The organism is Paenibacillus phoenicis, from assembly GCF_034718895.1.
Taxonomy (GTDB): Bacteria; Bacillota; Bacilli; order Paenibacillales; family Paenibacillaceae; genus Fontibacillus; species Fontibacillus phoenicis.
On the sequence record NZ_JAYERP010000001.1, the window covers coordinates 918,936 to 1,149,621 of the forward strand.

Here is a 230,686-nt window from a genome sequence, read left to right on the forward strand (position 1 = left end):
GCCGTAAAGCGATCATTGTGCCCAGCTTGATTATCGCGGGAATCGGCGGCTGTATTTCTGGCGTGGCGGATTGGTTTGTGAACGGGCTGGCCGTATACTGGCTGATCCTAGGCGGTCGCTTCCTGCAAGGGATCGGAGCGGCTGGCGCCTTCCCGATCGTGTTGCCGCTGGTCGGCGATCTGTATGAAAGTGAGGAGGAAGTCAGCCACAATTTAGGCTTGATCGAAACCTCCAATACGTTTGGCAAAGTGCTCAGCCCGATCTTAGGTGCACTGCTTGGCGCTTGGATCTGGTATGTGCCGCTTCTGTCGATTCCGGTATTATGTTTGATCTCGCTATTGCTGGTGCTGTTTTTGGTGCGGGAACCGAAAGATCGGGAGAAGGCCAAGCCGCTGAGGGAATTTATCTCTGCCGTCAAAGTGGTGCTGAAGCAAAAAGGCCGCTGGCTGTATGCCATCTTTGCGATCGGCTGCATTTCGATGTTCCTGTTGTTTGGCGTGCTGTTTTATTTGTCTGAGCAACTGGAAGCAAAACACGGCCTGGACGGTGTGATCAAGGGGTTGGTACTGGCGATTCCGCTGGCAGCTTTATGTCTGGCTTCTTATGTGACCGGGAAAAAAATCGGCAAGGACAAAAAGTTGATGAAATGGTCTGGCGTCGCAGGCTTAATCCTATCGACCGGCGCCTTATTTGGCATCGGCTTTTTCAACAACATCTATTTTGTGATCGTTTGCCTGATCGTCTGCGGCGCTGGTATCGGCATCGTCCTGCCCAGCTCCGATGCCTTGATCACCGAAGGTGTCGACAAGGAAATGCGAGGTACGATTACTTCACTCTACAGCAGCATGCGGTTTATCGGTGTATCGGCGGGGCCGCCGGTGATGTCGCTGCTGATGAAGGCTGGCCATATGACGATGTTTTTCGTCATCGCCGGAGTGTCGCTGGTGGCGGTCATCCTGCTGCTGACGATGGTCAAGCCGGAATCCGGGCACGGTGGCGCAATCAAGCCCAAGGAGCCCCGAAAACGTACGAAAGTGGTAAAGGCTTTCCATCACAGCTAGGCATAAGGGCATGGACTCTCGGCAGCAGCGGAACGATCGGTTACGCTGCTGTTCTATTGTCCGGGCTTTTTTGGTATGATTAGGAGCGAAAGTGCCGCTGGGACAGAGGTGTTCGAGCGGGCAAAGGTACGAACATCATGATTTTGGAGGGGTAGACATGAATGCCAAACAGGCGGCGGGTTACCGCGCTGCAGAATGGGTAAAGGACGGAATGACCGTTGGTCTCGGGACGGGGTCAACCGCTTATTATGCGATCGAGAAAATCGGCGAGATGGTGGGGAACGGGTTGCAAATTCGTGCCATCGCAACTTCGAAGGCTTCAGAGGAGCTTGCCGCGAAATATCACATCCCGCTAATTGAGGCGAAGGACGTGGACCGATTGGATCTGGCGATCGACGGGGCCGATGAGGTGGATCCGCAAATGGCGCTGATCAAAGGCGGCGGGGGAGCGCTGCTTCGGGAGAAGCTCGTCGCGATCAACAGCGATCGGTTTATCGTCATTGCCGATCATAGCAAGATGGTTCCTACATTGGGGCGTTTCAAACTGCCGATTGAGTTGGTGCCGTTTTGTTACGAATGGACCCTGCGGGAGCTGAAGAGCCGTTACGATGTTCCGTTCGAAATGCGGATGCAGGGGGATCAGCTGTACGTGACCGATAACGGGAACTACATCGTGGATGCGGTCTTCGGACAAATCGCTGACCCTGCCCGGTTAAGCGACGAGTTGAAGGCGATGACAGGCGTTGTCGAGCACGGACTGTTCGTTGGCATTGCGCAAACCGTCGTGATTGGTTATGAGGATGGGCGTACAGAAATTAAGGAGGCACCATGTTCAAATCAATAAAAGCGAGGGTGGACGAGCCTGTCATTCGGGAGCTGCTGGAATATGCGGTGATGTTTGACCCGGATGCGCTGGAGGACGCGGCTCGTTTGTACCGGGAAGAGGATACATATCAGCTGTATGGATATGAAGAGGAAGCGGGGATTGCCGGAATTATCGGCTATCGTGTCAACGCTTCGCAGACGCTTGAAATCATCCATCTTGCCGTCCATCCAGAACAGCGGATGAAAGGGTATGGACGAGCCTTGGTGCTGCTCGCCCTCACGGAAGCATCTCCGGAGCGGATGGAGGCCATTACCGATGAGGCAGGCGCAGATTTTTTCCGGAACATCGGGTTTCAAATTACCGGGTTTTGGGATGAAGCCATCGGGGAAGAACGGTTTCGCTGCATCTATGAAGTGGAAGAGAACGAAGAGGATGAATAAGGTCCGGCTGAAAGGCTGCGGGGAGAACCCCGCGGCTTTTTTTGCGTAATCATCTTGATAAAAATTCGCTCAAGGGATTTGACTTTCAGGCGGCAATCGCCTATAGTTTCATATGTAGTTTCATTATCGAACTATTCTACTGGTGAACTAACTGGACATGTTTCTTGTTCAGAAGACAAGGGGGATTTAGGGGTGAATCTTGAAACGAAGCAGTTGATTGAGCGGTATATGGCAGCTTTTTTCGAGGTCTCGAAGCGGCTGAACGGGCAAATCCGCGACATGATTCAAGAGGATATCACCATGGAGCAATTTCAGATTTTGAAGTACATTTCCTCCCGCGGCAGATGTACCTCGACGGAACTGGCAGATGCGTTTGGGGTAGGCAAAAGCTCCATCACCGCGATGATCACACGGATGGTCGACAAAGGATTGCTTCAGCGGACTCGGGATCAAGACGACCGTCGGGTCGTTTATTTAACGATGACAGAGCAGGGGCAGCGCAATTACGACATTGTCCAAGATCAGATCATCAGCACCGTTTCGAAGTATTTGGTGCATTTCGAAGCGGACGAAGTGGAAGGATTTATTAGCGCGTTTGAGAGATTAGCCAGATTGGTCGGAGAGGGGAGTTCGGGAAAATGAGATTCATACTGAAGGCAAGATGGTGGATCTTGCTGTTGTGGATCGCTTTGGCGGCAGCATTAATGCTGACGGCGCCTTCCATGGGGAATTTAGTGCGGGAGAACGGGGAGATCACCGTTCCGGACGGGTATTCCTCCTCTGAAGCTTCCGCCATATTAGCGGAGGCGGCCAAGCTGAAGGGCGGAGCGGCAGAGACTCAGATCGCCCTCGTCTTTCATGATGATCAAGGCATCGATGATGCCGAGCAGAAAGAGATTGAACAAGGCATCTCCGCGCTGCGCGACCATATGGAGGAGATCGGCATCGCTTCAATTACCGATCCGTTCAGCACGCCGGAAGCGAAAGATAAGTTGATCTCCAAGGACGGTAAAACGATATTAACCTCTTTGTCGGTGCTTGACGAGCAGCGTCCGCTCAAGGAGATCGAGCAAGATATTCATCAAACCCTCGATTCGCTGAAGGTCGAGCACTATCTGACCGGGCAAAAGCAAATTAACGAGGATATGATCGTCAGTTCGGAGCAGGGTCTGAAGAAATCGGAATATTTTACCGTAATCTTTATTTTGCTGATCCTGTTCGTGGTATTCCGCTCGGTGGTGGCACCGTTTATCCCATTGCTGACGGTTGGGCTCAGCTATCTGGTGTCCCAATCCGTCGTTGCGTTCCTGGTGGATACGGTGAATTTCCCGATTTCGACGTACACGCAGATCTTTATGGTGGCGGTGATGTTTGGGATCGGGACGGACTATTGTATCCTGCTGATCAGCCGCTTTAAGGAAGAACTGCAGCATACGGATGACCAATGGGAGGCGATCGTCCAGACGTACCGTAAAGCAGGGAAGACGGTGCTCTTCTCCGGGCTCGCCGTCCTGGTCGGCTTCACGACAATTGGATTATCGCAATTTATGTTGTACCGCTCGGCGGTAGCGGTAGCTGTCGGCATCGCGGTTATGCTTATCGCCTTGGTTACGGTCGTGCCGTTCTTTATGGCCGTGCTGGGCACCAAGCTGTTCTGGCCTGTCCGCGGTTCGCTGGAACATAAGGAAAACCGGTTCTGGGGCGCCATCGGTCGCTTCTCCTTGAAGCGTCCATGGGCAGCTCTGTTGATCGTTGCTGCTGTAACGGTACCGTTCGTGATTACGTACACCGGCAATGTATCCTTCAACAGTATGGAGGAAATCGGCGGCGAATATGAATCGGTCAAAGCGTATAACATCATCTCCGAAAGCTTTGAACCCGGTGAGTCGTTGCCGTCCACCATCGTGATCAAAAATGACGAGCCCATGGATAATGCGGAGTATATGGCACTCGCTGAGAAGATCAGCCGCGAGGTAGAGAAAACGGATGGCGTTGCCAGCATTCGGGGGATGAGCCGCCCGACAGGGGAAGTGCTCAAGGATTTCGCATTAAGCAATCAGGTGAAGACCGTCGGTGAAGGATTAGGCGAAGGCGGCGAAGGGCTGGGTAAGATCCAAAACGGATTAGCGGAAGCCAGCCAGGCGCTGTCGGAAAACGCCCCTAAGCTGAAGGAAGCCGCCGATAGCACCGGGAAGCTGGTGGACGGTACCGCGAAGCTGAAGGACGGAATCTCTCAGCTGTCCGGAGGTCTTACCGCGATCGAGAAAGGGATTCGTGAAGGTTCGGCTGGGGCCGGCCAGTTGAAGCAAGGATTACAACAAGCGCAAAAGAGCGCTGAGGATTTGGCGAACGCCCACAATCAACTGCTTGACTCTTATCAGCAGTTGGCTCAAGGGGTTTCCGGCCTGGGTAACGGTCTGACGCAAATCCGCGAACCTTTGGGGGCTGCTTCGCAGGGGTTAGCCGCCTTGACGGGTCGCTTCAGCAGCCTGGAGGGCAAATATCCTGATTTAGCGTCGGATCCAGATTATTTAACGATTCGCACGACGGTATTGGAAACCGGCAAAGGTCTGGAGCAACTGACGGCCGGGCTTCAGCAGATCGAAGCACAGCTTGAGCAGGTTGCGGCCGGGCTGAATCAAGCTAACCAAGGCTACGCGCAGGCGGCAGCCGGCGGGAAGCAGTTGGCTGAGGGCCTGGACCAAATCGTTGCTGGGCTGGCGAAGCTGCAAACGGGATTGGATCAGGCTGCCAAGGGTCAAGGCAAGATCGTGGGGCAGCTGCCTGAAGTCGAATCCGGTCTGGCGCAAATTCAAAACGGGCAACAGCAAGTACAAAGCGGATTCAGCGAATTCTCCGGTCAAATCACGCAGCTTACTGATGGGCTGAATCAAAGCGTTGACGGCCTGGCTCAAGTGTCCGGCGGATTAACAACTGCCAAGGACTACTTGACGGAGGTTGGAAGCACGGACAACGGTCTGGACGGCTGGTACGTTCCGAAGGAAGCGCTGGAGAACGAACAGATCGAGCAAGTATTCGATACGTATCTGTCCGCGGACCGCAAAGTCATGAAGCTTGAAGTCGTCTTCTCCAGCAACCCTTATGGCCGGGAAGCGATTGACCAGATCGATGCAGTGGAAGCTGCGGTGCAAACGGCGGTGAAAGGGACGCCGCTGGAAAACGCCGACATCGCGATCGGCGGCGTATCGAGTACGTTTAACGATCTGAAGACGATTTCGGGGAACGACTATACGCGCACCGTCTTTTTAATGCTGGCTGGGATCTTCATTATCCTGGTGGTATTGCTTCGTTCGTTGGTGATGCCAGTCTACATCATTTTGTCCCTGGTGTTGACGTTCTACGCTTCGATCGGGTTTACGGAGTGGGTCTTCGTCGACGTCTTTGGGTACTCCGGCGTGAGCTGGGCGACGCCATTCTTCGGTTTCGTTCTGTTGGTAGCGCTGGGCGTTGACTACAGCATCTTCCTGATGGACCGCTTTAACGAGAACAAAGAGTGGAACGTCAGCGACGCGATCTTGCATTCGATGCGCAATATGGGGACGGTGATTTTGTCCGCAGCGATCATTCTTGGCGGGACGATGGCCTCGATGTATCCGTCCGGCGTGCTGTCCATGCTGCAAATCGCCACGCTGGTGTTAACTGGCCTGGTGCTGTACTCCGTAGTCGTTTTGCCGTTCCTCATCCCGGTGATGGTGAAGCTGTTTGGGCAAGCGAACTGGTGGCCGTTTCACCGCCGCTTCGGCGAAGGGACGCAGCAAGAGAACAGTGTAAATCTGTAAACCGCAGGTGTACAAAAGCAACGCCGGCTTCTTCTCCAATTTGGAGGGAAGCCGGCGTTTTGTTGTGGATACCTTGACCTTAACCAAGCGTGCTGCGTTTGAGGAAGCTGCGCAGCGCCCATCCGCGCTCTTGACGCTTCTTATATTTCGGTAGAGAACGGTACACCTCAATCGACTCCTTGTAAGCGCGTTTTGCCTCTTCCTTGCTGCCCAGCGACTGATACAAGCAGCCAAGCAAATAATACGCTTCACTGGAGGAGGATTGGATTTCGCCAAACCGCGCGGCGTATTGCAGCGCTTTCTGCGGATCTCGCTCACGGAAGGCGGAGGCGAGGCGCAGGTAAGGTTGACCGTATTTCACCCGTTCGTTCAGGCTTAGGGCGTGCAAAATATGCGCTTCCCCTTCCTTGATCCGTCCCAGTCCTAAACAGGCCGTCCCGAGGTCATCCCAAAACTCTGCCGACGACTCAGAGAAGTCCTTCGCCTCTTCGAGCAAGCGATGAGCTTCGGCATATTTCTTGCGTTCCAGCAGTAAGCGGGCAAGCTCGCGTTTGGCAGAGACGTCGAAGGGGCTTGCGGCCAACTGCTGCCGGAGACGACCTATATTGTGGCTGCGTTTGATCGGTTTGCTCAGGCTCGGAAACAACCCAACATATCGCCGATCAATGAAGTAAAGGATGAGGAGCAAGACGATGATGGCGAGAAACGGATTGCCTAGCAGCCAAGACAAGAGAAAAAACAGGAATATCTTACTCATGAAAAGTCCTCCGCAATCACATGATAATTTCCAATTATATCACAGGGGAAGGAGGACGAGGAAAAAATAAAAACAGCCGCCTCGAGGCGGCTGTCACATTGATTTATTGGAAGTTGCGAAACGAGCCTGTGGAGCCGATCGAACCTGCACCGGAGATCGAACCCGAGGTGTGAGATCCCGTGGAGTTCATGGAGCCTGCGGAACCCAAGGAGCCCATGGAGCTGGCAGCGCTGGAGCCGATGGAGCTCAAAGAACTGGTGTGCGTGGAGCTTGGCTGGTGACTGTTCATGGAAGAGCCGATGCTGCCACCGCTATAGCTGCTTTGACCGATTCCTTGCGTGCTGTAGGAGGTTTGACCGATGCTAGGCTGGGTATAACTCGTGCCGAAACCAGACATCGAGTTTACGCTGCTTTCCAGTTGATTCGCAAGCTGTGCTACGCGTTGATACTGCTGCATCGCAGTTTGATGCCCTTGGAGTGCGGATTGAATCACTTGCACGGCTCTACGCTCGCGTTGAGCCAGCTCTTCCAGCTGCATCGCGTTTTGTTGTTCCTGTTGCAGCATTTGCTGGTACATCATCGTAGCTTGACGGGTTTGCTGTTCCAGCTGGCGCATCGTTTGTTCGATCTCACGAAGTTGTTGACTGACATTGTTGTACATCTGCTAAGGATCCTCCTAAAGTTAAGTTAGGTTGTGAAACCATCGTTAGGTTACCCCTCGAATTCACGGCTATACATCGAATTAAGCAGATCCCGAGGCCGTCAAGGTAAGGGTCCAATCCCTCGTCCAACCGGATACATAAACTATGGTGGAGGTGAATGCGATTGGATAAAAACGGGTTTATTCAGAAAATCGCCCCCCTTGCCGTCGCCAGCTCGAAGGAAAGCAGGATTCCGGCTTCATTGACGATCGCCCAAGCCGTTTTGGAATCGAACTGGGGGACCAGTCGTCTTGCTGTCCAAGGCAATAACCTGTTTGGGTTAAAAGGCACCGGTCCGGCAGGCAGCTTGATTCTGCCCACAACCGAGTATCGGGGCGGCAAAGCGGTGACGGTGAACGCGGCTTTTCGCAAATACCGGTCATGGGCAGAATCGATTGCGGATCACGCCCGTTTATTATCGGCGCCGCGCTATGCCGGGGCGATTGGAAAGACAGGTCCGGAAGCGGCGCGGGCCGTTGCAGCGGCCGGATACGCGACGGATCCGCAATATGCCAACAAACTGATCCAGTTGATGAATACCTACAGCTTGACGCAATATGATGCAACGAAGGGAGATGAACCGATGACTGCAGAGGAGAAAAAACAATTTGCAGCGCTTCAAGACCTCGTCCAAGCGCAGGCGAAGAAAATCGCCGAGTTGGAGAAATGGACAAAGCCGGGGATTCCCGCCTGGGCCAAGGAAGCGGTGGAGGCGGCGGTGAAATACAGCAAGGACGATCCGCTGTTGATGAACCCGGAGCAGGGCAGCGTGGATTTTTACCGAATCATTACCGTGATGCACCGTCGGGGCTTGTTTGACAAGGGGATATAAGCCAGGACTTAGACGGTTGTCATCAGCGTCCCCCGGTGGTACGATGGGTTGGAAGATTAAGGAACTGCCGCGAGGGAGGGAGTAACGATTCGCAAGCGATTATGGATATCCGCGGTTGCCGGATTGGTTTTGTTGCTGGCAATGTATACATGGTGGTATATCGAGAACGTATCTCCAGTGAAGGTGACGAAAACCTTTGACGGTGCGGCCTGGATGGAGGAGGACCCGACTTTTGCACCGCCGGTCCATCTTTCGTTAGACGGGTATTATGACAAACGAAACGCCCAATTTAAGGGTGCAGTAAAGATTAACGGACAGGTGTATGATAATTGCTTCCTCGTCAACGGGTCCGGACATCGTTATGAAGGCGCTAACTTGATTCGGCTTGGGGCAAGCTATTTCGATGCAGAGATGGTACGCATCGCGTGGTCCATTCCTCAGTCAGAGCTCCCTCCTGAGTTGACCCACCCGAAGTTCCCCGATGCGGAGATTTGGTTAATTAGCCCGGCTTCATCCGGTGAAGAGGCGAGCAACTTACGACAGGAGTTAGTAGATCGTTACTTCGCGAAGCTAAAGCTGAAATAAAAAAAGGACAAAAGCCCTCGTAGAATTCCTTGCTACAAGGGCTTTTGTCCGGGCATCCCTTGCGGGATGCCCATCATGGGAGAGGAGAAACCGGACGAAGAGCTTATGGGGAAACGTAAGTCTTCTCCGCGGTTGTCTACGACATTTGGTGATGTCGATACTCTAAGTGTGTCCGGGCAGAGGGGTTTTATACCTCCATTCGCAAAAAAGTTCGATGATTTTTTCATTTTTCATTCCAAGGCGGATTATGGTACGATATCGACAGGAATTTTCCAGGCATAAAAGGTGAGTGAACAAATCGATGAGAGTTATTTCGGGCCGAGCCCGGGGCAGGTCGCTCAAAGCCGTACCCGGCATGGGGACCAGGCCAACCACAGACAAAGTCAAAGAAGCGATATTCAGCATGATCGGTCCGTATTTCGACGGCGGCTCCGCGCTGGACTTGTTTGCCGGAACCGGCGGTCTCGGGATTGAGGCGTTAAGTCGCGGCATGGACAAGGCGGTGTTTATCGATAAAGATTTTAAGAGCATTGAGACGATCCGTCAGAATTTGAAGGCGACCGGATTCGAGACCATGGCTGAAGTCTACAAAAACGACGCTGAACGTGCGCTGAAAGCTCTGGCGAAACGGGAGGCGTCATTTGATCTGGTGTTCTTGGATCCGCCGTACCGCCTGAAACACGGGGATGCGCTGATGACCCAGATGGACGAGCTGCAGCTGCTCAAGCCGGAGGCCACGATCGTGCTCGAATACGAAGCCTCGTATGTTTATCCTGAGCGGTTTGGGCCTTTTGTGCAAATACGTAAAGCGGAATACGGGGAGACTTCCGTATCCATTTATACTTACGATACCGAGTTGAACACGGTTCAAACCGACGATCAGGAGGAAAAACAACATGAGTGAACAGCGGCAACCGCGAGTGGCGGTATATCCGGGCAGCTTTGATCCTGTAACGAAAGGGCATATGGACATCATCCAGCGGGCCTCGCGCCAGTTTGACAAGCTGATCGTGGCCGTGCTGAACAATTTGAGCAAGAAGCCGTTATTTACGGTCGATGAGCGCAAGGCCTTGCTCAGAGAGGTGACCGGGCATCTTCCTAATGTCGAAATTGACAGCTTCCGGGATCTGCTGGTCAATTACATGGACTACAAACAAGCCCATGTGATCGTCCGGGGCATTCGCTCCGTCACCGACTTTGAATATGAGCTGCAGCTGGCTTCTACGAATCATAAGCTGAACAGTGAGGTGGAGACGATCTTTATGATGACGCATCCCAAATATTCGTATTTGAGCTCCAGCGTCGTCAAGGAGATAGCCAGCTTCCACGGCGATGTCAGCGATCTCGTTCCGCCGGAGGTTGAGATGGCGTTGCGTGAGAAGTTCAAGGATAAGCTGGGGCCGAGCTAAGCAAGGCTCAGAGCTTTAAGGTTTCTCTTGTCGCCGCCACAGGAGCGCGATGGACAAGAAGCCAACCGTCAGCAATGTCAGCATCCACAGCTGCCATTCCATCACCCCGAACGCTTGCTGCCAGCTGGGCAGCTTGACGGCCGGGGTGTCGCTTCCTATTGGGGAGGCTTCGCTGCCGCCAAATGCGGGGAGAACGCTTGGCAGCCAGCGGGTGACCGGCTTCCACAGCAGCAGGGTCAGGACATAAGCATAAGCTGCATGGAGCAGACGGCTGAGCAGGAACGACCGTTCTCCGATGCCTGCGGGGCCGAGGATGGCACGCACTTGCAGGTAAGCGCATAGGCCGCTCCACCCTAGCACCGCACCCAGTAACGAGGCGCTGAGGGCCGGAGGAAGGGAAGGGGCCAGCCCGGACAGGGCATAGGAGCCTAAATGGACCTCGAGAGCGCTTTTCACTGCAACGGCCATTGTTTGATTAGGGAACGCGAGCAGAATAACGTGAATCACGACTGCGAAAATAAGCATATATCCGCCGATAATCATCAGCGTTTGAACGCCCGAGGCGACCGCGTCGCCCAGCAGCTTGCCAAAGCTGCGGCCGTCTTCGCGGCGGGCCTCCTCCATCCGGCGCATGGCCAGGCGCAGGATGGATTCACGCGGCCTGGCTGCAGGCTTTACCGGCGGAGACACCGCTGATTTCGAGCGGTCTGGGAACACCAACTGCAGCGTAACGCCGGCGGCGAGGCCGGCAATCCAGTGCACGGCGAGCAAGAGCAAGCCGACCTCAGGGCGGCTTAAGAAGCCTGCGCCAATCACAACGACGAGCAGCATCGGGCTGCAGAAGTGAGCTGCCGCGGCGAGACGTTCGGCTTCACGCGCGGTGACCTTGCCCTGCTTATGCAGGGTCACCGCAGCTTCGGCTGCGGCAGGGAAGCCGGCTGTCATCCCAAGCGGCAACACCCAGCCGTAGGAGCCGGGAAGGCCCAGAACGCGGCGGGTGAGAGGTTCCAGCAGCGTGCCCAGCCCGTGGGCGAACCCGGAGGCGATGAGCATTTGCGACAGGACGACAAACGGCAGCAAGGCTGGGAACACGATGCGCCACCAAATGGCTAAGCCTTCCCCCGAAGCTTTAAACGCTTCGCCGGGGGCATATACGACGCAGATGACGACCAAAACGGCCAAAAATCCGGTTAGCCACGTGGAGAGCGGGCTGGCGGCCAAACGTTGGAAGTTCATATGTATAGATCCACCTTCTTTGTCATTAGATAAAGACCGATAGCAAAATCACGCATAGTACATGCTATGCATCAGCAGCGAAGGACAGACTACCGGTTTCGCATGGCGGGTGCATGCAGAGAAGCGGCGGGCTGAGGGAGACGCGGATTCGCCGCCGCACAGGAAGGGAGGAGAACGGGATGCGACCATCCAGAGCCAAAGCGTTAAAATCGGGACTGTATGTGCTGATCCTTGCGGTGATCGTCTATGTTGTCGCCTACATGTCTACCCCGTATATGATCAATCAGCCGGGGACGGCAGAGGAAATCAAACCGATGGTTTCCATCCCGTCGGGAGATCCCGAGGAAAAAGGCACTTTTATGCTGACCACGGTTTCCGTCAGTTACGCCAACGTTTGGATGTTGGCGGCGGCTCGCTTCAACAAGCATGCCGAGATCGTGAAGAAGGAAGCGGATCGCAATGACGAGGAGTACGAAACGCAGCAGCGGTATTACATGAGCAGCTCCCAATCGAATGCGATCATGGCGGCTTATAATAAAGCCGGCGTCAAGTACGATATCGTCCCGGAGTACGTGTTTATCTTCGGCTTGTCTAAGGATAGCCCGCCCAAGGGGGATATTCATTCCGGGGATATTATTCGAGAGGTAAAGGGACAGCCGGTCAAACGGTTTGAGGAGCTCGGCGCCCTGCTGCAGGACAATCAACCGGGGGATGTGGTCGATGTCCGCCTGGAACGCGGCGGCAAAACGATCGACCAGCAGGTGGAGCTCGTGGAGATCAAATCGGCTGACGGCGTGCGCAAGGTCGGTTTAGGCGTATCGGTAGGCGAGCTGCGGAAGGTACAGGCAGCGGATCAGGCCAAGGAAGTGAAGTTTGCTGACACGCGGATCGGCGGTCCATCGGCCGGCTTGATGTTTACGCTTGAGATTTATAATCAGTTGACGCCGGGGGACTTGAGCAAAGGCTACCGGGTGGCCGGCACCGGCACCATCGCCGAAGACGGCACCGTGGGAGCGATCGGCGGCGTCCAGTTCAAGATCGTGGCGTCGGATCGGGAGAAGGCGGAAATATTTTTTGTTCCGGAGGCAAATTATAAGGTTGCGAAGGCCAAAGCAGAAGAAATCGGTTCGAAGATGAAGCTCGTCCCGGTGAAGAAGCTGGACGATGCCTTGGATTATTTGGCTTCGTTGGAGCCGAAGGCGTCATAATCCAAGGGCGGGCGAATCCAGTTCGGCGGCGGGAGGCTTAGAGCGCTTTTAGCGATCAATCCGTTAGGCGAATGGGCGCCTGACGGTACTCGCGCAGCAGCTCCTCCGCGCTGCGCTTTGGCATAGCATTCGCATATACGGCAGCGGCCCGAATGTCGAGATTCAGCTGCGGGTGCTCCAATTCAGCAGCCCGGGTGATGATCGGCAGCCGGGCCGTTTGTTTCATCCGCTTCAGCAGTTGCTGCCCGGCCGCGCTAAAGCCAAGCACGCGCAGATACCCCGGGCCTTGAGCGAGCGCCTCTGGCGCCAGCAACTCGCGGGGATGCTGCAAGAGAATATGCAGCAGCGTGCGCTGCAGTTTCGTATGCGTGTAGCGTTTCGTCTTGAGCTGCGCGAGCAGCTCGGCGACGGTGGGCTCTGCCAAGCGGGGCAGCGTCTTTTTGATCCGGTATTCCAGCCCTTCGGTCACCTCGTGAAGGGCGGCCAGCTGCTCCGGAGACGCCAGGAGCAGCTGATGGAAGAGCGGCGCGGCCAAGCTCTCCCACGTCACGGGCCCGCGTCCCGCCGCGAACTCGCGGGCGAGGACCTCCGCCGTGAACGGCGGGAGATACGGCGCGGCCGCGGCAAGGCCGCCGCCGGCGATCAGCCGCCGCACGGCGGTGGCGCTGGCGATGCTCGCGTCCGTTGGCGCGACATCGCCGTATCCCGCGGCCCGGCGCCGGACGGTGGCCGGCGCGATGCCGCTGCCCAGCCGCCGCAGCGCGATCAGGTAGTGCAGCCCCAAACTGTTGTTGGGCTGCTCCAGCAGCGCTTGCGCTGCGCACGTATCGGCGGCGCTGCCGCCGAGCGTACGCGCGGCTGCGGCCGCATAGGCCGCGGGGTAGCTCGCCCCGGTGGCGAGCTCCTCCGCGAGGGCCGCCCGCAGCGCTTGCGGTTCGGCGGCCAGCCGCTCGGCCAGCGGCAGCAGCGCCGTCAGCGCGCCGGCTTCGCTGCCGAAGCACAGATGCGTCGTGATCCCCGTCGCATCCAGCAACGCCACGGCTCCGTAGGCGAACCACTCCGCCGGCTGGGCCGCGTAGGCGACCGGCAGCTCCAGCACCACGTCGACCCCGAGGCGGAGGGCCATCTCGGCCCGCGCCCACTTGTCGACAAGCGCCGGCTCGCCGCGCTGCAGGAAATCGCCGCTCATCACGGCGATGACCGCGTCCGCCTGAGTCAGTCGCTTGGCCTCGGCGAAATGGTAGGCGTGACCGTTATGCAGCGGATTATATTCAACGATGATCCCTACGATCTTCAAAGGACTCGACTCCTTATTCTCCGGGGTGATAGTTTCGATTTTTTATTTATGAATATACCACAATATACCACGAAATCCCCGCGGTACGGCAAGGATGAAATCGGCTGCGGCTTTTCCGCGGGAAAATCGCTTTATTGTTGACAAAACTTACTTAAAATCGGTATAATAACTTTTGTTTGTTTGGAGTGATGCTGATGATTATTCATTTACGTCAGGTGAACTCGTCCGGAGCTCCGGTGAAGATTCATCAAGCCTTGGACGTAAGCCATGTCGTTAAAGGTCGCAGGGACATTACCGCGATCAGTCCGCTTCAGGTCGATTTGCAGGCGGAAGCCGCAGGCGGAGACGTTGTCGATGTCAAAGGCCAGCTGACTGCAGAGCTCGATATGACCTGTTCCCGGTGTCTGAAGCCCTTGAAGCAGGTCGTGCAAGCGGAGTTTTCAGAAAGCTTCAAACAAGGCGACGATCCCGAGACAGACGTACAGGCGCAGGAAGAAGACGATGACTTGCATTATGTCGCCGACGACAAAGTCGATCTGGTGCCGTACGTGGAAGAGACGCTGTTGCTTCATCTTCCGTATGCCGCTCTGTGCGAGGAATCTTGCAAAGGGCTGTGCCCGGTTTGCGGAACGGATCGGAACGAGCGGGATTGCGGCTGCAATACGGATAAGATCGATCCGCGACTCGCAGCGCTCGGCGATTTTTTCAAAAAATAAGCAAGTAAACAAGAAATAAAGCCCCGGTTAGGGTTGACTTGAATAAGGAGGTGGGAACCATGGCAGTACCTCAACGGAGAACGTCCAAAACGCGCCGCGACAAACGCCGCACGCATTTCAAATTGGCTGTGCCGGGCATGGTAAAATGTGAACAATGCGGAGAATTGAAGCTTGCTCACCACGTTTGCAAAGTTTGCGGAACTTACAAATCGAGAGAAATCATTGGCCAATAAGCTTAGGCAACAACTTAAAGTAGTACTTCATTTCGATGAGGTGCTATTTTTTTTGTCTTTGTTGTCACGGCCTCCCGTCAGGTTTATGGCAATTTCGCTTTTCTTTTGGGACGGGATGCTTTATACTACATTTTAGTACCAGGTTCTAAAGAAAAGCTTCGCCAACTATTACATATAAGGGAACGTTATTTATAGATAGACCATCATTGCTTGCTGAAAAGGGGGGGGATACCCATCGAACGTTTGCCGAAGCGGGCGAGGCAGCAGCAGCTCGTCCAAATGATTGAAGCCAACCCGTTTATTACGGACCAAGAGCTGACCCGTCAGCTGAAAGTCAGCATTCAGACGATCCGTCTTGACCGCATGGAGCTGGGCATCCCAGAGCTTCGGGAGCGGATGAAGCTGATGGCGGAACGGTCGTACGACCAGGTTCGTTCCTTGCCGCTGCATGAGGTCATCGGGGAAATCGTCGATCTGCAGCTGGACAAGAGCGGGATCTCCATCTTTGAAATCCGCGAGGAGCATGTGTTCTCCCGAACAGGGATCGCCCGTGGACACCATGTGTTCGCGCAGGCGAACTCCTTGGCGGTGGCTGTGATCAACGATGAAATCGCTTTGACGTTCTCTGCAGACATCCGGTTTATCCGTTCGGTGCATCTCGGAGAGAAATGCATTGCGAAAGCTTATGTAAGACCTAATTCCGGCCAAAAAGGCAAAGCCAAGGTTGAGGTCTTTACTTACGTAGGCGAAGAAATGGTATTCCAGGGGAATTTCGTCATCTACCGGTCCACCGGGGAGGACACTTCAGAAGGAGGAAGAAGTCAGCATGAGAATCGCCATTGATGCGATGGGCGGGGATCACGCGCCGCAGAGCACGGTTGAGGGTGCGCTGGCCGCAGCCAAGGAATGGGGCGATACCGAAATCATTCTGGTTGGTAATGAGCAAGTGCTGAAGCCGATGCTCCAGGGAGCGCCGGCAAATTTACGAATCTATCACGCGTCCGAAGTGATTGAAGCGGAGGACGAGCCGGTCAAGGCAGTTCGCCGCAAAAAGGACGCCTCAATGGTTGTCGCCGGACGGCTTGTCCGCGAAGGGGAAGCCGAGGCGATGATCTCCGCCGGCAACACCGGTGCGCTGATGACCACGGGTCTGCTGGTGGTCGGGCGGATGGAGGGGATCGAGCGGCCCGCGTTGGCGCCGATGATCCCGACTGTTGACGAGCGTGGAGTGTTAGCGCTCGACCTCGGTGCCAACATGGACGCCAAGCCGGAGCATCTGGCGCAGTATGCGCTGATGGGCAGCATCTATCGCGAGAAGGTGCACGGCATCAACAAACCGCGGGTGGGTCTGCTGAATGTCGGCACCGAAGCGAAGAAAGGAAACGAGCTCACCAAAGCGGCTTTCCCGCTGCTTACGTCGATGCCGATCAACTTTGTTGGGAACGTGGAAGCCCGGGACATCTTGACCGGAGCTTGCGACGTGCTGGTGTGTGACGGCTTTGCGGGAAATATTTTGCTGAAATCGCTGGAAGGTACGGCGGGCACAATGTTTTCGATTCTGAAGAAGGAATTTTCGAAATCGTTGAAGAACAAGCTGGCTGCAGCTGTGTTAATGCCGTCGCTGCGCGGCTTGAAGAAGACGCTTGATTACAAGGAGCATGGCGGAGCGCCGCTTCTGGGATTAAGCGGGTTGGTCGTGAAGGGACATGGCTCCTCTGACGGAGGGGCCATTAAGAACGCTGTACGCCAAGCGCGAACGGCGCTGCAAAGCAAATTGACGGAGAGTATAGCACGTGAAATCAGCGGGGAGTGAATGACGATAGTGACAAAATTACGTTCGGTTGGAATTATCGGGACCGGGAAATACGTTCCGGAGAAGGTGCTGACGAATGCCGATTTGGAGAAAATCGTAGATACGAACGACGAATGGATCGTTTCGCGTACAGGAATTAAAGAACGGCATATCGCCGCACCGGACCAAGCGTCCTCCGACTTGGCTTATGAAGCGGCCGTTCGGGCGTTGGATTCCGCGGGTTTGCGGGCTGAGGAGCTGGATTTGATCATCGTGGCTACAATTACCCCGGACATGGCGTTCCCTTCGACCGCCTGCATTTTGCAGGATAAGCTCGGTGCGAAAAAGGCGGCCGCCTTTGATTTGTCCGCTGCTTGCTCGGGGTTTGTCTACGGGATGGCCACCGCCAACGGATTCATTCAGACCGGAATGTACCGGAATGCACTGGTGATCGGTGTGGATACCTTGTCCCGCATCACGGATTATACGGACCGGAACACTTGCGTCTTGTTTGGGGACGGAGCCGGGGCTGTCGTTCTCGGCGAGGTGCCGGAAGGCCGCGGGTTTTTGTCCTTCGATCTCGGCGCGGAAGGGGCCGGCGGTGAGTTGCTGAAGCTCGAAGCGGGCGGTTCCCGGCTTCCGGCTTCGGAGGCGACTGTGGCGGATCGCAAGCATTACATTTATATGAATGGCCGCGAGGTGTTCAAGTTTGCCGTACGCGTGATGGGAACGGCAACCGAAGAAGTGCTGCGCAAAGCAGGGAAGACCAAAGAGGACATCGATCTCTTTGTCCCTCACCAGGCGAATATCCGAATCATCCAATCGGCGAGGGAGCGTCTGAATCTGCCGGAGGAGAAATGCGTGATCAATGTGGATAAATACGCCAACACTTCGGCGGCTTCGATCCCGCTGGCTCTGGTTGAAGCGGCAGAGGATGGACGCATGAAGGAAGGCGACACCATCCTGCTGGTTGGCTTCGGGGGCGGATTAACCTGGGGCGCATCCGTACTCGTATGGTAATCTAGGCTTTCGCCATAGGACATGCGGGTGGATGGTCATTCACCGGACTTTTACGATAGGGAGTGCACAGGATGGGCAAAATCGCTTTTGTTTTTCCGGGACAGGGTTCCCAAAGCGTTGGAATGGGCAAGGATATATATGACGCGCTGCCGGAGGCGCGGGCGCGGTTTGAAGCTGCGGATGAGCAGCTTGACTTCAAGCTCACCGATCTGATCTTCGGCGGCCCGGATACGGAGCTGAAGCAAACGGCCAATACGCAGCCTGCGCTCTTAACGACTAGCGTGGCGTTGTATGAGGCGTTTGCGGCCAAAGGCTTTCAGCCGGACTATGTAGCCGGCCACAGCCTGGGGGAATACAGCGCGCTGACCGCAGCCGGCGTTCTTAACTTCGAAGATGCCGTGAAGCTTGTACGTGCGCGCGGTGAATATATGGAACAAGCGGTGCCGGGCGGGCAAGGCGCGATGGCAGCCGTCCTTGGCGGCGAACGGGACGCGCTTGCCAAGCTGTGCGCCGACATTACCGCCGGCGGTGCGCTAGTTGAGCTGGCGAATGTGAACTGCCCTGGGCAGATTGTGGTCTCGGGAAGCCGAGAAGGGGTTGACCTCGTCATTGAGCGGGTGAAGGAAATCGGGGCCAAACGGGCGATTCCCCTGGAGGTCAGCGGACCGTTCCACTCTTCTTTGATGAAGACGGCTGCGGAACGGCTGGGCGAACGGCTGGCCGCCGCTTCGTTCAGCGATGCCAAGGTGCCGGTTGTCGCTAATGTGACGGCTCGTCCCGTACAAAGCGGGGCAGAGATTGCCGAATTGCTGGTTCGTCAAGTTTATTCTCCTGTGCTTTGGGAGGATAGCGTGAGTTGGCTCCTTTCCCAAGGCGTGGATACGTTCGTAGAGATCGGGCCTGGCAGCGTCTTAACCGGATTAATCAAAAAAATCGATAAATCGGCGCGGCTGTTTAACGTTAGCGGATTGGACAGCCTGGAACAAACGGCTGCAGCTTTAACCGAATAGGCCGATTTAGCCTTAGGTTTTACCATCGCCGCAAAGGTGCCGCTTGGCGCAAAGAATGGCGATAGGATCATAGAGGCAATCTAGAGCTTTGATTTTTAAATGCTTCGCATAGGTTAGGCGAAAGGAGATGAACCGTATGAGCAAACCGCTGCAAGGGAAAACCGCTTTGGTCACGGGGGCTTCACGTGGAATTGGCCGCAGCATTGCGCTTGCTTTGGCCGAGGCGGGAGCTGACGTTGTTGTAAACTATGCGGGGAATGAAGAAGCCGCCGCCCGCGTCGTTTCCGAAATCGAGGCGCTTGGTGTGAAATCCTACGCGGTTAAAGCGCATGTAGGCAGCAGCGAGCAGTTCGAGGAAATGGTGAAATCCATGCTGGATGCGTGGGGCCGGATCGATATTCTCGTGAATAACGCAGGGATTACAAGAGATAATTTAATTATGCGCATGAAGGAAGAAGAATTTGATCAAGTCATCGAGACGAATCTCAAAGGCGTATTTAACGGCATCAAAGCCGTGACCCGCCCGATGATGAAGCAGCGCTCGGGACGAATTATCAATATCTCTTCGGTGGTCGGCGTGCTCGGCAATGCGGGTCAGGCGAACTATGTCGCCGCCAAAGCCGGGGTTATTGGCTTGACCAAATCATCGGCGCGCGAGCTGGCTTCGCGCGGGATCACCGTGAATTGCGTCGCCCCCGGGTTTATCGATACCGATATGACGGGCGAGCTTCCGGAGGAGTATCGCCAGAAGCTGCTGGCGGATATCCCATTGGCCCGCTTGGGACAACCTGAGGAGATCGCCAGCGTGGTTCTGTTCCTCGCCTCGGACAGCGCGGCATATATGACCGGTCAAACGCTGCACGTAGACGGCGGAATGTATATGTAAAAATCACGCCTTTCGCTTCTATGGCATTTTAACTTCAAATCTCTTATAATACCAAAGAGGAGGTGAACCGGATGTCCGATATCTTGGATCGCGTAAAACGCATTGTAGTGGATCGCCTCGGCGCTGATGAAGCCGAAGTGACGCTGGAAGCGTCTTTCAAAGACGACTTGGGTGCGGATTCGCTTGACGTAGTTGAGTTGGTCATGGAATTGGAAGATGAATTCGATCTGGAAATTTCCGACGAAGATGCAGAGAAGATTACGACTGTAGGTGAAGTTGTAAACTACATACAATCTCATACCTAATGTCATCCAAAAGTCCCGTACCTCCTACATAGCAGGCGGGACTTCTCCTCATCTTCAGCTTCTGCAAGCATTCGTGCTTAAGAACTTAGAATGATTAGTACACATGAAGTCCATACGAGGTGAATGTGTTTGAAGCATAGAGTAGTAGTCACAGGAATGGGGGTCGTGACGGCGCTAGGACAAGACCTCGATACGCTATGGAATAACCTTGTTCAGGGGAAATCCGGCGTTTCGAGAATCGAAGCGTTTGATGTCAGCGAATACCCGACGCAAATTGCCGCCTCCGTGAAAGATTTTAATCCAGAGGATTATGTGGATCGGAAGGAAGCGCGGAAGATGGACCGCTTCGTGCAATTTGCAGCCGCTGCGGCAATCAGCGCCATGAAAGACAGCGGACTCACCATCGGTGAGACGGCCGATCCGGAACGGGTTGGCGTTATGATTGGTTCGGGGATCGGCGGTCTTGGAACTTGGGAAGACCAGCACAATATTTTGCTGGAGAAAGGTCCAAAACGCGTCAGCCCATTTTTTATTCCTATGATGATTGCCAATATGGCCTCGGGCCATGTATCGATCATGTTTGGAGCGAAGGGTCCGAACACGACGGCGGTAACTGCGTGCGCGACCGGAACTCATTCCATCGGCGATTCGTACAAGCTTATCCAGCGGGGTGATGCCGATGTGATGATTTGCGGAGGCGCGGAAGCAACGATCCGTCCGACCGGTATGGCGGGATTCTGCTCGATGCGGGCGATGTCGACCCGCAACGACGAACCGGAGAAAGCCAGCCGGCCGTTTGATCTGGAACGAGACGGCTTTGTCATGGGCGAAGGCGCCGGGATTCTGATTTTGGAATCGCTGGAGCATGCACAGAAGCGCGGTGCTAAAATCTACGGTGAAGTTATCGGCTACGGCTTGAGCGGGGACGCTCACCATATGACGGAGCCGGATCCCAACGGACCGGAACGCTGCATGAAGATGGCGATCCGCGATGCCGGGATTGCGCCGGAAGAAGTGGATTATATCAATGCCCACGGGACATCGACCCCGGTTGGCGACCGCTCGGAGACGATTGCGATCAAACGTGCGTTTGGAGACCATGCTTATAAATTGGCGGTCAGCTCGACGAAATCGATGACCGGCCACTTGCTTGGGGCTGCCGGCGGGGTGGAAGGCGTCATTTGCGGGCTCACCTTGAAGCATGGCATCATTCCGCCAACGATCAACTTGGAGCATCCGGATCCGGAATGTGATCTGGACTACGTTCCGAACGAAGCCAGACGTGCGGATGTCCGCGTCACGATGTCCAACTCGTTTGGATTCGGCGGACACAACGCCACGATCATCATGAAGAAATACGAAGCATAAGGGGTTAAGTCCGGTGAATGGAGATCTGAAGCAGTTACAGCAAAAACTTGAACTGGCATTCCAAAATCGGCAGCTTCTGAAACAAGCCTTCACTCATGCGTCATACGTGAATGAGCATCGCTTCAGTCAATATGAGGATAACGAACGGCTGGAGTTCTTGGGCGATGCCGTTCTCGAATTGACCGTTTCGGAGCATTTATATCGGTTATTCCCGGATCGTCCTGAAGGCGAGCTGACCAAATTGCGCGCCGCGATCGTCTGTGAACCGTCGCTCGTGAAATTTGCCGAAAACCTAGAGTTTGGAAAATACGTCCTGCTAGGCAAAGGCGAGGAGTTGACGGGTGGGCGAACTCGTCCTGCATTGCTCGCGGATGTGTTCGAATCCTTTATTGGCGCTTTGTACTTGGACCAGGGCCTGGAAGCAGTTACTGCGTTCCTTCATCGCCATGTATTCCCTAAATTGACCCTTGATGGCAAGCTGTCGACCGGCGACTTCAAGACGGAGCTGCAGGAATTGACGCAGCATCATGGCATGGGCACATTGGAATACCGGATCATTGAAGAACGGGGACCGGCCCATGAACGCGAATTCGTTGCGGAGGTCCGCATGGATGGGCGTCCGCTTGGCCAGGGTACCGGCAGATCCAAGAAGGAAGCCGAGCAGCAGGCCGCCGCCGTGGCATTGGAGTTGCTTAAGAGCTCTGAGCTTGGCGGTTAACCAAGTCATTTTGAAACAAAAAAGGTCGTCCCTGTCACTTGAAGCTCAAGCGGGGGACGACCTTTATTCATATCCACTGCCTTCCGAAGATCTGTAACGCTGACCACCGTTGTTATTTGTAGTGAAACGTGAAATTGAAAGATGTAACGCTTGTAGGAGAGCTTATTAAGCGATTTCTCCTTAAAAAAACGGGGTTTCGCAGAAAATAAGCATGCTGATCAGCGTTAGATAATGGAACGTGTGCATTTTGCCCAAATAAGCATCCTGGTAAGCGTTAGAGCATATGCGATGCGAGTACGGGTACTTAAAGACGGATACTTATTCAGTACAGGGATGCCGTAACGATTCAACAAAGCTTAAGGCAGCCGCTTTCTGAGCTCGGTCATCAGCGTCAACGTATCCATGCCGGCGTGGTTGCCGAGCAGGATGATCGTATACCCGCCGCCGAGCTCCCGGGACATGCCGGTGGCGTAGCCGGTACCGCTGCCATTGTGGAAGACGCGTGTTGTCCCGTTTTCCTGCTGAATCATCCAGCCGTAGCCGTAATTTTTCTCAGAATACGGGGTGAACATTTGGTCGATCGACGCTTGGCTAAGTACGCGTTCCGTTTCAAATGAGGCGATCCACGTCAACATGTCGTTGGCAGTGGAGTATAACGTGCCGGTCCCGGATTGTGAGATATAAGGGCCGGCCGGCGCCCAGAGTTGGTCCCCGGCACTAACGTAGCCCTGAAGGACCGGAATCGAGGGCTTCGCTTCGCCGGTGTCTTTTAAACCCAGCGGCTCCCAAATGCTCTGCTTCAGATATTCCCCATAACTCATCCCCGAGGCTTTCTCGATGATCCCTGCCAGCACGACATAACCGCTGTTGCTGTACATAAATTTGCTGCCCGGTTCACTCAGCAGCGGTTTGGAGCGGATCGCTTCGATGGTATCTTGCAAGGACAGGCCCGCAACACGTGGAAAGTTGGGGTTGATGCCGGACAGGTGGGATAGCAGCAGGTGAATAGTAATCCGATCCCCACTAGGAAAACCGGGGAAATACGACTCTAATGTATCGTCTAGGTGAAGCTTTCCCTCCTCCGCGAGCTTCATGACGGCCGCCGCCGTAAACGATTTGGTCAGCGATCCAATGCGCGACTTTTGATCGGCCCGGACGAGCTGGTTATCGCCGTCATATCCGTACCCTTTGCGCAGCAGGATCTGGTCACCTTTAGCAATCATTGCGATGCCGGAGTACTTCTGGGCTTGCAAATAGCGGTCAGCTACCTCGGTTTCCGAAGAACGGATTGTCGCTGCGTCCGGGGTCAAGGCAACGTGCATCGTTCCTGACATTGCCACGGCATCCACCTCAGCCTTCAGCACTTCGGCTAAAGCCCGCAAAGGCACCAAGGTGACGCCGCCTTGATCTAACGAATTTACGCCGATCCGGAGCGGGTTGCCGTTGACGCTGAACAGATCCGTCCCCGCGCGGTGCAGGATCGTGTCCCCGTGTACCCGAAGCTCGGCAGCACGTTTCGTAGTATTCCATCGTACTTCTGCACCCAGGTATTCCGCCGCTTCACGCAAAGGGGCATAGGTCACGCCGCGATAAATGAGGGGCTTGGTTGTCCAGGCAACGGATTGCCCCCCTACGGTCACAGTTACGGATTTCCCCGCCTGCGTCTGCGAAGCGGAAGCCACTGGCAGTCCCGGCGATCCGAGGGAAGCCGTCCCAAGGCATACAGATATCATGATGCCGGCCAGGCGGGAAAGTTTTTTTATGCTCATCAATGTTGCTCCTTTTACCGATATAAGAGGTTGGATTTTTTTCTATCACACTAGCAAAAAGTGCCTTAAATTTCAAGCGAATGAGAGAAGCGTCATGCCGCGCAATCTTCCGCGACGGATAGCCTGTCCTCCAGGGCTTGGGGTATGTTACAATAGTCGGTAGAGGTGATCGTGAACGTATGTTTTTGAAACGGATAGAGTTAGCGGGCTTCAAATCGTTCGCCGATAAGACGGAGATGGAATTCGTCCGCGGAATTACCGCCGTGGTTGGACCTAACGGCAGCGGTAAGAGTAACATCTCCGACGGGATCCGCTGGGTGCTCGGGGAGCAAAGCGCCAAGTCGCTGCGCGGCGGGAAGATGGAAGATATCATTTTTGCCGGCAGTGACGCGCGCAAGGCCGTGAATTACAGTGAGGTATCGCTGACGTTGGACAACACCGATCAAGCGTTGCCGCTTGACTTCAGCGAAGTGACGGTGACCCGGCGAGTCCATCGCAGCGGCGACAGTGAATACTTCATCAACAAGCAGCCCTGCAGGCTGAAGGATATCACCGAGCTGTTTATGGACACGGGGATCGGGAAGGAAGCGTACTCTATCATCGGGCAGGGCCGGATTGAGGAAATTTTGAGCACACGCTCGGAGGACCGCCGCGGCATTTTTGAAGAGGCTTCGGGGATTGTGAAATACAAGAGCCGCAAACGCGACGCCCGCCGCAAGCTGGATGAAACCGAGCAGAACCTGCTTCGCATCAACGACTTGGTGTCCGAGCTGGAGGATCAGATCGAGCCGCTGAAGGAGCAGTCGGAGAAAGCCCTGAAGTACAAGGAATTGCGTGAGCAATTAAAAAATAAAGAAATTTCGCTATATGTGCATCAGATCGAGCAAATCCATGAATCGTGGAGCGAGGCCAACGCCAAGCTGGCCAAGCTGCAGGAGGAGCAGCTGGCGCTGTCGACCGTTGTTTCCGCGCATGATGCCAAATTGGAGAGCGACCGGCTGGCCCTTCGTCAGGTTGAGGATCAAATCGAACTGCTGCAAAGTCAGCTGCTCGAATACAGCGAAAGCTACGAGAAAAGCGAAGGCTACGGCGAAGTGCTGAAGGAACGCGCTAAAAATCTGACGCAAAATCGCGAGCAGCTGCTTCAATCGCTGGAGATTAGTGAAGAGCGGTTCGCCCAGCGGCAGCAGGAAAAGGAGCAGCTGGCAGCCAAATTCGCCGCAGCGGAGCAGCAGCTTCATGAACTGCGTAATGAGCTGGCGGCCGAAGAGGCGAAGCTGATCGGGGTGACCGGCGGCATCAGCCAAGCGCAGGAGGACGGCCTGAAAGGCCAACTGCTGGACATCATGAACCAGATGGCGCAAGCGCGCAACGAGATCCATTATGCTGAACAGCAGAAGGAAAGCGTGAAACGCCGGATGGAACGCGCGGAAGAGGAAGGCGTCAAATGGACGGAGGAGCTGGAACGGCTCAAAGCGCGCAAGGCTGAACTGGAGAAGGTGCTAGACAAGCTGGGCAAAGAGATTGCCGATTTGCGCGGACAGTACATCCAGGAAAGCGAACGCGTGAATTCGCTGCAGAAGCTTGTGGAAGAAAGCCAAAGCAACATCCGCAAATGGGAACAGAAGCGCGAAGCGTTGGTTTCCCGCCGCGACACGATGAAGGAGATGGAGGACGACTACGACGGGTTTGTCTTGGGCGTTAAGGAAGTGCTCAAGGCGGCCAAACGGTCGACGTTGTCCGGTGTCCACGGTGCTGTCGCGGAGCTGATTCGGGTGCCGGAGAAGCTTGAAGTCGCCGTAGAGACGGCGCTAGGCGCTGCGATGCAGCATATCGTCATGGAAAACGAAGCGGTGTCGCGGCAGGCGATCGCCTTTCTGAAGCAGCGGCAGCTGGGCCGAGCGACCTTCCTTCCGCTCGACGTAATTCGTCCGCGCCAGATTTCCGCAGCGGACAAACGTCTACTGGAGGAAGCGGACGGATTCATCGGCATTGGAGCCGATCTGGTGGGCTACGAGCCGAGGTATGAGAACATTGTCGGCAGCTTGCTCGGTAATGTCGTCTTTGCCAGCGATCTGGAGCGGGCGAACAAAATGGCCGCACGGCTGCAATACCGCTTCCGGATCGTGACGCTGGAAGGCGATGTCGTGAATGCCGGCGGTTCGATGACCGGGGGCAGCCAGCATCGCAAGAACAGCAACCTGCTGGGGCGTAAACGCCAGCTCGACCAGCTTGCCGGCGATATTCGCGAAAGCGAGGAAATGCTGGACAAGCTGCGCAAAGGGTTGGCAGACGTACGCAGTCAGCTGGCCAAGGCCGAAAGCGAGTTAACGCGACTGCGGGAAGCCGGCGATGCCAAACGGGTAGAGGAGCAAGAATGCGCCGGTGATTTGAAACAGATCGACCACGAATGGCGCCGTGTCTCCGAGCAGTTTGAGCTCTATGGCCAGGAGAAAGGCCACTACCTGAAAGAGCTCGAGGAGCTTGAAGCGACGAAGACCGCAGCGGAAGCGCGACTCGTTGAGCTGGAGAAAGAAGAGCAAACGGTGCAGCAGTCGATCCGGGCAGCCGAGTTCGCGCGTAAAGCTAGCGAATCGGCCAAGGAGGAGCTGCAGGATTTGCTGACCGGGCTCAAGGTCCGGGAAGGCAAGCTGGATCAGGAATGCCAGTCGCTGCGTGAGCAGCTGCGCCGCGCGGAGGAAGAGTTCAAGGTGCAGGAGCGTGAGCTGGGGCAGACCCGCACGATCCTGCAGTCGATTGAAGCGGACCTGAAGCAAAACGAGGAGCAGACCGTGAAGCAACGGGAAGAGCTCAACGACTTTAAGCTGAAGAAGGAACGGGCCAGCGAACAGCTGGAGCTGGAACGCGCTTCGCGCGCCGTGCTTGTGAAGAAGCTGGAGGAAGGCGAAAGCGAAACGAAAGAGCAGCGGCTTGGGCTCAAGGCCGTAGAGGAGCAGTTGCGCCAGACAGAAATCCAGGCGAACCGCCTCGACGTGGAGCTGGATAACATTCTGCGCAAGCTGTCTGAGGATTACGAGCTGAGCTACGAGCTGGCGAAGCAGCGTTACGCCGTGCCGGAGGATGTGCCGCAGACCCAGGCCGACGTGAAGGAGCTGAAGCGGCAGATCACGTTGCTTGGGGAAGTGAATCTCGGCGCGATCGAGGAATACAACCGCGTGTCGGAACGTTATCAGTTCCTCAGCGAGCAGAAGAATGATCTCGTCGAAGCGAAAACGACGTTGTACCAGGTAATCCGCGAAATGGACGAGGAGATGTCCAAACGCTTCAAAACGACGTTTGACGCCATTCGCCGCGAATTTGTGATCGTCTTCTCGAAGCTGTTCGGCGGCGGGCGGGCGGATTTGATCTTGGTCGATCCGGACAACCTGCTGGACACAGGGATCGATGTGGTGGCTCAGCCGCCGGGCAAGAAGCTGCAAAACCTGCAGCTGCTCTCCGGCGGGGAGCGGGCATTAACAGCGATGGCGCTGCTGTTTGCGATTTTGCAGGTGAAGCCGGTGCCGTTCTGCGTGCTCGACGAGGTCGAGGCGGCGCTGGACGAAGCCAACGTGGTCCGTTTTGCCCAGTACTTGCGCGAATTTTCGGAGCAAACCCAGTTTATCGTGGTGACTCACCGCAAAGGCACGATGGAAGAAGCCGACGTGCTGTACGGGGTGACCATGGAGGAAGGCGGCGTGTCCAAGCTCGTTTCGGTGAAGCTGGAGGACGAAGATACGGTCGAAATCGCTTAAGCCAACAGAACATTCTCAAATACAATTTACGGTGGCTTGGGGGTCAAGACGACAGCTTGGCTCTCCTGCCACGTTTTTGTGTTTACGCGGTCTGGGGCGGAAAATTGCTTGGGCCCCCTGCGGTATGAGATAATTGAGTTCGAAGTGATGAAGGAGGACATATTCCTATGAGTTTCTTTAAGAAACTGAGAGAAAGCATTGCATCTAAAACGGAATCCGTAACGAAACAGTTCCGGGACGGGCTGGAGAAAAGCCGGAAAGGCTTTGTTGAAAAAGTGACAGAGCTCGTAACCCGGCGCAAAAAAATCGATGAGGAATTTTTCGAAGAGCTGGAGGAAATTTTGATTGGCGCCGATGTTGGCGTGAACACCGTAATGAAGCTGATCGATGATCTGCAGGCCGAAGTGAAGCAGCGCCGGATCGAGAACGCCTCGGAGCTCCAGCCGCTGCTCTCCGAGAAGCTGACCCAGCTGCTGCGCGGGGATGAGGACAGCGAAATGCATTTGAACCCGGACGGGATCAGCGTCATTTTGTTCGTTGGCGTTAATGGGGTCGGTAAAACGACGACGATCGGTAAGTTGGCCCATTTCTATAAGCAACAGGGTAAGAAGGTCATCCTGGCTGCCGGCGACACCTTCCGTGCAGGGGCGATTGAGCAGCTCGAGGTTTGGGGCAATCGAGTTGGAGTGGATGTCATCAAGCAACAGGCCGGCTCTGATCCGGCAGCGGTGATGTTCGACGCGGTTCAAGCCGCCAAGCAGCGTGGGGCCGATATTCTGCTGTGCGATACCGCGGGACGGCTGCAGAACAAGTCGAACCTGATGGAGGAGCTGAACAAGATTTACCGCGTCATCCAGCGCGAAATTCCAGGCGCTCCGCATGAGGTGCTGATGGTGCTTGATGCAACAACAGGGCAAAACGCGCTTAGCCAAGCCAAGCTGTTTGGCGAGAAGAGCGGCGTGACCGGTCTCGTGCTCACGAAGCTGGATGGCACGGCTAAAGGCGGTATTGTCATCGCCATCCGTCAAGAGCTCAGCCTTCCGGTGAAATTCGTTGGACTAGGCGAGAAGATGGAAGATCTCCAAAAATTCGATTCCGAGCAATTCGTGCATGGGTTGTTTGCCGGCTTGATTGCTGAGGAGGAAGAAGCTGAAGGGGAACCCAATGAGGCTTAATTGGGCAAGTCCCAGTAACACATTGCGGGGTTCCTTCGTATGATGCTCATAGGCAAACGCCCGGCAAGACAAACTAATCAAGAGAATTTTAGGAGGTGACAGGATGGCCAATACACATACGTATGACCGCCGTGAGGAAATTGCCAACGCGATCACTCACGGCATCGGCGCCTTGCTCAGTGTGGCAGGATTAGTGCTGTTGATCGTTTTTTCCAGCATGAAGGGCACAGCTTGGCACGTTGTCAGCTTTACAATATATGGTGCAAGCATGCTGCTGTTATACCTGTGCTCGACCCTCGTGCACAGCTTCAAGGAAGGGAAACTGAAGGATTTGTTCGAATTTTTCGACCATTCCTCGATTTACATTTACATCGCGGGGACGTATACCCCGTTTCTGCTGGTAGCCGTTAGGGGACCGCTCGGCTGGAGCCTGTTTGGCACCGTCTGGGGGATCGCGCTGCTTGGCGTTGTGTTTAAAGCCTTTTTCGTCAAAAGATTCCTGTTCCTATCGACGTTTTTCTACTTGATTATGGGCTGGTTAATCGTGATTGCCTGGGGACCGCTGACCGCGGCGATGCCGCATCAAGGGATCGTCCTGCTGGTTGCAGGCGGGCTGGCGTATACGCTGGGAACGATATTTTATGTCTGGCGCGGATTTCCTTATCACCATGCGATCTGGCATCTGTTCGTCCTCGGCGGCAGCGTAACGCATTTCTTTGCGATATTGCTGTATCTCTTGCCGAATCATTAAGAGAACTAGGCGTCAAGCCGCTTTCCGAAGCACTGGGAGCGGCTTTTTTGCATAGAACAGCGGCTTTGGCTATGTCCTGAACTGATGTTAAGGAAAAGTGCTTGACATCCATCTCGGCATTCGGTATCATAGGAAAAGTTGATGCCTGTAAAGTGTTTTTCCTTGACGGAGGGGGTGCCCAGATGAGTCAGGAGAATAGGCTTGAGAAGACAAACCGGATCAACCTTTTGTTTGACTTCTATGAAGCGCTGCTGACGGAGAAGCAGCAGACGTTCTTGAAATATTATTTTCTCGATGATTTCTCGCTGGGCGAAATTGCCGCTGAGTTCGAGATCAGCCGTCAGGCGGTATATGAACATATCAAACGGGCTGAAGGCATGCTGGAAACGTACGAGGAGAAGCTGGGTCTGCTGAAGAAGCACGAAGCGCGGAGCCTCGTGTTGTCCCGGTTAGGGCAACTGGTCGAAGACAGCGACATGTCCCCGTTACATAAAGAAACCGCAAGAAATTTGCTTCGCGAGGCGGAGCAATTGTAAGATGACAATAGGAATACGGAACGATTCTTATAGAGATGGAGGTGACGAGGTATGGCATTTGAAGGTTTGACAAGCCGTTTACAGAGCGTGTTCAGCAAGCTTCGCGGCAAGGGCAAAGTTTCCGAGGACGATGTGAACGAAGCGATGCGTGAGGTTCGCCTCGCGTTGCTGGAAGCGGACGTCAACTTTAAAGTCGTCAAGGAATTCATCGCCAAGGTGAAGGAGAAGGCGGTCGGCAAAGAGGTGATGGACAGCTTTACGCCGGGCATGGTCATCATCGATATCGTCAACAAAGAGCTGACCGAGCTGATGGGCGGAAGCCAAGCCAAGCTGGCTCGCAGCAATCGGCCGCCAACTGTCGTGATGATGGCGGGTCTGCAAGGGGCTGGGAAGACGACAACCTCGGCGAAGCTGGCCAAGCTGCTGCTGAAGGAGAATCACCGGCCGCTGCTGGTCGCAGGGGACATTTACCGTCCGGCGGCAATCAAGCAGCTGCAGGTGCTCGGCGAGCAGATCAAAGTGCCGGTGTTTACGTTGCCGGAGGGCAACAGCCCGGTCGAAATCGCCCGTCAGGCGTTGCAGCATGCGAAGGATAACGGCAACGACTACGTGCTGATTGATACCGCAGGCCGGCTGCATGTGGACGAAGAGCTGATGCAGGAGCTGCGGCAAATCCATGAAGTGACGAAGCCGGACGAAGTCTTGCTGGTTGTGGACGCCATGACCGGTCAGGACGCGGTTAACGTTGCGGAGAGCTTCAATCAACAGCTGACGCTCACCGGTGTCGTGTTGACCAAGCTCGACGGCGATACCCGCGGCGGTGCGGCGTTGTCGGTTAAGGCCGTAACCGGCTGTCCGATCAAGTTTGCCGCGCTTGGCGAGAAGATCGATGCGCTGGAACCGTTCCATCCGGAACGGATGGCATCGCGGATTCTTGGCATGGGCGACATGCTGTCGCTGATTGAGAAAGCCCAAGCCAACATCGACGCGGAAAAAGCGAAGGAAATGGAACGGAAAATGCGCAATGCGGAGTTTACGTTCGAGGATTTCCTGGAGCAAATGGAGCAGGTGAAGAAGCTGGGCCCGCTGGATCAGCTCATGGACATGATCCCCGGCATGGGCAAGATGAAGCAGATGCAGAACGTCAAGGTGGACGAGAAGCAAATGAGCCGGGTAGAGGCCATCGTGCATTCGATGACCAAAGAGGAGAAGCAGAATCCCGATATGATCAATCACAGCCGGCGCAAACGGATCGCTGCAGGCAGCGGAACCACGCTCGCCGACGTCAACCGCTTGATCAAGCAATTTGACGAGATGCGCCGCGTGATGAAGCAGTTCTCCGACATGATGGGGCCGAAAGGCAAAGGTAACAAAATGTTAAAGCAATTAAGCAAGGCTGGCAAAGGGATGAGATTCCCTTTCCGTTAATCGATAGCAAGGTTCATTCTTAGAAGGAGGTGAATTTCGTGGCAGTTCGTATTCGTTTGAAACGTATTGGTGCTCATAAAGCTCCTTTCTACCGTATCGTGGTTTCGAATTCCCGTTCCCCGCGTGACGGTCGTTTTATCGAGGAGATTGGTTACTACAACCCGGTTGCTGAGCCGGCCGTAGTCAACATCGATGAAGAGAAAGCATTGAAATGGCTCCAAGACGGTGCACAAGCATCCGATACCGTTCGCAATCTGCTGAGCAAAGCAGGCGTTATGAAGAAATTCCATGAGCTTAGACAGCAGAAATAATTGCTGATTCGGAGGGTCGTAAATGGAACAATTAGTCGGCGTTATTGCGAAGGCTCTTGTTGATCATCCGGACGACGTGCGCGTAGATGTCGTGGAGAAGGACCACCTGATTGTGTATGAGCTCTCCGTACATCCCGACGATGTAGGGAAGGTTATTGGCAAGCAGGGGAGAATCGCCAAGGCGCTTCGCACCGTCGTAGCATCGGCAGCGGTCAAGATGGATAAGCGGGTCACCGTGGATATCATGTCTTGAACGGTAACTTCATAATGGTAGACGAAAGCGGGTTAGGATGTTTGTCCTAGCCCTTTTTCGTACATGCTGAAGCAGAAGGATCCTGGCAGTTAGGACAAGCTGCGAGTATGACGAGGAGATAGCACTTGGGAGGTTAATATGTCGGATTCATTGTTAACGGTAGGCAAAATCGTAAATACACACGGGATACGCGGGGAGCTTCGCGTGCTGTTGCAGACGGACTTTCCGGAGGTGCGCTTTGCTCCGAAAAGCCGGCTCCTGATCGTTCATCCCGAAACCGGGGAACGGCTGGAGGTCACCGTACAATCGGCGCGGCCTTACAAACAGATGTATATTGTCAAATTCGTCGAATTCTCCAACATCAACGATGTGGAAAGGTTCAAAGGCCGTGACTTGAAGGTGAGCAAGGCGGAATCGGTGGAGCTTCCGGAAAACGAATATTATTTCCATGAAATCATCGGCTGCAGAGTTGTTTCCGATGAGGGGGAAGAGTTAGGTGAAATCGTGGAGATTTTGCGGCCCGGCGCCAATGACGTTTGGGTGGCCAAGCTGCCAAACGGTAAACAGCTGCTGCTTCCGGTGATCGATGACGTTGTATTGGACGTCAACGTGAAGGAGAAAATCATTACAGTGCATATGATGGAAGGACTGTTGTAGGATGCGCGTGGATGTGTTGACCTTGTTTCCTGAAATGTTCGCCGGCGTATTTGGCAGCAGCATCCTCGGCAAAGCTCAGGACAAGGGCATTGTGTCATTCAACGCCATTAACTTCCGGGACTACGCGGGTAATAAACACGGGACTGTCGATGACACGCCTTATGGCGGCGGCGGAGGGATGGTGCTGAAGCCGGAACCGATTTTTCGTGCGGTTGAAGATTTGCTTGGACGGGAAATTGATGGGGAAAACGGAGATACAGCGAAAGATCCGGCAGCTGCTGCAGAACCTGACCTGACGCCAAACCCTTCCGTTCGTCCACCGCGCATTATCCTGATGTGTCCGCAAGGCGAGACGTTTACGCAAAAGAAGGCGGAAGAATTGGCCCAGGAAGATCACCTGATCTTTATTTGCGGCCATTATGAAGGATACGACGAACGGATTCGCCAGCATTTGGTCACCGACGAGTTATCGATCGGCGATTATGTGCTGACCGGCGGCGAGCTGCCGGCGATGGTTGTCATCGACAGTGTGACGCGCCTGCTGCCCGGGGTGTTAGGCAATGAAACAAGCGCGGTCACCGATTCGTTTAGCACCGGACTGCTGGAATACCCGCATTACACACGTCCCGTTGAGTTTCGCGGCTGGAGAGTGCCGGATATTCTGCTCAGTGGACATCATGCCAATGTCGATGAATGGCGGCGCAAGGAAGCGTTACGGCGGACGTGGGAGCGACGCCCCGATCTGCTTGAGAAGGTGGAGTTATCCCCTAAGGACTTGCGCTGGCTGGAAGAAATCAAAGCTAATGCTCCGAAAGGGAAGGATTAAGTAACTTCTCCATGTCTGTGTCCGATGTGACCGTTAAGCGGTTTAAAGCCATTAACCGGTCACCGGGTTGAACAAAGCCCTGGCGAACGGTGAAAGCCATGCGGTAGCCGTTCTCCTGCAGCTCATAAATCATCTGTTGGGATTTCTCGCCATACGGGTAAGCAAAGTAAGGAGAGTCGACCCCGTTTTCCTTCATCTTGTCGATATCGGCTTGGATCAACGTGGAGTCTAGCCCTGCGGATGCAGCAACCCCGCATTTTTGAAAGCCTTTGTAATGCAGATTGTACGTGTGGCTGTGAAACTCGAATACATCGCGCGCAGCATGGATTTCTTCCTTTGAAAGATACGTTTTCTTCGTGGGATCAAAGTTTTGGGTTTCTTCTTCGATTTTACTGCCGATGACAAAGATGGCTGCTTTAAATCCATAGGTTTTGAGAATCGGATAAGCGTAAATATAGTTATTTTGATAGCCGTCATCAAAGGTAATCACCACGCTCTTGGCCGGCAGGGAGATTTGTCCTCTGACGTATTGTTCAAGTTCGCTTAAAGAGGCGGTATAATACTCCTGCTCATGCAGATAGGCCATCTCTGCTTCAAAAGCCTCAAGATTGATGATGGATTTGTTGCCAGGCTCTTGATTGTATTGCTTCGGGGTTATGTAATGATACATCAGTACGGGCACTTGTGCGGCGGTGCCTGGGGCAACCGCAAAGTCCTTCGGCAGGGTGGGATATTCCTCATGCTTCGCATGGCTTGAAGTAAACACCTTCGTTTTTACCATATCCCATGAGGTACAAGCCTTACGGGCCATTACCGTATTCGGATGGGTCACTGCGGCCGAATACACAAAAATCGAAATTGCTGCGAAAAATAGTACATACTTTGCTAATCTTCTTCTCATTTCTCCACAAACTCCTATTTTTCTCTATTAGATCTATTTTATTCGCTCTCTCCAAAAAAGTGGTTACGATTTGTTAGCCTACATCAAAACCAAAAACCCCCGGTAGATTTACCGAGGGTTTTGCTTATTCGAATGATTCGACGATATATCCGGCGGCGATGACGTCTTTTTTGCTTAACACAATCGACCCCAGCTCTTTCTTAACAGTGATCAAATGAGACTTGTTCGTAACGACGGAAGTCGTTTCTCCATCCTTAAGGTTTGCGGCATTAAGGCTAAATGCGGTTTCGCCTCCCGCGCGAACAACGTATACATTGGCGGTATCTTCAGATTGCGAAGCGGAAAGGCGCGGGTTTGCAGCGATCAGATCGGATAAGGTGATCCATTCCTTCTTTGAACTGAACGAAATCGTTTTGGTCGCACCATCGTAGGTTGTGCTGTAATTAAACAAGCTTGCGGCTTCACGAATCGGGACATAGGTCGTTCCATTAAAGACCAGCGCATCCGCGGTCAGCTTGGTTTGCCCATTCACCACGTAATTGAAGTATTTGATGGTCGCTTTGACCGTTTTTACCGCAGGAGCAGCCCCCGCCACGGATGCCGAGCCAATTAAGGCACACGCCGTAACCGCGAGTACGAACTTTTTCATTCGATTCCCTCCAATCGATTATCGTCCTTTAAAAATATTACACAGAAGCTTATCTAATGATATAGGATTTGTGGGTTATTTTGCTGGGAGCAGATCAGACGAAGGGACTAGCCCTAATCCAGAGAGATTGGGTCTTAGGCTTGTGCCTAAGCTCTTGCGAGGGTGCGCGCTTATGGCTTATAATGGAACTACGCGATTGACATAAGGTTAACGTTGAACGGCAAATCGTTAACCACCATGAGTGATTATCGGGGTATGGCGCAGTCAGGTAGCGCGCACCCTTGGGGTGGGTGAGGCCGTGGGTTCGAATCCCGCTACTCCGATCCTAGCAAACCGAAGAAACAGGCAAATTCAACTGAATTTTGCCTGTTTCTTTTTTTAACCACGAAAGCTAGCGAGGCAGTTGCCTCAAATCGTTAGTCGCCCATACCGTTCGTCCACTGTTCTCATACTATGCATTAGCTTGCATAAGGAAGGGGAACAAGGGAATGGAAGAGATTTATTATAATTGCTTACGATGCATGGGGAAGCGAGTTCGTATTTTAGCCTGTGACGGCGCCGTACACGAAGGCACGATCGTGAAGGTTGACCGGTACAATGTATATCTAAAAAGATCAGGAAAAGGCCGGGCTCAAATTTCGGCATTTTATCCGCCCTACGGTTATGGCTACGGATACGGGCCTTCTGGAGCGGCCGGGGATATTTTGACGCTGAGCCTGTTCACGCTGCTGGCAATTGCATTAATTTAAGGCTGAAACGTTCGCCTCCAAGGGATTGGAGGCATTTTTTTGTTCAATTTTGGATAGGATAAATTTAGGATATCCCCTGATAACCCTTGCCTTGTAGAACTTATATTTTTCTTGCGAAGCCTATGGGATTATGGTAAAATTCAATTTGTTGTGAATTCGGTGGTCCGCTGCGGATGATGAAGAAGAACAAGAGGTTCTTTGGAAGAGGCATGAACACCTGAGTGGAAGGAGGGAGTCCTAGATGAATATCGTACAAGCGATTACGCAAGAACAGCTTCGCAAGGATATTCCGAGCTTTCGTCCTGGTGACACTTTGAAAGTGTTCGTTAAGGTTATCGAGGGATCTCGTGAACGTGTCCAATTGTTCGAAGGTGTTGTGATTAAGCGTCGTGGCGGCGGAATTAGCGAAACTTTTACGGTTCGTAAAATTTCCAACGGTGTAGGCGTGGAAAGAACTTTCCCGCTTCATTCCCCGAAAATCGATAAAATCGAAGTGGCTCGCCGTGGTAAAGTGCGTCGTGCGAAGTTGTATTATCTTCGTGAGCTTCGCGGTAAAGCAGCGAGAATTAAAGAAGTACGTCGTTAATTTTCCGTTAACGAAGAGGGGGCTTGTATCCAATCAAGCCCCTTTGCTTTTTCTTCGGGAAGTTTCGAGTTCATTCACTACCTCCAGTACATATTTTAAGAGATAAGGAGAGGTCACGATCCATGGAGAAGCATGAACGTCAGGATTATCCGGAGGTTTCGCCGTCTTCCGGACGGGTGGAGCAGTCGCCAGACGGGCCAGGAGCGGTGCAAACGCCGCCTGCGGGCAAGAAGGAAAAAAGCGAGGCGCTGGAGTGGCTGAAAGCTATCGCCATCGCCGTTGTGCTGGTTCTCCTGATTCGTTGGCTTTTCTTTGCTCCGTTTATCGTCGACGGCCCGTCGATGCAGCCAAACTTTCATACGGGAGAACGGATCATCGTCAACAAGATCATTTATGATATCCGCGCTCCAAAGCACGGCGAGGTCATTGTTTTCCACGTTCCGTCGGAGGGGCGGGATTTCATCAAACGTGTAATCGGCGTCCCTGGGGATACCGTTCAAGTGGAAGGGGATACGGTGACGGTCAACGGGAAGGTCGTAGACGAGAAGTACATTAAAGATGTCGTGATCGAGAAGCATAATAATAACGAGCTGTACAATACGGAAGCGAATTTTCCCAACGAGCTGGTTCCGGATGGAACCGTGCCGGAAGGATACGTATTTGTACTGGGGGATAACCGCTCGAATAGCACGGACAGCCGGCGGATCGGTTACGTACCTTACAAAGACATCGTAGGTCGGGCAGATCTGGTGTTCTGGCCGCTGTCGGATCTGAAGTTTATCCGGCACTAGACGTTGCGCAATAGAATGGGAGAAACGTGAGGGAAGGCGCGTTCTTGGGACAGTGAGGTGAAGGTATATGACAATTCAATGGTTTCCCGGCCACATGACCAAGGCACGCCGGCAAATCCAGGAGAAGCTCAAGCTGATCGATGTGGTCATCGAGCTCCTTGACGCGAGGTTGCCTCTGTCGAGCCGCAATCCGATGATCGATGAGATTTTGCAAGGTAAGCCGCGCTTGATCGTATTAAATAAATCCGATTTGGCCGACCCTGCGGTTACGCGGCAATGGATTGCTTATTTTAAGGAAGAAGGGCATCTGGCCGTTGAAGCAGACGCCGCCAGCGGGCAAGGCTTAAAGGAGATTCCCCGCTTGGCCAAGGAACTGCTGAAGGAGCGGATCGAGAAGCAAATCGCCAAAGGCATCAAGCCCCGGGCGGTTCGAGCTTTAATTGTCGGAATCCCGAATGTTGGGAAATCAACGCTGATTAATGGCTTAGCTGGTCGTAAAATCGCCGCCACCGGCGACAGACCCGGCGTCACCAAAGGTCAGCAATGGATCAAGGTTGGCACGGAGATGGAGTTACTCGACACGCCGGGTATTTTATGGCCGAAGTTTGAGGATCAGAACGTCGGCTACCGGCTGGCCGTGACCGGTGCGATCCGCGAAGAGATTTTGAACGTGGAAGACATCGCTTTTTTTGCCGTAAAATATTTGGTCCGGTATTACTGGGAGCCGTTCAAAGCGCGGTTTGAGCTGGATCAGCCGCCGCGAGACTTCGACGATCCGGACGAAATCGTTGCGATCATGGAAGCGGTGGGGCGTAAACGCGGTTGCCTCATCAGCGGTGGACGAGTGGATTTGGAGAAAGCATCGGGGATTCTGCTTCGCGAATTGAGAGCCGGGAAGCTGGGCAGATATTCGTTGGAAGCCCCCTATTAATAAATGAAAGCCGCTGGCGGTTTGGAGATCCTTCTTCAGATCGCCGGCGGCTTGTTTTTTTAGCGAAAGGCTGTAGAATCGAAAGAGGATTGCCGATAAAATAAGGGAAGCATCGTAATTTATAGAGATGAAACCGATAGAGTGATGGATGCGCTCCAGGCGTGGAACCCTCATTTCCGAGTCCGGAGATAGGAACCAACAACATAGAACAGCTAGCAACGGGGGAAGTTTCGCGAGAACAAGGAGGCATTATGGACGATTTATTAAAATATGAGCGCGAGTACTGGCAAGCGGGATATCCGCATATTGCGGGGATCGACGAAGTGGGCAGAGGCTGCTTGTTTGGAGATGTGGTAGCGGCTGCGGTCATTTTGCCGCAGGGGCTCGTGTTTGAGGACGTTAACGATTCGAAGAAATTAAGCGCCAAGAAGCGGGAGAAGCTGTTTGATCTCATTATGGAGCAGGCGATTGCCGTGGGGATCGGATTTGTGGATGCGGCTACAATTGACCAAATCAATATTAAGCAGGCAACAAGGCGGGCGATGAAGCAGGCGGTCGAGCAGCTGACGATTCAGCCGGATTTTCTGCTCATCGATGCGGAGAAGGTGGATGTACCCATTCCCCAACTTTCGGTGATCAAAGGGGATGCCACCAGTCAGTCGATCGCGGCCGCTTCGATCGTTGCCAAGGTGACTCGGGACCGTTTGTGCCAGGGCGAATGGGATGCACGTTATCCCGAATACGGAATCGCCGTACATAAAGGTTATGCAACCAAGCTGCACCGCGAACAGCTACTTGCATTGGGGCCAACGCCGATGCATCGCAAGAGCTTTATGCGCAATTTGTTCGTGGAAGAACAAACGTTGTTTTAACTGGCATTCCTTACCCGCTCTCGATCGAGGCGGGTTTTCCATATCCTAAACGAAATCAAAGGGGGGAGCTTATGAATATCGGACCGCTGCTGCGCAGTTTGATGGGGGACGTTCGTTCCGGGGAGCCGAAATCGCTGGAACTCAAGACGGGGCAGGTGGTCCGCGGCACGGTCTTGTCCGTCTCTGACGATGGGCAAGTGGCCGTCATTCAGGTCCAGGGCGTGAAGCTTCACGCTGCCTTAGAGACGCCGATGCGCCCGGGGGAAACAACGCTTCTGCAGGTGCAGCCGGAATCGAAGGACGGTTTAGCGGTCTTGAAGCCAATTTCCTCGGACCCGGGGACCGTCCTGTCTCCCGCTTCTCTTGCTAAGGCGCTCGAATCGCTGGGACTTGAGAATACGCCGGCGAACCGGGAATTCCTGCAGATGATGCAGAAAAGCGGAATTCCGTTAACGCGGGAAAATTTGTCGCTCCTGCAGCAGGTCTCCGGGCTAAAGCCGGCTGGAGTGCCGCTGTCGGAGTGGATTCAGGCGGCCGGCATTGCTTTTGGACGGGGGCTTCCGATCACCGGTGAAACGGTAGCGGGGTTGCACCAAGCTGTTTTTGGACCTCCGCTGCACGTCCTGCTGTCCTCGCTGGAGGAGCAGATCGCCGGCTTTTTGCGCCAAGCGGGGCCGGACATGACCGGAAACGGAGGACATACCGGCTCAGGCTCGGCGGCTGGCTCATCGGCTCAGACGGGGCAAACGGCATCCCCCTTGCTTGCGGGGGGCACCGCTTCTCCAGCGCCCGGGTCGAATGCCGGGACGGCCGCCTGGGGAGCAGCACAAGCAGGGACGCTGCCGAGCGGCGGAGGAGCCCAGCCAAATCAGGCAGCTGGGTTGGTGCAGTTAGCCCGGCAGGGCGCTTTTGCGGTTGCCTCGGGCGGGCCGCAATCCCCGCAGCCGGGGCTGCAGGGACAGCAAGCCGCAAGTGCACCGGGCGGAGCGCTGGTCGCTAAGCTGCAAGCGGTGCTGGCGGAGCTGCAATCGTCCGTGCTTCCGGAGGGCACGGACTTGCCGGGCCGCGCGATGGCCGGCCCGGCAGGAGGCGCCGCCGCCGATGGCAAGGGCCCGGCGGCGGCCGCGCCGCAAGGCGAAGGGCCCGCAGGGCCTTCGCCGGCGGGCACGCGCCCCACGCTCGCGGCGGAGCCGTGGGTGGGGCGCGTGCTGAAGCTGCTCGGTGCGGAGCACGAGCAGCAGGCGCCGCGCGACCGCGCCGGCGGCGAGCCCGCCGGCCGCGGGAGCGCAGGAAGCGCCGCCTGCGGCCGGCGCTTCGGCGCGGGCCGCCGCCGGGGGCGCGGAGGCGCCCGGCGGCCAGGTGCCCGGCAGCGGGCCTGCGGCCGCGCCGGAGGCGGCGCCAGCGCCGCTGCGCCATGCGGCAGCGGCGGGCGGTGCGGCCCCGGGCGAGGCGGAGCTCCCGCCGGGAAAGCGCAGCCGCTTGGCGCCGAAGCAGCCGCCGCAGCCGCTCGCAGCGGCAGCGGCGTGACGGCGGCGAGCACGGCTGCGCATGAGACGCTGAAAGGCCTTCTCCTGCAGGTGATGGCCTCAGACGAGCTGCCCGCGCCGCTCCATGGAGGGGGGGGGGGGGGGGGCGGCGCGCCAGCTCGTACAGCAGCTGACCGGGCAGCAGCTGCTGCTCAATACCGACCGGACCGCGCCGTTTGCGCAGGTGACGATGTTCCTGCCCTTGATCGGTCCGGACGGCCGGCAAACCGCCGCCGTGCACATCGAGTCGCGGCGCGGACGCAAAGGCGAACTGGATCCGGCCAATTGCCGGTTATGGTTCGATTTGCAGATGAAGACGCTGGGGCAAATCATGGTCGACGTACAGGTCGCCGACAAGAAGGTGCTGCTCAAAATCTACAGCGAAAAGGAAACGACCGGAGCCTTTTTGGAATCCCGCCAGGAAGAAGTGAGTACGGCGTTGGAGAAGGCGGGCTATCGGCTCTTATCGCTCAAGGCGGAGCCTTTGATCAAGCCGGAGGGGGAGGAAGGCAACGAAGCGGATTTCAGCCAGCCGATGTCTTATGCGCCTAGCGTATACAAAGGAGTGGATTACCGCGTATGAAGGAGAAACCGCAAGCGCCCAGCTTGGCTTTCAAAAAAGCAGTCGCCTTGAAATACGACCCCGGCCAGGGAGAGGCTCCGGTCGTTGTGGCCAAAGGCAAGGGCCTGATCGCTGACCGGATCCTTGACGCAGCGCTGGAGCACGGGATTCCAATCCAGGAGGACGCCGCATTGGTTGAGGTGTTGTCCAAGCTGGATTTGGATCAACAGATTCCTGCCGAACTGTATGACCTGGTTGCCGAAATTCTGACCTTTATTTATCGATCGGATAAAATGGCGGAAAGAGGGTTGTTCTTTGAGTAACCTTGGCATCAATGGGCGAAGAGGAGATGGCCGCAAAGAACGCGGCCGGAAAGCGGAACAGGCCGCTTGCGAGCATCTGATTTCACAGGGATACACGATTCTTGAGCGGAATTGGCGCTGCCGCAGCGGAGAACTCGACATCATTGCCAGGAAGCGAGACGTTCTCGTGATCGTAGAAGTCCGAAGCCGCAGCCAGCAGGCTGCGGCTTTCGGCACGCCGGCGGAGTCGGTGAATGCCCGCAAAATCAAGCAGGTTCGTGATACAGCCGCGGTTTATTTGCATCGTACGGGTCAATCGGACGCCAACCTTCGCTTTGATGTAATTGCGGTGACGTTCGGACGAGGCGATAATATCGCGCTGGAGCATATTCAAGCCGCTTTCTGACGGGGACTCATCCCGCAACTTCATGCCGCCGGTCCAGTTGCCGGTATTGGATCGCTTCTGCGACATGCTCGGCACGAATATGGACTTCTCCTTCCAGATCGGCAATCGTTCGGGACAGCTTGATGATCCGGTCATATGCCCGCATGCTCAGCCCCAGCGTGGCAAAACAATCCTGCAGCAGCTTGGTCGCATCACGGTCTAGCGGGGCAAATCGACGCAGCAGGCTGCCGGACAGCTCGCTGTTCCGGGAGATCCGGCAGCCGCGATAGCGTTCCTGTTGAATCCGTTCGGCTGCCATCACCTGTTCCCGCATCGCTGCGGAATCCAGCGGCTGAGGATCGTCCTGCCAACGCTGCGGGCGAGGAACCTCCACCTGCATATCAATCCGGTCTAATAAGGGGCCGGATATTTTTTCGCGGTATTGAGCGATTCGCCAAGGCGAGCAGGTACAGGCGGGCAGCGGCGGCTCGGCACCGAGATAGCCACACGGACACGGATTTAACGATCCCGCCAGCAGGAAATGAGCAGGGAACGTGAACGACGCCCGGGAACGGCTGATGGTGACGACGCGATCCTCCAGCGGCTGGCGCAATACCTCCAGCACGTTCCGGGAGAACTCGGGCAGCTCGTCAAGGAACAACACGCCATGGTGGGCAAGGCTGACTTCCCCCGGCTTCGGGATTCCGCCCCCTCCAATCAGACCGCCGGCGGATATCGTATGGTGCGGCGAACGAAAGGGGCGGCGCTGGATTAGTCCTTGCCCGGAATCATTGAATTTGCCGGCAGAGCTGTAGATTTTCGTGACCTCTAACGATTCTTCCAGCGTTAAGGGCGGCAGGATGGAGGGGAGTCGTTGCACCAGCATTGTCTTGCCGGTACCGGGCGGCCCGATCAGCACGATGTTATGGAACCCGGCGGCAGCGATGACCAGCGCCCGTTTAATTTGCCGCTGACCGATCACGTCGCTGTAATCGAGCAGGGGAGGAAGCTCGGCCGTTGTCCCCGTGCCTTCCGGCTTTTTCTCAAGATGGTTTAAGGTTTGAAGGACAAGCGGAGCCTGCTCTTGATGCACCTGAATGGAGTGCAAAGGCAACGCAGCTGCCACCTCCGAGTCCTTCGCTTCGTGCGAGGGAGGGGCGAGTTCGCTCAAATGGCTGAGGGCATAAACTCGAATACCTCCAAGCAGCAGCGCTTCTTCGGCATTATTCTGCGGGAGCAGCACCGCCGTAAAGCCATCGCGCCGTGCCCGATCCACCATGGACAGAACGCCTGGTACAGGACGCAGCGTGCCGTCCAGCGACAGCTCTCCGATGATCAACAAGCGCTCCTCCGGCGGCAATCTCACCTGGTCACTAGCCGCCAATATTGCCAGCGCGATGGCCAGATCGAAGGCCGAGCCTTCCTTGCGCAGGTCAGCCGGCGCTAAATTAATCGTTACGCGCTGAAGCGGAAAGCGATAGCCGCAGTTTTTGATCGCTGCCCGGACCCGGTCAATCGCTTCGCGAACGGCCGAATCCGGCAAGCCGACGATGCTCGTTTGCGGAATGCCGCTGGACAAGTCAACCTCAACCTCGATGATCACGCCGTCAATGCCGTACAAGCAGGCGCTGTGTAGTTTACCGTACATAACAAAAAAACACCTCATTCCTATCGATTTAAGCTTTGCTTGGGCAAAGCCTGGATTGGAAAAAGGTGCTTCCTTATTTTCCCGATTCATTTAGTTACACGTATTCTAGGACGAACGTTAACGATTGTCAAGTTGGCAAACCTACGCTGCTAAGGCGAAGCAGGGGAGGTATCAGAATGTGATTTCGGGAGGAAGCTGGCAAGCATTTTTCTCACAACCTAAGATATTTTCATAAATTGCTGAAATTCGTCGAAATCCATCTCATGATGAGATGCGTGTGGGCGCAGTGTCAATTTTGGGCTGAACAAATTGGCGCGAGTTTTTCCTGTCCCTGCAACTCCTTGAAACTTTGAAAGCGATTCATTGCACTTTGGCCATTCTCCCCTGCTGCGTCAATTATTCATCTCAACTTGAGATGAAAATGATATAAAAAAGTTGTGTATAAATGATGAACTTTTTGAGGAAAGCGTTTCAAAAAAGTGGTACAATATTCTGGGTTTCAGCTGATGTTTTCGAGAAGGGGGACCACAAGCCGCTGGTTTTTGGACCCTCTAAAATACCGCCTGTTGATAGGAGGATTTTACGCATGAATATCCATGAGTATCAAGGAAAAGAAGTCCTAAAGCAGTACGGTGTGGCCGTTCCTGAAGGACGCGTAGCGTTTACGGTCGAGGAAGCTGTGGAAGCGGCGAAAGCGCTGGGGACCCCGGTTGTCGTGGTCAAGGCGCAAATTCATGCCGGAGGCCGCGGTAAAGCCGGCGGCGTCAAAGTGGCCAAAAGCTTGGATGAGGTGAGAACCTATGCTCAGGAACTCCTCGGCAAGGTACTGGTCACGCATCAAACGGGACCTGAGGGGAAAGAGGTCAAACGCCTCTTGATCGAGCAAGGCTGCGATATCAAGAAGGAGTATTACGTTGGCGTTGTCGTGGACCGTGGAACGGGCCGCGTGACGATGATGGCCTCTGAGGAAGGCGGCACAGAAATCGAAGAAGTGGCAGCCGCAACTCCGGAGAAAATTTTCAAAGAAGTGGTTGATCCGGCTGTCGGCTTGACGCCGTTCCAAGCCCGCAGATTGGCTTACTCCATTAACATTCCTAATGAATTGGTAGGCAAAGCTACGCAGTTTATGCTGGCTTTGTATGAAGCTTTTGTGGACAAAGATTGTTCCATCGCGGAGATTAACCCGCTCGTCGTCACTGGCGATGGCAACGTCCTGGCGCTGGATGCGAAGCTGAATTTCGATTCCAATGCGCTGTTCCGTCATAAGGACATTTTGGCGTTGCGCGATCTGGAAGAAGAGGACGAGAAGGAGATCGAAGCCTCGAAGTACGACCTCAGCTACATTGCGCTCGATGGTAACATCGGCTGTATGGTGAACGGGGCCGGTCTGGCGATGGCGACGATGGACATCATCAAATATTACGGCGGAGACCCGGCGAACTTCCTGGATGTTGGGGGAGGCGCAACGGCGGAGAAGGTCACGGAAGCCTTCAAAATTATTTTGTCGGACGCCAAGGTGAAAGGGATTTTCGTGAATATTTTCGGCGGCATCATGAAATGCGACGTGATTGCTTCGGGGATCGTGGAAGCCGCGAAGCAGGTCGGTTTGGACCGTCCGCTCGTTGTGCGCCTTGAGGGAACAAACGTTGATCTCGGCAAGCAAATTCTAGCTGAATCGGGGCTGGCAATCGTCTCGGCAGATTCGATGGCGGATGGCGCTCAGAAGATCGTTTCGCTCGTCTCGTAATTTAGAGTGGTACCTCACATTGCAATCACCTATCCATAAGGGGAGGCTCGAAATATGAGTATTTTGGTCGATAAGAATACGAAGGTCATCACCCAGGGAATCACCGGGAAAACCGCATTGTTCCATGCCAAAGGAGCGCTTGACTACGGCACGCAAATGGTTGGGGGAACGTCTCCGGGCAAAGGCGGCACGAAGGTAGATATTACCTTGGAGAGCGGCGAAACCGTCAGCCTGCCGGTGTTTAACACGGTTCGCGAAGCGAAGGAAGCGACGGGGGCTACCGCCAGCGTTATTTATGTACCGCCGGCATTTGCAGCCGATTCGATTCTGGAAGCCGTGGAAGCGGAATTGGATCTGGTCATCTGCATCACAGAGGGGATTCCGGTCCTCGATATGGTGAAGGTGAAACGTTATATGGAAGGGAAAAAGACCGTACTGATCGGTCCGAACTGCCCGGGCGTCATTACACCAGGCGAATGCAAAATCGGCATCATGCCGGGTTATATCCATTTGCCAGGTCATGTCGGCGTCGTATCGCGCAGCGGTACGTTGACGTATGAAGCGGTGCATCAATTGACAACTCGCGGCATCGGGCAATCTTCGGCGGTTGGCATCGGCGGCGATCCGGTGAAGGGCTCGGAGTTCATCGATATTTTGCGCCGGTTTAATGATGATGACAACACGCATGCCGTGATCATGATCGGGGAAATCGGCGGAACGGCCGAAGAAGAGGCAGCCGAATGGATCCAGAAAAATATGACGAAGCCTGTCGTTGGCTTTATCGGCGGTGTGACGGCTCCTCCAGGGAAACGGATGGGGCATGCCGGTGCGATTATTTCCGGCGGTAAAGGAACGGCGAAGGAAAAAATCGCTAAGCTGGAGTCCTGTGGCATAAAAGTAGCGCCTACGCCTTCGGAGATGGGCGCAACGCTGGTTAGTGTTCTGGAAGAACGCGGCCTTTTAGAATTGTGCACGACACGCTAAGCTATTTTTGATATAATCATACCCAAAGGTAAGCAACCTTCTTAGCCATAAACGGCTCGAGGAGGTTGCTTTTTTTATTTTTCAAGGAGGGATTAGATGTGGAGAAGAAATGGGTACTAGCGGGATTACATGAATTCCCCGGGGTAGGCTGGAAAACGCTGCAGCAAATCGTTGCATATGATGAGGACTGGGAGCATGCCATCGAGTTTACCGCAGCGGACTGGAGGGAGCGGGGACTGGGTCCAGAACTGTCACTTCGGCTGTCGGAGCGGTTCACTCGGGACTGGATTGAGGCCCAACTGGAACAGTACGACGGTAAAGGCATACAGGTAATTACAAGGCTGGATTTGGAGTATCCTATTTTAATGAAGGAGACCGCTCAGCCGCCATGGGTTTTGTATGCTCTAGGCGATACCAGGCTGCTGAACGGCCTCTCTGTCGCGATGGTCGGTACGCGGACGCCAACCGCCTATGGACGAAAGGTAGGAGCTGCCTTAGCCGGTGAGCTTTGCGCCCTTGGGATCACGATCGTGAGCGGGATGGCCCGCGGGATTGACGGAGTTTGCCATGAAGCGGCTTTGCAGGCAGGAGGAACAACCATAGCCGTATTAGGCACTGCGATCGACGTTGCTTATCCTCCGGAGCATGTCTCGATGTATCGCCGCATCGCCGAGCAAGGGCTTGTCATCTCGGAATATCCGATCGGTACACCTGGCCATCCCGGGATGTTCCCGCAGCGCAACCGGATCATCGCGGGAATTGCTCATGGTACGGTGGTTGTGGAGGCCGACGCCCGCAGCGGTTCCTTGATCACGGCCGATAAGGCGCTGGAGGAAAATCGCGACCTGTTTGCTGTCCCCGGGCCGATTACCTCGCCGAAAAGCCGGGGCACCTTGTGGCTTTTGAAGCAGGGAGCCAAAATCGTAACCGAAGCCAAGGATATTTGGGAGGATTACGAGGCCTTTTTACCTGCCGCGAAGGAGACGAAAAAGGAAGCGGTAACAGGAAACAAGTTGACAGATGAGGAGCGCCGCATATACCATATGTTGGAGCAGGGCATCACGAGTTTTGATGATCTGCTAGTGCAGACCGGGTGGGATTTTGGACTTTTACATTCAGTTCTGTTATCTTTAATCATGAAAAAAACGGCGGTTCAACTCCCCGGCTCCGTATACCAGCTAATATAGTCCATTCCTAACCGAGAGTGGCTTGAATATATGACTATATGAGTATTTTACCTGATTACAATGAACACCAGTTTTTGAGTTTCGTATTGTTTGAGAGGAGGACGAACCTGTGGCGGATTCACTCGTCATCGTGGAATCGCCTGCCAAGGCGAAAACGATTGGCAAATACTTAGGCAGCAAATACATCGTGAAAGCCTCAATGGGTCATGTTCGCGATTTGCCCAAGAGCCAAATTGGGGTTGAAGTAGAGAACGACTTCAGTCCGAAGTATATTACAATCCGTGGGAAGGGTTCTGTATTAAAAGAATTAAAGGATGCCAGCAAAAAAGTAAAAAAAATCTATCTGGCAGCCGACCCCGATCGCGAAGGAGAAGCGATTGCCTGGCATCTGGCCCATGCGCTGGACGTGGATGAAAAGGATACTTGCCGCGTCGTATTTAATGAAATTACGAAGCAAGCGGTTAGAGACGCCTTCAAAAACCCGCGCCCCATCAACATGGACCTGGTGAACGCGCAGCAAGCCAGACGGATTTTGGACCGGCTGGTTGGTTATAAAGTCAGCCCGCTGCTGTGGAAGAAGATCAAAAAGGGGTTGTCGTTTGGCCGCGTTCAATCCGTAGCGGTGAAAATCATTTTGGACCGGGAGAATGAAATCTCTGAATTTGTTCCGGAAGAATACTGGAGCATTACGGCGAAGCTGAAAACCGGAGGCTCTTCGTTCGAAGCGAAGTTTCACCAGTACCAAGGCGAGAAAATCGAGCTGAAAAACGAACAACAAGTTCAGGTAATTCTGAAATCGATCGAGAATGCCAAGTTCAGCGTGGTCGATGTGAAGGAGAAGGAACGTCTCCGCCATCCGGCCGCGCCGTTTACAACCAGCTCCCTACAGCAGGAGGCTGCGCGCAAGCTGAATTTCCGGGCAGCCAAAACGATGTCGATCGCCCAGCAGCTGTATGAGGGGGTTGACCTCGGCAAAGAAGGGACCGTCGGTCTGATCACTTACATGCGTACAGACTCGACGCGGATCGCCACTTCAGCCCAAGAGGAAGCAAAGCAATATATCCTGGAGAAATTCGGTGAAGCTTACGCCCCTGAAACGCCGCGTCAGTATTCCAAGAAAGCCGCTAGTGCCCAGGATGCTCATGAAGCGATCCGTCCGACATCGTCGATGCGTGATCCGGAATCGGTGAAAGAGTTTACTACCCGTGATCAGTATCGGCTGTATAAATTGATTTGGGACCGTTTTATGGCCAGCCAAATGACGTCTGCCGTGCTGGACACGATGTCGGTGGATATTGCCGCCGGCGAAGCGACGTTCCGTGCGGTTGGGTCGAAGATCCGCTTCCCTGGCTTTATGAAGGTGTATGTGGAAGGTAACGACGATGGAAATGCCAATGAGGACGACAAGTTTTTACCGCCCCTGGAGAAAGGGGAAGAGCTGGCGAAAGAGTCGATCGAACCGAAGCAGCATTTTACCCAACCCCCGCCTCGTTATACGGAGGCGCGTTTGGTTAAAACACTGGAGGAGCTCGGCATTGGACGCCCTAGTACGTACGCGCCAACCCTAGAAACCATTCAAAAGCGCGGCTACGTGGCGATTGAGGACAAGAAGTTCGTCCCTACCGAGTTAGGCGAGCTTCTCATCGAACAGACGGAGCAATTCTTCCCGGAAATCCTCGATGTGGAGTTTACCGCCCATATGGAGGAGGACCTGGACCATGTTGAGGAAGGCTCCGAGGATTGGGTAAGGGTGCTGAGCGAGTTTTATAAATCGTTTGAGAAACGGCTTCGGGTTGCGGAAGAAGAAATGAAGGAAGTCGAAATCGAAGACGAGGTCTCCGACGAGATCTGTGAAAAATGCGGAAGACCGATGGTTTATAAATTGGGACGTTTCGGGAAGTTTCTGGCCTGCTCGGGGTTTCCGGAATGCCGGAATACGAAACCGATCGTCAAGGACATCGGCGTCACCTGTCCGAAATGTAAAGAAGGCCATGTGGTCGAGCGCCGGAGTAAAAAGGGACGGGTCTTCTATGGCTGCGACCGTTATCCGGAGTGTGACTTTGTTTCGTGGGATAAGCCTTCACCGAAGCCTTGTCCGAAATGCGGTTCGATGCTCGTAGAGAAGCGAAATAAGCAAGGCGGGAAGCTGCAATGTACCTCCTGCGACTACGTGGAAGCCATTGAAGATAACGACGATACAGATGATTAAGATGAGCCCGCGTTTGTGCGGGCTTTGAGACAGCTTAGAAATTCAGCATGAGATTTAGTAGGGGGACATGAACATGACGAATAAAGTAACGGTCATCGGCGCGGGATTGGCCGGCAGTGAAGCGGCATGGCAAATCGCGAGCCGCGGCATCCCCGTGGTGTTGTACGAAATGCGCCCGGTTGTGAAGACGCCGGCGCATCATACCGATAAATTTGCCGAGCTGGTCTGCAGTAACTCTTTGCGGGCCAATGGGTTAACGAACGCCGTTGGCGTTCTCAAAGAAGAAATGCGGATGCTGAACTCGCTGGTGCTTGGTGCGGCGGATCGCAATGCGGTGCCGGCCGGCGGCGCGCTGGCCGTTGACCGGGACGGATTCTCTGGAGAGATTACCCGGACGCTGAGAGAGCACCCGTTGATCGAAGTCGTGAATGAAGAAATCAAGGAGATCCCGCAGGACGGGATTGTCGTGATTGCCACCGGGCCACTGACGTCTCCTGCCCTTTCGGAGCAAATTAAGCGGTTGACCGGCGAGGACTATTTTTACTTTTACGATGCTGCCGCTCCGATTGTGGAGAAAGATTCGATTGATATGAGCAAAGTGTACCTGGCTTCCAGGTACGACAAAGGTGAAGCAGCCTACTTGAACTGCCCGATGACGGAGGAGGAGTTCGACGCTTTCTATGATGCGTTAATTCATGCGGAGGTAGCTCAGCTGAAAGACTTCGAGAAGGAGATTTACTTCGAAGGCTGTATGCCGATCGAGGTGATGATGCGGCGCGGCAAGCAGACGGCCCTGTTTGGGCCGATGAAGCCGGTTGGTCTCGTCAACCCGCACACCGGCAAGCTCCCGTATGCTGTGGTGCAGCTGCGTCAGGATAATGCAGCCGGCACGTTGTACAATTTGGTAGGCTTCCAGACCCATTTGAAATGGGGCGAGCAGAAGCGCGTCTTCTCGATGATTCCAGGTCTGGAGAATGCCGAGTTCGTCCGGTACGGCGTGATGCACCGTAACACCTTTATCAACTCGCCGAAGCTGCTCATGCCAACGTATCAGTTGAAGGCACGGCCGTCGCTCTTCTTCGCGGGTCAGATGACTGGTGTCGAAGGTTACGTCGAGTCCGCTGCTTCCGGTCTGATTGCGGGGATTAACGCAGCCCGAGCTGCCGCAGGCCAGGAGGGCATCGTCTTCCCTGCGGACACAACGCTGGGCAGTATGGCGCGTTACATCACCACCGCAGACTTCGAACACTTCCAGCCGATGAACGCCAACTTTGGCTTGTTTCCGAAGCTGGATACCCGCTACCGCAAAAAAGCAGAGAAAAACGAAGCGCTCGCGCAGCGCGCGCTGAATAGCTTGCGATCCTTTATGGCAGAAGAACGGTTGGGTTAATCCACCGTTTTTTTGCAATCTAGGGGGTAAACGGGTTATGCTGAAATCAAGGACGTTCATATGATAGAACTGGCCCATTATCATACGTAGTAAACGAACCCATTGCCTCAGTCCCTCCTGCGTAAATTCGAATTGATGAAAAACGTAAGGGCTGAGAACATACAAGAGAGGAAGGCGAACAAACACATGGAGCTATCTTTTCACGCTACAACGATTTGCGCTGTACGCCACAATGGCAAAGGCGCCATTGCCGGTGACGGGCAAGTCACGTTTGGTCAGAACGTCGTGATGAAGCAAACGGCCAAGAAAGTCCGCCGGTTGTACCGCGGTCAAGTGGTTGCGGGTTTTGCCGGTTCGGTCGCCGATGCCATCACGTTATTTGAGAAATTTGAGGGGAAACTGGAAGAGCATTCGGGGAACCTGCAGCGGGCAGCGGTTGAACTGGCCAAAGATTGGCGCCAGGACCGCGTGTTGCGCAAGCTGGAGGCTTTGATGATCGTCATGGACAAAACCGGGATGCTGCTGATTTCCGGCGGCGGGGAAATTATTGAACCGGATGATGATGTGCTGGCGATCGGGTCAGGGGGGAACTTTGCTCTGTCGGCTGCGCGGGCGCTCAAACGCCATGCTACAGGGTTGGAGGCGAAGGATATCGCCCGCGAATCCTTGCAGATCGCTTCGGAAATCTGCGTATATACGAACAACAACATTATTGTTGAGGAGCTTTGAGTATCGTTGATACTATCGTGTCAGGGGGACGAATCATGACCGAAAAAAATTTAACGCCAAGACAAATCGTAGCCGAACTGGATAAATACATCGTAGGACAGAAACAAGCGAAAAAATCGGTTGCTGTCGCGTTGCGGAACCGTTACCGGCGCAGCTTGCTCCCGGAGGAGGTTCAGGATGAAATTGTACCTAAAAACATCCTGATGATCGGACCGACCGGGGTGGGGAAGACGGAAATTGCCCGCCGTCTCGCCAAGCTGGTTGGTGCTCCCTTTGTTAAAGTGGAAGCAACGAAGTTCACTGAGGTTGGTTATGTAGGTCGAGACGTCGAGTCGATGGTGCGCGATCTCATCGAAACGGCGATCCGGACAGTAAAGCTTGAGCGTACCGAGAAGGTGAAAGATAAAGCGGAAGAGCTTGCGAACGAGCGCCTGGTTCAGATCCTGGTTCCTTCAGAAAATAAAACAAAAGGCGTTCGCAATCCGTTCGAGATGTTGTTTGGGGGCGGTAACGGGGCGAACACCTCCGCTCAGGAGGAGCCGGAGGAAGACAGCACGCTGGCCGAACGCCGACGTCAGGTGCGCTTCAAATTGTTGTCCGGTCAGATGGAGAACGACATCGTGGAAGTTGAAGTTGAAGACAACACGCCAACGATGATGGATATGTTTGCCGGCCAGGGCAACGACCAGCTTGGCATGAACATGCAGGAAATGTTTGGCAATCTCCTGCCGAAACGCACCAAGAAGCGGAAGCTGACCGTCAAGGAAGCCCGCAAAGTGCTGACGCAGGAGGAAGCGGCGAAGCTGATCGACCAAGACGATTTGATTCAGGAAGCAATCACGCGGGCAGAGCAATCCGGGATCATCTTTATCGACGAAATCGATAAAGTTGCCAGCCGGGGACAGGGCTCGGGTCCCGACGTATCCCGTGAGGGCGTACAGCGCGATATTTTGCCGATCGTGGAAGGCTCGACGGTGATGACCAAATACGGTCCGATCAAAACAGATTATATTTTGTTTATTGCGGCAGGAGCTTTCCATATTGCCAAGCCATCTGACTTAATTCCTGAGCTTCAAGGGCGGTTCCCGATCCGGGTTGAGCTCGACAGCTTAACGCTGGAGGACTTTGTGTCGATCTTAACGGAACCGGAGAACGCCTTGACGAAACAGTATATTGAATTGCTGCGAACGGAGGATCTGGAAATCGAGTTCTCGGACGCAGCGATCCATGAAATCGCCCGTATTGCGGCCATGGTGAATGCGAATACCGAAAACATCGGTGCCAGACGGCTGCACACCATCCTGGAGAAGCTCCTGGAGGATCTGTCCTTTGAAGCGCCGGAGCTGACGCTGGATAAAATGGTCATCACTCCGGAATACGTGCGGGAGAAATTAGGAAATATTGCCCAGGATCGAGACCTCAGTCAATTTATTTTGTAGAAAGATTCATGAACGTGGGGTTAGGGCCTTGTTTTTCAAGGACCTAATCCGTTTTTCACAATTTTGACGAAAATTAGGCCACTTTGCCGTAATGGCGGGTGGTCTTTCTTATTGGATTTTGTTGGATAATGGCGATGATTATGTAAAAATTTCATTTTTGACCAAAAAACGAGATAAAGTATCGAAAGATAGGGCTTTTTTCTTATTGTAAATATGTCGAATCTCCATGAAACTTAGGATATATGACATTATTAAACAAATTTCATGTTAGGACGTTAGAAAGACAAAAAGAAAGACATAATTAGCAAAAAATTGTCAAAAAAAGAGGATTTATTTATTGTTTGTAGAATCATTAATGATTAAGATCAAATGAGCCTAAGGGGGGAATTAAAGTGCAGTTGTTGAACGGACTGGGATTTGACAGGCTTGAGACTGCCATCCAGGCCGCAAATCTCCGGCAAGGGGTTATCGCTAACAATATTGCGAACGTAGACACCCCTTACTTTAAGCGCTCCAGCGTGTCCTTTGAAAGCATGCTGCAAGCGGAAATGAACGGTAATATGCCGGCACTCCAAGGGAGAAGAACGGACGTGAGGCATTTCGTTATAGGACCAACGACGGAGGTTCCCGAGCCGGTGGTAAGTGTGGATCAGAGTACGGCAATGAACAACAACCAGAATAATGTCGATATCGACAGTGAAATGACCAAACTTGCCGAAAATCAGCTGAGATACAATGCGTACATCGAACAATTGAACTATTTAATCAAAATGAAACGCACTGTCGTGGAAGGGAGATAATCGGACTTGAATATCAGTGATAGTTTTGGGATTAGTTCTTCCGCCTTAACCGCACAGCGTCTTCGCATGGATGTGATTTCCTCCAATATCGCGAATGCTGAAACAACCCGGGCTAAGATTGTAGACGGCAAGGCCGTTCCTTACCGGCGCAAAACGGTGGTCATGGCACCCAAGGAAATGGATTTCGACAGTGCCTTGAATTCAGTAATGGGTAAGGAAGTGAGCAGTCAAGGGGTGAAAATTACCAAAATTCAAGAGGACCCCTCACCGCTTAAACCGGTTTACAATCCGACCCATCCTGATGCGGACAGCGAAGGGTATGTCTATATGCCTAATGTTGATATTTTGAAAGAAATGGTAGATATGATTTCGGCAACTCGCTCTTATGAAGCAAACGTAACGGCGCTTAACGCCAGTAAGGCGATGTTTACCAAAGCCTTGCAAATCGGGAAATAGACCAAAAGTAGACTTACATAATTTGTGATTGGGAGTGTTGCACGTTGATCGAGAGAATGAGTTTTGACTCCTTGAAGCCGCTAACCGGAATGCAGACGTCCGGTAATGAACAGAACCTCACGCCTGCGCAAGCGATAAAGCAATTTAGCTCCTATCTAAACGATGCACTGGAAGGAGTCGCTGCTCAGGAAGCCAATGCCCAACAAGTGAACAACCAGTTCCTGTTAGGAAAAGTAAGTGCCGACGAGATGATGATCGCCTCGGAGCAAGCCTTGTTAAGTTTGCAGTTGACTACGCAAGTCCGGAATAAAGTGATCGAAGCTTACCAAGAGATTATGCGTACGCAAATTTAAGGATTGAAACATGCTCGGATGAGGTGACATTGTGAATGAGAGAATTACACAGTACCGGGATCGATTTTTAGGGTACTGGAACCAATTTAGCAAAAAACAAAAAACGTTATTAGTCTCGACGGCGACTTTTATCCTGCTCGCGATCATCTTGCTGACGATTCAATTTTCCAAAACGGAATATGAAGTAGCCTTTACGGGTCTCGATTCGACTGATGCGGCAGGGATTATCAATTACTTGGAATCCGGCGGAATCTCGTACAAGCTTGGACCGGACGGTACGACCATTTCGGTGCCTAGCAAAGACGCGGCACGGGTTAAGGTTGATGTCGGTTCACAGGGAATCGTACAGAACGGTTCGATCGGTTTGGAAGCCTTCAATGAAAGTTCTTCCTTAATCGGGATGACGGACAATGAATTTAACGTCAAGTACAAAAACGCCATCAACGGCGAGGTCGAACAGCTGCTGAAGAGAATGCAGGGCGTTAACGATGCCAAGGTACTCATTAACTTGCCGGTAGAAAACGTGTTCGCTAGCCCGGATGAACAGGAGAAAGCGACAGCATCTATCGTCCTCACGTTCAAGCCGGGATATCGTCCGAATCAGGAAGCCATCGATGGATATTTTAACTTGGTTAAAACGTCGGTCCCTAACTTGCCGGTGGAAAATATCTCGCTCTCCTCGAGTGATGATACGATCTTGCTTCCAAGCGGACAAGGCGGGACGACAGGCTCACTGACCTCGGCGGTTCAAGAGAACATGGCGCTGCAGAAGAAGTTCGAAAGCGATGTGCGCCAAAGCGTAAAGCAATTCCTATCCAGACTGACCGGTCCGGATAAGATTGAAGTGCTGGTCGCTTCCAAGTTGAATTTCGACCAAGTTAGCCAGAAAGACAATCTGGTCACTCCAGTGGATACCGAAAACATGAAAGGTATCGAGATCAGCGCACAAAAAGTGCAGAAAAGCTACACCGGATCGGCGAATCCAACGAGCGGGGTACCTGGAACTGGGGAAGAAGATGTTGTGAACTATCCTTCGTCGGAAACGAACGGCGGGTCTTCCTCGGAAGAAAGTTCGTCGACGATTAACTACGAGGTTAATCGAATTACGAAGGACATTATCGCCAGTCCCTATGTTATTAAGGATTTAACCATTAATGTGGCCGTTGAACCACCCGAAGGTCAGGAAACTTTGGATGAAAATACTCGGTCCGCGATCGAAAATATTCTGAAAAATATCGTTGGATCCTATTTGGCTGACTCTGGTACTACATATACAGACGAAGAATTGCAGAGAAAAGTTTCAGTGTTGTCTCAGCCATTCCATTCGGATACTGTCCAAAAAGCCGGGTTGAGTTTATCAAGCCCGTTGGTATGGGGAGTAGGAGGTGCAGCTCTGCTGGCGCTGGCCGGTCTCGGAATCGTCTTGTTCCGCCGCCGCAAGCAAGCGCAAGAAGAGGAAGAAGAGATCGCGCTGCCTCTTACGCCTGAGTTTCCATCGATCAATTTGGATACAGTCACGAATGAGAACCAAGTGCGTAAACAGCTGGAGACGTTGGCCAAGAAGAAGCCTGACGAATTCGTTAACTTGCTTCGCACCTGGCTGGCTGATGAATAGAGGTGAATGTATTGTCCAAAACATCGAGTCCGGTTTTGACCGGGAAACAAAAGGCAGCCATTTTGTTAATTACGTTAGGGCCGGAAGTGTCGGCGCAAATCTTCAAACATTTGCGGGATGATGAAATCGAGCAGCTCACGCTGGAAATTGCCAACGTCCGTAAAGTTGACAGCGCCGAGAAAGAAATGATTATGGCGGAATTCCACCAGATCTGCTTGGCGCAGGAGTATATCACCCAGGGGGGCATCACTTACGCCAAGGAAATTCTGGAGAAGGCGCTGGGCCAGTCCAAAGCGGTGGACATCATCAACCGTTTGACGGCAACCCTTCAGGTCCGGCCATTCGATTTTGCCCGTAAGGCAGATCCAAATCAAATTCTGAACTTTATCCAGAACGAAAACGCGCAGACAATCGCTTTGGTGTTATCCTATTTGCAATTTGAACAGGCGGCAGCCATCTTGTCTTCACTTCCTCAGGAGAAGCAAGCGGAAGTAGCGCGGAGAATCGCGATGATGGATAGCACGTCGCCGGAGGTCATCGCTCAGGTGGAACGCGTGCTGGAGCAGAAGCTCTCTGCTACGGTTACGCAGGATTACACCAGCGCCGGCGGCATTGAATCGATCGTCCAAATCTTGAACGGAGTCGACCGGGGGACGGAAAGAACGATTCTCGATTCGCTCGAAATCCAGGATCCCGAGCTGGCCGAAGAAATCAAGAAGCGGATGTTCGTCTTCGAGGATATCGTCAATATCGACAACCGTTCCATACAGCGGATTATCCGCGATATCGAGAACAGCGACTTGCAGCTTGCCCTCAAAGTGGCCAGCGAAGAAGTTCGCGAAGCGGTCTTCCGCAACATGTCGAAGCGGATGTCCGAGACGTTCAAGGAAGAGATGGAATACATGGGGCCGGTGCGGCTGCGTGACGTGGAAGAAGCACAAACCCGCATCGTAGCTACCATTCGCAGGTTGGAAGAAGCAGGTGAAATTATAATCGCCCGCGGCGGAGGAGATGACATCATTGTCTAATTTGATCAAGGTGTCTCAATACGTACCGGTTGAAATCTTGAAGCAGCTGAATTTAGCCAAGGTTCATCCGACAACCGAGGACCCGTCATCCACTCACACCGAGAATCCGGTCGTTCAAGGTCCTTCCGCTGAAGATCTTGCGGCCGAAGAGACGAGACGTCAGATGTTGGCGGATGCGAAAGAGTTCGCCGAACGTCAGGTCAGGGACGCGGCGGAGCAAGCGGAACGCATGCTGGCCGAAGCACAGAAGCAAATCGAAGCCTGGTGGCAAGAGCGCCGTGAGCAGGATGAACAGATGATCGAAGCCGTTAAAGCGGAGGGCTTCACTCAAGGCTACGAGGAAGGGAAAGCGCAGGCCGAAGCAACGATGCGCGCCCAGATCGAAGAGATGATGAATGAAGCTGGTTCCGTTCTGCAACAGGCTTATGTGGAGAAAGAACGCATCATTCAGGAAGCCGAGCCGTTTCTAGTCGAATTAAGCTGTGCGATTGCCGAGAAAGTCATCGACAAGCAGCTTGAGCTTAAACCGGAATACGTCATCGATCTGATCAAGAAGAGTCTGGCACGCAAACGCGAGCAAGGAATTTTGACGCTGTGCGTTTCGCCAAGCGATTTTGCCTTCGTGCAGGCGGCAAGGGAGGAGCTCAGCCTTGCCATCGACTCGCAGGCTGAACTTCAAATTTTGCCCGACCCGACCGTCAAGGATCGCGGCTGTGTCATCCGCTCCTCCTTCGGCAGCGTGGATGCCAGAATTGATACACAATTGACGGAGATTAAGAAGGAATTGTTGCGGGTTTCTCTACAGATGGAGGAGCGGGGGCAAGCGAATGACGAGTTTGAAAGCTGAACGTTACATTGATCATCTCAGACAGCTTGATCCGATCCGAATCAACGGGAAGGTGACGCAAGTCATTGGGCTGATGGTCGAATCCGAAGGCCCGGATGCCAGTATCGGCGATCTCTGTTACATCTATCCGAGTAAAGCGGCGCAACCTTTGCAGGCTGAAGTCGTCGGATTTCGCGATAACAAGGTATTGTTGATGCCGCTCGGTGAGCTGCAATCGATCGGACCTGGTTGTGATGTCGTTGGGACCGGCAAACCTTTGACGGTACAGGTTGGATCGGAGCTCCTTGGTAAGGTGCTGGACGGCTTGGGGCAACCGCTGGACGGATCGCTGCTTCCTTCACGGATGGGCCACTATTCTACCTATAATAAGCCGATGAATCCGCTGAATCGTCCGCGGGTCTCCGAACCGATTGGCATTGGAGTACGGGCTATCGATGGTTTGCTGACAATTGGCAAAGGCCAACGGGTAGGGATTTTCGCCGGCTCCGGGGTCGGGAAGAGTACCTTGATGGGGATGATTGCCCGCAATACCTCAGCAGATGTGAACGTGATTGCGCTCGTTGGGGAGCGGGGACGCGAGGTGCTTGACTTTATTGAGCGGGATCTTGGCCCGGAAGGATTGGAGCGCTCTGTTGTCGTCGTTGCAACCTCCGATCAGCCGGCTTTAATCCGGATGAAAGGGGCTTTGATCGCCACAACCATTGCGGAGTATTTTCGGGACCGCGGGCTCAACGTCATGCTGATGATGGATTCCGTCACCCGTTACGCGATGGCGCTGCGTGAGGTAGGGTTAGCCGTAGGTGAGCCTCCTGCCATGCGCGGTTACACCCCTTCCGTGTTTGCCGCCTTGCCGAAGCTGATGGAGCGGGCAGGAACGGGACCAACCGGTTCGATTACCGCCTTCTATACCGTGCTCGTTGACGGTGACGATATGAATGAACCGATTGCGGACGCCGTACGCGGGATATTGGACGGGCATATCGTTTTGAACCGCGGGATCGCGAACAAAGGTCACTTCCCCGCGATTGATATCCTAGCCAGCATTAGCCGGGTCATGAAGGATATTGTGTCGGATGAGCAAAATGAGGCGGCCGAAAATCTGAAACGATTGATGGCTGTTTATAAGGATTCCGAGGATTTAATTAATATCGGCGCTTATCAACCCGGATCGAACCCGGACATTGATGAAGCAATTGGGGCCATTCAGCAGATATGGAACTTTACGAAGCAGAAGGTTAATGAGAAGGTCACGCTCGCCGAAGTCCAGGAACGGCTAATTTCCGAATTCGCAAGGAGATGAAACGTAGAGAATGAAGTTCCGTTACGTGTATCAGAAAGTAGTTGATTTAAAATCCAACGAAAAAACGCAGGCCGAATGGATGTTATCCGCAGCTATTGGCCAGCTGCAGTCAGAACAACGCTCGTTGGAGCAGTTGTTGGAGGAGAAAGCCAATACCGCAGCGGTGATCGCCGCCGAAGCGGAGAGTACCGCCTCCATGATCAAACTGCAGGAACTTCAACGATACATGGATTTTCTTGATCAGGCGATCGAACGGAAGCTGGCGGATATTCGCGCAGCGGAGGTCAACGTCGAACACAAAAAGACGATTTTGAAGGGGAAAATGCTGGACGAAAAGGTATGGCTTAAAGCGAAAGAGAAGGCCATGGATAAATTTCGGCACGAAATGCTTCTTCGGGAACAAAACGAACTGGATGAAATGGCTACGGTCCGGTTCGCCATGAGAGCCCGATAAAGTAGCGGGCGCCCATACGGTTGTTCGAAGGAGGGATAGAGATGGCAAAGACGGTGGTGGACGAAGAATTGGATGAAGAGACAGGGGGCGGATTTTCGCGTTTTCTGTTCTTTATGACTCCTATTCTTTTTACGGTTGTTCTGCTAGGGGTGTTATTAACCTTATTTAATATCGACTTTCGCAACACCTTGATCGATTGGGGGAACCGGATTCCTGTGGTGAAGAACCTGGTACCGGATCCGATCACTCCTGAGAGTGAATTAAAGGAAGCTGCGAAGGAAGAGCAGAAGCAGCGGGAGAGCACCGAAGCTACTGTGAAGGAGCTAAAGGAGCAGTTAGCCAAACAGCAGGCAGAGCTGCAAACCGCCAACCAGCAAGCAGCCGAGCAGCAGGAGAAGGTGAAGGAACTGCAGGATCAGCTGGCTTCCGTTCAGCAGAAAGAGAGCGAGCAGCGGCAAGCGGCAGAATTGGAAGCTTATCAGAAGGAAGTCAAGAAGCTGGCCAATCTGTATGCGGAAATGAGTCCTAGTAAAGCGGCAGCGATTTTCAATAAGTTGACGACGGAAGAGTCGCTGCAAATGTTAAGCGTAATGAGTAATGAGAGTAAAGTGGCCATTTTGGAGAAGATGGATCCGCAAAAGGCCGCGGATATTTCGATTAAGCTGAAGGATGTGAAGACATCCGAGGACTTGGCGATCGCCGCGCTGCAATCGAGACTCAAAATGGAGGCAGCAGCGGATACAGCAGCCACCGCGAGTGGAACGGGGCTGAGCGATACCGAGCTGGGTCAGACCTTCTCCTCGATGGCCGCAGCGGATGCTGCCAAGCTAGTGCTTCAAACATACAAGCTAAGTCCTGAGAAAGGGCTGAAGATCCTAAAATCGGTAAACGGAACTGCGCGGTCCAAGATTTTGACGGAAATGGCGAAGTCCGACGAGAAGACATCGGTGAAGATCCTGAATCAGCTGGTAAGTAAGTAATAAAGGAAGGAATTTAGCTTTGAAAGGAGGTGAGAAACAAGATGAATTCATCCATGTCGCAAGTGAATGTAAGCAAAGCCGGGACGGTGAACTCGTTGTGGTACGGATCTGCCGGCAAGGCGGAAGCGGGGCAAACTGCTGCTTTGTCTTTTGATCAGAAGCTCCTCGCCATGCTGCTCGGCAATGCCCAGCCGCAGGAAGGACAAGCCTCTGCTCAGATGCTCTCGCTAACCGGATTGCAGAACAGTACGGAGGCTGCGCCATCCGAAGCAACGGACAATACGCTTGTTGCTACAATCGAAGGATTGTTGAAGCAATTGCCGAAATTGGACGACGCGCTTCAAGCGGATCCTGCGTTGCTTACGGTATTGCAAGGCTGGCTGCAAAGTGTCCAAACCCTATTGCAACAGACAGGTGTGTCTGAAAATGCGGGTTTAGGGGCGGAGGGAGACAACGCTCTACCTGTGCTGGCCCAGCAACCGGAGACGATGCGGTTTGCGGTTCAGGACACACTGGTCCAACTGTTAGCAGCTGCGGAGTCGAACGGTGGTGCCGCTAAGCTGACCGCAAGTGCACAGGGACAAGCCGGTGCTATGCTGGATTCCCTGCAACAAGTGCTGGATGCGATCTCGGATTCGGCGGAGACGAAGCTTAATGGCGGAAAAGGGACGGAAACCACAGGATTGCAACCTCGTACCTATACGACAGACCCAGGTGCAGCAGCTAACCAACAGGGCCGCTCAGGTCAAAACGGTGACATGCTAAACCGTGGAGATACCCGTGCTGTACAATCGAGCTCGCAGCCTAGCAACAACACGGCGGCATTCCGCGTTAATGATTCGGCATTCGAAGCCGATTCGACAGTTGACGGGGTAACCGCGGAGACTAACGTTCATGAGGATCCCGTTCAAACCGGTCAGATCGTGACCGCAGGACAACTGGCACTCCGGGACAGCGGAATCAAGTCCGTGAAGCATGTTGCCAAACCGGTTCCAGTAGAAAATTTCGCGAAAGAAATGAGCGGTTTCCTGGTGAATAAGCTGGAGATCGTGAATCTGAAAGGCGTGTCCGAGGCGAGAATTTCGCTTTATCCGGAGCATTTGGGACAGGTTGACGTACGCATTACGATGCAAAACGGACAGTTAACTGCCCAATTTATGACGGAACATGCTTTTGCCAAAGAATCGCTGGAACAACAAATGGCACAGCTCAGATCGGCGTTGCAGTCTCAAGGTCTTCAGGTTAACAAACTGGAGGTCACGCAAAATACGTCATTGTCCTCCCATATGTACCATGATGGCCGGCAATCCGGCGGAGGCACAGGACAACAACAAAGCGAAAAACGTCGTCCAATAACAGAGGACGAAACGCTGGCCATCCATGACTTGAACGAAGAATGGAACGAATGGGTTGCTGAAGTCAGAGCCAAAGAGCAAAGCTACGGCAGTTCCTTTGTCGCCCGGGCTTAATTCGCCTTAATTCGCAGAAAGGAGGTACCTCCGTGGCTGATACGTATTTTTCTTCGGTGTCGTGGCCGAATTATTCACAGAGTAACGTTCAAAAGGCCAGCACGAAAAGCAATGAGCTGGGCAAAGATGCTTTCCTTAAACTCATGATCGCCCAGATGCAAAATCAGGATCCTTTATCCCCGATGGACAATACGCAGATGGTTGCACAAATGGCCCAGTTTACGTCCGTCGAGCAGCTGACCAACATCTCTGAGCAGATTTCCGCTTTAGGGGAGTCCTTGGGCAATGATTCCGGACTGATCGGAAAACAAGTGACTTGGGTGAGTCAGACCAAAACAGGTAATTATGACGTTGCCACAGGCCAAGCTGAGGTCATTGTTGAGAGAGAAAGCGGCATCGTGGATTCCATCATCGTTCGCAGCGGTGTCCACTACGTGAAGGTAGGGGATAAGGAAATTAAAATCTCCGATATTGAGCAAGTAGGCGTACCTGCTGAAGCGTCTGACGGCGCCAGCCAAGGAGCGGATCCGTCATGAACGAGCCGATCCGAGTAGGCCAGCTGTATGCGGGCAGAATCGGGCCTAATGCACTAACGGCAACTAAAAGCACGCCGCAGAACGCTGTAGGGTCTAACTTTAAGGAGATGCTAGAGGATCGACTGGTCCATTTCAGCAATCATGCGGTGAAACGGTTGGAGCAGCGCGGAATCGAGCTGAAGCCGGAGCAGTTAAACAAGATTGAATCGGCGATTGACAGCGCCGCTGCTAAAGGAGCGAAGGATTCCCTCATTTTGTTGAAAGATATGGCCCTGATCGTGAACGTCCACAATCGGACCGTCGTGACCGCGATGGACGGAAGCAGCATGAAGGATAACGTATTTACTCAAATCGACAGCGCCGTCATCATTTCTTAAATTGGCTGGACCGGTTACGGGAGCCAATCGGCTGCGGATCGACTGAAGCGGCCGAAGCACGCAATTTAATCACTGGAAGGGATGAGAGCAAATGTTAAGATCAATGTATTCTGGCGTATCCGGAATGCGTGGTTTCCAAACCAAGCTGGACGTCATCGGCAATAATATTGCAAACGTCAATACGGTAGGCTTTAAATCCAGCCGCGTTATGTTTAAGGATATCATGAGCCAGACGGTCTCCGGGGTTACGGCTCCTGTTGAAGGTGAATCTGGCGGCGTGAACGCCAAGCAAATCGGACTTGGGGTTTCCGTTGGCTCCATCGATACATTACATACCGGCGGCAGTGCAATGACAACCAACAATCCGCTCGATCTGCGGATCGACGGGGACGGATTTTTCCTTGTGAAGCTGACTCCGGATCAAGAGGTTCCTTTCCTGACCCGTGCGGGAGACTTTCATCTGGATGCTGCGGGCCAACTGGTTACTTCGGACGGTTTGCTCGTGTGCAACAGCGACGGGGATGTCATTGAACCGATCGACTTTGACGCGGTCACTGCCTTCACGATCGCTTCCGATGGAACGATGATGCTGAAAAATGCCGACGGCGGAACGGACCCTGGTGAGGTTATCGGGGTAGCTCGGGTCACCAACCCAGAGGGGCTGGAGAAGATTGGCGGTAACCTTTATCGGGTCACTCTGAATGCCATCGCAGACGGAGAATTGACGTATACGAACCCGAATAACGCAGAAGAGGGGACGGGTGCTCTGATCGTCGGCCAATTGGAAATGTCCAACGTCGATCTGACGGGCGAGTTTACCGAAATGATCGTAGCGCAGCGGGGGTTCCAAGCGAATTCGCGGATCATCACGACCTCCGATGAAGTGCTTCAGGAAGTTGTTAATCTGAAACGTTAAGCGAAGGGGTAGCCGGGGAAGGGGAAACCGCCGTTCCCCGGCGGATATCCCCGCTTCCTTGATCGCTTAGGAGGGAAATCATGATTTCAGTAACACGCCTAAACGGTTCTCAGATGTGGCTGAATGCCATCATGATCGAGACTGTGGAAGAAACACCGGATACATACGTCACCCTGGTCACAGGGAAGCGGATTATCGTGCTGGAGAAGGCGGCCGATGTGATCCAGATGATACGAGACTATTATCGGGAGATCGGCATCCACGCAGCAACTATTAAAGTGCAACAAACGGAGGAATGGTCATGAAAAGAATGCTGCCATGGTTAATTACGATTTTGCTTGCCATCACATTAATCGTATTGGCCGCCTTCCTACTGGTGAATCAAATGAACAAACCTGAACCAGGTACCGAAGTGAATGCTGCTGTTGACAGCGTAGCTGCACCGAAGAAATTGTCGGCCGACGAACTCGTCCAGGTGACATCTACGATCGACGACATCAAGACGAATTTATCCGATCCGGATTATGTGGTGGTCATCGATTTTGCGTTCCAATTGGATAGCGCAGCATCTAAGGAAACCTTCGACAAAATCAAGGATTACAAAATCAAGCCGATTATTATCAAAACGTTGGCGGATACCAAGCCGGAGGAATTGACGGGTGCATTGGGAAAAGACAATCTGAGTTCCAAATTGCTCAACCTGATCAACAAATCGCTGCCGGAAGGGAAATTGATTCAGATCGATATTACTGACTTCATCATGTCGACGATCTAACGAATATCGAACGAATAGGGATTTTTCTAAGGGGGTGAGATGGTTGGTTGATGTGTTGTCGCAGAACGAAATCGATGCGTTGCTTGCTGCGTTATCATCGGGTGAAATGGACGCCGAGGAACTGAAAAAGGAAGAGACGCAGAAGAAGATTCGTTCCTATGATTTCAAAAGAGCGGTTAGATTTTCCAAAGATCATATTCGAAGCTTGACTCGAATTCACGAGAACTTTGCCCGTTATCTCACTACCTATTTTTCGGCTCAACTACGCACGTTCGTGCAAATTAACGTCGTTCAGGTCGAGCAGCTTCCTTATGACGAGTTTATCCGCTCCATTCCGAAAATGACGATTTTGAACATTTTTGAAGCGGAGCCGCTGGAAGGAAGAATGGTGCTGGAGGTGCATCCCAACGTCGCTTTTGCCATGCTGGACCGGCTGTTAGGCGGTCTGGGAACGGCACCTTCGAAAGTCGGAACGCTAACGGAGATCGAGACAATTATTATGGAACGGATTTTTAGCCGGGCCTTTGAAAGCTTGCAAGAAGCTTGGAAAACCGTCGTGGATATCAATCCGCGGATGGAGGCGCTGGAAACAAATCCTCAATTTATGCAAATCGTATCGCCGAACGAGACGATTGCACTGATCTCGCTAAGCACGAAAATCGGGGATACCTCCGGGATGATCAACCTTTGTATACCACATGTGGTTATCGAACCGATCATGCCGAAGCTTTCGGTTCACCATTGGTTTGTCTCTCAGAAGAAATCGCGTGTTCCCGAAGAAGTCGAGGCGTTGCGAAACCGGGTGAACAAAGCCAAGTTGCCGATCATCGCGGAGCTGGGCGAATCGCAGATTACGGTCCGTGAATTCCTGAGCTTGTCCGTCGGTGACGTTATCTCATTAAATAAACCCGTTCAGGAAGGACTGCAAATCCGGGTTGGCGATCGATTGAAATATATCGGCAGCCCCGGTACGGTGAAGGACCGGCTTGCGGTCCAAATCGATGAAATTGTCAGCGAAGGAGCTGAGGAACTTGACGAGCAATGATTACTTGTCTCAGGAAGAGATAGACGCATTATTAAAACAAGCCAATCAGGAGACGACCCAAGAGCTGTCGGTAAACGACGTACTGACTCCGCTAGAGCAGGACGCCTTGGGTGAAATCGGGAACATTACGTTTGGTAGTGCAGCTACGGCGCTCTCCACGCTGTTAAACAAAAAAGTGGATATCACGACGCCGAAGGTTTCCGTCATCACTCGTTCCCAGTTTGAAGCCGAGTTTCCGAAGCCGCATGTCGCGATTCACGTCCAGTACGTGGATGGCTTTGAAGGCATGAACTCTTTGGTTATCAAGACGAGAGATGCCCAAGTGATTGCGGATCTGATGCTGGGCGGGGAAGGGGATCCAGCAGAGGAAGAGTTAAACGAGATTCATATTAGTGCCGTGCAAGAAGCGATGAACCAAATGATGGGGTCATCGGCGACATCGATGTCCACGATCTTCAATCGGTTCGTTAATATCTCGCCGCCCGGTGTCGATATCCTGAACATGTCCAACGGGAATGGCTTGAGCAGCTTGCCGGAATCTGATCCGCTTATCAAGATCTCATTCCGTTTGACCATCGGGGATTTGATCGATTCGACCATCATGCAGCTGCTCACCGTTAAATTCGCGAAAGAGATGGTGGACAGCCTGATCAGCGGATCGACGGCAGAAACGAATGCCGGCGCGAAGGAAAGCGCGGCGGCGGCCGCACCGCCTGCGCCAACGCCAACGCCTGCACCATCGCCTGCGCATCAAGCCCCAACGTATCAGCAGCCTTCTGCGCCTTCCCAACCGATGCAGCAGCCGCCGATGCAAGAGGGTTATGGTTACGGGCAGCAAGCTCCATACGGGTATCCGCCTCAAGGACAGCCGTACGGCGAACCGCATCATTATGGACAGGCACCTGGGCGTAATTTGAATGTACAACCTGTACAGTTTGCAAATTTGGGGAACCCAGCTTTTAACCAGGTTGACGAAAATAATTTAAACTTACTGATGGACATACCCCTTAAAGTCACCGTAGAATTAGGTAGGACCCAACGGCAAATTAAAGATATCCTGGAATTGTCTCAAGGTTCTATCATCGAACTGGACAAGCTTGCTGGTGAACCGGTGGATATTCTGGTGAACAACAAACTGATTGCTAAGGGCGAGGTTGTCGTCATCGATGAGAACTTCGGCGTACGCGTCACGGATATCGTAAGCCAGTGGGACCGCATTCAAAAATTACAATAGTAGAAGTTTAGGGAGGATTTTAGATCAATGGCTAACCGAATTCTTATCGTAGACGACGCAGCATTTATGAGAATGATGATCCGGGACATTTTGACGAAAAACGGGTTTGAAGTCGTAGGGGAAGCACAGGATGGTGCGCAAGCGATTGAGAAATTTAAAGAGCTGCATCCGGATTTGATCACGATGGATATTACGATGCCGGAAATGGACGGGATTGCAGCGTTGAAAGAAATCAAGAAGCTGGATCCTAATGCGAAAGTGATCATGTGCTCTGCGATGGGGCAGCAAGCGATGGTTATCGATGCCATTCAAGCGGGTGCGAAGGACTTCATCGTGAAGCCATTCCAATCTGATCGGGTTATCGAAGCGATCAACAAAACGCTTGGGGTGTAAACTGAGCGATGAATAACTCGCAAGATACTCTCCCGGACGTAAACCTTTGGGGGAACCTGTTTACCGTCATTGTAGTTCTTGGCCTCATAATCGCTTTAATTATATTACTGGTCCGTTTTCTAGGTAAAAGGAACCGGTATTTGTCCCAGAGCCATGCCATTCGCACTTTGGGAGCCGTTGGCCTCGGACCAAACAAATCCCTGCAAGTGATCGAACTCGGGGGGAGCATCTATCTTGTGGGTGTCGGTGAGGACATTTCGTTAGTAGACAAAATATCCAACCCGGACGAGGTAGCCTCGCTGGTACAAGCCTTCGAAAATGAAGGAGCGGAACTTGCCGGATTGTCGTCGACTTTGTCCGGCTTGATCTCCCGGTTTCGAAAGGAACCGCCTCGGGAGGAAGAAGAACTGGACAGTGTCGCTTTCCACGAGGTGTTTCAATCGCAGCTGCGGAAGATGCCGGACCGGAAACGGCAAATGGAAGAACTCTTGCAGGATCCGGAAGAACAATCTACAGATCGGTCGAGGGAGTCATGAAGAGAAAATTGTTAATTGTCGGCTTGTTGCTGACGATATGGAGCATACTCGCAGTCTCCGTAGCATCGGCCGAACCCGTTGACCCGATTCCGAGCATTGGCATTCAAATCGGTAATTCGGATTCGGGCGGGGCATCAGGTACCACTTCGTTGTCGATTCTCTTAATGATTACGGTACTCAGTATCGCGCCGGCAATATTGGTGCTGATGACCAGCTTTACCCGTATTGTCGTGGTGCTGGGGTTTGTCCGCAGTTCGTTAGGGACGCAACAAATGCCGCCAAACCAGGTATTGATTGGCTTAGCTTTGTTCTTAACGTTATTCATCATGAGCCCAACGCTCTCCACAATTAATGAGGTGGCAGTACAGCCTTATATCAAGGGAGAAATCACCCAGACTGAAGCGTTGGACAAGGCGGCGGTTCCCATGAAGAAATTCATGTACTCGCATACGAGAACCAAAGATCTTCAGCTGTTCATGGGTTATACCAAAATGGAAAAGCCGAAGAGCTATGAGGACATCCCGCTTTCGGTGATGGTGCCTGCTTTTGCGATCAGTGAACTCAAGACGGCATTTCAAATGGGCTTTATGATATTTATTCCTTTTTTGATTATAGATATCGTTGTCTCCAGCGTGCTGATGGCCATGGGGATGATGATGCTGCCGCCGGTCATGATCTCACTGCCGTTCAAGATCTTGCTATTCGTGCTGGTAGATGGTTGGTATCTGATCGTCAAATCACTGTTAGTCAGCTTTAACACATAGAGGATAGGTTCAGGTTCAGGGAAGGAGAAAACGGTGTATGAGTTCGGAATTTATTATCGGTTTGGCCGGACAAGCCGTGTATACCGTGTTGAAGGTCAGCGCACCGATGCTGGTGATCGCTCTCGTGGTGGGGCTCTTGGTAAGTATCTTTCAAGCGACAACGCAAATTCAGGAGCAGACGCTTGCCTTCGTTCCCAAAATTGTTGCTGTTTTACTAGCGTTGCTGTTGTTTGGCCCTTGGATTTTGACGACGCTGGTTGACTTCACCTACGGAATTCTAAATAACCTATCTAGTTATATCGGTTAGGTTGCCGAAGATATGGATACGATACTGCACGGAATTTCTATTTTTATGCTTATTTTTTGTCGAATGACAGCCTTTTTTGTAGTTTCGCCCATATTTTCATCCCGATCGGTGCCGAATACGTTTAAGGTTGGTTTTTCCGGCATCATCGCGGTTGTCATTCTGTTGACCATTGGTCCAAATCAGGCGATACCAAACGATTTGGGATACATATTGGTGATTCTACGTGAGGTGCTGGTAGGTCTGCTGATGGGATATGTGGCCAATCTGATCTTCTCCGTCATCCAGATGGCGGGCTCGTTTATCGACATTCAAATCGGTTTTGGAATCGCGAATGTGATCGACCCCATGACCGGAGCATCGGCGCCCGTTTTGGGGAACCTCAAGTATATTATCGCCACATTGATCTTCCTCAGCATGAACGGCCATCACTATTTGCTGGATGCGGTCCTGCGGAGCTACAACTGGATCCCGTTATCCAATCAAGTGTTCCAACAAATTTATAACGGGAATGTGGCCGAATTTCTAATTCAAACCTTCAGTCAGGCGTTTATGCTGGCATTTCAAATGTCAGCTCCGCTGGTGGTGGCTTTGTTTGTCACCGACGTAGCGCTCGGATTCTTGGCTCGGACTGCACCGCAATTCAATATTTTTGTTATCGGGATTCCGGTCAAAATCATCGTGGGGTTACTTGTGCTGTTGGTGCTTGTGCCGGGCTTTATCGTTGCGTTTCAAGCTTTGTTCGAGGTGTTGTTCCGCGCGCTGCATGATCTGCTCGGAACGCTTGGACAAAGGCCGCAGTAGGATGGAGGATCGCTATGTCATATCGGTATTCGCTTGATCTGCAGCTGTTCGCCGGCGAAAAGACGGAAAAAGCGACTCCGAAGAAACGTCAGGAGGCCCGGAAGAAAGGTCAAGTCGCCAAGAGCCAGGAACTGACCGGGGCCTTGTTATTAATCGCCGGGTTCCTATGCTTGACCGCATTCGCTGGTTATTTCAAGGAGCGGTTGATCAGTCTGTTTGTCGATGTGTTTTATCATCGCCTGTCCATGGAAGTAACGAAAACGAACGTGATGGCGATGATGGGGGAGTACGCAGTGCAGGTGTTGCTGCTGCTGGCTCCAATCTTCTTGGTTGTCATCGTCGTGGCTGTTGTTGCCAACTATGCGCAGATCGGTTTCATGTTGGTCGGAGAACCGCTTAAAATCAAGTTCAGTAAGCTGGATCCGATCAAAGGGTTTAAAAACATCTTTTCCATGCGCTCGTTGGTTCAATTTGTCAAAACGCTATTTAAGCTGCTGATTATCGGGTATCTCGTCTACTCCACGATTTGGGGGTACCGCGGGAGCTTGTCCGCATTGGGGCATTTATCGGTGGATGATACGTTTCATTTTACCGCCCAGTTAACGATGAATTTGGGATTCAAAATCGCAGCAGCCTTAATCGTACTTGCGGTGCTGGATTACATGTACCAGCGTTATGAACATGAGAAGAATCTGAAGATGTCCAAGCAGGATATCAAAGATGAATATAAGAAAATGGAAGGCGATCCGCTCATCAAGGGGAAAATTCGGGAACGGCAGCGGCGGATGGCCCTGCAGCGGATGATGCAGGAAGTGCCGAAAGCCGATGTAATTATCACCAACCCGACCCACTTTGCGGTCGCTCTGAAGTACGACGGATCCAAAATGGATGCCCCGCAGGTCATCGCCAAAGGGCAGGACTATGTGGCGCTCCGCATTAAGGAAATCGCCAAAGAACATGGCGTAATTACGATGGAAAATAAGCCGCTGGCACGGGCGTTATTTCAACGAACCGAAATCGGGGAGACGATCCCCGCGGATTTGTTCCAAGCCGTTGCCGAAGTGCTGGCTTACGTATATCGAATCAAAGGCAGACCCAAATCATAATGGGATCGGAGGGGAACTTACGTGAAGAAATTTAAAGATTTATTTATTCTTGTTGGCATAATTGGCATCGTCTTGCTGATGATCGTTCCGATCCCGACTTGGCTGCTGGATATTTTGTTGATCATCAATATTTCCCTCGCACTGATCATTTTGCTCGTTGCGATGAACACCAAGGAGGCCTTGCAGTTCTCCATCTTTCCAGCCATGCTGCTCGTGACGACCTTATTTCGTTTGGCGTTAAATGTATCGACGACCAAGCTGATTCTGGGACAGGCCAAAGCCGGCCACGTGGTGGCTACATTCGGATCATGGGTTTCACATGGAGAGCCCGTTGTCGGTTTTGTCGTCTTCCTGATTCTCGTGGTCGTTCAGTTTATCGTCATTACCAAAGGCTCGGAACGTGTAGCTGAGGTTGCTGCACGGTTTACCCTCGACGCGATGCCAGGGAAACAGATGAGTATCGATGCCGACCTCAATGCCGGCCTCATTAATGAGCAGCAAGCCCGTGAGCGCCGTAATAAGATTGAACGGGAAGCCGATTTCTACGGCGCCATGGATGGTGCGAGTAAATTTGTAAAAGGGGATGCCATCGCGAGTATCATTATCCTCCTGATCAACCTGATCGGGGGCTTTATTATCGGGATGACGATCCATGGCATGAGCTTTAACGATGCCCTTTCGACTTATTCGCTGCTGACGATCGGGGACGGCTTGGTCAGTCAGATTCCGGCATTGCTGATTTCTACCGCAGCCGGCCTGATCGTAACCCGCGCCTCCTCGGAAGGCAACCTGGCAGACGATATTACGGGGCAGCTGTTCACCTATCCGAAGCTGTTATTCGTAGTAGCTGGGACGATCGCCCTACTTGGCACCTTTACGCCGATCGGTATTTGGACAACTTATCCGTTCGCCGGATTAATGGTCTTTGCCGCGATTAAGATGCAGAAAAATATGGACCGGCGGCAAATCGAGCAGGAGCAACAGGAGGAGGAGCAGCAAATCGAAGAAGTTCGCAGCCCCGAGAGCGTCATCAACCTGCTTCAGGTGGATCCGATCGAATTCGAATTCGGTTACGGGCTGATTCCTCTTGCCGATACGGGGCAAGGCGGGGATTTGCTGGACCGGATCATCATGATCCGGCGTCAATGTGCGCTTGAACTTGGACTGGTTGTTCCCGTCATTCGCATTCGCGACAATATTCAACTAAAACCGAATGAATATGTCATCAAAATAAAAGGAAATGTCGTAGGCGGTGGTGAATTATTACTTAATCACTATTTAGCCATGAGTCCAGGGATGGATGACGACACGATTACAGGTATCGAGACCCGCGAACCTGCGTTTGGTTTACCGGCCCTTTGGATCGATGAAGCGACCAAGGATCGGGCGGAACTGGCGGGCTATACCGTAGTTGATCCGCCATCTGTCGTGGCAACGCATTTGACGGAGCTGATTAAGAAGCATGCGCATGAGCTGCTGGGCCGTCAAGAGACGAAAGCCCTGGTCGACAACCTCAAGGAGAATTACGCGGTTCTTGTCGACGAATTAATTCCGTCGGTGTTGTCGATTGGTGACGTCCAGAAGGTGCTGGCCAAATTGCTTAAAGAGAAAATCTCGATTCGAGATATGGTGACCATTTTCGAGACGCTGGCGGATTACGGAACCTATACCAAGGATCCGGATGTGCTCACCGAATACGTCAGACAAGCGTTATCCCGACAAATTACGCAGCAATATACCCAACCAGGTGAAACGATGCGCGTAATCACTGTGGGACCTAACCTGGAGAAGAAAATCGCCGAGAGTGTGCAGCAGACCGAACAAGGCAGCTATCTGGCACTGGATCCAGCTTCAACGCAGACGGTCTTCCAGAAGCTGACGGAGCAAATCAACCGCTTGGTCCAAACGGGCCATCAACCGATCCTGCTCACCTCGCCAACGATCCGGATGTATTTGCGGCAAATCATTGAGCGCAGCATGCAGGATATTCCGGTGTTATCTTACAGCGAGTTGGAACCCAATGTTGAAATTCAAAGTGTCGGGGTGGTGAATTTATGAGAGTAAAACGATATATCGTCGACACGATGCCTGACGCCATGTTGAAAATTCGCAATGAGCTGGGTTCGGATGCGGTTATCTTGAGTACGAAGGAAGTAAAGCTCGGCGGTTTCCTCGGCATGTTCCAGAAAAAGAAGATTGAAGTGATTGCTGCGACGGAGGAGAAGGCGGCACCGGCACCTAAAGCCAAACCGCTTCTGCCGGCACAGCCGTCGGTTCCGGCTCCTGTTGCACGCCAAGCCGTGCCGGAGGCATACCGCAAAACGTCGCAGTTAGCCCAGCCTGCTGCCTCGCCGCAGGCTGGGTCTGCGTCCCCCGTTCTCACGGCCATTGGCGTTCAGGAACGGGAGGAGCCGATTATCCCCCCGGTCACGCCGCCAGCGCCTCAGCCGCCGGTCACGGAGCCGCAGCTGCGCCAAACCTCCATTGAACCCGCATCCAGCGCGGCTTCAGCTCGATTGGAGGCGGCGATCGCACGTGCGGCCGACCCCGAACAGTTCCTGGCCCCGACCGGGGCTAGGAGCGTAAACTCCGCCAAAGAAGAGCGCTTGCTCGAAGAAATTCGGCAAATGAAGATGTGGCTCAGCGAGCTGGCGAAGAAGCAAACCAATGGCCGCGAAATGCCGCCGGGTTTGCATTCTATCCAACAGCAGTTGATGAGCCAAGAGGTGGGCCCGGAGCTTGCAGATCGTTGGGTAGAAGAGGTTTACGAGGCTTGGTTAAGCTCCGGCAAGACTTTAAGCGATGACGACATGCAAGCTAGGCTTCGGACCATCGTCAACAGCTTCCTGGATCACCGGATCGATGCGGGGATTGGCGATCAGACAAGGATCGTATATATCGCCGGGCCGACGGGGGTCGGGAAGACGACGACCATTGCCAAGCTAGCGGCGGACCAAATTTTCCGCTTGCACAAGAAGGTAGGGTTCATCACGGCGGACACCTATCGGATTTCGGCAATTGAACAGCTGCGGACCTACGCAACCATCTTAAATGTACCGCTGGAGGTGGTTCAGTCTCCCGGCGATGTACAACGGGCCATGCAACGCTTAGAGCACTGTGACTTGATCCTGATGGACACGGCCGGAAGGAACTATCTGAATGAGCTGTTTGTGGCGGAGCTGCACAGCCTGCTTGCCCCTTCGGATGTCAGCGAGACGTATTTGGTCCTTAGCTTGACTTCCAAAGCGCAGGACATGAAACGGATCACCGAGCACTTTAGCAAATATAACTTGGATAAGTTAATTTTTACGAAGCTGGATGAAACGGAAACGACCGGCGCGATCTTTAATCTGTTAAACGAGTACCCGTTCAAGGTGTCTTTCCTGACCAACGGTCAAAATGTACCAGATGACCTGCTGCAGGCGGACGCCGAGTTAATGGTTGATATGCTGCTGGGAGAGCGGAAGCCATGAATGACCAGGCCCAAGCACTCAGACAATTGGTATCTTCGCATCGAGAGGCAGCTGGGTCTACGGCCCGCAAGGGTTCTGCCAAGATCTTGACGATCAGCAGCGGCAAGGGCGGCGTAGGCAAATCCAACTTTACGCTGAATTTTGCCTTAGCGCTAAAGTCGCTTGGACGTAAAGTACTGATCTTTGATGCGGATATCGGTATGGCAAATATCGACGTGTTAATGGGCATCAGGCCGAGATATAACTTGTATCACTTGCTGAAGGGAGAAAAGAACATTACGGAGATCGTGGAGCTGGGCACGCACGCGTTACCTTTTATTGCGGGCGGCTCCGGGCTCACCGAACTGTTCACCCTGTCCGAAGGGGATCTGAATTACTTCACCTCGCAGATCGAGATGATTTCCGAGGAGATGGATTTTATCCTTTTTGATACAGGTGCCGGTTTATCGAAGGAAACGCTCAAGTTCATCACCGCTGCCGATGAGTGCCTGGTCGTCACGACGCCGGAGCCAACCTCGATCACAGATGCTTATGCCTTGATCAAGGTTGTTCATGGAATGGATCAAGAGTTGCCATTCCGGTTAGTCGTTAACCGGGTCTCCGGGGAGCTTGAGGCGAAGCAGGTCGCCGATAAAATTTCGTTGGTCGCCAGCCGTTTCCTCGATATGGAAATCCCTGTGCTCGGCTATCTCAACGACGATCCGCATGTGATGCAGGCGGTCAAGAAGCAGGTTCCTTTCTCCATCGCTTTCCCCGGTTGCTCGGCAACGCGCGATATTCAGCGATTGGCTTTGGCTTATCTGAATGTTCCGCAAACCAAGCCGAAGGATACTTTATCGGGAATCAAGGGATTTATGCAGAAATGGTTAAAACTGGCAAAATGATTCTTCGTAAAGGAACAGGAGTGGAACGTTGATGTCTTATCGAGTGATGGTGGTAGACGATTCGGCGTTTATGCGTAAGATCATCTCGGACCTGATCGAACAGGACAAGGCTTTTCAGGTCTCGGCAACGGCCAAGAACGGACGCGAAGCGATTGAGCAAATCGCGCGAGTTCAACCGGATTTGGTGACGATGGACGTGGAAATGCCGGAAATGAACGGTCTGGACGCGCTCAAGGTCATCATGAAGGAACATCCGTTGCCGGTAATTATGCTGTCGGGCATCAATGAACAAGGCATGCGGGAGACGATCATGGCGCTGGAGCTTGGCGCCTTCGATTTCATCCGCAAGCCATCGGCTACCACCAGCGAGCATGACATCGAGCAGGTGGGCCGCGAGCTGCGCGAGCAGATGCGCGCCGCGATGCAGGCGAAGGAGCGGCGCGATGCCTGGACAGCGGCGCAGCTCAGCGCGCCGGTGCTGCCCGCGGCCGGCAAGCCGCCCCAGGCAGGCGTTGCCGCGCCAAAGCCGCCGGTGCCGAAGCCGGCGGCGCCCAGCCCGGGCCGCGCAGCGGCCGCGTCCCCGGCGCCGCCCGCCGGGCCGGCGCCTGCCGGCGGCACAGCCGCTGCGCGCCCGCCGCTCGCGGGCTCGCCTCGTCTGACGACGAGGCAGCCCGCAGCGAGCCCGGCCGCGCCGAGCGGCGGCCGGGACGCCCTGGGCCGGCGCCCGGCGAAGGCGCCGGCGGAGCGCGCACGGCCCGCGCCTGGCCTTGGCGGCGCGGCGAAGACCGCCCCGCCGGCAAGGCCCACATCGCCGCCGCGGCTTGAGCCGGCGGCGGCGGAAGTGGCCGCCGCCCGGGAGAAGGCGGGCGGCGATGCCGGCAGAGGGCGTCCCCGCTGCGGACGCCCTCCAGAGGAGTTCACCGATCTTGTTGCGATCGGTACTTCAACCGGGGGCCCCAAGGCGCTCAAAGCCGTCTTGGAGAAAATCCCGGGGGACTTTCCGGCACCGATTGTCATCGTGCAGCATATGCCGCCGAACTTTACCAAGTCGCTCGCTCAGCGGCTGAACAGCTTATGCGAGCTCAACGTCGTTGAGGCGGAGCAAGGCCAGGAGCTGCAAAGTGGGACGGCATACATTGCTCCGGGAGGTTTCCATATGAACGTCGTGCCTAGTCCGGCAGGCGGTTATCGCGTACATTTGACGACCGACCAGCCTTGCAACGGACATCGACCTTCGGTGGACGTCTTGTATGAATCGCTGCTCCCGCTGCAAGCGCTGAAACGTCATATCGTACTGCTAACGGGGATGGGCAGCGACGGGGCGAGAGTCATGAAGCGGCTTTATGACGCTGGCGTGACTTCCACCATTGCCGAGAGCGAAGAGACGTGCGTCGTATTCGGTATGCCGCGCTCGGCAATCGAACTGAAATGCGTCAGCCATGTATTACCGCTATACGAGATTGGCCCCAAGCTTGTACAAGAAGTAGCTAAAAAAGCCAGCTTGTGAAGATCCTAACCCTTTTTTAGCTCACCACGAAATTGAGTTATTAACGGAATCTCTTGGAGGAGGTGCCTCACCATGGACATGAATCAGTATTTATCCATGTTTATCGATGAGTCGAACGATCATTTGCAATCATTAAACGAAAAAATGCTGGAGCTGGAAAACAACCCCGACGATATCAGCATCGTTCAAGTCATCTTCCGATCGGCCCATACGCTGAAAGGGATGGCGGCAACGATGGGGTTCGAGGATTTGTCTTCGCTCACGCACCAGATGGAGAACGTCCTGGACCTCGTCCGGAACGAAAAGCTGAAAATGCAGGAATTTATCTTCGACACCCTGTTTAAGAGCCTGGATGCGCTGCAAATGATGGTGCAGGACATTACCCAAGGCGGCGAAGGGAAAGCGGACGTCAGCGATATCGTTGATGCACTGCAGTCCATCGTACGCGGGGATTTTACGGAAGGCGGAAGCTCGGCGGCAAGCAAGCCGGCAGCAGCTGGGGCCGCGGCGAACAGCACATCGGCTATCCAACTGGATCAATATCAATATTCCGTCTTGGAGCAGTCCATCACGGAAGGACATAAGGTGTTGTACATCGAAGTGGCGATCCGGGAGGATTGCCAACTGAAAGCGGCACGCGCCTACCTCGTCTTTGATCTCCTGGAAAGATTCGGGGAAATCGTGAAATCTTCGCCATCTGTACAGGATATCGAGCAAGAGAAATTTGACCGAAGCTTTTCCCTTTATTACATAACCCAAAAAGATTCCGCCGAGATTCAAAGTATGATCATGAATCTGTCGGAAATTGATTCGGCCCAGGTTGCGGCGCTGGATCATGAAACTTTAGCACAGCTGAATGCCGGAGCGAAGGAGGCGGCTGCGACGGCCGAAGCCGTAGCACCAGCTCCTGCTCAGGCCCCAAGCCAACCAGCTCCAGCTAAACCGGCTGCAGCGCCTGAAGCGAAAACGAACGCTCGCCCAGCTGGAGGAGCCTCCGCTCCCGCCCGTACGATTCGGGTGGATATCGAGCGCCTGGACGTGCTGATGAATCTGCTCAGCGAATTGTTGATTGACCGTGCTCGCTTGGAGCAGCTGGCTACAGAAGTCAAACGAAGCGACTTAACTGAAACGGTTGAGCATATGAGCCGCGTCGGCAGCGATTTGCAGAACATTGTGCTGAAGCTGCGGATGGTTCCAGTCGATACCGTGTTCAACCGCTTCCCGCGGATGGTTCGCGATCTAGCGAAATCGCTCGACAAGAAAATCGATCTGAACATCGTGGGTGCGGAAACGGAACTCGATCGCACAGTCATCGACGAAATCGGGGATCCCTTGGTGCATCTGCTTCGGAATGCCGTTGACCATGGGGTAGAATCCACGGCCGAACGGATTGCCGCAGGTAAACCGGAAGCCGGGACAATTCAGCTGCGGGCTTTCCATAGCGGTAATCATGTGTTTATCGAAATCGAGGATGACGGACACGGCATTGACCGCAATAAAGTACTGCAAAGAGCGCTCAAAAACGGCATCATCAAAGAGAGCGAAGCCGCCTCGATGACGGACGAGCAGGTGTACATGCTCTTGTTTGCTCCGGGCTTTAGTACAGCCGAGGTCATCTCCGATATTTCCGGACGCGGGGTTGGACTTGACGTCGTCAAATCCAAAATCGAATCCTTAAGCGGCGCAGTATCGGTAGAATCGAAGCTGGGCGTCGGTACGAAGTTTTCCGTACAGCTTCCGCTGACCTTGTCGATTATTTCGGCCATGCTCATTAAGGTCGGGGAAGAAAAATATGCGATTCCGCTGTCCTCCATCGTCGAAACCGGCTTAATCCGGCGCGACCAGATTCGGGAAGTGCACGGTTATACGATGGTCGCTTACCGCGATACCCATATTCCTTTCATGTCGCTCGCGAAGTTATTTGACATTCCGGGCTTCTCCGAGAATGATGAAGAGGAAACGGAAATCGTCGTGATCCGCAAAGGTGATCGGTTAGCTGCGTTAGCGATCGAGGATTTCATTGGCCAAAGCGAAATCGTGATTAAAAACCTGGGCAAATATCTGCCATCGATTCAAGGGGTTGCCGGTGCAACGATTCTGGGCGATGGTCAGGTTGCGCTCATCATCGATCCGAACGCCTTCATTAAATAAGGTCAGTTATACACTCTAAGGGAGGGTTTCCACATGGGAGAGGAATTAAAAGTTATCGTATTTAAGTTAGGGCATGAAGAATACGGCATCGACGTGGACAAGGTCCAAACGATCGAACGCATGATGCCCATCACGCGCGTTCCCAAAACCTATTCATTTGTGAAAGGCGTGATTAATCTGCGCGGCGTCGTCATTCCGGTGATCGATTTGCGCGGCCGCTTTGGACTGCCGGAGACCGAATACACGGATCAGACCCGGATCATTATTGTCTCGGCTAACGAAATGCAGGTAGGCTTCATCGTTGACTCTGCCAATGATGTCATCGACCTGAATACCGATTTGATCGACTCGCCGCCGGATGTCGTTGGCGGCATCAAAGCTAAATATCTTCACGGGGTAGCCCGAATTTCCGAGGAACGGCTGCTGGTCATGCTGAATTTGTCGGAAGTGCTTAGCCGTAAGGAAATCATTCAATTAGAAAGCTTAGAGGGCTAACGCCGTGGATTTGTTCAGAGGGTTCGAAGACTTCAAAATAGACATTTTGAAGGAGGTCGGCAATATCGGCGCGGGAAATGCCGCTACGGCGTTGTCCAAGCTGCTGGACAAGCCGATCGATATGGCCGTTCCTATGGTCCAGATGCTCCCGTTTGAAGCGATTGCGGATCGTGTCGGCGGCGCGGAAAACTTGGTGCTGGCCGTATTCTTCCGTGTGGAAGGGGATGCGCCGGGCAATCTGTTTTTCATCCTAAGCCCGGAAGCCGCGAAGAAGCTGCTGACTCGTTTGGCCGGTATCACGGTGGATGATGGTGGAACCTTCTCTGAGATGGGGTGGTCGGCGTTATCGGAAATCGGAAATATTTTGGCCGGTTCGTATTTGTCATCGTTGGCCGATTTCACCTCCCTGCAAATGTCGCCTACCGTACCTGCTTTAGCTCTGGACATGGCGGGTGCGATCTTGAGTTACGGACTCCTGCAGTTTGGCGAAATGGGGGATTCCGCCCTACTGATCGATACGAAATTTATTGAAGGCCAAGATGAGGTGGAAGGTCAGTTCTTCCTCATTCCGGATCCGGATTCATTCGCCAAAATCTTTGCAGCGCTTGGAGTACCGATTGATCATGATCGATGAGCAGTATGTCGTCAAGGTAGGCATGGCCGAGTTGAATGTCATTACTCAGCAGGGATTGATACGGACAACGGGCCTAGGCTCCTGTGTAGGATTGACCTTATACGACCTGCAGCTTAAAATTGCCGGTCTTGCGCATGTGATGTTGCCTTCCTCGGACATTGCCCGGGAAGGGGCGCTGAATATCGCCAAGTATGCTGATACAGCCATTCCGGCCCTCTACCGGAAGCTGCTGGACCTTGGAGCAGCGCCAAGCCGCCTAGTTGCTAAGATGGCCGGCGGTTCACAAATGTTTACCTTTGCCGGCAGCAACGACACGATGCGGATTGGTCCACGTAATGTGGAGTCTTGCAAGCAACAGCTGTCTGAACTCGGCATCCCATTGCTCGCGGAGGATACGGGCGGCAATTACGGCCGAACGATCGAACTGGACAGCATGACGGGGATCTTATATGTGCGAAGTGTACAAATGGGGATAAAGGAATTGTAGCCATGCCAGGAAAATTGAGATATTACTTGATGTCGGGCTTTATCGGTTTTCTAATTACGTTTGCCGTTTCGGCAGGAAACAATTTATTCATGACCAGCTTTGTTCGAGGGCTTATTTCGTTTGCCGTTTGGTTTCTGTTGGCGTTTGCGGCCAACTGGATGTTGGGGTTCCTGAAAGAAATGCCGGGGGATTATGCTCCTGTTCCGGAAGCTGACCCTACGTCCGAGGAGGGCAAGGGCACGAATCTCGATTTGCTGACGCCAGACGAGAGCGAGCAGCTCAATGATCTGTTAAAGCCTGCTCCGGCCGCTTCGGATGCGGAGAAGCAATTTGCGCCGCTGAATCCGCCAAAATTAGTGAAGACACCTGACGGCAAAGATCCTGAAGAGCTGGTTAAGGTCGTTCGTCACCTGACAGAACAATAAGGAGGGTGAAGGCAATTGAACGAGCGGAAGACATCCACTCTGAATCATGCCGACCTTTGGGAAAGATGGAAAGAGCACGGTGATTTAGAGGCCAAGAAACAACTTATCGAGAAGTATCTGCCCATTGTCGACTACGTTTCAGGACGTCTCGCTGTCGGTTTGCCCAAAAACGTATCCAAGGACGATCTCGCCAGCAACGGTGTTATGGGATTGATCGATGCGGTCGAAAAGTTTGACTACAAACGGGGACTTCAGTTCGAAACCTATGCATCTTGGCGGGTTCGGGGGGCGATTTTGGACGGCCTGCGGCAAGGGGACTGGGTTCCCCGATCCGTGAGAGAGAAAGCCAAGAAAATCGAAGAGGGTTACCAGCATCTAGAGCAGCAATATCTCCGCTCCGTCACAGACGCTGAGATGAGTTCCTATCTCAATGTTAGCGAGAAGGAATTTCAAAGTATGCTTCAGGAAGTTGCCGTCATGACCCTTTGTTCGCTGGAGGATCCCATCCGCGAAGAAGAATCGGAGACTCGTCTTACTTTACTCGTTGACGAAAAGGCAAAAAACCCGGATTATAAGGTTAGGGAGTTCTATCTTCGTGAATCCCTTGCAAAAGGGATTGAGAAGTTGACCGAGAAGGAACGTACAGTGGTCTCCCTACTATATTATGAGGATTTATCCTTGAGCGAGATCGCCGAGGTCATGTCTTTGTCGCCCTCGCGGATTTCGCAATTGCACTCTAAGGCGATCTTGCGCCTTCGGGGCAGCTTAGAGAAGCAGCGCGATCTATTGCTGGCTGAAGACTGACGGGTTATTTTATAACGAGTGAATGATGAGGGGGGACGGCTTCGTGGAGCTATTGGATGATTTAAAGCAGATCTTAAGCGTGACGCTGAACGATGATAAGACGGTGGCCTATCTGCAATTTTTAAAGAAAGAAGATGATTTTTCCTGTACGCCGGATGCACTGCTTCACTTCCTGCAAAGCGAAGGCATCAAGTATGGGATTCAGGAGGATATCGTCAAGCGATTTGCAGCGAATCCCAAGGAGTACTTTTTCAGTAGAACGCCGATCGCGATGGGACAAGAGCCGGTTCATGGGGAAAACGGGTTTATCCGCTATGCCATTTCGATTGACGACGATCATCAACATCGGCCGGTTGAAACGGAAGACGGCAAAGTTGATTTGAAGGATGTCACGCGGCTTAATAATATCCGCAAAGGGCAACTAATCGCGGAGCTGGTACCTCCTGTTCCGGGCCGCAACGGAACGGCGGTAACGGGCGAAGCGATTCCTTGCCGCGAAGGTAGAGAAGCGCGGTTCAAGGTCGGCAAGAACGTCGTGTTAAACGCGGAACAGACCGCGATGTATGCAGCCATCGACGGCCTGGTGACGCGGACGGAGAAGGGGAAGCTTAATGTGTTCCCGGTTTATGAGATTAACGGGGACGTCGATTACGGTGTTGGAAATATCAATTTCGTAGGAACGGTCGTTGTCCGCGGGAATGTGCTGACAGGCTTTCGCATCAGCGCTGCCGGGGACATTCGCGTCGTTGGCGGGGTTGAAGGAGCCGAGTTGATTGCGGACGGGTCCATCGAAATTTCCGGGGGCATCATCGGATATAACAAAGGACTGGTAAAGGCGGGACATCATGTAAAAAGCTCGTTTATCCAAGACGGTAACGTCCAAGCGGGAGAAGACGTCATCGTGTCGCAGAGCATTATGCACTCCAACATTCGTGCCGGCCGCGACGTCATCTGTAACGGGGCCAAGGGCTTGATCGTCGGGGGGAACATCCAGGCCGGCGAGAAAGTGGTTGCGCGGATTATCGGCAACCCGATGTCGACAACGACCTCGATCGAAGTGGGCGCCTTGCCAGAACTGCGGAACGAGCTGTTAGAGCTGCGGCAGCAGGTGAAGGACCAGTTGGCGAATTTGGACAAGACGGAGAAGGCGCTGACGCTGCTTGATCAGCTGGCCTCCATGGGCAAATTGCCGCCGGACAAGGTCGAGATGCGTTCGAAGCTGAATATGACCAAGAAATCGAACACGCAGGAACTGAATCTAATGAAGGAACGCATTCTGGCGATTGAGAAGGCGCTCGAGGATACGGGGAAAGCCCGGGTTGATGTCCTTAAAATGATTTACGGCGGTTCCAAAATCGTCATTGGAAGATATACCAAGTACATTAAGGAGCCCATTTCGCGAATGTCTTTCTATTTTAGCGAAGGGGATATTTCCATGTCGCCTCTCATCTAGGACTGGCATGCCAAGGAACGATATTCGAATTATCCATTCCCTTCGTTGAATCATGAGGTGATCCCATGAATATGAAATCCGTGGAAATGCAAATCGCAGTCCCTCGGACAAGTGAGGCGGGGCGTGTTCAACATGATCAGCAGCAACGGCCTCTTCATGACCAGGGTCTGTTATCGCTTCAAGGGTTAAAGGACAGCGAGATCGAGCGCCGGCGCAGCGCTAACGTAGATGAGAGTGCTCATAATACGACGGTAAAGCGCGAAGGGAAAGGTTCTTTCACGTCGGAGCAGGAACATGGCAACTCCCAGGACAAGCCGGACGAACAAGGACAAGGGCATAAGGCGGAACATCCTTATAAGGGCAAACATATCGACCTGTCTTTATAGAGGAGACCACATGAACGCAAAGGGTGAGGATTAGATTGTCATTTGGAGAGCCTTGGTTTTACATCGTGTTGCTTGGGGCAGCGGCACTTGTCTATGCCCTGCTGCTGCCGGGACGCCAAGCAGCGGCACCCAAAGCGGAAATGGCCAGGGAGCTGGAGGCCACTTTGGAGCAGTATATGGCGGAAATCGAAAATGAAAACCAAGAATTAATCGATATGGTTGCGAAGATGAAGCAGGATTTAACATCCAAACAGTTAGCCCAGCAAGAGCAGATTGCCGAGCTGCGCCAACGTTTGGGGGATGCGGAAGCTTACGCAAAGCAAACGGAAGCACGGCTTGAACTTGTGGAAAATGCCATGAAGGAGAAGGCGGTTCGTGATGCATCCTCAGAGCCTGAGGAGACTCCGCAAGTCATCCAGCCTCAGCTTGAGGCTGCGGCTGCCGCAGAGTCCGACCATTTGTCTGCAGAACAAACACCATTACCGGATGGACCGGTGCCGCCGCAACAAGAGCTGGTTCGGGATCGATACCCCGAACTGTTCGAGTTGTATGACAAAGGGAAATCGATCGATATGATCGCCAAATCGACGGGCTTCCAACGGGGGGAGGTTCAGCTGATCCTGCAGCTGGCCAAGAAGGAGGAGTCCCGATGATGAAAAACCGCCAGTTTATGCTTGGTTTGGGATGCGGACTCATCGCCGGGGCTTTGCTTCTGCAGCTCATGCTGATTGGACAAGGCAGCAACAATGATCTCCATTCGAAGGAACAGATCGAACGTGCTGCTGTGCTGGCCGGTTTAAAGGTCGTAGAGGCGGATCAGGAGTTGTTGACGGAAGAGGAATGGATGGAGCGTTCCGGACTAGCATCCGATTCGGCTGGGAATGAGGACGAGAACGGTGATGTAACGCCGGCCGATCCAAAGCAGCCAGATGCACCTGCGTCTCCCGAAGCTCCGGACGCACCAGAAGCAGGGGAAGGATCTACTTCTTCGGACGCCAAGGTCGGAGGAACGAACGAACCCGCTTCCCCGAACCCGCCTCAGCCAGCGACGGTGGAATACAAGATTGTTGCTGGGACAACGCTGGAAGGCGTAGCTCAAGGCCTGGAGCAAGCTGGGGTGATTGAGGATCAGGATGCGTTTCTGAAATCCGCGATCAATAAGAAAATCAACCGTAAGGTTCGCGCAGGCACCTATACTTTTCAAGTTGGCGAAAGTTATGATTCGATCATTTCAAAAATCTCCATAAAGGCTTCCGGGAGCAAATAGAATAGATGTATAAAAAGGCACCTCGGGTGCCTTTTTATGTTGCTGTCATTTTGCGTCAAACTTCGGTTGCATCCCTATTTTAGTTATGGTATATTAATTGACGGTGTTATAACGCACGCAGGATGATTTCGCTAAGGGTGCTCACGATTAGAGGGAGTCTTAGCGGGAAATGAAACCTGCGGAGGAAGCATCAAAAAAACCAAACTAGGAGGTGCGTGAAGATGGCAGTAATCTCCATGAAACAACTGCTTGAAGCAGGTGTTCATTTCGGTCACCAGACTCGTCGCTGGAATCCGAAAATGGATCGTTATATCTTCACCGAAAGAAACGGTATTTACATCATTGACCTGCAAAAAACGGTCAAGAAAGTGGAAGAAGCTTATAACTTCGTAAAACGCATTGCTGAAGAGAATGGCACCATTCTGTTCGTGGGCACGAAGAAACAAGCTCAAGATTCTGTAAAAGAAGAAGCTGAGCGCGCTGGTCAATTCTACATTAACCAACGTTGGCTGGGCGGTACGCTGACGAACTTCCAAACGATCCAAAAACGGATCGAACGTTTGAAACAACTCGAAACTTGGGAAGAAGACGGCACGTTCTCCGTATTGCCGAAGAAAGAAGTTATCATTCTTCGCAAAGAGAAAGAACGTCTTGAGAAATTCCTGGGCGGGATCAAGAACATGAAGAGCTTGCCAAGCGCTCTGTTCGTTATCGATCCTCGCAAAGAACGTATCGCAGTTGCCGAAGCTCGCAAATTGGGTATCCCGATTGTGGGTATCGTCGACACGAACTGCGATCCGGACGAAATCGACTACGTCATTCCGGGTAACGACGACGCGATCCGCGCCGTAAAACTGTTGACGGGTAAAATGGCGGATGCCGTGATCGAAGCTCATCAAGGCGAACAAACGACGGCTTAATGGCTTTGGCCATACGCTAAATCGATAAATTAAATGAAAAGGGTGGTTGGTAGGTGTCAAACCTCTCACTACCCTTTTTTTAAAGGGAAAGGACGGGATAGAATCTTCTGCAGTACGATCTTATTCAATCTGCAGTTGGTTTTATGCCTTCACAGTTACAGGGGGTATCCCCTATATATCGATATGGAGGGAATTAAACATGGCTGTTGATGCAAAATCGGTCAAAGAACTACGTGAAAAAACCGGCGCGGGAATGCTGGACTGCAAAAAGGCGTTGGAAGAATCCAACGGCGATATGACGAAAGCTGTTGAAATCTTGCGTGAAAAAGGCCTGGCTGCTGCAGCAAATAAAGCTGGCCGGATCGCGACAGAAGGCGTTGTTGAATCTTATATCCACGCAGGCGGCCGTATCGGCGTTCTGGTTGAGATCAACACGGAAACGGACTTCGTTGCGAAGAACGAACAGTTCAAAGAATTTGCACGCGACGTTGCGATGCATATCGCTGCGATGAGCCCTCGCTACGTACGCCGTGAAGAAGTTCCGCAAGAGGAAATCGAGAAAGAGAAGGAAATTCTGAAAGCTCAAGCGCTGAACGAAGGCAAACCGGAAAAAATCGTTGAAAAAATGGTCGAAGGCCGCATCGGCAAATACTACGAAGAGTTCTGCTTGATGGAACAAGCTTTCGTTAAAGACCCAGACAAAACGATTGAGCAATTGCTGAAAGAAAAAATCAGCACGATCGGTGAAAACATCTCCATTCGTCGTTTTGTTCGCTACGAGCTTGGCGAAGGTCTGGAAAAGAAAGTGGACAACTTCGTAGAAGAAGTTATGTCTCAAGTGAACAAATAAGCAAACCATCTCACATACATGTGAAGGAAAGTTGGAACACGCCGTGTTCCTTCTTTTTTAACCCGCGAAAGAGTTCGATGTGGAGGTATACATTTGGAACAGCCAGTGTTTAAACGTGTTGTCTTAAAGGTTAGCGGGGAGTCATTAGCCGGTCAAAATGGTTACGGCATCGACGCCGATACGATCGCATCCATTGCCCAACAGGTGAAGGAAGTCGTAGAGCTGGGCGTACAGGTCGCCATCGTATGCGGCGGCGGCAACATTTGGCGCGGGATTGCCGGGAGTGCCAAAGGGATCGACCGCGCAACGGCGGATTATATGGGAATGCTCGCGACCGTGATGAATTCCCTGGCACTGCAGGACGCGCTGGAGCAAATCGAGGTGCCAACCCGGGTGCAAACCTCGATTGCGATGCAGCAAATTGCCGAACCTTATATCCGGCGTCGGGCGATCCGCCACTTGGAGAAGGGTCGGGTTGTGATTTTCGCGGCGGGTACGGGCAATCCGTTCTTTTCCACGGACACTACAGCAGCGCTGCGCGCGGCTGAAATTGAGGCGGAAGTCATCCTGATGGCGAAGAACAAGGTGGATGGTGTCTACTCCGCAGATCCGTTTGTAGATCCAAACGCGGTGAAGTACGAATCTCTCACGTATTTGGATGTGCTGAACAAGAACCTTGGTGTCATGGATTCTACGGCGTCCTCGCTGTGCATGGACAATGATATTCCGTTGATTGTTTTTGCGATTACTGAACAAGGGAACATTAAACGCGTCGTGCTCGGTGAAAAAATCGGGACGATCGTCAAAGGGAGTGTAGATTAATGCCGCAAACGATTAAGAAACATGCCGAAGAACGCATGGAGAAAGCGATTCAGGCGCTGAGAAGAGATCTTTCGACGCTGCGCGCCGGTAGAGCTACGCCTTCGCTGCTTGATCGCATTCAGGTTGATTATTACGGTTCGCCGACGCCAATCAACCAGTTGGCCAATATCAACACGCCGGATTCCCGGACGTTGCTGATCCAGCCTTGGGACAAATCGTCGCTATCGGAAATTGAGCGGGCGATTCAAAAATCGGATCTCGGATTAACGCCTGCAAACGATGGTTCGTCCATTCGCTTGACGATTCCAGCCTTAACGGAAGAACGTCGGATCGAGCTCGTGAAGATGACGAAGAAATTCGGTGAGGAAGCAAAGGTGGCGATCCGCAACATTCGCCGCGATGCGAACGACGACATCAAGAAGCTGGAGAAAACCGACATTTCCGAGGATGAATCGCGCCGGCATCAGGAAGACATTCAGAAAACAACGGATAAATTTATCGCGGAAGTGGATAAGGTCCTCGCTGCGAAAGAAAAAGAGATCATGGAAGTCTAAGAGACAAAAAGCGGCCCCTCCTATTACGGTGGGGTTTTGTCTCTTTTTCATCATCGGCTGGAGGAAAAGGAATGATCAAGTTATTTCAACCTTGGCGGAAAAAGAAAAATCCTGGGGCATTCGTCAGCCTGTCCCCGGACAATATCCCGAAACATGTTGCGATTATTATGGACGGGAACGGAAGATGGGCGCGCAGGCTTGGTATGCCGCGAATCGTCGGCCATCGATCGGGGATGAAAGCCGTCAAGCGGGCGACGATCGCTGCCGACGAACTTGGCATTTCCATTTTGACGCTGTATGCTTTCTCAACGGAAAATTGGAAACGGCCGAAGGATGAAGTGGACTATTTGATGTCGCTTCCGCAGGAGTTTCTGGCGATCGAGCTGGATGAATTGGTTGAAAAGAACGTCCAGGTTCGCATGATGGGACATACGGATGAGCTGCCCGCGCATACGATTGCGGCAATGGAGGAAGCGATTGAGCGGACGAAGCACAATACCGGCTTGATCTTGAATTTTGCTTTGAATTACGGCAGCCGTCGCGAAATTACGGAAAGCGTCAAGGGTATCGCGAAGGCTGTACAATCCGGGGAGCTGTCGGTGGAGGACATTACGCCGGATACGATTGAATCCCGGCTGTTGTCCGCCGGGTTGCCTGATCCGGATTTGCTGATTCGGACGAGCGGAGAACTGCGATTAAGTAATTTTATGTTATGGCAAACGGCGTATAGTGAGCTTTGGTTCACGGATATTTTCTGGCCTGATTTCAGCAAGGAGCATTTGGTTCAAGCGGTGGCGGAGTATCAACGCCGCACGCGGCGGTACGGTGGATTAACCTAGCGATGGAAGGTGTAGACTGGTGAAACAGCGGTTGATAACGGGGATCATTGCCGGCGGCTTTTTCCTCGGAATGTGCTGGCTTGGCGGAACTCTCTATCATGTACTCATCATGCTTATGGCGCTCATCGGATATTACGAATTCGTACGCATGACGCGCATCCCAGCGTTCCAGGGCACGGCCATCCTGGGCTATTTAGGCGTGGTTTATCTTGCGTTTCCGTGGCGGCTGCTTGAGATCGACAGACCGCTGAGCGATTCGGCGGTATTGTGGCTATTCATGCTGCTCTTCCTGGCGGTGACCGTGATCAGTAAGAACGAGATCCCAATCGGTCAGGTCGCCTTGCTCTATATAGGTATGGTTTATGTCGGCATCGGATTTGCGGCGATTGCGGAAACTCGCAATACGACCGATGGTCACGGCTTATTCTGGACGTTTCTGATGCTGGCGTCGATCTGGAGCAGTGATGCGGGCGCTTATTTTGCCGGGCGGCGGTTCGGGAAGCATAAGCTTTGGCCTGCGATCAGTCCGAACAAAACCGTCGAAGGGGCGCTGGGCGGCGTTTTGCTGGCGGTCATCGTTGCGGTGATCTTTGCGCTCGCTTCCGGCGGGTTGCTTACGGTCGGACGAGCCGTGCTGATCGGGATATCTGCCGCAGTCGTCGGCCAATTTGGCGACCTGATCCAATCGGCGTACAAGCGCGTATATGGCATCAAGGATTCCGGCAAGCTGTTGCCGGGTCATGGCGGGATTTTGGACCGGTGCGACAGTTGGATTACGGTGTTCCCGTTCATACATATCCTAACCCTTCTTCCTTAGTAAGGTGGATTTAAAATCGGCTTCCCATCACGAAGTGAACTCAGGGGTGCGGAATCGGCGTCGAATCTTGAATTCAGCCGGGCCTTCCGTTGCTCACGTACCCCCATGTACGCTGCGCTACTCAGTCCCTAGCTTCATCCAACCTTCTTGGTGCTGAAAACCCGATTTTAAATCTTTTATTGAACTGGTGAATTTAGAATCGGCTTCCCATCACGAAGCGAACTCAGGGGTGCGGAATCGGCGTCGAATCTTGAATTCAGCCGGGCTAACGGACACCAGTGGTCTTATTGGTGTAAATAAGAAGGGTTACAGAAGCTAACGGACCTCAGAGACCTTAATTGGGCAAAAGACATCAAGTGAGATGCTTTTGGCTTGAAATAACATCCCTGGAGTCCGTTACAGCGGGAAATGGTCGGGAAATAGATAAATAACGGCGCTACGGTCCGTTAGAAGGTAGGTAGGTGCAACAATGAAGAAAATCGCGTTGATTGGCTCGACCGGTTCCATCGGCACGCAAACGCTGGATGTGATCCGGGCGTATCCCGGGGAGTTTCGGCTGGAAGGATTGGCGGCGGGCAGCAATCTGGAGTTGTTTGCTAAACAAGTCCATGAGTTTCGGCCCCGTAAAGCCTCAGTTGCCACCAAACAATTGGCTGACCGGATTCGTCCGGAGCTGCCGGAAGGCGTGGAGCTCTACTATGGCGAGCAAGGGTTGATCGAAGTGGCAGCGGGAACCGATGCCGATACGGTTGTGACGGCCATTGTCGGCAGCGCAGGGCTGCCCGCGACACTTGCGGCAATCGAGGAAGGCAAGCACATTGCGTTGGCGAACAAGGAAACGCTGGTGACGGCCGGGCACCTGGTCACAGAGCTGGCACAGCGCAAAGGAGTCGCGCTGCTTCCGGTCGACAGCGAGCACTCAGCCATTTTCCAATGCCTGAACGGTGAAAACAAGCAAGAAGTTCGTCAAATTACGTTGACGGCTTCCGGCGGTTCATTCCGGGATCTGACGCGAAATCAGCTTCGGGATGTCACGGTAGAGGACGCCTTAAAGCATCCCAACTGGTCGATGGGCGCTAAAATTACTATCGACTCGGCCACGATGGTCAACAAAGGATTGGAAGTCATCGAAGCGCACTGGTTGTTTGGGCTTCCCTTTGAGCAAATCGGGGTCTTACTGCACCCGGAAAGCATCATCCACTCCTTCGTTGAATATCGTGACGGCAGCGTGATCGCCCAGTTAGGGACACCGGACATGCGCGTGCCGATCCAATATGCGCTGACCTATCCGCATCGCTGGCCATCGGCGGCGAAACGGTTGTCGTTGGCCGAGATCGGGAAGCTGCATTTTCGGGAGATGGACTTCGAGCGGTTCCCTTGTTTAAGACTTGCCTATGAGTGTGGTAAAATAGGAGGTACGGCAACCAGCGTTTACAATGCCGCGAATGAAGCGGCAGTCGCCCGCTTTTTGAAAGGGGAGATTCCTTTCTTGCAGATCGAGGCGATTATTGAAACGGCGTTAGCCAAACATGAGGTACAGTCCCATCCGGATCTGGAAACGATTCGCGAAGCGGATCGTTGGGCAAGAGCCCTTGCTGAGACGCTTTAATCGCGGTGAGGCTTTCGCACCATTAGAAGAACCTCGTGATCAAAAGCTGTAGGCGGCGGTATTCTCTTGTGCCTGATCGGAGAATATATTAATCTAAAGTAACGTTGGACGATCCGTGGCCAGAAGGGGGATGCTTACGCTTGGAATTGCTGAAAATCATATTTTTGACGGTGCTCATGTTTTTCGTCATCGTTACGGTGCATGAATGGGGACATTACTTCTTTGCGAAGCGTGCTGGCATTTTGGTACGGGAGTTCGCCATCGGGTTTGGCCCCAAGCTGCTGTCTTTTAAACGGGGTGAGACCCAGTTTACCTTGCGTTTGCTTCCTTTCGGCGGTTATGCGCGTATGGCGGGGGAGGATCCGGAGCTGATCCAGATTTCAGACGGACAAACCATCGCCTTGCGTCTGGAGAACGATCAGGTTCGGAAGATTTATCTGGACCGATTGGACAGTCGTAAAAACGTAATCCGCGGCGAAGTGCAGCACATCGACCTTGAGGACGATCTTGCGGTACGATTGGATGTGGACGGCGAAGCGCTCACCTACCGCGTGCATCCGCAAGCCATGCTGGTGGCGAAAGGCAAAGAGACGCAAATTGCGCCGAGAGACCGGCAGTACGGCAGCAAAACCGTAGGGCAGCGGGCTCTATCGATTTTCGCGGGTCCTTTGATGAACTTTATTTTGGCGTTTGTGCTGTTCGCTCTGCATACCCAAATGGCGGGGATTCCGTTGGATCAACCCAGCCACCTGCAAATCGGCGAGGTGATGAAAGGCATGCCGGCTGAGGAAGTAGGGCTCAAAACGGGCGATATCATCGAAAAGATCAACGGAACTCCGGTAGGAACCGATGCGAATAAAATGATCGACATGATCCAGGCTTCGAAAAACAAGCCGATGACGTGGACGATCAAACGCGGGGACGAAACTTTGAATGTCACCATTACCCCGAAAGGGGCGGAGAATGAGGACGGCAAAATCGGAAGCACGATCGTCACCGTTTTCCCGACGCGCAGCGCGTCCATTGGAGAGACGTTCCAAGTCGCCGGGGAGGACATGGTCAACACGACGAAGGCGATCTTTCTCGGGTTCAAACAGTTGATCAATCGCTTTAACATGGATGATCTGGGCGGACCGGTGCGCACATTTGAAGTGACCGGCCAAATCGCGAAGCAAGGGATTGTTCAGTTAACCTATTGGGCGGCGATTTTAAGCCTCTATTTGGGGATCTTTAACCTGCTGCCGATCCCGGCGCTCGACGGAAGTCGTCTGATCTTCCTAGGGGTCGAAGCCTTGCGCGGCAAACCGATTGATCCCAACCGCGAAGGTATGGTACATTTCATCGGATTTGCGATGTTATTCCTGCTGATGATTGCGGTCACGTATAACGACATTTTGCGCTTGATTCACGGCTGATTTAAGACGGATACGCAGCTGACGGCGCAGGTGAATATTAAACTTGTGGTTTTTAACGGGAGGACAAAGGTTCTTATGGCAAACGAGGAGAAACAATTCGTCACGGAGATTACCCCGCAGGGAGTGGATTTTTCCCGTTGGTATATCGACGTTATCAAAAAAGCGGATCTGATGGATTACTCACCGGTCCGCGGCTGTATCGTATTTAAGCCGGACGGCTATGAAATCTGGGAGCATATCCAAGCCGAGCTGGACCGCCGCTTTAAGGAAACGGGACATCGCAACGCTTATTTTCCGCTGTTTATTCCCGAGAGCTTTTTCCAGAAGGAAAAAGAGCACGTTGAAGGCTTTAACCCAGAACTGCCTTGGGTGACCGAGGCTGCCGGTGAGAAGCTGGAGGAGCGTCTGGCGATCCGTCCGACCTCTGAAACGATGATTGGGCATATGTACGAAAAATGGATCCAATCCTACCGTGATTTGCCGGTGCTGATCAACCAATGGGCGAACGTGGTCCGTTGGGAGAAACGGACGCTGCCATTCCTCCGCACGAGCGAATTCCTGTGGCAGGAAGGCCATACTGCGCACGAGAACGAGCAGGAAGCCCGCGAAGAAACGATGCGCATGCTGGAAATTTACCGCGATTTCGTGGAAAATTATTTGGCGATTCCGGTTATCGTTGGGCAAAAAACGCCGTCCGAGAAGTTCGCCGGGGCGGTCGATACCTATTCGATCGAAGCGATGATGAAGGACGGCCGCGCTGTACAAGCAGGGACTTCGCACTATCTGGGCACTAATTTTGCGAAGGCGTTTGATATTCAATATCTCAACCGCGAGAACGTACGCGAATATGTTCATACGACGTCTTGGGGCGTCAGCACCCGGTTAATCGGCTCGCTTATCATGGTGCACGGCGATGACCGCGGGTTGGCGTTACCGCCGAAGGTCGCGCCGAAGCAGGTTATGATTATTCCAATCGGCCCGCCAAAAACTTGGGAAGCCGTCGTAGGCAGAGCGGACGAGCTGTTCGCCGAGCTGAAGAAAGCGGGCATTCGCGTTGGCATTGATGACCGCGCCGACTTCCGCCCAGGCTGGAAGTTTAACGAATACGAAATGCGCGGTGTACCGGTTCGTCTGGAAATTGGGCCTCGCGATATGGAGAACGGCGTTTGCGTCCTTGTCTCCCGCATCAGCGGCGAGAAGAAGGTAGTTCAACAGGACCGATTGGTCGAAGAGGTTCAGGCAATGCTGGAGCAGGTTCATCAGGAAATGTACGAGCGGGCCAAAGCGTTCCGCGAAGAGCATTTCTACAGTGTCGATACGCTGGATGAAATGAAAGCGAGCATCGAAGAGAAACGCGGCTTCACCCTGGCTGGATGGTGCGGTTCGGAGGCTTGCGAACGCACGGTGAAGGAAGAAACGGGGGCAACCAGCCGCAATATCCCATTTAATCCTCAAACGACGAAGGATACCTGCCTCGTTTGCGGGGATCCAGCGAAACATACCGTTGTTTTTGCCAGAGCCTATTAAGAATAACTTTCGCGTTACCGTCCCGCTAGAGTTTGGGGAAGCTGGGGACGCGGGCGAATGGCACAACCACAAGAGGGCTTTCGGCAGTAAGGCGCCTGCAGGCTTTTCACGCCGCCGGCATCACCGCCGGGAGCCTTTTTTTTGAATCATGGGAAGAAGTCAGCAAGCAAGGTGAGGGGAGAGGACATGACCGAGACGCAAGACAAGAGAAACCGGCTGGAGCTGTTAATGAAGCAGGCGGATGTGCCCGCTTCGCTGATCGATCCGTATTTTCTTGACGGGCATATCGAAAAAGTAGAGGTCAGCCGCAGCAATCGGGAATGGAGAATCACCATTCAGAAGGACACGCTGGTGCCAGCTCAAGCCTACCGCACCTTTTGCCTGCGGGTCAGAGAACGGATGGAGCATATCGCCACCATTTCCTTTGAGTTTCATTACGGCGGCGGGTTGACCGCCAAAGACATCGTTGAAGAGTATTGGCCGCTCTTTCTCGAATGGGTGAAACGCCAGATTCCGTCGGTCAACGGCTGGATGGCAAGAGCCGGGCTGGATATCGACGGCGATATGGTCACTGTGACGTTTGGCGACGCCATGGCGCTGGAATTGGCGCGCAAGAAACAGATCGACAAAGCCATCACCGTTTATTACGAGACGTATTTTGCCCTGCCGTTAAGAATCAAGCTACAAACTGGGGAGTCGAACGTCGAAGCGTTTGAAGAGTTCCAGCAGCGGATCGTAGAGGAAGAACGCGAAGTCATTCAACAGATGATGGAGAGCATGACTGTGGAAGCTCCTCCGGAAGAAGAGGATGGCGAAGTGATCAAGCTGCAGCTTGGGAACGACATCAAGGAGCCGCCGGTACCGATTCAGCAAATCCAGGACGAAGAGAAGAAGATTACGATTCAAGGGACGATTTTTGGACTGGACCGCAAGGAGCTGCGAAACGGCAACACGTTGTTTACGTTTTTCCTGACCGATTTCTCCGATTCCCTGCAGCTGAAATTGTTCGCCAAAAATAAAGAAGATCTGAAGATCATGGGGCAACTCGCCAACGGGAAGTGGATTAAGGCGCGAGGCAAAGTGGAGATGGACCGCTTTATGCCGGTACCCGAGCTGGTGATGATTCCATCGGATCTATGTGAGGTGCCTGCACCTCCGGGACGGATGGATAACGCGTCGGAGAAGCGGGTTGAGTTCCATCTGCACACAACCATGAGTACGATGGACGCCGTCACGCCGATTGGCGATTATGTGAAGATGGCGGCAAAGTGGGGACATAAAGCGATCGCCGTTACGGACCACGGCGGCGTGCAAAGCTTCCCGGACGCAGCGAAGGCTGCGAAGAAGCATGGCATCAAGATGATTTACGGCGTAGAAGCCAATGTCGTGAACGATGATGTTGCTGTCGTGCTGAACCCGAGAGGGGACGAGTTGAAGACGGCGACCTACGTTGTTTTTGACATCGAGACCACCGGCTTGTCGGTAACGCAGAACAAAATTATTGAAATTGCGGCCGTGAAGATGCGGGAAGGCAAAGAGATCGACCGGTATGCGACCTTTGTGAATCCGCATGAACGGATCCCGTACCATATTCAACAGTTGACCAATATCAACGATGACATGGTGAAGGATGCGCCTGATGTGGAGCCGGTGCTGAAACGGTTCGTGGAGTTCGCCGAGGATGCGATTTTGGTGGCCCATAACGCCCGGTTTGACTATGACTTTGTTAATGCTAAGCTCAAGGAGCTGGGTCTGCCAATCATGGAAAACCCGGTGCTTGATACACTGGAGCTGGCCCGGATGCTGTTCCCGACGATGAAAAATCACAGACTGAACACTCTGGCTGCCAAGTACAAGGTTTCGCTGGAGAACCACCACCGGGCGATCGATGATACCGTGGCGCTGGGTGAGATCTTAAACGGTCTGCTGGATGATGCGGTCAAGATTGAAGGATACAAGACGCTTGACCGTTTGAACGATAAGGTCGGGAAAGACTTGTCCAATGCCCGTCCGTTCCATTGCGGCATTTATGCACTGAATCCGGTCGGCAAGAAAAACCTGTTTAAGCTCATCTCGTTGTCGCATACGGAATATTTCAAGCGGGTGCCTTGTATTCCCAAATCCAAGCTGGTGGAGCTGCGGGAAGGTCTGCTGATTCTCTCCGGCTGCGAGAAGGGCGAATTCTTCGAGACCGTATTGAACAAATCGGTGGAGGAAGCCGAAGCGGTTGCAGAATTTTACGATGTGCTCGAAATTCAGCCGCTGACGATGTATATGCATCTCGTAGAAAAAGGGCTCGTCGGCAGCACGGAAGAACTGCAAACTGCGATTCGCAAAATCGTAGAGATCGGGATGAAGCTGGACAAGCCGGTTGTTGCCACCGGGAATGTGCACTACTTAGATCCGAAAGACAAGCTGTTCCGTGACATTACGATCCACGGGATCACCGGGTTCAGCCCGTTGAAGGAAGTCCGCAAGCCGGATGCGCATTTCCGGACAACGGAGGAGATGCTGGAGGAATTCGCGTTCCTGGGCCAGGAGAAAGCTTGGGAAGTGGTGGTTACCAATACTTCGGCGTTGGCGGATAGATTCGAGGAAATTGAATTGTTCCCGGACAAGCTGTTTACTCCGATCATTGAAGGAGCCGACGAGGAAATCCGTCAGAAGTGCTACGATACCGCCAAATCGATTTACGGCGAAGAATTGCCTGAAGTAATTGTTAAGCGGTTGGAGAAAGAGCTGGAGCCGATTATCAAATACGGGTTCTCGGCCAACTATCTGATTTCCGAGCGGCTGGTGAAGAAGTCGAACCAAGACGGGTATCTCGTGGGTTCCCGGGGTTCGGTCGGTTCGTCGGTGGTCGCGCTGTTCCTCGGGATTTCCGAGGTGAATCCGCTGCCGGCTCATTATATCTGTCAAAATCCCGAATGCAAATATAGCGAATGGTTCCTGGACGGCAGCGTGCCCAGCGGCTTCGACCTTCCCGACAAAAGCTGCCCGAAATGCGGCGGCAAGCTGAAGGGCGAAGGCCAGGACATTCCGTTCGAGACATTCCTGGGCTTTAAAGGCGACAAGGTCCCCGATATTGACCTTAACTTCTCCGGTGAATATCAACCGGTCGCCCATAACTACACCAAGGTCCTGTTCGGCGAAAAGAACGTATTCCGTGCAGGAACCATCGGTACGGTTGCGGAGAAAACCGCGTTTGGCTTTGCCAAGAAATACGAAGAAGAGCATAACAAGCATTGGCGCGGGGCGGAGCTGAACCGTCTGGCGGCGGGATGTACCGGCGTCAAGCGCAGTACCGGGCAGCATCCCGGCGGGATCGTCGTCGTACCGGATTACATTGATGTGGAAGATATCACTCCCGTACAGTACCCGGCCGATGATACCGAATCCGAATGGAAAACAACCCATTTCGATTACCACGCCTTCGACGCGAACCTGCTCAAGCTGGATATTCTGGGGCACGATGATCCGACGATGATGCGGATGCTGCAGGATTTGACCGGGGTCGATCCAACGACGATCCCCATGAATGACCCGAAAGTGATGAGCATGTTCAACTCAACGGATGCCCTCGGGGTTACACCGGAACAGATCCGTACCCCGGTTGCCACTTATGGGATCCCGGAGATGGGGACGAAGTTTGTTCGCCAGATGCTGGTGGAATCGCAGCCGTCTTCCTTTGCTGACTTACTGCAAATCTCCGGGCTGTCACACGGAACCGGCGTATGGCTGGGGAATGCTCAGGAATTGATCAAAAACGGAACCTGTAACATCAAAACCGTAATCGGGTGTCGTGACGATATCATGTTGTACCTGATTTATAAAGCGGGGATGGATGCCGGCTTGGCCTTTAAAATTACGGAGAGCGTCCGTAAAGGGAAAGGGTTGACGCCGGAATGGATCGAGGAAATGAAAAAGTGTAAAGTACCGCAATGGTACATCGATTCCTGCTTGAAGATCCAGTACATGTTCCCGAAGGCGCACGCCGCTGCCTACGTTATCTCCGCGGTGCGGACCGCATATTTCAAGCTGTATTATCCGATCGAATATTATGCGACGTATTTCTCGGTCCGCGGTGAGGACTTTGATATCGAGCTGTGCTGCCAAGGGTATGAGGCGATCTACCGCAAAATTGAAGAGATCGAGCAGAAGGGCTTCCAGGCGCTGCCGAAGGAGAAGAACATGCTGCCGATCTTGGAAATGGCGCTGGAAATGACGGCCCGCGGCTTCCATTTCAAGCCGATCGACCTGTATCGCTCCGACGCTACGAAGTTTATCGTCGACGGCGATTCGCTGATTCCGCCGTTCTCGGCCCTTGCCGGGATTGGGGAGAACGCGGCCAAGAATATCGCTGCAGCGAAAGAGCAAGGCGAATTTCTGTCGATCGAGGACTTCCAGCAGAAATCCAAAGCGAGCAAAACGATCATGGAGCTCCTAGGTTCCATGGGCTGCTTCCGCGGCCTGCCGGAAAGCAATCAATTGTCCTTATTTTAATCTAGCTTCGTGATCCGAAGATGGCTTTTTAAACTACTGGTTTATTGAAGGTTTAAAAAGACAGGTTTGGAACACCAAGAAGGTTGGACGAAGTCAGGACTGAGTAGCGGAGCGTACAAAGAGGTACGTGAGCAACGGAAGGCCGGGCTGAGTTCAAGATTCGACGTCGAATAAACTTCTCGTATTCGCCTCGTGATCCGAAGATGGCTTTTTAAACTACCTTTAGGAGTAAAGGTGTTTTACTTGTCACTTGGTATGTACTATGTTATAATTTTTTTGGCAATCATGAAGATAGAACCGTTGTTTAAAGAGTGGGGAAACCCACTCTTTAATCTTTGGTATATAGGATTGAATTATTGGAGGTAATGTACGCTTGAGCACACCAAAGATCAAAGCGACCGTCGAGCAAATGGTCACGCCTTATTTGGAGGAGAACGGCTTTGAACTGGTTGACGTGGAATACGTCAAGGAGGGCAGCAACTGGTTCCTCCGCGTATTTGTCGACAAAGAAGGTGGCATCGACATCGATGACTGCGGCCGGATCAGCGAATACCTTAGCGAGAAGCTCGACGAGAATGATCCGATTCCGTCGGCTTATTTTCTGGAAGTGTCTTCGCCGGGAGCGGAACGCCCCTTGAAGAAAGCCGAGGATGTCTCCAAGGCGGTCGGCAAAGACGTTTTTGTGACTACATACGAACCGGTAGACGGCCTGAAAGAATTTGAAGGCCGGCTTCTTTCCTTCGATGGGGACGAATTAGTTGTCGAAGTCGGGAAGAAGCGTCACGCCATTCCATATAACAAAGTTGCCAGCGCAAGATTGGCCATTATTTTCTAGTGTGACCTGCGGGGAATTATGAAAGGGGGAAATCGAGGCAAATGAGCATGGATTTTATCGAAGCCTTGAACGAATTGGAAAGGGAAAAAGGAATCAGCAAGGACATCTTGTTCGAAGCGATCGAAGCCGCGCTGATCTCCAGCTACAAACGTAACTTTAATACGGCGCAAAACGTGCGTGTGGATATGAACCGCCATACCGGCGAAATCAAAGTTTATGCGCGCAAGCTTGTCGTAGAAGAAGTCCTTGATCCGCGGACGGAAATTTCACTGCAGGCAGCCCGTGAGATTAATCCAAACTATCATCTGGACGACATTACTGAAATTGAGGTGACTCCTCGGGACTTCGGCCGGATCGCGGCACAAACGGCGAAGCAAGTCGTGACGCAGCGCATTCGCGAGGCCGAGCGCGGACTGATCTATAATGCGTTCGTGGAGAAGGAAGAGGACATCGTAACCGGGATCGTACAACGTCAGGACTTACGTAACATCTACGTTGATCTTGGCAAGGTGGAAGCCCATTTGCCGCTGAACGAATTGATGCCAAACGAGAAGTTCAAGCACGGCGACCGGATTAAGGCGTATATTACGAAAGTGGAAAATACGACGAAGGGACCGCAAATTTTGTTGTCCCGTACGCATCCGGGCTTGCTGAAGCGCTTGTTCGAGCTGGAGGTTCCGGAAATTTTCGACGGAGTCGTGGAGATTCGTTCCGTAGCCCGCGAAGCCGGCTTCCGCTCCAAAATCGCCGTATACTCCCGCAACAGCGAAGTGGATCCTGTTGGCTCCTGCGTTGGCCCGAAGGGCACGCGTGTGCAAACGATTGTTAACGAGCTGCGCGGAGAGAAAATTGACATCGTTCGTTATTCGGAAAATGTTGAGGAATATGTAGCCAATGCGCTGAGCCCGTCCAAAGTGCTCGAGGTGCAGGTGTTTGAAGCGGAGAAGATGGCCCGCGTCATCGTGCCGGATTACCAGTTGTCCCTGGCGATTGGCATTAAAGGACAGAACGCGCGTCTCGCCGCCAAATTGACCGGTTGGAAAATCGACATCAAGAGCGAAACCCAAGCGGAAGAGGAATTCGGCAGAGAAAAAACCGATCAAGGCGAAATGCCTCAGGATTCCATCTCCGTGGATTAACGGGAGGTGGCAAGGATGAAGCAAAGAAAAGTACCGCTGCGCAAATGCGTAGCTTGCCAGGAAATGATGCCCAAGAAGACGCTGATCCGGATTGTGCGTTCCCCGGAGGGCGAGGTATCGATCGACTTAACGGGCAAAAAGTCGGGCCGCGGCGCTTATCTCTGCGGCAAGACGGAATGCTTTAAGCTCGCTCATAAATCGCGTGCTCTTGATCGGGCGCTCAAAGCTCCGGTTGGTAACGAGGTTTATGAACAGCTCGCTCGTGATTTCTTGGCCGTCGAGGATGAATTCCTTGCTGCTCAGGCTCGAGATGAGGATGAAGATGAGTAAGGCCCAGCCGTTGTCCGGTCTTGGTCTCGCCATGCGAGCCGGTAAGCTGGTGACAGGGGACGAACTCGTCCTGAAGTCGATTCGTTCAAGAGAAGCCAAGCTCGTCATCGTTGCGGGGGATGCTTCCGCCAATACACAGAAGAAATTCCGGGACAAATGCGGGACCTACAACATCCCGCTGATCATCGGATTTGACCGTGAAGCGCTCGGGAGAAGTGTTGGCAAACCGGAACGGGTTGTTCTGGCGATCACCGATCCAGGGTTTACCGAGATGATCCGCAAAGCGATCTTGAAAACATCGGAGGTGGAGTATATTGAGTAAACAAGAAAAACAAGATAAGCTCAGGGTGTACGAATACGCTAAATCGCTCAACATGAGCAGCAAAGAAATTATCACGATTCTTAAGCGTCTGAATATCCCGGTCAACAACCACATGAGCGTCATGGAGAACGATGCAGTAGCCCGTGTGGAACAGTTTTTCAAGGATATTAAAAGCAACGCGGCGGCGAAACGAGAAAGCTCGGGGCGCAACGATTCCTCTGCCAAATCGCCGGCATCGGCTTCCGCAGGAGGGAGCCAAACACCGAAAGCTACATCCGGAGAATCTTCCGGTCATCGCGGAGATCAGGGACGCGGCGCAAACGCACCCGTAAAAAACCAAAATCAACAGGAAAAGCAGGTAAGCATGAATAATAAACCAAAAACAAACCAAACCAATGCAGGTGGCAGTACGGCAGTTCAAGAAAGATCCAGCCGTCCGAACGGCGGCAATCATCAAAACTCACGACCGCAAGGCCAAGGCGGAGGAAATTCCTCCAGTGCAAACCGGAACCCGCAAGGGAACCGGGGAGCCGGTCAAGGCGGCCAGCGGAATGATAGCGGTCAGCGCCCAGCTCAAGGCCAAAATAGCGGCGGAAACCGCAGCTTTGCGCCAAGCAACAATTTTGGCGGCGGAAACGGCGGCGGCAAAGGTCAAGGGCAAAGAAAAGGAAATAATAACGGCGGCAAAAACCAAAGAGGTTACGATGATAACCGCAACGGCGCCAATTTCAAAAATAATCGCGGCGGCAAAGGCGGGCGCGGCAAAGGTGCTCCGCAGCAGCCTCCACGCGAGAAGATCGACAATACGCCGAAGAAAATTATCGTCCGCGGCACGATGACGGTTGGCGAAACCGCCAAATTGCTGCATAAGGACGCTTCCGAAGTGATCAAAAAGCTGATGCTGCTCGGCGTCTTGGCAACCATTAACCAAGAGCTTGACCTTGACACGATCCAGCTGCTGGCAAGTGACTACGGCGTTGAGGTTGAATTGAAAATTCCGGTGGAAGAAGACCGTTTCGAAACGATCGAAGAGGTTGACGATGAGGCAGATCTGAAAGAACGTCCACCAGTCGTTACGATCATGGGTCACGTTGACCACGGGAAAACGACGCTGCTGGACGCCATTCGTTCCACCAACGTCACCGGCGGCGAAGCCGGCGGGATCACGCAGCATATCGGGGCATACCAAGTCGAAATCAACGGCAAGAAGATCACGTTCCTGGATACGCCAGGCCACGAAGCGTTTACAGCGATGCGTGCCCGCGGTGCCCAGTTAACGGATATTACGATTATCGTCGTTGCTGCGGATGACGGCGTGATGCCGCAGACGGTCGAAGCGGTGAACCATGCCAAAGCAGCAGGCTTGCCAATTATCGTTGCTGTGAACAAGATCGACAAACCGGAGGCAAATCCGGATCGAGTGAAGCAAGAATTGACGGAGTATGAGCTTGTGCCGGAAGAATGGGGCGGCGACACGATTTTCGTCAATGTCTCTGCGAAGCAAAAAATCGGCTTGGAAAACCTGCTCGAAATGATTCTGCTGGTAGCCGAAGTGAACGAGTACAAAGCCAACCCGGATAAACGCGCTCGCGGTGCGGTCATCGAAGCCGAGCTCGATAAAACCCGCGGTCCGGTAGCTCGCGTGTTGGTACAGCACGGAACGTTGAAGGTCGGCGACGCCTTCGTTGCAGGGAACTGCTTCGGCCGCGTCCGCGCGATGGTTAACGATCGCGGGCGCCGCTTGAAAGAAGCAGGTCCGTCGACGCCGGTGGAAATTACCGGTCTGACGGAGGTACCGCAAGCCGGCGATCCGTTTATGGTCTTCGAGGACGAACGCAAAGCGCGGTCGATCGCGGACAAACGGGCTACGATGCAGCGTCAATCCGATTTGGGTGCCAATACGCGCGTTACACTGGATGATCTGTTCCGCCATATCAAGGAAGGCGAAATCAAGGATCTCAACGTGATCATCAAAGCCGACGTGCAAGGTTCGGTTGAAGCGCTCAGAGGCGCACTCGAGAAGATCGAAGTCGAAGGCGTTCGTGTCAAGATTATCCACAGCGGGGCCGGTGCGATTACCGAATCCGATGTCATCTTGGCGGCGGCTTCGAACGCGATTATCATCGGGTTCAACGTCCGTCCGGACAACCAAACGAAAGCGACAGCGGAGCAAGAGAAGGTTGACATCCGCTTGCACCGCGTCATTTACAACGCAATCGAAGAGATCGAGCAAGCGATGAAAGGGATGCTTGATCCGGTTTATAAAGAGTCGGTTATCGGTCACGCGGAAGTCCGTAATACGTTCAAGATCAGCAAGGTCGGAACGATTGCAGGCTGTATGGTGACTTCCGGTAAAATTACCCGTACGGCGGAAGTCCGCTTGATTCGTGACGGAATCGTCGTATACGAAGGCAAAATCGATTCGCTCAAACGTTTCAAGGACGACGCGAAGGAAGTTGCTCAAGGTTACGAGTGCGGGATTACCTTGGACAATTACAACGACATTAAAGAAGGCGACGTCATTGAAGCGTTCGTCATGGAAACTGTTGAACCGAAGTAAGGTGGGTGTCTAAAATGGCCAAAAATCGTACCGGCCGCGTAGGCGAACAGATTAAGAAAGAACTTAGTGTGCTCATCCAGAGTGAACTGAAAGATCCGCGCATCGGTTTTGTCACGGTGACCGGGGTCGATGTGACAAATGATTTGTCGCAGGCCAAAGTTTACCTCAGCGTATTTGGCGACGAGGAGCAGAAGAACGAATCTTTAAAAGGGCTGGAGAAAGCGACCGGCTTCCTGCGCACCGAAATTGGCAAACGAATTCGGCTGCGCCACACGCCGGAGCTGATTTTCAAAATCGACGAATCTATCGCTTACGGCAGCCGGATAGAGAAGCTTCTCGGCGAAATTACGCAAGAGCACAAAGAATGAAATATGAAAGGGAATCGATAACTCATCTGCCACCCTTGAATGAAGATGAGCGGATGAGTTTTGTAGGTCCCTAAAGGAGACGGCAATGCAGACGACCTATGAAAGGGAGCTGAGTCAGACCAAGGAGTTCCTGACTCAGAATGATCATTTCCTAATTGTGTCGCATGTTCAGCCGGACGGTGACGCAGTCAGTTCCACCCTTGCGGTGGGCTGGCTTCTGTCATGTCTGGGTAAAAAATTCGTGATGGTCAACGAAGGCCCGATCCCAAAGCGGATGCATTATTTGTGGCATGCGGACGAGATTCTCGATTTGTCGGTGACGCCGCTTGACCGCAAATTTGATCATGTGATTTGCGTGGACTGCGCGGATTTCAAACGGGTTGGCACGACGCATGAATGGTTTGCCGAAGGGGCACGACTGCTGAACATCGACCACCATCCGACCAACGACCACTACGGCTCGGTGAATCTTGTAGTGCCAAATGCGGCGGCGACCGCTGAAATTTTGTTTGATCTGATCAACTATATGGGTCTGCCGTTGGATGAAACGATAGCAACGGTGCTTTATACCGGACTGCTGACGGATACCGGCGGGTTCCGGTACTCCAACATGTCGCCGAAGGTGATGGCGGCTGCCTCCAAACTGCTGGAATACGGCGTGGACGGTCCCGCTTTATCCGAATTGCTGCTAGAGCAAATGACGCTTCCGCAGCTGCGTTTGCTGACTCGGGCTTTAAACGGTCTTCAGCTTACGGAAGACGGGAAGATTGGCTGGGTATCGGTTACAGATGAGGACCTGAAGGCGACTGGCGCCGTTCACGAGGATATGGAAGGCATCGTCAACTATCCGCGAAATATCCAAGGGGTCGAAGTAGGCCTGTTGTTTAAAGTCATTAACGAACAAGCCATAAAGGTGAGCATGCGCTCGGCGGGAAAAGTTGACGTGGCCAAGGTGGCCCAAAGCTTTGGCGGCGGCGGCCATGTCCGGGCCGCGGGTGCTCGCATTGAAGGGACCCTAGACACGGTTGTCCCTAGAGTGTTGGAACAAGTGAGGCTGCAGCTATGAACGCATACGAAGGCATTTTGCCCATCCACAAGCCGGCCGGTTTTACATCGCATGACGTGGTTGCCAAATGCCGGGGGATTTTGAAAATGAAGCGGATCGGCCATACGGGTACGTTAGACCCGGCGGTCACCGGAGTGCTGCCTCTATGCCTGGGCCGTGCAACGCGAATGGTGGAGTATTTGCAGGACTTGCCGAAGGAATACGAAGCGACCTTGGTGCTTGGCGTTGCGACCGATACAGAGGACATGACCGGCGAAATCATCGAACAGGTAAATGAGGTTCAGGTGACGGAAGAGGACGTACGGCGCGTGTTGTCCCGTTTTGTTGGCACGATCTCGCAAATTCCGCCGATGTATTCGGCGCTGAAGCAAGACGGTAAACGTCTGTATGAACTGGCACGGGAAGGGAAGACCGTGGAGCGTAAGCCCCGGGAAGTCACAATCTATCAATTGGAGCTGCTTGCTTTTCATCCGGAGGGGCCGCATCCGCGGATCTCTTTTCGTGCGTTATGCTCCAAAGGAACTTATATCCGTACGCTCTGCGTTGATATCGGACGTGCACTAGGCGTGCCTGCAGCGATGACGGAGCTGAAGCGGACGATGTCGGCGGGGATCACGGAGTCGCATTGTCTGACGCTGGATGAGGTGGCCCGCCACGCGGCAAGCGGATCGCTGCAAGATTATTTACTGCCGGTCGATCGAGCTGTTCAGCATTTGCCGGCTCACACGGTTGCTGCCGAGAAGGTCAAGGCAGCATTGCAAGGTCAGCGGCTGTCCCCCTCTGTGGTCTCTCCGGCGGTTAAGCGCGGAGAGACCCTGCGGCTGTACAGCCCCGAACAGCAATTTTTAGGCATCTTCCGGGTAGAAGAGGGAACGAAGGCCGTGAAGGCGGTTAAAGTGTTTTTACCCGAATAGCCTCAAGAAATGCGCATTCCGAGGGAAATTGCAGGTGACACGATCATGGAAACGATACATTTATCATATCCACTAAATGAACGATTTATAGAACAACATGCCCGTCCGCAAGTGCTGGCGATCGGCCAATTTGACGGCCTTCACCTGGGACATGCCAGCGTGATTGATTCGGCTGTCCGGTTGGCTGGCGAACTAGGTCTTCCTGCCTCCGTCATGACTTTTCATCCCCATCCGAAGGAAGTTATGAAAAAAGGCGACTACGACGGATATTTGACGCCGCCGAAGGAGAAGGAGCGTATTCTGCGCGAGATGGGCGTGGATTACGTATATATCGTTGAATTCAACGATGCCTTCTCGCGGGTAAGTCCGCAGAACTTCGTTTCCGGCATCCTGGTGCCGCTTCAGGTGCACACCGCGGTGGTTGGCTTTGACTTCCGTTACGGCTACCGGGGCGAAGGGGATGCGAGCATGCTGCGTGAATTGAGCGGCAACGTCCTTGACGTGCACACCGTGCCGCCGTTCCTGATCGACGGGGAGAAGGTCAGCAGTTCAGGGATTCGCAAAGCGCTGCAGGAAGGGAAGATTGAGCTAGCGAATCGTTGGCTTGGGCGGACGTATACGCTGAGAGGGACGGTCATGCACGGCGAGAAACGCGGCCGCCAGCTCGGATTCCCTACAGCCAATCTGAAGCTGGCGGAGCACTACGTCGTCCCGGCCAGCGGGGTCTACGCCGTGCGAGTTACGCGCGAAGGTACGACGTACTCCGGCGTGATGAACGTTGGGGTTAAGCCAACCTTTCATGAGAACGGCAAAATCTTTTGGCTGGAAGCCCATCTGTTTGATTTTTCCGGCGAGATTTATGACGAAAGCTTGTCTGTGGAATTAGTTCATTATATTCGGGCGGAGCGCAAGTTCGGCTCCCTGGATGAGCTGATCGCTCAAATTGGACAGGATGCGGAAACGGCTAAACGATTGCTGAAAGATTCCTGATAACTAAACCGATCCGGCATTTACTTTGCCCATCGGCTGTGGTATACTATGTAACGTTGTCATGCGGAAGAACTTTGCTTTTTCCAATCGGCAGCGAGAACCTTGGCTTGGTTGCACGGTTTCACCGCCGGCGACGAGGCTAACGGCGATTTGAGATAAAGGAGGTGAACAGGATGGCATTGACTCAAGAACGTAAACAACAATTGATCCAAGAGCACAGAACTCATGAGTCCGATACCGGATCCCCTGAGGTGCAAATTGCTATCCTTACGGAGAACATCGTGAATTTGACGGACCACTTGCGTACACACAAGAAGGACCATCATTCCCGTCGCGGTCTTCTGAAGATGGTTGGTCAACGTCGGAAATTGTTGGCTTACTTGAAGAACAAAGACGTAAATCGTTACTCCGCTTTGATCGAGAAACTTGGATTGCGTCGTTAATTAAACAAGTTTGTATAAAAGCAGCCTAGTTGCATGGCGGACGCTGGCGAAGCGTGCGGTGTGCGGCCGGGTTGCTTTTTACAAATTAGGCTTTGTTGCGATAAGCTTTCATGAAGAGCTCCGTCAGGAGCTTTTGTTATGAGGACATTCTTCTGCGCCAGCGCCGCTTCTCATTATGAATTGGTGAAAAGCAGGAAATAATGAACTCAGTACCGAACTTGTATTGGTGATAAGGAGGGATTTCATGCAGACTGAAGTGAGAATGGATTTGGGAGGAAGACCTCTCATTCTGGAAACCGGCCGATTGGCAAAGCAAGCCAATGCGGCTGTCATGGTTCGCTACGGCGATACGGCGGTGCTTTGTACGGTTACGGCTTCTTCGGAACCTAAGGATTTGGACTTTTTTCCGTTAACCGTCAATTATGAAGAGAAACTGTATGCAGTCGGTAAAATTCCCGGCGGCTTTATTAAACGGGAAGGACGTCCGAGTGAAAAAGCGATTCTGGCCAGCCGTTTGACCGACCGTCCAATTCGCCCGCTCTTTCCGGAAGGCTTCCGTAACGATGTGCAAATCGTAAACTTAGTCATGAGTGTGGATCAGGATTGCGAACCGGAAATTGCCGCAATGATTGGGACTTCTGCAGCGCTGAGCATTTCCGATGTTCCGTTTAACGGGCCGATCGGCGGCGTAGCTGTAGGCCGGGTGAACGGGGAATTCGTCATTAATCCGGACGTGGCACAGCAGGAAGCCAGCGACATTTACGTCGTGGTTGCCGGAACGAAGGACGCCATCATGATGGTGGAAGCGGAAGCGAATGAAGTTCCAGAAGAGGTTATGCTTGAGGCCATTATGTTTGGCCATGAAGAGATCAAAAAGATCGTTGCCGTCATTGAAGATCTCGTAAAAGTGGCCGGCAAAGAGAAGATGCAGGTGCAGCTGCATACGGTGAATGAAGAAGTGAACCGTGAGGTTCGCGCTTATGCCCAGGATCGCTTGATTGAAGCCGTGAAGATCGCAGAGAAGCATGCACGTCAGGATGCGATTGACGCCATTAACGACGAAACGGTGGCTCATTTCGAAGAGAAATACATAGAAACGCCGGAGCTGCTCGCCGATGTGAAGGAAGTGCTTCACGACATCGTTAAGGAAGAAGTGCGCCGGTTGATCACCCATGAAAAAGTACGCCCTGACGGTCGTAAACTGGACGAGATTCGTCCAATTGAATGCGATATCAGCTTGCTGCCGCGTACGCATGGCTCCGGTCTGTTCACGCGCGGACAAACGCAAGCGCTGAGCATCTGTACACTTGGGGCATTGGGCGATGTTCAAATTCTCGACGGGATCGACCTCGAAGAGTCGAAACGCTTCATGCACCACTACAACTTCCCGCCGTTCAGCGTTGGTGAAGCTCGTCCATTGCGGGCTCCAGGCCGCCGCGAAATCGGTCACGGCGCATTGGGCGAACGCGCGTTGTCGAAGGTTATTCCGCCGGAATCCGAATTCCCTTATACGATTCGTCTCGTATCGGAAGTTTTGGAATCCAACGGTTCGACCTCGCAGGCGAGCATTTGCGCTAGCACGCTGGCGATGATGGATGCAGGCGTACCGATCAAAGCTCCGGTTGCCGGGGTTGCCATGGGGCTGATCAAAGACGGCGAGCATGTGTCGATCTTGACCGACATCCAAGGGATGGAAGACCATCTCGGCGATATGGACTTTAAAGTAGCCGGTACCGCGGAAGGCGTTACGGCCATCCAAATGGATATCAAAATTGACGGCATTGACCGGCAAATTTTGTCCGACGCTTTGAAGCAAGCAAGAGAAGGTCGATTGTTTATCTTGTCCAAAATGATGGAACGGATCCAGAAGCCGAAGGAGCATCTGTCCCCTTACGCGCCGAAGATCACCATCATGCAAATCAATCCGGACAAAATCCGCGATGTCATCGGGGCCGGCGGCAAGATCATCAACAAGATTATCGAGGAAACCGGCGTGAAGATCGATATCGAGCAGGATGGCCGCGTGTACATCGCTTCTACCAATGAAGAGATGAACAACAAAGCGCGTTCGATCATTGAAGGGATCGTCAAAGAAGTGGTGGTCGGTGAGATTTACGTCGGGACCGTCAAACGGATCGAGAAATTTGGTGCATTCGTTGAGATTCTGCCGGGTAAAGACGGCTTAGTGCATATTTCGCAGCTCTCGACGGAACGCGTTGCCAAGGTCGAAGACGTTGTGGCGATCGGCGATACGGTAACGGTGAAAGTGACCGAGATCGACAACCAAGGACGGATCAATCTTTCCCGCAAAGCGGTATTAACCGCCGAAACGGACAAAACTCCATCCAAATAAATGAGATAACATATCGACGCAGGCAACCCTTGCGGGAAAAGAGACAGAATAATTAAATTCTGGCTCTTTTTTATTGCGTTCGCATATCCCTGGGCTTGTCAACATATGATGGGGACAAAAACCGTTTAAGGGGATGAGCTGTTAGCATGGGGCGGAACAAGTTTGCGGTCATCGCGATATGCATTGCGTTTATGATGATATTGGGGCAGTTTGCCGGCATTCGGGCCTTCGTTGCCAAAAGCTCGGGGGAAGATGGCGGCAGCTACGCTTTCCGCCTGATTCATGACCTGACCGGTGACCTGGGGGCCCAGAACCAGCCTGACCCGGCTAGCGGCGGGACAGCGAAGGATACGGATCCGTTGCTGGCCAAGATCCGTGAAGAGGCGAAGAAGCAGCGGATCGAGCCGATCGATGCGGTGATCGACCGGGTCTGGAAAGCCATTCCCGGCTATAACGGTCGTGAGGTGGATATCGAACGCACTTACAAGAAGGCCAAACAGCTGCCGGAGGGCGCGAACATCGAATATGTCTATCGGGAGCTTCGGCCGAAAGTAAATCTCGAGGATTTAGGGCCGCAGCCGATTTACCGGGGGAACCCAAACAAGCCGATGGCAGCGCTCATGATCAATGTCGCCTGGGGCAATGAATATCTGGTGCCTATGCTGGATACGTTGGATCAGCAGAAGGTCAAGGCGACCTTTTTCCTCGATGGCAGCTGGCTCAAGAAGAACGGGGACCTTGCCGCCGAAATCAAGCGGCGCGGGCATCAAATCGAAAACCACGCCTACTCGCATCCGAATATGAGCCAACTGGAGCAAACCCGGGCCCGGCTGGAGATCTCCAAAACGAAGGAGCTGCTGAAGGAGAAGCTGGGCGTGGAAAATCGCTGGTTTGCGCCGCCTTCGGGTGATTATAATATGCAAACCGTCAAGCTGGCGGCGGAGCAGGGGCTGAAGACGGTATTGTGGACCGTGGATACAGTAGATTGGAAAAATCCGCCCGCAGCCAGCATCGTTAGTAAGATCAGCAGCAAAGTGGGGCCAGGATCGCTGATCTTGATGCATCCGACGGCGTCCAGCCGCGATGCCCTGGAAGGGATGATTCAGGCCATTCGCAGCAAAGGGTTGGTGCTCGGAACCGTGGAACAAACGCTGTCGCCGGACCGCGTCGAAGTCCCTGCTCCGCAGAGTTGAGCTTTCCGCCTTTTTTTGGTAGGATAGGGATGCATTTATTAACGACGCTAACCAATGCATCGCATAACATTTAGGGGGGCCTTTCGTGAAGAGAACGCAATTGAAAAACGGCCTTCGGGTAGTCATGGAGAAGATACCGACTTGCCGTTCGGTCTCGTTCGGCATATGGGTCAAAACCGGCTCCCGCAATGAACGCCCTGAGCGGGGCGGAATTTCGCATTTTATCGAACACATGCTGTTTAAAGGTACGGAACGCTACAGCGCCAAGGACATCGCAGAGCAGTTTGATGCGATTGGCGGCAATGTTAACGCGTTTACGTCCAAGGAATATACCTGTTATTACGCGAAAGTGCTGGATGAGCATTTACCGATTGCGGTTGACGTGTTGTCCGACATGTTTTTCCGTTCCTTGTTCGATAAGGAAGAGCTGCGGAAAGAGAAAAACGTGATCGTAGAGGAAATCTCTATGTACGAAGATACGCCGGACGATATGGTCCACGATCTTGTGACGCAGGCAGCCTACGGGGACCATCCGCTGGCTCTGCCGATCTTAGGGACGGAGGAGAAGCTGCGCGCCATGGAATCCGAGCACCTGCGGGAATACATGCGCGAGCACTATACAATCGAAAATACGGTCATCAGCGTGGCAGGCAATATCGATGAACAGGTGATTGATCTGCTGGAGCAATATTTTGGTGATTTTTCGAATCGGGGAAGCTCCAGCCCTTTGGCTGCGCCAGAGTTCTTGGGGGGATTGAAATTCCATCGCAAGAAGACCGAGCAGAACCATATTTGCTTGTCCTTCCCAGGTTTGCCGATCGGGGATGAGAAACAATATGCGATGGTGCTGCTGAACAATGCGCTGGGCGGCGGCATGAGCTCGCGGCTCTTCCAGGAGATCCGTGAGAAACGCGGGTTGGCCTACTCGGTGTACTCGTATCACAGCTCGCACGCGGACAGCGGACTGTTTACGGTGTACGCAGGAACCGCGCCGCGCCAAACGAAGGAAGTGCTGGATTTGACCAAGGAGATCCTGCACGATGTTTCGGTGAACGGGATTACTCCAAATGAGCTGAGCAAGGGGAAAGAACAGCTGAAGGGAAGCTTGATTTTGAGCTTGGAGAGCACCGGAAGCCGCATGAACCGACTTGGCAAAAATGAGCTGATGATCGGGAAACATTATTCCTTGGATGAGATGATCGCCCGCATCGAGGCGGTGACGATGGACGATGTCAATCAGGTGTTGAAGGGCATGTTTAGCCAACCGTTTTCGCTCGCCATGGTGGGATCGTCAGATCGCGTGATATCGGGAGTTAGGAGAGATGAGCTTGTCGTTTGAAGTGCAAATCAACCGTTTGGCAGGAAATGAAGATATCGAGCTGCCGCGTAAAATGTCGGAGCTAGCCTCCGGCTTTGATCTCTACGCCGCCGTTACGGAGGAGCTGACGCTCCAGCCGGGGCAACGTGCCCTCGTACCGACCGGGATCGTTATCGCGATGCCCGGCGGCCTAGAGGCGCAAATTCGCCCGCGCAGCGGGTTGGCGTTGAAGCACGGCATTACGTGCCTGAATACGCCGGGGACGATCGACGCGGATTACCGCGGGGAAATCAAGGTGCTGCTGATTAACCTCGGGCAGGAACCGTTTGTGATCCGTCGGAATGAGCGGATTGCGCAGATGGTGTTCCAGATCGTTCCTGAGGTGAATCTCGTGCAGGTAGACAAGCTGTCGGAGACGGTTCGCGGCGCCGGCGGGTTTGGTCATACGGGCACGAAGTAAGGGACTGAGGCACGTTTAACCTGAGTAGCATGTTTATGTTCAGGTGTTGAAGAATAAGGGTAAAAAAGGTTCTTATTTTCGGTTAGGAGAGGGATATGGCCGGGAATAGCGGACTTTTTTACCCTTATTTTCATTTATCGCATTCAAAAGTGGCGGTTATGGTGGGTTCCGCTCCAAATAAGGCCTAAAATGTCCTCTATTTTTTGCGCTTAGAAGAATTTCGCTGAAATAAGGCCCGAAAAGTCCCTTATTTTGCTGCAGTAATGATCTCCATTAACTTTTCCATTTGGGCATCTCTTCCGCCGATAATGTCTTGGCGTGTTGTTGGAACATAGATATCCGGTTCTAAGGGGGTTTCGTGGGTCAAGCGTTGATCCGGCCGAGAAAAATGTTTATAAGATACGGTAAATTGAAATCCGGAGTGAGGCATCTTAAACACGAATATATCTCCATAACAAGATGGCTGATTGCCCGTTGGTTCTCCGATCAAAGTGGCCAGCCCATTATCTTTGAAGGTGACGGCAAAGACATTTGCGGCGCTGAACGTTTTGGGGGAGATCAATAGATACAAGTGACCGTTAAACGGGTTAACGGATGAGCTAGCATGGGCCTTCCCATGATTTTTAACCAATGTTCATTTTCAGTTGGCACTACCTTGGACAGCTCGTCTAATAACTGTGGAGGGGTTAGCCCGCCTAACTCAAGTAAAAGGTCGCCCCGTTGTAACAACGGCGTTGATCGAATCACCACCGGGCCTTCCGCAGTCCAGTATAACGGCAGCTCCAAATAGGAAAGGGAAGGGGAATAAGGGTTGATGCTCGTGTGGGCGTCATGCAGTTGCCCGATCATTTCTACAGCGGAGATATAAAAACGGCTTATGGGCAGCGGACCTGCTTGAATCATCCGGTAAGTATCCCGTATTTTTTTTCGTTGCTCTCTCTGCCATCCGTCGATCAGTGACGGGTGAACCTGTTCCAGCGTGCTTATAAGGTAATAGAAATCCGCTTTCATCGTATCGGGCGTCAAGAGAGCACTTTCTGCGGGATCCGCTTCGCCCAGCCTTTGTATAGGCGAGGTGAATGGTTCGACCTCTGACGCTTGCCGCTCCGGTGAGGAAATAACAACAGATCCTGCAAACGCCAATATCAAAAGAATCATCAAAAAAATTGCATAAATCACAGCCCGTTTTCCTGGCTTTCTCAACTCACTCCACCACCTGTAATAATATGGAATACATCCTACAAAATTGCTGTGAAGGTTTGCTATGACGATATTCATATCCTCAGCTTCGCGAGGCATTCTAGCCTTTCACCACTTCGTAGGCCACGGCATAAGATGGTCTATACTGTGTTGCTTGGAAGGAGTGCCGTCTAAGAATGCTGACCGGAATCACAATTGTATTCCTCGGTGGGGATGCCCGGCAGGTGGAGGTCATCAACAAATGTGTCGAACTGGATGCTACGGTACGGGTTGTTGGCTTCGACCGATTGGAGACACCCCTTAAAGGAGTCTCGCAGGAGACGTTAAGCCCCGGCTTGCTGGCCGGCGCGGACGTAATTATCCTTCCGGTAATCGGTTGCGATGATCACGGTGTCGTCCCGGCGCCGTTCTCTGCAGAACAACTGGTCATCAAACGGGAATGGTTTGCATCCGTCCGAAAAAGCACGCTGGTCTATACCGGAATTGCCAAGAGCTTCTTAAAGCAAATGGGCGAGGAGCACGGCTTCCGGATCATTGAGGTGCTCGAACGTGACGACGTCGCCATTTACAACTCGATTCCAACGGCGGAAGGCGCAGTGATGATGGCGATCCAGAACACGGACATCACGATTCACGGTTCGAACTGTATTGTGCTTGGGATCGGGAGGACAGGGTTTACGCTGGCAGGAACGCTGCAAGGTTTGGGAGCGAATGTAAGGGTAGGGGTACGTCGGGAAGATGATGTGGCTAGGGCGATACAAATGGGCTGGAAGCCTTTTGTGACAAGGGATTTGGCCGCCAACGTAGGGGATGTTGACTTGATTTTTAACACAATTCCGACTATGATAGTCACAGCGCAAATCATCTCGAAACTGCCCCGTACGGCAGTGATTATCGACCTTGCTTCGGCGCCTGGAGGAACGGATTTCCGTTTCGCCGAGAAGCGCGGAGTGAAGGCGATTTTATCCCCTGGCCTCCCCGGAATCGTCGCTCCCAAATCGGCTGGAATTATTATGGCAAACACGATTTGTCAGTCGATTATGGATGAGTATCAATTACGGGGGGATGAACAGTGAATTGGCAGGGTAAAACGGTAGGTTACGCCATTACGGGCTCGCATTGTACGTTTGCTGAGGTAATGCCCCAGATCCAACGATTTGTCGACGGAGGGGCGAAGGTTGTGCCGATCATATCCCAGTCGGTACTGACGACCGACACCCGTTTCGGTAAATCGGAGGATTGGCGCGAACAGTTGAAAGATATTACAGGGAATGATATTATTTCTTCAATTGTCGAAGCCGAACCTCTGGGTCCAAGCAAGCTGCTGGACGTCTTGGTGATCGCTCCCTGCACGGGAACGACGACGAGCAAACTGGCAAATGCGATAACGGACAGTCCCGTTCTGATGGCCGCAAAAGCCCAGCTGAGAAACGGGCGACCGCTTGTCATCGCGGTGTCGACGAATGACGGTTTAGGTTTTAATTTGGCAAATATCGCGAAATTAATTGTGGCCAAGAACGTGTATTTCGTTCCGTTTGGTCAAGACAATCCGACCGGCAAACCGAATTCGCTCGTAGCAAACATGGAACTGATCCCTGAAACTTGCTATGCCGCGCTTGAAGGAAAACAGCTGCAACCGTTAATCATCGAACGTTTTCATGGATAATGCAGCGCAGCCGGCATACCATGTACGAAGCACCGTTCGGGTTGTTTCACGCCGTGATCTTTACAGGACGGACTCAATATAGGTGGGAAGTATCGGAACAAATTGCTCAAAGGCGCAGCATGGAATGCCGTATACAATCGCGGAGATCATTGCGGCGAAGGGGTATGTTTTCGAAGCTCTGGGTTCGTTAATCTTGCTATTACTAACGGAATGAAGTCATCGCTTTACTCCGCACTTATTAACTGGAGGAATATCCATGCGCATTTTGGTGCAAAAATTCGGTGGCACGTCTCTTTCGACGAAAGAAGCGAGAGAGCATGTCATCTCACACGTACGCCGGGAACTGGATAACGGTTTCCGGCTCGTCGTGGTGGTTTCGGCTATGGGCCGAAAAGGGGATCCTTACGCGACGGATACCTTGCTTGATTTGGTCTCTGAAGGGGATTGCTATTTACCGCCCCGCGAACAAGATTTACTGATGGCTTGCGGCGAAATTATTTCCGCAGCCAAGCTGTGCAGCCTGCTGGCTGAACAGCACATCTCTTCGGTCGTATTGACTGGAGCTCAAGCTGGATTCCGAACGGACAGCCAGTTTGGCAACGCGAGAATTCTGGATATCGTTCCGACTCGGGTGCTGGAAGAACTGCAGCAGAAGGATGTCGTGATCGTGACAGGATTTCAAGGTCAAAATCAAGACGGCGACTTCACGACGTTGGGCCGCGGAGGCAGCGATACGTCGGCTACAGCCTTGGGCGCCGCGCTGCACGCCGAAATGGTTGATATTTATACCGATGTGAATGGGATCTTAACTGCGGATCCCCGGATCGTCGAGGATGCGAAGCCGCTGGAATACGTCAGCTACGCAGAAATCTGCAATATGGCGCATCAAGGGGCTAAGGTGATCCATCCCCGCGCCGTAGAAATTGCGATGCAAGCGGGGATTCCGGTACGCGTTCGCTCGACTTTTTCGCAAGGGGAAGGAACATTGGTTGCCAACCCCGAAGGATTTAAGGACGTACAGCTGGGGATTGTGGACCGTTACGTGACTGGGATTGCATATGTGGCGAATGTGACTCAAATCCGGGTGGAATCCGCTGGCAACGGCCCGGATCATTTGCAGCTGCAAGTTTTTAAATCCATGGCAGAGAACGACATTAGTGTTGATTTTATTAATGTGACCCCAACCGGTGTCGTTTATACGGTCTTTGATAAAGATTCGGCGAAGGCAGAAGCGGTGTTGAGATCGCTGGACCTCTCACCGCAAATATGCACCGGATGCGCCAAGGTGTCCGTCATCGGCGGAGGCATTAACGGCGTTCCCGGAATTATGGCCAAGATCGTTGAGGCTTTGACCGAGCAAGGCATTCAGATTCTGCAATCGGCTGATTCGAATACTACGATTTGGGTGCTGGTGCGGAAGGACGATATGGTGCAAGCGTTGCGGGCGTTGCATGCCAAGTTCGAACTGGGCCGCTAACGAGGCATGTGAGTTCATCGCTTAAGAAATGGAAGGCATACTGAGAAGACGGCAATAAATAAGCGAAGCGGGAGACGGGAGGAGGATATGGCGTGATTGATTTCGGAAGAATGATTACAGCCATGGTAACGCCTTTTAATGATCAAGGAAAAATCGACTGGGACCAAACCGCAAGCCTGATCGACTATTTGGTGGAGGAGCAGCAATCTGACAGTTTGGTCGTGAGCGGAACGACGGGGGAGTCCCCTACACTAACGGATGAAGAAAAACTTGAGCTGTTTGCCTTCGCGGTGAAACATGCAGCCGGACGCTGCAAAATTATCGCCGGCACGGGCAGCAATGATACCGCTCATTCCGTTCATTTGACGCGCGAAGCTGAAAAATGCGGAGTAGACGGAATTTTGCTGGTCGCTCCGTATTATAACAAGCCGAATCAGGAAGGCCTTTTCCGCCATTTTGAAGCGATTGCGGCCGTAACCAGTCTGCCGGTTATTGTGTACAATGTGCCAAGCCGTACAGTTGTCAGCTTGAGCGTGGAAACGACGCTGCGGCTGGCGCAAATCCCGAATATCGTGGGGACCAAGGAATGCGCGCCTCTGGATCAGATCGCTATGATCGTCGCCCAAGCGCCGGAGCATTTCAAGGTTTATTCGGGCGATGACGCCTCGGCACTGCCGGCGATGGCGGTCGGAGCTTACGGTGTCATTAGCGTGGCCAGTCATGTCGCAGGCCGCTCCATCAAAGAGATGGTCGCACAATTCTTTAGCGGGAACGTAGAGCGGGCAAGCCAGTTGCATCGCGAGCTTCTGCCGTTATTTAAGGTGTTGTTTGAATGTCCGAATCCGGTAGCCGTGAAGTATGCCTTAAATGAAACCGGCCATCCTGTAGGAACGGTTCGGTTACCGCTGGTGCCGCCAAATGAACAGGAAGCGCAGCGGATTCGCAGCTTCCTCAAATAGCTGCTGGCCTACTTCTATAACCAGATATGTGCGTATTCCCAGAAACCGATGCCTGATCCGCAGGCATCGGTTTTTTTGTCATGGCACAAGGTAAGGTTAGACGTAGGGAAAAGCGCTGACTTGTTTTTTGCCAATTTAATCATGTATAATGAGTTCAAGTGACTGGGTGCGGTGAATTTTGAATTGAATGGTTTGTTCAAGAAGTTGGCTTCTGCCAGTGTAAGCGAGTACGGAGAACGTTTTACCAGACCGCTTGGAATGGATGAAGCTGTGGAGTTTACCAGAACTTGATTGAGCAACCATTTGATAATGACTTTGAGAAACGGCGAGATAATCAAGGCGATTGTTTATTCCTGCAATTTACAGGCTTTGGAATTTATATGCAGCGGTCGGAGCCATTTCCATAGGAGTTTTCGATACGACGTCCATAATAATTAGGAGGGTTAGATTCACTTGTCTAAAAAAATAAATAATGAGAAATTGACGATTTTCGCATTGGGCGGCGTCGCAGAGATTGGGAAGAACATGTATGTCGTTCAATATGCCAATGACATTGTAGTCATCGACTCCGGACTTAAGTTTCCGGAAGAGGACATGCTTGGCATCGACATCGTCATTCCCGATATCACTTACTTGACGGAGAACCGCGATAAAGTAAGAGGCATCGTGCTGACGCACGGGCATGAGGACCATATCGGCGGTTTGCCTTACGTGCTGAAGAACTTAAACGTTCCGGTCTACGGGACCAAATTAACTTTAGGTCTGGTTGAGAACAAGCTGAAGGAAGCGGGACTGCTCGGCGAAACGAAACGCGTGCTGATCAATGCCGATTCCGTAATCGAGCTTGGAACAACGATGAAAGCTTCGTTCTTCCGGACGAATCATAGTATTCCGGATTCGGTGGGTGTATGCATCGAAACTCCGGAAGGGAATGTCGTTCATACCGGTGACTTCAAATTTGATCATACCCCAGTCAATGATCAATATGCGGATTTGCACCGGATGGGCGAAATCGGGAAGAACGGCGTGCTTGCGCTGTTATCCGACAGTACCAATGCGGAGAGACCGGGCTTTACGCCATCGGAGAAGAATGTAGGCATTGTACTTAGCGATATTTTCCACAAAGCGAAGCAGCGCGTTGTTGTGGCGACCTTCGCCTCCAACGTGCATCGGATTCAGCAAGTCATCGATGCGGCACACGCAACGAACCGGAAGCTGACCATCATTGGACGCAGCATGGTGAACGTTGTGACGATCGCAGAAGAGTTGGGTTATCTGAACGTACCGGACGGAATTATCATTGAGCCGGAAGAAGTCAACAAGATGGCTGCAGATCGCGTTGTCATTTTGTGCACAGGCAGCCAAGGTGAACCGATGTCTGCCTTAACGCGGATGGCTCGCTCGACGCATCGCAAGGTTGATATTCTTCCAGGCGACACGGTCATCATCGCGGCAACACCGGTACCGGGCAATGAGAAATACGTTGGCCGGACGATTGATGAATTGTTCCGTCTCGGTGCGGAAGTCATTTATAGCGGATCAAATTCCGGCGTGCACGTTTCGGGTCACGGCAGCCAGGAAGAGCTGAAGCTCATGCTGAACCTGATGCGGCCGAAATACTTCATTCCGATCCACGGGGAATACCGTATGCTGCGGAAGCATGCTTTGCTTGGTGAGTCGGTTGGTATTGATCCGGACAATATTTTCCTGATTGATATCGGGGATACGATTGAGATCCAGAACGGTGTAGCCCGCAAAGCCGGGAAAGTTCCTGCCGGCAACGTGCTCATCGACGGTCTTGGCGTAGGCGACGTCGGCAATATCGTATTGCGCGACCGTAAGCTGTTATCCCAAGACGGGATCTTGGTTGTTGTTGTAACGCTGAGCAAGCAAGACGGAACGATCGTATCCGGACCGGATATTATCTCCCGCGGCTTCGTTTATGTGCGTGAATCGGAAGGTTTGCTGGAAGAAGCAAACCGCATTGTCTCCAGCACGCTGGAGAAGCTGATGAGCGAGAACGTAAACGAATGGGCTTCGTTGAAAACCAACGTTAAGGATGCTCTCGGCCGTTTCTTGTATGAGCAAACGCGCCGCAGACCGATGATCTTGCCAATCATCATGGAAGTATAAAGAAGAAATAAATAACTTTAAGCACACAGTCGCCCCTTTCCTGCCGGTTATTTGGACGGTTTCCGCAGGAAAGGGGCTTTTCGTCGTTTAGCGCGAAATGGCGGAAGGTTCCTGACTTGAGGTATCGTTGTATAGATTGAAGAAGGTTGTCGGCATACTAAGGGCTGCATAGAGTAACGAGACTTTGTCGATTGCCGACACCGAAAGGAAGGCTTAATCATGAATAAGGACCTAAGCAAATCAAGCGTTCGCAGTGAATCTGAACTTCCGCCAACAACCGAACCGGAGAAAAAAGAAGCCACGGTACCGGAAATGATCCAGCAGCTCGGGCAAACGGCGGTGCCGACTCCCGGTGAATCAAATGTGTATTGCTTAACGATTATCGGTCAGATCGAAGGACATTTAGTGCTTCCGCCGCAAAATAAAACAACGAAATACGAGCACGTCATCCCCCAATTAGTGGCAGCGGAACAGAACCTGCGGATTGAAGGACTGTTAATTATATTAAATACCGTAGGCGGCGATGTGGAGGCCGGACTTGCCATTGCGGAGATGATTGCTTCCTTGTCCAAGCCTACCGTCACGGTTGTCATCGGCGGCGGACATAGCATCGGCGTTCCGATCGCCGTAGCCTCCGATTATTCGTTGATTGCCGAAAGCGCCACGATGACCATCCATCCGATTCGTATGACCGGGCTGGTGATCGGAGTTCCTCAGACTTTTGAGTATATTGAGAAGATGCAAGAAAGGGTCGTGCGTTTTGTAACGACACATTCGAAAATTTCCGAGGAGAAATTCAAGGAGCTCATGTTTAAGACGGGTGAGTTAAACCGGGACATCGGTACAGCAGTTGGCGGCAGCGATGCGGTGAAGTACGGGCTGATCGATGCCATCGGCGGGATTGGCGATGGATTGGCCAAGCTGAATTCGATGATTGAATCGAAGCGACAAGCGAAGCAAGCAGGAGGGATTACCCAATGACGCATTATACGATCTTACCGGAAGAGGCTTATTGGGAGAATGCCGAAAACCAGGCGGCGTACGGTGAAATCGAACTAAACGGCGTGCTGATGCAAATACGGATGGAGGAAGGCAATCGGGCGACCATCGTACGGCTGTTGCGTTGCCGGCTGGAGGATTATTTGAATCCCGATCTGGCGCCCGGGCGGCAAATCACCTTCTATCCAACCTTATTAAATTGAGAATCTATGCCGGTGACGGCATCTTTTCTAGGCCCCCCCTCGGTGAATATGGTATAATATTCATCTAGGGGGTGTTTTCGTCTTGCCACGGAAACGGAAGAAGAGGAAAGCTGCCATCGGCAGCATGCTGAAATACGAAATATACGGAATCATCCTGATCACCTTATCCATTATCGCCTTGAGCGGGGAGGCTGCCGTAGGAAGGACGCTATCGAAAATGGCTGCGTTAATCCTCGGCAAATTTTATTTTGTGATCCCCTTAATTGGCATTTACATAGGACTAGCTGTCATGATCAACCGGAAATGGCCGAATCGCTGGAATGCCCGCCGCAGCGGTGTACTGCTGGCGGTGTTGGCGCTGACGCTGATGAGCACCATTTCGGCCATGCAGCATAAGCTGGTGCCGGCGGTGCCTTTGTCCGCAGGCAACGTGCTGGGCCAGATTCATCGCGATCTGCAAGGAGCGCTGTTCCAGCCTGCGGTGAGCGATGCCGGCATGAGCCTGCTGGGGCTGGATATTAGCGGAGGGTATGTCGGCGCACTAGAATTTGCCTTGTTGTACTCTTTGTTTGGCATGGCCGGTGCGAAGCTGATTATGATCGTGCTATTAGCCATCAGCTTTATGCTGGTGACCGGACTATCGTATGTGGATTTATTCCGGATGCTGCATTCCCGATTGGCCGTGCTGGCCGAAAGCTTCGGGAAAAAAATGCGCATGCTGCGTCCGATCCCAGTGCGGAACAAAGCCAAACGGGCGGTGAAGAAGGCGGAGCCTGCGGTCACCTCATATGATGATCCAGAGGATGAAGAATCCCCTCTCGACGAAGAAACGGTGCCTGCGGCAACGAGCAAGAAGCCGGTGTTTTTTCAGCTGCTGAACTTCAAGGGAAGATCGGATGAACCCGTGGAGACAGCGTCCATCGAGGAAGAGGAACCTGCGGTCGTGGAGCCTGCTACGCAAGCTGCTGATACAGGAATCAACTGGAATGAGGTGAACTACATCGGCAGGGATGAGGACGTGGAGCTTAGGAAGTCGGACGGATTCGCTGGCAGTGACACCGGGCCGATTATCCGCGATTTCTTCGACAATATTCAGCGGGAAAGACTGCATCAAGATGAGGACAACGATGAGGACGAGCCTGGGCTACATAGCTCCCATGGAGTCTTGTTCGATGAGACGGCACAGGATGCACTAGATCCCGTAGGAGGGGAATTCTCCGGGGGCGGTGACGAATCTGGACTCGGGAATCCTGCGGCCGAAGAGGCTGACAGCGACGGACAAGCCACGGTGCCGCCGCCTGCGCCTAAGCCTGCTCCGAAGCCGTACAAGCTGCCTTCGTTCCGGCTCTTATCGAAGCCGGTCGGGGCAGGGAAGTCCGGCGATCAAGCGGACTATATGCAAACTGCGCGTAAGCTAGAAGCCACGCTCGAAAGCTTTGGCGTGCGGGCCCGGGTGCTGGAGGTAGTACGCGGACCGGCGGTGACGCGCTATGAAATTCAGCCGGATATCGGCGTGAAGGTAAGCCGAATCGTTAACTTGACGGACGATATCGCCTTGGCTTTGGCAGCGAAGGATATTCGGATGGAAGCGCCGATTCCAGGGAAATCCGCGATTGGTATCGAGGTGCCGAACAACGAAGTATCGCTGGTGACGATGCGCGAGGTGATGGAGACGCCAACGTTTATGGAGGCGGAGTCCAAGCTGAGTATCGCATTCGGGCGGGATATTTCCGGCCAGACGATCGTTGGCAACCTGGCGAAGATGCCCCACTTGCTGGTGGCCGGGGCTACAGGCTCCGGGAAATCGGTGTGCATTAACGGCATTATCACCAGCATTCTGTTCAAAGCGAAGCCGGATGAAGTGAAATTTATGATGGTCGACCCGAAAATGGTCGAATTAAATGTGTATAACGGCATCCCGCATCTGTTGACCCCGGTTGTGACCGATCCACGGCGAGCTTCACTGGCGCTGAAGAAGATCGTTGTGGAGATGGAGAAACGGTATGAGTTGTTCTCCAAATCGGGAGCGCGGAATATTGAAGGCTACAACCAAATGATGGCGGACCAACCTGAGGCGGTATTGCCGTATATCGTGGTGATTGTGGACGAGTTAGCTGACCTCATGATGGTTGCAGCCAGCGACGTCGAGGATGCGATTGCACGACTGGCGCAAATGGCCCGCGCGGCGGGGATCCATTTGATCATCGCTACGCAGCGGCCGTCCGTTGACGTCATCACCGGCGTAATCAAGGCCAACATCCCGTCACGGATCGCGTTTGGCGTATCGTCCCAGGTCGATTCCCGGACGATTCTGGATATGGCCGGTGCGGAGAAGCTTCTGGGCCGCGGTGACATGCTCTATATGCCGATGGGCGCGTCCAAACCGATCCGGGTGCAGGGAGCGTTTATGAGCGACCAAGAGGTCGAGGCGATCGTAAACTATGTGCGCGGGCAAGGCCAAGCCGAATACGACGAAAGCCTGGTTCCTGAAGTGGGCGATGAAGTACAGGAGACCGAAGAGGTACAGGACGAGCTCTTTGATCAAGCCGTCCAAATCGTACTGGAAGCCAAGCAGGCCTCCGTCTCCTTGCTGCAACGGCGTATGCGGGTTGGGTATACTCGCGCTGCTCGGCTGATCGACTCCATGGAGGCGCGAGGAATCGTTGGGCCGTATGAAGGCAGCAAACCGCGGGAAGTGTTAATGTCCATCGATCAATATAAAATGGGAAGAATCTCTTCTTGATTCTGTAGAATCGAAGGGAGCCTTCCCTTTTCTTTATTTCGTATAGCTCGAACCTTATGGGTGCATAGGAAGGGACAACGCTTGTCATACTAAAGTTACCCATCCTTGTTGAACAACTTCTAAGAAGAGAGGTAGAGCTAAACGTATGAAGAAAGCAAAGATCTGGTTTGCCTCCGGTTTAGTGCTGCTTTTGTTCGGAATCGGATACGGGGCCGATGTGCTCCGGCATACGCTTACCGAGGGCAAAGTCAATACCTATAAAGCGCAGCCCGCGTTCAGTGAGCAGGTTATCGACTATGGAGCTTACGGGAAGGACGTGTATGAGCTGCAGGGACGGCTCGCTTATCTTGGTTTTTATCATGGGAAGTTGGACAGTTATTTTGGGCCCAAAACCCTCGGGGCCCTCAAATGGTTCCAATCGGAATTTGGCATGAAGGTTGACGGACTGGCTGGACCAAAAACGAAACTGAAGCTGTACAATGCCACAAAAAACTGGAAGCCAGGCATGGAATACGCTAATGCCGGCGGAAACGAGAAATCGCAAGCCGGTGCAGCTAATAAGTCCGGCAGTGGCAGCGTCAAAGCGGAATCCGATGAACTGTCCGCCTCCAACACCATGGGGCTGTCGGAAAACGATTTGAAAATTATGGCGAACGCGGTATATGGGGAAGCGCGAGGGGAACCTTTTGAAGGCCAGGTTGCGGTAGCGGCGGTTATTTTGAACCGGGTGAAGTCGCCGAGCTTCCCTAACACCGTATCCGGCGTTATTTTTCAACCCGGAGCATTTACAGCCGTTGCTGACGGCCAAATCTGGCTGGAGCCAAACGCACAGGCGCGTAAAGCCGTGCAGCAGGCGTTAAACGGCTGGGATCCAACCGGCGGTTGCTTGTATTACTTTAACCCGAAAACGGCGACATCGAAATGGATCTGGTCACGTCCGCAGGTGAAGACGATCGGAGAGCATATTTTCTGCATGTAAATAGCTGAGTATCGAAGGAGCAACCGCTTGTCGTCAGGTTGCTTCTTTCCTTTGAATTGGTATAGAATGGAACTGACTTTCTTGTAAAGGAGTTTTGGTTTTGAACAAAACGCGATTTGAGCGCGGCACCGTAGGCCATATTCGTCTGCATGTCCTGCCGACCAACCGATTCAAAACTTTTGCCATTTCCCTATATGCGGGCTTGCCGTTGCAAGAGCAAACGGTCACCGCAACGGCCCTCACTCCGTTCGTGCTGCGCCGGGGTACGGAATCGTATCCGGAAACCACGCAGTTCCGCGAGCAGCTCGAGCATATGTACGGAGCGGGCTTCGGCTTTGATGTATATAAACGCGGCAATTACCAAATGGTCCAGTTCCGTATGGACACGATTAATGATTCTTTTGTCAAGAGCAACGATTCACTCCTGGGTCAAAGCTTTGCTTTCCTCGGGGAAGTCGTCACCAAACCGGCTAAGGAAAACGGGGTGTTCCGCACCGCCTACGTGAATTCCGAACGGGAGTCCGTCCGCAAGAAGCTGGAAGGGATCATCAATGATAAAATCCGCTATGCGGCTGAACGCTGTACGGAAGAGATGTTTAAGGACGATCCGTATCGCCTCCATCCGCTGGGTGAGCGAAGCGAACTGGACGGGATTACGCCCGAATCCTTATACGCCTCCTATCAAAGCTGGCTGCAGCAGGCACACCTCGATTTGTATGTGGTTGGCGACACGACGCTGGCCGAGGTGGAGGAGCTGGTTGCCAAGCATTTTAGCTTAAATCGCTCAACCACTCCAGAATATCAACCGGAGCAGGTGGATCTTCGCGGCAAAGAAGTCCGGACCGTGAAGGAAGTGCTCGACGTCAATCAGGGGAAGTTGAATTTAGGCCTCCGCACGCCGATCACTTACGGGGACGATCGCTACGCTTCCTTGCTGCTCTATAACGGCATTCTGGGCAGCTATCCACACTCCAAGTTGTTCCTTAATGTTCGGGAGAAAGAAAGTTTGGCGTACTACGCCGCCTCCCGTTACGACGGGCATAAAGGCATCGTCAGCATTCAATCCGGCATCGAAATCGCCAATTACGAGAAAGCTCTTCGCATTATCGAAGCTCAGCTGGCCAGCATGCGCGCCGGAGAAATCAGCGAGCTTGAGATGAGTCAGACGAAGGCGATGATCCGTAACAGTCTGCTGGAGATGCAGGATTCCGCTTTTGATATGATCGCCTATGACTTCAACCGCGTCTTGTCCGGAAAAGACCGGCCGGCGGAGGAGCTGCTTCAACAAGTCGAGCAGGTTCAGCCTCAGGACGTTGTAGCGGCCGCGGAAACCGTCCAGCTTGATACGATATACTTTTTGACAGGCCAGAAGGAGGGGTAGGCGGATGGAAACGATACGTTATGACGCTTTGCAGGAAACGCTGTATCGCGAAACGATGGACAACGGTTTGCAGGTGTATGTGCTTCCGAAACCGGGCTTCCAGAAAACGTACGCCACGTTCGCGACCAAATACGGCTCAATCGATAACCATTTTCGGGTAGAAGGCCAGGACGACATTTCGGTTCCGGATGGCATTGCCCATTTTCTGGAGCACAAAATGTTTGAGGAGCCCGAAGGTGATATTTTTGCCACCTTTGCTTCCCAAGGCGCTTCCGCGAATGCGTTTACCAGCTTCGACCAGACGGTCTATCTGTTCTCTGCGACGGAGAATATTGCGGCCAACCTGGAGACGCTGATTAATTTCGTGCAGCATCCTTACTTTACCGACCAGAACGTCGAGAAGGAAAAAGGCATTATCGGCCAAGAGATCGGCATGTACCGGGATAACCCGGATTGGCGGGTCTATTTTGGCCTGATCGAAGCGATGTATAAGGTGCATCCGGTTCACATCGATATCGCCGGCACGGTGGAATCCATTGGCACCATTACGAAGGAAACGTTATATACATGCTACAATGCGTTTTATCATCCGAGCAACATGCTGTTGTTCGTCGTTGGCGGCGTGGATCCGGAGGAAGTATTCAAGCTGGTCCGGTACAATCAAGCGAAAAAGGAATACAAGCCGCAAGGATCCATCGAGCGGTTGTTTGATCCGGAGCCGCGTGAGGTGTCGGAGAAACGGCGGGAATCCCGTCTGCCAGTGTCGCAGCCCAAATGCTTGTTTGGCTTTAAGGAGACGCGCCTCGGCTTTACCGGCGAGGAGTTGCTGCGTCGCGATTTGGCCACCAAGCTGGCGCTCGACCTGCTGTTTGGGGCCAGCACGAAGCTGTACCAAAAGCTTTATGATCTGGACCTCATCTCTGACAGCTTTGGCCACGAATACAATAGCAACCCGAATTATGCGTTTTCCGCGATTGGCGGGGATACGAAGGATCCAGACCGGATGCTGGCTGTGATTAAGGAAGAAACCGAGGCGGTACTTGCTTCCGGATTCCGTCAGGAGGATTTCGAACGCGCGCGCAAGAAGAAGATCGGCGGGTACTTGCGCATGCTGAATTCACCGGAGAACATCGCCCATGAATTCACCCGTTACAAATTCCGCGGCGGCGACCTGTTTGCTGTACTTCCGATTTACGAATCGCTGACGCTGGATGAGATCAACGCGCGGCTGCGCGAGCATATCGATTGGGAACAGCTCGCCGTCTCGATTGTGGTGAGCCCGTAAATGCAGACCAATCATGGGATAGGAAAAAATATCGCGGACATGACCGTCCTCATCACCGGAGCAAGCCGGGGGATCGGCGCCGAGGTGGCGCTGCGGTTCGCTTCGGTGGGCATGAACGTGGTGATTCACTATATGAATTCTCACGAAGCGGCGAATGAGGTAGCCCGCAAATGCTTGGAGCTTGGAGCCAAGGCTTATACAGTTGCGGCGGATCTGCGCAGCAAGGAGCAAATCCTGCGGATGAAGGAACGGCTTGAGAACTATGGGCTGTATCCCGACATTTTGGTCAACAACGCGGGCATCTCGCATTATGCGCTCTTGTCCGATGTGACCGAAGCGGAATGGGACGACATCATGAACGTCAATTTAAAAAGCGTGTTTCTGTGCAGCCAGCTGTTTATGCCGCATATGATCAGCCAGCGCTTCGGGCGCATCATCAACGTTTCCTCCGTTTGGGGAATCACGGGCGGCTCTTGCGAGGTGGCCTATTCGGCAGCCAAAGGCGGAGTTAATGCGTTTACCAAAGCGCTGGCCAAGGAACTGGCACCCTCCGGCGTTACGGTGAATGCGGTGGCTCCAGGCGCGGTGAAGACGGATATGATGGAGCGGTTTGATGCGGAGGAGCTTCGTCAGCTGGAGGAGGATATTCCGGCAGGGCGGTTGGGTACGCCGCAGGAGATCTCCTCGCTAGTTTATTTTTTGGCGCTGCCGGAATCGGGTTACATCACAGGGCAAATCATCAGCCCCAACGGCGGCTGGATTACTTGAGACCCCTGCATTCACAGGTTTTGGAGTAAGGGTTCGAGCTCGGTGCGCGCATAAATTCCCCGGGATTTTCGCATATTACAACTGTTGATTTTAAATCGCCAAGCGAAGGAGGATTTATCATGTCAACAGTACTCAAAAATTTTGATACATGGAAGAAATTCCTGGGTGAGCGCGTCAAGCATGCGGAAAATGCCGGTTTTAGCGAAGAGGCAATTACCAACCTTGCTTACGAAATCGGCGGTTTTCTGGACGACAAAGTGGATCCGCAAAACGAATCCAACCGCGCCCTCAAAGAAATTTGGGATGTGGGTACGGAGGAAGAGCGGAAGACCATTGCTCGTCTGATGGTGAAGTTGGCCAAGAAAAACGCATAGTCACGCTTTGGAAAAGCTCCCGCTTCGGGAGCTTTTCCCTCATTTTCTCCGCCCGCTTGCCTTTCAATTTCATTTTATATATCATAAAACACATATGAATATCGGTTATCAGGAATGGGAAGATTTGTTCTTTATAAATTGTTTTCTGTAAATTAGCAGGAATTAAGACCTATTTTGTCGAAAGAGCAAGAGGATATGGAGAAGGTGTCTGGGATGGATGGGAAACAATGGTACTTGGAATACAAAATACATAAAAATCGACCGGGACTTTTGGGGGATATTGCCTCCATGTTAGGGATGTTGGAGATCAACATCTTAACGATTAACGGCGTGGAAGGCAAGACGCGCGGGCTGCTGCTGGAAACCAACGATGACGGAAAAATCGAACAAGTCAGTCAGTTATTGAACAAGGTGGACAGTATTACGGTCACCGCTTTGCGTAATCCGCGTCTGGTCGATTTGCTCGCCGTCCGCCATGGACGCTATATTGATAGGGATTCTGACGACCGCAAGACCTTTCGGTTTACGCGGGATGAGCTGGGGATCTTGGTTGATTTTCTCGGCGAAATTTTTAAGCGGGATGGCCATCAGGTGATCGGATTACGAGGGATGCCCCGCGTGGGGAAGACGGAATCGATTATCGCTGGAAGCGTCTGCGCGATGAAACGATGGACGTTCGTATCTTCAACGCTCTTGCGACAAACGGTACGCAGCCAATTGTCAGAGAATGAAATGGATCCTCGCAATGTATTTATTATCGACGGTATCATAAGTACTCTTCGTTCCAATGAAAAGCATCATCAGCTCTTGCAAGAGTTGATGTCCATGCCTTCCACGAAAGTCATCGAACATCCGGATGTGTTCGTGAAAGAGTCTGAATATAGTTATGACAATTTTGACATAATTATTGAATTGCGTAACAATCCCGAGGAGCAAATCGTTTACGATACGTTCACGACAATTTATACGGACGATCTATAAACGATGTGCCGCATAATGAAATCATAAGCAGGAGGTGATGGTCGTGTCGGATTTGGGCCAGCAGTTAAGAGAAGCCCGCCTTGCCAGAGGTTTGTCGCTGGATGACGTACAGGAAATGACGAAGATTCGCAAACGATATTTGGAAGCCATCGAAATGGGGGATTATAAGGTTCTGCCTGGTAGCTTCTATGTTCGGGCTTTTATTAAGACGTATGCGGAGACCGTCGGCTTGGACGCGGACGAACTGCTTGCCGAACATCGGCAAAACGTGCCTTCTACAGCTCCGGAACCTACGATGGAACCGGTGATTCAAAAACGCCGCAGCCGGCAGCACAACGAGCGCAACTCGAAATGGCTGTCTACGACGCTGATGTGGTCGTTTGCTGTGCTGATTTTGATTGTCATCTATCTGTATTTCTCGGTATGGGGAAACAATAACGATCAAGCGGATGGCAATAAGGAACCGGATCCTACGCCGGTAACTCAGGGTACCAGCCAAAATGGCAACCAAACCGGTAACGCAACCGGCGGCGATGCCGTTGGCGGGAACAATGGCGTCGAGAACGGGACGAACAATGGTACGGAACCGGGAATAAATCAGGGGACAGATACGAATACCGGGAATGCGGGTAACACGGGAGACGAATCCCCGACGAATGATACCGGCAATCAGACGGTAACGATCGTACCGGATGGAGCGGAAGGCAGCACAACGAAGTTCAAGATTCAAAACCCTGGAACGGGGCCCGTGCAAGTCGTCATTACGGCTAGCGGAAAAAGTTGGGTTGAAGTGCGTAAAGGGAACTCTAAGGGTGAGAAGTTGTTTTATGACAACACCAAAGAAGGCGACGTGTTGACCTATGATATCGGACCTGAAGGGATATTCGTCAAATCGGGGAATTCCTCTCAAACCGTGATCACGGTCGCCGGACAGACAATCGAGGATGGAAAAACGACGTCAAAGTTCCTATTGAACCTTGACGACGGGACAGGCGGCGGTACCACCGGAAATACCGGAACGGAAGGCGCCGTTACGAATAACGCCGATACGGGCGGAACGAATTCAACCACAGAAGGCAACGAATAAGCGAGGGCGGCAACAAGCCGATCGCTTATTCGCTTAATCAAAGCGCGGTGAGGACCGGTCAGGTCAAACGGCGCTTTTTTGGCTGTATACGGATGGTGGTGGCTGAATTGCTCGACTTTGCGATTTTTTTTACATATAATTTATTTATGATAAGATTGGAAACCGAGAAAGGAATGTGACTTATGGCTTCGGAAAATTCTTTCGACATCGTTTCAAAAATGGACATGCAGGAATTGACCAACGCAATCGATCAAACAGAGCGGGAAATTGCGAACCGCTTCGATTTCAAAGGAAGCAAGAGCGAGCTGAAGCTGGAGAAAGACGAACTGGTGATCGTTTCTGACGATGAATACAAGCTGGGGGCTGTCATCGATATCCTGCAATCGAAGATGATTAAGCGCGGGTTGCCGATCAAGAACCTGGATTACGGCAAAGTGGAACCGGCTTCAATGGGTACCGTGCGTCAGCGGATTAAACTCAAACAAGGGATCGATCAGGAAAATGCCAAGAAAATTAATGTGCTGATCCGCGATTCCAAGCTGAAGGTCAAAAGCCAGATCCAAGGCGATCAAATTCGCGTGACGGGCAAGAGCCGTGACGATTTACAAGAGATCATTCAGATGCTGCGTAAAGCCGATTTATCGGTGGATTTGCAGTTCACCAATTTCAAATAAAGCGCAAGGGTCTCCTGCAGGGAATTTCTAGCTGCGGCAGGCCCTTTTCATATTTTTGACAGCATCGGTCTCTGAATATTATACTTGTAGAGGTTGTTTAATCCTTAAGTTTGACGGGAATTTTGGCTTTCAACGATGGGGGAAATGGTTCATGACAGAAAAGGTAAAAATCGTGACACTCGGCTGCGAGAAAAATTTGGTGGACTCGGAAATCATGTCGGGTCTGATTGAGCAGCGCGGCTATTCCTTGGTGGATAATCGCGAGGATGCAACCGTCATTATCGTCAACACCTGCGGATTTATCGATGCGGCTAAGGAAGAATCGGTAAATACGATTCTCGAGCTTGCTGATCTGAAGGAAAGCGGAAGACTGAAAGCGCTGATCGTTTCCGGGTGTTTGACGCAGCGATATAAGCAAGCTTTAATGGAGGAAATGCCGGAGATCGACGGGATTGTGGGTACGGGGGATTTTCACCAAATCAACCGGATCGTTGACGAAGCGCTTAAGGGCAAGAAGCCGGCGCTGGTCGGCAACCCTGTCTTTAATTATGAGCAAGCGCTGCCGCGCAAGCTGTCTACAGCCCGCTATACGACTTACGTGAAAATCGCTGAGGGCTGCGACAACAACTGTACATTCTGCAGCATTCCGATCATGCGCGGGAAGTTCCGCAGCCGCTCGATGGAATCGATTTTGGAGGAAGTACGGAGCATGGCGGCCCAAGGCGTCAAGGAAATCAGCCTGATTGCGCAGGACTCCACCAATTACGGGACCGATTTGTACGGGGAGTTTAAATTGGCAGAGCTGATGGATCGGGTCACCCAGGTGGAAGGCGTTGAGTGGGTGCGGTTGCATTATGCTTATCCTGGCTTTTTTACAGACGAGCTGATTGAGATGATGGCGACCAACCCGAAAATTTGCAAATACGTGGACATGCCGCTGCAACACAGTGAAGATTCCATTCTGAAACGGATGCGCCGGCCTGGGCGGAATCGCGATATCCGTGAGCTGATTGCTAAGATTCGTGCGCGGATTCCGAACGTTTCCTTGCGTACTTCCTTGATCGTTGGTTTTCCAGGGGAAACGGAGGAAGATTTTGAGCGGTTATGTGAGTTTGTGCGTGAGATCAAGTTCGACCGCCTTGGCGTATTTACCTATTCCAAGGAAGAGGATACGCCGGCATCGCGTTTGCCGGATCAAGTTGATGAAGAGGTAAAAGAATGGCGGGCTAATACGCTGATGGAGATTCAGCGGGAAGTTGCAAACGCCAACAGCAGTAAGTACATTGGTCAGGTTCTGGATGTGCTGATCGAGCGTTATGACGGGCGCAGCGACGTATACGTGGGCCGCTCGCAATACGACGCTCCGGAAATCGATGGCGAGGTATACGTCACGAATTGCCCTGTTGGGCTTGGGGAACTGACCAAAGTGCGGATTACGCATGCTTTTGACTATGATTTATCCGGGGAGGCTGTCCTGTGAATTTGCCCAACCGTATCACATTAGCTCGTATTTTCATGATTCCGGTGATGCTGGTCTTCTTGCTGTTGGATGCCGGATGGCTCGCCTATGAGTTTACGCTTGGCGAGTACTCGCTGCCGGTAAATCAACTGATTGCGGCGGTGCTGTTTATCATCGCTGCCAGTACGGATGGAATCGATGGTTACATCGCCCGTAAATATAATCTGGTCACCAACTTAGGCAAGCTCCTGGATCCGCTCGCGGATAAGCTGCTTGTTGGAACGGTGCTGATCGGTCTTGTGGCCTTGGGCAAATGCGATGCCTGGATTGCAGTCATCATCATCGCCCGGGAGTTTGCGGTGACCGGCTTGCGTGAAGTTGCGCTTCTGGAAGGCTCCGTCATTGCGGCCAGCAAGTGGGGCAAGGCGAAGACGATCACGCAGATCATCGCCATTTCAGCGCTGCTGCTGAACAATTTTCCGTTCGAATGGCTGTCGTTCCCGTTTGATGATATCGCGATATGGCTGGCGGCTATCATCACGTTGTATTCGGGGATCGATTATTTCGTGAAAAATAAGAGCGTGCTTTCTTTTTCCAAAATATAAATGATGTTGATGAGTTAGGCGGAACTGAGAAAAAGGAGGCATGCGAAGATGAAAGCGGAAATTATTGCGGTTGGTACGGAGCTGCTGCTTGGCCAAATCGTAAATACGAATGCGCAGTACTTGTCTCAGGAGTTAGCCGCACTCGGGCTCGACGTTTATTTCCAAACCGTGGTCGGAGATAATATGAATCGGCTGGCGGAAGCGGTGAAGACGGCGTCGGGGCGGGCGGATGTGCTGATCCTTACCGGCGGGCTGGGTCCGACCCAGGACGATCTCACCAAAGAGGCGCTGGCTGAGGTACTCGGTCGGACGCTTTATATCGATCCGGATGCGATGGCGAACATCGAGCGTTTCTTTCAAGACCGGGGGGTCCCGATGACGGAGAACAACCGCCGCCAGGCGCTCGCCATTGAAGGAGGCACGCCGCTTCCGAATGAAACCGGACTGGCTGTGGGCAATGCGATTGCATTGAACGACAAGTTCTATATCGTGTTGCCTGGGCCGCCAAAGGAAATGAAGCCGATGTTCGAGCATCAGGCGAAGCCTTGGATTTTGAAGCATGTGCTGACCAGCGAGATGCCGATTTTTTCGCGGATGTTGAAGTTTGCCGGGATTGGCGAATCTGCATTGGAAACCAAACTGCTTGACCTGATCCAGGCGCAAAGCGATCCTACGGTAGCGCCATATGCGAAGGAAGGCGAGGTCACGATTCGCATTTCCACCAAAGCGGCAAACGAGCAGGAAGCGGCGGTGAAGCTGGATGCGATGGAACGCGAGATTGCCTCGCGGCTGCCGGAGCATTTGTATGCAAACGTGGATGAACCCATTGAGAAGACGATCCTCGATTTGATGGCTTCGCGCGGCCTTACGTTGAGCGCGGCCGAAAGCTGCACCGGCGGGCTGCTCATGGAGATGTTCACCGCGCTGCCCGGCAGTTCAGCCGTGTTTGCGGGCGGGATTGTCTGCTACTCCAATGAGATGAAGGAGAAGCTGCTCAACGTGCCGCATGACCTGCTGGAAGGCGAAGGCGCGCCCGGCGCGGTCAGCGCGGAAACGGCCAAAGTGCTGGCGGAGCAGGTGCGCCTGACCGTAGGCACCGACTTTGGCCTGGCGATCACCGGCGTGGCCGGCCCCGCCCATTCCGAGCGCAAGCCTGTGGGGCTTGTGTATATCGCGATTGCGCGCGAGGGAGCGGACACCGCCGTCTTCGAGCTGAACCTTAAGGGCAACCGCGAGATCATCCGGCTGCGCGCAGTGAAGTCGCTGTTCTACCAGTTGTGGCGGGTATTGCAGGGGAAACAGGGATTTTAGTGCTTTAATGCTCTCGGGGGCTCGTGCTCTTGTGGTCATGTGCTCTCGGTCACGTGCTTTCGCTGCTCTGTGTGCAGTGTTCTGTATGTAGTGCTCCATCTGCGTGTTCGGTAGTTTAGTACTTCGTGGCTTCCTTTCGCGCATTATCCCGATCAATCAGGGATGACGGAAGAAGCGCTTCAGCAATCCGGATGGGTGAATGTTCTTTGTTAAGCAGGCCCTTGTGCTTTGGAAGATTATGACATATAATCAAGGTACGGAAGAACCGTAGCAAACTGATTTAGTTGTGCTGCGGTTCTTTTTTTGTTGTAAGAGAAACCATGGGGAGGGGAGAGTGGGAAGTAATTAAGTGAGTATGTAAGGAAGTAAATAAGGAAGTAAATAAGGAAGTAAATAAGGAAGTAACAAGTAAATAAGCTAGTTAGCTGGTTAGCAGTAGAAAGTAAGTATCTGGTAATCCGGTAAGCAAACAAACAAGCAAGTAAATAGGAAAATAAGAAAGGTCGGGCTGTCGGTAGGCTCGTTTTGGTGCGTGCGCGTGGTGGGGGCAGAGAATCTGTTCGAAAAATCATATATAATAGTGCTCCGTAAGAGCAAATTTACGTGATATGTATGAAAAATCGAATATAATCCAGCACTATTGAGTCGATACGAGCAAATATATATGAAAAATCGAACATAATCCGCGATTCCAGTTCATTTCGACGAATTATATATGAAATTTCATACATATCAAGTTGTAGCGCAGCATGTGACCCCCAAGTAACGAACCTATGCAAACGCACTATGTAGCGCATGTACCGCACTAAAGCACTATGAAACGCACTATGTAACGCATTTATGCAACATATCATGTAACGCACCATGTACCGCGCCACCACCCTGGTAGCACATTTCCAAAAGTACCCGCATCTAGGAGCAGGAGAGGTCTGTCAAGTAACAAACTCAGCGATTCACCGCACAATAGAGCATCTAAGAAGCGCCTCAGTCACACCAACGTTTGTCCAGTTTACGGATTCCCAAGGGCAGCAGGCCTTTGGGGGCCCTCCCTTACGGCAAAAGAGGGATAGGGAGAGGAGAGTCAGCGGTTTGGGAGGTGGAGAAATTTTACGAATGTATGTTCGAAAAAACGCTTGGCAAACATTCCAAAACAAGGTACAATGATATACGAAAGAAGTTACGAGAGGTCCGAAGTATACTGAATTCAGTAACTTTAAGTATTCAATGATTTATATAACATTTAAGGATGTGAGCTGATTGTCAGATCGTAAAGCAGCGCTGGAGATGGCGCTTCGCCAAATAGAAAAGCAATTCGGTAAAGGTTCGATTATGAAGCTTGGAGAATCGACGCATATGCAGGTCGAGATCGTTCCAAGTGGATCGATCGCTCTGGATATCGCCCTTGGTACAGGTGGACTTCCACGCGGACGGATTATTGAAGTATACGGGCCGGAGTCTTCCGGTAAAACGACGGTAGCGCTGCACGCGATCGCTGAAGTTCAGAAGATCGGTGGACAAGCTGCCTTCATCGACGCCGAGCATGCGCTGGATCCTTCCTATGCCAGCAAGCTGGGTGTCAACATCGACGAACTCCTGCTGTCCCAACCGGATACGGGGGAACAAGCATTGGAGATCGCTGAAGCACTCGTGCGCAGCGGCGCAGTGGACATTATCGTCATCGACTCCGTTGCGGCATTGGTACCTAAAGCGGAGATCGAAGGCGAAATGGGGGACTCGCACGTCGGCTTGCAGGCCCGCTTGATGTCTCAAGCGCTGCGGAAGCTGTCGGGGGCAATCAGCAAGTCGAAGACGATTGCGATCTTCATCAACCAGCTGCGTGAGAAAGTCGGCGTCATGTTCGGGAACCCAGAGACGACGCCGGGGGGCCGCGCGCTGAAATTCTATTCGACGATTCGTTTGGATGTACGCCGCGTTGAGACGATCAAGATGGGCAACGACATGGTCGGGAACCGGACGCGGATCAAGGTTGTGAAGAACAAGGTTGCGCCTCCTTTCAAACAGGCCGAAATCGACATTATGTACGGAGAAGGCATTTCCAAGGAAGGCAGCATTATCGATCTCGGGACGGAACTGGATATCGTGGATAAGAGCGGCGCCTGGTATTCGTATGCCGGCGAACGTTTGGGACAAGGCCGCGAGAACGCGAAGCAGTTCTTGAAGGAACATCCGGAGATTGCAAATGCAATTGAGCAGAAGATCCGCGAATCCAGCAATCTGACGACGTCAGTAGCTTCGGCTTCCGCCAGCGAGCTGGAAGCGGAGTTTGCAGAAGAGCAAGCGCTGTTCGCAGATGAATAAGCTTGTTAAGCCGTAACTATCAAGCGCTCTGACCGCGGCAATATGCCGGGTCAGGGCGCTTTTGCAGTACTTAAGGAAGCGGATGGATCGCCTAGGGCATAGACAGGAGGGATAGGACGTGAGTACGTGGGGACAATCGCGCAGGAAGGCTGCGGGAAGAAGAGATGGAGCTAACTCTGGCGAACGGAGAGAGGACGATATCGTAGATATCTCCGACGAGGCGTTCTGGGAGCCGCGGCCGCGGGATACCGGCTGGGATTCGAACCGAGAGGAGACGGAAGGCGAAATCCCTGCCGGATTGGACGCTTTCCCTAAGGACACAGAGCTTGCGATCACGTCCGTGTTGATGCTAAAGCGGCCGAAGCATCGTTATCGGATCTCTTTTGGGGCATATACGCTGGAGGTTCACGAGGACGTGATGATCAAATACCGCATGATTAAAGGTGCGGTATTTACGAAAGCAGAGCTGGAGGAAATCGTAGCAGCAGATGAGCGTCAGCAAGGGTATGCCGACGCGTTGAAGTATTTAAGCTTAAAACCGCGGACAACCTATGAAATTGCACAACGTCTGGGAGAGAAAGGCTGGGCCGAGGAGACGATTCAGGATGTGCTTGCCCGGTTGCAGTCGGAAGGTTACGTCAATGACGCCGCATACGCTCAGGAATGGGCTTCTCAACGCGTGAAGCTGCGCGGAAAAGGGAAGCTGTGGGTCAAGCATGAATTGCGCCAGAAGGGGATTTCCAAGGCGTATATCGAGGAGGCGCTTGGCGAGGTCAGCGAAGAGGACGAGTTTGAGAGCGCCCTGCAGCTGGGCATGAAGAAGTGGCGATCAACCACAGGTGAAATGCTTGACCGAAAACGCAAAACCGGGGCGTTCCTGCAGCGCCGTGGTTTTAGTGGAAGCGTTGTGTCCCGGGTCATGCGCGAACTCGGAAACCGTGAAGAAATGCATGGAATGGATGAATGGGACGAAGAATAACAGGGCGAGTGAACTCCTGTCATTTGCTTGACAATATCTTTTCACAAATAATAAAATGAATTTGAGTCCATACCTTGAGGGCCCTTTTTTTCCTTCCAAAATTATGGCTCTGAGGGTATAGGATTTATGTTCTCCAATCAGGCAAAGTGCGTCCGCTAGGCTACTGCGGAAGAGTCATGCTTTTGCAGCATGAAGTGCTGAGCTGAAAGGGCAAGTCATGAATTCTTTGTATGGAATGATGAACCTAAGAAACGAAAAGTAACTACAACTGCAAACATCCCAAGGAATGCCTTGGAGGAAACAACGGGGAGGTGAACAGATGCACACAGTAATCTGGATCGTTCTCGTTGCAGCCGCTTTATTCTTTGGGTTCGTGATCGGGTATTTTATTCGCAAGTCTCTTGCCGAAGCTAAAATTTCCAGTGCAGAGCACGCGGCCAGCCAAATCCTGGAGAATGCTAGGAAGGACGCGGAAGCACTGAAAAAGGAAATGGTTCTGGAAGCTAAGGACGAAGTCCATAAGCTGAGAGCCGAAGCTGATAAAGACATTCGTGAACGTCGGAATGAAATACAACGACAAGAAAGACGATTGTTGCAAAAAGAAGAGTCGCTGGATAAAAAATTAGAATCGCTTGAACGTAAAGAAGAGCAAGTGGTCAGCAAAGAGAAACGGATCGAAGAAACCCAGCAACAAATCGACTTGATCTATAAGAGTCAGGTTCAGGAACTCGAACGGATTTCCAACCTTACCATGGAAGATGCCCGTACGATCATTTTGAACAACGTGGAGCAGGAAGTTCGCCATGAAACGGCGCAGATGATAAAAGATATTGAACAGCAAGCGAAGGAAGAAGCGGATAAGAGATCCCGCGAGATCATTACGCTGGCCATTCAACGCTGCGCAGCTGATCATGTAGCGGAAACAACGGTTTCCGTCGTAACACTGCCAAACGAAGAAATGAAAGGACGGATTATCGGCCGGGAAGGCCGGAATATTCGTGCACTCGAAACGTTGACCGGGATCGATCTCATTATCGACGATACGCCGGAAGCGGTGATCCTGTCGGGCTTTGACCCGATTCGCCGCGAAATCGCCCGGACCGCCTTGGAGAAATTGGTGGCAGACGGACGGATTCATCCGGCCCGGATCGAAGAGATGGTCGAGAAATCCCGGAGAGAAGTGGACGAACGGATTCGCGAATATGGCGAGCAGGCTACGTTCGAGGTGGGCGTACATGCTTTGCACCCGGATTTGATCAAGATCTTGGGACGTCTCAAGTTCCGGACAAGCTACGGCCAAAACGTCCTGAAACACTCGATGGAAGTCGCTTATCTGGCCGGATTAATGGCTGGAGAGCTGGGCGAAGACATCACTCTTGCCAAACGGGCAGGTTTGCTGCACGATATCGGCAAAGCGCTTGATCATGAAGTGGAAGGATCTCATGTCGAAATCGGCGTGGAATTGGCTAAGAAGTATAAAGAACATCCGGTGGTTATCAACAGCATTGCCTCTCACCACGGCGATTGCGAAGCCACCTCAGTCATTGCCATGTTGGTTGGCGCAGCCGATGCATTGTCGGCAGCAAGACCGGGGGCGCGCCGGGAAACGCTCGAAACCTACATTCGTCGGTTGGAGAAGCTTGAGGAAATTTCCGAATCGTTTGAAGGCGTCGAGAAATCGTTTGCCATTCAGGCGGGCCGCGAGGTTCGCGTGATGGTGCAGCCGGATAAGATTGACGACGCGGAAGCATTCCGCTTGGCGCGTGACATTACGAAGACGATTGAAAATGAACTGGATTATCCAGGTCATATCAAAGTAACCGTAATCCGCGAGACGCGGGCGGTTGAATACGCCAAGTAAAGGTTATGCTGAAAAGTGGCCCCTCGCGGGCCGCTTTTTCATTACTTGGATAAGCCTTGAGCTCACATGCTGCAAGGGGTAGTAGTCAGAGGAGGGAACCAGCATTAAAGTTCTGTTTATCGGAGATATCGTTGGAAATACGGGGCGCAAAGCGCTGAAGGCCACGCTGCCTCATTTGAAATCTAAATACAACCCGCATATCATCATCGCTAACGGGGAAAACGCTGCGGCAGGCCGGGGCATTAACGCCAACATCGCCAAAGAGTTTTTCGATCAGGGCATTCACGGTTTAACGATGGGGAATCACACGTGGGACAATAAAGAAATCTTCGACTTCATCGATCAGGAGCCGCGAATGGTCCGGCCGGCCAACTACCCGCCAGGTACGCCAGGATTAGGTTACACCGTGATTAAAGCCAATGGGAAGGAGCTGGCCGTGGTCAATTTGATGGGCCGCACCTTTTTGCCGCCGCTCGACGACCCGTTTCGGGTTGCGGATGAGATCATCGGTCAACTGTCCAAGAAGCACAAGTGTATCCTGGTCGACTTCCATGCCGAGGCCACTTCGGAAAAAATCGCCATGGGCTGGTATCTAGACGGCCGTGCCTCGATCGTAGTGGGGACGCACACCCATGTGCAAAGCAATGACGACACGATCCTGCCGCAGGGGACGGCCTACTTGACCGATGCCGGTATGGTCGGCTCGCGTGAAGGCATCCTAGGCATGGAACGGACGGCGGTGCTGCGCAAGTTCACCACACAGCTTCCTGTCCGGTTCCAAGTCTGCGAAGGGAAGTGGCATTTCCACGCGGTGATAGTCGATGTGGATGAATCCACGGGCAAAGCTCAGAAGATTCAAAAAATCCGTTTACTGGAAGACGAATGGATTATGGATTAGTTAATCGCCAAGAAGTCCGATAAATCAAGGCCTCTCGAAACTTTCTCTTCGGGGAAAAAGAAGGAATATCCCAAATTCTCACGAATATCTTCTAAGTAGTGGAATCCAACGAATATTCCCAGGGAGGTACTAACCATGGAAGTATTAAAGGTTTCAGCAAAATCCAACCCCAACTCCGTTGCCGGTGCGTTGGCTGGCGTCCTTAGAGAACGTGGCGCTGCTGAACTTCAGGCCATTGGGGCGGGTGCTCTTAACCAAGCCATCAAAGCCGTTGCGATCGCCCGGGGATTCGTCGCGCCAAGCGGCGTGGACTTGATTTGCATTCCTGCTTTTACCGACATCGTCATCGATGGTGAGGATCGGACCGCGATTAAACTGATCGTAGAACCGAGATAAGTTTTGGATAGAATGACGCCTGTTTACGTTCCGTAGACAGGCTTTTTTGTTTTTTTTGAGCTAAAATAATGGTAACCGAGGAGGAAAAATCATGAGCCTGCCGATTATCGATTTTCATTGTGATGTGTTAAGCAAATTGCAGTTGGACCCGAAGCTGGACTTTGCCCGTGACCGCCGGTTGGACGTCAATCTTCGCCGATTGGAGGAAGGCGGGGTGAAGCTGCAAACGTTCGCCATATTTCTGTCCAACGAGTTGGGGCCAGCGAAAATGGAACATATCCTCGGACAAATCGATTTGTTTCGGGAACGGGTTCTCCCGCTAGGCGTGCTCCCTGTGCAGTCTGTCGAGGATTTACATACCCTGGAGCAAGGAGAGGTCATCGGAGGGCTGTTATCGCTGGAAGGAGCGGACGGGCTTGAGGGGAACCTGCAGTATGTCCGTGTTTGTTATGAGAAAGGCGTGCGGTTACTCGGGTTAACCTGGAATTATGCCAACTGGGCCGCTGACGGGGTCATGGAGCCGCGAAACGGCGGATTTACCCCGGCTGGGTTGGAGCTGGTCAAGTTATGCCATGAGCTCGGCATCATTTTGGATGTCTCACATTTGTCGATCAAAGGATTTTGGGAGCTGCAGGAGCTCGCGGAGGCTGCCGGCAAGCCGTTTATCGCCTCCCATTCCAACGCCTATCAGATCTGCCCGCATGCACGGAACCTTCGTGACGACCAGATCCAGGCGATCGTTAAGTTAGGCGGGCGAATTGGAGTGACCTTTGTGCCTTGGTTCGTCAAAGAGGGGAAAAATGCATCCAGCAAAGATTTGCTGCCGCATATCGAGCGGATATGTTCATTGGGTGGAGCGAAGAACCTGATGTTCGGATCCGACTTCGACGGGATCGACACCCATTTGACCGATTTCCGGCATGCGGGACATTACACAAATTGGCAGGAAACTTTGCTGAAGTACTACCCGGAAGAGCTTGTTCGCGGATGGTTGTACGACAATGCAGCCGCATTCCTGCGGGCTTGGTTGCCTTCCCACAAGTAAGCGCTTTAATTCATCCAATTGTGAGAACGAATTGATCGAAAACTACTATATGAAAAAAGGCTAGAAAACGCTTGCTTTTTACCAAGTTGAGACATAAAATTGACATGACTCTGAAACAGAATGTTCACAAACAATAGGCCGGAATGTGACCTCTTGCACGTTAGCATTCTACAACTTTTATTATTATTTCTATTTTTCCATTGCGATACGATTAAAGGGGTGGGCGATCTTGATTAGTCAATTGTCTTGGAAGATCGGTGGACAGCAGGGAGAGGGCGTTGAAAGTACAGACCGGATTTTTTCGACGGCTTTGAACCGGCTGGGATATTATTTGTACGGGTATCGGCATTTCTCCTCCCGTATCAAAGGCGGTCATACGAATAACAAAATCCGGATCAGTACCAAGCCAATTCGTGCGATTTCCGACGACTTGGACATTTTAGTCGCTTTTGACCAAGAAAGTATCGATTTGAATGCACATGAACTGCGCGGCGGCGGGGTTATTGTAGCGGACGCTAAGTTTAACCCGACCGTACCGGAGGGCGTGGATGCCCGTTTGTTCCCGGTGCCGATTACGAGCATTGCCGAAGAGCTTGGAACTTCGCTGATGAAGAACATGGTTGCTTCCGGTGCATCGTGGGCGCTGCTCGGTCTTCCGCTTGAGGTATTTAACAAAGCGGTGGAAGAAGAGTTCGGCCGCAAAGGACCTGCGATTGTTGAGAAAAATATCGAAGCAGTTAAACGGGGCGCGGATTTCGTGCTTGAGCTTGCTGGAGGACCTCTGGAGGAGTTTAGACTCGAGCCGGCGGATGGCAAGCAGAAGCTGTTTATGATCGGTAACGAAGCGATTGGGCTGGGGGCCGTTGCGGCAGGTTGCCGAATCATGAGTGCTTACCCGATTACCCCTGCTTCTGAAATTATGGAATATTTAATTAAGAAATTGCCGAAATTTGGCGGTACGGTTATTCAGACGGAAGACGAAATTGCAGCTATTACGATGGCGATTGGTTCGAGTTATGCGGGCGTCCGTTCGATGACTGCGTCGGCGGGACCCGGCTTGTCCCTGATGATGGAAGCAATCGGACTGGCTGGCATGACCGAAACGCCGGTCGTGATCATCGATACGCAACGGGGCGGCCCAAGTACAGGTCTGCCGACGAAGCAGGAGCAAAGCGATATCAACGCACTCATCTACGGTACCCATGGGGAAATTCCAAAGATCGTGATCGCGCCGAGTTCGATCGAAGAGTGCTTCTACGATACGGTAGAGGCCTTCAACCTGGCTGATAAATATCAAGTGCCTGTTATCGTGGCTACGGACTTGCAGTTATCCCTCGGGAAGCAGTCCTGCGAAATGCTCGATTTCAACAAAGTCACGATCGATCGCGGTTACCTTGTGAAGGATATTCCGGACCGTGAGGATTCAAGCATGTTCAACCGCTACGCCTTTACGGAAAACGGGATCTCCCCGCGGGTGCTGCCGGGCGAGAAGAACGGCATTCACCATGTGACTGGGGTTGAACACGACGAATCCGGCCGTCCGTCGGAAAGTCCGGTGAACCGGAAGAAAATGATGGATAAGCGGTTGCGGAAGCTGGCCCAATTGGAAGTCACGAATCCGATTCACCTGCAAGCCCCGCATACTGAACCGGATCTGCTGATCATCGGCATGGGCTCCACGGGGGGTACGATTGATCAAGCCCGCATCCGTCTGTCGGAGGACGGCTTGAAGACGAACCACATGACGGTGCGCTTGCTGCATCCGTTCCCCACGGAGCAAGTACTACCGCAAATTGAGAAGGCGAAGAAAGTGGTTGTCCTAGAGAACAACGCAACAGGCCAGTTGGCTAACCTGATTAAACAAAACGTAGGTTACCACGACAAAATCGTGAATGTCCTGAAATATAACGGCAATCCGTTCCTTCCTTCGGAAGTCTACGAAGAGTGCAAGAAGGCAGCCGGGAAGAAAGCGCAGGAGGAGTTGGTGAAAAATGGCAACGTTTAAAGATTTCCGTAACAACGTTAAACCTAACTGGTGTCCGGGCTGCGGCGATTTCTCCATTCAAGCCGCAATCCAACGCGCTGCAGCGAATGTGGGTCTTGAGCCAGAGCAACTTGCCGTGATTTCCGGGATCGGCTGCTCCGGACGGATCTCCGGATATATCAACGCTTACGGATTGCACGGGATTCACGGCCGTGCGCTGCCGATCGCCCAAGGTGTAAAGCTGGCCAACCGCGACCTGACCGTCATCGCTTCAGGCGGCGACGGCGACGGCTTCGCGATTGGGATGGGGCACACGGTACACGCAATTCGCCGAAACATCAACATCACTTACATTGTCATGGACAACCAAATTTACGGGTTGACCAAAGGGCAAACCTCCCCGCGCAGCGGTGAAGGCTTTAAGACGAAGAGTACGCCGGAAGGCTCGGTAGAATCGACTTTGTCTCCGCTCGAAATCGCTCTGGCGTCCGGTGCCACCTTCGTGGCTCAATCGTTCTCCAGCGATCTGAAGCAGCTGACTTCTTTGATCGAGCAAGGCATCCAGCATGAAGGCTTCTCCTTGATCAACGTGTTTAGCCCGTGCGTCACCTTTAACAAGGTAAATACGTACGATTGGTTCAAAGAGAACATCATCAATCTCGAGACCGTTCCAGATTATGATCCAAGCAACCGGGCGATGGCCATGGCGAAGCTGATGGAGACAAACGGCATGATCACCGGATTGATCTATCAGAACAAAGAGAAGAAATGCTACGAAGATCTGGTTCACGGCTTTAAGAAAGAGCCGCTGGTCCATCAATCGCTGGCACTTTCTGAAAGCGAGTTTGACAATCTTGTTGCAGAATTCAAATAATCAGGTGAAAGGTGTCCATTTCTGGTGGACGCCTTTTCCTTTTTTTCGCCATTAGGTGTATAATGAGTAGCGATGTGAATCGTCATCGATATAGAGAATATACGAGGAGTGTTTGTAGACATGAGCAAAACTGTACCTGTCGGCGTATCCGCGCGTCATATCCATTTGACGCAGGAGCACATTGAAATTTTGTTTGGACAAGGCTATCAATTAACGGAATTCAAACCGCTGTCCCAACCGGGACAATTTGCTGCGAACGAACAAGTGGCAGTCATCGGACCAAAAGGACAGTTCGATAAAGTTCGCATTTTGGGTCCAGCCCGTCCGGCGTCCCAACTGGAAATTTCCCGTACGGATTCCTTTGCGCTTGGGGTTAAAGCTCCGGTGCGCGAATCGGGCAACATTGAAGGCACGCCTGGCATCAAGGTGAAAGGCCCTGCCGGCGAAATCGAATTGGAGCAAGGCGTGATCGTCGCTGCTCGCCATATTCACTTCCATACTTCCGATGCTGAGAAATGGGGCATTAAAGACAAGCAACTGCTGAAAGTTCGTTTGAGCGGAGAACGTGGTTTGGTGTTGGAGAACGTCATTGCGCGCGTATCTGACAACTTTGCCCTCGATATGCATATCGATACGGACGAAGCGAACGCTGCCGGTGCGAAAACAGGCGACACGGCAGAAATCATCGACTAATCGGTTACACTTGAAAAAAAAGCAAAGGGCTTGCCCAGCGGCTGTAAATGCCGTGGGGCAAGCCCTTTTTGGTGTGAACAGCTTAAGCTTCGATGGACACCGCGTGGGCGATGCAGGGGATGCTTTCGCCTTGCTGGTAGGAGAGCGGAGAGAGCAACGCCCCGGTGGCCACGACGAGGATTCGTTTTAATTCCCCGCGTTTCATCCGGTTCAGAAGATGACCGTAGGTGACGACGGCGGAGCAGGCGCATCCGCTGGCGCCGGCTTGAACTTGTTGCTTCTCGTAGTCGTAAATCATCATGCCGCAGTCCATGTAGGTCGTCTGCTTGATGGGGAAATTGTGCCGGACGAACAAATCGTTCGCGATGGCATATCCGACTTTGGACAAGTCCCCGGTGACGATCAGGTCATAGTAAGACGGCTCGATCTCTAAGTCGCGGAAGTGGGCCTGGATCGTATCGACGGCTGCCGGTGCCATTGCAGCGCCCATATTAAATGGGTCGGTGATGCCCATATCGATGACTTTGCCCATGGTAGCTGACGTCACCGAAGGACCGTCCCCTTCAGGGGATAACACGACAGAGCCTGACCCGGTGACCGTAAACTGGGCGGTAGGCGGCTTCTGCGATCCGTATTCCGTCGGGTAGCGGAATTGCTTCTCCACACTGGCGTTATGACTGCAGGTTCCGGCTATGGCATATTTCGCGCCTCCCGAATTGACAACGTAGGCGGCCATCGCCAGCGTCTGCATCGAGGTCGAGCAAGCGCCAAACATGCCGATATACGGAATGCTTAACGTCCGTGCGGCGAAGCTGTTGCTGATGATCTGATTCATCAAATCGCCGCCGAAATAGAACTGAATCTGTTCCTTGGTTAACCCAGCATGTTTAATCGCCAGCTGCGCTGATTCTTCGAGCAGCGTCTTTTCGGCTTTTTCCCAGCTGTCTTGGCCGATATAGAGGTCGGCATGGATAATATCAAAATCTTCAGCGAGCGGTCCTTGGCCTTCAAAGGGACCCACAACGGTAGCGGTGCTAATGATTTTGGGTTTATTTTCAAATACCCAGCTTTGATGGCCTTTCAGCATCTCAGTGCCCACCTCCGGCATACCCCGGGATAAACACCGCGTAAATCACCCCTATGATAAAAGCGGCCACCGTTCCAAACACAATGACGGGTCCGGCTAATTGGAACATTCCTGCGCTCACACCCAGCACCAGGCCTTCCGGCCGGTGCTCGATCGCCGTCGAGGCCATCGAGTTGGCAAAGCCGGTGACGGGGACGGCGGTGCCTGCCCCGGACCACTGTGCAATTTTGTCATAGACGCCAAAGCTCGTGAGCAGCACGGACAAGATCACGAGAATGGCGACCGTCGGGTTGGCGGCTTCTTTTTCGCTCATATGAGCAAAATGGATAAAGGCCTGTCGGATACATTCTCCAAGCAGGCATATCAATCCGCCGACCAAAAAGGCTCTCAGACAATTGACAGCCACCGGGCGCTTTGGTTCATGGGCATTTGCCAGCCGTTGATACTGCTGCTGCGTAGGAGTCAACTGCTTGTTTTTTTTCTTGGCCATGCTCCCATCCTCCTATTGGATTAATAACGGTTTGACTTGATCGATGACCTTCTGCAGCTTCACCGAACAATCGCCGTACAGTTTCTTGGCTTCTTCCTCGTCCGTCGAGAGAGCGAACATCTCCAGATCGGCTTCGCACTTCTTCAACTGGGCCAGCAAGACGGGTTTTTCTTGAGGCTGCGGCACGGTGATCTGGTCGTCGTACAAATCGACATAAAGCTGGCCGTACGCATCAACCTGCCCTAAATTGACGTTATCCAGGGAAACGCCCAGCTTCTCAAGCTCGGTATTCAGCCACTTCCGGTTGAGTCCCAGTGTAGCGAGCGGCTCGTCCATAATTTTTCCGTCGATAATGACGGTTTGCGGCTCCGGCTGGGGAGCAACCTTGATCCCCAAGTGAGCCGGCGTAATCGGCTGATATTCGTTCTTCAGCATCGCGTTGATTTGTCCATCGGGCTCCATGACCGCAAACTCGACTTCGGCCACTTTGAAAATGCTTTTCTTCCGCAGCTGTTCCATGAGCTCTTCGTTGGTCAGCTTTTCCTTCTTCAGATTCTCCTCCAGAATCTTGCCATCCTTGATCAGCACGGTGCTGCTGCTGTCGATCATATCCCGTGCTTTCTTGCTTTTGAGCTGCAAAAATTCGATGCCAAGCGATACGAGAAACCAGACGGTAACGGCAATTAGCCCGAGATACCAGTCTGTATTAATATCCAGGGAGATGTAGGCGGTAATACTCCCAATCGTAATCCCGGTGATGTATTCAAAGAAGGAAAGCTGTGAAATTTGCCTCTTTCCGAGCAGCCGGGTGAGCACAAATAACACGACGACGGCCACCAACGTTCGGACGATAACTTCCAACCACATTGGCATGGGGAATACTCCTTTCGTAGACAATCCAAGGCGAGATATCCCAATTATGCGCGGGGATGCGTAAATTTACTAAGGTAATATGTGGAAGGGGAACAGGGCGTATGAATCAATTTCGAGCAGGTGAAATTATGCATTGTTCATAAGCAACATGCCAAAACAAAGGTGGTGAAATTGTGACAGTAGCATCTCAAGTCAAAACGGCCTTAGCTTCGTTAAAAAGCGCGCAAGCGAGCCTGGAGCAATTCGCGTTAAGCACGCAAAACCAGCAAGCGAAGGATCTGTTTACGCAATGCGCGCAACAAACGCAGCAAATCGTAACGCAAGTGGAAAGCCGCGTAGCGCAGCTGGAAAGCGAAGAACCTCAATACAAGGGATTCTAACTGTGATTAGAAAGGACCCGTTCATTCGAACGGGTCTATTTGCGTTTCCACGTATACGGCGTTTATCTGGATATCGAAGCCTGGCCATGTTATAATTTAGTGTAATGCATTTTTATGAATGATAACGATGCCCATATGGAACGAAGATAGATCAGGTAAAGGAGTGAACGGGCACATGGCTAAGGAAACGAAAGATTACGCCAAATACTTTGACTTCTCGGACGCCCGGGTCATTTCGGAGGATGAGCGAGGGAAGAAAATCCGAATCCGTGGCCGGGATATTCAAATTTTGTCCGAGCCGAACCAACGCAAAGAGAAACAACGCGGGAAAGAAGACGTGAAGGTGCTGTATGAAAATGCCGTTCCCGAAGAACTGAAGGGGATTGGCGTTGGCAAGCATTATATCGTCTATACGTTTGGCTGCCAGATGAACGAGCATGACACCGAAACGATCAAAGGTTTGCTGGAGCAGATGGGCTACCGTGCGACCGAGGACCGCAAAGTGGCGGACATTATCTTGCTGAATACTTGCGCGATTCGGGAGAACGCAGAGGATAAGGTGTTTGGTGAGCTGGGTCACCTGAAGAGTCTCAAGACGGAGAAGCCGGATCTGCTGCTGGGCGTTTGCGGCTGTATGTCGCAGGAGGAAGGTGTCGTGAAGCGGATCCTGCAGAAGCACAGTTTTGTGGATATGATCTTCGGGACGCACAACATTCACCGTTTGCCATATCTCATTCAAGAAGCTTTGTTCAGCAAAGAGATGGTGGTTGAGGTCTGGTCCAAGGAAGGCGACATCATCGAGAACCTGCCGAAGAAGCGCGAAGGCATGCGGGCATGGGTGAACATCATGTACGGGTGCGACAAGTTCTGTACGTATTGCATCGTGCCGTTTACGCGGGGCAAGGAGCGCAGCCGCCGTCCGGAGGACGTCATTGCCGAAGTTCGTGAGCTGGCGCGTCAGGGCTATAAAGAGATTACGCTGCTGGGGCAAAATGTCAACGCCTACGGTAAGGACTTTACCGATATCAACTATACGTTTGCGAATCTGATGGACGATATCCGTCAAATCGATATTCCGCGCGTTCGGTTTACGACATCGCATCCACGCGATTTTGACGATGCGCTGATCGATGTTCTGGCCAAAGGCGGAAATCTGGTGGAGCACATTCATCTGCCAGTTCAATCGGGCAGCAGCGAAGTGCTGAAGAAGATGAGCCGCAAATATACCCGTGAACATTACCTTGAACTGGTGCGTAAAATCAAGGCGAAAATTCCAAACGTCGTCCTCACCACGGACATTATCGTTGGATTCCCGGGTGAAACCGAGGAGCAGTTCGAGGAAACGCTGTCCCTCGTACGCGAGGTAGGGTACGATTCGGCGTATACATTTATCTACTCGCCACGGGAAGGCACGCCGGCTGCCGTCATGGAAGACAACGTCCCGATGGAAGTGAAGAAAGCGCGGCTGACGAAGTTAAACGATACCATTAACGAATTCAGCCGCAACAGTAACGAAGCGTTGCGCGGACAGATCGTTGAGGTGCTGGTCGAAGGCCAGAGCAAAAACAACGCCCATATGTTATCCGGACGTACACGCACCAACAAGCTTGTCCATTTTGAGGGCGGAACGGAATTGATCGGAACGTTTGTCCAGGTGGAGATTACCGATCCGATGACTTGGTACATCAAAGGCAAGCTCGTAGAGCAAACCGCCAAATTGGCGTAATGCAGGGGAGGTTATTGACAGTGGAACAGCACAAAGATCAAACCGATTGCGGAATTCCGAAGTATGATTCGCGGGACCTGGTCATCCGCGAGGATATTATGAAGAAGGCCAAAGAGCTGGCTGAACTGATCGGTACCAGTGAAGAGGTTCAGCAATTTCAGAAGGCGGAGAAGCTGATCCAGAAGCATGACCGCGTGCAGGCGTTGATCAGTGCAATTAAGAAGAAACAGAAGGAAATCGTCGCATTTGAAACGTTCCAGAACCAAGCTATGGTGCAGAAGATCGAACGTGAAATCGAGGAGCTGCAGGACGAACTCGATCAGATTCCGCTCGTTACGGAGTTCCAGCAGAGCCAAAGCGATATCAATTATCTGCTCCAGCTCGTCGTTTCTGTCATCCGCGATACGGTAGCCAGCAAAGTGAACGTCGAGTCGGGCAGCGAGCCGGCTGTTTCATCCGGATACGGAGAGTAATGCGAGGCAGTTGGTGCGGAGGCAACCCCTCCGCTTTTTTTCATCTTGTCTGTAATGATTGAAGCAACGTCGCATCGGAATACTATAATATAAAGAGAAGCAAGGATAGGGGGGACACCGAGATGGATGATTGGAGCGAAGAAGTGCTGCGGCGGGATGAGCAATCGTTCTGGGGTCTGCTGGGACTGCGCCTCATTTCTGCCGACAAATCCCTGGTAAAGTTGGGACTTACAGCGGGGGCTTCCCACCTCAATTCCATGGGCATCGTCCATGGGGGCGTGCTGTCGTCCATGATGGATCAAGCGATGGGCACGCTGGTAGCAACGATTAAAGGGAAGCTTGGGGTAACCACCCATTTGAATGTCAATTTTCTCAGCCCCATGCGAACAGGGGAACTGGTGGTGTCGGCGATGCCAATCCATGAGACCCATCGGACGATGACGCTCCGCTCCGAGGTTCGTAACGAAGAAGGAACCCTCGGATGCATATCGACGGCAACGTTCCGCTTGCCGAAGTGAGCAGGGGGCCGTCTTTCGGGTTAGATCGCTTGAATTCGTAAGTGCCGGACTTCAATCGGCCGGCGTTATCCTAGACGATGTGGTGATACGTGATGAACGAAGAACAAAAGCAGGTAGTTAATGAGGTTAAAAAATATCGCACGCCGGACGGAATCCCGGCCGACATCGTCATGTTTACGTTGACGAGGCAGGAACGAAAAGCATCGACCAAATCGCTGCCGCGCTTTGATCTGAAGGTCATGCTGATCCGTCGGCGGAGCTGGCCGTTCGCCGGGGCCTGGGCGTTGCCGGGCGGTTTCTCGCAGGAGGATGAATCGCTGTACGAAACCGCGCGTCGCGAGCTGAAGGAAGAAACCGGTGTCGACGGCTCACATCTTGAATATTTGGGGGTCTACAGCAAGCCGGGGCGGGACCCGCGCGGCTGGATTATCTCCCACGCTTTTTTCGCGTTAGTAGAGGAATGGGTGCTGGAGAAACGGCAATCGGCGGATGATGCCCAAGAGGTTGGTCTGTTTACCGTTCGAGAAGCCTTAGAGGATCTGCAGCTCGCTTTCGACCACCGCGAGATTTTGCAAGACGCTTATAAACGGATTCAGCAGCAGATGCTGCATACGACGATTGCGAAGCAATTTTTGCCGCCGCATTTCACTCTCGGCGAATTGTATCAGGTGATTCAAACGGTCGTTCCAGACTTTGAAGAGCTAAATTTTATCCGCAAAATTACATCGACGCGCAGTCGTCAGGGGATACTGGAAGAAGTGCGTGACGAGAATGGCAAGCCGATGTTGTCTAACCAATATTCGCAACGGCCGGCTCAATTGTACCGATTTACTGGTTACACCCCGCGGCTTTCGATTTACACTTAAGATATTTTACATAATGAAATATTAGTTGCGGCAAATGGAATGTGTGAAGGGAGAGTGAAATCATGAAAGCTCTGATCGTCATCGATTATACGAAGGATTTCGTGGACGGTAACCTTCCGGTGGGCCAGCCGGCCATCGATATTGAACCGGCGATTTGCCGGATAACGGAATCCTTTGTGAAGCAAGGGGATTTTGTCGTGATGGCCGTAGATCTGCACGAGCGGGAAGACCACCTGCATCCGGAAACGAAGCTGTTTCCTCCCCACAATCTGAGGGATACGGAAGGCCGTGCGTTGTACGGGCGGTTGTCTGAGGTTTATGCGAAGAACCAGGACCGCATCTATTGGATGGATAAGACGAGATACAGCGCGTTTTGTGGAACGGACCTGGAGCTGAAGCTCCGGGAACGCGGTATTACGGAGGTGCATCTGATCGGCGTGTGCACGGATATTTGCGTGCTGCATACGGCGGTGGATGCTTATAACAAGGGATTTGCAATTACAGTATACGAAGATGCGGTAGCCAGCTTTAACCCGGAGGGACATACCTGGGCGCTGGGGCATTTCCGCACCAGTTTAGGAGCAAACGTAACGAACAGCCAGAGAGGATGAACAGGCGATGCCAACCACGGGTTTAGCACTGCATACCGATAAATATCAGATCAACATGATCTATGCGCATTGGATGAACGGAACGCATTTGCGGAGGACCGTATTTGAGGCCTACTTCCGCAAGCTGCCGTTTGGCAACGGGTATGCGGTGTTTGCAGGCTTGGAGCGGATCGTGGACTATATCCGGCAGCTGCGGTTTACGGAAGAGGATTTAGCGTATTTGGACAAACAAGAAGAGAACTATAAGCCGGAATTTCTGGAATTGCTGCGTAACTTTGAATTTAAAGGCACGCTGCTGTCGATGGCCGAAGGGGCGCTTTGCTTCCCGAACGAGCCGTTGATCCGCGTTGAAGGCACAATTATGGAAACACAGCTGATTGAGACGGCGTTGCTAAACTTTATGAATTTCCAGACCTTGATCGCCACCAAAGCTTCACGGGTGAAACGGGTCGCCGAGAACGACGTGCTGCTGGAGTTCGGCACCCGCCGGGCACAAGAAGCAGATGCGGCCATCTGGGGGGCTCGGGCTGCTTATTTGGCCGGGTTTGATGGGACGTCCAACTTGCTCGCTGGTGAGATCTTTGGCATTCCGACCCGAGGAACGCATGCCCACTCGTGGGTGCAAATCTTCGACTCGGAGCAGGAAGCGTTTGAGTTGTATGCCAAAGCGCTGCCGGATCAGGTTTCCCTGCTGGTCGATACGTATGATACGCTCAAAAGCGGCGTTCCGCATGCGATCCGCACCGGCAAAATGCTGGAAGCCGCAGGCAAGCGGCTGGCTAGCATCCGCTTGGACAGCGGCGATTTAGCTTATCTGTCGATTCAAGCCCGCAAAATGCTGGACGACGCTGGCTTACCTTATGTCAAAATCGTCGCGTCAAACGACTTGGACGAGAATACGATTTTTAACCTGAAGGCACAAGGTGCGAAGATCGATATTTGGGGCGTAGGGACTCAGTTGATTACAGCAGCGGACCAACCGGCTCTCGGAGGCGTCTACAAGCTGGTTGAACGGGAGAAGGACGGTCAGATGGTGCCCACGATCAAGATCTCCGGTAATCCGGAAAAAGTCACAACCCCCGGCAGAAAAGACGTATTGCGCATTGTCAGCAAAGACAGCGGCAAAGCGATTGCCGATTACATCTGTTTTCCGCATGAACAGCAAGCGCGGACGGGCGGCAAACTCCGATTGTTTGATCCGGTACATCCTTATATCAAAAAGTCAGTCAAAAACTATGAAGCGGTGTGCATGCTGCAGCCGATCTTTGTGGATGGTCAGCTCGTGTACAAGCTGCCAACGCTGGATGAAATTCGTGAGTACCACCGCGAGCAGTTAAATTTATTCTGGCCAGAATATCTCCGCAAGCTGAACCCGGAAATTTACCGCATCAGCTTAAGCCAGGAAGCCTGGGAGTTAAAGCAAAAGATGATCGAAGAATATATGGGGCAGCATGAGGATTAACTTCTTCTAACCCCCTTAAGACAGAAAGATCGCTTCTCGCCAATCGGCGGCGAAGCGGTCTTTATTTGCGTGGGAAATTATTTCTCGGGAAAGCGCAAAAAGCGCTATAAATCGGCGGATAGAAGGCTGATTTCGACAAGTTAACGACACGACTCATATTTCGCGAAGTAGTGATCAAACAAAATATCGATTTGCCGCTCAACGATTTCTTTGCCCGGACGGTTCTCCAGTTGCTTAATCTGCCTTGCCAAGACGAGCGGGAAGAGGACGGCTGCATTGATTTGCATCATCATAATAAAAAGAATATCCGGATTGGTCTCGCCGGTAATCTCCTCCAGCACGCCAGTAATCTTGCTGAATCCGGTCGTTTTCATAAAACCGGTGAAGTCCTGCCGGGATTCAAAAGTAATTCGTCCTTTGCCTAAGACTTCATGCAACAAACCGGGGTATTGCAGTACTGAATCCACGTATTGGAGAAGAAATGCCTTTAATCGATCTTTAGGGGGTAGCGAAGTATCGTCCAAGACGGAGAAATTCTCCTGAAACGTTGTCAGCAGCAGTTTCAGCGCTTCGTTAATCAAGTTGTCCTTCGAGCCAAAGTAGTAATTCACTAGAGCTAAATTGACATTGGCCGCAGCCGTGATCTTGCGCAAGGTGACTTGATCGGCCCCTTCGGTTTTAATGAGCTCCAACGTAGCCTGTAGAATATTCTGTTTGGTTGTCGGCCCCTCGGCGCAATTGCTCATAGTTTCGCTCCTTTATGCCATCCAATCTACTGCCCGTATAGAAACTACCATAATACGCTCTCACTCCAGGTGTCAAGAATAAGGCGCAGCGGGGAAGGAAGAGCGAACCAGATCTTGCAGAAGCCACCGATGACAAATGCCTTGACAAAACGGCGGCATCCATTTAAATTTGTTTTAAACATTGTTTTAAACGGTGTTTAAATTTAGAAAGAAAGCTGAGTGAGAGGATGCCGAATACTGTGGAGAGTTCGATCGAAAGCAAAGAATTTTCCATCCGGTCGATTATCGCACCGCTGATGGCGGTCATCGTTGGGATGATTATGGTCATTTTGGACAGCACGGTGGTTAACGTGGCCGTACCTAAGCTGGTCGACTTCTTCGCAACCGATTTAAAGACGGTGCAATGGACGATCACAGGGTATACGCTGGCTTTATCTGCCGTCATTCCGCTAGCGGGATGGATGACCGATAAATTTGGGGAGAAACGCATTTTCTTGATGACGATCGCGTTGTTTACGATTGGTTCGGTGTTGTGTGCCGTAGCGCAGACGCCGGAGCAGTTGATCATCTATCGCATCATTCAAGGTCTGGGCGGCGGGATGGTATCGCCGATCGGGTTTGCGATGGTGTTTAAGCTGGCACCACCTGAGAAGCGCGGAGCCGTGATGGGGGCGCTGGGTGTACCTATGTTGCTGGCGCCTGCGCTAGGTCCGGTACTATCCGGTTGGCTGGTGGAGAACGTCAGCTGGCACTGGATTTTTCTGATCAATCTGCCAATTGGGATTGTGGCGTTTCTGATCGGGCTGCGGTTCTTGCCGAAGTCCAGTCGACGGGAGGCGCCACAGTTGGATAAGCTGGGGATGATCCTGGCTCCGATCGCTTTTGCGATGCTGACCTACGGCGTGAGTGAAGGGGGAACCAGCTGGACCTCAGCGACGACAATTACGGGTCTTAGCGTAGGAGGACTTGCCTTACTTCTGTACATCTTCGTTGAAATAAGACATCAACAACCGCTGCTTGAGCTGCGTGTGTTCCGTTCGTCTCATTTCACCCGGGGGATCATCTTGGTCTGGATTGCCCAAGCGGCGTTGTTTGGTTCGATGATTCTGACTCCGTTATACCTGCAGCAAGTCAGAGGCTACAACGCGTTGGAAACCGGGATTTACTTGCTGCCTCAAGCATTGATGTCGGCGTTCTTCATGCCGATCAGCGGGCGCTTGTTTGACCGGGTTGGTGCGCGGCCGCTGGCCTTTATCGGCCTTGGTATCGTATCGACGGCCTTGTTCCTGCTGTCGCGAATTACAGCGGAAACGCCGCTGGCGATGGTGTTGGTGCCGCTTGGTTTGCTCGGCGGCGGGATGGGTCTGACGATGATGCCGCTGAACACGCATATTCTAAACTCCGCGCCGCGCCATTTGGTGGCTCGGGTTACCCCGCTAATGACGGCGGCGCAGCAAGTTATCGTCTCCTTCGCGGTAGCCGGCTTAACCGGCTATCTGACTTCCCAAATCAGCAGCCATATGAAGGAGGCAGCACAAGGCGGAAATCCGCTGGAGGCGGCCGCATCCGGCTTTGGGGATACCTATTTCCTGGCTTCGTGCATTGCCGCTGCTGGCTTCCTGCTGACTTTATTCTTATCTAAGCCAAAGAAGCAAACCGAAGCAGGCAAGAATTCAGCAGCCGAAGGAACGCAACCAGACCCAAGTCTGATGGCGGGGCATTAATATATTGAAGCAAACATGCGAAAAAGCACTCTTTCTTTTTGGAAAGGGTGCTTTTGTCGTTCTCCCCGAAGGTTAACTCGTAACCATGGCGCCGCCGTTGACATGGATCGTTTGCCCGGTCACATAGCTGGAATCGTCGGAAGCCAGGAATACGAAGACCGGTGCCAATTCAAACGGCTGCCCGGCTCGCTTCATCGGAGTTTCCAGGCCAAACGTAGACACGTATTCCGCAGAATAGCTGGATGGAATCAACGGGGTCCAGATCGGTCCCGGCGCCACGGCATTGACACGAATGCCTCGATGAACGAGCGACAGCGCCAGGGAGCGGGTAAAGGAAACGACAGCGCCTTTGGTAGAGGAATAATCAATCAGCAGCGGAGCGCCGGCGTATGCGGTGATCGAGGCGGTGCTAATAATGGTACTACCGGGTCGCAAATAGGGAAGCGCGGCCTTGGTCAAGTAGAAATGAGGGAAGATGTTGGTGGCAAAGGTTTGGTACAGCTGTTCGGTCGAAATCGCTTCGATCCCTTGCTGCTGAGGAAATTGAACCGCCTGATTGATCACCAGGATATCGACTTTCCCCAAATGATGCAGGGTATGATGAATCACTGCATGGCAGAAAGCCTCTTGGCGCAAGTCGCCGGGAATGAGCAGGCACCGTCGTCCCAGTTCCTCAACGCGCCGTTTGGTTGCCTGGGCATCTTCGTGCTCATCCAGATAAACGATGGCTAAGTCTGCGCCTTCTTTGGCAAAAGCAATCGCCGTAGCCCTCCCGATGCCGCTGTCACCGCCGGTCAGAATTGCGACCTTATCCTTCAACTTGCCGCTGCCGACGTAAGCGGGGTTTTCGGAGATCGGGGGCGGAACCATCAGGGTTTCTAAGCCGGGTTGTCTTGGTTGATGTTGCGGCGGGAAGGTAATTGGTTGTTCTTGGCAGACCGTTTTCGAGCTGTAATAAGGGTACTTGGGTATCATCCTTTGAGGTTCCTCCTGAAGTTGTTTTACCGCTATCCTATTCATTCCTGGGCGGGGTGGTGTATCCGCCTAGACAAGAATGTCTATATGACATTTGTTACATAAGTCACATCGCATCTATGATAAATTTTAAAATTAAGAAAGATATCGTTTGATGTCATGTTTAGCACTTATTTACGTCGTGAAGAGCTCGCATTTGCGAAGAAGGGAGTCAAGCGCGTGGTACAATTACCGAAATTAAACGAGCTGGGATTTTTTGAAATCCGTTTGGAATCCATTGGTGGGCTGGGTGCGAACTTGGCAGGGAAAATGCTGGCCGAAGCCGGGGTTGAGGGAGCCGGATTGAATGGGGTCAGCTTTTCTTCTTATGGCTCGGAGAAAAAAGGATCCCCGGTCAAGGCGCATATCCGCTTCTGCGATCTGAGTACGCCGATTCGCGATACGTCGCCAGTAGAACGCCCGCATATTGTGGGGATCTTTCATGAGGCGCTCGCCAAGACAGTGAACGTGATCAGCGGCATTTACGAGGACAGCACCGTATTGGTGAATTCGCGCAAAACTCCGCAGGAGCTTAAGGAGAAAATGAAGCTGATCGGCGGCACGATCGCGGTGATCGATGCCACCGGCATTGCGCTCGAAGAGAAAAACCGGGTGAACATGGCGATGTTGGGTGCCTTATTCCGGTTGTGCCCATTCCTCGATCCTGAAACGATGAAAGACGTCATCCGCAAATCGCTGGAGAAGAAATATCCGCAAACCGTAGCCCCAGCTATTGCGACGTTCGAACGGGGTTATCATGAAGTTGTCTTTGAAACGTTTGCTTTGCCGGAAGGTGTAAGCATGCCGGCCTTCGTTCGTGCTGATACGCCGGTGCTTGGTTATGAAACACAGCCGATCGGCGGGTTGATTATCAATCCGGGCAACAGCATCCTGAAGGACCTTAGTATTTCCCGTTCTGGGATGATGCCGCATTTCAAGGAAGAGTCTTGTATTCACTGCGCCCAATGCGACAACGTCTGCCCGGATAATTGCTTCGTATGGGAGGAACGCCCCGATAAGAAGGGCCGACCGCAAATGTTCCTAAAAGGCATCGACTATCAATATTGTAAAGGTTGTTTAAAATGTATCCACGCATGTCCAACGGACGCCTTGTCCGGGGAGCGGGAGGAAGAAGGGTATGCGGAGGCGCATCGCGTACCGCATCTGTTTGATTTGGCGATACGCTAATACGCAGGAAAGGTGGTATGTTCATCATGGCGATCGATTTGGAGAAAGAACGCCGCTCCGGCACGGTTGAGCAGCGCGTGGTTTATGAGTCAGGAAATGAAATGGCAGCTTATGCGGCCAGCCAGATCAATTATCATATTATGGGGTACTTTCCGATTTCCCCTTCCACCGAGGTAGCGCAATTTCTCGATTTGATGAAAGCAAACGGACAGCATGACATCAAGCTGATTCCATCGGACGGCGAACATAGCTCAGCCGGTATCTGCTACGGCGCTTCAACCGCCGGCGGTCGGGTATTTAACGCGACCAGTGCTCAAGGTTACTTGTACATGCTGGAGCAAATGCCGGTGCAGTCCGGCACGCGTTTCCCTATGGTCATGAACTTGGTTTGTCGTTCCATTTCCGGACCGCTGGATATTCACGGCGACCATTCGGACCTTTATTTTGCGCTAAACACCGGTTGGCCGATCCTGATGTGCCGAGATCCGCAAGCGGTATACGATATGAACCTGATCGCGATCAAGCTGGCTGAGGATCCGGAGGTAAGGCTGCCGGTGCTTGTCGCGTCCGACGGATACTTTACGTCCCACCAAAAGCGGCGCGTGCATACCTTCGCAAACCGTGAGGACGTTTTGAAATTCGTTGGTGAACGCCCGCCGGGCGGCTTCCCGCATACGCTGGATCGCAACAACCCGATTACCGTCGGGCCGTACATGAACGAGCCGGATTACATCAATAACTGCTATCAGCAGTCCGTAGCGATGTATAACGCGGAACGCGTCTTTGAACGGATTGCCGGCGAATATGCGGAATTGACCGGACGCGAGTACAAAATGCTGGATCTGTACCGGATGGAAGACGCAGAGGTGGCGGTTTTCCTCATGAACTCGGCATCTGAAATTATTAAAGACGTCGTGGATGATTTGCGCCGCCAAGGCATCAAAGCCGGCTCGATCGCACCAAATATGATTCGGCCCTTCCCGCAAAGACAAATTGCCGAAGCGCTGAAGAACGTGAAAGCGATCACGGTCGGCGACCGCGGTGATTCCTATGGCGCTTATGGCGGTAATATGGTTAATGAGATTAAAGCTGCGCTGTTCACGCATGGAAATCATACAACGAAGGTCATCAGCCGGATATACGGTCTGGGGGGCAAGGAGTTTTATGCCGAGGACGGGCATCACTTCTTCCAATTGGCGATCGAAGCGGCGAAAACAGGCCGGGTAGAAGTGCCGTTTGATTACTATGGACATACCCCGGGGGATCCGGAGAAAGCGCCTAAGCGGGTGCTGAATCCGCTGAAGTTTGAGGACCTGAAGACCGGCCTGATCACGGTCACGAAGAATGAAGAAACCGGCAAGCTTGGCGTGCGCATTCCGCCGCTTCGCGCATTAACGAAGAAGCCAAAGCGGATTGCACCGGGGCATGGGGCCTGTCCGGGCTGCGGGATTTTCTCCGGTCTAGAGCTGTTCTTTAAAGGGATCGAAGGCGACATCGTGGCCCTGTTCCATACGGGCTGCGCGATGGTCGTCACGACTGGGTATCCGTATTCGTCCCATAAAGCGACGTACATCCATAACCTGTTCCAGAACGGAGCGGCCACTTTGTCCGGTGTCGTCGAAATGTTCTGGGAAAGAAAACGCCGCGGTGAGCTCGACGAGCTTGGCCTGAAGGACGATTTTACGTTCGTGATGGTTACCGGCGACGGAGGCATGGACATCGGCATGGGGCCGGCGATCGGAGCGGCGCTGCGCGGTCATAAAATGATCATCATCGAGTATGATAACGAAGGATATATGAATACCGGGGCACAGCTGTCGTATTCGACCCCGCTTGGCCACCGTACCTCTACGTCGAACATCGGCAAAGCGCAGCAAGGCAAAACGTTCCAGCACAAAGACACGCCGCAAATCATGGCGGCCACCAACATTCCTTACGTGTTTACCGGCAGCGAGGCTTACCCGCAGGATTTGGTGAAGAAAGCAGCCAAAGCCCAATGGTACGCGCAAAATGAAGGACTGGTTTATGGTAAAATATTAACAGCCTGCCCGCTCAACTGGATTTCGCCGGACGATCAGGGCACGAATATCATCGACGCTGCCGTTAACTCCTGCTTCTTCCCGCTGTACGAGGTGGAGCATGGTCAAACCACAATCACGTACAATCCGGAGGAGAAGGGCAACCGCATTCCGCTGGCGGATTGGCTGAAGACGATGGGCAAGACCCGTCATTTGACGAAGCCGGAGAACGCTGAGGCTCTTGCGGAGTTCGAACAAGAGGTAGAACGGCGTTGGAAAATCCTTCTGGCTAAACACGAACATCCTTATCTCTAAAAACAGGCCAGAAAGTGGACAAAACACGATATTAGGGGAAGCGGCAATGTGCAGCTTCTTTTATGATCAAAGCGTTATTCGGAAGCTTACATCCCGAATGGAAGGAGAGTGAGAGGATGAACCCATCCTTTCGTGCATTTCGCGTACACCAGGACGAGTCCGGGTTTCGGTCAGGGGTCGAGCAGGTAGACTTCTCGGCGCTTCCTGACGCCGATGTGACCGTCAAGGTGCATTATTCCAGCGTCAACTATAAAGACGGATTGGCAAGCATACCAGAGGGAAAAATCGTTAAAACCTATCCATTTATCCCCGGCATTGATCTGGCCGGGGAGGTAATCGCCTCCCGCGATCCGCGGCTGAAGCCCGGGGACCGGGTGCTGTGCACCGGTTACGGGCTTGGCGTGACGCACGCGGGCGGGTTTGCTGAAGTCGCCCGTGTCCCGGGCGACTGGCTGGTGACGCTGCCGGAAGGCCTTTCGTTCCGCGAAGCAATGGCAATCGGAACGGCCGGGTTTACGGCAGCGTTGTCGGTCCGGCGCCTGCTCGATAACGGGCTGGCGCCCGGACAAGGGCCGGTGCTCGTCCTCGGCGCCACCGGCGGCGTGGGCAGCATGGCCGTGGCGATCCTCAGCCGGCTTGGGGTTACTGTCACCGCGGTCACGGGCAAGCCGCAGGCGCGGGAGAAGCTGGCGGCCTTCGGCGCCGCCGAGGTCCTCTCCCGTGAGGAGGCGGCTTCGGGAGCCAAAGGCGCCCTTGGCAAAGAGCGCTGGGCGGCCATCGTTGACCCGGTGGGGGGGGCTATGACGGCCGATCTGCTGAAATCGGTTCGTTATGGCGGCTCGATCGCCTTGTCGGGGTTAACCGGCGGCAGCGGGATCGAAACGAACGTGTATCCCTTTATTTTACGCGGTGTGAATTTGCTGGGGATCGATTCCGTATTTTGTCCGGAGCCGCTGCGGCGCGAGCTTTGGCAGCTTCTGGCCGGACCGTGGAAGCCGGAGCCGGTGCTGGCCTCTGGCATCACCGAGTATCCGCTGGAGAAGCTCCCGGAGGCGCTTCGTACCGTACTGGCCGGGGAAGCCATCGGACGCCAGGTCATTTCCTTCATCAACTGAAACGGAACTCATGGTATAAATTGGGGGATCTTGAGACAACCTAACACCATCGGCCGAAGCTGGCTTAGCTTAGGGTAAAGGATGGGATACCAATGAGATGGTGGAAGGCAGGATTGGGAATGGCCTTGGCGCTCTCTTTAACCGTAGGGTGCGGTAATGTGCAACGGGTCGCCAAGGAAGAAATGAGCAAGTATAGCATGCAAAGCTATCGGCAAGGAAACGAACGCCAATTAACGACAGGGAAGACGCTTAATACGGCGCTGTTGCAATCTTTGAAAGCGGAATGCGCGAAGCGCGGGATTAAACTGACCCATGAAACCTATGCCGAAGGGCTGGACGGGAATATTAGCTACAGTTATTTTATTAACGGGGATGCGCGGCATTTTATTATCGTACATGTATTTCCCAGCGAGCAAGAACGGATTCGCGAAATTTCCGAGATTTATGGAACCGGGGACGGCAAGCAGGCGATCTCAGCGCAGTCGGCTTCCAGTCAGGCTGCCGTCATCTCGGTGAAGGGCAACGCCGCCTTGGTTTATTCGTCCAGCGCGCAGAAGGACAGTCAATACCGGGAAGAGATGCAGGCGGTATTTGGTAAACTGCTGAACCAAATGAATAATACATCGAAGTAAATGGCAAAGCGTTTCCCAATACAAAACCAACCGCTGCCTTCGTTTAAGGAAGGAGAGCGGTTGGTTTTTTGCATGTGCGCCCGGCATGGGCGATAACTAGGCGGTGAAAGTCCGCTACAGGCTACTCAATTAATGGGTAGCCTCCTATCCGATTTCTACTTCTTATAGATTTCTCGCATGACGTGACGCAGCTCTGGAAGGATAATCCGTTCCATCGCCAGCTTGACTGCGCCCTGCGAACCGGGCATGGAGAAAACCGCCGTATTGCCGATCGTTCCGGCGATCGCGCGGCTGAGGATGGCGGCCGAGCCGATATCTTCCGTAAAGCTGAGGTAACGGAAAATTTCCCCAAACCCCGGCATCTCTTTGTTCAGAAGGCTGCGCACCGCCTCAAACGTCGTATCCCGCGGCGCAATGCCAGTGCCGCCGCTTAGCAGAACCGCTTCGATCGTATTGTCCGAAGCCGCTTCCCGCAGCAGCTGGCGGATGCCGTTATAATCGTCCTTAACGATCATATAGCGGGCAACGTGATACCCGTGCTGCCGAAGCAGCTCTTGGATCAACCGGCCGCTGGTATCGTTTTCTTCGGTCCGTGTATCGGAGACAGTAATGACGAAACAAGATACTTCATCCGGCGCTTCCATCCGGTGTTCATCGACGGATCTCATCGTGTTCGCTTCCTTTCCTTGGAGGTTAATTCCATTGTACCATGTTTGACGGGCTTGAGCTTGTCCAGGAGCAGATCTGAGGCGGAACAGGAAATGTGGTTGCATGTCCGGGATGGTTGGTGTACACTCGCATTCGAATGGCTTTATCCTTTATCCCGATTGCAGGAGGTTGTTGAGGTGGGAAGCAGGGTGACACCCGTTTTTATATTGTCCGGATTTTTAGGAAGCGGTAAAACGACGCTGCTCCAGCGGCTGATCCGTCACTGGCAGGAGCAGGGGCTTCGTCCGGCCGTGATCATGAACGAAATCGGAGACGTCAATCTCGATGGATTGCTCGTTTCCAGCGAAGTGCCGATGGCGGAGATGCTGGGCGGCTGTATTTGCTGCACGATTCGCGGCGACTTGAGCGTGCAGATGGCGGAGCTGATCGAAGGGGAGAAGCCGGACCTGATCGTTATTGAGGCGACAGGCGCGGGCAATCCGATGGAAATCTTTGATGCGGTGACCGAAGTGTCGCTTTATCTCAAACTGGACATCAAGCCGATGGTGACCGTGGTGGATGCAGCCCATCTGGCCGAGCTGTACGCATCCCAGCAGGGGAAGTCCTACCGGCTTATGGTGGAGCAGATCCGCTGCGGGTCCGTATTGATCTTAAATAAAATGGACTTGCTTGAGCCTGATCGCCAGCAGGAAATGACGGCGTTTCTTCGCCGCATGAACCCTTACGCTCGAATCATTCCGGCAGTGAAATGTGAAGTTGATTTGCCGTCATTATGGGCGCAACACCAAGCTCATGATCACACCCACGATCATGAGGGTCACAACCACGAGCATCACCATGATCATCATGCGGCGCATAGTCATGATCATCACCATGGACATCCTCACGCGTCGCATGAGCATGTTACTGTCTATACGCACTATTTCGACGGGCCGGTGGACAGCGAGGACTTTGAGCGATTTATTGCCGAGCTGCCCCGGGAAGTCTACCGCGGCAAAGGGGTTTTGCGATTTACCGATACAGCCAGCCGGTTCCTGTTCCAATATGCGTATAGGGAAGCCGATTACCTGAAAATCACACCGCAAGGGGACGTGCCTGACGTTGCCGTGTTTATCGGAGAGCACTTCGACAAGCAGGGTTTAGCACAGCGGCTGCACGCCCTGGAGCGCAACGTATCGGATAATAGTAACGAACGTTAAGCCAAATTGACCAAGAGAACCGCGAGTCCATCGCGGTTTTCTTCTTTTTGGCGTCGATTAAATTAAATCTCCCCGGGGTAACCTAAAACTGCTTTTTTCTTGAAGAGGGAGAGAATCACATGAATGGAAAATCGAAAAACTCCACGAAGTTCGTTCCTTATGTGTCAGCTAAGCGCTCCTTGCCGTCGTTTTCGGGATCATTTTGGCCGTTGTGTTTGCCGCGGCGAACGCCTATCTAGGGCTGAAAATCGGTCTGACCGTCAGCGCCTCCATTCCGGCGGTGGTGATATCCTTGGCGGTGCTGCGAGGGCTATTCCGGCGCAAATCGATCCTGGAAAACAACATCGTGCAGACGATGACAACCGCCGGTGAAGCGGTGGCGGCTGGCGCCATCTTTACCCTCCCGGCGCTGTATATGTGGGATTTGAATCCCAGCCAGCAAATGATCAGCTTTGTCGTGCTGATCGGCGGGTTCCTGGGCGTAGCCATGATGGTTCCGCTAAGACGGCTGTTGATCGTGAATGAACATGAAACGCTGCCTTATCCGGAAGGGACGGCCTGTGCCGAGGTGCTGGTCTCCGGGGAGACCGTCGGCCGGAGCGCCCGCATGGTCTCGCTTGGCTTTGGCGTTGGCGGCCTGGTCAAAGCGTTAGGCGATGGCTTCATGTTATTTAAGACGGAGATTGAAACAACAATCTTTCGCTTCAGAAACGCCGTCATCGGGATGGATACGTATCCAGCCCTGCTGGGCGTTGGCTATATTATCGGGCCGCGGATCGCCGGGCAAATGCTGGCCGGCGGGATTCTGGCCTGGCTGGTGCTGATTCCGATGATCGGCTTTTTTGGCGCCAACTCGGCGGGGGCAGTAGCGCCTTCGCTGTCCCCAATCGCCGAACTTGATGCCTGGGGGATTTGGGGCGATTACATTCGCTATATCGGCGCAGGGGCGGTAGCCGCCGGCGGCTTGATTACGCTCATAAAAACGTTGCCGATGCTGTACAGCTCCTTGCGCTCCACGCTGAACGGCCTGATGCAGCGCTCCGCATTCAACGAGAAGACGACGATCGACCGCACCAAAAACAACGTCACCTGAAAGCGCCCGAACTTAACCTGTTGGAGATGATCCCTTGCTTGCAGCCGCATCTGAAGGTGGCGACAGGGGAGGATGGACGGACCGAACTGTTGCTGCCTCGCCGCAGTTGGCTGGAGCGTCAATCGGTTCGTTATCTGAAACAACCGCCGGTCATTCATGTGCACCTCGATGAGCTTGGGAGCGAGGTCGTATCCCGCTGCGACGGCACCCATACGGTAGGTGAGATCGCCGAAACGGTCAAGACGAGGTTCGGGGAAGCCGCAGAGCCGCTCCTGCCAAGGCTTCGCAAATTTATTGAGATCCTGGAAGCGAATGGCTGGCTTCGCTGGGCGGAAGAACGGCAGAAGGAGCAACCCGGGTAAGCGTGGATCCCTTGTCGGACGTAAAAGGGGAAAGGGTGCAACCTTTTTGGTGGACAGGCCGTCTAGGAGGGGCAGAGGTGATAAAGACATGAATAAAACAAAACTAAAATCCAAACTGAATAACCACCGCAAGATAAAACTGGCTGCCAGCCTTATGATGACCAGTTCGCTGCTTCTGGCCTCCTCTGTGTCCGCCTTCAGCGATGTTCAAGGACAGGACGCGAAGATAACGGAAGCTTTGCAACAGAAAGGGATCATTCAAGGGATCACGAAAGACCATTTCGTTCCGCTCGGCAAGCTGACCGGTGCGCAAGGTATTCATATGATCGTGAAGGCGTTGGAGCTCAAGCCGAAAGCCGGCGGCTCACTGCAACCTTCGGGTCATACTGAATGGTACGCATCCTCGCTGCGGATTGCAGAGGATAACGGCATTAAGTTGCCGAAGGATTTTGCGCCTAATGCCGAGCTGAGCCGGGAAGCCTTCGCCGATCTTCTGATGCAGGCCATTAACGTCACGGGAAATTACCCGACCATTAAAATGTATATTGAGGTCGCCGATGCCGACCAAATGAATCCGGATTATGCGAACAGCATTCAGACCTTGCTGCTGATGAAGATCGCTAGTCTGGATGAGCAGGGGGAATTTCACCCGAAACAGGCGATTACGCGGATTGAAGCAGCCCGGCTCGTTCACAATGCTGCTGATTTCGTAAACAAATATAAGGAAGCGGAGCAAGACGTGCAGGATCAGGTGAGCTTTGAAGTCGAGAAAGTAAATGAGCAAATCAATAAAGTGGTCCTGACCCGGGCCCAGCAGCCGAATCCGGGCTACGGCATACGCGTCGCCAAAGTCGAGTTCACAGGGAAAACGGCTACCGTGTATTATGAGTTGCTATCCCCTGAGCCCGATAAAGATTACATCCAAGTTATCACCGATACGAAAGCGGAAACGTACGTCTCCAGCGAGTATCAGGTGGAAATCAAGCGTTTGTCCGAATAACGGCAAAAGGAAACAACCGTTCCTAATCATCAGGAACGGTTGTTTTTATTAACTCGGATTCGCCACCGGCGAGATCGCTGGACCGGCGCCGGGTACGGCTGGTGCCTCAGCAGCTCCCGACTGCAGCCGGTACATCTGATAGTACCGTCCGCCCAGGGCGAGCAGCTCTTCGTGCGTACCGCGTTCGACGATTTCACCTCGGTGCAGAACGAGGATCTGATCGGCGCTGCGGATCGTCGACAGCCGGTGCGCAATGATGAAGGTCGTCCGGCCGCGTTTCAGTACCTCCAGCGCGGATTGAATCAACGCTTCGGTTTCCGTATCGATGTTGGCGGTCGCCTCATCGAGAATGAGGATCGCCGGATCGAAGGCGAGCGCCCGCGCGAAGGAGATCAACTGACGTTCGCCGGCGGACAGCGTGCTGCCTTTTTCCACGACCGGTTCGTCTAGACCTTTCGGCAAGTGGGCCAAAATCCGGTCCGCGCCAACGTCGATCAGCGCTTTCTCCGCCTTCTCGCGGGAGATGCGTTCGTCCCCCAGCGTGACATTCGACAGAATCGTCCCGGTGAACAGGTACGGATCCTGGAGGACGATCCCCATATGCTGGCGGATCCACTGCTTCGGCAGCTCCGTTACCGGCTTACCGTCGATCGTGATCGTTCCTTTCTGCGGATCGTAGAACCGGAACAGCAGGTTGATGATCGAGCTTTTGCCGGAGCCTGTGTGTCCGACCAACGCAACCGTCTGGCCTTGCTTCGCCTCAAAGGAAATATTTTTCAATACATAGTCCTTCTTGTAGGCGAACGAGACGTCCTTAAACTCCACATTGCCTTTGTAGCGCGGCATCGAGCCGTCCACGACAGGCTCACCCGGTTCGTCCATCAGCGCGAACACCCGGCCGGCGGAGACCATCGAGGAATCCAGTGCGGCCAGCTGGTTGACCATCCCGGTGATCGGTTGGAACAACCGTCCAAGCACGTCAACGAAAGCGTACAGTACGCCAAGTGAAATGACGCTGGAACCCCCAAGCTGCACCGAACCGAAATACCAAAGCACGGTCGCAAATGCCAAGTTACGGAGGACATTCACCAGGTTATGCGAAGTGAACGCGTTCAGGTTCAGCATCTTGTTCTGGTGCTTCATGTAATCGCTGTTCAGGTTCTCGAACTCTTCCTTGGTTTGCTCCTCGCGGCGGAAAATCCGGATGATGGACATCCCTTGAATCGATTCGTTAATGATGGCGTTAATTTCACTTAACCGCGAGCGGATAATCGTGTTATATTTCGTCGCGAATTTGCGGTAAAGAACGACCCATAAGTAAATGATCGGAACGACGAATAAGCAGATCAGTCCAAGTCTCACGTCCAGGATAAACAAAGCGATGTACACGCCCAGCATGTTGATGACTCCGGAGAAGAAGTTCGCCAGCACGGCGATAAACAATTCCTTTACCGCCTCCGTGTCGTTGGTGACGCGGGAGACGACTTTCCCGGCAGGCAGATTATCGAAAAAATGCACCGGCAGCCGCTGAATATGGGCGTAGACGTCCATGCGCAGCTTGCGGATAACCTGGTTGGCCGAGGATTGCAGCCAGTAAGTTTTGCCAAATTCCATCACAATGGAAATGGCCAGGAAGACGAAATACCAGACGATAAGCGACAGAATGCCAGGAACCTCCGGCTTGTAAAAAGCAAACAGGCCAGATGCGCTAAGTTGTTGCGCCGGATATTCGCTAATTGCGCCGTCGTTCCCGGTAAGGGTCAGTATGCCGTCTTTAAAGCTGCGGTCGCCGGAGACGTCCGGGATGGCCGCTTCCACGAAGACGAAGCTTTTGCCGACCTGCAGCACGCGGACCTCGGCGCCTTTGGCTTCGCCTTCCGCAAAGCGGTCGCCGCGTTTGAAGTTGCGGCCGTCATACGTGGCGGTATATTTGTCTTTGACCGTGGTTTCGTAAAACGGCTGTTCGATCGCCAGCATATGATCGTCGATCATCGTGCGGGCGATAAACGGGCCGGCCAGTTCGGCCGCGACCCCAATCGCCAGCATGACGAGCGCGAGGATAAACGTCTTTTTCGCCGTTAAGGCGTATTTGAAAAGTGCTTTTCCTGTATGGGTGTGCATCGCTTAAGACACCTCCCCGTCAGTCAGGTTCGATTCGACCTGTTGACGTTCGTATTGTTCGCGGTACCAGCCGCCTAACTGCAGCAGCATGTCATGGGTACCTTCTTCAATGATTTTGCCTTTCTCCAGCACGACGATCCAATCCGCGTGTTCGATGGCGGACAGGCGGTGCGTGGAGATCAGCGTCGTTTTGCCGGCGCGCTTACGGCGGATGTTCTCGATGATCCGCGCTTCGGTCCGGGCATCAACGGCGGACAGGGCGTCGTCGAGAATCAACAGCTCCGGATCGGCGATAAACGCCCGCGCCAGGGAGACCCGCTGCTTCTGGCCGCCGGAAAGGGCGACACCTTTCTCGCCGACCAGTGTATCCAAGCCGTCGGACAAGGTGCCGAGATCCTGGTCGAAGGCTGCGGTGCGGATCGCCTCAAGAATTTTCTCGTCGGACGCGCCTGGGCAGCCGAATTGGATATTTTGCCGTACCGTCTTGGAGAACAGAATTTGCTCCTGCGGCACATAGCCGATCCAGCTGTGCAGCCGTTTCAAGGCAATCTGCTGAATCGGCACGCCGGAGATGGTCAGCTCGCCGCTGCCCACCGGATATTCATGCAGCAGTTGCTTCAGCAGGGTGGATTTCCCGCTGCCGGTACGGCCGACGATGCCCAGCGTCTCGCCGCGTTTAATCGTTAAGTTAATATGCTCAAGATTATTGATCGTTGAAGTCGGATAACGGAAGGTCACATCTTTGAACTCGATTGTTTCCGGTTTTTCTACCGAAATCGGGTTCGGAAGGTCCTCGACATCCGGCTTTTCGTTTAACGTTTCGTTGACGCGGTCCAGCGAAGCGCCGCCGCGCTGCATGATGTTGATCAGCTCGCCGATCGCAAACATCGGCCAAATCATCATCCCCAGGTACATGTTAAAGGTTACGAGATCGCCCAGCGTCAGTTCATTTTGAAAGACGAGATAAATGCCGTACGTGAGTCCAATGGCATAGCTGAGTCCAACACATAAGCGGATCGTTGGTTCAAAATAAGCGTCAACTTTGGCCACCGCCAAATTTTTCTTGTAAACGTCATCCGTGATCTCCGCGAAACGCTTCTCATCATTACGCTCTTGTACATAGGCGCGAATGACACGGATCCCGGCGACCGACTCCAGCACCTGGTCGTTCATGTCCCCGAAGGCATCCTGGGCCAAGGTGTAGCGCTCATGGATGATTTTTCCATAAATCTTCATCGCCAAGGCGATAAAAGGGAGCGGGATGATCGCCGCCAACGTCAGCTTCCAGCTGATCAGCGTGCTCATGGCCAGGAAAATGACCGTGAGGTACGCCGTCGAGTCGGTCAGCGTCAGCATCCCGAAACCAGCGGTTGTCGCCACCGACCGCAAATCGTTGGTCGCCCGGGCCATCAGGTCGCCGGTGCGGCTCCGCTCGAAGAACGGCGGCGTCATCCGCAGCAGATGGCTCATGAACCGGGTGCGGAGCAGCCGCTCCACGAGGTTCGAGCCTCCGAACAGGGAATGCATCCATATGTACGTAATGAGATAGATGAAGATCAGTACGCCGATAATGAGCAAAATATATTGGGTTAACGATGCCCAAGTGACCGTGCCGGCCACGATTTCATCGATGGCGCTGCCGAGCAGCCGCGGCGGTGCTAGTTCTACGATGCCCACAAAGATGAGCAGGAACAAGCCGATGATGTACCGCCTTTTTTCCCGTTTGAAAAACCAACCTAAATTTTTTAAAACCGAAAACATAGTGGGGTTTCCTCCTTTGAATTCCCGATTGCCTAACTTGCCGGAGAACCTCTACAAGTGTCCGAAACCTGCCAAAAACCGCAAAAAGGCATATCGTCCGAAAACGATATGCCTTAAAACCATAACATATGTCGCGTCCGTTACTTATGATAAGCAACCTCCGCGTGTATGATATCACGTTTACCCAATAACTGGAAAATAAGCCAAAGGGGCGGTTATCGCATGAGATGAACCAATCCTGCAGGGGTTGCTCCGGTATTTAGTTGTGTGTTGGGATGCGCATGAAGATACACTGACATAAGATTAACTTTAAACACCGTGCTTCACCCTTTCTTGAATGGTAATTATTTGAAATGCGATCTCGTATGTTCCCGATTTTAGCATCGTGCCAAAGAAGATGTCAAACATTAATTTTTTTCAGTAACTATCCAATGCCTCCTAACGGCTCGAACAAAGGTTTGGCTTTTGGCCCGGTATCGACTACAATAAAAGGGAAGATGGTGTGGTACGGAACGTTGTTCAGTTTCACTTGGAGCACCAAGAAGGTTGAATAGAAAGAGGAGGGAGAAACGATCATGATTCATGTGAGCAGCGAAGCCGCAGCGTGGTTTAAGAAGGAGCTGGGACTACAGGAAGGTCAGGCAGTACGCTTCTTTGCGCGCTATAGCGCGGGAGGCAAGCTGCATCCGGGCTTCTCGCTGGGGATCGACGTTGATCAACCCGTATCCCCGGGGATCAAATCCGAAGTCGAGGGCATTACGTTCTACATGGAAGACCAGGATTTGTGGTATCTGGATGGATATCACCTCAACGTGACCTATGATCCGCAATTGGGTGACATTGAATATGAGTACGAGGTTGCGGCACCTAATTAAGCCAAGACAATAAACGCAAGAACAAAAAGGCCCGTCCATTCACGGGCCTTTTCCTTTGAAGGATCAGACGGACGGGCGCGGGCCCGTCAATCGTCAAATAATGCTGTCTTCCATCGCAAATTCAAAATCGCCGATATCGTATACCTGCACCGGCACCTCGGCTTCGATGATCCGCCGGATCAGCTCCAGCTGATCGGTCAGGATTGGCACGTTCTCCCGATGGGCAGTCAGTACGATCTCCGTTTCGATCGGATCGAGGAACTCCCCGTATTGCTCGTTGTCCACCGCGTTCACCACGGTCCAGGTGACATGATCACCGAATAAGATCGAAGGACTCTTAGCCCAAGGAATGGTGAGTGCCCGCTCCAGCTTCTTGCGGTTCAGCGGTTCTTCGAGGTAAGCGATCAATTCGCTGATTTTCTGCTTCACGTGCATATCGTCGACGGGGTCGTTCATCAGCGGCTCGGGACTGTTTTGAAATTCATAAAGCTCCATGACGGTGTTGTAAGGTACAATATATTCCACAGGCGCACCCGGCACCAGCAATTCACCATATATCGCCACCATCACGGCTTCGATCACAAATCGGCGTGACATGGTCATCCTCCTAAAACGGCCTGTAACTCATTGCTGCCTTAAGTATCTTACGACAACTCAATTTATTAAGGAGTATACCATAACCAGTTAATAAATTCAGCTTTGCCGCACGAAAATCGGCTTTCATCTACGGGAAGGGGGAAGTGGCGAATGACAGCAAACATGGAGAAAGAAACTTTCGGACTCTCTCAGCGAACGCTGCGCTGGGTAGAGGAACAGATCGGGCAAGGCGCCAAGGTGGACTCGGCGGTGATCTTGAAAGGCGGCACTTCATCGGCGGTTTATGGGGTAAAAATAACCCAAGGAGACACCTGCCACGAAGCGGTACTAAGGCAATTTACCAACAGGGAGTGGCTGCAGGAAGAGCCGGAGCTCGCGTTGCACGAGACGGCGGCGCTGCAGGCGGCCCATGCGGCGGGACTGCCGTCGCCGCGTGTGCTCGCCTGCGATCCGGACGGCAGCGCTTACGGCGTGCCGTCCGTGCTGATGACCCGGCTGCCTGGCCGGGTCGTGTTGAACCCGGCGGATCTGCCGGAATGGCTGGACGGGCTTGCCCGGATGCTGGTGGAGATCCATGCGGCAGAAGCTCAGCCGATCAGATGGAACTATTTTACCTATAACGAGGTGTCCCGATTGTCTGTGCCCCAGTGGTCCCGTGTTCCTGAGGCGTGGCGGAGAATTATTGATCGCGTGCAAGGACCTGTACCATCATACGTGCCGCAATTCATTCATCGCGACTACCATCCGGCTAACGTGTTGTGGCAGGAGGGGGCGATCAGCGGGGTCGTGGATTGGGCCAATGCCTGCATGGGGCCGACCGGGATCGATACCGGCCACTGCCGATTGAATCTCGTGCAGATGTATGGGGTGGAGGCGGCGGATGCTTTTTTGGACAACTATCTTGCTCAAGCGCGGCGGGAGGGGTGCGACGTAAACGATCCCTATTGGGATATGCTATGCCTGATCGAAATGCTGCCAGGTCCGCCCGAAGTGTACCAGGATTGGCCGGATTTGGGACTGAACGGGTTAACGCCGGAGCTTCTCGCCCGCCGGTTGGACGAATACGCGGAGCGACTGATCCGGAAGCTGGATACCTCCGCCACCGAACGGTAAGAAACAAATAGAGGATGTGCTAACAAATTGAAACATTGGAAAGCCTATTTGACGTTTGTTAGGCCTTATACGAAATGGATCATACTTACCTTGTTTATCGGGATGCTGAAATTTGGCATTCCCTCCTTGCTGCCGCTGGTGCAGAAATATGTAGTGGACGATATTTTGCTGGGCGGTGCGATGGAGCTGGAGCAGAAGGTTTCGCAGCTGATGATCGTGCTGGGGGCCACGCTGTTCCTGTTTGTGATCGTGCGTGGTCCGGTGGAATATGCGCGGCAATATTTTGCCCAGTTGATCACGGCACGGATTTTGTTTGATCTGCGCAACAAGCTGTACGCGCACTTGCAGCGGCTCTCGCTGCGGTACTACCAAAACACGAAGGTGGGGGAGATCATATCCCGCTTTATTAACGACGCCGAGCAGACCAAGAACATCGTCGAGGTCGGCATGATGAACGTTTGGCTGGACATGTTTACGCTGGTGTTCGTGCTGGGATTTATGTTTTATCTGAACCCCTGGCTGACGCTGGTAGCGATTGCGATCTTCCCGCTGTACGCGATCGCGGTGAAAGTGCTGTACAAGCGCTTGAAGAAGCTGACCAAAGACCGTTCGGCGGCACTCGCCGGGATCCAGGCTTATTTGCATGAGCGGATTCAGGGCATTTCCGTTATCCGAAGCTTTGCGTTGGAACGTTATGACCGCAAACGATTTGAAGGGACCAACGGCCGGTTTCTGCAAAAAGCGTTGGCTCACAGCCGCTGGAACGCTTGGACGTTTGCCGTGATCAACACGCTGACCGATATCGCGCCGCTGCTGGTGATCGGGTACGGCGGGTATCAGGTGATTCACGGCGATTTGACGCTGGGGACGTTTGTGGCCTTTTTTGGATATCTCGATCGGCTTTACGCACCGTTAAGGAGATTAATTAACTCCTCGACCACGTTAACGCAGGCTTCGGCTTCGTGGGAGCGGGTGCTCGAGCTGATGGAGGAGCCGTACGATATGATCGATGCGCCGGATGCAAAGGTATTGCCGCAGGGCAGCCACGGCGTGATGTTCCGGGATGTGTGGTTCAAGTATCGGGAAGATGGCGATTGGGTGCTCAAAAACATCTCACTCGAAGTCAATCCCGGCCAAACCGTTGCCTTCGTTGGCATGAGCGGAGGCGGGAAATCGTCGCTCGTTGGGTTGATTCCCCGGTTCTACGACGTGCAGCGGGGGGCGCTGACGGTGGGCGGCCGTGACGTCCGCGAGTGGACGATGGAAAGCCTGCGCAGCCGGATCGGCATGGTGCTGCAGGACAATTTCCTTTTTAGCGGCAGCGTGCGCGACAACATTTTGTTCGGCCGGCCGGACGCCACCGAGGCGGAGGTGATCGAGGCGGCCCGCGCGGCGAACGCGCATGATTTCATCATGCAGCTGCCGCAGGGCTACGACACCGAGGTCGGGGAGCGCGGCGTCAAGCTGTCCGGCGGGCAGAAGCAGCGGATTGCCATCGCCCGCGTCTTCTTGAAAGACCCGCCGATCCTCGTGCTCGATGAGGCGACATCCGCGCTTGACCTGGAGTCGGAGCACCTGATCCAGCAGTCGCTGCAGCAGCTCTCGCGCGCCCGCACGACGCTGATCGTGGCGCACCGGCTGTCGACGATCACCCACGCCGACCAGATCATCGTGCTGAAGAACGGCGAAATCGTCGAGCGCGGCACGCACGACGAGCTGATGGCGATCCCGGACGGCGTGTACGCGCAGCTGTACAACATCCAGCACCTCAGCCCGGCGGAGAGCGTGGAGCTGGGGTGAGAAGTTTACCCTTCCTCGCCACAGATAAGGCCATAAAAGGGCGTTATTTCGCCCTTTTGTGGCTGAACGGGCGAAATAAGGGTAATAAGTTCCGCTATTGCTGGGAGTGGGCACATTTGAGCCGGGTTTCAGCAAGTTTCTGAGCGGAATAAGGACATTTTTTACCGCTATTTGCTTGGATTTAGCTCATTTGGGCGAAATAAGGGTAAAAAGTTCCGTTATTGTTTGGAGTGCGTACCTATGACACTAGGTCGACGGATCATGTTGTAAAGTAACTTTAAATCTCCCTATGAAAGTGAAAGGAAGTCTCTCGTAAATGTGGTTTATACTCGCTTTGTTGTCCGCTATTTTTGCGGCGCTTACGTCAATTTTGGCGAAGGTTGGTATTGAGGGGGTTAACTCCAATCTGGCGACAGCGATTCGCACGGTTGTGGTGGTCATTATGGCATGGGGGATGGTGTATCTCACCCACGCCCAGAGCGGACTGTTCGAGATCAGCCGAAAAAGCTGGATTTTCCTGATCCTGTCCGGCTTGGCTACCGGTGCATCCTGGCTCTGTTATTTCAAGGCCCTTCAGTTGGGGCATACCTCCAAAGTGGTGGCAATCGATAAATTAAGCATCGTGATCACGCTGGTTCTGGCACTTATTTTTTTGCATGAGGAATTTACATACAAGTCGCTGATTGGTTCCATTTTGATCACGATTGGTACGCTGGTTATGGTTTTGTAAGAGGGGAGTCATCAGTACCGTAATGTACTTGCCAATAATGTTACGAAGGCATTTATTACTGCTGATATATATGTAAATTGGACCAATGGAAGATTAATTAACTCACTCACTTACATATGGGGACATTTTGGGGAATCGCGGTCAAAAAGTGATCAAATCACTCTAATTAGGATGTTTTTTTCTGCTATGATAGAACTAACGGAGGAGTTTTGGCAGGATGCCGATCTGTTGACCTTCGAAAAGGTTCGTGTAGAGCTCCGGGATCTGATCAAGTATACCGTTGATGAAGGTGGAAAGCGTAACCCGATCGATACGAATCTGGCGGACGAGGTATTGATGGTCCAGGAAGGGAAGGCGATGTACGCGGCATACGATTTTGAGGATTACAAGCTCAAGGTTAACCGTTATATCGAGCTGAACCGCGATAATGTAGCGATTTATAAGTTACGGAATAATATCCCGCTGACTGCGCTGGACTACGAGAGCCTGGAGAAAGTATTCACCGGGGAGCTGGGGACCGTCGACGATTATAAACGGGAATTCAAGGACACACCGTTTGGGTTGCTGGTGCGAAAAGTTGCCAAATTGGAAGTAGAGGCAGCCAATCGGGCGTTTTCCGAGTTTATTAATGACCAATCCTTGACGCAAGCACAAATCGTGTTCGTGAAAAAGGTGATCGATTATATCGTGCAGAACGGTTATATCGATAACGTAGCCGAACTGACCAAACCGCCGTTTGATAAGCCGCAGAGCTTTATCAAGCTGTTTGATGGAAGTAAGTAAAAGAAGCTTGTGGATGTAGTGAATCAGATCAAGGAGAATGCGGTGCAGATCGTTTCGGGAGATTAAGGGAGGATTTCGCGCTCGCTGCCGGAGCACGTAACGGAACTGAAAGACCTTATTTTAGTCCCAAGAGGTCTATTCCCGTTCTAACGGAACGTACGGACGTTATTTGCACCAAAGCGCCTCAATTGATACCCAACATGCGCTAATAACGCCTTCTGGTTCCGTTAGGATGGGAAATCGCGGGGAAATGGCGGAATAAGGTCATCTGGTTCCGTTAGAGCGCCGCGGACCGACGGAGCGACGAACCAACGGACTCGCGGAACCGTGTACCCACGTACCGGCGGACCCGCAGACCCGCGAACCCAAGGACCCAGGGCCCGCCCGCGCCCACGAGCATGCAAAAAGGCTGAACTCTAAACGTATTGTTTAGAATTCAGCCTTTTTTAAGATATCAGAAAGTATAAACTTCGGGGCATTGGCATCCTGATATCGCAAGAAAAACTTCCGCTAAACGCGGTCTGTCTACTTTGAATGTACGTCGATAGACGTTTTTCTTACTGCAGCTTAATGCTGAGCCTCACAGCTTCCCGATCACCAGCGACAAAATGCCGGCGGCGATCAGCGGGCCGACAGGGACGCCGCGGAAGAAGGCGACGCCCAGCACGGTGCCTATCAATAGGCCGGCGACGACAGTCGGCTGATTGCCCATCAAGGTCGCGCCGCGACCGCCGAGCCAGGCGACAAGCATGCCGACGCCGATGGCGAGCAGGGACTTCCAATGGAAGAAGGAAGCCCATAGCGTCTGGATGGAGATTTTGCCGCTGGCGACCGGCGTCATCACGCCGATGGTGAGGATGATGATGCCCAGCGTCAAGCCGTATTTCTCCAGCCAAGGGAAGGTATAGTGCAGATGCAGCACGCGAAGCAGCAGCAAGACAATCATCGCCACGGTAATGGGCATGTTGCTGCTGAAAATGCCCAGCGCGGCTAACAACAACAGCAGCAAGGCTGTCACGTCAATTTGTTGCATGATCCACCTCCTGCGGTGAATATCGATAATTTATACGTTGCTCGAAGTTCTCGACCCTACGATATGCTCTGCGATCAGCTTCCCGTGGCCGCGACCGGTTTCGATGAACACCTCGTTGGCGTTACGTCCGGAAGCGATAACCCCGGCAACGTATAGACCGGGCACGTTCGTTTCCATCGTCTCCGGATTAAACACCGGCTTCTCCATGTCACCGGTCATTTCAACTCCGGCGGAGAACAACAGCTTGCGATCAGGGCGGAACCCGGTTAACGCCAAGACAAAATCGTTTGCCAGTTCGGACGTTTTACCGTCAGCACCTTCGATGATCACGCGGTCAGGCAGGATTTCGATGACCCGGGATTTCAGGCGCAAAGCGACCTTTCCTTTGTTGACCGCACTTTCGAACAGCGGCCGTACCCAAGGCTTGATGTTCGCGGACAAGTCCTCTCCGCGATACACGACAGTAACCTCGGCGTTCACACGCACCAGCTCCAGCGCGGCATCCACTGCGGAGTTGCTACCGCCGATAATCGTCACTTTCGTACCGGTGTACGGATGCGCCTCTTGGAAGTAATGCGTCACCTTGTCGGTATTTTCTCCCGGAATTCCTAAAATATTGGGGTGATCGAAATAACCTGTCGAGATGATGACATAACGGGCCTGGTATTCCGCCTGCTCACCGCCGCGTTTCACCGAACGAACCACAAACGTGCCGTCCGGCTGCCGCACCACTTCGGTGGCTTCTTCATAGGCCGATACCGGGACGTTATAATGATCGCTGACCTTGCGGTAGTAGGCTAGCGCTTCATGGCGGTAAGGTTTGTCGTTCGCCGAAGCAAACGGTACATCTCCGATTTCTAGCAGCTCAGCGGTACTGAAAAACTGCATATACGTAGGATAAGAGTAGATGGAATGGACAAGGCAATGTTTCTCTAGAACAAGCACCTGCAGTCCGCGACGCTGGCATTCGATGGCTGCCGATAGACCGCAAGGCCCTGCTCCGATGATGATCACATCCAGCATGAGAACCTCCTCATAGACATTGAGTTCAAACGAATTTTCAAAACAATTCCATCCTACCGCAAATGACGGAGAATTGCCAACCATCCGCTGCGGATTTTCCAGGGGAAGGATGTGGCAATCCTATGAAATCTTTGGCTTCGGGGGTTCAAAGCAGGAGATTTGGAGTACACTAATAGTGTAAGCGGTTACCTTGGTTTAGAAAGTGAAGGAGGTGCCGAACATGCTGTCCTGGTTTAAAAAACGCAAGCCCAAACAGGTAAAACAGGTAACGGTTCCTACAGCCATCAAGGTTACGTTGGATGAGGTTCGACGCGCGGTGCTGCGTTATGAAGCCGACATGCCGGAAGGGATCAACCGGTTGTCGTTGCTGCTGCCGGACGGAAGTCTGGATATGAAACGCCTGTCGCGATATTTGGGCGGAGTGACGGACCAACGTTTTTACTTGTCGAGGGAAACCTATGAAATATTTCCGGAAGAAGAGCGTGACATCCCTTATTATCTAGACATGGTGCAGGTTGCGGTGGATCATTACGTGGAGGACCAAGGCAAGCTGCCGGTGCTGGAGGACTCTCGCCAGTTGGAGGTCGATTATCGTCTGCTGATGCGGGAGCATTATTTGAAGGAGATGCCGCCGTTTCCGCTGTACGTGACAGATCAAGAGATGTTGTTGACCCATCGCCCCAAACAAGTGATATAACGCGGAAAGCGCATTTTCCGGTGAGCCGGAGGTGCGCTTTTGATTTGACAGACTGTTTTACAATAGAGAGAGACAACTGGGGAAAGTGGGGAAAAAGTTTGCAGCTAAAAGCCGTACTGTTTGACCTTGATAATACGTTAATGGATCGCGATCACATGTTCCGCAGTTTCGCCTCTCAATTAGTACAGGAGTGCCTGGTGCCAATAGACGAGACGCAGCGGGGAGCGTTGATCGCTGAGATGATTGAACGGGATAACGATGGATATCGGCCGAAGGAGGGCTTTTTTCAGGAGCTGTTGGATTGGTTGCCTTGGCGTCAAGAGACGAGCTTGGAGGAAGTGAAAGCCTATTACAACCGACATTATATGACCTATGCGAAGGCGATGGACTATGCGGAGGATACCCTGCGGTATTGCCGTGATCAGCAGCTTCGGCTGGGGATCGTCACGAACGGACACAGCCACAGACAGCATGAAAAAATCGATTTGATCCACCTGCGGCCGTTCTTCGATGCGATCATCGTATCCGGGGACGTGGACATCCAGAAGCCCGATCCTCGGATCTATCAACTGGCATTGGATCGGCTTGGTGTTCAAGCGGAGGAGACGGTGATCGTTGGCGATCATCCTCGCAACGATATTTGGGGAGCCGCTCAGGTGGGGATCCGCGGCATTTGGCTGAAGCGCAAGCATGAGTGGGACGAGACGCTGGAAGGCGGCACACCGTGGCGGACGATTCACGAGCTGAAGGAAGTCCCGGCGCTGTTGGAACAATATACCCAGGAGCTATGCGGGACAAAAATGGATTGACAAAGCTTGCCAAGACGCGGGATGCGAGGATCCCGCGTCTTTTTTTGCGGCTAAGGAGACGGGAAGGGAAGTTGGAACAGGGTTGAACCATTTTGATCGTATAGGAGGAATTGGGATTGAATTTATATGAACTCGGATGGAACCCGGAGCGGGAGAACGCTTTTCGCGAAATGGGTTTAGAGCATGTCTCACCGGGGCGGATCATCGCGGATCATGGCCACAAATATCGCGTGGCAACCGAGCGGGGAGAAGGCTGGGCTGAAATGAGCGGCTGCCTGCAGTTTGAATTCATAAATGCGGACAAAAACCTAGCCGGCCGAGAGGAAGCTCCCAGCCGGCTAAGTGTACTTGTAAGATTAAGCTTCTTTCGGTTGAAGCGGCAGCCATTTCAGCACGTCCTGAATCTTCGCATCCCAATAGCCCCATTCGTGGGAGCCAGGTCCTTCTTCATAGGTGAGAGGCAGGCCGGCGCGGGTGCATGCTTCGCGGAACGTTTGGTTGTCCTCGTACAGAAAATCTTCCGTCCCGCAGCATTGGTACAGCTGCGGAACCGGCTTCCCTTCCTGCATGGCCTTGGCGAGCGGGTCCAGCAGTGTCAGCAGGTCGTTATCCGTGCCCTTAGGTCCGGATTCGCCGAAAATCCGCAGGAACAGCGGCGACAGCCCATGCCGGCTGTTCGCGATATCAAGCGCCCCCGATAAGCTGGCAGCAGCAGCGAACGTCTCGGGCTTGCGCAACGCCAGCTTGAAGGCGCCGTAGCCGCCCATCGACAACCCGGCAACGAAGGTGTCCTCGCGTCGATCGGACAATGGGAAGAACGACCGGCAAAGGCGAGGCAGCTCCTCGCTGACGAACGTCCAATAGTTGTTGCCGTACGCCATATCCGCATAGAAGCTCAAATCAACCTGAGGCATCACTACGGCCAGACCCATACCCGAAACATAACGTTCAATCGAGGTGCGGCGCAGCCAGATCGAGTCGTCGTCGGACATGCCGTGCAGCAGATAGAGGGTTGGATAAGGTCCGGCGATCGCCGGTGCGGACATCCCGATTTGCGATTGCGCAGGTTCCGGCAGGATGACGGTCATGGAGGTGCTCAGCCCTAATACTTCGGAGAAAAAACGACATTGAAATAGTGCCATAATGCTCAAGCTCCTTTGGCTCCATGCCATCTCGGTGCAAACAGCAAGTAAGCGCTTACCGAAACGGGCATGGATTATTTTTACTAAACAGATCATCCAACTTCCATTATATCTCGAACATCTTGACCTCGAAATCTAAAATTCGAAATCTTTCGAACAGTTGTCAACGAATTGTGCTAGAATAAAAAAACGGGTTAGTTCCAGGGTTGGCAAGTAACAATGCTGGGGGTGGATGAAGTGAATTTCCCCTGGAAAAGAAATCTGTACGTGCTGTGGCTTGGCGTTTTTTTTTGCAGCACCGCGTATTCCATGGTCATTCCATTCATGTCTCTGTTTATTGCTCATGATCTTGGAGTAACGAAGCATCTCACCCTCTGGTCGGGGATCGCGTTTGGGGTGACGTTTTTGGCCGGCGCGTTGATCTCTCCGTATTGGGGTTCGCTGTCGGATAAGTACGGCCGGAAGCCGATGCTGCTTCGATCCGGGTTTGCGCTTAGTGCGGTGTATATCCTTTACTTCTTCGTCCGGGATCCTTATCAGCTGATCGCCGTCCGCATTTTGTCCGGGCTCTTGGCCGGGTATGTGCCTTCCGCGATTGCGTTGGTTGCAACCAATACGCCAGAGAAGCATGTCGGATATTCGCTGGGAGTCATGTCGACAGCTGGAGCGGCCGGAGGTATTATCGGACCTTTGGTGGGCGGTTCCCTCAGCAAGTTTATCGGTTATCGGGAGGCGTTTCTGGCGTCGGGTGCCGTCGTGTTGATCTCAGCACTGATAGCCTTGATCTTCGTGAAGGAGCAGAACTTCGATCGTAACCGGGAGCGTTCGCATGTGCTGGATGATCTCAAGGAGGCGTCAGCTAACCGACCGTTGATGGGCAAGCTGCTTGTCGTGCTGATCGTCACCTCTTCCGTGATGGTGCTTGAGCCGCTGCTTTCGCTGTATGTGCTGGATCTGGGCGCTTCGGCTTCCGACGCTTCGCTTAGCTCGGGCATTATTTTCTCGGCGGTAGGTATCTCCACGATCATCGCCGCACCGTTCTGGGGCAAAATTGGGGAGAGGATCGGCTACCACAACACGTTGATGATCGGATTGATTGGTGGCGGGGTTGGCAACATTTTGCAGCATTTCTTTCATTCGTTGGTTGGGTTCGGAATTCTGCGCTTTGTGTACGGCTTGTTCTTCGCCGCCGTGTTCCCGGCGTTAAACGCTTTGATCGTACAGTCGACTAAACCGGAATTCCGCGGCCGCGCCTTCAGCTTGAACCAGTCCGCCAGCCAGCTTGGCAATATGTTCGGACCGATTGCCGGCGGGGCGCTCGGGTCATGGATCTCTATCCCGGTGGTGTTTGTCCTGAACGGGTCAATCCTAGCAGTAACGGCAATGACACTCCGGTTCAAGTCCCTCTTTGGAAACCGCCGCTTGAACGAAAGCGAAGTTCGAAATTGAGAGGGTAGCCGGAACGAAACGGAACGTAAGATGGATATCGATTTGAAAAAAAGCTCCGTGCCATCAGCGTGATGCTGAGGTACGGAGCCTTTTTTCTACAAAACGGTCATCGCAACTAATACTAGATTAATAGAGTGAAAGCGCAAGAGAATCAAATTCGCTCTTACTGTGGAGAATCGCTTCGGAACCTTCGATTTCAATGCTGATTAAGGAGTTCAAGCACTTCTTCAAAGCTTGCTTGCCGTTATAGTATTTGTACTCGAGCGCGCTCGTCAGCAGCTTCAATGTACGCTGCACAGGTTGCTTGCTATCGACGTTGAAATAAACCGGAACCAGATTATTTTGGAAGTTGATCAGGATTTTCATTAGAATCACCTCTATACAGTGGTTTCATATTAAACATTGTAGATCGAAAAACTTAAGAAAAGATTAAAAAAACATGATATTTCGATAAATGTTTAATGACAGCGAACGAAACAGGACGGAAGTCTCGGTTTTGCACGCTTACATCAATATTACGGATAGGCGGATTAAAAAGTTTCAGCATCTTTAAAAAATTGTGCTTCACCTCCTATTTTTATGGGTACATTGTAATAGATTGGTAAAAAATTCCGAGCACAGGGAAATTGAATAGTGGTATGATTACTGCATCGGAAGCGAGACCCAATCTGTAGGAGGTGGAAGAAATTGATGATAGATTCCTCCCGCAAGGAAAATGTGGTGCTTCAAGCGAAAGAATGGCTAACTTTGATAGAGTGGTTAGGAATTCAAACGTGGCAGGATCCAGAGCATCCCTTTCACGTTTTTTTGCAGGCGATGCTAGATTCGGATGCCGAAGACACGCGTGAGACGTTGAAAAGCAAGGAAGAGGTGTCGGAGACGGTGCAAGGAGCTCGGATCAGCTTGCCGCAGCACGTCCTAGACGACCTGACCGCCGCATCGGCGGCCGTCAAGGCTTGCTGGCTAACCTATACTTGCGGAAAGCAAACCTTTGAGGAATATCTGCATATCACCGGCAATCAGATTATCCGATTCAGACGGCTGCCCGGGAAAATCAACCGCTTATTCGTCGAACGAATTACCGAAGGGAAACAACTAAGCGTTTTGTTAGCCGGTCGGATGAAGTGGAACTCGCGCACGCCGGGGGAGCTTCCCGCCTTGATGATGTCAAGAAAACAATTTGACGCAGCACTGAGCCAGGCCCGGGAGCTGGAACTTAACCGCTTGGCCACCCTCCTGGCTGACATGACGAACGATGAAGAAGGCAGTATCGCCTTAGCAAAATGTATGAAATCTCCGCTCGCGCATGGGGATATCCGGTTCTATGCGAACTGCGGCGGACGCTGGGAGATCCAGCAGATGCAGTTTATGAACAACCCGCAGTTGAACTGGTTGATCCGTTGCAGCGCGAAGGACGAAGAGGATTGGATGATTGCGACGCCCACGCCCCGCCAGCAATTTCAGAAGATTTTGCTGAAGTGGTTCCGTAAGCCGCATAACGCTGAGTGAGTGGGACCTAAGGAAACCCAAGTTTTTTTCATGGTATAAACCAGCCATCCCTGACTAAAAAACACTCCGAAATGGGCAATCTGGATAGAGGCAGGTAAAAAGTTTCACCAATGAACCCATTTCATCTTCAGGAGTGTGAAGTCATGACAAGCAATCAGACGACGAACCGCGAACGGTTTCGGGGCAAAACGGCGATCATCACCGGAGCCGGTTCCGGGATCGGCAAGGCGGCTGCGGTGAAGCTGGCCAGCGAGGGGGCGGGGGTCGCGCTGTTCGATCTGTTGGATGAGCGCACGGAGCAGGCAGCGCGGGAAATCAATGCCATGCGCGAGGGTGCGGCCCGCGCGTATGATGTCGACGTGGCGGACCCGGCGCGGGTCGAACAGGCGGTACGCGAAGCTGCCGAGCATTTTGGCGGCATCGATATCGTCTTCGCCAATGCAGGCGTCAACGGCAAGCTGGCGCCAGTCGAGGATTTAAGCTTCGAGGATTGGGAGAAGACACTGAGCATCAATCTGACGGGTACGTTCCTGACCGTGAAATATACGGTTCCCTACTTAAAGCAACGGGGCGGCGGCAGTATTATCATTACCAGTTCGATAAACGGCAATGATAAATTTTCCGGCTTTGGGATGTCGGCTTATAGTACGACGAAAGCGGGACAAGTTGCTTTCGCGAAAATGCTGGCGCTGGAGCTGGCCCAATTCAAAATTCGCGTTAATGCCATCAGTCCCGGCGCCATCGCCACCAATATCGATACATCAACGGAGAAGAGCAAGGAGCTGCAGGAGATCGTCATTCCGGTAAAATATCCAAAGGGCTCGCAGCCCTTAGCGGACGGCCCGGGTCAACCGGAGAACGTCGCGGATCTCGTCGCCTTTTTGGCTTCGGACGAGTCCATCCACATTACCGGAGCCCGAATTGTCATCGATGGGGCGGAGTCGCTGTTATAACGTTTCACCTGATGGAGAAACGATCCTAGAGTTTAACGCTTTCGCAATCGCGGAGGCGTTTTTTTAAGATTCAGAAAGTATAAACTTTCGGGGCATGGCATCTGCGGAGATGATTCCGATGGCGGCTGTGGTATGATACAGGAAGGAAACGCTTGAGGAGGGATGGATATGCTGTCCTGGTTAGCGGAACAGAAGATTGCAGAAGCGATGGCCCGCGGGGAGTTTGATCATTTGCCCGGGAAGGGCAAGCCGCTGAAGGTGGAGGATTTATCCGGGGTTCCGGAGGATTTGCGGATGGCCTATAAGCTGATGAAAAATGCGGGTTACGTTCCCGAAGAAATTCAGCTGCAGCAGGAGATGGTTCGGCTTACCGACCTGCTTGCCGCTTGTGAGGACGAGCCGGAGAGGCAGGCTTTGAAGAAGCGGCTGACGGAGCAGGAGCTGAGGCTGAATATGCTAATGAGCGAGCGCGGTCTATCAACGAATCCGGCGTTCCGGCAGTATGAAGATGCAATCCGCCGGAAGCTGGAATAGGAAGTCAAATTGGGGTGTCAGGCATCAGCTTCCGTATCATCGCTTCGGTTAACAGAAACGGCTCTCGCGAGATCCGGTCCAGCCGGAAGCCGGGGATCAACTCTTTGGCCGTTACAGCTTCAGGGCGGTCGATCAAGCCGCTGATGTAGGCCAGCCAGCCGATGACCGTCTCCGGCTTCGTACCGGCGGCGCGCAGCGCGGGGAGCCCTAAGTCGCCATGCCGTTTGGCCAACCGCCGTCCGTCCTCTCCGAGGATGAGCGGGGCATGGGCGAACTTAGGCGGCGTCAAGCCTAACGCTGCATAGAGGTGGAGCTGGCGGGGCGTGGAGTCGAGCAAATCGTCACCGCGCAGTACATCGGTGATCCCCATCAAGGCATCGTCTACGGTCACCGCCAGTTGATAGGAATACATATGGTCGGCCCGGCGCACGACAAAATCCCCGCCGCTGCCCGGCGGGAAAACCTGCGGCCCGGCGATGCCGTCGACGAAGCGAATTTCCTCCGGGCCAATCGCAAATCGGAGTGACGGATCTTTGTGTTGCGCTCGGCGCTGCTGCTCCTCCGGGCTTAAGCCGCGGCAGGTTCCGGGATAAGGCGCCCCTTCCGAGGACAAGCCGTGCGGCGCCCCGGCCACCGCGAGCAGCTCCGCCCGGCTGCAGAAGCAAGGGTACAGCCGGCCGGCCGCGTCCAGCTTGGCCAGCGCCTCCTCATAAAGCTCGGTCCGCTGGCTTTGCAGGTAAGGACCGGACGCATCCGAAGCGCCTGGTCCTTCATCCCAGTCCAGCCCCAGCCAACGAAGGTCGGCGAGAATCCGTTCCGTGATCGCCGGCTTGGAGCGTTGGGTGTCGATATCTTCAATGCGCAGCACGAAGATTCCTCCGGCTGCGCGCATTTGCAGCCAAGAGAGCAGCGCGATTTTGGCGTTGCCTAGATGCATGTCGCCGGATGGCGTAGGTGCAAATCGTCCGCGTTTCATGATGCTTCACTTCCTCGATTGTTCACTTGTTCACTTTTTGTAGAGTTGTCCGAATGTCCCATTTGATGAATGTGGACGAGGACGACGTCGGAACGAGCATTACAAGCCTGCTTCGGGGCCTTGGGCGTTCCGGGCTTCGTCTTCACCCTCTGATGTATACGCGCTGTCCATGAGGGGCATGTCCAGCCTTTTGATTTCAATTTTCCGTATCCGGGTGTCTTCGCGCTCGAGGACTGTAAACTGCAAGTCCCCATAGACCAGCTGGGTTCCTTCTTCGATGTCCAGGTTATGCCCATAGATCCAGCCGCCGATTGTATCCGCGTCATCTTCCTTCAAATCGGCGTCCAGCAATTCGTTGATCAACGACACCGAAACTTTGCCGTCAACTATGAGGTGATTCGCCGCGACCTCGGTAATTTCCTGCTCTTCCTCCGCATCGAATTCGTCGCGGATGTCGCCGACGATTTCCTCCAGTATATCCTCTATCGTCACCATCCCGCTCGTACCGCCGTATTCGTCGATCAGCACAGCAATATGCGAACGTTCCTTCTGCATCTTGGTCAGCAGCGCCGGAAGGGGGATGTTCTCCGAGACGGTCATCACAGGCCGGACCAGGGAAGCCAAAGGGACATCCGCCTGATTTTCGGGGGCCAGGAACAACGCTTTTGTATTAATGACCCCGATAATATTATCTTTATTTCCACGGATGACGGGAAATCTCGTGTATTGCTCCCGGCGAATGATCCGCAAGTTTTCCTCGCGCGACTTGGCCGCATCCAAGCAGACCATATCGGTTCTCGGAACCATGATATCTTTGGCGAGCAGATCATCAAAGGCGAAAATCCGGTTCATGAAGCGGTACTCGCTTTTGTTAATCCGGCCGTTGGCCAGGCTTTCCCTCAGCAATATTCGCAGTTCCTCCTCGCTGTGCGCGTCGTCCCAGTCCGCAGCAGGTTTAAGGCCTAGCCATGCGACGATGCGGCCGGAGGAACGGTTGAGCAGCCAGAGGAACGGGGACAGCAGGGTACTGAATGCCAGGAGCGGCCGGGCAAACGCCAAGATGATGGCTTCGCCCCGTTGAGCAGCCAGCACCTGCGGGACTAATCCGCCAAGCACCACATGCAAATAGGTAATCGACACGAACGCGATGAGAAAAGAGAAAAAAGTTTCTACGGAATCCGATAAGGGCAGGCGAACAAATAACGGGGCGAGCAGGCTGCGGACAGCCGGCTGGCCCAGCCAACCCAGGGTCAGCGAGTTCACCGTAATGGCCAGTTGGCAGGCCGACAACGCCTGGTCGATCCGTTGCGACAGGGCGCGGAGGGCGGAGGCCCCACGACGGCCTTCCCGCGCCCAAGCTTCGATGGTCCGCGGGTGCAATGAACGCAGCGACGCTTCAATGATGACGAACAATGCGGTGAAGACGATAAGCAGTAAAAGGACGAGCAGCTTCAACAATCGTTTTTCCTCCGATCCCTTCGTTTCTTAGAACCGTATGGTAAAATGTTTTCATAGTGTAACCCGTAAGGAGAGAATCATGACAAAGTTTCCTTTGCCTATTGATGAAGTAATCCCTGAGCTGCAAAAAGCGCTTGACCAAACGGGAACCGCCGTGCTGCTGGCGGAGCCCGGGGCGGGCAAAACGACGCGTGCTCCGCTGTCGCTCCTTAGCGAACCATGGCTTAGGGGACAGCGGATTTTGCTGCTGGAGCCGCGCCGGTTAGCGGCTCGGGCTGCCGCTGTATATATGGCGTCCCAGCTAGGTGAAGCGGTTGGTGAGACGGTGGGCTACCGCATGCGAGGCGACAGCCGGGTGTCGGCCAAAACGCGGATTACAGTCGTCACCGAAGGGATTTTAACGCGAATGCTGCAGCAGGACCCGGCCTTGCTCGGGACGGGTCTGGTCATCTTCGACGAATTTCATGAGCGCAGCCTGCATGCTGACCTTGGCTTGGCCTTGGCTTGGCAAAGCCGCCAGCTGCTCCGCGACGACCTGCGGCTGCTCGTCATGTCGGCGACGCTGGACGCCCGGCCGATCGCGGAGATGCTGGACGGCGCACCGGTTGTGCAAAGCCGGGGACGCATGTTCCCGGTGGAGACGGTATATGCGCCGGGAGCTCCAAACGAGCCGCTGGAACGCAAGGTGGACCGTGCGGTTCGCCGGGCCCTTGTGGAGCATGACGGCAGCGTGCTCGTGTTCCTGCCGGGAGCGCGGGAAATCCGCCGTACCGAGTCGCTGCTGGCGGAGGGCGGGCTGCCGGCGGGTGTGATGTTGGCGCCGCTGTACGGCGCGATGCCGCAAGCGGAGCAGCGACGGGCGATTGAGCCCGCGCCGGCGGGACAGCGCAAGGTCGTGCTGGCGACGTCGATCGCCGAGTCGAGCCTGACCGTGGACGGCGTGACCGTGGTGATCGACAGCGGCCTCCGCCGCACGTCGCTGTTCTCGCCGCGCACCGGCATGAGCCGGCTCGTGACGGTGCGGGCGGCCCGCGACTCCGCCGACCAGCGGCGGGGCCGCGCCGGGCGAACGGCGCCCGGCGTGTGCTACCGCCTCTGGAGCGAGGCGGAGGACCGCCTGCTTCCCGCGCGGACGGCGCCGGAGATGCTCGAGGCGGACCTCGCGCCGCTCGCGCTGGAGCTGGCGGCGTGGGGCGCCGCCGCGCCAGACGAGCTGGCGTGGCTCGACGCGCCGCCGCCGGCGCCGTACGCGCAGGCGGTCCAGCTGCTGCGCCAGCTGGACGCCTTGGACGCGGCCGGGCGCATCACCGCCCACGGCCGCCGCATGGCCGCGCTCGGGCTGCACCCGCGCCTCGCGCACATGCTCCTGCGGGCGCGCGAGCTGGGGCTCGGTGCGCCGGCATGCGCGCTGGCCGCGCTGCTCGAAGAGCGCGACCTGCTGCGTGGGCCAGCCGGGCGCGACGCGGATTTGCGCGGCCGGCTGGCGCTGGTGCTGGCCGCGTCCGGACGCGCGGCCGAGGCCCCGGGCTCCCGGGGCAGGGGCGGCCTGGCGGCCGCCGCCGCAACACAGGAGCCCGGGCCCGACGGGCTGCGGCGCATCGCTGCGCTCGCCCGCCAGTGGGAGCAGCGGCTCGCTGAGCTGGAGCCGCTTGCTGAGGCTGTGCCGCCCGGCGCGCCCGATGTGTCCGCCGAGCTCGGCGAGTGGGTCGTCCCGGATGCCGGAGACGACCCCGATTTCGAGCCGCCGGACGGCGAAGCAGCGGCCGGTGCCGAGCTGGCCGATCCAACGCCGCCGACAGCTCCCGTGCCGGCAGCCTCCGTTCCAACGGATCTGGACCGCTGCTGCGGCTTGCTGGTCTCCTTCGCTTATCCGGATCGGATCGCGTTCCGCCGCCCGGATGGGCGGTATTTGATGCGGAACGGGCGGGGGGCGCAGTTGCTCCGCAAGGATTCCCTAGGCCAATCCGCGTTCCTGGCGATTGCCGAGGTTGACGACGAAGGAGCAGAAGGACGTATTTTGCTGGCGGCCCCGCTGGAGGAAGAGGACGTGTACCGCCATCATGCGGAGGGGATTACCGAGGAGCGAAGCGCGGAATGGGATGACGCTTCGGGAACGGTGCGGGCGAGAATCCGCCGGACGTTTGGCGCGATCGTTCTGCGGGAGCAGCCGGACCCGTCGCCGAGTCCAGAGCAGATCACACAAGCCTTGCTCGAGGCCGTTGCCGCCAAAGGCGTCGCCATCTTGCCGTGGACGGAGAAGGCGCGGAAGCTGCAGGAGCGGCTGATGTTTTTGCACCGCCTAAATCCTGACTGGCCGGATGTATCGGATGAGACGCTAGCCGCAACCGCCGAGGAATGGCTGGCACCGTATTTGTCCGGCGTGCGTAAGCGGGCGGATCTGCAGGCGCTGTCCTTATACAACATACTGGAGGGCCTTCTGACTTGGCCGCAGCAGCAGGAGTTAAACGCCGAAGCGCCAACGCACCTGCTTGTCCCCAGCGGCTCCAAAATTCAAATTCATTACGACGGCCCCCAAGCCCCTTATGCGGCAGTACGCTTGCAGGAAGTGTTTGGCATGATGGAAACGCCGCGGATCGGGTTTGGACGGGTTCCAATTACGCTGCATTTGCTGTCGCCCGCCAGCCGGCCGGTTCAGGTCACGTCGGACCTGCGCAGCTTTTGGCAACACACTTATTTTGAGGTCAAAAAAGACCTGAAAGGCCGTTACCCGAAGCATTACTGGCCGGACGATCCGCTTCAGGCCACCGCGACCCGAAAAGTAAGGCCGGATGGACAACGTTAGTTTAGTTTGGAAGTAAACGGACGGCTAGATCCGGGCTTGCACGTGATTGTATGCGAAAAATCGAATACATTCAGCGGACAGGGGGCCATTTTTGCCAGTTATATATGAAATTTCATATAGATTCGGGCTGCGGGGAGCCGAAAGCCACATTTTTATATGAAAAATCATATAGATTTCCCAATTTCAACGTTTTGCCACAAAATGTGTATGAAAAATCGAATATATCGACCGAACCAGCGTGCATATATCATTCTTAAGACGCGGCGATCTTCTCAGATCGTCGCGTTTTTATTGCGCTTTATAGCCGATGTTCGATTAAATAATAGAAATTTATCCTTTTATCACCAAATCTATTATGATTTAATAGTTTTGTAAACACTTCAGAGAAATCCTATAGGCGCCGGGATTGGCTTTGAGGGCTTACAAGGAATGAAATGAGATCTGAATTTGCGGAGGTGATCGGCTGCGGCGGACAGAGGACAAGCGAGGAGTCCATCGGTTAGTTCCATAAGGAAAGGAGATTTGCTGACGAGCACGGAAGATTTGTGACGTTGGTCCGTTTCGTGGATCTTACAGCCAGAGTTCTTGCTGCTAGCTTTATTCCAATTCAATTTCGATTGAAAGAGAGGGATTTAAGTGATGCAATCGATAAGAACCCGCAGCTTCGCCAAGAAGTGGAAGCTGTTTACTCTGACCTGTCTGGCTTTATCTCTGCTGCTGCCGGGCGGCCTGCTCCAACCGAAAGCCGCTGAGGCTGCCGATCCTTACAAAATCGTTGCCTATTACCCATCCTGGGGGGCTTATGACCGCAATTTTAATGTCTATGATATCGATGCATCCAAAATCACCCATATCAATTATGCCTTCGCCGATATCGCCTGGGACGGCCGTCACGGCAATCCGGATCCGGCCGGGCCGAACCCTGTGACCTGGCCGACGCAGGACGAGAAGGGCCAAACGATTAACGTGCCCAACGGCACGATCGTCTTGGGCGATCCTTGGATCGATACCGGCAAGCTATTTCCCGGCGACACCTGGGATCAACCGTACGCAGGCAATATTCATCAGCTAAATAAACTCAAACAGGCGAATCCGCACTTGAAGACGATTATATCGGTGGGCGGGTGGACCTGGTCCAACCGATTCAGCGATGTGGCTGCCAGCCAAGTCACGCGCGAAACGTTCGCCAACTCGGCCGTTGACTTCCTGCGGAAGTTCAATTTCGACGGCATCGATTTGGACTGGGAGTATCCGGTTGCCGGTGGATTGCCCGGGAATAGCTATCGTCCGGAGGATAAGCAGAACTATACGAAGCTGCTCCAGGAGATCCGGAATAAGCTGGATGCAGCCGGAACGGTGGATGGCAAAAGATATTTGCTGACGATCGCTTCCGGAGCTTCGCCTTCCTTCGTTAGCAATACGGAGCTCGGCAATATCGCATCCATCGTCGACTGGATTAATATTATGACTTATGATTTTAACGGCGGATGGCAGCAAATTACGGCTCACAATGCACCGCTGTACTACGATCCGGCCGCAGGCAACGCCGGCGTGCCCAGCGCCTCGGTCTTTAATGCCGACGCCGCAGTGCAAGGCCACTTAAATGCCGGTGTTCCCGCCAATAAATTGGTGCTTGGCATTCCATTCTACGGTCGCGGTTGGGATGGCGTAAACAACGCCGGCAACGGGCAATACCAAAGCGCCAGCGGAGCGTCTTCCGTCGGAACTTGGGAGGCTGGTTCTTTTGATTACTACGACCTGGAAGCGAATTATATCAATAAGAACGGGTATAGCCGCTATTGGAACGATACGGCCAAGGTGCCGTACCTGTATAATCCTTCGGTACGGCGGTTTATCTCTTATGACGATCCACAATCCATCGGCTTCAAAACCGATTATATCAAGAGCCGTGGTCTTGCCGGCGCCATGTTCTGGGAACTGAGCGGTGACCGCAACAAAACGCTGCTCACCAAGCTGAACAACGATCTGAGCGGAGGCGTAACGCCGCCGGGAGATACGGTGGCTCCGTCTACGCCTACCGGTGTAAAGGTCACCTCCAAAACGGCGAACTCTGTCACGTTAACCTGGCAGCCTTCTTCTGATAATGTCGGCGTTGTTGGATACAACGTCTTCCGGAACGGAACGCAAGCGGCCAGCGTAACCGGGACGACGGCGACGATCAGCGGTCTTGCCCCCGCAACGACGTATACTTTTACGGTGGTTGCACGGGATGCTGCGGGCAATGTCTCACCGGCCAGCGCTCCGCTGACGGTCACGACCGAGCCTGGAACCGACCCGGGCGACACAATCGCTCCCACCCCGCCGGGCAACGTTACGGTGACGGCCAAAACCTCGACCAGCGTCAGCCTGAGCTGGAGCGCATCGACCGATAATGTCGGCGTGACTGGATATGAGGTATACAACGGTAGTCAACTCGTTGCGACGGTGACGGGGACAACGGCTACGATTAACGGACTTTCGCCATCTACTTCCTATACGTTTACCGTGAAAGCGAAAGACGCCGCCGGTAATCTCTCGCCTGCAAGCAATGCGGTGACGGTCACCACAGATTCGGCAGGGACGGGGCCGACAGCTTGGGCACCTTATACGTCGTATACTGTGAATCAGCTCGTAACGTATAACGGTGTAACCTATAAAGTAATTCAAGCCCACACGTCGCTGCCTGGCTGGGAACCGGATAAGGTACCCGCGTTATTTCAGGCTCTATAAGGATAAAAATTTAAATAATTAACATCTTGTGTGCGCTTTCATTTTTCTATTGACGCTAGCGAGAGCTTGAATTATTATAGTCACATAACCGACCGACAATTGAATGACTTTTGGCGTGTTACCATTGATTCAGAATGGGCATGAGCCAAGGAAAGCAGACCTAGATAAACAATAGGCTTCTTTTCTTGGCTCTTTTTTTCGCCTGTATCTCCCAATATCCGAGAGTAGGGCATATTGATTTCTTAAAGATGCCAGAATATAGGTAATCAGAATTAGGAGGAGAGCCATATGTTTTCAAAATGGAGAAAGAAAAATACGGAGAGTAAAGTGCTGGAGATCCTCTCGCCGCTAACCGGGGAGGCTGTACCGTTAGCTCAAGTTCCAGATGAAGCGTTCGCAGGGGGCCATATGGGTCCGGGGATCGCTGTTGAACCCAGCGAAGGACGTCTGGTTGCGCCGTTTGACGGCAAAGTCGTTCATGTCATCAAAAGTAACCATGCCGTGATGATGGAGCATTCGTCCGGATTGCAGTTTCTATTTCATCTCGGAATCAATACCGTGTCGCTCAAAGGCGAGGGCTTTACTGCCCATGTCTCCGTGGGGGACAAAGTCAAAGCAGGTCAGCTGCTAATCGAATTTGATCTGGCAGCCATTCGCGAAGCTGGTTATCCGGTGATTTCGCCAATTATAGTAACAAACGCCGGAGAAGTGACGAGCAGCGTAGAACCCATCACCGGTCCTGTGACGGCAGGCAGCAGCGTCATTTTAAAGGCGGTTTTACAATAAAATACAAGAAGTAAGGAAAGGATGGTTTGTGCATGCTAGCTTTTCTCCAGAAAATCGGTAAGTCATTGATGCTTCCGGTTGCAACACTGCCTGCAGCGGCGATTCTGCTCAGGTTCGGCAGCATCGACTACATCAAGGATTTTCACCTGGGGGATGGAGTTGGGGGATTTCTCAACACGTATATCGCACCGTTTCTAGCAGCGGGCGGAGGAACGATCTTTGACAATCTTCCGCTGATCTTCGCTGTTGGCGTTGCGATCGGTTTGGCCGGAGATGCGGTAGCCGCATTGTCTGCAGTCATCGGTCATTTGATTTTGCTGAACGTGCTTGGTAGAGTACCCGGCATTTTTCCAGGACTCATGCAATCCGCCGATACCAAATTGGATATGGGGGTTCTTGGTGGTATTATCGTGGGTTGTATTTCCGCCTATTTGTACAAACGGTACCATGATATCAAACTGCCGGATTGGTTAGGCTTCTTCGGTGGCAAACGGTTTGTTCCGATGGTCACTGCGATAACGATGGTTGTTGTAGGTTTGATCTTCGGCTTGATTTGGGGACCAATACAAGCTGCCTTGGATGTCTTTGGCGATTGGGTAACCAGCTTGGGCGGCATTGGTTCGGCAATTCATATCGTTGCCAACCGCTTGCTGATTCCGTTTGGTCTTCACCATATCATCAACTCGATCGTATGGTTCCAAATTGGAGATTTTACGAATGCTGCAGGGGACGTTATTCATGGCGACTTGTACCGCTTCTTCGCTGGCGACAAGACCGCAGGTATGTTCATGACCGGTTTCTTCCCGATCATGATGTTTGGTCTTCCGGCTGCAGCCTTTGCGATTATTCATACGGCTAGACCGGAAAGACGCAAAATGGTTAGCTCCATTTTCTTAGGGGCGGCATTGGCATCGTTCCTGACGGGGATTACAGAACCGTTGGAATTTGCCTTCATGTTTGTTGCTCCAGTGCTTTATGCGGTTCACGCAGTACTGTCGGGGATTGCGGCTTATGTCACTTACGCGCTTGGTATGAAGCTTGGTTTCGGCTTCTCGGCCGGTTTCATCGATTATGCAATCAACTATCAAATCTCGACCAAGCCGTTGCTGCTCATCCCAGTTGGTCTAGTTACGGCGGTTGTGTACTATGTCATCTTCCGCTTCATGATTGTCAAGTTGAATTTGAAAACACCAGGTCGTGAAGATGCTGAGGATATCGCAGAAGTGGTAAAGGAAGGGGCTTCAGGAACAGGGAAGTCTGCCGCCGACAACCGTTCGGCCAAAATCCTGGCCAGCATCGGCGGACCGGAAAATATTGAGTCCGTGGATGCGTGCATTACCCGCCTTCGCCTCGTCGTCAAGGACGATAAACAGGTGAACGATGCCGCATTGAAGCAGTTGGGCGCATCGGGCGTCATGAGACTCGGCAAAGGCGCAGTCCAAGTCGTGTTCGGACCGCAATCCGAAGCGATCAAGGATGACATCAAAAAGATGCTGTAAGGTAACGCACGTATTGCATCGCAGGGCGGAATGGCAGTTCCGCCTTGCTTTTTTATTTTACGGCTTTATCTAACGAAAGGATTCAATTTTTTTGTCTAACGCTTGCCAGCCCAATCTCGGGTTATGTAAAGTTAAGTCGAAGGAAAACGGCTTAAGGGGTTAGACGATGTCCTATAAATTTACGAAATGGTTGATCCTGATTGTTCCAACACTGGTGGTCGGGGTGTGGGAGGTGGTACGCCACCAATTTCTCATGCCGTTTGTGTCGATGGAGCTAGGGAATGTGTTGACGCCGGTCATTTTGTTTGCGGTGAGTATTACATTGCAATATCGCTGGTTTTCGAACTTGGAACGCATGCAGGAGGAATTGCAGCGGGAGCGGGCGCTGAAGGCCCGTTTGGAGCAGCGGGAGCAGCTGGCTCGTGAGCTGCATGATGGGATCGCGCAATCTTTGTTCCTTCTCTCCGTCAAGGTGGACCGGGCAGAACGGCAGCAGCAGGCGGCAGGTAGTTCGTATGATTGGAACGGGCTGCGCAAATCGATCCATGAAGTGAACCGGTATGTGCGGGAGGCGATTTCCGACCTGCGGATTCCGCCAGACTCTCGGGAAGGCGAAGCGGATGAAGCCTCCATGTCGGCAATCGTCCGTCGAATCGCTGTTGAACAGCAGCTCACTTTGCATTTGGACTGGCAGCTGGAGGAAGCGGGCTGGCCGGCGAAGGCGAAGATGGAGCTGGTGTCCTGCCTGCGGGAAGCGGTGATTAACGCAGCCAAGCATGCGGGCGTACAAGCCATCGAGATCTCGGCATCGGGAGATGCGCAGGATTTCACCGTCACGATCACAGATCACGGGTGCGGCTTCGCGCAAGAGGATCAAGCCAGACCGGGCCGCTACGGCCTGCAGATCATGCGAGAGCGGACGAACGAGATGGGCTGGGAGCTGACGGTTGCGTCCCAGCCAGGAGAGACGACGATTCAAATTCGAGGAGGCGGCGGTTCAGATGAAGGTTCGCGTGTTGGTCGTGGATGATCATCCTCATGCCCGGGAAGCGATCGGGGAGATATTAGCCGAGGATGATTCCTTTGAAATCGTGGCTTACGCGGAAAATGGCGACGAGGCCATTGCCCAGACGGAGCGGTGGATGCCGGATTTGATCTTGATGGATATCCGCATGCCGGGCAAGGACGGCTTGGAAACGACCCGCGAGATCAAGCTGCGCTACCCTTATGTGAAGATCGTGCTCATTACGGTATCGGATGACGCCGCTCATCTGTTTGAAGCGCTGAAGCAAGGCGCCCAGGGATACCTGCTCAAAAACTTGGAGCCCGGAACTTGGTTGGAATATTTAAGGGCGATCGCCAGCGATGAAGCGCCATTATCCAGTGAGCTGGCTTTGCGGATTTTGCAGGAGTTTCCGGTGAACAGGCGGACAAGCGGTGAACAACCTCCGCTAACTGCCCGCGAACGGGAGATCCTTGGCTGGGTTGCGCAGGGCATGACCAATCGGGAGATTGCCGGGGTGTTGCACATTTCCGATCAGACGGTAAAAAACCATCTTAAAAACATTTTGCAAAAGCTGCATTTGGAAAACCGGGTACAACTCACGCGTTATGCGCTGGAGCAAGGGTGGATCGACCCGCGAGGGTGATTTCAATGGCTGCAGGGACAAATGTCGAAGTTGTGACGGAAATCACAAAGCGTGAAGCCTTCCCGTTCTAAACTGAGAGTAGCTCTTAGTTCAAGAAGGGGAGAGAAGCTGATGAATCAACGTTTGGGTGCTGTTGCCTGTTTGCTCGCGGCCGGGATGCTTCTGCTATCGGCATGTGCCGACGCCCCAGGGCGCTATATTGGCGAATCTGAGCCGGCGGCGGAAACAACAGGACCGGTGAAGTCGTTTACCGTTCATGCCAGCTCATCGGGATACGACTTGACGGAAATCAAGGTCAAACGGGGCAATACGGTGCAGATTACGCTCAAAAATACGCAGGGGATGCATTCGTTGAAAATCAAAGGATACAACAAAGAAGTCCGCGGAGGCAAAACGATTACGTTTACGGCTGACCAAGCCGGAACCTTTGAGTACTCCTGCAACATCTCCTGCGGCAAGAACCACAAGGAAATGAAAGGCATCTTGATCGTAAAATAAAAAGCTGACGGCTCATCCAGCAGATGAAGTCGCCAGCTTTTTTTGATAAGGAGAGCTGTATTTCTGCATGCGTGTGGCATCCCTTACGTGATTATCCCGTTGCATCACAACCTCAAAAATACCCCAACTGCTCCTTGGCTGCCTCCGACATCTGCTCCGGCGACCAGCGCGGCTCCCAGACGACGTCGATGACCGGGTTTTGGATTCCAAGTTGATCGTTAAGAACCCAACGAACACCGCCAACAATCGTATCATGCATCGGGCAGCCCGGCGTTGTTAAAGTCATCTGAATGTAGACATGATCATCTTCTTCCCGAATGTCGTATACCAGCCCTAGATCAACGATATTTACGCCCAGCTCGGGATCATAAACCTCACGCAGGCATTCACGGATTTGTTCAATTTTATTCATGGCCACTAACCTCCATTTGCATTGTCGTTAATGAGCAAACACCATTGCGATCAAAGCGATATAAGCCACCGAAACGATGGATAATACGGCGCCTCCGATGGCAATAACGATCGATGAGCCGGTCACGATGCCGATGAGGACGGTCAAATTCGCACAGAGAATCAAGGTTAACCCGAGATTCACTTTCCGCTCGTTCAGCAGGTCGGCCAGTACCGGCGTTCCCGGGCGTCCGGCTTGCTTGCCGTATTTGTAGGTCCACCACAGGAACGGTACGATTTTGGACACGTATCCAAGCACAGTGAACGACACCCAGTAGCTTAAGTAAACAAAGCCGGCTGTAAGAACAGTTTGAGTTTCCAGCAGTTGCCCTGGTGACACCAGTGCCCGAACCGCAAACATGACCGCAAAGGCGGCAAAGATTTGGCTTCCGGTGACTGTCCATTCAATGCCTGCCCCCGGGCTGCGTTTATGCCGTTTGCTGCGGATTTGCAACAGATGAACGTTATAACAAAGGACGGCAACAACAATCAGGTGCAGCGCGGCAATTTTGAAGCCTGTTGGCAAACCAAACAGAAAGGAAGTCGCGCCTAGCAGAACCCCTGCGTTCCATACCCCTAAGACGACATATTCCAGCCGGGTTGGATAGTTATGGGACAAATAAAACATCGGCAACAGCTTGTAGCTGAACCCGGTGATCAACAGACCAAACCAGCCTAGCGTCCCCAGCCAGATATGCGTACCAAATAGGTTTTCGTGCAAATCGTTGTAAAGACCGGTCGCAAAATTGATCCCCATCGCCATCCCGGATAACCCGGTGAGCAGCAGGTAAAACACCGCGCAGGCAGTGCTAATGGTGATCGCGTTCCACGTTTCGGCCCGCAGCAATGTGGCGGCCAGGTTCCAAACGAACAGGACAACTCCAGAGAATGCGAGTGTGGCAAAGCCGCCAATCCAATACGTGTCGCCTTGAATGAAGCCAAATAGCAGACCAAACAGACCAATCGTAAAAAGTGTATAATGCACATACCCGAGACGTTCGCTGTAGATCTTCGACTGCAAAATAACGTTGATCAGCTGGTAGACGGCACCCATCGCCAGCATGGTTGCCCAGCCCAGCACAAACAGGTGCACCTGGAACCAGCCGGCCGGGGCGCGGATATCATCGCCGATCCAGCCTGTGAGTGACATCAGGGAGGTGGCGTGAAACAGGACGAATCCGAAGATTCCGGTGACGATAAAGAGAAAGGGCAGGCGGGACATGGCCGGCATCAGGTTCACCTCCTTAAGGTTTGCGAATTTGGACTTTGGCCGTCCCATCCGGTTGTTCTTCCACCGTATAGGTGCAGCCCAAGCTGTTTAATTCCTCGATAAGAAATACCGGTACCCGGTCGTTGTGAATATGCACCTCATCACCTGATTTGCAGCGATCCAAGGCTGCCAGCGTTCGAACCATCGGTTGCGGCGGTTCCAGACCACGGTTGTCCAGCGTGATGATGTTAGGGCTGGCGGCAGATTCGCCGGATCCACCCGTTGATGCCGGAGCAACCTCTGCGGTTGCTTCAACTGGTACGGATTCGTTTTCCTCTTCGAGCCATGCCTTGTTTTTCTTATGGACAAATGTCGTGATCCAATGCTCTTTGTCTAGCATCACCGCTTTGCCGACGAGTCCCTTCATTTTCAGAAGCTTGAGCAAAGGGGTCGGCTTGAAGGGGGCGTGAAGCACGAAGAGGTCGTCTTTTTCCAGCTTTTTGACAGTATCCATGATGAGCTGGAACGGCTCCAGTTTGTTCCGTAGTTGCTCTCGAACGTCCAGCTCTACAATTTTGGCGTCTTGTCGATTCATCCAACGTCACCTCGTTTATGAATTTGCGTGAAAATGGTATTTCATTAATGGCTCATCACCGGTTCTCCATGAACTGTCCCGTCCTGGCTTACGCGCAGGATCGCCGTAGCTCCGAGGTTAGCATCACCCAGCTGATGGGTCAAAATCAGATAATCGCCTTCTTCCGTGACGGTAAACTCAACGACTGCGCCGCCGCCGGCCGGAAGCAACACCGTTTGCATGCCGTACAGCTGATTGCTTGGATTCCCGTCCAGATAGACGCGATCAAAGGTCGTCCCAACCACATGGAACGAAGAAACATGATTTGGTCCCGCATTGATGACGTACAGCCGAACCTTGTCGCCGACTTTGGCGAGCAAGGGGTGTTCTTTTAACGTAAAATCATCGCCGTTGAACACAACATACTCCGGATCACCTTGTTGAAAAGCATCCAAATCATTTGCCGCATACCACTCGCTTTGGACGATCGTATATTCTCGGTCGATATCCGAGTCCGTAGGGTATCCGTCCTTCGGTTCAACGATGATCATCCCATACATCCCATTGGCTACATGCAGCAGTACCGGACTTGCTCCGCAATGGTACATGAACACGCCTGGCGTGTTGGCGGGATAAGTAAACGTGCCGTGCTCGTTAGGCATCACTTCAACGAACTTCTCGCTTGGAGCGGCATGGACCGCATGGAAATCCATCGAATGCGGCATATCTGGATCTAGGTTTTTTAAGGTAAACTCCAGCTGATCGCCTTGCTTCACGCGCAACACCGGCCCGGGGGCGGTACCGTTAAGTGTCCAGGCGGGATAAGTGACGCCTTCGGAAATCTCGATATCCGCTTGCTGCGCGGTCATTTCAATGCGGACGGTATGGCCTTCCCGTTGAATGATTGGCTCAACTGGCGGTGGATGGAGATGCTGTTCTTCCTCTTGCAGGACGGTATCACTGACCTGGGGTGTCTCCGATGGGAACGCAAACCATGCTGCGGCAATCATGACCAGACAGCACAAACTAAGCAATAGATGCTTCGGGATGTTCCGCGATTTCATCGGTCATTCCTCTTTCTATCTGAAATGGTTAAGCAATAACTCCTTGATGTACCTTCATCGTACGATGGGTCCGAAGACCGCATTGTGATAGGTATCACATGAAAGTTGTCGAAAATGTTGTCATTTGATTCCCATTCTCATTGCATAAATAAGTTAATTCCGATCTGTTTGATATTGTATTCGCGGGGCAGATGAAGTAAGATGGTAGGTATATTCCAACCGAATATAGCGGAAATAGGTGTTCCGGCCAAGATTGGCCGGAGCTTAAAAGGGAAGTCCGGTGCAATGCCGGCGCGGTCCCGCCACTGTAACGGAGGAGTCGGATGTGTGAGATGCCACTGGTGATGTAATCATTGGGAAGGTCACATCCGGCGATGATGCCGAAGCCAGGAGACCTGCCTATTTCGACAGCACTGCTGTACCTACGGGAGATAGGGAGGTGTTAAAGTTGCAAGCCATCGAACAACGGATCGAAGGTCCTCTTTAGCCATGCTATCGAGGACCTTTTTTGTGCTTTACGGATTGGCGCGTTTTGAACTTACCAATGGGAGGCAATGAATATGGGGAACTTTGTTAGCGGAAATCTGGGGTATCCCAGAATCGGAGGACAACGGGAATGGAAGAAGCAGATCGAGGCTTATTGGGCAGGAAAAATCACGGAGCCGGAGCTCCATGCTCGATTAAAAGAGATTCGATTGAACAACCTGCGTCTGCAGCGGGATCGGGGACTTGATGTCATCCCGGTGGGCGATTTTACGTATTACGATCACGTCCTTGATACAGCGACGATGTTTGGCCTAGTACCGGAGCGCTTCGTATGGAACGGTGACCAAGTATCGCTTGATCTGTATTACGCCATCGCAAGAGGCGACGACCAAGCGACCGCCAGTGAGATGACCAAATGGTTTAATACGAACTACCATTATATCGTGCCTGAGCTTGGGAACCGAGATCCCAAGTTGACCGTCAATCGGCCGCTGGCGGCTTATCTGGAAGCGAAACAGGAGCTCGGGATCAACGGAAGGCCTGTACTGCTTGGACTGTTTACTTTGCTGAAGCTGTCCAAGGGGGAAACGGCGGGGGAAGTCGAGACTTGGACCCGCAAGCTGCTGCCGCTATACGTACAGGTGCTGCGCGAGCTGAAGGCGGTGGGCGCGGATTGGGTGCAAATCGACGAACCGGCTATCGTTGTCTCTTTAAGTGAGGAGGACGTACACCGGCTTCGCTTGATCTACCAGGCGATCGCGCAGGAGGTTCCGGGACTGCGGCTGATGCTGCAAACCTACTTTGATGCGGTTGAACGATACGAAGATCTGATTGAACTGCCGGTGCACGGCTTGGGGTTGGATTTCGTACACGGCCGGGACGGTAACCTGGAAGCGCTCCGGCGTTACGGCTTTCCCGCTGGCAAGACGATGGGAGCGGGACTGATTGACGGGCGGAACATTTGGCGCACGGATTTAGATGAGGCGCTTAGCCTGGTGAAGACGATTTCGCTCCAGTCCGGAGCGCCGGATGTGATCGTGCAGCCTTCCTGCAGCTTGCTGCATGTCCCGGTATCTGCTGCAGGGGAAGAGCGGCTTAATCCGGTATTGCGCGATGCGTTGGCCTTTGCCGAGCAGAAGCTGGAGGAGTTGGTGAGCTTAAGCAGGGCGGCAAATGGGGAAGAACCAGAGCCGGTGCAGTTCGCCGAGAATCGTCGCGCCTTGGCTGTACTTGCCGCAGATCCGGCCCGCAGCCTTGCTTCGGTGCGGGAAGAAGCAGCGCAGACTGCAGCGGCTCCGGCCGAGCGCGCCAGCGATTTCGCCGATCGGCGGCGGAAGCAGCAGGCAAAGTGGCAGTTGCCGTTCCTGCCGACCACAACGATCGGCAGTTTCCCGCAAACCGCCGAGGTTCGGGCCGCCCGGCAGAAATGGCGTAAAGGCGAGTGGAGCCCAGAGAAGTACGAGGCGTTCATTCTAGCGGAAATCCGCAAATGGGTTGAGCTCCAGGAGGAGATCGGGCTCGACGTATTGGTGCACGGTGAATTCGAGCGCACCGATATGGTGGAATTTTTCGGAGAGAAGCTTCCGGGATTTGCGTTTACGCAAGGAGGCTGGGTACAGTCCTACGGCACGCGCTGCGTAAAACCGCCGATCATTTATGGAGACGTCGAATTTGCGGGGCCAATGACCGTTAAGGAAACGGCCTATGCTCAGAGCTTGACGAACAAACCGGTGAAAGGGATGTTAACGGGACCGATCACTATCCTAAACTGGTCCTTTGTTCGCAGCGACCTGTCCCGGGAGCAGGTGGCTTATCAAATTGCTCTGGCTCTGCGAAGGGAAGTCGAGGCGTTGGAGGAAGCGGGGATCGAGATGATCCAAGTGGACGAGCCTGCGCTGCGCGAAGGGCTGCCGCTCAAGCAGAAGGACTGGGCGAACTATTTGAAGTGGGCGGTGAAGGCGTTCCGCGTGACGACCTCATCGGTCCGGGATACGACGCAGATTCATACGCATATGTGCTACTGCGAATTTGACGATATCTTGGAGGAGATCCGTGCGCTGGATGCCGATGTGATCTCGATCGAAACGTCGCGCAGCCACGGCGAGCTGATCCAGAGTTTTGAGAAGCATACGTATCCGCTTGGAATCGGGCTGGGGGTTTACGACATTCATAGCCCGCGCGTCCCGTCTGCGGAGGAGATGGTACGGTTGATCGAGCGGGCGCTCCAAGTTTTGGACCCGGAACTTTTCTGGGTGAACCCTGATTGCGGCTTGAAAACGAGAGGACAACACGAAACGGTCGCAGCGCTGCGGCAAATGACGGCGGCAGCAGAGCAGGTTCGCAGCAAATTTGGACGTGGAACGCAGGCAACACGGCAGTGAAGGAAGTTTGATTTTTTTGAATCTGTAATTGACAAAGTGGTAGTTAGCCTTTATCATTACCATTGTTAAATCAGTTACAAGATAATATAGAGTAACTAGAAAAAAGAAAGTAAAGATAAAGAGTTGGAGGGAAACCACAGATGTCTAAAGTTTTATTTGTCAAAGCCAATAATCGCCCAGCAGAGCAATCTGCTACTGTAAAGTTGTATGAAAGCTTCCTGCAAACTTACAAAGAAACTCATCCTAATGATGAAATCACCGAGTTGAACCTGTTCGAGTTGAACCTGCCTTATTATGATTTGGATATGCTAAACGGGCTGTTCAAAGTCAATAATGGGATCCCGACAACGCCAGAAGAGCAAAAAGCTGCTGACTTGGCCAATGGTTATCTGGAGCAATTTTTGAATGCGGATAAAGTCGTATTTGCGTTCCCGTTGTGGAACTTCACGATTCCGGCACAGCTGTTGACCTACCTGTTCTACTTGAACCAAGCTGGTAAAACGTTTAAGTACACCGAGCAAGGTCCGGTTGGCCTGGTCGGCGGCAAGAAAGTAGCGTTGCTGCAAGCGCGCGGCGGCGTTTATTCCGAAGGTCCAATGAGTGCGCTGGAAATGTCTCTGAACTATGTAAAGAACACCTTGGCCTTCTGGGGCATTAACGATCCGGAAGCCGTTGTGGTCGAGGGGCATAATCAATTCCAAGACCGCGCCGAAGAAATTATTCAAGATGGCGTAAAACGCGCTGCCGAGCTGGCTGCAAGATTCTAATTTATCTGATATGCAATTTGGGAAGCCTGAGCCGTTTAAAGACGGTTCAGGCTTTTTTCTTCTTGACCAACGAAGCAGGGAAAAAATAAAATGAGTCTAACAGAAAATCTAACATTATTAGAAAATTATCCCTCTAATTATCAAGCCATACGCTGCATGATTTTCAGAAAGTGGATTGTAAGATTCATCTCTTGAATCAAGGAAGGTTCACTTTTGAGGGATCTTATGATCAATTTGTAGAGTCTCATATCGATGCCAATCCCGATGATATCTTTGTTGAACTCGTAAAGTAGTAATGATGAAACTCTTGCTAATGGGGGGGAGACCCCGTTAGTAAGGGTTTCTTTTTTTACACTAGGGTATGTTCGATTTGCACCAAAGTGCCGAATACAATTATACTCACCTTATATACTTGAAGGAGTTGCGATCATGAACAACGAAATGGAAATGGTTGTAAAGCTTGGCCTAGCTCTATTGTTCGGGTTATTTATCGGTATCGACCGGCAATTAAAGCAGAAACCGCTGGGAATCAAGACGAGTATGGTTATTTGTATTGCCAGCTGCTTGGTTACGATCGTGTCGATCGAGGCGTTTGCCAAATTCGCCGGACCGGATCATCCGAACATGGATCCGATGCGGCTAGCTGCGCAAATCGTCAGCGGGATCGGTTTCCTGGGGGCAGGGGCGATACTTCGCCGAAGCAATGAGGGGATCTCCGGCCTTACCTCTGCGGCGATGATCTGGGCAGCGTCCGGGATTGGGATCGCAATCGGAACCGGGTTTTATCTGGCTGCTGCATTAACGGTGGTTCTGTTGATCATTTCCGTGAATGTCGTACCCTATATCATTAAATGGATTGGACCCTATAAGCTAAATCAGCGCGATGTCTCCATCAAAATCGTCATGGAGGATCACGGCAACGTAACCGAACTGATTCGTATCATCGAATGCAGCGGTGATCCAGAACAAGGAACGAAAGTCAACAAGCACCGGATTCGGCGGCTGAAAATCAAAGACTTGGAGGAAGGACGCCAGCGGATCGATATGGTGATTACCGCATCGGAGAAGGAGTATACGACGGAGCTGTACCATTTTCTCCGGAAGATTAACCATGTCATCAGCGTGGAAGTGGAGAATCTCTAGTTAAGGTTTTATTTTGTTTAACTTCAGTTTAAATTCCGAATGTAGTCTTTTTCCTAGAGCCGGTATTTCCGGCTCGTCTTGTTTCAGATAGAGATGGAAGGGAAGAGAAACACATGCCAAGGAATAACTTCAATTTTAAAGATACCGATCGTCAAGTGAGCACAAGTGGTGGAAGCTCAAAGGCGTTTTTCCGCCTGCTGCGGGAAACGAAGCCGCCGCTGCCGCTGTTTGCCGTCGCGATCGTCCTCAGCTTGCTGTCAACGTTGGTCAGCCTCGTGATTCCGATGTTCACGAAGAATCTTGTTGACGGCTTTTCGTTGTCTTCCATCAGCGGTTCGCAGATCGTGTGGATCGGCGCCGCATTTGTCGGGATGTCCGTCGCTTCGGGACTATCGATCTTCCTGCTGAATTATACCGGTCAGCGCATGGTTGCTGGCCTGCGGGATCGTTTATGGAAGAAGCTGCTCCGCTTGCCGGTATCTTACTTCGACAACAATCGGACCGGGGAGTCGGTCAGCCGAATGACCAATGACACCGGGATCATCAAAACGTTGATCTCCGAACAGGTCTCCGGCTTTATCAGCGGAATCATCTCGATTCTGGGTGCGGTGGCCGTTCTATTTTACTTGAACTGGAAAATGACCCTGGTGATGTTCGCGGTGATCCCGCTTGCCGCTTTGATTCTTGTACCGCTGGGCCGGACGATGTATAAAATTTCGCTGGCCATGCAGGACGAGACCGCATCTTTTACAGCGGCCTTAAGCCAGGTGTTGTCCGAAATCCGCCTGGTCAAAGCATCGAACGCGGAGCGGAAGGAATATGAAAGCGGCAGCCAAGCGATTGGCAGACTGCTCTCCTTCGGCGTGCGGGAGGGCAAAGTCATGGCATGGATTAGCCCGTTTATGGCCTTTGTCATGATGATGCTGCTCGTCGTGGTAATTGGCTACGGCGGGATGCAGGTGGCGGGCGGCGGGTTGTCCGCCGGGGAACTGGTGGCGTTTATTCTGTACCTCGTTCAGATCGTCATGCCGATGACGCAGTTGACGACGTTTTTCACCCAACTTCAGAAAGCCAAAGGCGCTACGGAACGGATTCTCCAAACGCTGGATGCCGAGGAGGAGCCTTTTGGCCAAGGTCAGGAGATTACGAAGGCGGATCAGCCGTTAATCGTGGACGGGGTTACCTTCGGGTACAAACCGGACGAGCCGGTGTTGCAGGACGTTTCCTTTACGATGGAGCCGGGGACGGTAACGGCGGTCGTTGGCCCAAGCGGCGGCGGCAAAACGACGTTATTTTCCTTGCTGGAGCGGTTTTACGTGCCGCAGCAGGGCAGTATCCGACTGGGAGATGACCCCATCGATTCGTTTTCGCTTCGCTCCTGGCGTGGGATGATTGGGTACGTCTCGCAGGAAAGCCCGATTATCGCCGGAACCATCCGTGAGAATCTGTGCTACGGCATCGAGCGCGAAGTCAGCGAAGCGGAGCTGCAGCGGGCGGCGGAGATGGCTTATGCTGACGGCTTTATCGCCGAACTGCCGAACGGGTTCGATACCGATGTCGGCGAGCGCGGGGTTAAGCTGTCCGGCGGGCAGCGGCAGCGGATCGCGATTGCACGGGCCCTGTTGCGCGATCCGAAAATCCTCATGCTGGACGAAGCGACCTCGAGCCTGGACAGCCGCTCGGAAATCGTCGTCCAGAAGGCGCTAAATAACCTCATGAAAGGCCGGACGACGATTGTCATCGCCCACCGTCTCTCCACCGTCATTGGGGCGGATCTGCTGATTTTTATCGAAAAAGGGAAGGTTACGGGCCGAGGCACACATGAGCAGCTCTTGCGTCAGCACGCCATGTATCGCGAGTTCGCCTCGCAGCAGCTGCAAATCGCCGCAAGCCGAGAAGAGTCGGAACCGCTCGAAAACGAGGAGGAAGAGATGCAACATGGCTAAAATTCTCGTAGTTGACGACGATCAGCATATCCGCGAGCTGGTTCGCCTGTTCCTGGAGGAAGCGGGCATCGATCAGGTGATGGAAGCCGAGAATGGACGCAAGGCGCTCGCTCTGGTGGAATCGGAGAAGGTCGACATGGTGATTTTGGACATCATGATGCCGGAGATGGACGGCTGGGACCTCTGCCGTGAGCTGCGCCGCTACTATGATATGCCGCTGCTCATGCTGACGGCGAAGGGGGAGACTCGGCAGGTGGTTAAGGGCTTCGAGCTGGGCACGGATGATTATCTCGTCAAACCGTTCGAACCGGCCGAGCTCGTCGCACGGGTGAAGGCGCTGCTCAAGCGCTATCAGGTGTCGATCTCCCAAACCGTGACGATTGGCGCGCTGCGAATGAACCGCAAAACATTTGAAGTTGAAAGCGGCGAAAGCAGCATTACGCTGCCGCTTAAGGAGTTCGAGCTGCTGTTCAAGCTTGGCAGTTATGCAGGGCGAACCCTCACCCGGGAGCAGCTTATTGAGGAAATCTGGGGATACGATTTTGAAGGAAATGAACGCACGCTAGATGTGCATATTAATCGATTGCGCGAACGGTTTCCTGAGGAAACGTTTGGATTTAAGATTCGTACGATCCGCGGTCTCGGGTATCGTTTGGAGGTGTGTGAACGTTGACCTTCTGGAGGAGAGCAGGAGAGATATTGCTCCGAATCGGCCAGATCCTCGTCATCCTCGCCTGTTTTGGTACGACTTGGTCTTTGGCGCGCTGGGTAACCGCAGCGGTTTACCGAAAATGGGAGCCTCCTTTTTCTGCTTATGTCATCGATCTGCTGAATGTCATTTTCGGAGTCATCTTATTTTTCTTGGTCGTGCTTCTGATCTCCGCGATGTTCCGGCCCCGTCAACTGAGAAGCCTGAACATCGTGATCGACGCGATTCGCCGGATCTCCCAAGGGGATTTCTCGGTTCGGATCGTCGGATTCGAACGGATGCGAGAGTTTGAAACCATCGTTAACAGCATTAACGAAATGGCCGGAGCTTTGGGACAAATGGAAACGATGCGACAAGACTTCATCTCCAACGTGTCGCACGAAATCCAATCGCCGCTGACCTCGATCCGCGGCTTTGCCAGAGCTTTGCGCAGACCGGACTTATCTCCAGAGAAACGGAACCATTACCTGGAGATCATCGAATCGGAAAGCCGCCGTTTGGCGCAGATGAGCGACAATTTGTTGAAGCTCTCCGCTCTGGAGACGGACCGTGCCTCGCTGCAAACGAACCGGTTTCGGCTTGATCGCCAACTGCAAAACGTAGTATTGGCTTGTGAACCTCAGTGGCTCGCCAAGAACATTCAAATACAGATGGAAGTTTCAGCGTTGGAGGTGGAGGGCGCCGAGGATCTGCTTAGCCAGGTCTGGATGAATCTGCTTCATAACAGTATCAAGTTTACGCCGGAAGGCGGGGAAATTCGAGTTTCCCTCACGTCTGAAGGGGAACGGGCGGTTGTGACGGTGGCAGACAACGGGATCGGTATGTTCGAGCAGGATTTGGTTCATATTTTTGAACGCTTTTATAAAGCGGACAAATCCCGCACGCGCAGCAATGGGGGCAGCGGGCTGGGACTGTCGATCGTCAAAAAAATCGTGGACATCCATCAAGGTGAGATTACGGTGACTTCCGAGCCTGGCAAGGGCTCAAGCTTTAACGTGTTCATCCCTTTCCGCTGGAAACCATAATCGGTGGAAATTGTAACCTTTTATTTGGATTTGGAGGCAAGAGACATGGTATGATGGTATTGTGTGCTCGTGTCTAACCAGCTCAAATAAAGGATGATTGGATGAATGAGTAAACGTATTTTAATTGTCGATGATGACGAAAAAATCGCAAAACTGATCGAAATATATCTGATGAATGAAGGCTATCATGTCCTGAAGGCGGAGGACGGCTTGCGGGCGTTGGAGATCACCGAGCAGGATGAGGTTGATTTGGTGATCCTTGACGTGATGCTCCCCGGGCTCGACGGAATATCTGTCTGTATGAAGATCCGTGAATCGAAGACCACGCCGATCTTAATGCTTAGCGCCAAGGACGGCGATATGGACAAGATTACCGGGCTGATGACCGGAGCGGACGATTACATGGTGAAGCCGTTTAATCCGCTGGAGCTCGTCGCCCGCGTCAAATCGCTGCTTCGCCGCTCCTCCTATACAGCACAGCCGCCAAGCTCAACGCAGTCATCGCAGGATCATATCATCAAGATCGCCTCGCTGGCGATCGACAAAGAAACGCACACGGCGACCGTAGACGGCAACCCGCTGAAGCTGACGCCTATCGAATTTGGCATTTTGCATTTGTTAGCCAGCCATCCCGGGCGGGTGTTTGGTTCTGAAGAGATCTTCGAGCTGATCTGGAAGGACAAATATTTGGACAGCAGCAATTCTGTAACCGTGCATATCAGCCGCCTCCGTGATAAGCTGGAGAAGGAAATGGATGGGGAGAAGCTGATTCGTACCGTATGGGGGGTCGGCTACAAACTTGAAAGCTAGCCTGCGTTTTGTTGCCTGGTTGTTCTGGACCGTCGTCACTTCACTCATTTCGCTGTTTCTGCTTATTTTGCTGGCGCGGTTGTTTTTCCTCACCTTCCCGAGTATGACGGTGTACAATGTGGTGATGTGGATTAACCGAAATATCGGTTTCCCGGAAGCGTATTATTTAACCGGCGTGCCGATTCTTATGCTGTTTTCGTTATATTTTTACCGCCGCAGCCTCCGCCGTCAAGAGAAGCGATACTTGGAGCAGCTGATCGAAGAGGTCCATAAAATCGAAGCCGGCTCCGTACGGAAAATCCCTGTGCAGAACGTCGGGCAGCTTGGACAGCTCGCGACCGATATCAACCGGATGATCGATCGGTTGGTCACATCCATCGAGGACGAGCGACGGGCGGAGCAGACGAAAAATGAGCTGATCACCAACGTATCCCATGATTTGCGCACCCCGCTTACCTCGATTACCGGTTATTTGGGACTTATCGAAGAGGACCGTTACCGCGATGAGGTTGAGCTGCGTTATTATGTCAGCATGGCCTACGAGGAGTCGCTTCGATTAAAGCAGCTGCTGCAGGATTTGTTCGAATATACGCGTATGCAGAATAAGGAGATGAAGCTGGAGTTCAGGCGGATTAATCTGGCGGAGATGCTCCATCAAATGGCTGCCCATTTCGGCTGGCAGTTGCAGGAGAACGGCATGGAATGCCGGCTGTACCTGCATGGGCCGCTGTACGTTCAGGCGGATGGGGACAAGCTTCGCAGAGTCTACGAGAACCTGATGACCAATGCGATCCGGTATGGTCACGATGGCAAGTATTTGGATATTCGCGGTTGGCAGGAAGGCGATGAAATCATCACAGAGGTTGTGAATTACGGCGATCCGATCCCGACCGTCGACTTGCCGCATCTGTTTGACCGGTTCTACCGTGTGGAGAAGTCGCGCGCTTCCCAGACGGGGGGCTCCGGCATTGGCCTCGCGATCGCCAAGCATATCGTCGATTTGCATCATGGCACAATCTCAGCGGACAGCAACGAGTATCGTACCGCGTTTACGGTGCGGTTACGCCGGGACGGTGCATGAACTATCAACTAGAATTCGCATGATGACGCCAGATGGCGTCTTTTTGTTTAAGGAAAACGCAGTAAATTCTTAAGGAAAACTTAACAATTTCTTAGTCGGGACGCAAACTCTATTCGGCATAATGGACCAAGTATGGCGGAGATATAAAGACAGCCTTGCTCTGAAAGCCGGGAGAAAGTGAGGAATCAATCATGAAGACTCGTTCTATGGATTTGCTTTACCGCGAATATAAAAATGACGTTTTTCGATATTTGTATAGTATGTGCCGTAACTCGCATATCGCTGAGGATTTGATGCAGGAGACGTTTTGCCGGGCGCTGATGCACCTGCACGAAGCAGAGGGGAAAAGGGCCAAGGCCTGGCTTCTTCGCGTCGCCCATAACGCTTATATCGACTTGCTGCGGAAGGAAAGCCGGTCGTCCTCGTACGAAAATGAATTTTTCCACCGTTATCCGAGTGACGATACACCGGAGAAATCCGTGCTTGGCGAGGAAAACCGCCGGGAACTATACGCGCAGCTGGCTTTTTTGCAGCCCAATCAACAACATGCGGTGCTGCTGTATGACGTACAGGGCTTCTCTTATCAGGAGTCGGCGGATTTGATGGGCATCTCGTTATCCCATTTCAAAATCGTGTTGTATCGCGCCAGACAAAAGCTGCGCCGGTCTAGAGAAACAGCCTGATCTTATATACTTATACTTAATCATACTTAACTATCTAAATATGAAATTTTCACCTTTGAGGCTGCCTTTGGGCAGTCTTTTTGGTTTGTTCTCTGTTCAATTCGGTTTACTTGATGTAGGATATTACCAGAAATCACCTGAACTGAAGGAGGACGAAACCCATGTCGAAGTTGCCATATCATCTGCAAGACTGCGTTTCATCTGGAAGCCTCGCCGCTGGGCCAAGGTCATTTGCTGGAGCATGAGTTACTGAAAGGCATAGATTCAGGCGATCGATGGGTTAAACCGCAACCAACGTTTTGGGTCGGATCCGGATAAAAACGTTCCAAAGTAAATGAAGCAAACCATCCTATATCAGATAAAAATGTGAGGTCAAGATGAACCAGTCAACCGCCGTCAAAACGGCTAACCCTGCATTCACGGTCTATCCGATTCTTTTTGCGATCAGCACGGTGCATTTATTAAACGACACGATGCAATCGGCGATCCCGGCCTTATTCCCGGTGCTGCGCGAATCACTGTTGTTATCCTATGGCCAAATCGGCTGGATCTCATTTGCCATGAACATGACGGCCTCCGTGTTCCAGCCTTTGGTCGGTTTGTACTCCGATGTTCGGCCTCGGCCTTACATCCTGCCGCTCGGAGTTTGCTTTACGCTGGCGGGCATCGTCATGCTAGCCTTTGCCCCCAGCTATCCTTTTATTCTGCTGGCGGTGACCTCTATCGGGCTGGGCTCGTCGGTGTTCCACCCGGAGTCGTCGCGCGTTGCTTATTTGGCTGCAGGTACGAGACGCGGGCTGGCGCAGTCGATTTTTCAGGTCGGCGGGAATATCGGGGCTTCGTTAGGTCCAATCATGTCCGCTTTGATCTTTATCCCTTTGGGTCAGACTAGCGTCGCTTGGTTTGCTTTGGCGGCAGTGGCGGCGATCGTCATCCAGTTTTTCGTGGCAAAATGGTACAGCGGGCAGGATCTGAAACCGCGTAAGCCGCGTACAACAGGTTCGGCAGCCGCGGGCGGAGCCGCTCGGCCGAAGAGCCGCCTCAGCCGGGGCAAGATCATACTGGCCATCACCGTGCTGGTGCTGTTGTTATTCTCCAAAAACGTCTACTCGATCAGCATCTCGACGTTTTATTCGTTTTTCCTAATGGATCACTACGGTGTTGCTAAAGATACGGCTCAATGGTATATTTTCGCCTTTTTGGCAGCTTCGGCGGTGGGAACGTTTTTTGGCGGGCCTATCGCGGACCGGTATGGTCGGCGCAACATCATATGGGTATCTATTCTCGGGACGGCGCCATTTTCGCTGCTGTTGCCTTATGCCAACCTGTTCTGGTCCGGTGTACTCGTCGTGATTGCCGGCTTGATCATGTCTTCGGCTTTTTCGATTATCGTCGTGTACGCGCAGGAGCTGCTGCCGGGGAAGGTCGGGCTAATCTCCGGTCTGTTCTTTGGCTTGTCCTTTGGGCTTGGCGGCTTAGGGTCCGCTGTGCTGGGGAACTTTGCCGATCAGGCAGGCATTCTGTTCATCATGCAGGTGTGCTCCTTGCTGCCGTTGATCGGTCTGCTCACCGTGTTGCTGCCCAAGGATGAAGCATTAAAACAGCAGGAGGCGGGGAGCTGATGATGCCAACGATTGCAGGTGCAGCCGATTTGCGCGAGGCGATCCGTCGTCAGCCGGAGATAATGGCCGATCTGCAGCTTGTTGCTGAGCTGAGGTTGCCTCAGGGCTGCATTGCCGCCGGTTATATCCGCAACTTTGTCTGGGACGTGCTTCATGGCTATGCCGAACGGACGCCGCTGCACGATGTGGACGTGCTGTATTATGATCCGGCGTGTCTGGATGAAGAGGCGGAGAAAGTTTATGATGCACGGCTGCGCGAACGAAATCCTCGGCTAAATTGGTCGGTGAAAAATCAGGCGCGCATGCATTTACGTAATGGGACGGCCCCTTACCGCTCCGTCGAGGATGCCATGCGCCATTGGCCGGAAACAGCGACAGCCGTTGGCGCACGCTTGAACGCTGCGGGGGAGGTCGAGCTGATCGCGCCCTTTGGGCTGGACGATCTCCTGTCACTTCAAGTTCGGCAGGGTCCGTATTTTCACGATCACGACGTGTTCCGGAAGCGGGTCAACGGCAAAGATTGGCTCAGACGCTGGCCGCTGTTAAAGCTGGTCGAGGGGGAGGAGGGGCTGCGGCTGCCTCATTGAACGAGGGGGTATCGCCAAGACCTAACAGATAACGGACTCAGATGACGTTATTTTGAGTCCAAACGCTTAAAATCGATAATTAACGGACTCCAGAGACCTTATATCCTGGAATTTGCTCCTTTCAAGGCAAACCAAGGGCTAATAACGTCATTGAGGTCCGTTAGATTTTTTACAAGCACAAAATCAACGAAATAAGGACTCTGAGGTCCGTTAGGTTTTTATGCAATCCCTTCCGGCAACAAAACTTCCTGCTTCTCCCTGCGTTTCATGATAAAATTTGATTATTATTGGTTTTGATCCATACATAGGGAGAGTAGGATACATGAAGAGCTCAAAAGGGTATTTTTATTATTTTATCTGGATGCTGGGAGCGCTGGTGCTGATGTATTATGGGCATCAGTTTATCGACATGATGAACAACAAGACGCAAACGCTGGGTAAAATCGATTACGGCTTGATCGGCAAAATCGTGTACGGGTTAGCATTTGGATTGTATTTAAGCTTCCTGAACGGCTTTCCAAACCGGCGGAAGTTCCATCGGCCGCTGTTTGCTTTCGTATTTGTACCGAGCTTCCTGTTGCTGATCTATCCGATTATTACAATTTATGTGAAACAGATTTATATCGTAGGTTATTTCGAGATCGTGCGAGATCCGCAACTGTTTTTCTTTGGGATGCTAAGCGCTTTATCTTTGATCAAAAGTACGTTTGCGACGCGTTAAGCTCGTTAGAAGGTGACTCAATATCCGGCGATGGAGGAGGAAGAAGAAATGGCAAAGATTTTAGTGCTTGGCGGCTCTCGTTATTTTGGCAAAAGATTGGTTAACCTGCTGGCAAGTTCGGGCTTGCACGAGATAACGGTTGCGACCCGGGGACAAACGGAGGTCCAGTTTGATTCTCCAGTTACGCAGCTGCGGCTGGACCGTACAGATGAGAAATCGTTGCAAGCGGCGGCTGAGGCTGGACCTTGGGATCTGGTGTACGATAACATCTGTTTTTCGCCTAACGAAGCGCTTGCCGCGGTGCGGGCATTCAAGGAGCGCGTCGGGAAATATATTTTGACCTCCACCTTATCCGTCTACAAGTTGGGTAAATCGCCTTTAACCGAAGCTGATTTTGATCCCTATCATTATGAACTGAAGCTTGGCGATAAGCAGGCGTTTGATTATGGGGAAGGAAAACGGTTGGCTGAAGCGGCATTCTTCCAACAGGCAGATTTTCCGGTGAGCGCCTTGCGGATTCCAATTGTATTAGGGCCGGATGATTATACACGGCGGTTGCATTTTCATGTCGAGCATGTTCAGCAGGGGTTGCCGATTGGCGTACCGAACCCGGACGCGGCGATCTCGTTTATCACTTCGGCGGAAACGGCGAAGTTTCTGGCCTGGCTGGGGGAATCCGAACTGACCGGGCCGATTAATGCTTGTTCCGATGGGGAAATTACCATTGGAGAAATCATCCGCCTCATTGAATCCATCACCGGCAAAACAGCGTTGATCGAACGCGAAACGGCTCAGGAGCATCGATCTCCATTTGGCATCCCAAGCTCGTGGGTGATGGACAATACTAAAGCGCATGAGGCGGGATATCGTTTCGAAGCGCTGGACGATTGGCTGTCGGGGTTAATCTGTCACATCGCGGAAAGCGGACAGAAGGGGTGAGTTTCGAGACATGTCTTTTGCAAATAGGACTGTGATTGTAACGGGAGCGGGGCACGGCATCGGCCGCGGTGTGGCGGAAGCTTATGCCCGGGAAGGTGCGTCCGTCGTACTGGCGGAGCTTAATGAAGAAACCGGCAGAGCGGCGGCGGAGGCAATTCGCAAGGCCGGGGGCCGAGCCCTATTCGTGCCTTGTGATGTGCGCCAGGAGGCTGATATCGTTCGCTTAATGGAAACGGCCGAGCGTGAGTTGGGGCGGATTGATATTTTGATCAACAATGCGGGAGTATCGCGGTTTAAATCCACCTACGAGCTTACGGTAGAGGAATGGGACGATGTGCTGAATACCAACGTGCGCAGTACGTTTCTAGCTTCCCGTGAGATGGCCAAACGTGTGAAGGGAAGCGGCCGGGGCGGAGCCATCGTGAACATCTCCTCCACGCGTTCGCTCATGTCGGAACCCGGTTCGGAGGCGTACGCCGCCTCCAAAGGAGCGATTGTGTCGCTTACGCATGCGTTAGCTGTATCGCTTGGCCCGGATGGCATCCGCGTGAACTGCATCAGTCCGGGGTGGATTGAAACCGGGGATTACGGCGCTCTGCGCGAGATCGATCACAAGCAGCATCCGGCAGGACGCGTTGGAACTCCGGAGGATATCGCCCGGGCTTGTCTGTACTTGACTCACCCGGACAATACATTTGTGACCGGTGCACATCTGGTGGTCGACGGCGGGATGACGCGGAAGATGATTTACGAGCCTTAAGACGTGAGCAAAGATGAATCAACATTATATAAGGAGCTTAAGCATGGGACCGATTTGATCCTTCACTCTTGAACCTAACCTTTTTTTGACCCCGGGGTTTCCGGGTTATTTGGTTTGGAACAAAGGAGTGATACGGGGATGAAACGGTCCTTTTTTTGGTTATGGAGTTCGCAGACCTTGTCCAACATGGCGGACGTCCTGTATATTGTCGCTTTTATTACGCTGGTACTGGATCAGACTGGATCCATCATCTTTGCGACATTAGTTCCTTTTATTCGGGTAAGCTCCCAGTTGATCAGCAGCTTGCTGGCTCCCTTGGTGATTGCCAGATTTCGACTGACCACAATATTATCGATATCGCAAGGCGGTCAGTTTCTGTTGTTTTCGTTGCTCGCATTATATGTCTCCCCATGGGTTGGCGGAACTGCCCCGGGCATTCTGTATGGAATAATCTTGGTGATTTCCTTCCTCGACGGATGGACGACACCGGCGAGGAACGCGTTGATTCCCAGGTTGGTTCAGGACGATACTTTGCTGAAAGCGAATAGTATGATCGCGGCGACGGATCAAATCATCCAGTTTGCAGGGTGGGCACTCAGCGGTGTGGTTGTGGCGAAGTTTGGTTCGTTTCCGGTTCTTGTTGCGGTTGCTGGAGCTTACGGAATCGCCATGTTGGCTACGACCCGAATCGTAGATCCGATCGGAGGGGAACCTCGAAATGCAACATCTATGGCAGCATATGGAGATAGGGGATCCAAACGGGTCATCTCTCATTGGGAAACGTTAAAAGAGGGGTGGATCACCCTATTGCGATTGCCAAGATTGCGCGCATTAACCTGCATGGAGATGACGGAACTGTTAGGCAGTTCGGTATGGTCGGGGGCATTTTTGCTTGTGTTTGTGCGCGATATTTTACACCGGGATGAATCGTGGTGGGGGTATATCAACGCCGGTTATTTTGCCGGGGCCGTATTAGGCGGAATATTGATTGTAGCTCTGGTAAACAAGCTGGAGTATCGGTTGTACCCTGCGCTATGGATCGGTATGCTTGGATATGCCGTCTTGACCTTTGCCTTTGCGCTAAACACTTCCGCTGTTTTGACGCTGGGTATTGTGCTCTTGATAGGTCCGTTTGCCGAACTAGTCGGAGTTGCCCGCCAAACGTATACGCAACGCAGCGCCGATCCGGATCAGTTGCCCAAAGTGCTGTCAGCCCAAGCCGCGTTGCAGAATTTCCTGTTTGGGATATCTCTGCTGCTCATGAGTTTCGTCGCGGAGGGGGTAGGAATTGTCTACGTTTACTTGCTGGCGGGGGGATGGAGCCTACTTTCGGTCTTCATCGGTGTACGACATCGTCAGTTATTCCATCAACCTGCACAAAACGAATCGGGATGGTATAATTAGGAAAAGATGATTCGTTTTTCAAGGAGCTGTGGAGTTGTGGATGTGACCAAGCCGAACGTCTTTATTGGATCCTCACGGGAAGCGATGGATATCGCGAACGGGATCCACGCTCAGATCAACCGATATGCCCAGGTAACTCCATGGTATGCCGGCGCATTTGAAGGCAATGATTACACGATGGAATCGCTGGAGAAGCAACTCCATAAGAATGATTTTGGGGTTTTCATCTTTGCGCCGGATGACATCGCTTTATATCGAGGGAAATTTGTTTTCATCACCCGGGACAACACGCTTTTTGAGATGGGGTTGTTTTGGGGGAGACTCGGGCGAAGGCGAGTATTTGCCATCATCCCGCAGGAGATCAGAGAGAGGGATGATCTGATCCAAGGGGAGAACGTTTCAGAATATCATCTCTTATCCGACCTTCAAGGCTTGACGTTACTGAGATATGAGGTGCGAACGGATGGGAATGAGGAGGCTGCGGTTGCCGTTGCCTGCCGTTCACTGATTAAAGCGATCCTGGCCGAAGGTGTGTACCGTGATCCCCACGTTGAAATCGCAAGAATGGAAATGGAGCTGGAGCGCAAACGCCGGATCCTTCATCTTTTTTGGACCTATAATAAAAATATAACCGTCCCCGATGAACAGGATCGTTACAACGGTTTAAGCGAGGCGATTCGGACGTCGATTATTCCTCCTCCGGGGTATCTGGTTACCGGTGCTGCGCTTTGGAAGGTACAGGGAGATGAGGGGATTGGGCAAGTCGGCGGCAACGTAGGGAAAGGCCGATTTTTCACCTTTCAGGAGAACCAAGAGCGAGTGGAGTCCGGCCAGCAGCCGATCTACGTGTTAGATGCGTATTTAACCGCAAAATGGGCTTTCTTTAACCGGCTTGAAGTTGAACAGGTATACATCCTATGCTATCCTTTAGGTAGAGAGCATGTGCTGTCGGTTCATTTTTCCGGCAGGCATCACTTGACCGACGAGCAGTTAGGCATCATTGTATCCGATAATAATGAACTCTTACGAACCATTGATTATATCCTTGGAGGGGATTCGATATGAAGCGAGGTAACTTGAAGCTGAAGCAAGGCGCTGCCCCGGTTTCCAAGGCTTCCAAGCGTCTGTCCCCAGCGATGATGGATGCCAAGACGGCAAAAGGACGCAAGCTGCAAGCCAGCCGTTCCAAAGGCATTCTCTATATTGGACCGTCCGTCGAAGGCGGAGATAAGGAATATGTGAAGGTACTCACGGGTGACGTAGACCGTACAAAACCTTCCTTCGTTTAATCGATCAGCCGAGCAGACCCCCATGATCAGCATGGGGGTTTTCTTTTTTGCTGCAGCAAATTTACATCTTCCTTTCCCTATGCCAAAATGAAAGGAAATGTTGACCATTTCACTCTAACGAAATCATGAAGTTATGCTCAGGAGGCAAAAAGGATGCGCATCGGAATCATCGGACTCGGCGATATCGCGCAAAAAGCGTATTTGCCGGTCATTACGGCGAGGGAGGACATCGAACTCGTCTTGAGTACACGAAATCAGGAGACGCTGTCTAAGCTGGCAGCAAAATACCGCATCCCGGAAACGGTGAGCAGCGTGGACGAGCTGGTGAAATCCGGCGTGGATGCTGCATTCGTCCATTCGGCGACGGAGTCCCATCCGGCGATTGTGGAGCAACTGATTGAGAACGGAATCCACGTCTACGTGGATAAGCCGATCGCTTATCATTATGAGGAGTCTAAACGGCTCAGCGAACTAGCGGAGAAGAAAGGCGTGCTGCTCATGACCGGCTTTAACCGCCGGTTCGCCCCGATGAACGCGGCCCTGAAGGAACAGCCGGACCGCCGGCTCGTGCTGTTGCAGAAAAACCGCACCCCTTCGCCCGACTATGCTCGCCTTTTCGTGCTGGACGATTATATCCATGTGGTGGATACGCTGCGGTTTTTGGCACCGGGTGAAGTCCGGAACTTTCACGTCTCGACTCGAGTGCAGGAGGGGAAGCTGTACCATGTCACGCTCCAGTTGGAAGGTGACGGCTTTACCTGCATCGGCATCATGAACCGCGATTCGGGGGCCAACGATGAAATCCTGGAGGTGATGAGCCCCGGCCAGACATGGCGGGTGGACGGACTGAACACGACGGAGCATTTTGCCGGCGGCGAAGCGAAACGGTTGACCTTTAAGGACTGGGATCCGGTGTTGTACCGGCGGGGGTTCGTACAGATCATCGATCATTTTATCCGCTGTGTTCGCGAAGGAGGGGAACCGGCCATCTCGCTGCAAGATTCGCTGGAAACCCATCGGCTGTGCGAGGAGATTGTGAAGAGCGCTGAGGCGAACGGCGCTGTGGCTTGGGAACGGCCGCTTTGAAACTTTCGGTCTCGACCAACGTAGAACAGGATAGCGAAACTACGTAGGCCGGACAGGACAACCGTTCCGGCGATAAAGGGAGGAACCAAGGTTGTTCGAGGACCTTAACGTTCGTATGGCAGAACTCAAAGAGAAAGCCCGGAATCAGGAGAAATGGCAACAGCGTCTCAAAAATCTCCAGCAGGAGTTGACCGGCCTGCAAGAAGAACGGAACCGTTGGCAGAAGCAGCTGGCTGCAGAGGAAGAAGATGTTCGCAAGCTGTCGACGATGTCGCTGTCAAACTTATTGGCTACCGTGCTTGGCAACAAAGCCGAGAAGCTGGATCGGGAGCAGCGGGAAGTGCTGGAAGCCAAGATGAGGTATGATGCCGCCGAAGCTGCGGTTCGCGATATGGAGCGGCAAATTGCGGATATTGAGCGCAGACTGCTCGAGCTGGGTTCTTGGAAGAACGAATATGAGCGGATTTTTCAAGCCAAAGAGCGGAAGATCCTGGAGGAAGACGGAGAGCTGCGGGAGCTGGCCGAACGCGAAGCGGTCCTCACCGTGCAGCTGAAAGAGGTGGACGAAGCGCTGCAGGCCGGACAATCCGCCCTTCACGATTTAAGCGCAGCCGAGGAAGATCTGCGTTCTGCGAAAAATTGGGGGGTGTACGATATGCTGGGCGGCGGAATGTTGTCGACACATATTAAGCACTCGCGGATTGATGAGGCGATGAGCCATCTAATGGCGGCGCGGCAAAGTCTGCAACGTTTTCAGCGGGAACTCAGTGACATCGGAGCGGACATTTCGACGCATCTGGAGATCGGGGGATTGCTGAAATTTTCCGACTATTTCTTTGACGATTTTATCTCGGATTGGCTAGTGCAGGGGCGAATCAACGTCAGCTTAGATCAAGTCCAAAACCAACTTACGGCGGTAAGCGACGTGCAACGCGAGCTGGAAACAGCCAAACATAAGCTGGAATCGGAGCGGGCCGAAACGCATCGGAAATACGTGCAAGCGGTGGAGCATTATGCTTAGCAGATAACGAGGCTCGGGAACTTTTGGGTTCCCGGGCTTTTTTCGTAATACAAAACTGGTTCGATGCAAATAGCTAAAGGAAAAACGAGAAAGGGAGTCGGACATGAAGCGGACTTGGTGGAAGGAAAGCGTCGTGTACCAAATCTATCCGATCAGCTTCAAGGATTCGAATGGGGACGGGGTGGGTGACCTGCGCGGGATCCTGTCCAAGCTGGATTATTTGCAAGATCTTGGGGTCGACGTCGTTTGGATCTGTCCGATCTATCAATCGCCTGGGCATGATAACGGCTATGATATTAGCGATTATTATAAGATCGATCCCGCATTTGGCACGATGGAGGACTTCGATGAGCTGTTGGAAGCGTTGCACGCGCGCGGAATGAAGCTAATGATGGATCTGGTGCTGAATCACACTTCGGACGAGCATCCCTGGTTCTTGGAATCTCGGAAGTCCAAGGATAATCCGAAGCGGGATTATTACATCTGGCGAAAGGGTAAAAACGGCGGCCCGCCGAACAACTGGGAGTCGTATTTCAGCGGTTCGGTTTGGGAGTATGACGAGCGTACCGATGAATATTACTTACATTTGTATTCCAAGCATCAGCCTGACTTGAACTGGGAAAATCCGTCCGTCATCCGCGAGCTGCATGACATGGTCAAGTGGTGGCTTCAAAAAGGCGTGGACGGCTTCCGGTTCGATGCCATTGCGCATATCGCCAAGGCGAAAGGACTGCCGGATGCAGACAATCCGGAGCAGAGACCGACGGTTCGGGCTTACGAGCTATTTTCGAACCTGGACGATGTACATACACTTCTGCAAAACTTGTACGATAACGTGTTGTATTACTATGACATTATGACCGTAGGCGAAACGTCGGGGCTAGGTCCGGAGCAGGCGTTGAATTATGTTGGCGATGACCGTCGTGAGCTGAATATGACGTTTCAGTTCGAGCATATGTTTCTGGATGCGGGCTCTGCGGGCAGCGGCAAATGGGACGTCGTTCCGTGGAAGCTGACGGACTTAAAGGAAGTCATCACTCGCTGGCAGACTGTGCTGCACGGGCGGGGGTGGAACGCCAATTATTTGTGCAACCATGACCAGCCGCGCTCGGTTTCCCGTTTTGGGAGCGATCAGGAACCTTACCGCATTCCGTCCGCTAAAATGCTGGGGACCTTCCTTCATATGCTGGAAGGGACGCCGTACATTTATCAAGGCGAGGAAATCGGCATGACGAACGCGGTCTTTGATTCAATTGACGATTATCGTGACGTGGAGACGCTCAACTACTATGAGGAGCAGCGAAGAAACGGTGTTCCGGAGGCGGACATCCTGCGGGCGATTCATCTAAAAAGCCGGGATAACGCCCGTACCCCCATGCAATGGGATGCCGGACCGCAAGCCGGGTTTACCACTGCCGAATCCGCCTGGATCCGGGTGAATCCCAATCACGATCGGATTAATGTCGAGGAAGCGATCCGTAACCCCGATTCGATCTACCATTACTACAAAAAGCTGATTCGCTTAAGAAAAGAACATGCCGTGATCGTCTACGGCGAATACGAGCTGCTGCTCCCCGATCATCCGCAGATATATGCGTTTACCCGGAGGTTGGAAACGAGCTGTTTGTTGGTGATCCTGAATTTTAGTTCCGAGGAGCCGGTATTCGAATGGCCTTCTGAGGCGGTGGAGCCGAAGGACATCGAACTGTTAATCTCCAACTACGCTCCACGGGAGCACGAGGATGTATTGAACTTACCGCTGCGCCCCTATGAAGCAAGGGTTTATTTGAAACGATATTGATTCAAGGGGATATCGGATGGCCTGCAGCATTTCGACGTGCTACACTGGAGATATAGCAATTGTGCAGAACTTGGAACGAATGGAGGGGTAGCCCATGAAACGGATATTGGACTGCCGGGCTTCGGATTTTCGCCAAATGGATCGCGAAGCTCTAAGGGGAGCAATTTTGGCAGCGGAAGGGCGAACGGTGATGGCGGAAACGGTGGTTACGTCCCAGCCGCTGCTGCCCGAGATCACCAATGCGGAGCTTGCCAAAGCTTTTGGCGCGGACATGATCCTGCTGAACGTCTTTGACGTGTTTCACCCGCAGATTCGCGGCATAGAGCCGCGGGATTTGTTTGCGCCGGATCGCGGCAGTGGGGAGCCCGGGCCGAGCGCGCGAAATCCGATCGCGGAGCTGCAACGATTAACGGGACTGCCAGTCGGCATCAATTTAGAGCCGGTCGACGCGTCGGCCGATGCGGTTGAAGGGCTTCACGAGCTGCCCGAAGGACGGCAGGCAACCGCTCAGAGCTTGGCCGAAGCCAAGCGGCTTGGCGTGGATTTCGTATGCCTTACAGGCAACCCGAAAACCGGAGTGACCCATGAACGCATCCTGCACGCGATCCATGTGGCAAAACGGGAATTCGGCGGTTTGATCATCGCTGGCAAAATGCATGGCGCTGGTACTCGCGGCAGCGTGCTGGACGGCGAGGCTGCGATCAAGTTCGTTGAAGCCGGCGCGGACGTCGTGCTGCTGCCAGCTCCGGGGACCGTTCCGGGCGTGCGCGAGGAGGAGCTGGCCCGGGTCATTGCGGAAGTCAAGGCGCGGGGGGCCTTGGTTTTGGCGGCGATCGGCACAAGTCAGGAAGGCGCGGACGAATCGACGGTGCGAGAGATTGCTCTCAGCGCCAAACGTGCCGGCGCCGACATTGTACACATCGGGGATGCCGGTTTCGCGGGCATGGCCATCCCAGAAAATATCCAAGCGGTATCAATCGCCATCCGCGGGCGGCGGCACACCTATGTGCGTATGGCCGCTTCGCCGTTGAGGTAACGCCTATGCGGATCGGAGTCATATCGGATACGCATATCCCGCGCCGCGGAGTGGAACTGCCCGCGAAGCTGCGGCAAACCTTCCGCACCTGCGACATGATTCTCCACCTGGGGGATTGGGTGACGATGGAGGTATACGAGCAGTTAAAAACGATAGCGCCGGTTGAGGGTGTGGCAGGAAACAATGACCCAAACGACATTATCCGTAAGTTTGGTTGGCATAAAATTCTCGAGCTGGGCGGCAGACGGATCGGACTGACGCACGGCCATCTCCCCGGCGGCGGGCACGGGGCTAAGAACAATGCGGAGCGCGTCTTTGCTGGCCAACCGGTAGACGCCGTGCTGTTTGGCCACTCGCACAAGCCTTACCTTGCGAAAAGCGGTGGCGTCTTGTGGTTTAATCCCGGGTCGCCTACCGACAAACGGCGGGAACCCAAATACAGCTTTGGCGTGCTTGAGATCACTCCCCAAGCGATCCAGGCGCAACATATTTATTTAGATGCCAAAAAGTAGATCCAAGAACATGTGGAGCTACCAATGCGAGGCCGATTTTCGGTTTTGCTTTGGATGGCTCTTTTTTATACCTATCTTGAGGCAGAAGTCCCTTAACCTGTATTGACGTATAATTGACCACCATTTAATATAGGAATCATACTTCGTGTCCATGTTGGACGAATCCTTGTCCACGGACGCTTTAATCCTTTCATCAACAAAAGCGTTAATCAGATTATGCTTTACTGCAGGGGCACTGCAGGGTCATTAATTTCATGAGAGAGAAAGGGGAAACAAAAACATGAAGAAGAAGCTTGGGATGATTCTCGCCTTGTCGCTGCTGCTGGTCGGCGTTGTTGCTTGCGGCAACAATGGCGGCAACGGAAATGCCGCAAACGGGGGGAATGCCGGGGGAACCGGAACGGAAAATTCCGCGGGTGCGGGGAATACATCGGATTCCGATAAGAAAACGTATAAAATCGCGATTTCGCAAATCGTGGAGCATCCTTCCTTGGATGCAACGCGGGAGGGCTTCCTGGACGCTTTGAAGGACGCAGGCATTGTAGAAGGGGAAAACTTGGAGCTTGATTACAACAATGCGCAGGGGGACCAAACGAACAATACGACCATCGCGCAAAAAATCGCCGGCGAGAAATATGATCTGGTGCTCGCGATCGCTACGCCGCCTGCACAAGCTGTAGCGCAGCAGGTGAAGAACTCCCCGATCCTGTTCGCGGCTGTTACTGATCCGGTTGATGCCAAATTGGTGGACAATTTGGATCATCCAGGTGGGAACATCTCCGGGGCTTCGGATACGAACCCGGAAGCGATTACGAAGCTGATGAACTTCATCGCTGAGCACTTCAAGGATGTCAAATCCGTTGGATTGGTGATCAACCAAGGGGAACCGAATGCCGTCGTTATGGCAAACCATGCAGAGAAAGCATTGGAAGCCCACGGTATCAAATTGGTGAAAGCCTCGGTAACCAATACATCGGAAGTTAAACAAGCGGCCGAATCGCTGGTTGGTCGGGTAGATGCGCTGTACATTACGCTCGATAACATGGTCGTTGAAGCCGTCAGCACCGTGATCCAGGTAGCCAACGATAACGACCTTCCTTTCTTCTCGAGTGACCGGGATACGGTCGAGAAGGGGGCTTTTGCAACGATTGGGTTCAAATATTATGACCACGGGTACCAAGTGGGACAAATGGCAGTCGACGTGCTGAAGAACGGCAAAAAGGTCGGTGACCTGAAAGTGACGGTGCCGGATAAGCTCGACTTGATCATGAACCTGAAAGCGGCAGCCGAGCAAGGGATCGAAGTGACCGATGCCATGAAGGCTCAAATTACGGATAAGGAAAACAATCTGATCGAATAGGCAGCACACGCTCCTAATTTCTTGAGGAGGTACTCATCATGTTGAACTCGCTGCTGGGGGCGCTGGAATCCGGCCTGCTGTATGCGCTTATGGCGCTCGGCGTATATATTACGTTCCGAATTCTCGACTTTCCGGACCTGACGGTGGACGGGAGCTTTACGACCGGCGGTGCGATCGCTGCGGTCATGATCGCAGGGGGAAGCTCTCCCTGGATTGCTACGGTCGTTGCTTTTTTGGGCGGCTTGGCTGCCGGTGCGATCACCGGCATCATTCATACCAAAGGACGGATTAACGGACTGCTCTCCGGGATATTAATGATGATTGCATTGTATTCCATCAATATGCGGATCATGGGCAAACCTAATGTAGGCTTGCTGGGGGAGACAACGCTGTTCAGCTCGGTTTCGCCGCTGGTGTTCATGCCGATCGTTGTTATCGCCATTAAGCTGCTGCTGGATTTGTTCTTTCGTACGGAGCTTGGCTTGGCCCTGCGGGCCACTGGCGACAATAAACGGATGATCCGCAGTTTTGGTGCCAATACGGATAACACAATTATTCTCGGGCTCAGTTTGTCCAACGGGCTAGTGGCTTTGTCCGGGGCGCTCATCGCTCAACAGTCCGGTTTCGCCGACATTTCGTCGGGGATCGGGATGATCGTGATCGGGCTGGCTTCGGTGATTATCGGGGAGGCCATCTTCGGGGCGCGTACGGTATTCTGGGCAACGCTGGCAGCGGTTCTCGGGTCCATCGTTTATCGAGTGGTTGTAGCGCTAGCGCTGCGGATCGAATGGCTGGAGCAAACGGATTTGAAGCTGATTACGGCAGTTATCGTGATCATCGCATTGGTGCTTCCGACCGCACAAAGAAACATGAAGCAGAAAGCGGTAGCTCGCCGGCGCGCCGGTGAAATTACACAAACCGCCGGGCAAAAGAGCGTAGGGGGTGGGTTCTAATGCTGAAGTTAACCCAGGTATCGAAGCTCTTTCACCCCGGCACGCCGGATGAGAAGATCGCGCTGATTGACGTCAATCTGCATCTGCGCAAAGGCGATTTCGTAACGGTCATCGGCAGCAACGGTGCGGGGAAATCCACGCTGATGAATATGATCTCCGGCGTCATCAAGCCGGATGCTGGCGAGGTTCGCCTTGGCGGCGTCGACATCAGCCATCTTCCAGAGCATCGACGCAGCAAGTGGATTGGCCGTGTGTTTCAGGACCCGATGGCCGGTACTGCACCGCATATGACCATCGAGGAGAACCTGGCGATGGCTTACTCTCGCGGGAAGGCGCGTGGCCTTGCGCTGGGTGTGAACGCGAAGCGCCGGGCGATGTTCCAGGAGCAGCTGCGCAGGCTGGGCATTGGATTGGAGAACCGGCTGCGCGCCAAGGTCGGTACATTGTCGGGCGGGGAACGCCAGGCGCTCAGCCTGCTGATGGCAACGTTTACCGAGCCGCAGGTGTTGCTCCTAGACGAGCATACTGCTGCACTGGACCCAGCCCGTGCTGAGCTGGTGACGAAGCTTACGCAGGAGATCGTCAGCGAATTGAAGCTGACCACGTTGATGGTCACCCACAACATGGAGCAAGCGATCCGGTTGGGTAACCGCCTCATCATGATGGATGGCGGGCGGATCATCCTTGATGTGGATGAAACGAATAAACGCGAGTTAACGATCGAACGGCTGCTAGGCGAATTCGAACGCATCAGCGGCCACAAGCTGTCCGATGATCGCGTGATGCTGGGCAGTTAAATTGCAACTATACCTGTACACAAAGCGCGAGTGCAAAGGGAGGATTCCCTTGTACTCGCGCTCTTTGTTGTCTTTTAACGAGCATCGCGCACTCGTACGCTGCTGTCCCTGCGGATGCCGTCGCGCAGCATCCAAGCGTGCAAGAACCATTCAAATACGCCCATCACAATGGTAATGGCAAGGATTTCGCCAAGAGATAACGTCCATTCCGCGTTGGCGGAAATCGCCCACAGGAAGATAAAGACGAGAAACGCATCTACAACGGTTGCGATCCCATTGTTCGTTCGCGGAAGGATGAAAAGATCCCCGAATAAATAGGCTAGAATAGACAACGCTAAGGCTGTCAGCAGCGCTGAGATGAATGAGGCGTTGCTTAAGAGCATTACCATGACGATGACGATAATTCCATTGCCAAGTAATTTGACGAGAAACTTGTCCAACCCTTTCACCTCCTTGTTTTACGCTCTAATTTCTCCTAACGGGAAAGCGGCTATACACCAAATTAACGATGTCAATTAATAGCTACGGAAAGCGGGACAACAACATGACTCAAACCACAAACTACGATTGCATGATCATTGGCGGCGGTATTGCCGGATTACAAGCCGCTATTCAGCTAGGCCGGTACTCGGTCCACAACGTACTGGTTATTGACGCGGGTTATGGAAGATCCACGTTATGCCGGCAATATCATAACCTGCTGGGGTTCCCGGAAGGTATTTCCGGGGAAGAACTGCGCAGTCGGGGGAGACGGCAAGCGGCGTCTTATGGCGTAAAGTTTGTGCAAGACACAATAA

223 protein-coding genes, 1 tRNA gene and 1 riboswitch (2 of these 225 only partly in view) are annotated in these 230,686 nt (G+C 53.0%); of the genes, 194 read left to right on the plus strand and 30 right to left on the minus strand.

All coding sequences use genetic code 11. The features are described 5' to 3' along the window. From bcbE to U9M73_RS04310, 5 genes are all read left to right on the plus strand, one after another. Window positions 1–1,061 carry the 3' portion of a bacillibactin exporter BcbE gene (gene bcbE, locus U9M73_RS04290; protein WP_323076414.1) on the plus strand. It extends 205 nt beyond the left edge of the window, so 1,061 of the gene's 1,266 nt are visible here — the last part of the coding sequence; its start codon lies off the left edge, out of view; the stop codon is at window positions 1,059–1,061. A gap of 157 nt (window positions 1,062–1,218) precedes the next feature. Next, window positions 1,219–1,905: a ribose-5-phosphate isomerase RpiA gene (gene rpiA / locus U9M73_RS04295; protein ID WP_323076416.1), complete on the plus strand. Its 687-nt coding sequence runs from the start codon at window positions 1,219–1,221 to the stop codon at window positions 1,903–1,905. Beyond that, on the plus strand, window positions 1,890–2,327 hold the full coding sequence (locus U9M73_RS04300) for a GNAT family N-acetyltransferase (protein WP_260071215.1): 438 nt from the start codon (window positions 1,890–1,892) through the stop codon (window positions 2,325–2,327). Before rpiA ends, U9M73_RS04300 begins: the two co-directional genes overlap by 16 nt. A gap of 192 nt (window positions 2,328–2,519) precedes the next feature. Further along, a complete protein-coding gene (locus tag U9M73_RS04305; RefSeq protein ID WP_260071216.1) occupies window positions 2,520–2,969 on the plus strand; it encodes a MarR family winged helix-turn-helix transcriptional regulator in 450 nt (149 codons plus the stop codon). Further along, window positions 2,966–6,127 (plus strand): MMPL family transporter, encoded by a 3,162-nt coding sequence (locus tag U9M73_RS04310; protein ID WP_323076417.1) that lies wholly within the window; start codon window positions 2,966–2,968, stop codon window positions 6,125–6,127. The genes U9M73_RS04305 and U9M73_RS04310 overlap by 4 nt, the downstream gene beginning before the upstream one ends. A 79-nt stretch (window positions 6,128–6,206) precedes the next feature. Here the strand turns inward: U9M73_RS04310 and U9M73_RS04315 are convergent, their stop codons facing one another. After that, a complete protein-coding gene (locus U9M73_RS04315) occupies window positions 6,207–6,884 on the minus strand; it encodes a tetratricopeptide repeat protein (RefSeq protein ID WP_323076418.1) in 678 nt (225 codons plus the stop codon). 103 nt (window positions 6,885–6,987) lie between these two features. Continuing rightward, entirely contained in the window at window positions 6,988–7,545 is a 558-nt protein-coding gene (locus U9M73_RS04320) for a hypothetical protein (protein ID WP_323076419.1), read from the minus strand. Window positions 7,546–7,703: 158 nt separating this feature from the next. Here U9M73_RS04320 and U9M73_RS04325 point away from each other — a divergent pair, with 158 nt between their 5' ends. The 4 genes from U9M73_RS04325 to coaD all read left to right on the plus strand — a co-directional run bounded on the left by U9M73_RS04325 (window position 7,704) and on the right by coaD (window position 10,411). Then, the gene (locus tag U9M73_RS04325) at window positions 7,704–8,417 is read left to right on the plus strand and encodes a glycoside hydrolase family 73 protein (protein ID WP_323076420.1); all 714 of its coding nucleotides are present in this window, start codon (window positions 7,704–7,706) and stop codon (window positions 8,415–8,417) included. A gap of 132 nt (window positions 8,418–8,549) precedes the next feature. Beyond that, window positions 8,550–9,002: a hypothetical protein gene (locus tag U9M73_RS04330; protein ID WP_198136135.1), complete on the plus strand. Its 453-nt coding sequence runs from the start codon at window positions 8,550–8,552 to the stop codon at window positions 9,000–9,002. Window positions 9,003–9,303: 301 nt separating this feature from the next. Further along, a complete protein-coding gene (gene rsmD, locus U9M73_RS04335) occupies window positions 9,304–9,906 on the plus strand; it encodes a 16S rRNA (guanine(966)-N(2))-methyltransferase RsmD (RefSeq protein ID WP_009222955.1) in 603 nt (200 codons plus the stop codon). Next, complete coding sequence (coaD, locus tag U9M73_RS04340; RefSeq protein WP_009222956.1) at window positions 9,899–10,411, plus strand: pantetheine-phosphate adenylyltransferase; 513 nt, start codon at window positions 9,899–9,901, stop codon at window positions 10,409–10,411. The genes rsmD and coaD overlap by 8 nt, the downstream gene beginning before the upstream one ends. A gap of 15 nt (window positions 10,412–10,426) precedes the next feature. On the opposite strand, the gene U9M73_RS04345 is transcribed toward coaD, so the two are convergent. Further along, complete coding sequence (locus tag U9M73_RS04345) at window positions 10,427–11,647, minus strand: nucleoside recognition domain-containing protein (protein ID WP_323076423.1); 1,221 nt, start codon at window positions 11,645–11,647, stop codon at window positions 10,427–10,429. A gap of 179 nt (window positions 11,648–11,826) precedes the next feature. Between U9M73_RS04345 and U9M73_RS04350 the strand changes: the two genes are divergently transcribed. Continuing rightward, the gene (locus tag U9M73_RS04350; protein ID WP_323076424.1) at window positions 11,827–12,855 is read left to right on the plus strand and encodes a SepM family pheromone-processing serine protease; all 1,029 of its coding nucleotides are present in this window, start codon (window positions 11,827–11,829) and stop codon (window positions 12,853–12,855) included. A gap of 55 nt (window positions 12,856–12,910) precedes the next feature. On the opposite strand, the gene U9M73_RS04355 is transcribed toward U9M73_RS04350, so the two are convergent. Then, window positions 12,911–14,152, minus strand: coding sequence for a nucleotidyltransferase (locus U9M73_RS04355; RefSeq protein ID WP_323076425.1), 1,242 nt, complete (start codon window positions 14,150–14,152; stop codon window positions 12,911–12,913). A gap of 194 nt (window positions 14,153–14,346) precedes the next feature. Here U9M73_RS04355 and U9M73_RS04360 point away from each other — a divergent pair, with 194 nt between their 5' ends. The 10 genes from U9M73_RS04360 to rnc all read left to right on the plus strand — a co-directional run bounded on the left by U9M73_RS04360 (window position 14,347) and on the right by rnc (window position 22,200). Further along, window positions 14,347–14,868 carry a YceD family protein gene (locus tag U9M73_RS04360; RefSeq protein ID WP_016312480.1) on the plus strand — a complete coding sequence of 174 codons (522 nt, stop codon included), beginning with the start codon at window positions 14,347–14,349 and terminating at the stop codon, window positions 14,866–14,868. A gap of 59 nt (window positions 14,869–14,927) precedes the next feature. Beyond that, window positions 14,928–15,101 carry a 50S ribosomal protein L32 gene (gene rpmF / locus U9M73_RS04365; protein ID WP_009222962.1) on the plus strand — a complete coding sequence of 58 codons (174 nt, stop codon included), beginning with the start codon at window positions 14,928–14,930 and terminating at the stop codon, window positions 15,099–15,101. Between the two features lie 243 nt (window positions 15,102–15,344). Then, complete coding sequence (gene fapR, locus U9M73_RS04370; protein WP_009222963.1) at window positions 15,345–15,944, plus strand: transcription factor FapR; 600 nt, start codon at window positions 15,345–15,347, stop codon at window positions 15,942–15,944. After that, window positions 15,928–16,914: a phosphate acyltransferase PlsX gene (plsX, locus tag U9M73_RS04375; protein WP_323076429.1), complete on the plus strand. Its 987-nt coding sequence runs from the start codon at window positions 15,928–15,930 to the stop codon at window positions 16,912–16,914. Before fapR ends, plsX begins: the two co-directional genes overlap by 17 nt. A gap of 9 nt (window positions 16,915–16,923) precedes the next feature. Further along, window positions 16,924–17,913, plus strand: coding sequence for a beta-ketoacyl-ACP synthase III (locus U9M73_RS04380; RefSeq protein WP_407673883.1), 990 nt, complete (start codon window positions 16,924–16,926; stop codon window positions 17,911–17,913). A gap of 71 nt (window positions 17,914–17,984) precedes the next feature. Then, window positions 17,985–18,923, plus strand: coding sequence for an ACP S-malonyltransferase (gene fabD, locus U9M73_RS04385; RefSeq protein WP_323076432.1), 939 nt, complete (start codon window positions 17,985–17,987; stop codon window positions 18,921–18,923). 136 nt (window positions 18,924–19,059) lie between these two features. Continuing rightward, window positions 19,060–19,809: a 3-oxoacyl-ACP reductase FabG gene (gene fabG, locus U9M73_RS04390; RefSeq protein ID WP_009222967.1), complete on the plus strand. Its 750-nt coding sequence runs from the start codon at window positions 19,060–19,062 to the stop codon at window positions 19,807–19,809. A 71-nt stretch (window positions 19,810–19,880) separates the two neighbouring features. Continuing rightward, window positions 19,881–20,114, plus strand: coding sequence for an acyl carrier protein (gene acpP, locus U9M73_RS04395; RefSeq protein ID WP_009222968.1), 234 nt, complete (start codon window positions 19,881–19,883; stop codon window positions 20,112–20,114). A 129-nt stretch (window positions 20,115–20,243) separates the two neighbouring features. Next, complete coding sequence (gene fabF / locus U9M73_RS04400) at window positions 20,244–21,482, plus strand: beta-ketoacyl-ACP synthase II (RefSeq protein ID WP_157273274.1); 1,239 nt, start codon at window positions 20,244–20,246, stop codon at window positions 21,480–21,482. Window positions 21,483–21,495: 13 nt separating this feature from the next. Continuing rightward, window positions 21,496–22,200 (plus strand): ribonuclease III, encoded by a 705-nt coding sequence (gene rnc / locus U9M73_RS04405; protein WP_323076434.1) that lies wholly within the window; start codon window positions 21,496–21,498, stop codon window positions 22,198–22,200. A gap of 356 nt (window positions 22,201–22,556) precedes the next feature. Here the strand turns inward: rnc and U9M73_RS04410 are convergent, their stop codons facing one another. Then, window positions 22,557–23,969, minus strand: a complete 1,413-nt coding sequence (locus U9M73_RS04410) for a serine hydrolase domain-containing protein (protein ID WP_323076436.1) — start codon at window positions 23,967–23,969, stop codon at window positions 22,557–22,559. Window positions 23,970–24,148: 179 nt separating this feature from the next. On the opposite strand from U9M73_RS04410, the gene smc reads away from it, so the two are divergent. From smc to trmD, 9 genes are all read left to right on the plus strand, one after another. Further along, the gene (gene smc, locus U9M73_RS04415) at window positions 24,149–27,721 is read left to right on the plus strand and encodes a chromosome segregation protein SMC (RefSeq protein ID WP_009222972.1); all 3,573 of its coding nucleotides are present in this window, start codon (window positions 24,149–24,151) and stop codon (window positions 27,719–27,721) included. A gap of 167 nt (window positions 27,722–27,888) precedes the next feature. Beyond that, window positions 27,889–28,896 (plus strand): signal recognition particle-docking protein FtsY, encoded by a 1,008-nt coding sequence (ftsY, locus tag U9M73_RS04420; protein ID WP_323076437.1) that lies wholly within the window; start codon window positions 27,889–27,891, stop codon window positions 28,894–28,896. Between the two features lie 103 nt (window positions 28,897–28,999). After that, entirely contained in the window at window positions 29,000–29,647 is a 648-nt protein-coding gene (gene trhA / locus U9M73_RS04425; RefSeq protein ID WP_009222974.1) for a PAQR family membrane homeostasis protein TrhA, read from the plus strand. Between the two features lie 182 nt (window positions 29,648–29,829). Beyond that, window positions 29,830–30,183 (plus strand): putative DNA-binding protein, encoded by a 354-nt coding sequence (locus tag U9M73_RS04430; RefSeq protein ID WP_009222975.1) that lies wholly within the window; start codon window positions 29,830–29,832, stop codon window positions 30,181–30,183. Window positions 30,184–30,234: 51 nt separating this feature from the next. Beyond that, window positions 30,235–31,611: a signal recognition particle protein gene (gene ffh, locus U9M73_RS04435; RefSeq protein ID WP_323076438.1), complete on the plus strand. Its 1,377-nt coding sequence runs from the start codon at window positions 30,235–30,237 to the stop codon at window positions 31,609–31,611. A 38-nt stretch (window positions 31,612–31,649) separates the two neighbouring features. Then, window positions 31,650–31,922, plus strand: a complete 273-nt coding sequence (gene rpsP / locus U9M73_RS04440; RefSeq protein WP_009222977.1) for a 30S ribosomal protein S16 — start codon at window positions 31,650–31,652, stop codon at window positions 31,920–31,922. Between the two features lie 22 nt (window positions 31,923–31,944). After that, window positions 31,945–32,175 carry a KH domain-containing protein gene (locus tag U9M73_RS04445; protein ID WP_009222978.1) on the plus strand — a complete coding sequence of 77 codons (231 nt, stop codon included), beginning with the start codon at window positions 31,945–31,947 and terminating at the stop codon, window positions 32,173–32,175. Between the two features lie 138 nt (window positions 32,176–32,313). Continuing rightward, window positions 32,314–32,832: a ribosome maturation factor RimM gene (gene rimM / locus U9M73_RS04450; RefSeq protein WP_009222979.1), complete on the plus strand. Its 519-nt coding sequence runs from the start codon at window positions 32,314–32,316 to the stop codon at window positions 32,830–32,832. 1 nt (window position 32,833) lies between these two features. Further along, on the plus strand, window positions 32,834–33,658 hold the full coding sequence (gene trmD / locus U9M73_RS04455) for a tRNA (guanosine(37)-N1)-methyltransferase TrmD (RefSeq protein WP_323076439.1): 825 nt from the start codon (window positions 32,834–32,836) through the stop codon (window positions 33,656–33,658). On the opposite strand, the gene U9M73_RS04460 is transcribed toward trmD, so the two are convergent. Together U9M73_RS04460 and U9M73_RS04465 are read right to left on the minus strand one after the other, a co-directional pair. Beyond that, entirely contained in the window at window positions 33,633–34,559 is a 927-nt protein-coding gene (locus U9M73_RS04460; protein ID WP_323076440.1) for a polysaccharide deacetylase family protein, read from the minus strand. The two genes, trmD and U9M73_RS04460, sit on opposite strands and share 26 nt — an antisense overlap. Window positions 34,560–34,683: 124 nt before the next feature. Beyond that, a complete protein-coding gene (locus tag U9M73_RS04465; protein WP_009222982.1) occupies window positions 34,684–35,208 on the minus strand; it encodes a stalk domain-containing protein in 525 nt (174 codons plus the stop codon). Window positions 35,209–35,457: 249 nt separating this feature from the next. Between U9M73_RS04465 and U9M73_RS04470 the strand changes: the two genes are divergently transcribed. The 9 genes from U9M73_RS04470 to U9M73_RS04510 all read left to right on the plus strand — a co-directional run bounded on the left by U9M73_RS04470 (window position 35,458) and on the right by U9M73_RS04510 (window position 41,933). Next, window positions 35,458–35,531 (plus strand) — tRNA-Pro (locus tag U9M73_RS04470). A gap of 165 nt (window positions 35,532–35,696) precedes the next feature. Then, window positions 35,697–35,957 carry a hypothetical protein gene (locus U9M73_RS04475; protein ID WP_260071975.1) on the plus strand — a complete coding sequence of 87 codons (261 nt, stop codon included), beginning with the start codon at window positions 35,697–35,699 and terminating at the stop codon, window positions 35,955–35,957. Window positions 35,958–36,198: 241 nt separating this feature from the next. Then, window positions 36,199–36,543 (plus strand): 50S ribosomal protein L19, encoded by a 345-nt coding sequence (gene rplS / locus U9M73_RS04480; RefSeq protein WP_059045398.1) that lies wholly within the window; start codon window positions 36,199–36,201, stop codon window positions 36,541–36,543. Between the two features lie 122 nt (window positions 36,544–36,665). Beyond that, the gene (gene lepB / locus U9M73_RS04485; protein WP_397376645.1) at window positions 36,666–37,334 is read left to right on the plus strand and encodes a signal peptidase I; all 669 of its coding nucleotides are present in this window, start codon (window positions 36,666–36,668) and stop codon (window positions 37,332–37,334) included. Between the two features lie 67 nt (window positions 37,335–37,401). Then, window positions 37,402–38,265: a ribosome biogenesis GTPase YlqF gene (ylqF, locus tag U9M73_RS04490; protein ID WP_260071976.1), complete on the plus strand. Its 864-nt coding sequence runs from the start codon at window positions 37,402–37,404 to the stop codon at window positions 38,263–38,265. A 251-nt stretch (window positions 38,266–38,516) separates the two neighbouring features. Next, window positions 38,517–39,137 carry a ribonuclease HII gene (locus U9M73_RS04495; RefSeq protein ID WP_323076441.1) on the plus strand — a complete coding sequence of 207 codons (621 nt, stop codon included), beginning with the start codon at window positions 38,517–38,519 and terminating at the stop codon, window positions 39,135–39,137. A gap of 71 nt (window positions 39,138–39,208) precedes the next feature. Beyond that, window positions 39,209–41,215, plus strand: coding sequence for a flagellar hook-length control protein FliK (locus tag U9M73_RS04500; RefSeq protein WP_323076442.1), 2,007 nt, complete (start codon window positions 39,209–39,211; stop codon window positions 41,213–41,215). 27 nt (window positions 41,216–41,242) lie between these two features. Then, on the plus strand, window positions 41,243–41,548 hold the full coding sequence (locus U9M73_RS04505) for an EscU/YscU/HrcU family type III secretion system export apparatus switch protein (protein ID WP_323076443.1): 306 nt from the start codon (window positions 41,243–41,245) through the stop codon (window positions 41,546–41,548). Continuing rightward, on the plus strand, window positions 41,541–41,933 hold the full coding sequence (locus U9M73_RS04510) for a YraN family protein (RefSeq protein WP_323076444.1): 393 nt from the start codon (window positions 41,541–41,543) through the stop codon (window positions 41,931–41,933). The genes U9M73_RS04505 and U9M73_RS04510 overlap by 8 nt, the downstream gene beginning before the upstream one ends. Before the next feature lie 7 nt (window positions 41,934–41,940). Here the strand turns inward: U9M73_RS04510 and U9M73_RS04515 are convergent, their stop codons facing one another. After that, complete coding sequence (locus tag U9M73_RS04515; protein WP_323076445.1) at window positions 41,941–43,560, minus strand: YifB family Mg chelatase-like AAA ATPase; 1,620 nt, start codon at window positions 43,558–43,560, stop codon at window positions 41,941–41,943. Between the two features lie 586 nt (window positions 43,561–44,146). Between U9M73_RS04515 and sucC the strand changes: the two genes are divergently transcribed. The 68 genes from sucC (at window position 44,147) to dut (ending at window position 113,450) form a co-directional block, all read left to right on the plus strand. Then, entirely contained in the window at window positions 44,147–45,307 is a 1,161-nt protein-coding gene (gene sucC / locus U9M73_RS04520; protein WP_323076446.1) for an ADP-forming succinate--CoA ligase subunit beta, read from the plus strand. Between the two features lie 54 nt (window positions 45,308–45,361). Further along, complete coding sequence (gene sucD, locus U9M73_RS04525; RefSeq protein WP_009222993.1) at window positions 45,362–46,291, plus strand: succinate--CoA ligase subunit alpha; 930 nt, start codon at window positions 45,362–45,364, stop codon at window positions 46,289–46,291. Between the two features lie 98 nt (window positions 46,292–46,389). After that, window positions 46,390–47,478 carry a DNA-processing protein DprA gene (dprA, locus tag U9M73_RS04530; RefSeq protein ID WP_016312455.1) on the plus strand — a complete coding sequence of 363 codons (1,089 nt, stop codon included), beginning with the start codon at window positions 46,390–46,392 and terminating at the stop codon, window positions 47,476–47,478. A gap of 109 nt (window positions 47,479–47,587) precedes the next feature. Continuing rightward, entirely contained in the window at window positions 47,588–49,687 is a 2,100-nt protein-coding gene (gene topA, locus U9M73_RS04535; RefSeq protein WP_323076447.1) for a type I DNA topoisomerase, read from the plus strand. Between the two features lie 67 nt (window positions 49,688–49,754). Further along, window positions 49,755–51,077 carry an FADH(2)-oxidizing methylenetetrahydrofolate--tRNA-(uracil(54)-C(5))-methyltransferase TrmFO gene (gene trmFO, locus U9M73_RS04540; RefSeq protein WP_323076448.1) on the plus strand — a complete coding sequence of 441 codons (1,323 nt, stop codon included), beginning with the start codon at window positions 49,755–49,757 and terminating at the stop codon, window positions 51,075–51,077. A 186-nt stretch (window positions 51,078–51,263) separates the two neighbouring features. Next, complete coding sequence (hslV, locus tag U9M73_RS04545) at window positions 51,264–51,806, plus strand: ATP-dependent protease subunit HslV (RefSeq protein WP_009222997.1); 543 nt, start codon at window positions 51,264–51,266, stop codon at window positions 51,804–51,806. Window positions 51,807–51,841: 35 nt separating this feature from the next. Next, complete coding sequence (gene hslU, locus U9M73_RS04550; RefSeq protein ID WP_260071521.1) at window positions 51,842–53,245, plus strand: ATP-dependent protease ATPase subunit HslU; 1,404 nt, start codon at window positions 51,842–51,844, stop codon at window positions 53,243–53,245. 392 nt (window positions 53,246–53,637) lie between these two features. After that, window positions 53,638–54,045, plus strand: a complete 408-nt coding sequence (gene flgB, locus U9M73_RS04555) for a flagellar basal body rod protein FlgB (protein ID WP_009222999.1) — start codon at window positions 53,638–53,640, stop codon at window positions 54,043–54,045. A gap of 6 nt (window positions 54,046–54,051) precedes the next feature. Continuing rightward, entirely contained in the window at window positions 54,052–54,501 is a 450-nt protein-coding gene (gene flgC / locus U9M73_RS04560) for a flagellar basal body rod protein FlgC (RefSeq protein ID WP_009223000.1), read from the plus strand. A gap of 44 nt (window positions 54,502–54,545) precedes the next feature. Continuing rightward, a complete protein-coding gene (fliE, locus tag U9M73_RS04565) occupies window positions 54,546–54,854 on the plus strand; it encodes a flagellar hook-basal body complex protein FliE (RefSeq protein WP_009223001.1) in 309 nt (102 codons plus the stop codon). 31 nt (window positions 54,855–54,885) lie between these two features. Then, window positions 54,886–56,469: a flagellar basal-body MS-ring/collar protein FliF gene (fliF, locus tag U9M73_RS04570; protein WP_323076449.1), complete on the plus strand. Its 1,584-nt coding sequence runs from the start codon at window positions 54,886–54,888 to the stop codon at window positions 56,467–56,469. Between the two features lie 11 nt (window positions 56,470–56,480). After that, entirely contained in the window at window positions 56,481–57,497 is a 1,017-nt protein-coding gene (gene fliG, locus U9M73_RS04575; RefSeq protein ID WP_036643741.1) for a flagellar motor switch protein FliG, read from the plus strand. Then, window positions 57,490–58,344 carry a FliH/SctL family protein gene (locus U9M73_RS04580; RefSeq protein ID WP_323076450.1) on the plus strand — a complete coding sequence of 285 codons (855 nt, stop codon included), beginning with the start codon at window positions 57,490–57,492 and terminating at the stop codon, window positions 58,342–58,344. The genes fliG and U9M73_RS04580 overlap by 8 nt, the downstream gene beginning before the upstream one ends. Further along, window positions 58,325–59,644 carry a flagellar protein export ATPase FliI gene (gene fliI, locus U9M73_RS04585; RefSeq protein ID WP_009223005.1) on the plus strand — a complete coding sequence of 440 codons (1,320 nt, stop codon included), beginning with the start codon at window positions 58,325–58,327 and terminating at the stop codon, window positions 59,642–59,644. The genes U9M73_RS04580 and fliI overlap by 20 nt, the downstream gene beginning before the upstream one ends. A gap of 10 nt (window positions 59,645–59,654) precedes the next feature. Continuing rightward, window positions 59,655–60,098 carry a flagellar export protein FliJ gene (gene fliJ, locus U9M73_RS04590; protein WP_085168995.1) on the plus strand — a complete coding sequence of 148 codons (444 nt, stop codon included), beginning with the start codon at window positions 59,655–59,657 and terminating at the stop codon, window positions 60,096–60,098. Window positions 60,099–60,139: 41 nt separating this feature from the next. Then, on the plus strand, window positions 60,140–61,078 hold the full coding sequence (locus tag U9M73_RS04595; RefSeq protein ID WP_260071519.1) for a MotE family protein: 939 nt from the start codon (window positions 60,140–60,142) through the stop codon (window positions 61,076–61,078). Window positions 61,079–61,119: 41 nt separating this feature from the next. Beyond that, window positions 61,120–62,547, plus strand: coding sequence for a flagellar hook-length control protein FliK (locus U9M73_RS04600; protein ID WP_260071518.1), 1,428 nt, complete (start codon window positions 61,120–61,122; stop codon window positions 62,545–62,547). A gap of 32 nt (window positions 62,548–62,579) precedes the next feature. Further along, entirely contained in the window at window positions 62,580–63,083 is a 504-nt protein-coding gene (locus tag U9M73_RS04605; RefSeq protein WP_260071517.1) for a flagellar hook assembly protein FlgD, read from the plus strand. Continuing rightward, window positions 63,080–63,460, plus strand: coding sequence for a TIGR02530 family flagellar biosynthesis protein (locus tag U9M73_RS04610; RefSeq protein WP_260071516.1), 381 nt, complete (start codon window positions 63,080–63,082; stop codon window positions 63,458–63,460). The genes U9M73_RS04605 and U9M73_RS04610 overlap by 4 nt, the downstream gene beginning before the upstream one ends. 91 nt (window positions 63,461–63,551) lie before the next feature. Then, window positions 63,552–64,376: a flagellar basal body rod protein FlgG gene (gene flgG / locus U9M73_RS04615; protein ID WP_260071515.1), complete on the plus strand. Its 825-nt coding sequence runs from the start codon at window positions 63,552–63,554 to the stop codon at window positions 64,374–64,376. Between the two features lie 80 nt (window positions 64,377–64,456). Next, window positions 64,457–64,681, plus strand: coding sequence for a flagellar FlbD family protein (locus U9M73_RS04620; RefSeq protein WP_009223012.1), 225 nt, complete (start codon window positions 64,457–64,459; stop codon window positions 64,679–64,681). Continuing rightward, on the plus strand, window positions 64,678–65,151 hold the full coding sequence (locus U9M73_RS04625; protein ID WP_009223013.1) for a flagellar basal body-associated FliL family protein: 474 nt from the start codon (window positions 64,678–64,680) through the stop codon (window positions 65,149–65,151). Before U9M73_RS04620 ends, U9M73_RS04625 begins: the two co-directional genes overlap by 4 nt. Before the next feature lie 43 nt (window positions 65,152–65,194). Further along, window positions 65,195–66,196 (plus strand): flagellar motor switch protein FliM, encoded by a 1,002-nt coding sequence (gene fliM / locus U9M73_RS04630; protein WP_009223014.1) that lies wholly within the window; start codon window positions 65,195–65,197, stop codon window positions 66,194–66,196. After that, a complete protein-coding gene (fliY, locus tag U9M73_RS04635; RefSeq protein WP_009223015.1) occupies window positions 66,183–67,430 on the plus strand; it encodes a flagellar motor switch phosphatase FliY in 1,248 nt (415 codons plus the stop codon). Before fliM ends, fliY begins: the two co-directional genes overlap by 14 nt. A 27-nt stretch (window positions 67,431–67,457) precedes the next feature. After that, entirely contained in the window at window positions 67,458–67,823 is a 366-nt protein-coding gene (locus U9M73_RS04640; RefSeq protein WP_009223016.1) for a response regulator, read from the plus strand. An 8-nt stretch (window positions 67,824–67,831) separates the two neighbouring features. Beyond that, complete coding sequence (locus tag U9M73_RS04645; protein WP_009223017.1) at window positions 67,832–68,359, plus strand: flagellar biosynthetic protein FliO; 528 nt, start codon at window positions 67,832–67,834, stop codon at window positions 68,357–68,359. After that, window positions 68,356–69,123: a flagellar type III secretion system pore protein FliP gene (gene fliP / locus U9M73_RS04650; protein WP_009223018.1), complete on the plus strand. Its 768-nt coding sequence runs from the start codon at window positions 68,356–68,358 to the stop codon at window positions 69,121–69,123. The genes U9M73_RS04645 and fliP overlap by 4 nt, the downstream gene beginning before the upstream one ends. Before the next feature lie 37 nt (window positions 69,124–69,160). Then, window positions 69,161–69,430 carry a flagellar biosynthesis protein FliQ gene (fliQ, locus tag U9M73_RS04655; RefSeq protein ID WP_009223019.1) on the plus strand — a complete coding sequence of 90 codons (270 nt, stop codon included), beginning with the start codon at window positions 69,161–69,163 and terminating at the stop codon, window positions 69,428–69,430. A gap of 12 nt (window positions 69,431–69,442) precedes the next feature. Then, entirely contained in the window at window positions 69,443–70,231 is a 789-nt protein-coding gene (gene fliR / locus U9M73_RS04660; RefSeq protein ID WP_323076451.1) for a flagellar biosynthetic protein FliR, read from the plus strand. A 14-nt stretch (window positions 70,232–70,245) separates the two neighbouring features. Then, the gene (flhB, locus tag U9M73_RS04665) at window positions 70,246–71,337 is read left to right on the plus strand and encodes a flagellar biosynthesis protein FlhB (protein WP_323076452.1); all 1,092 of its coding nucleotides are present in this window, start codon (window positions 70,246–70,248) and stop codon (window positions 71,335–71,337) included. A gap of 21 nt (window positions 71,338–71,358) precedes the next feature. Continuing rightward, window positions 71,359–73,395 (plus strand): flagellar biosynthesis protein FlhA, encoded by a 2,037-nt coding sequence (gene flhA / locus U9M73_RS04670; RefSeq protein ID WP_009223022.1) that lies wholly within the window; start codon window positions 71,359–71,361, stop codon window positions 73,393–73,395. Further along, the gene (flhF, locus tag U9M73_RS04675) at window positions 73,392–74,810 is read left to right on the plus strand and encodes a flagellar biosynthesis GTPase FlhF (protein WP_323076453.1); all 1,419 of its coding nucleotides are present in this window, start codon (window positions 73,392–73,394) and stop codon (window positions 74,808–74,810) included. The genes flhA and flhF overlap by 4 nt, the downstream gene beginning before the upstream one ends. Next, window positions 74,807–75,694, plus strand: a complete 888-nt coding sequence (locus U9M73_RS04680; RefSeq protein ID WP_009223024.1) for a MinD/ParA family protein — start codon at window positions 74,807–74,809, stop codon at window positions 75,692–75,694. Before flhF ends, U9M73_RS04680 begins: the two co-directional genes overlap by 4 nt. Window positions 75,695–75,725: 31 nt before the next feature. Further along, window positions 75,726–77,201 carry a protein-glutamate methylesterase/protein-glutamine glutaminase gene (locus U9M73_RS04685; RefSeq protein WP_407673885.1) on the plus strand — a complete coding sequence of 492 codons (1,476 nt, stop codon included), beginning with the start codon at window positions 75,726–75,728 and terminating at the stop codon, window positions 77,199–77,201. A 72-nt stretch (window positions 77,202–77,273) separates the two neighbouring features. Beyond that, window positions 77,274–79,352: a chemotaxis protein CheA gene (locus U9M73_RS04690; protein WP_009223027.1), complete on the plus strand. Its 2,079-nt coding sequence runs from the start codon at window positions 77,274–77,276 to the stop codon at window positions 79,350–79,352. Between the two features lie 33 nt (window positions 79,353–79,385). Next, window positions 79,386–79,847 (plus strand): chemotaxis protein CheW, encoded by a 462-nt coding sequence (locus U9M73_RS04695; protein ID WP_009223028.1) that lies wholly within the window; start codon window positions 79,386–79,388, stop codon window positions 79,845–79,847. A gap of 4 nt (window positions 79,848–79,851) precedes the next feature. Continuing rightward, on the plus strand, window positions 79,852–80,481 hold the full coding sequence (locus U9M73_RS04700; protein WP_009223029.1) for a chemotaxis protein CheC: 630 nt from the start codon (window positions 79,852–79,854) through the stop codon (window positions 80,479–80,481). Then, window positions 80,471–80,968: a chemotaxis protein CheD gene (locus tag U9M73_RS04705; RefSeq protein ID WP_009223030.1), complete on the plus strand. Its 498-nt coding sequence runs from the start codon at window positions 80,471–80,473 to the stop codon at window positions 80,966–80,968. Before U9M73_RS04700 ends, U9M73_RS04705 begins: the two co-directional genes overlap by 11 nt. Before the next feature lie 2 nt (window positions 80,969–80,970). Further along, the gene (locus U9M73_RS04710) at window positions 80,971–81,393 is read left to right on the plus strand and encodes a hypothetical protein (RefSeq protein WP_036643745.1); all 423 of its coding nucleotides are present in this window, start codon (window positions 80,971–80,973) and stop codon (window positions 81,391–81,393) included. A 15-nt stretch (window positions 81,394–81,408) separates the two neighbouring features. Beyond that, window positions 81,409–82,197 (plus strand): FliA/WhiG family RNA polymerase sigma factor, encoded by a 789-nt coding sequence (locus U9M73_RS04715; RefSeq protein ID WP_009223032.1) that lies wholly within the window; start codon window positions 81,409–81,411, stop codon window positions 82,195–82,197. A gap of 43 nt (window positions 82,198–82,240) precedes the next feature. Continuing rightward, complete coding sequence (locus tag U9M73_RS04720; protein WP_407673887.1) at window positions 82,241–83,650, plus strand: flagellar assembly protein A; 1,410 nt, start codon at window positions 82,241–82,243, stop codon at window positions 83,648–83,650. Window positions 83,651–83,715: 65 nt separating this feature from the next. After that, window positions 83,716–84,036: a hypothetical protein gene (locus tag U9M73_RS04725; RefSeq protein WP_009223034.1), complete on the plus strand. Its 321-nt coding sequence runs from the start codon at window positions 83,716–83,718 to the stop codon at window positions 84,034–84,036. Window positions 84,037–84,071: 35 nt separating this feature from the next. After that, a complete protein-coding gene (locus U9M73_RS04730; protein WP_009223035.1) occupies window positions 84,072–84,689 on the plus strand; it encodes a hypothetical protein in 618 nt (205 codons plus the stop codon). Next, complete coding sequence (locus U9M73_RS04735; RefSeq protein WP_323076456.1) at window positions 84,686–85,303, plus strand: hypothetical protein; 618 nt, start codon at window positions 84,686–84,688, stop codon at window positions 85,301–85,303. The genes U9M73_RS04730 and U9M73_RS04735 overlap by 4 nt, the downstream gene beginning before the upstream one ends. A gap of 221 nt (window positions 85,304–85,524) precedes the next feature. Continuing rightward, the gene (rpsB, locus tag U9M73_RS04740) at window positions 85,525–86,223 is read left to right on the plus strand and encodes a 30S ribosomal protein S2 (protein WP_009223037.1); all 699 of its coding nucleotides are present in this window, start codon (window positions 85,525–85,527) and stop codon (window positions 86,221–86,223) included. A 199-nt stretch (window positions 86,224–86,422) separates the two neighbouring features. Then, window positions 86,423–87,073 carry a translation elongation factor Ts gene (gene tsf / locus U9M73_RS04745; RefSeq protein ID WP_009223038.1) on the plus strand — a complete coding sequence of 217 codons (651 nt, stop codon included), beginning with the start codon at window positions 86,423–86,425 and terminating at the stop codon, window positions 87,071–87,073. Window positions 87,074–87,166: 93 nt separating this feature from the next. Further along, window positions 87,167–87,895 carry a UMP kinase gene (gene pyrH / locus U9M73_RS04750; protein WP_009223039.1) on the plus strand — a complete coding sequence of 243 codons (729 nt, stop codon included), beginning with the start codon at window positions 87,167–87,169 and terminating at the stop codon, window positions 87,893–87,895. After that, window positions 87,895–88,449, plus strand: coding sequence for a ribosome recycling factor (frr, locus tag U9M73_RS04755; RefSeq protein WP_009223040.1), 555 nt, complete (start codon window positions 87,895–87,897; stop codon window positions 88,447–88,449). Before pyrH ends, frr begins: the two co-directional genes overlap by 1 nt. Before the next feature lie 71 nt (window positions 88,450–88,520). After that, window positions 88,521–89,288 carry an undecaprenyl pyrophosphate synthase gene (uppS, locus tag U9M73_RS04760; RefSeq protein ID WP_009223041.1) on the plus strand — a complete coding sequence of 256 codons (768 nt, stop codon included), beginning with the start codon at window positions 88,521–88,523 and terminating at the stop codon, window positions 89,286–89,288. Window positions 89,289–89,307: 19 nt separating this feature from the next. Next, window positions 89,308–90,105 (plus strand): phosphatidate cytidylyltransferase, encoded by a 798-nt coding sequence (locus U9M73_RS04765; protein WP_009223042.1) that lies wholly within the window; start codon window positions 89,308–89,310, stop codon window positions 90,103–90,105. Between the two features lie 469 nt (window positions 90,106–90,574). Then, window positions 90,575–91,714, plus strand: coding sequence for a 1-deoxy-D-xylulose-5-phosphate reductoisomerase (locus U9M73_RS04770; RefSeq protein ID WP_009223043.1), 1,140 nt, complete (start codon window positions 90,575–90,577; stop codon window positions 91,712–91,714). A gap of 140 nt (window positions 91,715–91,854) precedes the next feature. Then, window positions 91,855–93,129 (plus strand): RIP metalloprotease RseP, encoded by a 1,275-nt coding sequence (rseP, locus tag U9M73_RS04775; protein WP_127576470.1) that lies wholly within the window; start codon window positions 91,855–91,857, stop codon window positions 93,127–93,129. Between the two features lie 75 nt (window positions 93,130–93,204). Then, a complete protein-coding gene (gene proS / locus U9M73_RS04780) occupies window positions 93,205–94,656 on the plus strand; it encodes a proline--tRNA ligase (RefSeq protein ID WP_009223045.1) in 1,452 nt (483 codons plus the stop codon). Between the two features lie 186 nt (window positions 94,657–94,842). Beyond that, entirely contained in the window at window positions 94,843–99,159 is a 4,317-nt protein-coding gene (locus U9M73_RS04785) for a PolC-type DNA polymerase III (RefSeq protein ID WP_323076457.1), read from the plus strand. A gap of 373 nt (window positions 99,160–99,532) precedes the next feature. Further along, the gene (rimP, locus tag U9M73_RS04790) at window positions 99,533–99,994 is read left to right on the plus strand and encodes a ribosome maturation factor RimP (protein WP_009223047.1); all 462 of its coding nucleotides are present in this window, start codon (window positions 99,533–99,535) and stop codon (window positions 99,992–99,994) included. A gap of 41 nt (window positions 99,995–100,035) precedes the next feature. Beyond that, the gene (gene nusA / locus U9M73_RS04795; protein WP_009223048.1) at window positions 100,036–101,133 is read left to right on the plus strand and encodes a transcription termination factor NusA; all 1,098 of its coding nucleotides are present in this window, start codon (window positions 100,036–100,038) and stop codon (window positions 101,131–101,133) included. A gap of 15 nt (window positions 101,134–101,148) precedes the next feature. After that, entirely contained in the window at window positions 101,149–101,463 is a 315-nt protein-coding gene (rnpM, locus tag U9M73_RS04800; protein WP_009223049.1) for an RNase P modulator RnpM, read from the plus strand. Beyond that, window positions 101,456–101,785: a L7Ae/L30e/S12e/Gadd45 family ribosomal protein gene (locus U9M73_RS04805; RefSeq protein ID WP_009223050.1), complete on the plus strand. Its 330-nt coding sequence runs from the start codon at window positions 101,456–101,458 to the stop codon at window positions 101,783–101,785. Before rnpM ends, U9M73_RS04805 begins: the two co-directional genes overlap by 8 nt. After that, window positions 101,778–104,345 carry a translation initiation factor IF-2 gene (infB, locus tag U9M73_RS04810; protein WP_009223051.1) on the plus strand — a complete coding sequence of 856 codons (2,568 nt, stop codon included), beginning with the start codon at window positions 101,778–101,780 and terminating at the stop codon, window positions 104,343–104,345. Before U9M73_RS04805 ends, infB begins: the two co-directional genes overlap by 8 nt. 14 nt (window positions 104,346–104,359) lie before the next feature. Then, window positions 104,360–104,713 carry a 30S ribosome-binding factor RbfA gene (gene rbfA / locus U9M73_RS04815; protein WP_009223052.1) on the plus strand — a complete coding sequence of 118 codons (354 nt, stop codon included), beginning with the start codon at window positions 104,360–104,362 and terminating at the stop codon, window positions 104,711–104,713. Window positions 104,714–104,798: 85 nt separating this feature from the next. Further along, window positions 104,799–105,779 carry a DHH family phosphoesterase gene (locus U9M73_RS04820; protein ID WP_323076458.1) on the plus strand — a complete coding sequence of 327 codons (981 nt, stop codon included), beginning with the start codon at window positions 104,799–104,801 and terminating at the stop codon, window positions 105,777–105,779. Then, window positions 105,776–106,693 (plus strand): tRNA pseudouridine(55) synthase TruB, encoded by a 918-nt coding sequence (gene truB, locus U9M73_RS04825; protein WP_323076459.1) that lies wholly within the window; start codon window positions 105,776–105,778, stop codon window positions 106,691–106,693. The genes U9M73_RS04820 and truB overlap by 4 nt, the downstream gene beginning before the upstream one ends. A gap of 45 nt (window positions 106,694–106,738) precedes the next feature. Continuing rightward, the gene (locus U9M73_RS04830; protein ID WP_009223055.1) at window positions 106,739–107,683 is read left to right on the plus strand and encodes a bifunctional riboflavin kinase/FAD synthetase; all 945 of its coding nucleotides are present in this window, start codon (window positions 106,739–106,741) and stop codon (window positions 107,681–107,683) included. A gap of 173 nt (window positions 107,684–107,856) precedes the next feature. After that, entirely contained in the window at window positions 107,857–108,126 is a 270-nt protein-coding gene (rpsO, locus tag U9M73_RS04835; protein WP_009223056.1) for a 30S ribosomal protein S15, read from the plus strand. Between the two features lie 244 nt (window positions 108,127–108,370). Continuing rightward, a complete protein-coding gene (gene pnp, locus U9M73_RS04840) occupies window positions 108,371–110,479 on the plus strand; it encodes a polyribonucleotide nucleotidyltransferase (RefSeq protein WP_260070580.1) in 2,109 nt (702 codons plus the stop codon). Window positions 110,480–110,625: 146 nt separating this feature from the next. Further along, window positions 110,626–111,672: a polysaccharide deacetylase family protein gene (locus tag U9M73_RS04845; RefSeq protein ID WP_323076460.1), complete on the plus strand. Its 1,047-nt coding sequence runs from the start codon at window positions 110,626–110,628 to the stop codon at window positions 111,670–111,672. Between the two features lie 85 nt (window positions 111,673–111,757). Beyond that, a complete protein-coding gene (locus tag U9M73_RS04850) occupies window positions 111,758–113,011 on the plus strand; it encodes a M16 family metallopeptidase (RefSeq protein ID WP_323076461.1) in 1,254 nt (417 codons plus the stop codon). Beyond that, complete coding sequence (gene dut, locus U9M73_RS04855; RefSeq protein WP_407673888.1) at window positions 112,995–113,450, plus strand: dUTP diphosphatase; 456 nt, start codon at window positions 112,995–112,997, stop codon at window positions 113,448–113,450. Before U9M73_RS04850 ends, dut begins: the two co-directional genes overlap by 17 nt. 247 nt (window positions 113,451–113,697) lie before the next feature. On the opposite strand, the gene U9M73_RS04860 is transcribed toward dut, so the two are convergent. Together U9M73_RS04860 and U9M73_RS04865 are read right to left on the minus strand one after the other, a co-directional pair. Further along, entirely contained in the window at window positions 113,698–114,081 is a 384-nt protein-coding gene (locus tag U9M73_RS04860; protein ID WP_323076463.1) for a S41 family peptidase, read from the minus strand. Beyond that, on the minus strand, window positions 114,009–114,653 hold the full coding sequence (locus U9M73_RS04865; protein ID WP_323076464.1) for a hypothetical protein: 645 nt from the start codon (window positions 114,651–114,653) through the stop codon (window positions 114,009–114,011). The genes U9M73_RS04860 and U9M73_RS04865 overlap by 73 nt, the downstream gene beginning before the upstream one ends. Window positions 114,654–114,826: 173 nt before the next feature. Between U9M73_RS04865 and dpsA the strand changes: the two genes are divergently transcribed. From dpsA to pduL, 28 genes are all read left to right on the plus strand, one after another. Next, window positions 114,827–115,726: a dipicolinate synthase subunit DpsA gene (dpsA, locus tag U9M73_RS04870; RefSeq protein ID WP_260070584.1), complete on the plus strand. Its 900-nt coding sequence runs from the start codon at window positions 114,827–114,829 to the stop codon at window positions 115,724–115,726. Beyond that, complete coding sequence (locus U9M73_RS04875; protein ID WP_009223064.1) at window positions 115,723–116,316, plus strand: dipicolinate synthase subunit B; 594 nt, start codon at window positions 115,723–115,725, stop codon at window positions 116,314–116,316. Before dpsA ends, U9M73_RS04875 begins: the two co-directional genes overlap by 4 nt. Window positions 116,317–116,572: 256 nt before the next feature. After that, window positions 116,573–117,793 carry an aspartate kinase gene (gene dapG, locus U9M73_RS04880; protein WP_009223065.1) on the plus strand — a complete coding sequence of 407 codons (1,221 nt, stop codon included), beginning with the start codon at window positions 116,573–116,575 and terminating at the stop codon, window positions 117,791–117,793. Window positions 117,794–117,885: 92 nt separating this feature from the next. Next, complete coding sequence (dapA, locus tag U9M73_RS04885) at window positions 117,886–118,752, plus strand: 4-hydroxy-tetrahydrodipicolinate synthase (protein ID WP_009223066.1); 867 nt, start codon at window positions 117,886–117,888, stop codon at window positions 118,750–118,752. A 453-nt stretch (window positions 118,753–119,205) separates the two neighbouring features. Then, window positions 119,206–120,885, plus strand: a complete 1,680-nt coding sequence (locus U9M73_RS04890; protein WP_009223067.1) for a ribonuclease J — start codon at window positions 119,206–119,208, stop codon at window positions 120,883–120,885. 219 nt (window positions 120,886–121,104) lie between these two features. Next, window positions 121,105–121,866 (plus strand): ClpP family protease, encoded by a 762-nt coding sequence (locus U9M73_RS04895; protein WP_323076465.1) that lies wholly within the window; start codon window positions 121,105–121,107, stop codon window positions 121,864–121,866. Continuing rightward, a complete protein-coding gene (locus U9M73_RS04900) occupies window positions 121,863–122,087 on the plus strand; it encodes a YlzJ-like family protein (RefSeq protein WP_009223069.1) in 225 nt (74 codons plus the stop codon). Before U9M73_RS04895 ends, U9M73_RS04900 begins: the two co-directional genes overlap by 4 nt. A gap of 82 nt (window positions 122,088–122,169) precedes the next feature. Further along, window positions 122,170–124,830 carry an FtsK/SpoIIIE family DNA translocase gene (locus tag U9M73_RS04905; RefSeq protein ID WP_323076466.1) on the plus strand — a complete coding sequence of 887 codons (2,661 nt, stop codon included), beginning with the start codon at window positions 122,170–122,172 and terminating at the stop codon, window positions 124,828–124,830. Between the two features lie 145 nt (window positions 124,831–124,975). After that, window positions 124,976–125,809 carry a spore cortex-lytic enzyme gene (gene sleB / locus U9M73_RS04910; protein ID WP_009223071.1) on the plus strand — a complete coding sequence of 278 codons (834 nt, stop codon included), beginning with the start codon at window positions 124,976–124,978 and terminating at the stop codon, window positions 125,807–125,809. A 100-nt stretch (window positions 125,810–125,909) separates the two neighbouring features. After that, window positions 125,910–127,190 carry an EF-P 5-aminopentanol modification-associated protein YfmF gene (gene yfmF, locus U9M73_RS04915; RefSeq protein ID WP_009223072.1) on the plus strand — a complete coding sequence of 427 codons (1,281 nt, stop codon included), beginning with the start codon at window positions 125,910–125,912 and terminating at the stop codon, window positions 127,188–127,190. A gap of 4 nt (window positions 127,191–127,194) precedes the next feature. Next, the gene (gene yfmH, locus U9M73_RS04920) at window positions 127,195–128,475 is read left to right on the plus strand and encodes an EF-P 5-aminopentanol modification-associated protein YfmH (protein WP_323076467.1); all 1,281 of its coding nucleotides are present in this window, start codon (window positions 127,195–127,197) and stop codon (window positions 128,473–128,475) included. Next, complete coding sequence (ymfI, locus tag U9M73_RS04925) at window positions 128,476–129,243, plus strand: elongation factor P 5-aminopentanone reductase (protein ID WP_009223074.1); 768 nt, start codon at window positions 128,476–128,478, stop codon at window positions 129,241–129,243. Between the two features lie 119 nt (window positions 129,244–129,362). Then, window positions 129,363–129,617, plus strand: coding sequence for a DUF3243 domain-containing protein (locus tag U9M73_RS04930; RefSeq protein WP_009223075.1), 255 nt, complete (start codon window positions 129,363–129,365; stop codon window positions 129,615–129,617). 213 nt (window positions 129,618–129,830) lie between these two features. Further along, the gene (locus tag U9M73_RS04935) at window positions 129,831–130,598 is read left to right on the plus strand and encodes a DUF3388 domain-containing protein (protein WP_036643941.1); all 768 of its coding nucleotides are present in this window, start codon (window positions 129,831–129,833) and stop codon (window positions 130,596–130,598) included. 43 nt (window positions 130,599–130,641) lie between these two features. Continuing rightward, complete coding sequence (locus U9M73_RS04940; protein WP_323076468.1) at window positions 130,642–131,685, plus strand: RodZ family helix-turn-helix domain-containing protein; 1,044 nt, start codon at window positions 130,642–130,644, stop codon at window positions 131,683–131,685. Between the two features lie 182 nt (window positions 131,686–131,867). Beyond that, window positions 131,868–132,359 (plus strand): YajQ family cyclic di-GMP-binding protein, encoded by a 492-nt coding sequence (locus U9M73_RS04945; protein ID WP_009223078.1) that lies wholly within the window; start codon window positions 131,868–131,870, stop codon window positions 132,357–132,359. 151 nt (window positions 132,360–132,510) lie between these two features. Next, on the plus strand, window positions 132,511–133,839 hold the full coding sequence (gene rimO / locus U9M73_RS04950) for a 30S ribosomal protein S12 methylthiotransferase RimO (protein ID WP_009223079.1): 1,329 nt from the start codon (window positions 132,511–132,513) through the stop codon (window positions 133,837–133,839). Beyond that, a complete protein-coding gene (gene pgsA / locus U9M73_RS04955; RefSeq protein WP_009223080.1) occupies window positions 133,836–134,423 on the plus strand; it encodes a CDP-diacylglycerol--glycerol-3-phosphate 3-phosphatidyltransferase in 588 nt (195 codons plus the stop codon). Before rimO ends, pgsA begins: the two co-directional genes overlap by 4 nt. A 48-nt stretch (window positions 134,424–134,471) precedes the next feature. Then, the gene (locus tag U9M73_RS04960) at window positions 134,472–135,734 is read left to right on the plus strand and encodes a competence/damage-inducible protein A (protein ID WP_009223081.1); all 1,263 of its coding nucleotides are present in this window, start codon (window positions 134,472–134,474) and stop codon (window positions 135,732–135,734) included. Window positions 135,735–136,991: 1,257 nt separating this feature from the next. Then, window positions 136,992–138,053: a recombinase RecA gene (recA, locus tag U9M73_RS04965; protein ID WP_009223082.1), complete on the plus strand. Its 1,062-nt coding sequence runs from the start codon at window positions 136,992–136,994 to the stop codon at window positions 138,051–138,053. A 118-nt stretch (window positions 138,054–138,171) separates the two neighbouring features. Next, on the plus strand, window positions 138,172–139,032 hold the full coding sequence (locus U9M73_RS04970; RefSeq protein WP_323076469.1) for a regulatory protein RecX: 861 nt from the start codon (window positions 138,172–138,174) through the stop codon (window positions 139,030–139,032). 319 nt (window positions 139,033–139,351) lie between these two features. Continuing rightward, window positions 139,352–140,893 carry a ribonuclease Y gene (rny, locus tag U9M73_RS04975; RefSeq protein ID WP_260070592.1) on the plus strand — a complete coding sequence of 514 codons (1,542 nt, stop codon included), beginning with the start codon at window positions 139,352–139,354 and terminating at the stop codon, window positions 140,891–140,893. A gap of 103 nt (window positions 140,894–140,996) precedes the next feature. Beyond that, window positions 140,997–141,791 (plus strand): TIGR00282 family metallophosphoesterase, encoded by a 795-nt coding sequence (locus U9M73_RS04980; RefSeq protein WP_036643757.1) that lies wholly within the window; start codon window positions 140,997–140,999, stop codon window positions 141,789–141,791. 135 nt (window positions 141,792–141,926) lie between these two features. Next, on the plus strand, window positions 141,927–142,187 hold the full coding sequence (locus U9M73_RS04985) for a stage V sporulation protein S (protein ID WP_006286829.1): 261 nt from the start codon (window positions 141,927–141,929) through the stop codon (window positions 142,185–142,187). A 91-nt stretch (window positions 142,188–142,278) separates the two neighbouring features. After that, window positions 142,279–143,232, plus strand: coding sequence for a dipeptidase (locus U9M73_RS04990; RefSeq protein WP_323076471.1), 954 nt, complete (start codon window positions 142,279–142,281; stop codon window positions 143,230–143,232). A gap of 229 nt (window positions 143,233–143,461) precedes the next feature. After that, complete coding sequence (locus tag U9M73_RS04995; protein WP_323076473.1) at window positions 143,462–145,237, plus strand: 2-oxoacid:acceptor oxidoreductase subunit alpha; 1,776 nt, start codon at window positions 143,462–143,464, stop codon at window positions 145,235–145,237. Beyond that, the gene (locus U9M73_RS05000) at window positions 145,224–146,090 is read left to right on the plus strand and encodes a 2-oxoacid:ferredoxin oxidoreductase subunit beta (RefSeq protein ID WP_009223088.1); all 867 of its coding nucleotides are present in this window, start codon (window positions 145,224–145,226) and stop codon (window positions 146,088–146,090) included. The genes U9M73_RS04995 and U9M73_RS05000 overlap by 14 nt, the downstream gene beginning before the upstream one ends. A gap of 120 nt (window positions 146,091–146,210) precedes the next feature. Next, window positions 146,211–146,783 (plus strand): phosphate propanoyltransferase, encoded by a 573-nt coding sequence (pduL, locus tag U9M73_RS05005; protein ID WP_009223089.1) that lies wholly within the window; start codon window positions 146,211–146,213, stop codon window positions 146,781–146,783. An 82-nt stretch (window positions 146,784–146,865) separates the two neighbouring features. Here pduL and spoVAD read toward each other — a convergent pair whose 3' ends face one another. The 3 genes from spoVAD to U9M73_RS05020 are packed head-to-tail and all read right to left on the minus strand — an operon-like array spanning window position 146,866 to window position 149,233. Further along, the gene (spoVAD, locus tag U9M73_RS05010) at window positions 146,866–147,870 is read right to left on the minus strand and encodes a stage V sporulation protein AD (RefSeq protein ID WP_260070595.1); all 1,005 of its coding nucleotides are present in this window, start codon (window positions 147,868–147,870) and stop codon (window positions 146,866–146,868) included. Between the two features lies 1 nt (window position 147,871). Next, the gene (spoVAC, locus tag U9M73_RS05015; protein WP_260070596.1) at window positions 147,872–148,360 is read right to left on the minus strand and encodes a stage V sporulation protein AC; all 489 of its coding nucleotides are present in this window, start codon (window positions 148,358–148,360) and stop codon (window positions 147,872–147,874) included. 12 nt (window positions 148,361–148,372) lie between these two features. Then, window positions 148,373–149,233, minus strand: a complete 861-nt coding sequence (locus U9M73_RS05020; protein ID WP_009223092.1) for a DUF421 domain-containing protein — start codon at window positions 149,231–149,233, stop codon at window positions 148,373–148,375. 173 nt (window positions 149,234–149,406) lie between these two features. Here U9M73_RS05020 and U9M73_RS05025 point away from each other — a divergent pair, with 173 nt between their 5' ends. The 7 genes from U9M73_RS05025 to U9M73_RS05055 all read left to right on the plus strand — a co-directional run bounded on the left by U9M73_RS05025 (window position 149,407) and on the right by U9M73_RS05055 (window position 155,269). Then, on the plus strand, window positions 149,407–149,613 hold the full coding sequence (locus U9M73_RS05025) for a DUF1657 domain-containing protein (RefSeq protein ID WP_009223093.1): 207 nt from the start codon (window positions 149,407–149,409) through the stop codon (window positions 149,611–149,613). Between the two features lie 175 nt (window positions 149,614–149,788). Next, entirely contained in the window at window positions 149,789–151,339 is a 1,551-nt protein-coding gene (gene miaB / locus U9M73_RS05030) for a tRNA (N6-isopentenyl adenosine(37)-C2)-methylthiotransferase MiaB (RefSeq protein ID WP_260070597.1), read from the plus strand. Beyond that, entirely contained in the window at window positions 151,339–151,812 is a 474-nt protein-coding gene (locus U9M73_RS05035) for a YlbF/YmcA family competence regulator (RefSeq protein WP_050769660.1), read from the plus strand. The genes miaB and U9M73_RS05035 overlap by 1 nt, the downstream gene beginning before the upstream one ends. Window positions 151,813–151,934: 122 nt before the next feature. Continuing rightward, entirely contained in the window at window positions 151,935–152,330 is a 396-nt protein-coding gene (locus tag U9M73_RS05040) for a PaaI family thioesterase (RefSeq protein WP_028539116.1), read from the plus strand. A gap of 92 nt (window positions 152,331–152,422) precedes the next feature. After that, window positions 152,423–153,196 carry an NUDIX domain-containing protein gene (locus U9M73_RS05045; protein WP_028539115.1) on the plus strand — a complete coding sequence of 258 codons (774 nt, stop codon included), beginning with the start codon at window positions 152,423–152,425 and terminating at the stop codon, window positions 153,194–153,196. A 62-nt stretch (window positions 153,197–153,258) separates the two neighbouring features. Further along, window positions 153,259–153,807 (plus strand): cysteine hydrolase family protein, encoded by a 549-nt coding sequence (locus tag U9M73_RS05050; RefSeq protein ID WP_016312363.1) that lies wholly within the window; start codon window positions 153,259–153,261, stop codon window positions 153,805–153,807. A 7-nt stretch (window positions 153,808–153,814) separates the two neighbouring features. After that, on the plus strand, window positions 153,815–155,269 hold the full coding sequence (locus U9M73_RS05055; protein ID WP_323076476.1) for a nicotinate phosphoribosyltransferase: 1,455 nt from the start codon (window positions 153,815–153,817) through the stop codon (window positions 155,267–155,269). Between the two features lie 140 nt (window positions 155,270–155,409). Here U9M73_RS05055 and U9M73_RS05060 read toward each other — a convergent pair whose 3' ends face one another. Further along, complete coding sequence (locus U9M73_RS05060; protein WP_009223100.1) at window positions 155,410–156,015, minus strand: TetR/AcrR family transcriptional regulator; 606 nt, start codon at window positions 156,013–156,015, stop codon at window positions 155,410–155,412. A gap of 227 nt (window positions 156,016–156,242) precedes the next feature. Here U9M73_RS05060 and U9M73_RS05065 point away from each other — a divergent pair, with 227 nt between their 5' ends. Then, window positions 156,243–157,739 (plus strand): MDR family MFS transporter, encoded by a 1,497-nt coding sequence (locus U9M73_RS05065; protein ID WP_397376599.1) that lies wholly within the window; start codon window positions 156,243–156,245, stop codon window positions 157,737–157,739. Between the two features lie 72 nt (window positions 157,740–157,811). On the opposite strand, the gene U9M73_RS05070 is transcribed toward U9M73_RS05065, so the two are convergent. Beyond that, window positions 157,812–158,714: an SDR family oxidoreductase gene (locus U9M73_RS05070; RefSeq protein WP_009223102.1), complete on the minus strand. Its 903-nt coding sequence runs from the start codon at window positions 158,712–158,714 to the stop codon at window positions 157,812–157,814. Between the two features lie 219 nt (window positions 158,715–158,933). Between U9M73_RS05070 and U9M73_RS05075 the strand changes: the two genes are divergently transcribed. The 4 genes from U9M73_RS05075 to U9M73_RS05090 all read left to right on the plus strand — a co-directional run bounded on the left by U9M73_RS05075 (window position 158,934) and on the right by U9M73_RS05090 (window position 164,021). Beyond that, complete coding sequence (locus U9M73_RS05075) at window positions 158,934–159,941, plus strand: 2-oxoacid:acceptor oxidoreductase family protein (RefSeq protein ID WP_009223103.1); 1,008 nt, start codon at window positions 158,934–158,936, stop codon at window positions 159,939–159,941. Window positions 159,942–159,967: 26 nt separating this feature from the next. Beyond that, the gene (locus tag U9M73_RS05080) at window positions 159,968–162,274 is read left to right on the plus strand and encodes a thiamine pyrophosphate-dependent enzyme (protein ID WP_260070600.1); all 2,307 of its coding nucleotides are present in this window, start codon (window positions 159,968–159,970) and stop codon (window positions 162,272–162,274) included. Between the two features lie 116 nt (window positions 162,275–162,390). Further along, on the plus strand, window positions 162,391–163,389 hold the full coding sequence (locus tag U9M73_RS05085) for an acrylyl-CoA reductase family protein (protein WP_009223105.1): 999 nt from the start codon (window positions 162,391–162,393) through the stop codon (window positions 163,387–163,389). Window positions 163,390–163,481: 92 nt separating this feature from the next. Then, a complete protein-coding gene (locus U9M73_RS05090) occupies window positions 163,482–164,021 on the plus strand; it encodes a hypothetical protein (RefSeq protein ID WP_009223106.1) in 540 nt (179 codons plus the stop codon). A 155-nt stretch (window positions 164,022–164,176) separates the two neighbouring features. Here the strand turns inward: U9M73_RS05090 and U9M73_RS05095 are convergent, their stop codons facing one another. Then, complete coding sequence (locus tag U9M73_RS05095) at window positions 164,177–164,689, minus strand: MogA/MoaB family molybdenum cofactor biosynthesis protein (protein WP_009223107.1); 513 nt, start codon at window positions 164,687–164,689, stop codon at window positions 164,177–164,179. A 177-nt stretch (window positions 164,690–164,866) separates the two neighbouring features. Here U9M73_RS05095 and U9M73_RS05100 point away from each other — a divergent pair, with 177 nt between their 5' ends. The 4 genes from U9M73_RS05100 to U9M73_RS05115 all read left to right on the plus strand — a co-directional run bounded on the left by U9M73_RS05100 (window position 164,867) and on the right by U9M73_RS05115 (window position 168,344). Beyond that, window positions 164,867–165,889, plus strand: coding sequence for a CobW family GTP-binding protein (locus U9M73_RS05100; protein ID WP_009223108.1), 1,023 nt, complete (start codon window positions 164,867–164,869; stop codon window positions 165,887–165,889). Window positions 165,890–166,100: 211 nt separating this feature from the next. Beyond that, window positions 166,101–166,982 (plus strand): OPT family oligopeptide transporter, encoded by an 882-nt coding sequence (locus tag U9M73_RS05105; protein WP_323079063.1) that lies wholly within the window; start codon window positions 166,101–166,103, stop codon window positions 166,980–166,982. Between the two features lie 38 nt (window positions 166,983–167,020). Next, window positions 167,021–167,344, plus strand: a complete 324-nt coding sequence (locus tag U9M73_RS05110; RefSeq protein ID WP_232282198.1) for a PqqD family protein — start codon at window positions 167,021–167,023, stop codon at window positions 167,342–167,344. An 88-nt stretch (window positions 167,345–167,432) separates the two neighbouring features. Then, window positions 167,433–168,344: an S-layer homology domain-containing protein gene (locus tag U9M73_RS05115; RefSeq protein ID WP_323076478.1), complete on the plus strand. Its 912-nt coding sequence runs from the start codon at window positions 167,433–167,435 to the stop codon at window positions 168,342–168,344. 48 nt (window positions 168,345–168,392) lie between these two features. Here U9M73_RS05115 and U9M73_RS05120 read toward each other — a convergent pair whose 3' ends face one another. Both U9M73_RS05120 and U9M73_RS05125 read right to left on the minus strand, forming a co-directional pair. Then, window positions 168,393–170,465 carry an ABC transporter ATP-binding protein gene (locus U9M73_RS05120; protein ID WP_323076479.1) on the minus strand — a complete coding sequence of 691 codons (2,073 nt, stop codon included), beginning with the start codon at window positions 170,463–170,465 and terminating at the stop codon, window positions 168,393–168,395. Window positions 170,466–170,468: 3 nt separating this feature from the next. Beyond that, window positions 170,469–172,226, minus strand: coding sequence for an ABC transporter ATP-binding protein (locus U9M73_RS05125; RefSeq protein WP_009223113.1), 1,758 nt, complete (start codon window positions 172,224–172,226; stop codon window positions 170,469–170,471). Between the two features lie 575 nt (window positions 172,227–172,801). Here U9M73_RS05125 and U9M73_RS05130 point away from each other — a divergent pair. Then, complete coding sequence (locus U9M73_RS05130) at window positions 172,802–173,101, plus strand: HesB/YadR/YfhF family protein (RefSeq protein ID WP_009223114.1); 300 nt, start codon at window positions 172,802–172,804, stop codon at window positions 173,099–173,101. A 93-nt stretch (window positions 173,102–173,194) separates the two neighbouring features. Here U9M73_RS05130 and U9M73_RS05135 read toward each other — a convergent pair whose 3' ends face one another. Next, the gene (locus tag U9M73_RS05135) at window positions 173,195–173,698 is read right to left on the minus strand and encodes a hypothetical protein (RefSeq protein WP_036643774.1); all 504 of its coding nucleotides are present in this window, start codon (window positions 173,696–173,698) and stop codon (window positions 173,195–173,197) included. A gap of 150 nt (window positions 173,699–173,848) precedes the next feature. Between U9M73_RS05135 and U9M73_RS05140 the strand changes: the two genes are divergently transcribed. The 4 genes from U9M73_RS05140 (at window position 173,849) to U9M73_RS05155 (ending at window position 178,124) form a co-directional block, all read left to right on the plus strand. Next, the gene (locus U9M73_RS05140) at window positions 173,849–174,811 is read left to right on the plus strand and encodes a phosphotransferase family protein (protein WP_323076480.1); all 963 of its coding nucleotides are present in this window, start codon (window positions 173,849–173,851) and stop codon (window positions 174,809–174,811) included. 27 nt (window positions 174,812–174,838) lie between these two features. Next, window positions 174,839–176,611, plus strand: coding sequence for an ABC transporter ATP-binding protein (locus tag U9M73_RS05145; protein ID WP_260070603.1), 1,773 nt, complete (start codon window positions 174,839–174,841; stop codon window positions 176,609–176,611). 316 nt (window positions 176,612–176,927) lie between these two features. Continuing rightward, a complete protein-coding gene (locus tag U9M73_RS05150; RefSeq protein WP_009223118.1) occupies window positions 176,928–177,341 on the plus strand; it encodes an EamA family transporter in 414 nt (137 codons plus the stop codon). A gap of 186 nt (window positions 177,342–177,527) precedes the next feature. After that, window positions 177,528–178,124, plus strand: a complete 597-nt coding sequence (locus U9M73_RS05155) for a type I restriction-modification enzyme R subunit C-terminal domain-containing protein (protein ID WP_260070604.1) — start codon at window positions 177,528–177,530, stop codon at window positions 178,122–178,124. 580 nt (window positions 178,125–178,704) lie between these two features. On the opposite strand, the gene U9M73_RS05160 is transcribed toward U9M73_RS05155, so the two are convergent. Next, entirely contained in the window at window positions 178,705–179,157 is a 453-nt protein-coding gene (locus U9M73_RS05160) for a DUF441 domain-containing protein (RefSeq protein WP_009223120.1), read from the minus strand. A gap of 30 nt (window positions 179,158–179,187) precedes the next feature. Next, window positions 179,188–180,180, minus strand: a complete 993-nt coding sequence (locus U9M73_RS05165) for a YpdA family putative bacillithiol disulfide reductase (RefSeq protein WP_009223121.1) — start codon at window positions 180,178–180,180, stop codon at window positions 179,188–179,190. Between the two features lie 220 nt (window positions 180,181–180,400). Between U9M73_RS05165 and U9M73_RS05170 the strand changes: the two genes are divergently transcribed. After that, window positions 180,401–180,877 (plus strand): DUF3939 domain-containing protein, encoded by a 477-nt coding sequence (locus tag U9M73_RS05170; protein ID WP_260069914.1) that lies wholly within the window; start codon window positions 180,401–180,403, stop codon window positions 180,875–180,877. 98 nt (window positions 180,878–180,975) lie between these two features. Next, window positions 180,976–181,686: an HAD family hydrolase gene (locus U9M73_RS05175; protein ID WP_323076481.1), complete on the plus strand. Its 711-nt coding sequence runs from the start codon at window positions 180,976–180,978 to the stop codon at window positions 181,684–181,686. 356 nt (window positions 181,687–182,042) lie between these two features. Here U9M73_RS05175 and U9M73_RS05180 read toward each other — a convergent pair whose 3' ends face one another. Beyond that, window positions 182,043–182,828, minus strand: a complete 786-nt coding sequence (locus U9M73_RS05180; RefSeq protein WP_009223124.1) for an alpha/beta hydrolase — start codon at window positions 182,826–182,828, stop codon at window positions 182,043–182,045. Window positions 182,829–183,065: 237 nt separating this feature from the next. Here U9M73_RS05180 and U9M73_RS05185 point away from each other — a divergent pair, with 237 nt between their 5' ends. Beyond that, the gene (locus U9M73_RS05185) at window positions 183,066–184,277 is read left to right on the plus strand and encodes an MFS transporter (protein WP_036643950.1); all 1,212 of its coding nucleotides are present in this window, start codon (window positions 183,066–183,068) and stop codon (window positions 184,275–184,277) included. A 126-nt stretch (window positions 184,278–184,403) separates the two neighbouring features. Here U9M73_RS05185 and U9M73_RS05190 read toward each other — a convergent pair whose 3' ends face one another. Next, window positions 184,404–184,643 carry a hypothetical protein gene (locus tag U9M73_RS05190; RefSeq protein WP_009223126.1) on the minus strand — a complete coding sequence of 80 codons (240 nt, stop codon included), beginning with the start codon at window positions 184,641–184,643 and terminating at the stop codon, window positions 184,404–184,406. A 324-nt stretch (window positions 184,644–184,967) separates the two neighbouring features. On the opposite strand from U9M73_RS05190, the gene U9M73_RS05195 reads away from it, so the two are divergent. From U9M73_RS05195 to U9M73_RS05205, 3 genes are all read left to right on the plus strand, one after another. Beyond that, window positions 184,968–185,786 carry a hypothetical protein gene (locus U9M73_RS05195; RefSeq protein WP_323076482.1) on the plus strand — a complete coding sequence of 273 codons (819 nt, stop codon included), beginning with the start codon at window positions 184,968–184,970 and terminating at the stop codon, window positions 185,784–185,786. 143 nt (window positions 185,787–185,929) lie between these two features. Further along, window positions 185,930–186,739, plus strand: a complete 810-nt coding sequence (locus U9M73_RS05200; RefSeq protein ID WP_009223128.1) for an SDR family oxidoreductase — start codon at window positions 185,930–185,932, stop codon at window positions 186,737–186,739. 162 nt (window positions 186,740–186,901) lie between these two features. Continuing rightward, window positions 186,902–187,273, plus strand: coding sequence for a DnaJ family domain-containing protein (locus U9M73_RS05205; RefSeq protein ID WP_323076483.1), 372 nt, complete (start codon window positions 186,902–186,904; stop codon window positions 187,271–187,273). Between the two features lie 4 nt (window positions 187,274–187,277). Here U9M73_RS05205 and gluQRS read toward each other — a convergent pair whose 3' ends face one another. Both gluQRS and U9M73_RS05215 read right to left on the minus strand, forming a co-directional pair. Beyond that, window positions 187,278–188,249 (minus strand): tRNA glutamyl-Q(34) synthetase GluQRS, encoded by a 972-nt coding sequence (gluQRS, locus tag U9M73_RS05210; protein ID WP_009223130.1) that lies wholly within the window; start codon window positions 188,247–188,249, stop codon window positions 187,278–187,280. Between the two features lie 99 nt (window positions 188,250–188,348). Further along, complete coding sequence (locus U9M73_RS05215) at window positions 188,349–189,707, minus strand: hemolysin family protein (protein WP_009223131.1); 1,359 nt, start codon at window positions 189,705–189,707, stop codon at window positions 188,349–188,351. Between the two features lie 79 nt (window positions 189,708–189,786). On the opposite strand from U9M73_RS05215, the gene hrpB reads away from it, so the two are divergent. The 7 genes from hrpB to U9M73_RS05250 all read left to right on the plus strand — a co-directional run bounded on the left by hrpB (window position 189,787) and on the right by U9M73_RS05250 (window position 199,672). Then, window positions 189,787–192,510, plus strand: coding sequence for an ATP-dependent helicase HrpB (gene hrpB / locus U9M73_RS05220; protein WP_323076484.1), 2,724 nt, complete (start codon window positions 189,787–189,789; stop codon window positions 192,508–192,510). 639 nt (window positions 192,511–193,149) lie between these two features. Next, window positions 193,150–195,240: a glycosyl hydrolase family 18 protein gene (locus U9M73_RS05225; protein ID WP_009223134.1), complete on the plus strand. Its 2,091-nt coding sequence runs from the start codon at window positions 193,150–193,152 to the stop codon at window positions 195,238–195,240. A 288-nt stretch (window positions 195,241–195,528) separates the two neighbouring features. Further along, a complete protein-coding gene (locus U9M73_RS05230; protein WP_009223135.1) occupies window positions 195,529–196,026 on the plus strand; it encodes a PTS sugar transporter subunit IIA in 498 nt (165 codons plus the stop codon). Window positions 196,027–196,058: 32 nt separating this feature from the next. Continuing rightward, on the plus strand, window positions 196,059–197,525 hold the full coding sequence (nagE, locus tag U9M73_RS05235; protein WP_323076485.1) for an N-acetylglucosamine-specific PTS transporter subunit IIBC: 1,467 nt from the start codon (window positions 196,059–196,061) through the stop codon (window positions 197,523–197,525). A 166-nt stretch (window positions 197,526–197,691) separates the two neighbouring features. After that, on the plus strand, window positions 197,692–198,555 hold the full coding sequence (locus U9M73_RS05240; RefSeq protein ID WP_260069920.1) for a sensor histidine kinase: 864 nt from the start codon (window positions 197,692–197,694) through the stop codon (window positions 198,553–198,555). After that, window positions 198,527–199,174 carry a response regulator gene (locus U9M73_RS05245; protein ID WP_260069921.1) on the plus strand — a complete coding sequence of 216 codons (648 nt, stop codon included), beginning with the start codon at window positions 198,527–198,529 and terminating at the stop codon, window positions 199,172–199,174. The genes U9M73_RS05240 and U9M73_RS05245 overlap by 29 nt, the downstream gene beginning before the upstream one ends. Before the next feature lie 111 nt (window positions 199,175–199,285). Then, window positions 199,286–199,672 carry a cupredoxin domain-containing protein gene (locus U9M73_RS05250; RefSeq protein ID WP_260069922.1) on the plus strand — a complete coding sequence of 129 codons (387 nt, stop codon included), beginning with the start codon at window positions 199,286–199,288 and terminating at the stop codon, window positions 199,670–199,672. A 112-nt stretch (window positions 199,673–199,784) separates the two neighbouring features. Here the strand turns inward: U9M73_RS05250 and U9M73_RS05255 are convergent, their stop codons facing one another. The 4 genes from U9M73_RS05255 to U9M73_RS05270 are packed head-to-tail and all read right to left on the minus strand — an operon-like array spanning window position 199,785 to window position 202,970. Then, window positions 199,785–200,084, minus strand: coding sequence for a metal-sulfur cluster assembly factor (locus U9M73_RS05255; protein WP_036643790.1), 300 nt, complete (start codon window positions 200,082–200,084; stop codon window positions 199,785–199,787). Window positions 200,085–200,111: 27 nt separating this feature from the next. Next, entirely contained in the window at window positions 200,112–201,353 is a 1,242-nt protein-coding gene (locus U9M73_RS05260) for a hypothetical protein (protein ID WP_323076486.1), read from the minus strand. Between the two features lie 13 nt (window positions 201,354–201,366). Then, complete coding sequence (locus U9M73_RS05265; protein WP_323076487.1) at window positions 201,367–201,927, minus strand: DUF2249 domain-containing protein; 561 nt, start codon at window positions 201,925–201,927, stop codon at window positions 201,367–201,369. A 44-nt stretch (window positions 201,928–201,971) separates the two neighbouring features. Then, window positions 201,972–202,970: a multicopper oxidase domain-containing protein gene (locus U9M73_RS05270; RefSeq protein ID WP_323076488.1), complete on the minus strand. Its 999-nt coding sequence runs from the start codon at window positions 202,968–202,970 to the stop codon at window positions 201,972–201,974. A gap of 219 nt (window positions 202,971–203,189) precedes the next feature. After that, a riboswitch (cobalamin riboswitch) is annotated at window positions 203,190–203,387 on the plus strand. A gap of 143 nt (window positions 203,388–203,530) precedes the next feature. Here U9M73_RS05270 and metE point away from each other — a divergent pair. The 25 genes from metE (at window position 203,531) to U9M73_RS05395 (ending at window position 229,889) form a co-directional block, all read left to right on the plus strand. Continuing rightward, window positions 203,531–205,837 carry a 5-methyltetrahydropteroyltriglutamate--homocysteine S-methyltransferase gene (metE, locus tag U9M73_RS05275; RefSeq protein ID WP_323076489.1) on the plus strand — a complete coding sequence of 769 codons (2,307 nt, stop codon included), beginning with the start codon at window positions 203,531–203,533 and terminating at the stop codon, window positions 205,835–205,837. A 140-nt stretch (window positions 205,838–205,977) separates the two neighbouring features. Beyond that, window positions 205,978–206,604: an FMN-dependent NADH-azoreductase gene (locus tag U9M73_RS05280; RefSeq protein ID WP_009223145.1), complete on the plus strand. Its 627-nt coding sequence runs from the start codon at window positions 205,978–205,980 to the stop codon at window positions 206,602–206,604. Window positions 206,605–207,033: 429 nt separating this feature from the next. Beyond that, window positions 207,034–207,747 carry an MgtC/SapB family protein gene (locus tag U9M73_RS05285; protein WP_009223146.1) on the plus strand — a complete coding sequence of 238 codons (714 nt, stop codon included), beginning with the start codon at window positions 207,034–207,036 and terminating at the stop codon, window positions 207,745–207,747. A 113-nt stretch (window positions 207,748–207,860) separates the two neighbouring features. After that, the gene (locus tag U9M73_RS05290) at window positions 207,861–209,693 is read left to right on the plus strand and encodes an ABC transporter ATP-binding protein (RefSeq protein WP_323076490.1); all 1,833 of its coding nucleotides are present in this window, start codon (window positions 207,861–207,863) and stop codon (window positions 209,691–209,693) included. Next, window positions 209,686–210,366, plus strand: coding sequence for a response regulator transcription factor (locus U9M73_RS05295; protein ID WP_009223148.1), 681 nt, complete (start codon window positions 209,686–209,688; stop codon window positions 210,364–210,366). The genes U9M73_RS05290 and U9M73_RS05295 overlap by 8 nt, the downstream gene beginning before the upstream one ends. Window positions 210,367–210,392: 26 nt before the next feature. Then, window positions 210,393–211,427: a sensor histidine kinase gene (locus tag U9M73_RS05300; protein WP_323076491.1), complete on the plus strand. Its 1,035-nt coding sequence runs from the start codon at window positions 210,393–210,395 to the stop codon at window positions 211,425–211,427. Window positions 211,428–211,532: 105 nt separating this feature from the next. Continuing rightward, on the plus strand, window positions 211,533–212,237 hold the full coding sequence (locus tag U9M73_RS05305) for a response regulator transcription factor (RefSeq protein WP_009223150.1): 705 nt from the start codon (window positions 211,533–211,535) through the stop codon (window positions 212,235–212,237). Then, on the plus strand, window positions 212,227–213,318 hold the full coding sequence (locus U9M73_RS05310) for a sensor histidine kinase (RefSeq protein ID WP_009223151.1): 1,092 nt from the start codon (window positions 212,227–212,229) through the stop codon (window positions 213,316–213,318). Before U9M73_RS05305 ends, U9M73_RS05310 begins: the two co-directional genes overlap by 11 nt. A 191-nt stretch (window positions 213,319–213,509) precedes the next feature. Beyond that, a complete protein-coding gene (locus tag U9M73_RS05315; protein WP_009223152.1) occupies window positions 213,510–214,001 on the plus strand; it encodes a sigma-70 family RNA polymerase sigma factor in 492 nt (163 codons plus the stop codon). A gap of 377 nt (window positions 214,002–214,378) precedes the next feature. Next, a complete protein-coding gene (locus tag U9M73_RS05320) occupies window positions 214,379–215,623 on the plus strand; it encodes an MFS transporter (protein WP_323076492.1) in 1,245 nt (414 codons plus the stop codon). Continuing rightward, on the plus strand, window positions 215,623–216,210 hold the full coding sequence (locus U9M73_RS05325) for a nucleotidyltransferase family protein (protein WP_009223154.1): 588 nt from the start codon (window positions 215,623–215,625) through the stop codon (window positions 216,208–216,210). The genes U9M73_RS05320 and U9M73_RS05325 overlap by 1 nt, the downstream gene beginning before the upstream one ends. A gap of 322 nt (window positions 216,211–216,532) precedes the next feature. Then, a complete protein-coding gene (locus tag U9M73_RS05330) occupies window positions 216,533–216,931 on the plus strand; it encodes a hypothetical protein (protein WP_009223155.1) in 399 nt (132 codons plus the stop codon). Between the two features lie 48 nt (window positions 216,932–216,979). Then, on the plus strand, window positions 216,980–217,870 hold the full coding sequence (locus tag U9M73_RS05335; RefSeq protein ID WP_009223156.1) for an NAD-dependent epimerase/dehydratase family protein: 891 nt from the start codon (window positions 216,980–216,982) through the stop codon (window positions 217,868–217,870). Window positions 217,871–217,880: 10 nt separating this feature from the next. Next, window positions 217,881–218,630 carry an SDR family NAD(P)-dependent oxidoreductase gene (locus U9M73_RS05340; RefSeq protein ID WP_260069930.1) on the plus strand — a complete coding sequence of 250 codons (750 nt, stop codon included), beginning with the start codon at window positions 217,881–217,883 and terminating at the stop codon, window positions 218,628–218,630. Window positions 218,631–218,768: 138 nt separating this feature from the next. Continuing rightward, complete coding sequence (locus tag U9M73_RS05345; protein ID WP_323076493.1) at window positions 218,769–220,034, plus strand: MFS transporter; 1,266 nt, start codon at window positions 218,769–218,771, stop codon at window positions 220,032–220,034. Window positions 220,035–220,076: 42 nt separating this feature from the next. After that, window positions 220,077–221,099: a TIR domain-containing protein gene (locus U9M73_RS05350; RefSeq protein WP_407673970.1), complete on the plus strand. Its 1,023-nt coding sequence runs from the start codon at window positions 220,077–220,079 to the stop codon at window positions 221,097–221,099. Continuing rightward, window positions 221,096–221,323 (plus strand): hypothetical protein, encoded by a 228-nt coding sequence (locus U9M73_RS05355; protein WP_009223167.1) that lies wholly within the window; start codon window positions 221,096–221,098, stop codon window positions 221,321–221,323. The genes U9M73_RS05350 and U9M73_RS05355 overlap by 4 nt, the downstream gene beginning before the upstream one ends. Window positions 221,324–221,476: 153 nt before the next feature. Beyond that, complete coding sequence (locus tag U9M73_RS05360; protein WP_323076497.1) at window positions 221,477–222,409, plus strand: Gfo/Idh/MocA family protein; 933 nt, start codon at window positions 221,477–221,479, stop codon at window positions 222,407–222,409. A gap of 91 nt (window positions 222,410–222,500) precedes the next feature. Beyond that, entirely contained in the window at window positions 222,501–223,430 is a 930-nt protein-coding gene (locus U9M73_RS05365; protein ID WP_323076498.1) for a hypothetical protein, read from the plus strand. 103 nt (window positions 223,431–223,533) lie between these two features. Continuing rightward, entirely contained in the window at window positions 223,534–225,231 is a 1,698-nt protein-coding gene (locus tag U9M73_RS05370) for a glycoside hydrolase family 13 protein (RefSeq protein ID WP_009223170.1), read from the plus strand. 94 nt (window positions 225,232–225,325) lie between these two features. After that, a complete protein-coding gene (locus tag U9M73_RS05375; RefSeq protein ID WP_260069935.1) occupies window positions 225,326–226,267 on the plus strand; it encodes a DUF7916 family protein in 942 nt (313 codons plus the stop codon). 5 nt (window positions 226,268–226,272) lie between these two features. Continuing rightward, on the plus strand, window positions 226,273–226,779 hold the full coding sequence (locus U9M73_RS05380; protein WP_009223172.1) for a metallophosphoesterase family protein: 507 nt from the start codon (window positions 226,273–226,275) through the stop codon (window positions 226,777–226,779). A gap of 280 nt (window positions 226,780–227,059) precedes the next feature. Continuing rightward, on the plus strand, window positions 227,060–228,139 hold the full coding sequence (locus U9M73_RS05385) for an ABC transporter substrate-binding protein (RefSeq protein WP_323076499.1): 1,080 nt from the start codon (window positions 227,060–227,062) through the stop codon (window positions 228,137–228,139). A gap of 38 nt (window positions 228,140–228,177) precedes the next feature. Next, the gene (locus tag U9M73_RS05390; protein WP_009223174.1) at window positions 228,178–229,092 is read left to right on the plus strand and encodes an ABC transporter permease; all 915 of its coding nucleotides are present in this window, start codon (window positions 228,178–228,180) and stop codon (window positions 229,090–229,092) included. Further along, complete coding sequence (locus tag U9M73_RS05395) at window positions 229,092–229,889, plus strand: ABC transporter ATP-binding protein (RefSeq protein ID WP_009223175.1); 798 nt, start codon at window positions 229,092–229,094, stop codon at window positions 229,887–229,889. The genes U9M73_RS05390 and U9M73_RS05395 overlap by 1 nt, the downstream gene beginning before the upstream one ends. A 74-nt stretch (window positions 229,890–229,963) precedes the next feature. Here U9M73_RS05395 and U9M73_RS05400 read toward each other — a convergent pair whose 3' ends face one another. Beyond that, on the minus strand, window positions 229,964–230,338 hold the full coding sequence (locus U9M73_RS05400; protein ID WP_009223176.1) for a DUF2512 family protein: 375 nt from the start codon (window positions 230,336–230,338) through the stop codon (window positions 229,964–229,966). 95 nt (window positions 230,339–230,433) lie between these two features. Between U9M73_RS05400 and U9M73_RS05405 the strand changes: the two genes are divergently transcribed. Further along, a protein-coding gene (locus tag U9M73_RS05405) for an NAD(P)/FAD-dependent oxidoreductase (RefSeq protein ID WP_323076502.1) crosses the window boundary here: on the plus strand, window positions 230,434–230,686 show its 5' portion. The gene runs 698 nt beyond the window's last position; only the first 253 of its 951 coding nucleotides appear in the window; its start codon is at window positions 230,434–230,436; its stop codon lies beyond the right edge, outside the window.

Coding starts and splice junctions, on each gene's coding strand:
- U9M73_RS05000 (WP_009223088.1), top strand. CDS start 145,224: ATGGCAACGTTTAAAGATTTCCGTAACAACGTTAAACCTAACTGGTGT.
- U9M73_RS04985 (WP_006286829.1), top strand. CDS start 141,927: ATGGAAGTATTAAAGGTTTCAGCAAAATCCAACCCCAACTCCGTTGCC.
- U9M73_RS04930 (WP_009223075.1), top strand. CDS start 129,363: ATGTCAACAGTACTCAAAAATTTTGATACATGGAAGAAATTCCTGGGT.
- U9M73_RS04360 (WP_016312480.1), top strand. CDS start 14,347: ATGATTATTCATTTACGTCAGGTGAACTCGTCCGGAGCTCCGGTGAAG.
- U9M73_RS05055 (WP_323076476.1), top strand. CDS start 153,815: ATGCCAACCACGGGTTTAGCACTGCATACCGATAAATATCAGATCAAC.
- U9M73_RS05320 (WP_323076492.1), top strand. CDS start 214,379: ATGAACCAGTCAACCGCCGTCAAAACGGCTAACCCTGCATTCACGGTC.
- U9M73_RS04445 (WP_009222978.1), top strand. CDS start 31,945: ATGGAACAATTAGTCGGCGTTATTGCGAAGGCTCTTGTTGATCATCCG.
- U9M73_RS05155 (WP_260070604.1), top strand. CDS start 177,528: ATGATAGAACTAACGGAGGAGTTTTGGCAGGATGCCGATCTGTTGACC.
- U9M73_RS05115 (WP_323076478.1), top strand. CDS start 167,433: ATGAATAAAACAAAACTAAAATCCAAACTGAATAACCACCGCAAGATA.
- yfmH (WP_323076467.1), top strand. CDS start 127,195: ATGGAAACGATACGTTATGACGCTTTGCAGGAAACGCTGTATCGCGAA.
- rpiA (WP_323076416.1), top strand. CDS start 1,219: ATGAATGCCAAACAGGCGGCGGGTTACCGCGCTGCAGAATGGGTAAAG.
- sucC (WP_323076446.1), top strand. CDS start 44,147: ATGAATATCCATGAGTATCAAGGAAAAGAAGTCCTAAAGCAGTACGGT.
- flhF (WP_323076453.1), top strand. CDS start 73,392: ATGAGAGTAAAACGATATATCGTCGACACGATGCCTGACGCCATGTTG.
- ffh (WP_323076438.1), top strand. CDS start 30,235: ATGGCATTTGAAGGTTTGACAAGCCGTTTACAGAGCGTGTTCAGCAAG.
- U9M73_RS04680 (WP_009223024.1), top strand. CDS start 74,807: ATGAATGACCAGGCCCAAGCACTCAGACAATTGGTATCTTCGCATCGA.
- acpP (WP_009222968.1), top strand. CDS start 19,881: ATGTCCGATATCTTGGATCGCGTAAAACGCATTGTAGTGGATCGCCTC.
- ymfI (WP_009223074.1), top strand. CDS start 128,476: ATGCAGACCAATCATGGGATAGGAAAAAATATCGCGGACATGACCGTC.
- U9M73_RS04315 (WP_323076418.1), bottom strand. CDS start 6,884: ATGAGTAAGATATTCCTGTTTTTTCTCTTGTCTTGGCTGCTAGGCAAT.
- fliP (WP_009223018.1), top strand. CDS start 68,356: ATGAAGAGAAAATTGTTAATTGTCGGCTTGTTGCTGACGATATGGAGC.
- frr (WP_009223040.1), top strand. CDS start 87,895: ATGCCGCAAACGATTAAGAAACATGCCGAAGAACGCATGGAGAAAGCG.
- U9M73_RS05290 (WP_323076490.1), top strand. CDS start 207,861: ATGCCAAGGAATAACTTCAATTTTAAAGATACCGATCGTCAAGTGAGC.
- U9M73_RS05140 (WP_323076480.1), top strand. CDS start 173,849: ATGACAGCAAACATGGAGAAAGAAACTTTCGGACTCTCTCAGCGAACG.
- U9M73_RS05165 (WP_009223121.1), bottom strand. CDS start 180,180: ATGCTGGATGTGATCATCATCGGAGCAGGGCCTTGCGGTCTATCGGCA.
- trmFO (WP_323076448.1), top strand. CDS start 49,755: ATGAACATGACGAATAAAGTAACGGTCATCGGCGCGGGATTGGCCGGC.
- U9M73_RS04640 (WP_009223016.1), top strand. CDS start 67,458: ATGGCTAACCGAATTCTTATCGTAGACGACGCAGCATTTATGAGAATG.
- U9M73_RS05130 (WP_009223114.1), top strand. CDS start 172,802: ATGATTCATGTGAGCAGCGAAGCCGCAGCGTGGTTTAAGAAGGAGCTG.
- U9M73_RS04695 (WP_009223028.1), top strand. CDS start 79,386: ATGGGAGAGGAATTAAAAGTTATCGTATTTAAGTTAGGGCATGAAGAA.
- U9M73_RS05385 (WP_323076499.1), top strand. CDS start 227,060: ATGAAGAAGAAGCTTGGGATGATTCTCGCCTTGTCGCTGCTGCTGGTC.
- flgG (WP_260071515.1), top strand. CDS start 63,552: ATGTTAAGATCAATGTATTCTGGCGTATCCGGAATGCGTGGTTTCCAA.
- U9M73_RS05205 (WP_323076483.1), top strand. CDS start 186,902: ATGGATATGCTGTCCTGGTTAGCGGAACAGAAGATTGCAGAAGCGATG.
- hslV (WP_009222997.1), top strand. CDS start 51,264: ATGGAGCTATCTTTTCACGCTACAACGATTTGCGCTGTACGCCACAAT.
- rny (WP_260070592.1), top strand. CDS start 139,352: ATGCACACAGTAATCTGGATCGTTCTCGTTGCAGCCGCTTTATTCTTT.
- U9M73_RS04830 (WP_009223055.1), top strand. CDS start 106,739: ATGGAAACGATACATTTATCATATCCACTAAATGAACGATTTATAGAA.
- rpmF (WP_009222962.1), top strand. CDS start 14,928: ATGGCAGTACCTCAACGGAGAACGTCCAAAACGCGCCGCGACAAACGC.
- U9M73_RS04710 (WP_036643745.1), top strand. CDS start 80,971: ATGCCAGGAAAATTGAGATATTACTTGATGTCGGGCTTTATCGGTTTT.
- U9M73_RS05065 (WP_397376599.1), top strand. CDS start 156,243: ATGCCGAATACTGTGGAGAGTTCGATCGAAAGCAAAGAATTTTCCATC.
- U9M73_RS04325 (WP_323076420.1), top strand. CDS start 7,704: ATGCGATTGGATAAAAACGGGTTTATTCAGAAAATCGCCCCCCTTGCC.
- U9M73_RS05040 (WP_028539116.1), top strand. CDS start 151,935: ATGGATGATTGGAGCGAAGAAGTGCTGCGGCGGGATGAGCAATCGTTC.
- proS (WP_009223045.1), top strand. CDS start 93,205: ATGGCAAACGAGGAGAAACAATTCGTCACGGAGATTACCCCGCAGGGA.
- U9M73_RS05335 (WP_009223156.1), top strand. CDS start 216,980: ATGGCAAAGATTTTAGTGCTTGGCGGCTCTCGTTATTTTGGCAAAAGA.
- ftsY (WP_323076437.1), top strand. CDS start 27,889: ATGAGTTTCTTTAAGAAACTGAGAGAAAGCATTGCATCTAAAACGGAA.
- U9M73_RS04600 (WP_260071518.1), top strand. CDS start 61,120: ATGAATTCATCCATGTCGCAAGTGAATGTAAGCAAAGCCGGGACGGTG.
- rpsB (WP_009223037.1), top strand. CDS start 85,525: ATGGCAGTAATCTCCATGAAACAACTGCTTGAAGCAGGTGTTCATTTC.
- U9M73_RS05325 (WP_009223154.1), top strand. CDS start 215,623: ATGATGCCAACGATTGCAGGTGCAGCCGATTTGCGCGAGGCGATCCGT.
- U9M73_RS05070 (WP_009223102.1), bottom strand. CDS start 158,714: ATGATACCCAAGTACCCTTATTACAGCTCGAAAACGGTCTGCCAAGAA.
- pduL (WP_009223089.1), top strand. CDS start 146,211: ATGAGCAAAACTGTACCTGTCGGCGTATCCGCGCGTCATATCCATTTG.
- U9M73_RS05095 (WP_009223107.1), bottom strand. CDS start 164,689: ATGAGATCCGTCGATGAACACCGGATGGAAGCGCCGGATGAAGTATCT.
- U9M73_RS04705 (WP_009223030.1), top strand. CDS start 80,471: ATGATCGATGAGCAGTATGTCGTCAAGGTAGGCATGGCCGAGTTGAAT.
- U9M73_RS04625 (WP_009223013.1), top strand. CDS start 64,678: ATGAAAAGAATGCTGCCATGGTTAATTACGATTTTGCTTGCCATCACA.
- U9M73_RS04770 (WP_009223043.1), top strand. CDS start 90,575: ATGAAGAAAATCGCGTTGATTGGCTCGACCGGTTCCATCGGCACGCAA.
- ylqF (WP_260071976.1), top strand. CDS start 37,402: ATGACAATTCAATGGTTTCCCGGCCACATGACCAAGGCACGCCGGCAA.
- plsX (WP_323076429.1), top strand. CDS start 15,928: ATGAGAATCGCCATTGATGCGATGGGCGGGGATCACGCGCCGCAGAGC.
- smc (WP_009222972.1), top strand. CDS start 24,149: ATGTTTTTGAAACGGATAGAGTTAGCGGGCTTCAAATCGTTCGCCGAT.
- trmD (WP_323076439.1), top strand. CDS start 32,834: ATGCGCGTGGATGTGTTGACCTTGTTTCCTGAAATGTTCGCCGGCGTA.
- U9M73_RS04690 (WP_009223027.1), top strand. CDS start 77,274: ATGGACATGAATCAGTATTTATCCATGTTTATCGATGAGTCGAACGAT.
- U9M73_RS04845 (WP_323076460.1), top strand. CDS start 110,626: ATGGGGCGGAACAAGTTTGCGGTCATCGCGATATGCATTGCGTTTATG.
- U9M73_RS05355 (WP_009223167.1), top strand. CDS start 221,096: ATGAAGCGAGGTAACTTGAAGCTGAAGCAAGGCGCTGCCCCGGTTTCC.
- dut (WP_407673888.1), top strand. CDS start 112,995: ATGAGCTTGTCGTTTGAAGTGCAAATCAACCGTTTGGCAGGAAATGAA.
- U9M73_RS04805 (WP_009223050.1), top strand. CDS start 101,456: ATGAGTAAGGCCCAGCCGTTGTCCGGTCTTGGTCTCGCCATGCGAGCC.
- coaD (WP_009222956.1), top strand. CDS start 9,899: ATGAGTGAACAGCGGCAACCGCGAGTGGCGGTATATCCGGGCAGCTTT.
- rbfA (WP_009223052.1), top strand. CDS start 104,360: ATGGCCAAAAATCGTACCGGCCGCGTAGGCGAACAGATTAAGAAAGAA.
- hrpB (WP_323076484.1), top strand. CDS start 189,787: ATGACAAAGTTTCCTTTGCCTATTGATGAAGTAATCCCTGAGCTGCAA.
- U9M73_RS05060 (WP_009223100.1), bottom strand. CDS start 156,015: ATGAGCAATTGCGCCGAGGGGCCGACAACCAAACAGAATATTCTACAG.
- U9M73_RS04645 (WP_009223017.1), top strand. CDS start 67,832: ATGAATAACTCGCAAGATACTCTCCCGGACGTAAACCTTTGGGGGAAC.
- U9M73_RS04820 (WP_323076458.1), top strand. CDS start 104,799: ATGCAGACGACCTATGAAAGGGAGCTGAGTCAGACCAAGGAGTTCCTG.
- sucD (WP_009222993.1), top strand. CDS start 45,362: ATGAGTATTTTGGTCGATAAGAATACGAAGGTCATCACCCAGGGAATC.
- nusA (WP_009223048.1), top strand. CDS start 100,036: ATGAGCATGGATTTTATCGAAGCCTTGAACGAATTGGAAAGGGAAAAA.
- nagE (WP_323076485.1), top strand. CDS start 196,059: ATGCTAGCTTTTCTCCAGAAAATCGGTAAGTCATTGATGCTTCCGGTT.
- fabD (WP_323076432.1), top strand. CDS start 17,985: ATGGGCAAAATCGCTTTTGTTTTTCCGGGACAGGGTTCCCAAAGCGTT.
- rnpM (WP_009223049.1), top strand. CDS start 101,149: ATGAAGCAAAGAAAAGTACCGCTGCGCAAATGCGTAGCTTGCCAGGAA.
- U9M73_RS05245 (WP_260069921.1), top strand. CDS start 198,527: ATGAAGGTTCGCGTGTTGGTCGTGGATGATCATCCTCATGCCCGGGAA.
- U9M73_RS04595 (WP_260071519.1), top strand. CDS start 60,140: ATGGCAAAGACGGTGGTGGACGAAGAATTGGATGAAGAGACAGGGGGC.
- U9M73_RS05295 (WP_009223148.1), top strand. CDS start 209,686: ATGGCTAAAATTCTCGTAGTTGACGACGATCAGCATATCCGCGAGCTG.
- U9M73_RS05340 (WP_260069930.1), top strand. CDS start 217,881: ATGTCTTTTGCAAATAGGACTGTGATTGTAACGGGAGCGGGGCACGGC.
- U9M73_RS05230 (WP_009223135.1), top strand. CDS start 195,529: ATGTTTTCAAAATGGAGAAAGAAAAATACGGAGAGTAAAGTGCTGGAG.
- U9M73_RS04410 (WP_323076436.1), bottom strand. CDS start 23,969: ATGAGCATAAAAAAACTTTCCCGCCTGGCCGGCATCATGATATCTGTA.
- U9M73_RS04735 (WP_323076456.1), top strand. CDS start 84,686: ATGATGAAAAACCGCCAGTTTATGCTTGGTTTGGGATGCGGACTCATC.
- U9M73_RS05125 (WP_009223113.1), bottom strand. CDS start 172,226: ATGTTTTCGGTTTTAAAAAATTTAGGTTGGTTTTTCAAACGGGAAAAA.
- U9M73_RS05265 (WP_323076487.1), bottom strand. CDS start 201,927: ATGAATCGACAAGACGCCAAAATTGTAGAGCTGGACGTTCGAGAGCAA.
- U9M73_RS04430 (WP_009222975.1), top strand. CDS start 29,830: ATGAGTCAGGAGAATAGGCTTGAGAAGACAAACCGGATCAACCTTTTG.
- U9M73_RS05180 (WP_009223124.1), bottom strand. CDS start 182,828: ATGGCACTATTTCAATGTCGTTTTTTCTCCGAAGTATTAGGGCTGAGC.
- U9M73_RS04300 (WP_260071215.1), top strand. CDS start 1,890: ATGTTCAAATCAATAAAAGCGAGGGTGGACGAGCCTGTCATTCGGGAG.
- U9M73_RS04320 (WP_323076419.1), bottom strand. CDS start 7,545: ATGTACAACAATGTCAGTCAACAACTTCGTGAGATCGAACAAACGATG.
- U9M73_RS04610 (WP_260071516.1), top strand. CDS start 63,080: ATGAACGAGCCGATCCGAGTAGGCCAGCTGTATGCGGGCAGAATCGGG.
- U9M73_RS04960 (WP_009223081.1), top strand. CDS start 134,472: ATGAAAGCGGAAATTATTGCGGTTGGTACGGAGCTGCTGCTTGGCCAA.
- U9M73_RS05045 (WP_028539115.1), top strand. CDS start 152,423: ATGAACGAAGAACAAAAGCAGGTAGTTAATGAGGTTAAAAAATATCGC.
- U9M73_RS05090 (WP_009223106.1), top strand. CDS start 163,482: ATGAGATGGTGGAAGGCAGGATTGGGAATGGCCTTGGCGCTCTCTTTA.
- U9M73_RS04685 (WP_407673885.1), top strand. CDS start 75,726: ATGTCTTATCGAGTGATGGTGGTAGACGATTCGGCGTTTATGCGTAAG.
- truB (WP_323076459.1), top strand. CDS start 105,776: ATGAACGCATACGAAGGCATTTTGCCCATCCACAAGCCGGCCGGTTTT.
- U9M73_RS04515 (WP_323076445.1), bottom strand. CDS start 43,560: ATGTACGGTAAACTACACAGCGCCTGCTTGTACGGCATTGACGGCGTG.
- U9M73_RS04945 (WP_009223078.1), top strand. CDS start 131,868: ATGGCTTCGGAAAATTCTTTCGACATCGTTTCAAAAATGGACATGCAG.
- U9M73_RS05285 (WP_009223146.1), top strand. CDS start 207,034: ATGAACAACGAAATGGAAATGGTTGTAAAGCTTGGCCTAGCTCTATTG.
- U9M73_RS05050 (WP_016312363.1), top strand. CDS start 153,259: ATGAAAGCTCTGATCGTCATCGATTATACGAAGGATTTCGTGGACGGT.
- fliJ (WP_085168995.1), top strand. CDS start 59,655: ATGAAGTTCCGTTACGTGTATCAGAAAGTAGTTGATTTAAAATCCAAC.
- U9M73_RS05270 (WP_323076488.1), bottom strand. CDS start 202,970: ATGAAATCGCGGAACATCCCGAAGCATCTATTGCTTAGTTTGTGCTGT.
- U9M73_RS05190 (WP_009223126.1), bottom strand. CDS start 184,643: ATGAAAATCCTGATCAACTTCCAAAATAATCTGGTTCCGGTTTATTTC.
- sleB (WP_009223071.1), top strand. CDS start 124,976: ATGAAGAAAGCAAAGATCTGGTTTGCCTCCGGTTTAGTGCTGCTTTTG.
- gluQRS (WP_009223130.1), bottom strand. CDS start 188,249: ATGAAACGCGGACGATTTGCACCTACGCCATCCGGCGACATGCATCTA.
- fabG (WP_009222967.1), top strand. CDS start 19,060: ATGAGCAAACCGCTGCAAGGGAAAACCGCTTTGGTCACGGGGGCTTCA.
- U9M73_RS05375 (WP_260069935.1), top strand. CDS start 225,326: ATGAAACGGATATTGGACTGCCGGGCTTCGGATTTTCGCCAAATGGAT.
- fliQ (WP_009223019.1), top strand. CDS start 69,161: ATGAGTTCGGAATTTATTATCGGTTTGGCCGGACAAGCCGTGTATACC.
- pnp (WP_260070580.1), top strand. CDS start 108,371: ATGCAGACTGAAGTGAGAATGGATTTGGGAGGAAGACCTCTCATTCTG.
- tsf (WP_009223038.1), top strand. CDS start 86,423: ATGGCTGTTGATGCAAAATCGGTCAAAGAACTACGTGAAAAAACCGGC.
- U9M73_RS05330 (WP_009223155.1), top strand. CDS start 216,533: ATGAAGAGCTCAAAAGGGTATTTTTATTATTTTATCTGGATGCTGGGA.
- U9M73_RS04475 (WP_260071975.1), top strand. CDS start 35,697: ATGGAAGAGATTTATTATAATTGCTTACGATGCATGGGGAAGCGAGTT.
- U9M73_RS05280 (WP_009223145.1), top strand. CDS start 205,978: ATGTCTAAAGTTTTATTTGTCAAAGCCAATAATCGCCCAGCAGAGCAA.
- U9M73_RS05020 (WP_009223092.1), bottom strand. CDS start 149,233: ATGCCAATGTGGTTGGAAGTTATCGTCCGAACGTTGGTGGCCGTCGTC.
- U9M73_RS04990 (WP_323076471.1), top strand. CDS start 142,279: ATGAGCCTGCCGATTATCGATTTTCATTGTGATGTGTTAAGCAAATTG.
- U9M73_RS05225 (WP_009223134.1), top strand. CDS start 193,150: ATGCAATCGATAAGAACCCGCAGCTTCGCCAAGAAGTGGAAGCTGTTT.
- miaB (WP_260070597.1), top strand. CDS start 149,789: ATGGCTAAGGAAACGAAAGATTACGCCAAATACTTTGACTTCTCGGAC.
- hslU (WP_260071521.1), top strand. CDS start 51,842: ATGACCGAAAAAAATTTAACGCCAAGACAAATCGTAGCCGAACTGGAT.
- U9M73_RS05255 (WP_036643790.1), bottom strand. CDS start 200,084: ATGAATAAAATTGAACAAATCCGTGAATGCCTGCGTGAGGTTTATGAT.
- U9M73_RS04505 (WP_323076443.1), top strand. CDS start 41,243: ATGAAGGAGAAACCGCAAGCGCCCAGCTTGGCTTTCAAAAAAGCAGTC.
- spoVAC (WP_260070596.1), bottom strand. CDS start 148,360: ATGGCCAAGAAAAAAAACAAGCAGTTGACTCCTACGCAGCAGCAGTAT.
- dpsA (WP_260070584.1), top strand. CDS start 114,827: ATGCTGACCGGAATCACAATTGTATTCCTCGGTGGGGATGCCCGGCAG.
- U9M73_RS05135 (WP_036643774.1), bottom strand. CDS start 173,698: ATGTCACGCCGATTTGTGATCGAAGCCGTGATGGTGGCGATATATGGT.
- flhB (WP_323076452.1), top strand. CDS start 70,246: ATGTCATATCGGTATTCGCTTGATCTGCAGCTGTTCGCCGGCGAAAAG.
- U9M73_RS04495 (WP_323076441.1), top strand. CDS start 38,517: ATGGACGATTTATTAAAATATGAGCGCGAGTACTGGCAAGCGGGATAT.
- rimM (WP_009222979.1), top strand. CDS start 32,314: ATGTCGGATTCATTGTTAACGGTAGGCAAAATCGTAAATACACACGGG.
- U9M73_RS05360 (WP_323076497.1), top strand. CDS start 221,477: ATGCGCATCGGAATCATCGGACTCGGCGATATCGCGCAAAAAGCGTAT.
- U9M73_RS04460 (WP_323076440.1), bottom strand. CDS start 34,559: ATGAGAAGAAGATTAGCAAAGTATGTACTATTTTTCGCAGCAATTTCG.
- U9M73_RS04725 (WP_009223034.1), top strand. CDS start 83,716: ATGAATATGAAATCCGTGGAAATGCAAATCGCAGTCCCTCGGACAAGT.
- U9M73_RS05250 (WP_260069922.1), top strand. CDS start 199,286: ATGAATCAACGTTTGGGTGCTGTTGCCTGTTTGCTCGCGGCCGGGATG.
- U9M73_RS04935 (WP_036643941.1), top strand. CDS start 129,831: ATGGATGGGAAACAATGGTACTTGGAATACAAAATACATAAAAATCGA.
- U9M73_RS05390 (WP_009223174.1), top strand. CDS start 228,178: ATGTTGAACTCGCTGCTGGGGGCGCTGGAATCCGGCCTGCTGTATGCG.
- U9M73_RS04500 (WP_323076442.1), top strand. CDS start 39,209: ATGAATATCGGACCGCTGCTGCGCAGTTTGATGGGGGACGTTCGTTCC.
- rplS (WP_059045398.1), top strand. CDS start 36,199: ATGAATATCGTACAAGCGATTACGCAAGAACAGCTTCGCAAGGATATT.
- U9M73_RS05395 (WP_009223175.1), top strand. CDS start 229,092: ATGCTGAAGTTAACCCAGGTATCGAAGCTCTTTCACCCCGGCACGCCG.
- U9M73_RS04785 (WP_323076457.1), top strand. CDS start 94,843: ATGACCGAGACGCAAGACAAGAGAAACCGGCTGGAGCTGTTAATGAAG.
- U9M73_RS05080 (WP_260070600.1), top strand. CDS start 159,968: ATGGCGATCGATTTGGAGAAAGAACGCCGCTCCGGCACGGTTGAGCAG.
- U9M73_RS05380 (WP_009223172.1), top strand. CDS start 226,273: ATGCGGATCGGAGTCATATCGGATACGCATATCCCGCGCCGCGGAGTG.
- U9M73_RS05085 (WP_009223105.1), top strand. CDS start 162,391: ATGAACCCATCCTTTCGTGCATTTCGCGTACACCAGGACGAGTCCGGG.
- U9M73_RS05240 (WP_260069920.1), top strand. CDS start 197,692: ATGTCCTATAAATTTACGAAATGGTTGATCCTGATTGTTCCAACACTG.
- spoVAD (WP_260070595.1), bottom strand. CDS start 147,870: ATGCTGAAAGGCCATCAAAGCTGGGTATTTGAAAATAAACCCAAAATC.
- lepB (WP_397376645.1), top strand. CDS start 36,666: ATGGAGAAGCATGAACGTCAGGATTATCCGGAGGTTTCGCCGTCTTCC.
- U9M73_RS05345 (WP_323076493.1), top strand. CDS start 218,769: ATGAAACGGTCCTTTTTTTGGTTATGGAGTTCGCAGACCTTGTCCAAC.
- U9M73_RS05260 (WP_323076486.1), bottom strand. CDS start 201,353: ATGCCGGCCATGTCCCGCCTGCCCTTTCTCTTTATCGTCACCGGAATC.
- U9M73_RS05120 (WP_323076479.1), bottom strand. CDS start 170,465: ATGCACACCCATACAGGAAAAGCACTTTTCAAATACGCCTTAACGGCG.
- rpsO (WP_009223056.1), top strand. CDS start 107,857: ATGGCATTGACTCAAGAACGTAAACAACAATTGATCCAAGAGCACAGA.
- trhA (WP_009222974.1), top strand. CDS start 29,000: ATGGCCAATACACATACGTATGACCGCCGTGAGGAAATTGCCAACGCG.
- U9M73_RS05150 (WP_009223118.1), top strand. CDS start 176,928: ATGTGGTTTATACTCGCTTTGTTGTCCGCTATTTTTGCGGCGCTTACG.
- U9M73_RS04900 (WP_009223069.1), top strand. CDS start 121,863: ATGACGCATTATACGATCTTACCGGAAGAGGCTTATTGGGAGAATGCC.
- U9M73_RS04310 (WP_323076417.1), top strand. CDS start 2,966: ATGAGATTCATACTGAAGGCAAGATGGTGGATCTTGCTGTTGTGGATC.
- fliR (WP_323076451.1), top strand. CDS start 69,443: ATGGATACGATACTGCACGGAATTTCTATTTTTATGCTTATTTTTTGT.
- U9M73_RS05315 (WP_009223152.1), top strand. CDS start 213,510: ATGAAGACTCGTTCTATGGATTTGCTTTACCGCGAATATAAAAATGAC.
- U9M73_RS05200 (WP_009223128.1), top strand. CDS start 185,930: ATGACAAGCAATCAGACGACGAACCGCGAACGGTTTCGGGGCAAAACG.
- U9M73_RS05195 (WP_323076482.1), top strand. CDS start 184,968: ATGATAGATTCCTCCCGCAAGGAAAATGTGGTGCTTCAAGCGAAAGAA.
- U9M73_RS04895 (WP_323076465.1), top strand. CDS start 121,105: ATGAATAAGGACCTAAGCAAATCAAGCGTTCGCAGTGAATCTGAACTT.
- U9M73_RS04465 (WP_009222982.1), bottom strand. CDS start 35,208: ATGAAAAAGTTCGTACTCGCGGTTACGGCGTGTGCCTTAATTGGCTCG.
- U9M73_RS05305 (WP_009223150.1), top strand. CDS start 211,533: ATGAGTAAACGTATTTTAATTGTCGATGATGACGAAAAAATCGCAAAA.
- U9M73_RS04620 (WP_009223012.1), top strand. CDS start 64,457: ATGATTTCAGTAACACGCCTAAACGGTTCTCAGATGTGGCTGAATGCC.
- U9M73_RS05170 (WP_260069914.1), top strand. CDS start 180,401: ATGCTGTCCTGGTTTAAAAAACGCAAGCCCAAACAGGTAAAACAGGTA.
- fliI (WP_009223005.1), top strand. CDS start 58,325: ATGACGAGTTTGAAAGCTGAACGTTACATTGATCATCTCAGACAGCTT.
- rsmD (WP_009222955.1), top strand. CDS start 9,304: ATGAGAGTTATTTCGGGCCGAGCCCGGGGCAGGTCGCTCAAAGCCGTA.
- U9M73_RS05370 (WP_009223170.1), top strand. CDS start 223,534: ATGAAGCGGACTTGGTGGAAGGAAAGCGTCGTGTACCAAATCTATCCG.
- U9M73_RS04350 (WP_323076424.1), top strand. CDS start 11,827: ATGCGACCATCCAGAGCCAAAGCGTTAAAATCGGGACTGTATGTGCTG.
- uppS (WP_009223041.1), top strand. CDS start 88,521: ATGATCAAGTTATTTCAACCTTGGCGGAAAAAGAAAAATCCTGGGGCA.
- dapG (WP_009223065.1), top strand. CDS start 116,573: ATGCGCATTTTGGTGCAAAAATTCGGTGGCACGTCTCTTTCGACGAAA.
- U9M73_RS04345 (WP_323076423.1), bottom strand. CDS start 11,647: ATGAACTTCCAACGTTTGGCCGCCAGCCCGCTCTCCACGTGGCTAACC.
- U9M73_RS05035 (WP_050769660.1), top strand. CDS start 151,339: ATGCAGGGGAGGTTATTGACAGTGGAACAGCACAAAGATCAAACCGAT.
- rimO (WP_009223079.1), top strand. CDS start 132,511: ATGACAGAAAAGGTAAAAATCGTGACACTCGGCTGCGAGAAAAATTTG.
- metE (WP_323076489.1), top strand. CDS start 203,531: ATGGGGAACTTTGTTAGCGGAAATCTGGGGTATCCCAGAATCGGAGGA.
- U9M73_RS05160 (WP_009223120.1), bottom strand. CDS start 179,157: ATGCAACAAATTGACGTGACAGCCTTGCTGCTGTTGTTGTTAGCCGCG.